Here is a 223,561-nt window from a genome sequence, read left to right on the forward strand (position 1 = left end):
CAATGGCATAAGCCAGCCTGACTGCAAGACTGACAAGTCGAGCAGAGTCGAAAGACGGCCATAGTGATCCGGTGGTCCCGAGTGGAAGGGCCATCGCTCAACGGATAAAAGGTACGCTGGGGATAACAGGCTGATACTGCCCAAGAGTCCATATCGACGGCAGTGTTTGGCACCTCGATGTCGGCTCATCTCATCCTGGGGCTGGAGCAGGTCCCAAGGGTATGGCTGTTCGCCATTTAAAGAGGTACGTGAGCTGGGTTTAGAACGTCGTGAGACAGTTCGGTCCCTATCTTCCGTGGGTGTAGGATACTTGAGAGGAGTTGCCCCTAGTACGAGAGGACCGGGGTGAACGATCCACTGGTGGACCTGTTGTCGTGCCAACGGCAGTGCAGGGTAGCTATGATCGGACAGGATAACCGCTGAAGGCATCTAAGCGGGAAGCCCCCCTCAAAACAAGGTATCCCCGAGGACCGTGGTAGACCACCACGTCGATAGGTCGGAGATGTAAGCGCAGCAATGCGTTCAGTTGACCGATACTAATGGTCCGATAGGCTTGATCCGATCCAGAAACAGCAAGGCTGGATCCGAAAGCATACACGCAAAACACGGTGTACGACCTGGAACGACGGCCCCCCCGAACGGGACGGGCCGCTGAGATGTTCTTTTCTCGGTCTGGTGGCCATAGCACGAGCGAAACACCCGATCCCATTCCGAACTCGGCCGTTAAGCGCCGTCGCGCTGATGGTACTGCGTCTCAAGACGTGGGAGAGTAAGTCACCGCCAGACCTAGAAAAGAACATCACAAACATTCTCTCTGAACGATGCAAAACATCCTGTCGCGGGATGGAGCAGCCCGGTAGCTCGTCAGGCTCATAACCTGAAGGTCGCAGGTTCAAATCCTGCTCCCGCAACCAATACTCCCACATCGACACCGCGCTCGTCAGGCTCATAACCTGAAGGGCCAAGGCCGTCTCGGAAACGCTCCGGGGGAGCGGTTCAGGCCTTGGCGGGCGGAGCCCCGGCGCAGGTTCAAATCCTGCTCCCGCAACCAGATTTCCCCAAAGCATCGATGAAGACCGACCGTCAGGCGCGTGCCTCACGCAAACCGCGCGGCTTGAGGCCTCCGCGCCACGAATCTCGCAAACCTTCCCCGAGAGAGCTCTGGGAATTGGCTCCGGGGCTTCTTCTGCTGTTCAATCCGCCCAACGTTTTCACTTGGGAAGTTTTGGCCATGACCCGACCTCGTTTGCTCGTCGCCCTTTGTCTTTCGCTGGCCCTTCCGGCGCCGATCGTCGCGCAGGAGGCCGCGCCAGCAGCCATGGACCTGACGCTGCGCGGCGACAGCGTGGTCACCTTCGATCTCGCGGCGCTCAAGGACATGCCCGTCTCCAGCTTCGAAACCAGCACGGTCTGGACCGACGGGGTCAGCCGCTTCACCGGCGTGGCGCTGGTCGATCTGCTTGGCGTTCTGGGCGAGAAGGGCGACTCCATCCGGGCGGTTGCGCGGGATGGTTACGCCGTCGAAATTCCCGTTTCCGACGCGGTGCCGGAAGGTCCGATCGTGGCCTACGAGATGGATGGCGTGCCGTTGGACGCCGACATGATGGGGCCGTACTGGATCGTCTATCCCTATGACAGCGACCCGGCCTATCGCGGCGAAGAGATCGAAGCGCGCAGCATCTGGCAGCTCGACACGCTCGAACTGGGCGACTGATCCGGCTGGCTCAGCCGGGGTCGATGCCGAGGTTCTTCACCAGACGCATCCCTGCCGCGGCATCGGCCAGCGCGTCGATCGCCGCCATCGCGGCCATGAAGGCCGCCATGCAGATGACGTGGTTCGCGCCGGTCTGGATCAGCCGTTTGCGGCGGGTGTCGGTGCGCGCGAAGATCGGGATCTCGGGGCGCAGCATGAAGACCGATGCCAGATAGACGAACAACAGCGCCGACAGCGCCCAGTGCAGCGCGCGAAATCCCCAAAGACCGGTCTCCATGGCGATCAGCCGCGCCAGACCGACCAGCAGGCCCCAGCGCAGCACCGTGAAGATCTCGGTCGCGATCGCTTCGAGCCGGGTGCCGAGCGTCCGGCGAAACCGATCATCCGAGAGCTGATCCAGCCAGAACCGGATCGAGGCCATGATCGCATCCTCCGCAGGAAGGGTGCCTTCATTGAACACCTTTCGCGTGGCGCCGCATAGCCCGGGGCCGAACCGGCGCGCGCGTTGGGCGTCATGCACCGACTTCAGCCCGAAGGGCGACCGGACGGAGTACTCGCATTGGTTGCTTTGTACGCAATCGCTCTCTTTACGCGGTTGCAGGCGCCGCTATCTCCGTGTGCAGGAGGAGCGCAAGATGACGGCAACCGGCCCTAGAGATCTCGAAATGACGGATGCGGCGGGGGTGACGGCCCGGCTGCGGCGCTGGGTGCCGCTCGGGGCGTGGCTGGCCGCGTCGTGGCGCGAGACCGGGCGGATCGTGGGGTATCGCGATGAGGAGGACGTGCTTTACCCGGTGTGCCAGTTCGATGCGGCGGGGCTGCCGCTGCTGGAGATGCGCAAGGTGATCGTGGCGCTGCGGCCGGTGATGGGGGAGGCGGCCATCGTGGGATGGCTCGGCACCGGCTGCACGCTGCTTGGTGGGGCGCGCCCCGCCGACCTGCTCGGAGCGCCGTCTTCGGCGGCGGTGGGCGAGGCCGCCCGCGCGACGGCGCGGGAGATGGCGCAGGCGGCCTGAGCGCGGCTCAGCCGATTGGCGGGGCGGTGAACAGCGTGACCTTCAGCCCGCCATGCGGCACCGGCGGTCCCCATGGCGTCACCGGCAGGCCGGTGGCGCGCGCCAGCCCCGCTTCGCTGGTGACGATGCCGACGCGCCAGCCGCGAAAGTTGCGGCGCAGCGTGTCGCCCAGCGCGCCATGCAGGCCGTAAAGCAGCTTCTTGTTGCCGATCCGCCCGCCATAGGGCGGGTTGACGATGACGAGCCCGGGGGGGCCGTCGGGCGGGGCGGCGTCGCTGACCGCCGCGTGGTGGAACGCCGCGACATCCCCCAGACCGGCCCGCTGCGCATTGGCATTGGCCCCGGCCACCGCGCCCGCATCGCGATCCGATCCGACAAAGCGCTGTTCCGGCGGGGTCGAGCCCGCATGCGCATCGCGCAGCGCCTGCCAGCGCGCGGCGTCGAAGCTCGCCAGCCGCTCGAAGGCGAATTGGCGCGACAGTCCGGGGGCAGCACCGGAAGCGATCGCCGCCGCCTCCAGCACGAAGGTGCCCGAGCCGCACATCGGGTCGTAGACCGGCTCCTGCCCGCTGTAATCGCAGGCGCGCAGGAACAGCGCGGCCAGCGTTTCGCGCATCGGCGCCTTGCCCACGAACTGCTTGGTGCCGCGCCGATGCAGCGGCACGCCGGAACTGTCGAGGCTGAAGATGACCTCGTTGTCCTCGATCCGCACCTTGAGGGTCAGCGGCGCCTCGTCGGTTTCCGTCTCTTCAGCGTCGTCTGCGATGACCGCACCAAAGGCCGCGAGCGCCGTCTCGATCCGCTGCTTCGCCGCGCCCGCATGGTAGATCTTGGAGCGGCGGCAGGTGACGTCGACCCGCACGGCTTCGCCGGGGCGCAGAAGCTCGCCCCAGGGGAACTTGCGGGCCCGCTTGTCGAGCTGCGCGAGGTGAAACGCCATGAAGCCGCCGATCCGCACCAGCACCCGGCCCGCGCCGCGCAGGCACAGGTTGGCGCGCCAGACCTCGTCCCAGCCGCCTTGCGTGACGACGCCGCCGGGCACGGGGTTCGGCGCGGCGAAACCCTGTTCGCGGGCCTCCTCGGCCAGCAGGGGTTCGAGGCCGGGCGGGGCCTGAAGGAAAATCTCGAAGGGGGTCTGGGTCATGGCCGCCTCCATAGCCGCTCTGTTGCGCCGCCGCGACGGGAATCTCGTGACCCGCGCCGCCTTGCGCGGGGGAGGGGGAAGGCTAGGTGTCGCGGGGCAGCCTCCCGCGAGGGGGGCATATCGTCATCAATTCAGGGGGCTTCCATGAAAACCGCCAAGGACTATCTCGACGAGGCCAACGCGCAGGTCACGCGCATCCCGGCCGATGAGGCGATCAAGAAGCATGGCGGCGACGCGCTCTTCGTCGACGTGCGCGATTCGGCGGCGATCGCCAAGACCGGCACCATCGCGGGCGCGCTGCGGGCGCCGCGCGGCTTCATCGAGTTCATGGCCGACGAGAACAGCCAGTTCCACGAGCCGAAATTCCGCAAGGAGGCCGACATCCACCTCGTCTGCGGCGCGGGCGGGCAGGCAGCGCTTGCGGGCAAGACGCTCAAGGAGATGGGCTTCGCGCATGTCACCAATATCGGCGGCATCGGCGACTGGAAGGAGGCTGGCGGCCCGATGGAGGAGTGATCTTCGGGACCGGTCGGCAAAGGGGCCGCGCCATCGGGCGCGGCCCCTTTTTCATCCGGGTGCCTGCCGGATGGCGGCGCGTCAGATGTTCATCGCCCCGACCGAGCCGCCATCGACCCGGTAGGCCGAACCCACGGTAAAGCTGGCGCGGTCCGAGCACAGCAGCGCGATCACCGGGGCGACCTCCTCGACCCGGCCGCGGCGGCCCAGCGTCAGGAAGGGGCGCTCTTCCTTGAGGAAGCTTTCGATCGCCTCGTCCATGCTCACGCCCAGCTCGTCGGCGCGCTTTTCCATCATGCCGTCGGTCATCGGCGTCTCGATGAAGGCGGGTGAGACGGTGTTGAACAGCACGCCCTTGGGCGCATAGGGCATCGACACGCATTTGGTGAAGTTCAGAAGCGCCGCCTTGGCCGCGTTGTAGACCGCCTCGTCGGCATAGGGCTGCACCGCGTTTTCCGAGGTCACGAACACCACCCGGCCCCAGCCCTTTTCGACCATGCCGGGCACCAGCGCCCGGCTCAGCCGGACGGCGGACATGAAGTCGATCTCCCACGCCTCCATCCAGTCGTCATCGGTCATCTCCAGGGGATCGCCCTTGGCCCCGGTGACGCCCGCGGCATGGACGAGGATGTCGCAGCCGCCTTCCTCTGCGAGCCGCTCCTTGAGCCGGGCGATCTGGCCGGTATCGGTGAGATCCGCGGCCATGACGCCCGCCGCGCCGCCGACCGCCGCGTCGGCCTTTCGAAGCGCGTCTTCGTCCATGTCGGTGAGAAAGGGATGCGCCCCCTCCTGCTTGAGAAGCCTGGCCACCTCGATGCCCATGCCGCCCGATCCGCCGGTGATGAGCGCGCGTTTGCCCTTGATGCCGAGATCCATGCGATGTTCCGTTCCTGGCTGGGGTGGGCCGGTCAGGGCCCGTCGGCGATACAAGGACCGGCGCAGGTTCCGGTTCCCGGGGCGCAATGCCGCACCGCATGGAACCGCTGCCCCGGCAGCCCGGTTCGCGTTGCAGGGGCAAAGAGGACCGACATGACCGAGGACACCAAGCGGGCGACCGCATCAGGCAATCGTTGGGGCGCCACGCCCGAGGGCGGGGGGCGCTGGCGCTTCGGCCTCTGGGCACCGTCGGCCAAGACCGTCGCGCTTTGGCGTGACGGGGCCGAAACGCCGATGCAGCGCGGCGATGACGGCTTCTGGAGCCTGTCGGCCAAGGCCGAGGCCGGGCAGGAATACGGCTTCGTTATCGACGGGGAACGCCGCCCCGACCCGGCGGCGCGGCACCAATCGGGCGACGTGCACGGCGCGTCGGTGCTGGCCGATCCGGCGGCGCGGCGCTGGGGCACGCCGTGGGAGGGCCGCGCCTGGGACGAGGCCGTGATCTACGAGATGCATGTCGGCACCTTCACCCCGGAAGGCACCTTCAAGGCCGCCGCGAAGAAGATGCAGGCGCTTGCCGATCTCGGCATCACCGCGATCGAGATCATGCCGGTGGGCCAATGGCAGGGCGCGCGCGGCTGGGGCTATGACGGGGTGCTGCCCTATGCGCCGCACCCGGCCTATGGCACGCCCGAGGACATGCAGGATCTGGTGGAGACGGCGCAGGCTGCCGGAATGATGGTGATCCTCGACGTGGTCTACAACCATTTCGGCCCCGATGGCGCCTATCTGCACGCCTATGCGCCCGAGTTCTTCGACGAGGCGCGCCACACCCCATGGGGGGCGGCGATCGATTTCACGAAACCGGCGGTGCGCGCCTTCTTCATCGAGAACGCGCTCTACTGGCTGCGCGACTACCGGCTCGACGGGCTCAGGCTCGACGCGGTGCACCAGATCGTCGATCCCTCGCCGCATCACGTGCTGGTCGAGCTGGGCGAACGGGTGCGGGCGCAGGGCTTCGAGCGCCCCGTGCATCTCATCACCGAGGACGAACGCAACGAGCCCGAACTGCGCGATACCGGGCTTTATGCCGCAAGCTGGAACGATGACTACCACCACGCGGTGCACACCGCCCTGACCGGCGAGAACGAAGGTTACTACGCCCCCTTCGCGCATGACCCGATCGGCGATCTGGTGCTGGCGCTGACCCGCGGCCATGTCGAGGAGGGCCAGCCCCGCCATGGCCGCGACACCCGGCGCGGGCGGCCCGCCGGGCACCTGCCATGGACCGGTTTCGTCAACTCCAACCAGACCCACGACCAAGTCGGCAACCGGGCGTTGGGCGACCGGCTGATCACCCTGGCCGATCCGCGCGGGGTCGAGGTAACACATGCGATGCTGCTCACCGCGCCGTTCATCCCGATGCTGTTCATGGGCGAAGAGGTGGGCGAAACCGCGCCCTTCCTGTTCTTTTGCGATCACGACGGCGAATTGGCGCGGCTCACCCGCGAGGGGCGGCAGAGGGAATTCAAGGACTTCCTGAGCTTCGGCGACGAGGTGCCGGACCCCAACGCCAAGGAGACCTTCGAGCGGTCGCGCCCCTTCGGTGGCGATCCCGAGCGGATGGCGCATTGGCGCGATCTCACACGGCGCTTGCTGTCGCTGCGCGCCGCGCGCATCGTGCCTTGCATGAAGTCGGGCCGGGCCGGGCCCGCCCGCGTCACCCGCACCGGGCCGCGCGCGCTGTCGGCCTGCTGGCCTTTCGCCGAGGGGAACATCGTCATGCAGGTCAATCTCGGATCGCCCCCCGACACGCCACCCGCCCCCGAGCCGCAGGATATCGCCATCGGCGATCCGGCCATCGACCCCTTTGCCTTTTCCCTCACCGTGAGTTCCCACTGATGACCGCCCCGACACTCCCCCGCGCCACCTATCGCCTGCAGCTGCGCGAGGGCGTCGATTTCGACACGGCGCGGCGGCTGGTGCCCTATCTCGCCGGTCTCGGGATCAGCCATCTCTACCTGTCGCCGATCTTCACCGCCGCTTCGGGCTCGACCCATGGCTACGACGTGACCGACCCGACCGAGATCGACCCCTGCTTGGGCGGGCGCGAAGGGTTCGAGGCGCTGGCGCGCGACGCCCGTGCCGCGGGTCTTGGCATCATTCTCGACATCGTGCCGAACCACACCGCGTTTCATCTCGAAAATCCGTGGCTGCGCGACGTGCTGCGCCACGGGCAATCCTCGCGCCATGCGCGGCATTTCGACATCGACTGGGCCAAGGGGCGCCTGGTGCTGCCGTTTCTCGGCGAGCCGTTCGAGGACATGCTGGAGGCGGGCGCCTTCCGGCTGGAGGACAGCGACAGCGGCCCGCAGCTCGCGACCGCGCATTTCGCCGTGCCGATGGCGCAGGGCACGCTGCCCTCCGAGGAGATGCGCCGCGATCCGCAGGCGATCCGAGACGCCCATGCCGCCCAGCCCTGGCGGCTGACGCATTGGGAATACGAGCGCGACGGCGTCACGCACAGGCGGTTCTTCAACGTCACCGGGCTGATCGGCATGCGGGTCGAGGACGAGGCGGTGTTCGAGGACATGCACCCGCTGCTGTTCGATCTGCTGGAGCATGATCTGGTGCAGGGCATAAGGCTCGATCATATCGACGGGCTCGCCGACCCGGCCGCCTATCTGCGCCAGCTGCGGGATCGTGTCGGCGACACTCCGGTCTGGATCGAGAAGATCCTCACCGGCGACGAAACCGTGCCCGCCTCCTGGCCGATCGAGGGCACCACCGGCTACGAGGCGGCGCGCGCCATTTCGCGCGTGCTCACCGATGCCGAGGGGCTGGGACGGCTCGACGAGGTCTGGCGCCGCGAAACCGAGCGCGAGGGCAGCTTTCACGACGCGCTCCTGACCGCCAAGCACGAGGTGATCCGCCAGGAGCTGGCGGCCGAGCTGCACCAGCTCATCGACATGGCGCGGGTGGCCGTGGGCCCCGAGGATGCGCTCGAAATCGGTGACGAGGCGCTGCGCGAGGCGATCATCGCCCTGCTCGTGGCCTTTCCGCGCTATCGCACCTATTTCGCAAGCGATGAGGCCCCCTCGGACGAGGATCGCGCGCTGATGGACAAGGTCGCCGCCGAGGCCGGTGAGGGGCTGCGCTCAGACGCGGCGGTGCAGCGCATCGCCGGCTACCTGATCGACCCCGACACGCCCGAGGAACGCGCGCTGCAATGCCGGTTCCAGCAGGTCACCGGCGCGCTTCTGGCCAAGGCGCATGAGGACACGGCGGGCTTTCGCTGGAACCGCTACATCGCCGCCAACGAGGTCGGCGCCGATCCCGATGAACCCACCATGACCGCCGAGGCGCTGTCGGGCTGGCTGCAACGCCGCGCGCCGTCCGAGATGACGCTCACCTCGACGCATGACACCAAGCGGTCCGAGGATGCGCGGATGCGGCTCGTCGCCATCAGCCATTTGCCCGAGGCCTTTCTCGCGCTGTGGGAGCACAGCGAGGATGTCGACGGCGCGCAAGAGATCGATCCGAACCTGCGCTGGTACATCCTGCAGACGCTTCTGGCGATGTGGGAGGAGGGGCGCGGCGACGTCGCCGACAGGCTGGGCCGGCACGTCGAAAAGGCGATGCGCGAGGCCAAGGAGGTCACCACCTGGACCCATCAAAACGCCGAGGCCGAAGCCGCGGCGCAGCGCTTTGCCGCCGCGCTCGCCGCAAGCTGGGGCGCGGAACTGCCCGCGGGGGCGGCGCAGCTCATGGCCCGGGGAGAGGCGCTGTCGCTGGCGCAGGCGGGGCTGAAGCTGGTGATGCCGGGCGTGCCGGACATCTATCAGGGCACCGAGGTGGGGGCGTTCCAGCTCACCGATCCCGACAACCGCATGGCCGTCGATTTCCGCGCCATCGCCCGGTTGGCCACGCGCGGCGCGCCCGATTGCTTCGCGGGGGAGGTGTCGCTGGACGAGATCCCCGGCGCCGCCGATCCCGACATCGCGTCGCCCGACGGCGCGCCCGATCTCGACAGCTTCGCGGGCCGCAAGGCGCGGCTGATCTGCGCGGGGCTGTCGCTGCGCCGCCAGCGTCCGGGGTTCTTCGAAACCGCCGAGACGCGCGTCGAAGCCCCGGCCGGGGGGCAGCTTCTGCTGATCCGCGAGGGCGCCGAGGGTCGGCTGGAACTGCGCATCGACCGGCAGGGCCACCCGCTGTCCGACGCCCCGGAGGGTGACCCGGTCTGGCCACGTCACGAGGCCGACCGCGATGCGCCGCTGCGTCTCGACTGGGTGCCGTCCGTCGGCTGAACGGCCCGGGTCGGCCGGTCGGGTGGAACCCCGGCCCGGCTGCGGCGTTCGGGCATGAGCCTCCAAATCCCGTGCAGGGGCCAATGCCTGTGCCCGCATCCCGATTTTCATCCCTCCGGCGCGCTTCCCCGCGCCGGTCATCCGCGCCGTCCTGATCGGACGCCGCCACGGAGTTCAGACAACTTGATGGCCAAGGACATCCAACCGAACCTGCCCGCCTTCGACATCGCCGCCTCGCGCTCGGACGCGCTGGGCGCGAATTACGACGGCTACGGCACCAATTTCGCGCTGTGGTCCGACAACGCGACGGCTGTGCAGCTCTGCCTTTTCGATGACGAAGGCCGCGAGCAGATCGCCTGCCTCGACATGCCCCGCATGGAGGGCGGCATCTGGCACGGCTACCTGCCCGATATCGGCCCCGGGCAGGTCTATGGCTACCGCGTCCACGGGCCTTGGGCGCCCGAGGAGGGCCACCGCTTCAACCCCAACAAGCTGCTGCTCGACCCCTATGCCTGCGAGATCAAGGGCGATCTCGAATGGGACCCGGCGCTGTTCGGCTATACCCAGCCGGGCGACGACACCGAAGGCCCCGACCCGCGCGACAGCGCACCCTTCGTCCCCAAGGGCGTCGTGGTCGATACCGAGTTCGACTGGGAGGCGGATTCGGCCCTGCGCCGCCGCTGGCAGAACGGGTTGATCTACGAAACCCACGTGAAGGGCGCGACCATGCGCCATCCCGACGTGCCGGAAGAAGATCGCGGCACCTTCGAGGGCCTCGCCTCGGACGCCTTCATCGACCACCTGACCCGCATCGGCGCCAGCGCGGTCGAGCTGCTGCCGATCCACGCTTTTGCCAATGACGGGCATCTCGCGGATAAGGGGCTGTCGAATTACTGGGGCTACAACACGCTCTCGTTCTTCGCGCCGCACAAGCCCTATCTCAAGTCGGGCTTCTACCGCGAGGTGAAGCAGGCGGTGAAGAAGTTCCACGCCGCCGGTCTCGAGGTGATCCTCGACGTGGTCTACAACCACACCTGCGAAGGCAACGAGATGGGCCCGACGCTGTCGTTCCGCGGCATCGACAACGCCTCCTATTACCTGCTGTCGCCCGACAACAAACGCCACAGCTACGACACCACCGGCACCGGCAACACGCTCAACGTCGAGCATCCGATGGTGCTGCGCATGGTGCTCGACAGCCTGCGCTACTGGGTGCAGGTGATGCATGTCGACGGCTTCCGCTTCGATCTCGCCTCGACGCTGGGCCGCGAGGCGCTGGGCTTCGAGCGCGAGGGCTCGTTCTTCGCCGCGATCCGGCAGGACCCGGTGCTCTCCACCGTGAAGCTGATCGCCGAGCCATGGGACATCGGTGACGGCGGCTATCAGGTCGGCGGGTTTCCGTGGCCGTTCCGCGAGTGGAACGACAAGGCGCGCGACGACACCCGCGCCTTCTGGCGCCGCGACAAGGGGCTCGTGCCCGCGATGGCCGAACGGTTGACCGGCTCGCCGGTGCAGTTCAACCACAGCCACCGCCCCGCGACCTCCTCGATCAATTTCCTCGCCGCGCATGACGGCTTCACGCTGTGGGACACGGTGTCCTACAACGACAAGCACAACGAGGCGAATGGCGAGGACGGCAAGGACGGCCATTCCAACAACCTGTCCGACAACATGGGCGTCGAGGGGCCGACCGACGACGAGACCGTCACCGAAAGCCGGGTGCGGCGGGTCAAGGCGATGCTCGGCACGCTGCTGATGAGCCAGGGCGTGCCGATGCTGCTCGCCGGCGACGATTTCGGCCAGAGCCAGGGCGGCAACAACAACGCCTATTGCCAGGACAACGAGACCACCTGGCTCGACTGGGAAAACGGGCGCGAGGAGATCACCCGCGCGGTGGCCGACCTCATGGCCTTCCGCAAGGCCGAGGGCGGTCTCGCGCGGCTGCGCTTCGCCCGCGCGCCCGAGGACGCGCCCGATGGCGGTCCCACCGTGACATGGCGCCACCCGGAAGGCCGGGCCATGGAGCCGGGCGATTGGGAGAACCCCGATCTCGACTGCTTCGGGATGCGGCTGGTGCCTCATGCCGAGGGGCGCGAGGTGCTCGTCGTGCTGAACTCGGGCGACAATTGCGAATTCAAGCTGCCCAAGGGCGGCTGGCGCCGCGCCATCGACACCACGCTCGACCCGGTGCGCTGTGATCTGCCCGAGCAGGGTCTTGTCGGTGTAGGCTGGCAGTCGGTCGTGGTCTGGGTGCCGGACCCGGAAGCCGGGGTGGACAAAGAGGCCCCCGCAGCCGGTGAGGCGGCATCGCAGGCAGCGGAGGACGACGCCTGAGGCGTGCCGGGCCACGCATCGACTTCAAAGAACAAGGCCCCCGCATCGTCCGATGCGGGGGCCTTTGCGTTCAGGAGGGGGCGCCCGGCGGACACGTTTCAGCCCATCACCTCCTCGGATGTCGAGGGGTGCACCCCCAGCGCCCGTCGCATCGTGTCGCGGTCGGGGCGATGCAACAGCATCTGCGCGGCCCATGCGATCGCTTCATGCGCGCCCTCGGCCACCAGCGAAACCGAGGTGACGGCGCTCTCCGATCCGCCCAGACCGTAATAATCCTGCGATGCGTCGGCGCGCAGCGCCGCCGAAAGCGGGGACAGCGTCTTTTGCTCGAAGATCGCCGCCTCCGAAGGCTGGCCGACCTCGGCCACGGGCGGCAGCACGAAGGCCGTGGTCGCCACGTGGCGCAGATCGACCGGCGGGCGGTGCGTGCCGAAAAGCTGCCGCGCCAGCGTCTCGCCATCGCCCGACGCCACCGGCGTCAGCGGCAGCCGGTCGGCGCAGTCGCCGACCGCGTGCAGGCCGGGCAGGGAGGTCTCGAACCGTTCGTCGATCTTCAGCACGCCCTTGTCGGTGGCCGCCACGCGCTCCGCGAGCCCGCCCAACGCCTCGAGGTTCGGCGCGCGCCCCGTGGCGGCCACGACCTTCTCGACGGCGAGCGACGTGTCGGCGTCAAGCACCAGCTCCAACCCGTCATCCGTCTCGCGCACCGCCTCGGGCGTGCAGCCGGTGACGATGCGGATGCCCTGCGCGGCCATGTTCGCCTGTCCCACCTTCGCGGCGGCCTCCGAAAATTCGGTCAGCACCCGGTCGGTGTCGGTCACCAGCGTCACCCGCACGCCCAAGGCCGCATGGATCGCCGCCATTTCGCAGCCGATATAGCCACCGCCGATGATCGCCATGGAGCGCGGCAGCGCGGTCCAGTTCAGCACCGCGTCGCTGTCGCAGGCGAGATGCGCCCCCTCCATGTCGGGCTTCACCGGCCGGCCCCCGGTGGCCAGCACGACGCGCGGCGCGCGCAGCCTGCGCCCCGAAATCGTGACCTCGCCCGGCGCGGTCAACTCGGCCACGTCCTCGATCAGCGTCACGCCCGCCTCTCCCAGCTTGTCGCGATAGCTTTGCCGGATCGCTGCCAGCTTGTCGCCCCGCCGCGCGCAGAGCCGCTCCATGTCGACCGGCGGCGTGGCCCCGAGCAGCCCGGCGCGCGTCAGCCCCGATCCGCGGTGCAGCGCGTCGGCGACGGTCCAGAGCATCTTTTTCGGCACGCAGCCGCGATTGACGCAGGTGCCGCCCAGCTCGGCCCGCTCGATCAGGGCGATCTTGCGCCCCAGCCCCGCCGCGTGCCGCGCGAAGGACAGCCCCGCCGATCCTCCGCCGATGACGATCGCGTCGTACTCCGTATCCATGGGCGTCTCCTTGCGCTGGCGGTTCACGGGGCAACCGGGGGCGCGCTGGACCGGTTCCGCGCGCCCGCCTCATGGCCGGGGCGGCGGATCGTCGCTGTCACGGAGCGTACGGGGCCGGAACCGGGCGGCGGCGGTCCCGTTGACGCGGGAACCGACGGTGCGAACAGGGAGAAACCCCATGACCGACAAGACCGACATGCCCGCCCAATCCCAGGATCACATGCCCGGCAACGAGCACGAAATGCAGCCCGCCCCGGACTACACCCCGCGCCATCCCGGCGTCGGCAAGCTCAAGGGCAAGGTGGCGCTCGTCACGGGGGGCGACAGCGGCATCGGCCGCGCCGTGTCGGTGCTGTTCGCGCGCGAAGGCGCGAAGCTCGCCATCGCCTATCTCGAAGAGGATCGCGACGCCGAGGAGACCAGGCGCCTGGTCGAGGCGGAGGGCTCGGAGGCGCTGCTCATCCGGGGCGATCTGGGGCAGAAGGCGCATTGCGAGGCGGCGGTCGCCAAGACCGTGGAGCGCTATGGCCAGCTCGACGTGCTGATCGTCAACGCCGCGCAGCAATGGCTCGATGACGGGCTCGAGGACATCTCCGAAGACCGGCTGCGCCGCACGGTCGACAGCAACATCATGCACCCGATGTTCGTCACGCAGGCGGCGCTGCCGCATCTGAAGGAGGGCGACGCGGTGGTCTACACGACCTCGGTGAACGCCTTCAAAGGCAATGCCGGGCTCGTCACCTATTCGACCACGCGCGGGGCGACCCTGGCGCTGTCGCGCTCCATGTCCTCGGCGCTGGCCGAGAAGGGCATCCGCGTCAACGCCGTGGCGCCGGGCCCGATCTGGACGCCGTTCATCCCCGGCTCGATGCCGCCTGAGATGGTCGAGGGCTTCGGGACCAACACGCCTCTGGGTCGGCCCGGCCAGCCCTGGGAGGTGGCGACGGCCTATCTGTTTCTCGCCTCGTCGGATGGCAGCTATTTCACCGGCCAGACGCTGCATCCCAATGGCGGCAAGATCGTCGGCGCCTGAACATCGCCGCAAGGGGGCAATTGGCCCCCTTTTCATCGCTGGATCAGAAATCCACCTCGACGCCCGGCAGGTCGAGCGCGCGCATCAGGTCGCGCAGCTCCTGCCGGGCCGCGACGTTGGAGATGTTGAGATTGCTCACGCCCACGTCGCGCAGGTCCAGAAGCGTCAGCCCGCGCGGAAACAGCTCGCGGAAGATCACCCGTTCGTTGAAGCCCGGCGCCGGGCGAAAGCCGATCCGCTCGGACAGCCGGTTGAGCGCGCTTTCCATCCGCTGCTTGTTGACCATCTGCTGCGCGCCGAGCCGGTTGCGCAGCACCACCCAGTCGATCGGGTCAAGCCCGGCCTGCGCGCGCAGCTGCCGCGCGCTCCAGACCATTTCGGAATAGACCGAGGGGCCGAGGATCGTTTCGCCGTCATTGTCGATCTTCGCCAGCAGGTCGAAGTCGATGAAGCTGTCATTGAGCGGCGTGACCAGCGTGTCGGCCAGCGAATGCGCCACCTGGCTGAGCCGTGTGTGGCTGCCGGGGCAGTCGATCAGGATGAAATCGCTGTCATCCTCGAGCTGGGCGACGGCGGCCGACAGCCGGTGATCGGAGAGGTTCTCGCCGGGCTGCAGCGTGCTCGCGTCGATGTCGGGCAGCGCGACATGCGCGGGCGTGGGCAGAGACAGCTCGGCGCGTTCACAGTAGCGGCGGCGGTTCTCGATGTAGCGGCCGAGCGATTTCTGCCGCAGGTCGAGGTCGAGCGTGCCGATCTTGTGGCCCATCCGCGCCAGCGCGGTGGCGACATGCATCGCCACGGTGGATTTGCCCGCTCCGCCCTTCTCGTTGCCGACGACGATGATATGCGCCACGTGTTCCGTCCCCTCCGGCCGCAAGAGGCCGTATCCGCATCGCTTTCCGGGGTAGGGGATGGCGCGGGACCGCGCAAGTCCCGTGGCCGTGGAAGGGGCCGCACCCATTGACTTGTGCGGCTTTCGGGTCCATCTGCGCCTGAGACCCGAAAGCGCATGGCCCGCGTGAGCAGCCGCGCCGCCCCCGCAGGATCTGCGCTGGCGCCCGCACCGCCTCGGATCTTCCGGTTCCCATTTCACGCAAGGGGCCGCGTCCTGTCGGCGCGTGGGCATTCGGCCCCGCGTGAGCGCAAGGGCGCAACCCGACCGCCAGCCCGCATGCGCGGGTCCGGCGCCCCATGCCGCGACGCGCCCGGCGCGCCGCTTACAAGGATGCACATGGATTTCGACATGCTGGGGCTCGCGCCCCGTCTCGTTTCCGCCCTCGCCGAGCAGGGCATCACCGACCCCACCCCGATCCAGACCCAGGCGATTCCGCACGCCATGAACGGCCGCGACGTGATGGGCCTTGCCCAGACCGGCACCGGCAAGACCGCGGCCTTCGGCCTGCCGATGATCGACCGGCTGATGAAGTCGGGCGGCAAGCCCGCGCCGAAATCGGCGCGCGCGCTGGTGCTGGCGCCCACGCGCGAGCTGGCCAAGCAGATCGCCGACAACCTCACCGCCTATACCAAGGGCAGCCATCTCAAGACCGTGCTGGTCGTGGGCGGCGCCGGGATCAACGGCCAGATCAAGCGCATGGAGGGCGGCTGCTCGCTGCTCGTCGCCACGCCGGGCCGGTTGATCGACCTGCTCGACCGCCGCGCCGTGAACCTGAGCCAGACCGAGTTCCTCGTGCTCGACGAGGCCGACCAGATGCTCGACATGGGCTTCATCCACGCGCTGCGCCGGATCGCGCCCTTGCTGCCGAAAGAGCGGCAGACCATGCTGTTCTCGGCCACCATGCCGAAACAGATGGAAGAGCTGGCCTCGGCCTACCTGACGGATGCGGTGCGGGTGCAGGTGAACCCGCCGGGCAAGGCCGCCGACAAGATCGACCAGTCGATCCATTTCGTCGCCAAGGCCGCCAAGACCGAGCTTCTGACCGAGCTGCTCGACCAGCACCGCGACGAGCTGGCGCTGGTCTTCGGGCGCACCAAGCACGGCATGGAGAAGCTGTCCAAGCAGCTTTCCGCCGCCGGCTTTGCCGCCGCCGCGATCCATGGCAACAAGAGCCAGGGCCAGCGCGAGCGGGCGATCCGCGATTTCCGCGAAGGCCGGGTGCGCGTTCTGGTCGCCACCGATGTCGCCGCGCGCGGGATCGACATTCCCGGCGTGCGCCACGTTTATAACTACGAACTGCCGAACGTGGCCGAGAACTATGTCCACCGGATCGGCCGCACCGCGCGCGCGGGCGCCGATGGCAGCGCCGTGGCGCTCTGCGCGCCCGACGAGATGGGCGAGCTGAAGGACATCGAAAAGGCGATGAAGGCCGCGATCCCGGTCGCTTCCGGCACCCGCTGGGACCCGGTCGAGCCCGAAAAGAAGGGCCGTCGCGGCGGTGGCGGCGGCGGTCGCCGTTTCGGCGGGGGCGGGGCCAAGCCCGATGGCGCGGCCAAGCCGGGCGCGCGCCCCGCGCGGCGCCGCAGGCCCGCCCGCAAGGCGGCCTGAAACGCGAAACGCCGCCCCTCGGGGCGGCGTTTTCGTTCGGGGCGACGGTTGCCGGGATCAGAGGTCGAGATCGACGTGCCCGGTGGCCCCCAACAGGCGCGCGCGCAGCGCCACGCATTGATCCGCGGTGACGATGTCGAACCCGCCCGAGGCCGCGCGGGCCCGGTGCTTGGCCGCCAGCGCGCCGCCCGGACGCGCCGCCTGCGCCGCCCCGAAGGCGGCGGCGATGTCCGACCACGGGGCGCTGCGGGTCAGCGCGTCCCACTGCGCCACCAAGGCCGCGCCGCGTCCCTCGGCCTGCGCCTGTGAAACCAGCTGCGCGTTGGGGATGAGCGCCCAGACCTCGCGCTGCGGCGTTTCGCGGTGGGGCTGTCGGAACTCGTTCCAGCGCGGCTGCTGCCCGGCATCGCCGGACATGGGGCGGGGCCGGGACGCAGCCTTGTGCATGCCATAGGCGGCGCGGCCCATCGTGGCTTTTTCATGGCGGCCGCGCGGCTCCACCGGGGGCACGCGGCCAAGGATGCGCATCATCTCGACGTGGTCGATCAGGTAGGCCTTGTCGCCAAAGGCATGCGCGCCGGACTGTTGCATCTGAAGGCCCCTGAAAAGACATATTTGTCATGGTCTAGCAGGGTCGAACGCGTCGCGACACAATTAGGTGCCGATTGTTGCCCGAAAATTGCCATATTCCGGCGGGGTTTTGCCATTGTCATGCGGGGCGGAGCCATTGCGCGGGGGCTGGCGTCCCGATCGCGCCGCAATTGCGCCACAAACGCAAAGCGCCGCCCCGAGGGGCGGCGCCTGTCGATTCGTACGGGCGGGGCTCTTAGAAGCCGAGGCCGGCGTACTTGTTCTTGAACTTGGAGACGCGGCCGCCGGCGTCCATCAGACGCGAGGAGCCGCCGGTCCAGGCCGGGTGCACCGAGGGGTCGATGTCGAGCGACAGCTGGTCGCCTTCCTTGCCCCAGGTGGACTTCATCTTGACGACGGTGCCGTCGGTCATCTTGACGTCGATGAAGTGGTAGTCGGGATGGATGTCCGCTTTCATGTCGGCGCTCCTCAGGCCTTGGCCGCGGCCTTGTCGGCCTTGGGCTTGTAGTTGCTGACTTCGGCGATACGGGCCGACTTGCCGCGACGCGAGCGCAGGTAATACAGCTTCGCGCGGCGCACGCGGCCACGACGCACCACCTCGATCGAATCGATGTTGGTCGCATAGAGCGGGAAGACGCGCTCGACGCCTTCGCCGAACGAGATCTTGCGCACGGTGAACGAGCCGGCGATGCCGTGGCCGTTCTTGCGGCTGATGCAGACGCCTTCGTACATCTGGACGCGGGTGCGGGTGCCCTCGGTCACCTTGTAGCCGACGCGCACGGTGTCACCGGCCTTGAAGTCGGGAATCGTCTTTCCCAGCGAAGCGATCTGCTCCGCTTCGAGCTGTGCGATCAGGTCCATGCCTGTCACTCCTTGATTGCTCGCGGTTATGTCCGCGACGTTGCTCGCAACCTCAGAGCTCTCGGTCTTCACCCGGGTCCGCATCGCGATCCTCGCAATACGCCCGCCAGAGATCAGGTCGCCGTTCTTTCGTCAGCCTTTCGGCCATTTCCCGGCGCCAGTCGGTGATCTTCGCGTGATGGCCCGAGAGAAGAACCTCGGGAATCGCACGACCCTTCCAGAGCGCGGGCTTGGTGTATTGCGGGTGCTCGAGGAGACCGTGGGAGAAGGATTCCTCCTCCGTGGACGCCTGATTCCCCAGCACGCGGGGTATAAGGCGGACCGTGGCGTCGATCAAGGCCTGCGCGGCGATCTCTCCGCCCGTCAAGACGAAATCGCCAAGAGAGACCTCGATGACGCCGTGCTCCTCGATCACCCGCTCGTCCACGCCCTCGAACCGGCCACAAAGCAGGATGACGCCGTCGGCCCGTGACAGCTCGCGCGCCAGCGCCTGGTCGAAGCGACGGCCGCGCGGGGAAAGGTAGATGACCGGTGTCACGCCCTTGGCGCGCGATTTCGCGTCCTCGATGGCACGACCGACGATGTCGGGGCGCAGCACCATGCCCGCGCCGCCGCCCGCTGGCGTGTCGTCGACATTGCGGTGACGGCCCTCGCCATAAGGGCGCAGGTCGATCGGCTGAAGCTGCCACAGCCCGTCCTTGAGCGCCTTTCCGGTCAGGCTTTCGCCCAAGACGCCGGGGAAGGATTGCGGAAACAGGGTGATGACCTGCGCGGTCCAGGCCCCCGCGAGATCGGGGGTGTCGGTCATCAGCTCGCGCGGCTGCGCCGAAGGGCGGGCGCTCAGGCGGCCCGCGGCGCGGGAGGGGGGAGGGGTGTCGCTCATGGGATCCGGCCTTAGCCGATCGCGGGCCGCCGGGAAAGGTCCGGCGGCCCGGCCGCGCGCACCGGATCAGGCGGCGAGACCGATGATCCCGAACAGCACCAGGAGGAACAGGACCAGCGCGATGATGGCGAGCCACTTGGCGCCGGTGAGTGCGGCGCCCGAAATGCGCCCCATGCCCAGAAGACCGGCGACGGCGGCGATGGCGAGGAGGATGAGAATCCATTCGATCATGTCATGGCCTTTCGATTGACGTCCGGGAAAACGCCCGGCGCTTCAACGGCCCAACACGGGGGGGTGGCGCGGGTTCCGGGGTGTTCAACCGCCGAACAGGCCCTCTGGCGGATCGGCCACGATGCGCCCCGCCGCGAGATCGACGGTCGGCACGGCGGCCAGCGTGAAGGGCAAGAGCACCGTGGCTTGGCCGTTCGGCGGCAGCACCTCGAGCAGGTCGCCCGCGCCGTGGTTGAGCACCGCGCGCACCGTGCCCAGCAGCGCACCGCCGCTGTCATGCACCGCAAGCCCGATCAGGTCGGCGTGGTAATATTCGTCGTCGGGCAGGGCGGGCAGCCGGTCGCGCGGCGCGAAGAGATCGACACCCTTGAGCGCATCTGCCTCTTCCTTGGTGGTGATGCCGTCGATCCGGGCGGTATAGGCGCCAGAGCCCTGGCCGGTCAGCACGACCTGCCGGAATTCGCGGCCCTGATCGGTGACCAGCGGCACGTAGTCGGCGATCGCCTCGGGGTCGGCGCAGAAGCTCTTGAGCCGCACCTCGCCGCGCACGCCGAAGGCGCCCGCCAGACGCCCCACGCAGATCAAGTCGCTCATGTCTCGTCCTCCAAGCCTGTGCCTCGCGTTGGAACAACAGCTCGCGCCCGAAGGCAAGCCTCAGCGCGTCTCGATCGGCAGGTGCCCGCGCCGCGTCTCCCAGCCTTCGGCCTCCAGCTCGGGCACGCGGTCGAGCGTCCGGGCATAGCCGACGCAGAGATAGCCCACCAGCGACCAGCCGGGCGGCACCGCAAGATCGCGCGCAAGCCGGTCCGGGTCGAGGATCGACACCCATCCGGTGCCAAGCCCCTCGGCCCGCGCGGTCAGCCAGAACTGGGTGATCGCGGCGACCACCGAATAGCGCCGCATTTCGGGCATGGTGGCGGCGCCGAGGCCGTGGCCGCGTTCGGTCGTCTCGTCGCAATACACGGCAAGCTGCACCGGCGCGTCGCGCATGCCCGACAGCTTGAGCCGTGCATAAAGCGCGGCGCGGTCTCGGCCCTGGTGAGCCAGCGCCGCGGCGTTGGCCGCTTCGAAATTGGCGAGCGCCGCGGCGCGGGCCGCCGGGCTTTCGATGCGGATCACGCGCCACGGCTCGGACAGCCCCACCGAGGGGGCGGTCAGAAACGAATCGAGGCAGCGCGTCAGCGCTGCCTCGTCCACGGGCTCGGTATGAAAACGGCGCACGTCGCGGCGCCGGTCCATCAGCCGGGCCAGCTCGGCCCGGAACTCCGGCGCGAAGGCGCCGGGCCGCTCCGGGCCTGTCGGCATCACTCGGCCGCGTCGTCTGCCGGGGCGGCGTCGCGCGCGGCCTTCTTCTCGGCGCGCTCCTTGGCGGCCTTGCCCGGCTCACCCTTTTTGGGGTTGGAGCGGGACTTCTTCTCGGACAGGCCGGCGGCCTCGAGCATGCGCGCGACGCGGTCGGTCGGCTGGGCGCCCTTGGAGATCCACTCCTGGATGCGCTCGACGTTCATCTTCACGCGGTCTTCGCTGTCCTTCGGGAGGAGCGGGTTGTAGGTGCCGAGCTTCTCGAGGAAGCGGCCGTCGCGCGGCATGCGGCTGTCGGTGGCGACGATCGAGTAGTGGGGGCGCTTCTTGGAACCGCCGCGGGCGAGCCGGATCTTCATGGCCATTGGGAAATCTCCTTTGAATGGCGTGTGAGACGGGGGCGTCTCAGGATTGATGTTTCTCGTGGTGCTTGATGACTTCCTGGATGATGAAGGCCAGGAATTTCTTGGCGAATTCGGGGTCGAGATCGGCCTCGTTCGCAAGATCGGTAAGCCGGGCGATCTGCGCTTCTTCGCGGATCGGGTCGGCGGGGGGCAGGTCGTGGGAGGCCTTGAGCCGGCCCACGGCCTGGGTGTGCTTGAAGCGCTCGCCCAGCGTGTAGACGAGGATCGCGTCGAGCCGGTCGATGCTCTCGCGGTGCTCCTTGAGAAGCTGGGCGGCGCGGTTGGCGGCGTCGGTCATGCGCGGCCTCCGGTCAGGTCGTGGCGCCAAATCTCGACGGCGGGGCCGTCGGGGTCGGCGCGAAACTCGGTGCCGGTGTTCTCGGCGCCCAGACGGCGCGCGACCGACTGGCTCGCGGCGTTGGCGGGGTCGATCATCGAGGCCAGCTCGGTCATGCCCAGACGGTCACGCGCGAAGTCGAGCACGGCGCGCCCGGCCTCGGTGGCGTAGCCGCGGCCCTCGGTCCCCTCGTAGAGATGATAGGCCAGCTCGGGCATCGGCCAGGGCTCGGGCCCCCAGAGGCCGACCATGCCGACCGGCGCGCCGGTGTCGCGCTCGATGGCGGCCCACATGCCGTAGCCGAGGATCTGCCAGTGGCCCAGATGCAGCGCGATGACGCGCCACGCCTTGTGCCGCGGCGCCGGGCCGCCGACAAAGCTCGACCGTTCGGAGGCGAAGAACGCGCGCTCCGCCGGAAGATGGGCGAGCGAGGGCGGCACGAGGTGCAGCCGGTCTGTGGCGAGGCTCGGGATCATTTCTTCTTCCCGAAGCCCGACAGGCCCGGCGGCAGGCCGCCGCCCATGCCACCCATTCCCGGCATCTTGCCCATGCCGCCCGGAAGCTGCTTGCCGAGCATCTTGGCGGCCTTTTCCATCGCCGCCGGGTCATTGGCGTCGGGCATCTCTCCGCCCTTGCCCATCATGCCCTTCATGGCCTGCTTGAGCATGCCGCCCTTGCCCATCTTCTTCATGACGTCGGCCATCTGCTTTTGCTGCTTCAAAAGCTTGTTGAGCTCCGACACCTCGAGACCCGCGCCCTTGGCGATCCGCTTCTTGCGGCTGGCCTGCAGCAGGTCGGGGTTGGCGCGCTCGCGCTTGGTCATGGAGTTGATCAGCGCGATCTGCCGCTTGAGCATGCGATCGTCGAAACCCGCCGAGCTGGCCTGCTTGGCCATCTTGCCCATGCCGGGCAGCATGCCCATCAGGCTCTCCATGCCGCCCATCTTGAGCATCTGCTCGAGCTGCATCTTGAGATCGTTCATGTTGAAACGGCCCTTCTGGAACCGCTTCATCATCTTTTCGGCCTGCTCGGCCTCGATGGTCTGCTGCGCCTTCTCGACCAGCGCGACGATGTCGCCCATCCCGAGGATCCGGCCCGCGATGCGCTCGGCCTCGAAGGTCTCGATGGCGTCCATCTTTTCGCCCAAGCCGACGAAGCGGATCGGCTTGCCGGTGACCTTGCGCATCGACAGCGCGGCACCGCCGCGCCCGTCGCCGTCCATCCGGGTCAGGACGACACCGGAGACGCCGATCTTGTTGTCGAACTCGGTCGCGACATTGACCGCGTCCTGACCGGTCAGGCCGTCGACCACCAGAAGCGTCTCGCGCGGGGTGACGGCATCGCGCACGGCGGCCGCCTGCGCGATCAGCTCCTGATCGATGTGCAGCCGGCCGGCGGTATCCAGCATGTAGACGTCGTAGCCACCAAGCGAGGCCTGCGTCTTGGCGCGCTTGGCGATGGCGACGGGGTCCTCGCCCTTGACGATCGGCAGCGTGTCAACGCCGATCTGCCGGCCGAGGATCTCCAGCTGCTCCATCGCGGCGGGGCGGTTGACGTCGAGCGAGGCCATCAGCACCCGCTTGCCGTCGCGCTCGGTGAGCCGCTTGGCGAGCTTGGCGGTGGTGGTGGTCTTGCCCGAGCCCTGAAGGCCGACCATCAGGATCGGCGCGGGCGGGCTGTCGATCTTGAGCTTGCCGGGATCGCTGTCGCCGGTGAGCACCGAAACCAGCTCGTCATGCACGATCTTCACGACCTGCTGGCCGGGGGTGATCGACTTGGTGACCGACTGGCCGGTCGCCTTTTCCTGCACCGCCTTGACGAAGTCGCGCGCGACGGGGAGCGAGACGTCGGCCTCCAGGAGCGCCACGCGCACCTCGCGCAGCGCCGTCTTGACGTCCTCGTCAGAGAGGGCGCCTTGCTTGGTGAGCCTGTCGAAGACGCCGGAGAGGCGGTCTGAGAGCGATTCGAACATGGCGGTCCTTTCCGACCGTTGCGTCTGGACCGGCACACAATTCGGAACGGCGCCCGTGGGCGCAACGCGCTGACGGACGGCGATCCCCGCAAGGGCCGGGGACCGGAAAGCCAAGGCTCCCGGGTTTGGGGATCGCAATTACGCCAGCGCGGCCTGCCGGTCAAGGCCCCCGCAAGGGTGGCTTGGTCGTGCTGCCCAAGCAGGCTAGATGAAAGGCAATGCCCGAAGGAGAGCCGCATGGACAACTGGGATGAAATCCGCACCGCCTTTCACGTCGCCCGCATGGGCACGGTGTCGGGGGCGGCCGATGTGCTGGGGGTGCACCATGCGACGGTGATCCGCCATGTCGACGCGCTCGAGGCGCGGCTCGGGGTAAAGCTGTTCCAGCGCCACCCGCGCGGCTACACCGCGACCGAGGCCGGGCGCGACCTGTTGCAGGTGGCGCAGACCACCGACGACCAGTTCGCCCAGCTCGTCAGCCGGCTGCGCGGGCAGGGCGACGGGGTGGAGGGAGAGCTGGCGGTGACCACGCTCGACACGCTGGCCGACCTGGTGACGCCGCTGCTGATCGATTTCCAGACCGAGCATCCCGCCGTCATGGTCCGCCTGCTCACCGGCACGCGGCTGTTCCGGCTCGAATATGGCGAGGCGCATGTGGCGATCCGCGCCGGCGCCGCGCCGGACCAGCCCGACAACGTGGTGCAGCCGCTGATGCAGCTGCAATTCGTGCTGGTCGGCACCCGCGGCTACATCGCGCGCCATGGCCTGCCCGAAGGGGTCGAGGATTTCGCCAAGCACCGCTTCGTCAGCTCGGACGACATGGAAAGCCGAGCGCCTTTCTATCGCTGGCTGCGCGAGACCGTGCCGCTCGACCGGATCGCCTTCCGCGCTTACGGCGAACGCAACCAGCGCGACGCGGTGCTGTCGGGGGCGGGCCTGGGATTCGTGCCGCTGCACGAGGCGCAGGCGCGCGACGACCTGACCATCATCCACGGCCCGCTGCCCGAATGGGAGGTGCCGGTCTGGGTGGTGACGCATGTCGACCTGCACCGCACGCCCAAGGTGCAGGCCTTTCTCAAGGCGCTGAAGGAGCGCGCGAAAAGCTGGAGCTAGGCGCGGGAACGAATTCGTGAGCGGCGGCGTTGGCCCGGCAAGTTCAACGCATCCGGAAGGGCAGTCATGCGCAACATCATCTACATCATCGGCCTTGTCGTCGTCGTCATCGCGGTCCTGTCGCTGATCGGCCTGGTCTGATTTCAGCCCTCCGCCGCCGGCTCCGATGCGTCGGTGCCGGTGGCGGGGGCCTCCAGTTCGCGCGCCAGAAAGCGCTCGAAGGCATCGAGATCGATGCTCTCCATCTGTCCGAAGCCCTGCATCCAGACCGAAGCCTCGCGCAGCCCTTCGGGATCGAGCTGGCACCATGTCACCCGCCCGCGCCGGTCGCGGGTGATCAGCCCGGCCTCGGCCAGCACGCCCAGATGCTTGGAGATCGCCGCGAGCGACATCTCGAACGGCTCGGCCACATCCGTCACAGCCATGTCATCCTCGAGCAGCAGCGCGAGAATCGCGCGCCGGGTCGGGTCGGCAAGGGCGGAAAACACCAGATCGAGAGAAACGGCCATGCCGCGACCTGATCCCGGCATGGGCGGAACGTCAACCATGCGGTTGAATGTCCCCGGCGCCCCGGCCTGCGCCCCGCGCCGGGTGCTCTCCACCGGGATTTCAAAAAACATCCAATGATAACAGGGTAAAAGCCGACATTCCGCCCGGAATTTCGCGCGCTTGACCAATCCGGCCCCACGCTATAGCACCCTTCTCGACCGATGAGGGGGCCGACCCGGAGTGTCCGACAGCCACGACGAAGACGATCATGCCGCGCGGCTGCGCGCGCTCGAAGAGCGTCTCGCCAGGCACAGGGACAAGCCAGAGGAGGCCGCCCATCAGGAAAGCCATTACAGCCAGGCGCAGGTCGCGTGGCGGATGGTGATCGAGCTTGTGGCCGGTCTCGGGATCGGCTTCGGGATCGGGTACGGTTTGGACACCCTGTTCGGGACCATGCCGATCTTCCTGATCCCGTTCATATTTCTGGGCCTCGCGGCGGGCGTGAAGACGATGCTGCGCACGGCCAAGGAGCTGCAGGTAAAACAGCAGGCCGATCAGGCCGGCGACGACGAGGGCTGAGAGAATGGCGACAGAGACGGTTGCGGCCGAGGGCGAGAGCGGGCTGGTGTTCCACCCGTTCGACCAGTTCGAGATCAAGCCGCTGTTCGGTGAGATCGGCGACCCGGTGTCCTGGTACACCATCTCCAACGCCACTTTCTGGATGGCGCTCGCGGCGCTTTGCGTGGTGCTGCTTCTGGTCGTCGGCACCCGTGGCCGCGCCGTGATCCCCAGCCGCGTCCAGTCGGCCGCCGAGCTGGTTTACGGCTTCGTCTACAAGATGGTCGAGGACGTCACCGGCAAGGAAGGCCTGAAGTACTTCCCCTGGATCATGACGCTGTTCCTGTTCATCCTGTTCTCGAACTATCTCGGCCTGCTGCCGCTGGCCTTCACGCCGACCTCGCACATCGCGGTCACCGCCGTGCTGGCGCTGGGCGTGTTCATCGGCGTCACCGTGCTCGGCTTCGTCAAGAACGGCATGGCCTTTCTCGGCCTGTTCTGGATGAAGGAAGCGCCGCTGTTCCTGCGCCCCGTCATCGCGATCATCGAGGTGATCTCGTATTTCGTGCGCCCCGTCAGCCATTCCATCCGTCTTGCCGGCAACCTCGTGGCCGGTCACGCGATGATCAAGGTGTTCGCGGGCTTTGCCGCCATCGCCGCGCTGTCGCCGCTCTCGGTCGTGGCGATCACCGCGATCTACGGGCTCGAAGTGCTCGTGGCCGGCATCCAGGCCTACGTGTTCACCATCCTCACCTGCATCTACCTCAAGGACGCGCTGCACCCGTCCCACTAAGGGGCGGGGGCGCGATCCTCGCGGTCGGTTCACCCTTCACCAAACACGCAATTCCAAATCAGGAGATACCCCCATGGAAGGCGATATCGCACAATTCGGTCAGTTCATCGGCGCCGGCCTCGCGGCCATCGGCTCGGGCCTCGCGGCCATCGGTGTGGGCTCGGTCGCGGCGAACTACCTCTCCGGCGCGCTGCGCAACCCCTCGGCTGCCGCTTCGCAGACCGCCACGCTGTTCATCGGCCTGGCCTTCGCCGAAGCGCTCGGGATCTTCTCGTTCCTCGTCGCGCTGCTGCTGATGTTCGCGGTCTGATCCAGACCTCGATCTCCTGACCGGCGGCGTAGGGCGCAACCCCCTGCGCCGCCATTTCCTTAGGGCTCGACGGAGGACGCCGTGGCGACCGAAACCATTGCCGCCGACGAACTGGCGGTCCACGGAGCCGAAGCCGCTGGGCCGGGCATGCCCCAGCTCGACGTCTCCAGCTTCCCGAACCAGATCTTCTGGCTCCTGGTCACGCTCGGCGTGATCTATTTCGTCCTGTCCCGCTTTGCCCTGCCGCGCATCGGCGCGGTGCTGGCCGAGCGTGCGGGCACGATCACCAACGACATCGCCGCCGCCGAGGAGCTGCGGCATCGCGCCCGCGAAGCCGAGGCGGCCTATGACAAGGCTCTCGCCGACGCGCGCGCGGAAGCGAACCGGATCGTCGCCGAGACCAAGGCGCAGATCCAGGCCGATCTCGATGCCGAGATGGAAAAGGCCGACGCGCAGATCGCCGCGAAGACCGCCGAGAGCCAGAAGGCGATCGACGAGATCCGCGACAGCGCCGCCCGCAACGTGAGCGAGGTCGCCCGCGACGTCGCGCGCGACATCGTGGCGGCCTTCGGCGCCGAGGCCGATGCCAAGACCGTCGACGCCGCCGTCGACGCCAAGCTGGGAGAGCGCGCATGAAACTCGTTCTCGCGACACTGGCCCTGAGCCTGGCCGCCGCTCCGGCGATGGCCGCGTCGGGGCCGTTCTTCTCGCTCGGCAACACCGACTTCATCGTGCTGCTGGCATTCCTGCTGTTCGTCGGCGTGCTGCTCTACTTCCGCGTTCCGCGCGAGGTGGGCAAGATGCTCGACAAGCGGGCCGACGGCATCCGGGCCGAGCTCGACGACGCCCGCGGGCTGCGCGAGGAAGCGCAGTCGCTGCTGGCCTCCTACGAGCGCAAGCAGAAGGACGTGCAGACGCAGGCCGACCGCATCGTGTCGAACGCCCGCGACGAGGCCAACCGGTCCGCCGAGCAGGCGAAGGTCGACATCGAGAAGTCGATCCAGCGCCGCCTGACCGCCGCCGAGGAGCAGATCCAGTCGGCGCAGGACAAGGCCGTCAGGGAAGTCCGCGACCAAGCCGTGAGCGTGGCCGTCGCCGCCGCGCGCGAGGTCATCACCGAAAAGATGACGGCCCAGCGCGCCAACAAGATGATCGACGACTCGATCCAGACGGTGAGCGCCAAGCTGCACTGACCGGATCCCGGCGCGACACGAAAGGCCCGGACGCTGCCGCGTCCGGGCCTTTTTCGTGCGGCGGGCCGGTCATTCGCCCGGTCAGCGGGACAGGCTGCCCGGTTCGGTCAGCTGCGCCCGCGGCGCCGTGGCATCGAGAAAGGCCAGCACATCGGCCCATGCCGCCGGGCTCCGGGCGGTGTCTTCCGGGGCCGCCGCCGCCATCTCGGCCGGCGGCTGACCGGCCTTTGCGCCCGGGCCGGGCGCGGCATTCGCGGTCACATCGTGGCCCCGACCGCCACAGCCGGGACCGGCGATCGCAGCGGGGGCCGACAGCAGCGCGGCCAGGGCCGCGACAGCGGGAAACAGGTGTCTCATGACGCATCCTCCTGTGGCGCCATGCTAGCACGGATCTGCGCGGTCGTCGCGCGTCAGCGCCCGGTCTCGCGGCTGAGCCGCCGCTTTGCGATCTCCTCGTGGCGGTCGGCCAGCCGCTGGTCCGACAGCGCCGCCTGCACGTAATCGAGATGGGCGGAAACGGCGGCGCGGGCGGCCTCGGGGTCGCGGGCCTGCAGCGCCTCGTTGATCGCCCGGTGCTGGTCGAGCAGCGACGACCGCGTGGTGCGCTGCCGGAACATGACCTGCCGGTTGTAGAACACGCCCTCGCGCAGCAGGTCGTAGATCGAGCGCATCATGTGCAGCATGACCACGTTGTGCCCGGCCTCGACGATCGAGAGATGGAATTCGGCGTCGAGCCGCGCCTCGGCCTCGGCATCGGCGCTGGCGCGCGACTGCGCCGTCTCCATCTTGTGGAAGATCGTGTCGATGACCGCGAGATCGCTATCGGAGCCGAGCCTCGCGGCGCGCTCGGCGGCCAGCCCCTCGATGTCGCGCCGGAACGCCACCATGTCCGAGACCGCCTCGTCATGGCAGGCGAACAGCCGGATGAGCGCGGGCGAAAAGGCCGAGCCGATCACCTCGGAGACGAAGACGCCCGCCCCGGCGCGGGTTTCCACCAGCCCGCGGGTCTGAAGCTCGGCCAGTGCCTCGCGCAGGCTCGGGCGCGACACGCCAAGCCGCTCGGCCAGCTCGCGCTCGGGCGGCAGCCGGTCGCCGGGGCGCAGGATGCCGCGCAGCACCAGCTCCTCCACCTGCCGGACGACACCGTGGGACAGCTTTTCGGGCTGAATGGGCTTGAATGGCATGCTTGGCCTCCATGACTGGTCAATAGATATGACCACAGGCCGCATGGCTCAACACGCAATGAGAAAAGGCCGCCCCGAAGGGCGGCCTCGTGTCGTTCGGATCGGGGCCGGATCAGCCGTTCGGCGTGATGATGATCTCGACGCGGCGGTTCTGGCGGCGGCCCTCGTCGCTCAGGTTCGAGGCGATCGGCTGGTCCTCGCCGCGGCCGATGGCGCGGACGCGGCTCGGCGCGACGCCGGCCGAGGTCAGCACCGAGGCAACGGCCTGGGCGCGGCGCTCGGAGAGCTGCTGGTTATAGGCGGCGGCGCCGGTGTTGTCGGCGTGGCCGACCACGTTGACGGTGGTGTTGGGGTAGTTGTTGATCGAGCCCGCGATGGCGCGCAGGTCGCTTTGCAGCGAACCGGTCAACTGGGCGCTGTCGGTCGCGAACAGGATGTCCTGCGGCAGGGTCACGACCAGCTGCTCGCCATTGTTGACGATGCCGACATTCGAGCCAAGCTGCTGACGCAGTTCCGCTTCCTGGCGGTCGAGCAGAACGCCGGTGCCGGCGCCCGCGGCCCCGCCGAGCGCGGCGCCGACGGCGGCGCGGCGCAGGCGGTCTTCGCTGTCGTCACCGGTCAGCGCGCCCACGGCCGCCCCGAGACCGGCTCCCACGATCGCGCCGCGGCGGGTGTTGGCGTTCGGGTCGGGGTTGTTGGGGGTCACGGGCTGGCAGGCGGCCACGGCGAGGGCCGACACGGTGACGAGCGCAAGGGGGAGCTTGGTGATCATGGGTCTTTCCATTTTCTGCGAGTCGCGCGGGACGTTCTGCCCGCGCCTGTCCCGATGAGATAGAGGCCGCGTGCGGCTGCTATGCAATAACGTAGCCTTGATAGGCGGGTTCCGGGGTCACGGGGAACCAGGCGGGCTGTGGCTTTCATGCATCATGCCTCGCCGCGCGCCGCCTCCCAGGCGAGCATCGCCCGCTTGACCGGCAGGCCCCAGTGATAGCCGCCCAGGGCGCCCGACTTGCGCAGCGCCCGGTGGCAGGGGATCAGCCACGAGACCGGGTTGCGGCCCACCGCGGTGGCCGCGGCGCGCACCGCGCGCGGCGCGCCGATCCGCGCGGCGATGTCGGAATAGGTGGTGACGTGGCCCGACGGCACCTCCAGCAGCGCCTGCCAGACCTTGATCGCGAAGGGCGCGCCGATGAGCTGGAGCCGTGCCTCGCCGCGCCCCGAAAACGCCGCCTCGACCCATGGCGCGATGACGTCGGGGTCTTCGGTGAAACGGGCTTCGGGCCAGCGCGCGCGCAGGTCGTCGAAGGTTGCCGCCACGCCGGTTTCGGCGGCGAAGCCCAGCCCGCAGAGCCCGCGCGCGGTGCCCATGGCGATGGCGGGGCCAAAGGGGCTGTCGAAGCGCCCGTGCCGGATCTCCAGCCCGGCGCCGCCCGCGCCGTAATCGCCGGGGCTCATCGCCTCCCAGCGCAGGAACAAATCGTGCAGCCGCCCCGAGCCCGACAGCCCGACCTGCTGCGCCGTCTCCAGCGTGGTGTGCCGCGCGCGCAAGAGCGCCTTGGCATGGCCGAGCGCGAGATATTGCTGGTAGCGCTTGGGCGAGACCCCGACCCAGGCGGAAAAGACGCGCTGGAAATGCGCGGGCGACATCTCCATCCGCGCGGCCAGTTCCTCGAGCGCGAGCGGCGCGGGCGCGGTGTCGATCGCCTCGATGGCGCGGCGCATGACGCCGTAATGATATGCGTGGCTCTGATCCATGGCCCGAGAATAGGCCGCCGTGCGCGCCCTTGCGACCCGGAAGCTGCGCATCCCGCCAAGCCTTGGCGCCCGTGGCGGCGGCGGGATCTGCGTATTTGAAGAATGGTGAAAGGGCAGGGCGCGCCTTGCCGTTCACCATTCCGCAAATACGCATGGCGACCGGCCCGGCCCCCCGCGCGCCGCCGGTCTTGTGAGGCCCGGCCTCGCCGGGCATAGAGGCATGATGACCCGACAGCTCGACTACCACGCCATCGACGCGATCTTTGCCCGGCTGCACGAGGCCGAGCCCGAACCCAAGGGCGAGCTCGATCACGTCAACGCCTATACGCTGCTGGTCGCCGTGGCGCTCTCGGCGCAGGCCACCGATGTCGGTGTCAACAAGGCGACCAAGCGGCTGTTCGAGATCGCCGACACGCCCGAAAAGATGCTTGGCTTGGGCGAGGAAGGGCTGATCGAGCACATCAAGACCATCGGGCTTTACCGCAACAAGGCCCGAAACGTGATCCGCATGAGCGAGATCCTCGTCGAGCGCTTCGGCGGCGAGGTGCCCTCCTCGCGCGCCGCCCTCGTCTCGCTGCCCGGCGTGGGCCGCAAGACCGCGAATGTCGTGCTGAACATGTGGTGGAAACACCCCGCGCAGGCGGTCGACACGCATATCTTCCGCGTCTGCAACCGCACCGGCATCGCGCCGGGCCGCGACGTCGACGCGGTGGAGCGCGGCATCGAGGACCACGTGCCCGCGCGCTGGCAGGGCCATGCGCATCACTGGCTGATCCTGCACGGGCGCTACATCTGCGTGGCGCGCAAACCCAAATGCTTGGCCTGCCCGATCCGCGAATACTGTCTCTACGAGGAGAAGACCGCATGAGCCGCCCCCGCATCCTCGGCATCGGCAATGCCATCGTCGACGTGTTCGCCGAAGCCGATGACAGCTTTCTCGACCTGATGGGGATCGAGAAGGGCATCATGCAGCTGGTCGAGCGCGAGCGCGGCGAGATGCTTTATGCCGCCATGGAGCGGCGGCGGCAGGCGCCCGGCGGCTCGGTCGCCAACACGCTGGCGGGGCTCGGCGCGCTCGGGCTGGAGACGGCCTTCATCGGGCGGGTGCGCGACGACGCGCTGGGCCACTTCTACGCCGAAACCATGGAGGCCGGCGGCACCCGTTTTGCCAATGCGCCGGTGACGGCGGGCGAGCTGCCGACCTCGCGCTCGATGATCTTCGTGAGCCCGGATGGCGAGCGGTCGATGAACACCTATTTGGGCATTTCCGCCGAGCTTGGCCCAGACGACGTCTCGGACGCCGTGGCGGGGCAGGCGGGGCTGCTTTACCTGGAGGGCTATCTTTACGACAAGCCCAAGGGCAAGCAGGCCTTCGAGCGCGCGACCGAACTGACCCACAAGGGCGGCGGCATCGCCGGGATCGCGCTGTCGGACCCGTTCTGCGCCGATCGGCACCGCGCCGATTTCCAGCGCCTCGTGCGCGAGCTCGATTTCGTCATCGGCAACGAGCACGAATGGGAAAGCCTGTATCAGTGCCGTCTCGACGAGGCGCTGACCCGTGCGGCCGCCGAGTGCCGCCTCGTGGTCTGCACCCGCTCGGGCGCCGACGTGGTGCTGATCCGGGGCGAGGAGCGTGTGGTGGTGCCGGTGAGGAAGGTGACGCCGGTCGATGCCACGGGGGCGGGCGATCTGTTTGCCGCCGGGTTCCTCTACGGGATCGCCACGGATCGCGATCTCGAAACGGCGGGGCGCATGGGCTGCGTCGCCGCCGCCGAGGTGATCTCGCATTTCGGGGCGCGGCCCGAGGCGGACCTCAAGGCGCTGTTCGCGCAGGCCGGGCTGCTTTAATCCTTCGCGTCCTCGGCGGGCTCGATCTGGCCCCTGCGCTGCAGCCACTGCGCCACGAGCAGGCACAGCACCGCCCAGCCCGCCCCGGCGGTCCAGCCGGCGATCACGTCGGTGGGCCAGTGCACGCCGAGATAGACCCGGCTCGCGCCGACCAAGCCGGTGAGAATGATCGCGCAGGTCATGATATAGGCCTTGATGGTGCGGCGCGGCTCCAGCCGCGACAGCATCACCGCCAGCGTCAGGTAGGTGACCGCCGAAAGCATGGTGTGCCCCGAAGGGAAGCTCGCCGTGTAGACATAGGAGCCATGCGGCACGAGATCGGGGCGGGCGCGCTCGAACAGCATCTTGGCGGCGCGGCTCATCAACGTGCCGCTGCCGATCGCGATCAGCAGGAACCACATGGTGCGCGTGTGCCGCGACAGCGCCAGATAGCCCGCCACCCCCGCCGTCAGCAGCGACAGCCACGCCACGCCGCCCAGCGCGGTCATGTCGCGCGCCATTTCCTCGACCCAGTGCGAGCCGATCGGATCGCTCAAGTCGCCGGGGGTGCGCAGCGCCAGAAGGATCGTCTCGTCGAAGGCCTTGGTGTCGCCTTCGACCACCTCGCCCGCCAGCAAAAAGAAGCCGAGCCCGGCGAGCGAGACGAGAAACAGCAGCACCATCCACAGCTCGGGGCGGCGGCGCAGGCGGGCGGGAATGTCGTTGGCGGAATCAGGCATGCTGGTCCTTCAACACGGCGGTGCGGGGGCGGTTCCTGCGCCCGGTCATGCGGCGAGCCTTGCGTGCACGGCGTCGAGATCGATGCCGCGCACCGGGCCGCGCCTTGACGGGTCGTCGATATCATAGCCGAACAGCTCGAAATCGCGGCCATAGATCTCGCGCACGAGATGCATCGACAGATCGTCGAAGAAATCCTCGACCGGGTGGGCGCGCCTTGGCCCGTGCCCCTCGCTTTCGTTGTAGCGCGGCATCGCACCGGGATCGACCGGATGGCGCAGCGGCGCGCGCGCCAGCACCGCGGCCATGCCCGTCTCGAAATCCTCGGTGTGCAGGATCATGTCGTAGCGCCCGCCGCCCCGGATCAGCGTCGAGACATGGCCCGACATGGCCGACCAGTGGATGTCGGGGTCCATCGGCTTGTGAAAGCGGATCGTGTCGCGGGCGAACAGCAAGAACCGCCGGAAGCTGCGGATCTGGTCGAATTCGAAGCCGGTCTCGGGGTCGCCGACCTCGACCCCGTATTCCTCCATCAGCTTCGGGACGAGGTTGCCGCGGTAGCGGCGGCCATTGCGCTGAATGCCGCAGATCTTGTCGAAGAAGGATGACAGGATGCGCCCGTAAGGATTGCGCACGCAGGTGAAGACGAGGGATCGGCGCGCGGTGACGTTGGCCTCGATCGGGGCGCGGCTGTGCTCGAGCCCCCATTTGTGCAGGCCCTGCTGCGCGTCGTGGATGTCGCCGTCGAAGAACCGGCCATGATCCGAGCGGTACATGATCTGGCCGATGGTCGAGCAGGCGCATTTGGGCACCACGCGATAGACCATGCTTTCGCTCTCGGTCATCCAGGTTCCCGGAAACCCCATGCCTGCTGTTCCTTTGTGCTCGCCCCTGCCGCGCACGGGCCACAAGGGGCGCCGAAATGCCCGGCGACCTGTTTATGCGACGGCTCGGCGGGCTATCAAGGCGCAAACCGCCATTGCCGTCTTCGCGCGTGGCGCATGGGAAACGGACATGACGCGCATCGCCTTCATCCTGCTGTGCCACAAGGACCCCGAGGCGGTGATCGCGCAGGCGCGCGGGCTGGCGGCGTCGGGCGACGCGGTGGCGGTGCATCTGGACGCGCGCGCGCCGCGCGCCGCGTGGGACCGGCTGCGCGCGGGGCTCAAAGGGCATCCCGGCGTGGCGCTGGTCGAACGGCGGCACCGCTGCGACTGGGGCGGCTGGAGCCTCGTGGCGGCGACGATCTCGGCGCTGCGGCTGGCGTTGGAGCGGTTTCCCGAGGCCAGCCATTTCTACCTTTTGTCGGGCGATTGCGTGGCGATCAAATCGGCGGCGCATGCGCATGCGGTGCTCGCCGCCGAAGAGGCCGACTGGATCGAGAGCGTCGATTTCTTCGACGGCGGCTGGATCCGGACCGGGATCCGCGAGGAGCGGCTGACCCGCTGGCACCCGTTCAACGAGCGCGCCCGCAAGCGGCTGTTCTATGCCAGTCTCGACCTGCAGCGCCGGTTCGGGCCAAAAAGGCGCCTGCCGCCCGACATCCGGCCGATGATCGGCGCGCAATGGTGGTGTCTCAGGCGCGCCACGATCATTGCGGTGCTCGATTTTCTCGACGCGCGCCCGGATGTGCGGCGCCTTTTCCGCTGGAGCTGGATACCCGATGAGACGCTGTTCCAGACGCTGGTGCGCCACCTCGTGCCGCGCGATGAGATCCGCTCGCGCAGCCCCACCTTTCTGGCCTTCAGCGATTACGGCATGCCCGCGACCCTCCATGACGACCATCACGACATGCTGCTTGCGCAGGATGCGCTGTTCGCGCGCAAGGTCGGGCTTGGGGCCGGGCGGCTTCGGGCGCGGCTGCGCGATCTGTGGGCCTCGGGCCGGCGCGATTTTCCGCAAGGCGGCGATGGCAGGCGGCTGCACCGGTACCTGACCGGGCGGGGCCGGGTCGGGCGGCGGTTCGCGCAGCGGGCCTGGGACAGCGGCGGCACGATCGGGGCGGGGCGCGACCTGATGCTGATCGTCGCGCATAAGCGCCACGTCGCCAAGCGGCTGGCCGGATCGATCAAGCATCACACCGGTCGCGCGGTGGTCGATTACCTGTTCGACGAGGAAGAGGCCGCCCTGCCGCCGATGGGCGGGTTCGAACGCGGGCAGGCCAAGCGGTCTCGCCATCCGCGCGCGGTGCTGCGCGTGCTGTACGATCTGTTCGGCACGGATCGTCTGGCGATCTGCATCGATCCCGCGCGGCTCGATCTCGTCGGCGAAGTGCTGAAGGACCGTGCGGCGGTGCGGGTGCTGGAGATCGTCACGCCGATCGACGACGCCTACCTGCACCTGCACGCCATCCGCACCGGGCTTGCCGGGGCGGATGCGCCCGCGCGGGAGCTGTGGCTGCCGGCGCTGCGGCGGCAGTTCGACGAGGAGAGCCACACGCTGGCGCAAGCGGGGATCGCGGCGCATTACCGGCTTGTCGACGGCGCGCCGGCGGGGGACAACGCAAGGGCGCTGCAGGCGTTTCTCGACTGTTCCGCCGACGCGGCGCGGGGCATCGCCGAAACGCCGCACCTGTTCGATGACTGAGGAGGAAGCGATGCGCTTCGAGTACGACCCCGAGAACATCTTCGCCAAGATCCTGCGCGGCGAGATTCCCAACAAGACGGTGCTGGAGACCGAGCACAGCCTCGCCTTCGAGGACATCTCGGCGCAGGCGCCGGTGCATGTGCTGCTGATCCCCAAGGGGGCTTATGTCAGCTATGACCATTTCGCGCGCGACGCGAGCGATGCCGAGATCCTCGACTTCAACCGCGCGATGGCCAAAATCTGCGAGACGGTCGGGGTGGAGGACGGCTTTCGCGCGATCACCAATGCCCGGCGCGACGGCGTGCAGGAGGTGCCGCATTTCCACCTGCACATCCTCGCAGGCCGCCCGCTCGGTCGGATGCTGGAGCGCGGCTGAACGCGGGCCGGGGGCCGCAGGCGCCGGGCCCCAAAGCCTCAGGCGGCGGAGACCGGCGTTCCGGCCTTGGAGGTGAGCTGCAGGAACACGTCCTCCAGATCGGCTTCCTCGGTCTTCACGTCCATGAGCTTCATGCCGCCCGCGCGGATCGCGTCGAGCACGGTGCCCGCCCCCATCTTGGAAGCGTCATAGGTAAAGGCCAGCGCGCCGCCCGGCCGCTCCGTGACGCTGACGCCCTCGGGCAGCTCGGGCAGGGCGGCGGGGCCGTCGGGGGTCACCACCAGCGTCTTGCCGCTGACCCGCCCGACGAGGTTTTGGGTGGTGTCGCGGGTGATGACGCGGCCCTGATCGATGATCGCGATCTCGTCGCACATCTCCTGCGCCTCTTCGAGGTAATGCGTCGTCAGGATGATCGTCGTGCCCTGCTCGTTGAGCCGGCGCACATTGCGCCACAGCATGTTGCGCAGCTCGATGTCGACGCCCGCCGTCGGCTCGTCGAGCACCAGCACGCGGGGGGCATGCACCAGCGCCTTGGCGAGCAGCAGCCGGCGGCGCATGCCCCCCGAAAGCGACCGCGCATAGGCGTCGGCCTTGTCGGCGAGTCCCACGAGATCGAGCAGCTCCATGGTCCGGCGCTGCGATTTCGGCACGCCCCAGAGACCGGCCTGCACGTCGAGCGCCCCGCGCGGGGTGAAGAACGGGTCGAGCACCAGCTCCTGCGGCATCACCCCGATCGCGGCGCGGGACTGGCGCGGGTTCACGTCCTGGTCGAAGCCCCAGATCTTCACATGGCCCGCGGATTTCAGCACAAGACCGGCCATGATGTTGATCATGGTCGACTTGCCCGCGCCGTTGGGACCGAGCAGGCCGAAGATCGATCCCGCCGGGATCGACAGGTCGACCCCGTCGAGCGCGGTCTTGGCGGCGGATTTGGCGCTGGGCGCGTAGGTCTTCTTCAGGCCCGTGATCTCGATGGCGGCGTCGGTCATCCATGCGTCCTTTCGCGTCTTGTCCCTGCGGGCGGGGCGGCTAGAATGTAGCGCGATCAGGGCCGGGTCCATGCCCGGCCGTTCCCGTTATCAAGGCAAGGCCCCTCATGACACTTCCCGCGCCCGAGACCAAGATCGTCGACACATGGCGCATCGCCTGCGACGGCGGCAGCGCGGGGCTCGGCCATCCGCGCGTCTGGCTGATGATCCCGCATGACACGGGCTTCGTCGACTGCTCCTACTGCGATGCGCGCTACATCCACCGTGACTTCGCCGAGGCCGGCGCCGAGGGGCTCGACGAGATCACCCGCGAGCAGGACCGCTCGGGCCAGTAGGGCGGCGCTCGCCGTTCTGGCCGAGATTTCCTTGCAAGGAAGTCACCCGAATTCCCGGAGGAATTCGGTACAATCCGACATGATATCGCGAAAGAGGGCGGCATGACGCAATTCGGCAAGGGGTGCCATTTGCACCTGATCGACGGCTCGGCCTTCATCTTCCGTGCCTATCACGCGCTGCCGCCGCTGACGCGCAAATCCGACGGCCTGCCGGTCGGCGCGGTGTCGGGCTTCGTCAACATGCTGCAGCGCTACATCGAGAACAATTCGGGCTCGGACGCCGCCACCCATGTCGCGGTGATCTTCGACAAGGGCAGCCACACCTTCCGCAACGATCTCTACGATCTCTACAAGGCCAACCGCGACGCCATGCCCGAGGATCTGCGCCCGCAGATCCCGCTGACCCGCGCCGCCACCGAGGCGTTCAACATCGCCTGCAAGGAGAAAGAGGGTTTCGAGGCCGACGACATCATCGCGGCCCTGTCGTGCCAGGCGCGCGACGCGGGCGGGCGGGTGACGATCATCAGTTCCGACAAGGACCTGATGCAGCTCGTCGGCGACGGGGTCGAGATGCTCGACCCGATGAAGAACCGCCGCATCGACCGCGACGGCGTGTTCGAGAAGTTCGGCGTCTATCCCGACCGCGTGGTCGACGTGCAGGCGCTGGCCGGGGATTCGGTCGACAACGTGCCCGGCGCGCCCGGCATCGGCATCAAGACGGCGGCCCTTCTGATCAACGAGTTCGGCGATCTGGAGACGCTTCTGGAGCGCGCGGGCGAAATCAAGCAGCCCAAGCGCCGCCAGACCCTGATCGACCATGAAAAGCAGATCCGCCTGTCCAAGCAGCTCGTCGCGCTCGACTGCGACATGGCGCTCGATTTCACGCTCGATGATCTGGAGATCCGCGAGCCCGAGCCGGAAAAGCTCTTGGGCTTTCTTGCCGAGATGGAATTTCGCACCATCACCCGCCGCGTGGCCGAAAAGCTCGGGCAGGAAGCGCCCGCCGTGCCCGAGGTGGCGGCGACCGAGGCCGCCGAGCCCGAGCCCGAGGCGCCCTTCGATCACGCTACCTACCAGAAGGTGACGAGCGCCGAGGAGCTGCAGGTCTGGATCGACGCGATCCGCGAGCAGGGCCATGTCGCGGTCGACACCGAGACCACCAGCCTCGACGAGATGCGCGCCGATCTCGTGGGGATCTCGCTGGCGCTCGCGCCCGGCCATGCCTGCTACATCCCGCTCGCGCACCGCTCGGGCGAGGAGGGGCTGTTCGGCTCGGACGCGCTGCGCGACGGGCAGATGCCGATGGATCGGGCGCTTGAGATGCTGAAACCGGTGCTTGAGGACGCCGCGATCCTCAAGATCGGTCAGAACATGAAATACGATCTCAAGATCTTCGCCGGTCTCGGGATCGACGTGGCGCCGTTCGACGACACGATGCTGCTCAGCTACGCGATGCATGCGGGGCTGCACGGGCACGGCATGGACACGCTCAGCGAGCGCTATCTCGGCCACGCGCCGATCCCGATCAAGCAGGTGATCGGCACCGGCAAATCCGCCGTGACCTTCGACAAGGTGGAGATCGACGCGGCAGTGAAATACGCCGCCGAAGACGCCGACATCACGCTGCGCCTGTGGAAGCGCTTCAAGCCCGAACTGCACAAAGCCCGCGTGACCACCGTTTACGAGACGCTGGAGCGGCCGCTGGTGCCGGTGCTGGCGCGGATGGAGCGGGCCGGGGTCGAGGTCGACCGCGAGGTGCTCAGCCGCATGTCCAACGCCTTCGCGCAGAAGATGGCCGGGCTGGAGGCGGAGATCCACGCCAAGGCCGGGCGGCCCTTCAACGTCGGATCACCCAAGCAGCTCGGCGAGATCCTGTTCGACGACCTGTCGCTGCCCGGCGGCAAGAAGGGCAAGACCGGCGCCTATGCCACCGGCGCCGATATTCTCGAAGACCTCGCCACCGAGCACGAACTGCCGCGGCTCGTGCTCGACTGGCGGCAGATCTCGAAGCTGAAATCGACCTATACCGACAGCCTGCAGGAGCACATCCATCCCGAAACGGGCCGGGTGCACACCTCGTATTCGATCGCGGGCGCCAGCACCGGGCGGCTCGCCTCGACCGATCCGAACCTGCAGAACATCCCGATCCGCACCGAGGAAGGCCGCCGCATCCGCGAGGCCTTCGTCGCGCCGAAGGGCCGGGTGCTGGTCTCGCTCGACTACTCCCAGATCGAACTGCGCATCCTCGCCCACATGGCCGATATCGAGGCGCTGAAGCAGGCGTTCCGCGACGGCCAGGACATCCACGCCGCCACCGCGTCGGAGATGTTCAATGTGCCGCTCGACGAGATGACGCCAGAGATCCGGCGGCAGGCCAAGGCGATCAATTTCGGCGTGATCTACGGCATTTCGGGCTTCGGTCTCGCGCGCAACCTGCGGATTCCGCGCGGCGAGGCGCAGGGCTTCATCGACCGCTATTTCGAACGCTTCCCCGGCATCCGCGACTACATGGACGCGACCACCGCCTTCGCCAAGGAGAACGGCTTCGTCCAGACCCTGTTCGGACGGCGCATCAACACGCCCGAGATCAACGCCAAGGGTCCCGGCGCGGGCTTCGCCAAGCGCGCCGCGATCAACGCCCCGATCCAGGGCAGCGCCGCCGACATCATCCGCCGCGCGATGATCCGCATGGACGATGCCATCGCGAGCGTGCCCTCGGCGCGGATGCTGTTGCAGGTGCATGACGAATTGCTGTTCGAGGTGGACGAGGCCGAGGCCGAAAAGCTGATCGCCATCGCGCGCGAGGTGATGGAGAGCGCGGCGCATCCGGCGGTGCATCTCGACGTGCATCTTGCCGCCGAAGGCGGGCAGGGCCGGACCTGGGCCGAGGCCCACTGACGGAACCGCGCCCGCTTCGCATCGTTGCCGTTTCGAAGCGGGCGGCGGCATCGTGGCCGCCCGTCTAGAGATTGGGACGAGACATGAGCGATCACAGCCAAGAGAAACGCGTGGAGATGTTCTGGAAGCGGCTCGACGGGTTGCATGCCGGGCTGATCGGGCTCAAGGGCACCGACCGGCTGATCCCGATGGCGCATTACACCGACCCCGAAAAGGGCTGCCTGTGGTTCATCGGCCATGACGGCACCGAGCTTGCGGAGCGGGCCGAGACCGGCGCGCAGGACGCGGTCTTTGCCGTCACCAGCGACGAGCATGGCATCTACACCCATGCCCATGGCACGCTGACGCTGAGCCATGACGACAAGAAGCTCGACGAGCTGTGGTCCAAGGTGGCCGCGAGCTGGTTCGAGGATGGCCGCCGCGACCCGGATGTGCGCCTTCTGTGCCTCACGCTGCGCTCGGCCGAGGTCTGGACCTCGACGACATCGGCGGCGCGGTTCCTCTACGAGACCGCCAAGGGCAACCTTTCCGAGCAGAAGCCGGATCTGGGTGACAATTATTCGCTGAGTTTCTGAGCCGCACGGCCCGGAGCGTGACGACGGGCGGCTTTCGGGCCGCCCGTTCTCCTGCGCGCCCACTTTTCGTGTTACCCTTTTTTGTGGGGAGGGCCCGCGAGGAGGGGTGGATCATGACGCAGGTTCGGCGCGCGATATATGACAGGCAACTGGTTTCCAACGGCAATCCGATGGAGGCGGTGGTGGGCTTCAGCCGCGCGGTGCGGGTCGGTCGATTCGTCGCCGTGGGCGGGACCGCCCCGGTGGATGCCCAAGGGCGCACCGTCGGCGTAGGCGATGTCGGCGCGCAGACGCGGCGCTGTTTCGAAATCGTGCGCGACGCGCTGTTTCAGGCCGGCGCCGGGCTCGACGACATCGTGCGCACGCGGCTGCTTCTGACCGATATCGACGACTGGCGCGCGGCGGTCGCGGCGCGGCAGGAATTCTGCCGGGACGCGCGCCCGGTCGACACCATCATGCAGGTGGCGCGCTTCGTGAACCCCGAATGGCTGGTCGAGATCGAGGTCGACGCGATCATCGCGGATCGCCACGCCCGCGCATGACAAAAGGCGCGGGCCCTTTCGGACCCGCGCCTTTCGCGCGATGCGGTCGCGGCCGGCGCCTCACCGGCCGGCCGCATCACGCACGGCCGGCTGGAGTTCCCCGGCCGTATTCCCGGCTCAGTTGACCGATTTTTCCTCGATCAGGTTGGCGTCCTGCGGCGTCTGGCGCGAAATCTCGATGCGGCGCGGCTTGAGCGCCTCGGGCACCTCGCGCACCAGGTCGATATGCAGCATGCCGTCGAGATGGCTCGCGCCCGTCACCTTCACATGGTCGGCGAGGTGGAAGCGGCGCTCGAAGGCGCGCGTCGCGATGCCGCGATGCAGGAAAGTGCGGCCCGCGCTGTCCTCGTCGGCCTTGCGCGCGGTCACGAGCAGCGCGTTTTCACGAAGCTCGACCGACAAATCGTCGGGCCCGAACCCGGCGACGGCGATCGAGATGCGCCAGGCGCTCTCGTCGGTCTTCTCGATGTTGTAGGGCGGGTAGTTGTTGTGCCCGGTCTCGGTGGCGAGCACGCGGTCCATCAGGTCGGCGACCTGATCGAAGCCCACGGTGGCACGGTAGAGCGGCGCAAGATCGAATGTACGCATGTCAGTCATCCTTGTCGCAAAGCGATAACGTCGTGATGGCCTTCCCGAAGGGGACAGGCCGGGGGAACCGGAGCCCGGTCTGGCGCTCCGCAAGAGAGGATGTGGGGCGGGGTTTTCGGGGTTTCAAGATCCCCGGCGACGGGATGTCGCGCCGGGGTCGCACCCCCGCTCAGGGGCGGACGAAACGTGCGCCGGTCTCGGTTCTCTGGCCCGCGCCGATGACCCGGACCTGCCCCGAGGACAGCCCCCCGAAGGCGCCCGTGCCCTGTGCCATGCGGGCGCGCAGGTCGGGCAGGGGGCCGGCGAGCGCGACGCCGATGGCGACGCTGCGCCCCTCCATCTCGGCCTTGGCCGAGATCACCGACACGATCCGCGCCACGCCGTCCTCAAAGCTGAACACCGGCGATCCCGACGAGCCGTAATCGACGTCGCAGCCCATGACGAGAAGGCCGTTCTCCTCGCCCAGCACGTCGCAGGTTTCCTGCAGCGACGGTGCCTCGGCCCGGTCATGCGCGTAGGAAACGACCCCGACCTGCGCCCCCGTGGCGATGCTGTCGAGCGTCTCGAAGGGCATGATCCGGGCCGAGCGGATCGGCTGGGCCAGCTCCAGAAGAGCCACGTCGTCGGGGCTCGCGGCACCGGAGCCCGCGCCGGTGAATGTATAGGCGTCGGGGGCCACGGCGCGCCGCACGTTGCGATAGGCCAGCGCACGGCCACCGCGCATCCCGGCCTTGAACTCGATGTCGGTGGGGTCGATCCGCGTGCCGCTGTCGCGGTCATAGAGGCAATGCGCGGCGGTCAGGACGAGGTCGGGGGCGATCAGCGCGCCGGTGCAAAAGCCGCGCCCGCCAAGATCGAGCCGACCCACCGCCTCCCAGCCACGCGCATCCTCCCCGGTCACCATCTCGACGAGATCGTGCCGATCGGCGCGCACCGGCAGCGACAGCGCCACAAGCACGAGCAAGGCCACCGCGAGCGCCTGCTGCATCCGTCCTCCACCCATGAGCCGGGCGGGGATCGCACGACCTGACCGCGAGACTAGGACAGCGGGTGACGGCTTCAAAGGGCAATCAGGCGGATTGTCCTGAAATCGATGGCGGTTGCGGCCCGCCGGTCGCCCAGTCGAGAAGCTGCACCGAATGCACCACCGGCACGCCCGTGCCGCGCGCGATCTGCATCATGCAGCCGATGTTCCCGGCGGCGATCATCTGCGGCTTCAGCACCTCCAGCGTCTCGACCTTGCGGCTGCGCAGCTCGGTCGAAATCTCGGGCTGCATCAGGTTGTAGGTGCCGGCCGAGCCGCAGCACAGATGGCTGTCGGCGGGCTCCATCACCTCGAACCCGGCCTTCTTCAAAAGCTCCTTCGGCCCGGCCTTGAGCTTCTGGCCGTGCTGCAGCGAGCAGGCGGCGTGATAGGCCACGCGCATGGGCTGCGCCGAGATGTCGTCAGGCAGGCCGAGCTGCGCCACGATCTCGCTCACGTCGCGGCACAGCCCGCCGATGCGCGCAGCTTCGGCCTCCAATTCGTGGCCCGCGAACATGTGGCCGTAATCCTTCATCGTGGTGCCGCAGCCGGAGGTGTTGATCACCACCGCGTCGAGCCCCTCGATCCCGGCCATCGAGCGGATCAGCTTGGCCGCCGTGCCGCGCGCCTCGTCATGCTTGCCCATATGCTCGGTCAGCGCGCCGCAGCAGCCGACGCCTTCGGGGATCACCACCTCGCAGCCGAGCCGGGTCAGCAGCCGGATCGTCGCGTCGTTGATCTCCGTATCCAGCGCACGCTGGGCGCAGCCGATCGACAGGCCGACGCGCATTTTCCGCGTGCCTTGCGCCGGAAACACCTGCGGGTCGTCGTTGCGCGACACCGGGGGCAGCTTGGGCGGCGCCATGTCGAGCATCGCCTTCAGACGCCTGTCCGGCATCAGCCCCTTGAACGGCTTGCCGATCCGTGCCGCCAGAAGCGCAAGGCGAAAGCGGTTCGGATAGGGCAGGATGCGCGCCAGCGTCCAGCGCAGGAGGCGGTCCATTGGCGGGCGCTTGTAATGCGCATCGATATAGCCGCGCGCCTGGTCGATCAGGTGGCCGTAATGCACGCCCGAGGGGCAGGTGGTCATGCAGGCGAGACAACCGAGGCAGCGGTCGAGATGGGTGACGGTCTTGTCGTCGGGCACCCGCTCGTTCTCGAGCATGTCCTTGATCAGGTAGATGCGGCCGCGCGGGCTGTCGAGCTCGTCGCCCAGGACCTGGTAGGTCGGGCAGGTGGCGGTGCAAAAACCGCAATGCACGCAGGCCCGCAGGATCGCGTTGGCCTCGGCGGTCTTGGGGTCGCGCAGCTGGTCTGGCGTGAAATTGGTCTGCATGGGGTCTCCGTCAGGCGGCGAGGATGCCGCGCGGGTCGAACTTGTCGCGCAGGCCGCGGGTCAGCTTTTGCAGGGCCAGCGGTTCGGGCTGCAGCGTATGCAGCCGCTCGTGGGTTTCAGGCGCGGCGCGCACCAGCGTGGCGTGGCCGTCATGGCGCCCCAGCCGGGCGCGCAAATCGTCCCCTTCGCCGGTGCGCAGCCAGACGAGGCCGCCGCCCCAGTCGTAGAAGACCTGCGCCGCGTCGGCGCGGGCCGCGAGACCGGCGGCCTCGCTCGGGCGCACCGAGACGCGCCAGAGATCGCCCGTGCTGCCGTGAAACGGGGCCGCATCGCGGATGCCGCGCCAGTCGGCGCGCACCGCCTCGCGGTCGTCCTCGATCTGCCAGTCGCCATGCGGTTTCAGCACCTCCGCGAGGGCGCGGGCGCGGTAAGCCACCGACGGGGCGAAGCCTTCTATCCTGAGCACGGTGCGCGCCCCGCCCGCCGCCTGCGGGTCATGCGCCGCACCCGTCACCTCGTAGGGCGTGCCGAGCGCCGCCGACATCGCGCGCACCGCCGCCGCGTCGTCGAGGCCGCGCGCCACGAGGCTGGCGCAGGTTTCGGTGCCGGGCAGCACCTTGAGCGCGACCTCGGTGATCGCGCCGAGCGCGCCGCGGCTGCCCGCAACGAGGCGGGCGAGATCGTAGCCGGTGACGTTCTTCATCACCCGGCCGCCATTCTTGACGACGGTGCCTTCGCCATCGACGAAGCGCAGCCCGAGCAGGTGGTCGCGCGCCGCCCCCACCAGCACCCGGCGGGGCCCCGACACATTGGCCGCGACCACGCCGCCGATGGTCGGCGTGCCGGTCGTGCCCAGAACGCCGCGATGGTCCATCGGCTCGAAGGCGAGACGCTGGTTCGCGCCGCGCAGCACCTCGTCGATCTCGTCCACCGGCGTGCCCGCCCGCACCACCAGCGTCAGCGCCGCGGGGTCGTGCAGCACGATGCCGGTGAGGCCGGAGGTGGTGATCGGGGTGCCGTCGGGCAGCGGCCCACGCGTGCCGCCGCCGCGCAGCGACAGCGGGCCGTCCGCGTCGCGGATCGCCTCGGCCAGCTCGGCCTCGGAGCCGGGGCGGATCATGCCCGGCGGCTTTCGCTGGCGGCGAGCGGGAACACCTTGGCGGGGTTCAAGAGCCATTTGGGGTCGAACACGTCCTTCACCTTCATCTGCGCCTCGAGATCGACGGGGTCGAACTGCACCGACATCAGGTCGCGCTTCTCGACGCCAACGCCGTGCTCGCCGGTCAGGCATCCGCCCACCTCGACGCAGAGCCGCAGGATGTCGGCGCCCATTTCCTCGCATTTCTCCAGATCGCCGTCCTTGTTGGCGTCGAACAGGATCAGCGGGTGCATGTTGCCGTCGCCCGCGTGGAACACGTTGGCGACGCCGAGCCCGTACTGGTCGCTCAGCTCGCCGATGCGGCGCAGCACCTCAGGCAGGGCCGACACCGGGATCGTGCCGTCGAGGCACATGTAGTCGTTGATCTGCCCCATCGCGCCGAAGGCCGATTTGCGTCCGAGCCAGATCCGCGCCGCCTCGTCGGCGTCCTGCGCGGCGCGGATTTCCACCGGGTCGTGGTCGCGCGCGATCTTCAGGATGGTTTCGAGCTGGTGGTTGATCTCCTCGGCGGAGCCTTCGACCTCGACGATCAGGAGCGCCTCGCAATCGGGATAGCCCGCCTTGGCAAAGGCTTCGCAGGCGCGGATGCAGGGGCGGTCCATGTATTCGATCGCCACCGGAAGCACGCCTGCCTCGATGATGTCGGCCACGCAGGCCCCCGCCGCCTCGGCGCTGTCATAGCCGAGCATGACGGGCAGCGCGCCCTCGGGCTTGGGCAGGATGCGCAAGGTCGCCTCGGTGACGACGCCGAGCTGTCCTTCGGATCCGCAGATCACGCCCAGAAGGTCGAGCCCGCCCGCATCCATATGCGCGCCACCGATCTCGACCACCGTGCCGTCCATCTGCACCATGGTCACGCCGAGCAGGTTGTTGGTCGTCACCCCGTATTTCAGGCAATGCGCCCCGCCTGAATTCATCGCGATGTTGCCCGCGATGGCGCAGGCGAGCTGCGAGGAGGGGTCGGGGGCATAGAAGAAGCCCAGCTCCTCCACCGCGCCGGTGACGCTCAGATTGGTGCGCCCGGTCTGCACCTTGATGATCCGGTCCATGGTGTCGGTCTCCAGCACCCGGTTCATCCGCGACACGCCCAGGATCACCGAATCGGCGGTGGGCAGCGCCCCGCCCGCCAGCGAGGTGCCCGAGCCGCGCGGCACCACCGGCACGCCCTCTTCGTGGCAGATGCGCAGCGCGGCGGAGACCTCCTCGGTCGAGCCGGGCAGCACCACGCAGAGCGGCGGGCAGCGATAGGCGGTGAGCGCATCGCATTCATAGGCGCGGGTTTCGGCCGGGTCATGGATCACGCCGCGCGCGCCCAGCGCCTGTTCGAGCCGGGCCACGACCTGCGCCTTGCGCGCCATGATACGGGCATCGGGGGACGGCATCTGCATGGTCTGGCCTCCTGTCGGGCGAGGGACTGCGCGGGATTGGTAAAGAAATATAACCAAAGCTGCCCCATGGCAAGCGCGACCGGTCGCCGCTAGGGTGCCGGGCATGGACACGCTGGCGCGACTGACACTTCTGACCCCTTACGATGCGGCGGCGCTGTTGCTTCTGGTGCTGGGCTACTGGGCGATCGGCTGGCGGATCGAGCATCCGGGGCGGCGGCCATCGGTCACGGTGCTGATGGCGGAATACCGGCGGGACTGGATGCGCGAGTTCGTGCAGCGCGACCCGCGGATATTCGATGCGCAGATCGTCGCCAGCCTGCGGCAGGGGACGTCCTTTTTCGCCTCGACCTGCCTGCTGGCTGTGGGCGGCGTGCTGGCGCTGATCGGCAATACGGAACCGTTGCAGGGCGTGGCCGAGGGGCTGGGCGGCGGCCCGATCCCGGCGCTGCTGTGGCAGATCAAGCTGGTGCCGGTGGCGCTGTTTCTGACGCATGCCTTCTTGAAGTTCGTCTGGGCGCAGCGGGTCTTCGGCTATTGCTCGGTGATGATGGCGGCGGTGCCCAACGACCCGGCCGATCCGCGCGCATTGCCCCGGGCGCTGCAGGCGGCCGAGCTGAACATCCGCGCCGCGTGGAACTTCAACCGCGGGCTTCGCGCGATGTATTTCGCGCTGGGCGCGGTGGCGTGGCTGCTGGGGCCATTGGGCCTGATCGCGGCGACGCTGGCGGTGCTGTGGCTGGTCTGGAGCCGGGAGTTCGCCTCCGTGCCCCGCGCGGTGTTGCTGGACGAGGGTTGAGGGGGCTGCCGCCCCCGCCGCGTCGCGGCCCCCCCCGCGCGTATTTCCGGAATGGTGAAACGGGGCGCGCCCTGCCTTTCACCATTCTCCAAATACGCAAAATCCCGACCTCTCCGCTAGCGCCGCGCCTCGCGCAGCCAGGCGCCGATCATCAGCGTCGCGGCGAACAGCAGCCAGAGCCATGCCGGCAGCAGCGGCGTCACCGTGAGATCGAGCGTGCGGTAGGCGCCGCGCGGGGTCAGCCCGATCCAGCCGCGCCCGGCGGCGGGGCGGCCCGCGCGCACGTCACGCAGACGCGGCAGCCCGTCCTCCATCGGCACGATGCCGCCACGCGTAGCGTCGACGATCCCGCGCAGCGGCGCGCCGTCGGCGACCGTTTCCTCGAATTCGCGCGGTGCTGCGGGGCCGAGCGCGATCACCGCCGATTGCGCGCCCTCGGACAGCCGGTAGAGCCCCATGCGCGGCGCGCCCCACAGCGCCTCGAACCGGCCCGGCTCGGTCTCCTCCAGCGGCACCTGCGTCTCGCGCCCGTCCGGGCCGGTGACGGTGACGGGGCCGATCTCCTCCGAAAGCGAGCGGCGCACAATCCGCATGCTGAGCCCCGAGGGCTCCGCCCAGAGCGCCTCTTCCTCCAGCTCGGGCTCCTTCATCATCCAGTGCGCGAGGCGGCGCAGCAGGTCGAGCTGCGGTCCGCCGCCATCATAGCCGCGGCCCCAGAGCCAGACCTGGTCCGAGGCGAGCAGCGCCACGCGCCCTTCGCCCACGCGGTCGAGCGCGAGCAGCGGACGGTCGCCGGGGCCGGTCAGCGCGATGGTCGCGCTCTGGGTCGGGTCGATCTCGACCTGCCGGAACCAGCGGCCCCATTCCGGCGCCAGCGGATCGCCATCGGGGGCAAGCCACGGATCGGCGAGGCCCGAGGTGACCGGGTGGCGCGCGCCCAGATCGGTCATCTCGGGGCGGAATGCCCGTTCGACCACCCGCGCGCTGGGCATGCCGGGCAGCACGAAGCCGAGAGGGCTGCGATAGATGCTGTCGACGCCCGCATATTCCGGCCCGGCGGTGACCAGCACCGCGCCGCCCTCCTCGACGTAGCGGGCGACATTGGCGAAATATTCCGATGGCAGGATGCCGCGACGGCGGTAGCGGTCGAACACGATCAGGTCGAACTCGTCGATCTTCTCGATGAACAGCTCGCGCGTCGGGAAGGCGATCAGCGACAGCTCCTCGACCGGTACGCCGTCCTGTTTCTCGGGCGGGCGCAGGATGGTGAAATGCACCAGATCGACCGAGGGGTCGGATTTCAGAAGGTTGCGCCATGTCCGTTCGCCGGCATAGGGCTCACCCGAAACGAGCAACACCCGCAGCCGGTCGCGCACGCCGTTGATCTGCACGACGCTTTCATTGTTGCGTGGCGTCAGTTCGCCCTCCGCCTGGGGGGTAGCGAATTGCAGCACGTTCATGCCGCCATGCGGCAGCGTCACCGGCAGGCGAATGTCGCGCCCGACCGGCACGTCGAAGCGCATCGGATCGCCGCCATCCACCGAAATGGTGAGCGGCACCGACCCGGCGGTCGCGGGGGCCGCGCCCATGTCCTCGACCCGCAGGGTCAGCTCGACCTCTTCGCCCAGAATGGCGAAGGCCGGGGCGTTGCGCACCACGAGGCGGCGGTCCCAATCCCCCTTGCGGCCCGACAGCAGCACATGCGCGGGCGCGGGCAGGTCGGGGGCGCGGGCCGCGTCGTGCAGCCGGCCATCGGTGAGCATGACGATCCCCGCGATCCGGCCGCGCGGCGCGTCGGCCAGCGCCTCGGACAGCGCGGTCATCAGCCGGGTGCCGCCATCCTCGGGCGCGTCGGCCACGCGCACCACGCGCAGCTCGGTGTCGGGGCGGGCCGCGATCCGGTCGCGCAGCGCGTCGAGCGTGGCGGCGGTCTGATCGGCGCGGTCCGACAGGGTCTGGCTCGCGCTGTCGTCGACCACGGCGATGACGATGTCCGACAGCGGCTGGCGCTCCTCGCGCTTGAGCGCCGGTCCCGACAGCGCCGCGATCAACGCCACCCCCGCCAGCGCCCGCAGCCACCAGCCCGACAGGCCGCGCCACAGCGCCAGCCCCACGACCAGAAGCGTGAGCGCCGCCAGCGCCCCGAGCGCGGGCCATGGCAGCAGCGGGTCGAAGATCACCGCGCCGCTCATTGGCCAAGCCGGTCGAGCAGGGCGGGGACGTGCACCTGGTCGGATTTGTAGTTGCCGGTGAGCACATGCATCACGAGGTTCACGCCGAAACGATAGGCGATCTCGCGCTGCCGTTCGCCCGCCATGCCGCGGCCCACCGGGTAGCGTGGCATGCCGACCTCGTCCATCGCCCAGGCCGCGGCCCAGTCATTGCCGCCGATCACCACCGGCGTCACGTTGTCGTTGAGATTGCGAAACGGCATGCCGGGGGTCGGCTCCTCGTCGGGGGCGGCTTCGACCCAGACCTCGCGGCCCCGGTGACGGCCGGGGAAATCCTGCAGCAGATAGAAGGTGCGGGTGAGCACGTGATCCTCGGGCACCGGCGACAGCGGCGGGATGTCGAGCGGGCGGGCGATCGCCTGCAGGCGGCGGCCCTCGGGCGTGGTGGTGCCGAACCCCGCGATCCCGGCGTCGCGCGTGTCGAACACGATCATGCCGCCGCCGCGCAGATAGGCGTTGAGCCGGTCATAGGCGGCGCCGGAAGGGATCGGCGTGTCCCCGGTGATCGGCCAGTAGAGCAGCGGAAAGAAGGCCAGCTCGTCGGTTTCGGGATCGACCGCCATCGGGGCGGCGGGCTCGACGGAGGTGCGCTGCCACAAGGTGCGGCCCAGCCCTTCGAGCCCCTGCCGCGCGATGTCGTCTACCCGCGCATCGCCCGACAGGATGTGGCCGAGCACGACCGACCTGGTGGCGGCCTGCGCGAAGGCCTCGGCCCGCGGGTCCATCGGTGCGGCGGCGGAGGGCGCGGCCTCCTGCGCCTCGGCGCCGGGGCCCGGCAACACCAGCGCCAGCGCCAGCGCCACGAGTGCTGCGCGCGCGCCGCGCAGCCGTCCGCCCACCGCCAGCGAGGCCAGCGCATCGAGCGCCAGCAGCGCCACCGCGCCCGCGAGCAGCAGCCCGGCGAGCGGACGCTCGGCCGGGCGGTCCAGCCCCTCGATCGCGATGCGCGCGGGCCAGCGGGCGGGGGCGAGCGTGGTCTCGGGCCCCGTCACGTTGCGCGCGAAGCGCCCCGCCTCGCCTTCGTAAAGCCCGGGCGGCAGGTCGGGGCCGAGATCGCCTTCGGCCAGGTCCTCGCCGGTGACGGCGGCGCGGGTGTCGGTCTCCCTGAGCCGGCCCTCGGCATCCATGACCTCGACCGGGCGCCAGCTCGTGCCGGCGAGGTCGGCGGCGGCGTCGCCGCCGCTGCGCGCCGAAATGGCGAGCCGTTCGAGCATCGACACGAACAGCCCCGACAGCGGCAGCGACGACCATTCGGCGTTGGCGGTGACATGGATCAGCACGACCTGCCCTTCGCCCAGACCCTTGCGTGTCACCAGCGGCGTACCGTCAGAAAGCTGGGCGATGACGCGGGCGGCGAGATCGGGGCCGGGCTGGGCCACGACCTGCGCGCGCACGGTGACGTCGCCGGGCACCGGCAGGCCGAAAAACGGGCTGTCGGCCTCGAACGGCGCGATGGTCTTGGGCTCGCCCCAGCTCATCGTGCCGCCCACCGACCGACCTCCGGCGCGCAGCCGCACCGGCATCAGCGGATCATCCCCCTCGCGCCCCGCATCCGAGGCGGCGAGACGCGGCCCGGCAAAGCGCAAGAGCAGCCCGCCCGCGGCGACCCATTCCTGCAGGGCCTCGGCCTCGGCGGGGGGCAGGGTGCCCGCATCGGCCAGCACGATCACATCCGGGTTGGCGGGGATCAGCGCGGACAGGTCGCCCGAGACGAGATCGGCCTGCGGCTCCAGCGCCACGCGCAGGTAATGCAGCGGCGACATCAGCTCGGTCGCCTCGCGCGTCTCCCGGCTTTCGACCAGACCGACCTCGCGGCGGCGCAGCGCATCATCGGTCAGCGCCACGGCGGCGGCGGAGCGTTGTCCTTCGATCTCGAAGCGGGTGACGCGGTTGCGCAGCTCGGGCGGCAGGTTGATCGCGACCCGTGCCACGGCATCGCCGGGGGCGAAGGACAGCGTGGCGGTGGCGAGACGGCGCTCAACCCCGGCGGGGTCGAGGCCATGGGCGGCGATGGCGGCCTCCGCCGCGCCGCCGGTGGGGGTGCGCAGGGCCTCTATCGCGATGGCGCCGTCCTCGATCTGCGGCGGGCGCAGCGCGAGGATGCGGCGCGGGGTCTGGATCACCCGCACCGGCCCGTGATCCTCCAGCGCGTCGCGCAGCGGCGCGCGGCTGTCGCGGGCCAGCCCGTCCGACAGCCAGACCGTTTCGAACCGCCCCTCCAGCCCCTCGGCCCAATCGGCGAGCGCCGTGGCGTCGGGCTCCCATGGGCGGGGGGCAAGGCCGGGCAGGCCGGTCAGCACCGCCTCGGCGGGATCGAAGCGCGTGGCGTCGGGCAGGTCGGTCAGCGCCACGACGGCGGCGGGCCGTCCCGTGCGCCGCGCCTCGGCCAGCAGCGTTTCGATCCGCGCGATCCGCACCGGCCAGTCGCGCGCATCGGCCCATGTGCCGTCGGCGAGGATCAGCAGCGGCCCGCTGCCCGGCGCCGGGCGGTCGGAGGGGTTCAGCACCGGCCCGGCAAAACCGATGATCGCGGCGGCGACGGCGAGAATGCGCAGCAACAGGAGCCACCACGGCGTGCGGTCGGACTGGCTGTCGCGGTCGTCGAGCCCCAGAAGCAGCGCCACGCCGGGAAAGCGGCGGCGCAGCGGCGCGGGCGGGACGGCGCGCAGGATCAGCCACAGCACCGGCAGCAGCACCAGCCCGGCCAGAAGCCACGGCGCGAGAAACCCCACGGGACCGAGGTTCCACATCAGCGGCGCTCCAGCGCGGCGTAGAGCCACAGCAGCGCCGCGGCGGCGCTGTCGCCGGTATGGTGGATCGAGAATTGCCAGCCGGTGGCGCGGGCGAGCTGGCCAAGCCGGTCGCGGCGCTCGGCCAGCCGGTCGAGATAGCGGTCGCGCAGGTCGCCCGCCTTGAGCGTTTCATGGCGGATGGCGCCCGACATGCTTTCGAAGATCGTGCGCCCGTCATAGGGGAACGCCTCTTCGGCGGGGTCGAGCACCTGCAACAGCGCGCCGCGCACGCCGCGATCGGCGCCGGCGGTGAGCATGGTCTCGATCGGCTCCAGCGGGCCGAGGAAATCCGACACCAGAACCGCGCGCGACCGCGGCGCGAGGCTTCGGGGATCCGGCACGCCGTGATCGGCCTCGGCGCTGTGCGACAGGATCTGCGCCAGCCGCGACAGCTGCCCCCGGCCCCGGCGCGGCGGCAGCCGCGCATCGGTGAGACCGACGCGCTCGCCGCCCCGGTTCAGCACCACCGCCAGCGCCAGTGCGATGAGCCGGGCGCGGTCGCCCTTGGGCGGGAGTTTCGGCGTCGAAGCAAAGCCCATCGACGCCCCGTCATCGACCCACAGCGCCACGCTCTGGGCGATCTGCCATTCCTTTTCCTGCACGAAGGCCTGATCGGCCCGGCCCGAGCGACGCCAGTCGATGGCCCGCGCCGTGTCATGCGGCTGGGCGGCGCGGTATTGCCAGAAATTGCTGCCCGCGCCCGCGCGGCGGCGGCCATGCTCGCCCATCAGAACGGTCTGCGCGAGCTGCTCCGCCTCGGCCAGAAGCGGCGGCAGCGGCGCTGCGAGGTCCTCGGCCCGGCCCCGAAGCCCGAGCGGCGTGGTGTCGCGGGCCGGGCTGGCGGTCACGCCGCCGCCTCGGCCCGCGTCACACGTTCGGCCACCCGCTCGATCAGCGCGGGGAGGCTTTCGCCCCGGGCGCGGGCGGCGAAGCCGAGCGCCATGCGGTGCTCCAACACCGGCACCGCCAGCCGCGCCACGTCCTGCGGCCCCGGCGCGAGGCGGCCATCGAGCAGCGCCTCGGCCCGCACCGCCAGCATCAGCGCCTGCGCCGCGCGTGGCCCCGGCCCCCAGCTCACCGAATCGCGCAGCTCCGGCAGCGCCTCGGGCTCGTCGGGGCGGCAGGCGCGCACCAGGTCGAGGATCAGCTCCATCACGCCTTCGCCCACCGGCATCCGGCGCAGCAGGCGCTGGGCGTCGAGCAGTTCCTGCGCGGTGAACACCGCCTCGGCCTCGGCCTCCTCGGTGCCGGTGGTGGCCAGCAGGATCGCGCGCTCGGTGTCGCGGGTCGGGTAGGGCACGTCGATCTGGAACAGGAAGCGGTCGAGCTGGGCCTCTGGCAGCGGATAGGTGCCCTCCTGCTCCAGCGGGTTCTGTGTGGCCAGCACGTGGAAGGGGGGGCCGAGCGGCCGGTGCTGCCCGGCGATGGTCACCTCGCGCTCCTGCATCGCCTGCAACAGCGCCGATTGCGTGCGCGGGCTGGCGCGGTTGATCTCGTCGGCCATCAGCAGCTGGCAGAACACCGGCCCCTCGATGAAGCGAAAGGCGCGCGCGCCATCGGCGCCGGTCTCCAACACTTCACTGCCCAGAATGTCGGCGGGCATCAGGTCGGGGGTGAACTGGATCCGGCTTTCGCGCAGCCCCATCACGGTGGAGAGCGCGTCGACCAGACGCGTCTTGCCCAAGCCCGGCAGGCCGACGAGCAGCGCGTGACCGCCGCACAAGAGCGCCGAGAGCGTCAGCTCGACCACCCGCTCCTGGCCGACAAAGCGACGGGCCACGCTGTCGCGGGCCTGCGCGAGCCGCGCGCCGAGGCTCTCGATCGCTTCGAGGAGATCGGCATCGCTCATCTGCTCTGGCATGACAGCCTTCCCGTCCTAGTCTAGCATTGCAGTCCCAGCAGATACCGTGGCGGGTGCCGATGGCAAACACAAAGAACAGTGAAGAAAACGCCGCCCCCTCGGCGGAAAGCCTCGTATCGGCGGCCAGCCGGGCGGGGGCGCGCGGGCCGGCGCCGGTGCATCTTTGGGATCCGCCCTATTGCGGCGATCTCGACATGCGGATCGCGCGCGACGGCACATGGTTCCACGAGGGCACGCCGATCGGTCGCGAGCGGATGGTGAAGCTCTTCGCCTCCATCCTCAAGCGCGAGGGCGACCGCCATTATCTTGTCACCCCGGTCGAGAAGGTCGGCATCACCGTCGACGACGCGCCCTTCGTGGCCGTCGACGTCTCGCGCGAGGGGGCGGATCTGCGTTTCGTCACCAATCTTGGGGAAACGGCGCTGGCCGGGCCTGACCACCCGATCCGGGTGGTGCGCGATGCCGACACCGGCGAGCCCGCGCCCTATGTCGAGATCCGCTCGGGCCTCGAGGCGCTGATCGACCGCAAGAGCTTCTACCGGCTGGTCGAGCTCGGCGAAACCTTGCCACATGAGGGGAGCGACTGGTTCGGCGTGCGATCGGGCGGGGTGTTCTTCCCGATCATCCCGGCGGCTGAACTGGCCTGAACGCGGAGCCCCTTGCGAAGGCTCCGCGCCACAGGAAAAAGCCTACTCGTGAACCTCGACGCGAGGACGCTGCTGCCTGCGTCGTCGCAATTCTGCCACATTCGGGCGACGTTTATGCGACAAAAACGCGAAAGGCGGTCGATATTACCGAACTGTAACAAAGCCCCGCCTCCGCGCCGGTCGTTCAGACCGAGCTGCAGATGTATTTCATCTCCAGATAGTCCTCGATGCCATGGCGCGAGCCTTCGCGGCCCAGCCCCGACTGCTTGACGCCGCCGAAAGGCGCGACCTCGGTCGAGATGATACCGGTGTTGATCCCGACGATGCCGTATTCGAGCGCCTCGGCCACCTTGGTCACGCGGCTCAGATCCTTGGCATAGAAATACGAGGCGAGGCCGAAGATCGTGTCGTTGGCCATCTCGATCACCTCGTCCTCGTCCTCGAAGGCGAAGAGCGGCGCGAAGGGGCCGAAGGTTTCCTCGTGCGCGACCTTCATGCCTTGTTTCGCGCCTGTGACGACGGTGGGCTGGAAGAACTGGCCGCCGAGGTCGTGCGCCTCGCCCCCGGTCAAAAGCGTCGCGCCGTGGTCGAGCGCGTCCTTGAGGTGATCGCGCACCTTGTCGATGGCCGAAGGCTCGATCAGCGGGCCAAGATCGGTGCCTTCCGACAGCCCGTCGCCGACGCGCAGCTTCTCCACCGCCGCCTTCAGCTTTTCGGAGAAGGCGTCATAGACGCCCTTTTGCACGTAGATGCGGTTGGCGCAGACGCAGGTCTGGCCGTTGTTGCGGAACTTGCACTGGATCGCGCCCTCGACAGCCGCATCGAGATCGGCGTCGTCGAACACGATGAAGGGCGCGTTGCCGCCCAGCTCCATCGAGCATTTCATCACCTGGTCCGCGGCCTGGCGCAGCAGCGTGCGGCCCACCTCGGTCGAGCCGGTGAAGGTCAGCTTGCGCACGCGCGGGTTTTCGCAGAATTCCTTGCCCACCTCCGAGGCGGCGGAGGAGGTGACGACCGAGAACACGCCTTCGGGCACGCCCGCCTCCTCGGCCAGCACCGCCATGGCGAGCGCCGAGAGCGGCGTCTGCGAAGCCGGGCGGATCACGAAGGAACAGCCCGCCGCCAGCGCCGGCGCCACCTTGCGCGCGATCATCGCGTTGGGGAAGTTCCACGGCGTGATGCCCGCGGCGACGCCGATCGGCTGGCGGATCACGGTGATCCGCTTGTCGGGCATGTGGCCGGGGATGGTTTCGCCGTAGACGCGCTTGGCCTCCTCGCCGAACCATTCGACGAAGGACGCACCATAGGCCACCTCGCCACGGGCCTCGGCCAGCGGCTTGCCCTGTTCGGCGGTCATCAGGATGGCGAGATCCTCCTGATGCTCCATCATCAGGTCGTACCAGCGGCGCAGGATCTGCGCGCGCGCCTTGCCGGTCTTCGCGGCCCATGGCTTTTGCGCCTTGTGCGCGATGTCGATGGCGCGGGCGGCTTCGGCGCGGCTCAGATCCGCGACCGAGACCAGCACGTCGCCGCGCGCCGGGTTGGTGACGTCGAAGGTTGCGCCGCTTTCGGCCGCGACCCACTGGCCGCCGAGAAAGGCCCGGTCGCGCAAGAGGTCGGGGCGCTTGAGCAGTGACTTGATGTCGGTGCGGTCGTCGAGCATGACTTCTCCTCCAAGGGGTTCGGTCGCATCCTTCACCGCGAGGGGAGGGCAGGTCCAGCCCCCGGTTGAGGGAGGAGAACCGGATGACCACACGCGCCGAGATCGACGAGGCCTATGCCAATGCCAGCCATATTCCCGGCGGCATGGCCTATCCCGATCGCTGGGCCGAGGCGGCGGCGGCGTTCCGCGCGGCGCATCCGCCCGAAGAGATCGCCTATGGCGCGGGCGCGCGGCACCGGCTCGACCTGTTTTGGCCCGAGAGCACGGCGCGCGGCGCGGTCGTCTTCGTGCATGGCGGCTTCTGGAAGGCCTTTGACAAGAGCACGTGGTCGCATCTCGCGGCGGGCGCGCTGGCGCAGGGCTGGGCGGTGGCGATGCCGTCCTACACGCTGGCGCCCGAGGCGCGGATCGCCGCGATGACGCGCGAGATCGAAGCCGCGATCGGCGCGGTGGCCGAGGCCGTGCCGGGGCCGCTGCGGCTTGCCGGGCATTCGGCGGGCGGGCATCTCGTGGCGCGCATGGCCTGCGCCGACCTTTCCCCGCCATGGCGCGACAGGGTCGCGCGGATCGTGCCGATCTCGCCGCTGTCGGACCTGCGTCCGCTCATGGGCGCGACGATGAACGACGATTTGCGGCTGGACGCGGCCGAAGCCGCGGCGGAAAGCCCGCTGCTCTGCGATCAGGTCGATCTGCCGATGACGGTCTGGGTCGGCGCCGTCGAACGGCCCGCCTTTCTCGATCAGGCGCGCTGGCTCGCCGAACGCCGCGGCTGCGATTTGGTCGAGGCGCCGGGGCGGCACCATTTCGACGTGATCGAGGAGCTGGCCGACCCCGACAGCCCGTTGATGCGGGCGCTTCTGGGCTGAAAGTGCGATCCCATTTCATCACTCCCCAAATACGCATTGCCCGACCAGCCACCGGGCGCCCGGCATCCGAGGTGGGATCTGCGTATTTGAAGAATGGTGAAATGGGATCAGCGGCCGAACCGCTCCTGCCAGCAGGGCAGGGGACCACCGGGGGCCGCGTGGAACACCGCGCGTGCGATGGCGCGGGCAAGGCAGACCGACGCCGCATGGCCAAGCCACAGCGCATCCGTCACCGGATCGGCGAGCGGGCGCGCGCCGGTGGCGGCGGCAAAGACCAAATCGCCGTCGAGCGGGGTATGCGCCGGGGCAAGGGCGCGGGCGATCCCGTCCTGCGCCGCCACCGCCATGCGGCGGCAGCCCGCCTTGTCGAGCGCGGCATCGGTGGCGATGATGGCGATGGTCGTGGCCTCGCCGGGGGCGGCGAGCTTGGTCGGCGGCGGGCCGGGCGGCGGCATGGCGGGGCCCAGCCCGCCGAACTCGGCCCCGATCTCCCAGGGCGCGGCCCAGAAATGCGGCCCCGCGCCGATCGTGGCCGACCCGACCGCGTTGACCGCCACCAGCGCGCCGACCACGTGGCCGCTGTCGAGCCGCAGCGACGCGGTGCCGGTGCCGCCCCTGAGCGTGGCGGTGGTCGCGCCGTGGCCCGCGCCATGGCTGCCCTCGGCCACCTCCGGCCCCGCCGCCGCCAGCGCGGCCCGGCCCAGCGCGGCATAGGGGTTGGCCGGCCAGCCCTTGTCGCCGCCATTGCCGAGATCGAACAGGATCGCCGCGGGCACGATCGGCACGCGCTGCCCCGCCGCGATGAAGCCGCGCCCCATGTCGCGCAGCCCGTCGGCCACGCCCGAGGCCGCGTCGAGCCCGAAGGCCGACCCGCCCGACAGCACCAGCGCGTCCACCCCGGGCACCAGCCGGTCGGGCGCGAGCAGGTCGGTTTCGCGCGTCCCCGGCGCCCCGCCCATCACGTCGACCGAGGCCGCGAAGGGCGCATCCCCGGTCAGCACCGTGACGCCCGAGCGCAGCGCCGCGTCATGGGCCTGACCCACCCGCAGCCCGGCGATATCGGTGATGGCATCGCGCGCACCGGGGCGCATCACGCCGATCTCAAGCGGATTTGAACGGGAAGCGTCCGGCGGCGGCGGCGATCCCTTCCGGCCATCTCGTGGCAATATCCTGATGCCAAAGCCATTCCTGATCCTCGTGCCGGATGATGCCGCCGCGGCACGCCGGGGCGCGCGCGTGGGGAGCCGCGATTGCGGTTCGCTCCCGTGATGATAGGTTGTCCCGAACCCTCGCGTCAAAGGCTGCCATTGATGAGTACCTCACCCACCGCGCTCACGCGCCGTCGGCTGTTGGCCGGCGCGGCTGCGCTTGCCGCCCTTCCCGCCTGCGCCTCCCGTGTCCCGTCCTCCGCCCCGCCCGCCGCCGAGCAACAGATCGGCGGCGTGCCGATCAGCCAGATCGTCGATGGCTACGGGCTGATCGAGGATGCGGGCTACCGCTTGCCGCCGGTGCCGCCCGAATATCTTCAGGGCCTGAACCGCCGCGCTTATGTGCCCTATCCGGGCTTTGAATCCCCCGGCACGATCGAGGCCGACCTGCATGCCAAGCTGCTCTACTGGATCGAGCCGGGCGGCATGGCGTGGCGCTTTCCCGTGGGCGTCGGCCGGCAGGGCCTGTCGATGAGCTATGACACCACGATCAAGCGCAAGGAAGAATGGCCGAGCTGGACGCCGACCCAGAACATGATCCGGCGCGAGCCGGAGATCTATAGCGAATACGCGGGCGGCGTGCCCGGCGGTCTCGCCAATCCGCTCGGGGCGCGGGCGCTCTATCTCTATCAGGGCAACCGCGACACCTATTACCGGATCCACGGCACCAACGACCTGGCCTCGATCGGCAATTCGGGCTCGGCGGGCTGCATCCGCATGTTCAACCATGACGCCATCTTTCTCTTTCCCAAGGTGCCCACGGGCACCCGCGTGGTGATCCGGGACCGCGCGGATTCGATCGCGATCGAAGGAGCGGCCGTGGCCAATCGCGGCCGCGAGCTGCCGCCGACCTATGTGCCGCCCGAGGAGCTTTACGCCGCCGCCGAAGCGAGCGGCCCGCCGCAGTTCGGCCCGGCCTCGGGCATCGAGAGCTTCGGCTACTGATCCCGGCCCCCGGCCGCGCCGGTCGGGCGCGGCCGGCGCGGCGCAGCAAGCTGCGCCGATAGCGCTCGCACCGCGTGACGGGCGGTGCAAATCGGGCTAGGGCGGGGGCATCTGCACAGGGAGCCCCGCCAATGACCGCCTTCGACCGCACGCTCAAGATCGCCCCGTCGATCCTCTCCGCCGATTTCGCCGCCTTCGGCGCCGAGGTCCGCGCCATCGAGGCGCAGGGCGCCGATTGGGTGCATGTGGACGTGATGGACGGGCATTTCGTGCCCAACATCACCTTCGGCCCGCAGCTGGTGCGGGCGATCCGCCCGCATGTGAAGACGGTGATGGACGTCCACCTGATGATCGCGCCGGTCGATCCCTATATCGACGCCTTCGCCGATGCGGGCGCCGATATCCTGACCGCCCATGTCGAGGCGGGTCCGCATGTCCACCGCACGCTGCAGGCGATCCGCGCCGCGGGCATGAAGGCGGGCGTCGCGCTCAACCCCGGCACCCCGGCCGAGGCGGTGGCGCCGCTTCTGGACGATGTCGATCTCGTGCTCGTCATGACGGTGAACCCCGGCTTTGGCGGGCAGAAGTTCCTGCACCCGATGCTCGACAAGATCGCCGCGCTGCGGGCGATGATCGGCGACCGGGAGATCCATCTCGAAGTCGATGGCGGTGTCGATGCGACCACCGCGCCGCTGGTGGCGCAGGCGGGGGCCGACGCGCTGGTCGCGGGCTCGGCTGTGTTTCGCGGCGGCTCAGTCGAAAAGGCCGGTGTCTATGGCGAGAACATCGCCGCGATCCGGGCGGCGGCGCAGGGCTGAACCTTTGGCCGCGCGCCGGACCGACCCGGCGCGCCATGCGTATTCAAGGGAATGGTGAAAGGGCGCGGGCCTGCACCCTTGCCATTCACCATTCCCCAAATACGCAGATCCCGGCGTGGCGGCCGCCGCGCCGTCGGGGCGGCGCGATCAGTCCTGCGCGCTCATCCGCTTGATCGCCGCGACCCCGCTTTCGCCCAGCGGCACCACCGCGAAGGGGCCGCCGAGCGAGCGCTGCGCGCGGTCGGAGGGGTCGGGCGTCTTGGACGCCGGCAGCAGCCGGTCGGCCCAGTCCTCGGCGTTGTCCCGCGGGTGATAGCCCAGGAACGGTATCTTGTGGTTCGACACGGATGCCCGGCTGTTGGCGGAGACGCCCCATGCCACGGTGAAGCCGGTGACAGGCGTGGTGACCGACGCCTCGACCAACCGCACGAGATCGCCATGCGAGAGCCATGTGTGCAGCGCGCGGGCGTTCTGCGGCTCGGGCGTGCAGGACATGATCCGCAGGCAGACCGCCTCCAGCCCGCGCTTTTCCCAGAACATCTTGGCCATGTCCTCGGCGAAGCATTTCGACAGGCCGTAGAAGCTGTCGGGCCTGTGGGGCACATCGGTGTCGTGGCCGGCCATGGTTTCCTGCAGGCCCACGGCGTGCACGGAGGAGGCGTAGACCACGCGGCGGGCGCCGGCGCGGTGTGCTGCCTCCCAGACGGTGTAGGCGCCGATGTAGTTGGGGCCGAGCAGCTCCTCGAAGGATCGCTCGTCGGGGATGGCGCCGAAATGCACGACCATCTCGGCGCCCTGCATCAGCGCCTCGATCGCGGCGAGATCGGCAAGGTCGGCCTGCACGAAGCTCTCGTTTTCCAGCAACTTGGCCGGGGCTTCGGCGATGTCGGTGGAAAGCAGCTCGTCCGCGAGCTTCGAGAGCGGTTCGCGCAGCTTTGAGCCGAGCGCGCCGCAGGCGCCGGTGAGGACGATCTTCTTCATGGATGCTCCTGTCGTGAGGTCAGATCACCGCCGCCTCGGTCAGCGGCGCGCCCGAGACGACGCGCGCGACCGAAAGCGGCGAGAGGTCGAGGCTTTTCCAGCCCCCGTGGATGACATGCTCGGCGATGCCGCGCCCGACCGCCGGGGCCTGTTGCAGCCCGTGGCCGGAAAAGCCGTTGGCGAAAAGCAGGTTGTCGCAGTCCGGGTGCAGGCCTAGAAGCGCGTTCTGGTCGAGCGCGTTGTAGGCGTAGTGGCCGACCCAATGGTTGCGCAGCCGGATGCGCTCGAAGGCGGGGATACGCTCGGCCAGCGCAGGCCAGACGCGATCCTCCCAGATGGCGTGGTCCATCTCGAAATCGTCCGGGTCGCAGGGGCCGTCGGTCTCGGGCGGGCAGCCCGCCATGTAGAGCGCGCCGTCGGTGCGGTAGTGAATGCCGCAGGGGTCGACTGTGAGCGGCAACCTGCGTGGCAGCTTGTCCTCGGCCTCGAAGATGAAGGTGTAGCGCTTGCGCGGCTCGACCGGGATGGCGATGCCCGCCATCGCCGCCACATGGGCCGCGCGCGGCCCGGCGGCGTTGACGACCTGTCCGCAGGCGATGCGGCTCCCGTCCGACAGCGTGACATGGGTGATGCGCCCGCCCGAGGTCTCGAAGCCGGTGGCCTCGGCGCGCACCTCCTCGACGCCCATCTTCCGGGCGCGGCGGCGAAACTCGGAGAACATGGTGCCGCCGTCGAAGCAGCCCTCCTCGCCGGGGTTGTGGCTGCCCAAGATCACGTCGTCGAAGCGCATGAACGGGAATGCCGCGTGCAGTTGGCCGGGCGAGAGCAGCTTCGTGCCCGCGCCCATGCGCGCCTGCAATGCCTGCGCCGTGCGCAGCCTCTGGGCCGTGGGTTCGTCGCGGGCGAGGTAGAGATAGCCGAAATCGTCGAGATGGATCCCGGGCGCGTCTTCGCCCGCGAAGTCGCGGAAGTTGCGGATGAACTCCAGCCCGAAGCGGCTGATCGCGACGTTGATCTCGGTGCCGAACTGCATGCGGATGCACGAATTGCTATGGCTGGTGGAGGCGAATTCGAAGGAGGGGTCGCGCTCGACCACGAGGATACGACCGTCGAAGGCCGGGTCGCGCGCGAGCCACCACGCCACCGCGCTGCCGATCATCGCGCCGCCGATGATCACCACGTCATATGAGGAATGCGCCGCTGTCATGGGGTGACGCTAGGACGCCCGGAACGCAAAGGAAAGGGGGCGTTCGGCCCCCGTTTCCATCATTGCGGGGTGGCCGGTCTCAGCCCTTGACCGCGCCCTCGGATAGCCCCGAGACGAGATAACGCTGCGCGATCAGGAAGACGACCGTGATCGGCAGGCCCGACAGGATCGCGGCGGCGGCGAAATCACCCCAGAGATACTTGAACTCGTTGAGATAGAGCCGCGAGCCGACGGCGAGCGTCATCTGGTCCTCGGAGCGGATCAGCACGCTGGCGATCGGGTAGTCGTTGATCACCCCGATGAAGGTCAGCACGAAGACCACCGCCATGATCGGCACCGCCAGCGGCAAAAAGATGTAGCGAAAGGTCTGCCACGGGCTGGCGCCATCGATCTCGGCGGCCTTGTCGAGCGCGGTGTCGACGCTGTCGAAATAGCCCTTGATGGTCCAGATATGCAGGGTGATCTGGCTCAGATAGACGAGGATCAGCGCCGCGTGGCTGTTGATGCCGAGCGCCGGGGAGACCTCGCCCAGCGCGTCGAAGATCGCGAAGATGGCGACGAGCGCCAGCGTGGTCGGGAACATCTGGATCAGGAACAGCCCGTCGAGCATCCCCTGCTTGCCGCGAATGCGGATGCGGCTGAAGGCGTAGGCCGAGATGGTCGAGAGCGCGAGCACGCCGACGCTCGCGATCAGCCCGATCTTGATCGAGTTCCACATCCACAAGAGCACCGGGTAGGGCGGGCTGACCACCGTGCCGTCGGCGCGGGTGTAGTCGAGCCCGAAGGCGAGATACCAATGCTCCAGCGTCGGGTTCTCGGGCCAGAGCGACCCGGTGGCGAAGTTGCCCTCCCGAAAGCTGATCGAGACGATCATGAAAAACGGAAACAGGATCAGCGCGAGGAACGCGATCATGAAGCCATGGGCGGCGATCTTCTTGAGGCGCAAATCGCGCGGGCGTTCGACGATCATCGGCCGGACCTCTTGGCTGCGGCGCGGCGCATGGCCACGAAATTGGCATAGGAGATGGCGGCCACGACGAGGAAAATGAGCAGCGTGATCGCCCCCGCGAGGCCGAATTGCTGGCCCGAATCCTGGAATGCGAGCCGGTAGGTGAAGCTCGCCAGGATGTCGGTCTCGCCCGCCGGGATCACCGTGCCGGGAATGTCCGGCCCGCCGCGCGTCAGAAGCAGGATCAGCACGAGGTTATTGAAGTTGAAGGCGAAGGCCGCGATCAGGAGCGGCAGGAAGGGCGGGATGATCTGCGGCAGGGTGATGGTGAAGAACACCCGCAGGCTGGACGCGCCTTCGAGCGCGGCGGCCTTCTTGTGGTCCTGCGGCACGGCCTGAAGAAAGCCCATCGCCAGCAGCATCATGTAGGGGTAGCCCAGCCAGATATTGACGAAGAGGATCATCGTCCGGGCGAGATTGCCGTCGGTGAACCATGAGGGCCGAAGGCCGAACAACGCGTCGAGGATCAGGTTGATCTCGCCGAAATTCTGGTTGAACAGCCCGCGGAACACGAGGATCGAGATGAAGCCCGGCACGGCATAGGGCAGGATCAAGAGAATCCGGTAGAGCGTCTTGAAGCGCAGATGCTCCCACTGGAGGATCACCGCAAGGGTCAGGCCCACGGTGAACACGCCCAGCACCGACAGCCCCGCGAAGGCGAAGGTCCACAGGAAGATCGACAGCATCGGGCCGCGCACGCCCTTGGATTCGAAGATCCGCTCGAAATTGTCGAAGCCGACGCCCACGCGCCAGCCCGGCGGCACGGCCTCGCCATCGGGCGTCTCGAAGAAGCCGGTCTCGTGGTTGGCGATGAGCTTGAGGCCGTCCGATGAGCGGGTCAGCTCGTTTTCGCCGCTGCGCACGAAGTCGGGGGTGACGCTGGCAAAGCTGCGCAGCCCCGCGTTGCGCAGGTCGATTTCGTCGGGGGTGGTGAGCGTCAGGCTCTGCAGCCCGGAGCGCAGCGCGATCGCGTCGCGCGGGGAGAGAAGTTCGAGCGGGACCGCGCCGGGCGCCAGCGTCACGGTCTCTTCCTCGGCGGTGAGCAGCACCGGCTCGGACAGAAGTTCGCTCTCGGGCAGCCAGATGCGATAGCCATCGCCGTCGCGGGCGACCGCGAAGGGCTGTTCCGTGTCGGGATCGACGGTGCCGCGCGAGGTCAGCACCTCGATCGTGCGTTCGTAGGAGAGCAGGTTGAAGGAGGAGTAGTTCGTGAAGCCGAGCCAGATCGTGTAGGCGACCGGAAAGGCGATGAAGACGAGCACGGCGGCCACGCCGGGAAAGATGAACCGCGCGCCGTAAAAGCGGTTGGCGCCGAAGATCACCACGAAGCCGGTGGCCACCGCCAGAAGGATCGCGCCGAAGAGCGGCTGGGCGATCTGGTAGAGGAAGAAGGCGCCGTAGAGCATCGCCATGCCGATCACGGCGACGAGGCCGAGCCGCAGCCACGGGCGCGGTTCGGTAGGCGTGTCGGTCGGGCCGAGGCCCGCATCAACGGTGGTCATGTCGGTGGTCCCCCGGCGCCGCGTCTCCTCACCCGGTGCTCCCCGGCGGCGGGCGGGGAGGGGGCAAGCGGGGCGGCCCCTGCGGGCCGCCCCGGCGATGCTGGTTTACTCGCCCATGATCCGTGCGGCGGCGTCGTCGAGCGCCGCCTTCGGCTCCTGCGCGCCGTTGGTGATGTTGGTCAGCGCGGGCTGCATCGCGGCCCAGAACGCGCCCATCTCGGCGTTGGACGGCATCGGCACGCCATCGGCGGCGACATCGAGCATCGCGCTCACCTTTTCGTCGTCCTGCGCCGCGGCCGCCGAAACGTCCGCCAGCGCACCCAGCGCGCCGCTGTCGTTCCAGGTGGCGAGGCCCTCGTCGGTCAGCAGGTAGCTTTCGACGAATTCCTGCGCGAGATCGAGGTTGGGCGAGGCGGCGTTGAAGGCCAGCGCCTGCACGCCGAGGAAGGGCGGGGCCAGTTCGCCATCGACCTTGGGCAGCGGTGCCACGCCGAACTCGATGCCCGAGCTTTCGAGATTGCCCCAGGCCCAGGGCCCGTTGATGACCATGGCGACCTCGCTATTGTTCATCGCGCCTTCCATGACGCCGTAATCGACGCCCGCGGGCATCACGCCGTCATCGATGAGCGCGGCCAGCACCTCGGCGCCCGCGACCGCGCCGTCGGTGTTCACGCCGGTGGTGGAGCCGTCATAGGAGCCGTCGACCTTCTGGAACGCGTAGCCGCCATTCGCGGCGAGCAGCGGGAAGGTGAAATAGGTGTTGTTGTAGTCCCACAGGATCGGGGAGACGCCCTCGGGCAGCTCCATCGCCGCGATCTCGGAGAAGTCGGCGGGCGGCGTGTCGACGAAGGCCTTGTTGTAGATCAGGTGCACCGCCTCGACCGCGACCGGGTAGCCCCATGTCGCGCCGTCGAAGGTCACGGCCTCCATCGCGGCGGGCAGGACGCCTTCGGCAAAGCTCGCGCCGGGGGTCACGGGGGCGATGATGCCGCCCTTGGACCATTCGCCCAGGCGATCATGCGCGTGCATGATGATGTCGGGTCCGTCGCCGGTGGCGGCGGCCTGCTGGAATTTCTCGGGCAGCGGCTCGACGATGGCGACCTCGACCGGCACGCCGAACTCCTCCTCGAAGCGGGCGCCGACCGCGCGCAGCGCGTCGGGGGCGCGGTTGTCACCGGTCCAGATCAGAAGCTTGCCATCCTCGAAGGCGAGCGCCGGCGCGGCCGACAGCAGCAACAGGGCGGCGGCGCCCAGCGTCTTGGTCTTGATCATGTCATCCTCCCAGATACGTCGCGCCGCCGGCTCCCCCGAACGGCACGATTCGGGGCACGTTACCAAGCGCGCCCGATTTCTCAAAACGTTTTGAATTCTTTTCGTGGCGCCCGAGGTTTTGATTGATTTGTAGTGGAAACGCTGGCAGCTTTGCCTTTGCAAACGCTTTGAACGACCGGGGGAGGGGTCGCGGCATGGCGACTCTCAAGGACATTTCCGTCGAACTTGGCCTTTCGGTCGCCACCGTCAGCCGGGCGCTGAACGGGTTTCCCGAGGTGGGCGCCAAGACGCGCAGCCGGGTGCAGGATGCCGCGGCCCGGCTGGGCTACCGGCCCAACCGTTCGGCGCAGCGGCTGGCGACGGGGCGCTCGGGCGTGGTCGGCATGATCGTCAAGCTGCGCGCCGACATGTCCGCCGACCAGACCTTCTTCGACGTGCTGACCACGCTCACCGCCGAACTGGCGGCGCGCGATCTCGATCTGGTGCTGTCGGTCGACCAGGGCGACGACCCGGTCGCGCCCTATGCGCGGATGCTGGAACGCGACCTGCTCGACGGTTTCGTGCTCAACGCCCCGGCCACGGGCGATCCGCGGCCCGGTTTCCTGATGGCGCGCGGCGTGCCCTTCGTCATGCACGGCCAAGCCGATCCTGCGCCCGGCTACGCGTTTTTCGGCATCGACAACACGGCGGTGAGCGTCGATTCGGTCGGGCTTCTGGCCAGCCTCGGCCATGCGCGGATCGCGCTGATCAACGGCGAGCCGCGCTTTGCCTTCGCCGCCGAGCGCGAGGCGGGGTTCCGCGCCGCCATGACCGCCGAGGCCCGCGCGGTGCCCGCGGCCTTCATCGCCGATGGGCCGCCCACCGAAAGCACCGGTTACACGCTGGCGCTGTCATGGCTGTCGGGCCGGGCCGGGCCGCGCCCCACCGCGATTCTCTGCGCCACCACGCCGGTCGCGGCGGGGGTGCTGCGCGCGGCGCGCGATCTGGGCCTGTCGGTGCCGCGCGATCTGTCGGTGGTGGCGCATGACGACGCGCTGCCCAACATCCGGCCCGCGCATTTCAACCCGGCATTGACCGTCACCCATGCGCCGTTGCGCGATGCCTGCGCGCCGCTGGCCGAAATGCTCATCGATCATTTGAACGGCGCGCCCGCGGCGCGCCTGCAGACCGTGAAACGGGCCGGGCTGATCGTCCGCGCCTCGACCGGACCCGTCCCGAAGGGAGAGGAACACCCATGGCAGATCCCGTGACCAGCAGCGCCCTGCGCGCCCGCGCGCTCAAGAAAAGCTATGGCGGCGTCGAGGTGCTGCATTCGATCGACATCGACATGGCGCAGGGCGAATTTCTCGTCCTCGTCGGCCCGTCGGGCTGTGGCAAGTCGACGCTGCTGAACTGCATTGCCGGGCTCGAGGAGATCTCGGGCGGCGCGCTGGAGATCGGCGGACGCGACGTGACGCATGAACCGCCCAAGGATCGCGACATCGCCATGGTGTTCCAGTCCTACGCGCTCTACCCGACGATGAACGTGGCCGAGAACATCGGCTTCGGCATGAAGGTCCGCAAGATCCCCAAGGCGCAGGCGCAGGCGAAGATCGAGGAGGTGGCCAGGCTTTTGCAGATCGACCACCTGCTCGACCGCAAGCCGAGCCAGCTGTCGGGCGGGCAGCGCCAGCGCGTCGCGATGGGCCGGGCGCTGGTGCGCGACCCCAAGCTGTTCCTGTTCGACGAGCCGCTGTCGAATCTCGACGCCAAGCTGCGGGTCGAGATGCGCGCCGAGATCAAGCGCATCCACAAGACCACCCATGCCAGCATCGTCTACGTCACCCACGACCAGATCGAGGCGATGACGCTGGCGACGAGGATCGTCGTGCTGAAGGGCGGCGTGGTGCAGCAGATCGGCACCCCGCAGGAGATCTACGACACCCCCGCCAACACCTTCGTGGCCGATTTCATGGGCTCGCCGCCGATGAACCTCGTGCCCGCGCGGGTGACCGAAACCGGGCTCGACATCGACGGCACCGCGCTTGCCATGGGGCCGGGCTGGGATGCGGGCGCGCTGCCCGCGCGGGTGCGCTTGGGCATCCGGCCCGAGCATCTGGCCCGGGCCACGGGTGCGCCGGATCTCGTGGTTGCGCCGACGATGATCGAGAACACCGGCGCCGAGGCCTATGTGAACTTCGTGCTCGGCGGCGAGACCATCACCGCCCGTCTGCCGGGGCGGATCGCGGAGGATGCGACCGACCATGTCGATCTCGCGGTGGCGCGCGAGGGGCTGTGCCTGTTCGACATCGAGACCGGCACCCGGATCGCGCGCGCCCCCGCGCTCAGTGAAGCCGCCGCCGGCTGATCCCGGCGCGGCGCAGTCCGAGGCCGAGCGCCTCGGCCAGATGCGCCGCCTCCGCCGCCGCCTCGGCGCGCAAAAAGGCCATGGCGATCATCATCGCCTCTTCGCGGTCGGCCACCGCGCCATGGCCGATCAGCCGCGCGAACCATGCCTCGTCGGCGCCAAGGCAGGCGCATTCGGTGGCGTGGCGCATCAGCGGGCGGCGCCCCGCCGTGCCGCAAAGCCGGGCCAGCGCGTCGAGCGCCCGCGCGGCGGCGCGGGCCGGGCCGGGATCGAGATCCGGGACCAGGCGGGCGGCCACGGCATCGACCCCGGCATCGCACCACAGCCGGAGCAGCCGCACGGCCCGCGCCTCGATCGGATCGAGATCCTCGATGCGGCCCACCGGCGCGCCGCCTGCGGGCGCACGGGGGCGGGACTCGTCGGTCGGAAAGTCATGGGGAAAATCGCGGGGCATGGCGGGCCTCGATGGTCCTGAACGCGTCCGGCTTGCGACGGGGAACCGTCGTGGCTGTCCTATTCCTGACAATTAAAGTCGGCTTTGTCAATCAGCCTTTCAGCAACCGCAGCCCCTGCGTCACGTCGGTCCTGACCGCGAGCCTGAGCCCCGGCTCGTCGCCCGCGCGCAGCGCCGCCAGGATCAGCTTGTGATGATAGGGCGGCTCGGTGCGCCGCAGCCGCCCGTAAAGCGCGCGCATGGTGGGCCCCAGCTGCAGCCAGACCGTTTCGGTCATGGCGAGGATCGCGGGCGCCTGCGCGCGCAGGTACAGCGTGCGGTGAAACTCGAGGTTCATGCGAATATAGCCCGACGCGTCGTGCCGCGCGACCATCTGGCTGACGCCGGCATTGATCGACTCCAGCCGGTCGATCAGCGCAAAATGCGCCCGTGGCAGCGCCCGCGAGGCCAGCTCCGGCTCCAGCATGGCGCGCAAGGATGCCAGCTCCTCGATCCGCTCGTTGGTGAGCGCGGGCGTCGCCACCCGGCCCGAGGAGGAGAGCGACAGCGCGCCTTCGGCCACCAGCCGCCGCACCGCTTCGCGCGCCGGCGTCATCGACACGCCGAACAGCTTGCCGATGCCGCGCAGGGTGAGCGATTCGCCCGGGGCCAGCTCGCCATGCATGATGCGGGTCCGAAGCGCCCGGTAGACCCTGTCATGCGCCGCCCCCGTCGGGTCGGGGCTGCGCGGCGTGGCGGTGGCGGGGGGGATCACGCGGCGGCCTGCGAGGGGGGCGTGAAGTCGATCCGCTGCAGCGCATCACCATGGCGCCGCAGCCAGTCGCGCGCCGCGCGGTGATCGGGGCAGAGCCGCGCGCAGACCGCCCAGAAGGCGGGAGAGTGGTTCATCTCGGCCAGGTGCGCGACCTCGTGCGCGGCGACGTAATCGCCGATTTCGGGCGGCGCCATGACCAGCCGCCACGACAGCATGATGTCGCCGCGCGAGCTGCACGAGCCCCAGCGCGAGCGCGTGTCGCGAAAGCTCAGCCGCGCCACCGGGCGGCCAAGGGCTGCGGCATGGCGGTCCACCGCGAGCGTGAGCCGGTCCCGCGCCCGTGCCTTGAGGAACGCCATGGCGCGGGCCGGTGCGCGGCCCGCATCTCCGGGCAGGAGCAGCGTGTCGCCGGTCAGCCGCGGGCTGCGCACCTGCGCCGCGCACAGCGCGATCTCGCGGCCCAGATAGGGCAGGGTGCCGCCAAGCCGCACCGGATGCGGCGGCGCCACCCGACCCAGATGGCCGCGCACCCAGGCCTCGCGCTCGCGCAAGAAGGCCAGCCCCTCGCGCTCGGGCGTGCGCGTCGGCAAGGTGAGCGTCACCCGCCCGTCGCGATGCGACACCCGCAGCGTGATCCGCCGCGCGCGCTCCGAACGCTTCAGCGCGACCGTCAGGGGCGGATCGCCCGGCAGCACGTGTTCACCCATATCCCGCTCGCTCCCCCGCGCCCAAAGGCTTTGACACCTCGCCGTGCTTATGGCAGGGGAGCGCGATCCGCCGCAAGGCCGAGGCGCGTTCCGCGCCCCCGCCGGCGCGCCCGCCGATCATCGCCGCACGGAACTGGAAGGACAGCCCATGCCGAAGGAAGAATGGGGAACCAAGCGCATCTGCCCGACCACGGGCAAGCGCTTTTACGACCTGAACGCCAACCCGATCGTCAGCCCCTACACGGGTGAGGTCGTGACGCTCGACACCGGCAAGCACCGCACCATGGTGGCGGATGCCGAGGACGCGCAGACCAAGAAGATGAAGAAGGGCTCGGACGAGGACGAAGAGCTGCTGCTCGACGATGACGACGAGGATGACGACGGCGACAACGCCAACCTCGGCGACGACGTGCTCGACGATGACGACGACGACAATGACGACGTGTCTCTCGACGAGCTGGCCGACGTTCCGGCCGAAGACGACGAATAAAACTTTTTCGGCCCGGGCGCGTGTTTTCCGCTTGCACCCGCCCGGCCCCACCCTTAGAGAGCGGCACACGGGCAGCGACGCTGACCGACACGGTGGAAACGCCGGACATGATGGGGCCTTAGCTCAGCTGGGAGAGCGCCTGCATGGCATGCAGGAGGTCAGGGGTTCGATCCCCCTAGGCTCCACCATCACCCTCCTGCCATAAATCCCGGACCTGCGCCGTACCCCCGGTCTGCGCGGCATCTCGCATGGGCATGTGGGCCTGGAGTTCACCGCCTTGCCCTCTGCTACGGCACGCAAGCTGCATCCGACGCAGAATCGGAAGGCGTTGCCATAAGTCAGCACAAGTTGTGAAAGATTGTGGGTTTATTGCCTGGGGTTGTGCGCGCCTATACCCATGGCATGCAAACAACCGAGGGTTTTCAGATGGCCAAGCGCGACGTGTACCAGACATTCGAGGCAACGCCCGCCGAACGAAGCGTCGTGCATCGAATTCATCTTGAAGCCGGGATCAGCTACGATTGGATTGTTGGCAGCGTGACCAGCGGCGACAATGCAAATCCTTATTTGCAGATCATCGACAGCATCACCGGAATCGTGTCCTTCAGAGACTCTAGTGCCTCGAAGGGCTCCTGGTTCCAGTCCACCGGTGGCGCGTTCGACCTGCGGATCGATGTCAGTTCCTATGAGGTTGGCCGCGGCGAAGGATACAGGCTGACATTGGATCGTATGGATGTCGTCCGTGGCGACATCCATACCGATGCCAAGATCCTTGACGGTGAAAGCATCCTCGGGCGGCTCGATAACAAGAGCGACTCCGACATGTATGCCTTGCAGGTCGAGGAAGGGCATACCTATCAGATCGATCTGGACACAAACCTGATCGATTCCATTCAGGATACCTATCTGAGCCTCCTCGATGGCGCAGGCAGCTACATGATGTCGACCGATGAGGATGGCGCGCACCAGCTCACCTACAAGGCCGATGCCGACGAAACCCTTTTCGTCGCGGTGGAAGTGCCGTCAGGCTATGCTTACAACGCATTGGGCGATTTCAGGCTTTCGGTCACCTCGGATGCCGAGAACATCACCGGCACCCGCAAGGGCGATGAACTGCACGGCTCCGAGATCGACAACTACATCCAAGGCTATGACGGCCGCGACACGATCCATGCCGGTGGCGGTGACGACCGGGTCGTCGGTGGCCGTGGCAAGGATGTGCTGCATGGCGGCGAGGGCGAGGACACGCTGGTGCATGTCGGGCGCCACGGCGTTGTCGTCAACATGGAAAAGGGCATCTCGCGCACCAAGGGCATTGCCGATCGCGACAGGTTCGACGGCTTCGAGAATGTCGAAGGCACGCGCGGCAAGGATACGCTGATCGGTTCCGTCGAAGACAATTCTCTTCTCGGGGGGCGGGGCAATGACACGATCAAGGGGCAAGGGGGGAGCGACGTCATCGATGGCGGCCGCGGCAATGACAAGCTGATCGGCGGTCTTGGCTCCGACGAATTCGTGTTCGGCCGGAAATTCGGCAAGGACACGATCAAGGATTTCAACGTGTACGAGGACTTCATCGAGTTTTCGTATCACAAGGAGAGCGAACTCGACGTGTCGCGCAACAAGGGTGACGTGCTTATCGATTTCGGTGGAAGGGATGCCGTAAGAATTCTCGATGCATCGATCGACGAGGTCGAGAACGCCCTGTTCTTCGGTTGAGTTTCAGGGCGGACGTGCACGCCGCGTGACATGGCGCCGTTTTTCTGCGCTCGGCTTCAGGCTGCACTATGCCATGCGATAGGGTAACGGCCGCACAAAGCGGCGGCTGTTCCTCGAATGCGCGCTAGGGCGTGCAAAGCAGCGCCGTTGCAGTTCGTCCGGCAAGAATGGCGGGCCAATCCCTGCTGTTTCCATGCAGGGCTGCGCTTGCAGCCTGATCTGCGGGCGGTCACATCATCAACGCCGGTTGATTGCGACAAATTGGAAGTGTCTGCATCGGCGTAACCGTGCAAAAGGCTGATAAATATTGATGTATTTCGGCAGGCTGCGGTGGTGTGCGATGGAGGCTTGGTAGGGCCAGGCTCCACCATCGTTCTTCTCGATCAAGACACGTCACGGATGACACCGCGGCCCGGCCGCAGGCGGTCCAGATTGCGAATCTCCGCCTGCACCCGGTCGCCATGCGGCGTTGCCCGGCGCGATGTCGCGCATCCGGTGCCAGGCGCCATGAGGGCTTTCCGACGGGCGGTTTCCGGCCCAGCCGCTGGCCGGGACGTGGCGCGAATCTGCCGCTTCGGGCGCAGGCGGCGGCGCGGTCTTCGCGTGGCCGCAATCGGTGGGTAAGGGCGGGTCACCGCACAGGCTGACCAAGGATGAATGGCCCAGATGTCCATTGCGAATACTCTCGAACGTCAGATGCTCGACCTCGTCAATGACGAGCGGACGGAGCGTGGACTGACCCCGCTGTCGCTGGAACGCAATCTCAACGCATCAAGCGAGGATCACAGCAGCTGGATGCTGCGAAACGACGTCTTCTCGCATACCGGTGCCAATGGCTCCTCCGCGACCGAGCGGATGCGCGATGCCGATTTCGATTTCTCCGGCGGCTGGGCCTCGGGCGAGAACCTCGCCTGGCAATCCGAACGCGGTGCGCCCGGCCTGGCCGATGACGTGATCGACCTGCACGAATCGCTGATGAACAGCCCCGGCCACCGCGCCAATATCCTGAACCCGAATTTCGAGGTGATCGGCATCGGCATCGAGAGCGGCGATTTCAAGGGCTGGGACGGGGTCATGGTCACCCAGAACTTCGCCCGTACCGGGGGCGCGGTAGAGCTCGACACCGGCGCTGCCGCGCCCCGGCCCGTCGACACGCCGCCTGCCCGCAACAGCGCCCCGGCGGTCGAGGTCGACGACATCGTGCTGGCCAAGGTGCAGGGCGGTCGCAGGACCAAGCTCGACAAGCATTTGCAGACCGAGGATGCGGAGGGCGACGCCATCGAATGGTTCGAGCTGCGCGACACGGCGGGGCGCGACAATTTCATCTTTCGCGGCGAAGGGCGCATCGATGCCGACGCGCCGTATCGGGTCGATGCGGATGATCTCGACATGATCCGCGTCCGGGTGAATGCCCGCCTCGGCGAGACGACGCTTCAGGTCCGCGCCTCGGATGGCGAGGATGTCGGCGCGTGGGAGACGTTCACCCTGACCACCTTCGGCGCGGACGACATGCAGTTCGCCTGATCCGGGCCGCGCGGCGCCGTCTTGCCGCTAACTATGCCGGAAAACGACAATGGCCGCGCCCTTTCGGGGCGCGGCCATTGCCTTGCACGGGCCGGGGCGCGGATCAGGCGTGGATCGCGCCGTCACCCAGCGCCAGCGCCGCTTCGCGCACGGCCTCGGAATAGGTCGGGTGGGCGTGGCAGGTGCGCGCGATGTCCTCGGCGGCCGCGCCGAACTCCATCGCCACGCAGACCTCGTGGATCAGGTCGCCGGCCATCGGGCCGATGATGTGGGCGCCGAGCACGCGGTCGGTCTCCTTGTCGGCGAGGATCTTCACGAAGCCCTCGGCCGAATGGTTGGCCTTGGCGCGGGCATTGCCCAGGAACGGGAACTTGCCGACCTTGTAGCCGCGGCCCTCTTCCTTGAGCTGCTCCTCGGTCTTGCCGACGGTGGCCACCTCGGGGTGGGTGTAGACCACGCCCGGGATCACCTCGTAGTTCACATGGCCCTTCTGACCGGCGAGGATCTCGGCGATCGCCACGCCCTCGTCCTCGGCCTTGTGCGCCAGCATCAGGCCGGGCACCGCGTCGCCGATCGCATAGATGCCGTCGACGCTGGTCTTGAAGTGGTCGTCGATTTTCACCTGACCGCGCTCGGTCATCTCGACGCCCAGCTCCTTGAGCCCGAGCCCCTCGACGTAAGGCTTGCGGCCCGTGGCCACGAGCACGGTGTCGACGGTCAGGCTCTCCTCGCTGTCATCCTTGCGGCTCTTCCAGGTGACGGTGGCCTGGCCGTCCTTGGTCTCGACGCCCTGCACCGCGGCGCCGAGCACGAATTTCAGCCCCTGCTTGGTGAGGATCTTCTGGAAGTTGCGGGCGACCTCGGCGTCCATGCCCGGCGTGATCGCGTCGAGATACTCGACCACGGTCACTTCCGCGCCGAGGCGGCGATAGACCGAGCCCAGCTCTAGCCCGATGACGCCGGCGCCGATCACCACCATCTTCTCGGGGATCTTTCCCAGCTCCAGCGCGCCGGTCGAGGTCACGACGGTCTTCTCGTCGATCTCGACATTGGGGATCGAGGAGGGGACGGAGCCGGTGGCGATGACGATGTTCTTGGCGTCATGCGTCTCGTCGCCGACCTTGACCTTGCCGGCCTCGGGGATCGAGCCCCAGCCCTTGAGCCAGTCGATCTTGTTCTTCTTGAACAGGAATTCGATGCCGCCGGTGTTCTGGCCGATGGTCTCGTTCTTGTAGGCGAGCATCTGCTCCCAGTCGACGGTCGGCGTTTCGGCCTTGAGCCCCATCTTGGCAAAGTTGTGCTCGGCCTCGTGCAGCGCGTGGGTGGCGTGCAAGAGCGCCTTGGAGGGGATGCAGCCGATGTTGAGGCAGGTGCCGCCCAGCGTCTCGCGCCCTTCGACCACCGCGGTCTTGAGGCCGAGCTGGGCCGCCTTGATGGCGCAGACATAGCCGCCGGGGCCGGAGCCGATGACGATGAGATCGTAGGATGCCATGGAGTGTCTCCTGTGGGTGTCAGACGAGGGCCAGGCCGATCATCGCGATGGTGGCGAGAAACCCCACCAGCCAGATCAGCGAGCGCCAGGGGCGCAGCCCGAAGAAATAGGCGGGGACATAGAGAATCCGCGCGCCGAGATAGGTCCAGGCGAGAACGCCCGAGAGCCCGGTGGTCTTGTCGCCGAGGATCAGCACGGTGACGGCGAGGGTGAACAGGATCAGCCCCTCGAAATGGTTGTTCAGCGCCCGGTAGAGCCGCCCCGTGCGGGCGCTGGCCTGCTCTTCGAGCGGGCGGCCCAGCCGCGCGGGATCGCGCGGCGAGAGCGTCTTGGCAAAGCCCAGCTCCATGTTGGCGCGCAGCGACAGCCAGGCGAACTGCGCGCCCTGCAACAGCCCCGCATAGGCCAGCGCTTGCAGCTCGGGCGCCATCAGCGGCGGCTCCCGTCGTTCAGAGCGCGGCGATGTAGAGATAGAGCGTGGCAAAAAAGCCCAGCCCCCAGACGCCCGTGCGCGCCCACGGGATGCCCGCCGGGTAGAGCAGCGCGTAGGCGGCCCGCGCGAACAAGAAGACCTGCGCCGCCAGCAGCGTGCCGCCGCCAAAGCCCTCGCGCGCGGCGAGGATCAGCACCGCAGGCGCGAAGAGCGCCATCGCGGTGACCGAGTTGGCGACGCAGCGCTCCATCCGACCCGCCACGCCGGTCAGCCTGGGCATGTCGTCGCGCGGCTGGGCCAACCGGGGCAGGCCGACCTGTGACATGGCAAAGAGCACCTGAACGACGATCAACACGAGCACCAGAAGCCCGTAGAGCGCCAGAATATCGAGTTCGCTTGACATGAAACCCCTCCCGCAACCGGACACCACGCGCCAAGTGTAGCACGGTCGCGCGTGGCGCGTGGTCCGAAGCGGAAGGGGTCATCTCAGACGGTCTCGAGAAACGTGCAGGTCATGGCGCCGCCAAAACCCTGCTCCTTGGCGATCCAGGCTTCGGCCCGCTTGCGGTCGTTGACCTCGAACAGCACCAGCACGGTGGAGCCGTGATCGGCGTCTCGCCAGATCTGCAGCTGGCTCAGCCCGGCCTGCATCCGTTCCTCGTAATCATCGTCGAAGGCGGTCTTCCACGAGGCATAGTCGGGGGTGTCGATCTGGCAGAGCATCTGCATGGGGCGCGCCTTTCCTGAGCAACGGGGGCCGGGCTCAGCGCCCGGCCCCGCGCGGGGTTCACAGATCCATCAGCAGCCGGCGCGGATCCTCGAGCGCCTCCTTGACGCGCACGAGGAAGGTCACGGCGCCCTTGCCGTCGACGATGCGGTGATCGTAGCTCAGCGCCAGATACATCATCGGCCGGATCTCGACCTTGCCGTTGATCGCCATCGGGCGTTCCTGGATCTTGTGCATCCCGAGGATGCCCGACTGCGGCGGGTTCAGGATCGGCGAGGACATCAGCGAGCCGTAGACGCCGCCATTGGAGATGGTGAAGGAGCCGCCCTGCATGTCGGCCATGCCGAGCTTGCCGTCGCGCGCCTTCACGCCCATCTCGGCGATCGATTTCTCGATCTCGGCGAAACCCATGCTGTCGGCGTTGCGGATCACCGGCACCACGAGGCCGTTCGGCGTGCCGACCGCGACGCCCATGTGGACGTAGTTCTTGTAGACAACGTGATCGCCGTCGATCTCGGCGTTGACGTCCGGGACCTCTTTGAGCGCGTGCACGCAGGCCTTGGTGAAGAACGACATGAAGCCGAGCTTCACGCCGTGCTTCTTCTCGAACAGCGCCTTGTACTCGTTGCGCAGCTCCATCACCGCGGTCATGTCCACCTCGTTATAGGTGGTCAGCATCGCGGCGGTGTTCTGCGCCTCCTTGAGGCGGCGGGCGATGGTCTGGCGCAGGCGGGTCATCTTGACCCGCTCCTCGCGGTCGGCGTCGTCGGACGACACCGGGCCGCGCGCGGCGGGCTTGGACGCCTCGGCGGATTTGGGCGTGTTGAGCGCCTTCAGCACGTCTTCCTTCATGACCCGGCCATCCTTGCCGGTGCCCTTGACGTCGCCGGATTTCAGGTCGTTCTCGGCCATCAGCTTCTTGGCCGAGGGCGCGTCCTCGGTGTCGCCCTTGGCCTCGCCCTTTTCGGCGGGCTCGCCCTTCGGATCGCCGGAGACATTGGTGGCCTCCTGCTGCTCCTTGGGGCCGTCCTCGGCCGGGGCCTCGGGCGCGGACTTGGCGGGGGCGTCGCCCTCGCTGACCTGCGCCAGCAGCGCGTCGACACCGACGGTGTCGCCCTCGTTCGCGACGATTTCCGACAGGGTGCCGGCGACGGGGGAGGGGACCTCCACCGTCACCTTGTCGGTTTCGAGCTCGCACAGCATCTCGTCCACCGCGACGGCATCGCCGGGTTTCTTGAACCAGGTGGCGACGGTCGCTTCCGAGACGCTCTCGCCGAGGGTGGGGACGCGGACTTCGGTGCTCATTCTCAGTTTCCTTCGATGCTCAGCGCTTCGTTCACCAGCGCTTCCTGTTGGGCCTTGTGCTGGCTGGCGAGGCCGGTCGCGGGCGAGGCGCTCGCGTGGCGGCCGACGTAACGGGGGCGCTTATGCGCGGCGTCGATCCGGCTCAGCACCCATTCGATGTTGGGCTCGATGAAGCTCCAGGCGCCCTGGTTCTTGGGCTCTTCCTGGCACCACACCATCTCGGCGCCCTTGAAGCGGTCGAGTTCCTTCACGAGGCTCAGCGCCGGGAAGGGATAGAACTGCTCGATCCGCATCAGGTAGACGTCGTCCAACCCGCGCGCGTCACGCTCCTCAAGCAGGTCGTAATAGACCTTGCCCGAGCACATCACGACGCGCTTGATCTCCGAATCCGGCTTCAGCTCGGTGTCGCTGTGGCCCTTTTCGGCGTCGTCCCACAGCACGCGGTGGAAGGACGAGCCGGTGGTGAAATCCTCGGCGTCCGAGATCGCCATCTTGTGGCGCAACAGCGATTTCGGCGTCATCAGCACCAGCGGCTTGCGGAACGACCGGTGCAGCTGCCGGCGCAGGATGTGGAAGTAGTTCGCCGGGGTCGAGCAGTTGGCGACGATCCAGTTGTCCTGACCGCACATCTGCAAGAACCGCTCGAGCCGCGCCGAGGAGTGCTCGGGGCCCTGGCCCTCATAGCCATGCGGCAGCAGCATCACGAGGCCCGACATGCGCAGCCACTTGCTCTCGCCGGACGAGATGAACTGGTCGAACATGATCTGCGCGCCGTTGGCGAAATCGCCGAACTGCGCCTCCCACATCACCAGAGCATTGGGTTCGGCCAGCGTGTAGCCATACTCGAAGCCCAGCACCGCGTATTCCGAGAGCATCGAGTCGATGACCTCGTAGCGCGCCTGCCCGTCGCGGATGTTGTTGAGCGGGTAGTAGCGGTCCTCGTTCTCCTGGTTGATGAAGGCCGAGTGGCGCTGGCTGAAGGTGCCGCGCGTGCTGTCCTGTCCCGACAGGCGCACCGGGTAGCCTTCGGTCAGAAGCGAGCCGAAGGCGAGCGCCTCGGCGGTGGCCCAGTCGAAGCCCTCGCCGCTTTCGAACATCTTGCCCTTGGCGTCGAGCAGGCGGTTGATCGTGCGATGCAGCGGGAACCCCTCGGGCGCGCGGGTGAGCGCGCGGCCGATCTCGGTCATGGTCTTCTCGTCGATCGCGGTCTGGCCGCGCTGATAGCTTTCGTGATCGCGCCGGTCGAGATGGCTCCAGCGCCCGTCGAGCCAGTCGGCCTTGTTCGGGCGATAGGATTTGCCGGCCTCGAACTCCTCGCTCAGCATCGCCTGGAACTGGGTCTTCATGTCCTCGATCTCGCCCTCAGGGATCAGCCCGTCGCGGACGAGCCGCTCGGTATAGAGCGTGAGCGTGGTCTTCTGGTTCTTGATCTTCTTGTACATCACCGGGTTGGTGAACATGGGCTCGTCGCCCTCGTTGTGACCAAAGCGGCGGTAGCAGAAGATGTCGATCACCACGTCCTTGTGGAACTTCTGCCGGAACTCGGTCGCCACCTTGGCGGCGTGCACCACGGCCTCGGGGTCGTCGCCGTTGACGTGGAAGATCGGCGCCTCGACCATCAGCGCGATGTCGGTCGGGTAAGGGGACGAGCGCGAGAAATGCGGCGCGGTGGTAAAGCCGATCTGGTTGTTCACCACGATGTGGATCGTGCCGCCGGTGCGGTGTCCGACGAGCCCCGACAGGCCGAAGCCCTCGGCCACGACGCCTTGGCCCGCGAAGGCCGCATCGCCATGCAGCAGGATCGGGATCACCTGCGTGCGGTCGGTATCGCCGAGCTGGCTCTGCTTGGCGCGCGCCTTGCCGAGCACGACCGGGTTCACCGCTTCGAGATGGGAGGGGTTGGCGGTCAGCGACAGGTGCACCTTGTTGCCGTCGAACTCGCGGTCGGAACTGGCGCCGAGGTGATACTTCACGTCGCCCGACCCGTCGACTTCCTCGGGCTTGAAGCTGCCGCCCTGGAACTCGTGGAAGATCGCGCGGTAGGGTTTCTGCATGACGTTGGCGAGCACCGACAGCCGGCCGCGATGCGGCATGCCGACCACCACGTCCTTCACGCCGAGGCTGCCGCCGCGCTTGATGATCTGTTCCATCGCCGGGATCAGCGCTTCGCCGCCATCGAGGCCGAAGCGCTTGGTGCCCATGTATTTCACATGCAGGAACTTCTCGAAGCCCTCGGCCTCGACCAGCTTGTTGAGGATGGCGCGGCGGCCCTCCTCGGTGAACTTCACTTCCTTGCCGTAGCCCTCGATCCGCTCCTTGAGCCAGGCCGATTGCTCGGGGTCACTGATATGCATGTATTGCAGCGCGAAGGTGCCGCAATAGGTGCGCTTCACCAGCGCGAGGATCTCGTTCATCGACGCGATCTCGAGCCCGAGCACGTTGTCGATGAAGATCGGCCGGTCCATGTCGGATTTGGTGAAGCCGTAATTCGCGGGGTCCAGCTCGGGATGCGCGGTTTCCTCGCGCAGGCCCAAGGGATCGAGATCGGCGGCGAGATGGCCGCGGATCCGGTAGGCGCGGATGATCATCAGCGCCCGGATGCTGTCGAGCACGGCGGCGCGCAGCTGCTGCTCGGACAGGCCCACGCCCTTTTCGGCGGCCTTGGCGGCGATCTTGTCGCGCGCGCCCTTGGCCTCGGCGGGGGCGGCCCACTGGCCGTCGAGCGCGGCCGTCAGGTCGTCATTGGGCTGCATCGGCCAGTCGGCGCGCGCCCATGACGGGCCTGCGGCCTCGGCGCGGGCGTCCGAACCGGTGTCGCCGAGGCTGCGGAAGAACTCCTGCCAGGCCTCGTCGACGCTCGAGGGGTTCTCGGCATAGCGCGCGTGAAGCTGTTCGATGTAGTCGGCGTTCGTGCCCTGCAGAAAGCTGGAGGCGTGGAACACGTCGTTGGGGCTGTGCTCGGTCATGGCAGGATCCTCGATCCTCGGACGAAAAAATGGCGGCGCGCGGGCCGCGGGGTCAGGTAGGGCGCGGTCGCCCCTTGTCATGGGCGGGGGCGCAGACGCCCCCGCCCCAAGTCGCGATCAGCCGATCGCCTTCTTCACGGCCTCGCCCAGCGTGGCGGGGCTGTCGGCGACCACGATCCCGGCGGATTTCATCGCCTCGATCTTGCTCTCGGCGTCGCCCTTGCCGCCCGACACGATGGCGCCGGCATGGCCCATGCGGCGGCCCGGAGGGGCGGTGCGCCCGGCGATGAAGCCGGCGGTGGGCTTCCAGCGGCCCTTCTTGCGCTGCGCGGCGAGGAACTCGGCGGCCTCTTCCTCGGCGGTGCCGCCGATCTCGCCGATCATGATGATCGACTGGGTCTCGTCATCGTCGAGGAACATGTCGAGGATATCGATATGCTCGGACCCCTTGATCGGGTCGCCGCCGATGCCGACGGCCGTGGACTGGCCGAGGCCCATGTCGGAGGTCTGCTTGACCGCCTCGTAGGTCAGCGTGCCCGAGCGCGAGACCACGCCCACGGAGCCGCGCTTGTGGATGTGGCCGGGCATGATGCCGATCTTGCAGGCGTCGGGGGTGATGACGCCGGGGCAGTTCGGCCCGATCAGGCGGGTCTTGGAGTTCTCCAGCGCCCGCTTGACCTTCATCATGTCGAGCACCGGGATGCCTTCGGTGATGCAGATCACCAGCTCCATCTCGGCGTCGATCGCCTCCATGATGGAATCCGCGGCAAACGGCGGCGGCACGTAGATGACCGACGCATTGGCCTCGGTCTTGGCCTTCGCCTCGTGCACGCTGTCGAACACCGGCAGGTCGAGATGCGTCTGGCCGCCCTTGCCGGGGGTGACGCCGCCGACCATCCTGGTGCCGTAGGCCACGGCCTGCTCGGTGTGGAAGGTGCCCTGGCTGCCGGTCAGGCCCTGGCAGATGACCTTGGTGTTTTCGTCGACGAGAATCGCCATTGCTGTTATCCCTTCACCGCTTTGACGATCTTCTCGGCGGCGTCGGACAGGTTGTCCGCCGCGATCACGTCGAGACCGGAATTGTTGATGATCTCCTTGCCCTGATCGACATTCGTCCCTTCGAGACGCACGACCAGCGGCACCTGCAGACCGACTTCCTTGACGGCCGCGATCACGCCTTCGGCGATGACGTCGCAGCGCATGATGCCGCCGAAGATGTTGACGAGGATGCCTTTGACGTTCTCGTCCGAGGTGATGATCTTGAACGCCTCGGTCACCTTCTCCTTGGTGGCGCCGCCGCCCACGTCGAGGAAGTTGGCGGGTTCCGCGCCCTTGAGCTTGATGATGTCCATCGTCGCCATGGCGAGGCCCGCGCCGTTGACCATGCAGCCGATCTCGCCGTCGAGCGCGATGTAGTTCAGGTCGTATTTCGAGGCGGCCAGCTCCTTGCTGTCCTCCTCGGTCTCGTCGCGCAGGGCGGCGATGTCGTCATGGCGGTAGATCGCGTTGCCGTCGAAGCCCATCTTGGCGTCGAGGCATTTCAGGTCGCCCTTGTCGGTGACGATCAGCGGGTTGATTTCCAGCATCTCCATGTCCTTCTCGATGAAGAGACGATAGAGCGTGTCCATCAGCTTGACGCACTGCTTGACCTGCTGACCCTTGAGGCCGAGCGAAAAGGCGATGCGGCGGCCATGATAGGGCTGGTAGCCGGTGGCCGGATCGACGGAGAAGGACAGGATCTTCTCGGGTGTCTTGTCGGCGACCTCCTCGATGTCCATGCCGCCCTCGGTCGAGCAGACGAAGGAGACGCGGGACGTGGCGCGATCGACCAGAAGCGCGAGGTAGAGCTCGGTCTCGATCTCCGAGCCGTCCTCGATGTAGATCCGGTTGACCTGCTTGCCCGCCGGGCCGGTCTGGTGCGTGACCAGCGTGCGGCCGAGCATCTTCTTGGCTTCTTCGGCGGCCTCTTCGACCGAACGGGCGAGGCGGACGCCGCCCTTTTCGCCGGCATCGGCTTCCTTGAAGCTGCCCTTGCCGCGGCCGCCCGCGTGGATCTGCGCCTTCACGACCCAAAGCGGGCCGTCGAGCTCGCCCGCCGCGGTCTTCGCCTCTTCCGCGCGCATCACCGGACGCCCGTCGGAGACGGGCGCGCCGTAGCTGCGCAGAAGGGCCTTGGCCTGGTATTCGTGGATGTTCATGGACCGGTCCTCGGTTGCCGTGATTTGGCCCCTTCAAACATAGTGCAGGGCGCAGAAGAACAGGTTTCTGCGATGCTTCGGGGAAAAACCGGCAGTTGTGATCACAGCTTGAAAAGCTGTGATCACACTCTGGTGGCCGGGAATCGCCATGGCCGGAGCCGCGCCGGGTAGGGCGATTCGTCGCAGGCCCGCGGCCCGGCCGGGCCGCGGATCATGACAGGGGTCGGTGGATCAGATGAAGGGACGCCGCAGGTCGCCCAGAAAGGTCCGCCAGCCGGTGCGATGCCGCTTGGGCCGTGCGGGGGTACCGGTGCCGGGGTGGACGAAACGCGCGATGGTCTGGTCCGCGCCAAGCAGCTCGGCCAGCTTTTCGGCCTGCGGCGGGGTCAGCAGCTCCGAGAGGTCGAACGGCGTGTCCGGTGAGCCGGCCGGGCGCTGGTGCAGCGACGGGCTGTGCAGCATGCGTGGCGCGGTGAAGGCCGGGCCGAGATTCATGAAGGGCTTCAGGAACAGCGCGTTGTATTCGGGCGGCAGCACATGCAGCCGCAGGTCGCTGACATAGAGCAGCTGCCGCAGCGTGAGCTGGTCGAATTTCTGGTCGCCGCGGTGGACGCGTTCGTGCCAGGCGTCGAGAAAGGCGCGTGTCTCGGCGCTGCGGCGCAGCGCCACGAGGCCCGAATTGAGCTGCGGAAACGCCGCGGGGACGTCGCCATCCGGCGATTGCGTGCGGTTGCGCAGATCGTTGCGGCGTTGTTCGGCGCACAGCGCGATGTCGAAGCGGTCGAGCACCCCGAACAGGTCGTCGAACGGCGCCAGCGCGACCGTGTCGGCATCCATGTAGATGCTGCGTTCGAAGCGCGACCGGCGCAGCGCCTCGATCTTGGGGCGTTGGGTGGGGTGTTCGACCAGATGGACCCGGTCGAACACCGCGTCGTCGAGCGGCGCATCGGTGAACAGGTCGATCTGCGCATCCGGGACCACCCGGCGCAGGGACCGGGCGGACTTGCGGGCGAGGGTGACGTATCCCTCGCCCGTGGCCGCGTAGATATAGCCGTGGCTCAAAGTCAGGCCAGGCTGGAATCGATGCCCTTGCAGGCATCGACCAGGCCGCGCACGGCCTCGACCGACTTGTCGAACATCGCCTGCTCGTCGCGGTTCATCTTGATGTCGATGACCCGCTCGACGCCGCCGGCGCCGATCACGGTCGGCACGCCGACATACATGCCGTTCAGGCCGAGCGCGCCGTCGACATAGGCGGCGCAGGGCAGGACGCGCTTCTGGTCCTTGAGATAGGCCTCGGCCATCTCGATGGCGCTGGTCGCGGGCGCATAGAAGGCCGAGCCGGTCTTCAGCAGGCCGACGATCTCGGCGCCGCCGTCACGGGTGCGCTGGATGATCGCGTCGAGCTTTTCCTGCGTGGTCCAGCCCATCTGCACCAGGTCGGGCAGGGGGATGCCGCCGACGGTCGAATAGCGGGCCAGCGGCACCATGGTGTCGCCATGGCCGCCCAGCACGAAGGCCGAGACGTCGCGCATGGAAACATCGAATTCGAGGCTCAGGAAGTGCCGGAACCGCGCGCTGTCGAGCACGCCGGCCATGCCGCAGACCTTCTCGTGCGGCAGGCCCGAAAATTCGCGCAGGGCCCAGACCATCGCGTCGAGCGGGTTGGTGATGCAGATGACGAAGGCGTTCGGCGCGTGCTTGGCGATGCCTTCGCCGACCGACTTCATGACCTTGAGGTTGATGCCAAGCAGGTCGTCGCGGCTCATGCCGGGCTTGCGCGGCACGCCGGCGGTGACGATGCACACGTCGGCACCGGCGATGTCGGCATAGTCGTTGGTGCCCTTGAGAGTGGCGTCGAAGCCCTCGGCCGGACCGGATTCGGCAATGTCCAGCGCCTTGCCCTGGGGGGTGCCTTCGGCGATGTCGAACAGCACGACATCGCCGAGTTCCTTGATCGCGGCGAGATGGGCGAGAGTGCCGCCGATCTGACCGGCGCCGATGAGGGCGATCTTGGGTCTGGCCATGAATGGCTCCTGTCGAGAATGTGTTTGCGAGGCTTTGCCTAAGCCGCGCGCGGCAGGCTTGCAAGCCTGCCGCGCGCAAGCGGGCCGTCTGACCCCGGATGTTTGCGCAAACGAAAACGGCCGCCCCGAAGGGCGGCCGCGGGATCGCGAGGACGAAGCTTACTGCGCGGCGGGCGCGGTTTCGGTCTCCATTTCGGTTTCCATACCGGTCTCCATGCCGGCCTCCGGCTCGGTTTCCATCGCCTCCTCGGGCGCCTGGTATTCCGGCAGCGCCTTCAGCTCGTCTTCGGTGGCGCTGATGTAGACGCGGATATCGGCGCCGGTCTCGTCGGTGAGGATCTGCAGATCCTCGAAGTTCACGGCGACCTTCTTCTCGCCGATGCCGAGAAAGCCGCCGACGCCGATCACGGCCTGCTGCACCTGGCCGTCTTCGCCGGCCACAAGATCTTCGATCTCGCCGACATTGCCGTCATCGGCGCCGTAGACCGTGGCGCCGGTCAGCTCGTCGACGCCGAGATCGGCGGCGTTGGTCGTGGTGTAGCCCTCGCGCTCGACCATGCCGGTCATCGCGCCGCCGTCACCGGCCATTTCGGTGTCGGCCTCGGCTTCGACCATTTCACCCTCGGCCATGTCACCTTCGACCATTTCGGCCTCGCCTTCGGCCATTTCGGTCTCGGCCATTCCGGCATCGGCCTCGGCCATTTCGGTCTCGACCTCGGTGGTCGTGGTCTCGCCCGCGGCGGGGACGGTGACGGTGTCGGTTCCGGTGGCGTCGGACAGGCCGGTGTCCTCGACCATGCCCGGCTCGGCGGCTTCGCCATCGGTCATCGCGAGACCGTCGGCGCTGGCGCGCTCGAAGGCCGGGGCGGATTCGAGCGCCTCCTGGCTCGAATTGATGACAAGGAAGCGTTCGCCGTTCGCGTCGTCATAGGTGCGAACCTGATCCATCGTGAGGGCGACGTCCTTTTCGCCGATCCCGAGGAAGCCGCCGACACCGACGATCACGGCCTGCACCGTGCCATCCTCGGAGAGGATGATGTCGTTGATTTCGCCGATGTCGTCCCATTCCTGCTCGGCGAAATCGATCGGATCGCCGTTCTGTCCCAGCTCCTGTTCGGAAGAGTGGACACGCATGCCCAGCATGTTGGTCGCGAAGAAGTCGTCGGCCGTGACCTCGTAGGCCCCCATGCCCATGCTGTGCGATTCGGCGTAAGCGCCCGTGCCCATCACGAGAGCCGTCGCCGCGGTGGTGAGAAGTCGTTTCATCGTCCAGAACCTTTCGTCCTTGATCGGGCGCGGACGCCGCTGCCCCGCAGGGCGTCATCCCGATATCTGACGGTGGAACACGCATCTCGACGCCGGGTTGCATGGCTGGATCGAATTATTTTCGCCCCCTTCGGCATGGGCCGATTCCGGCGCAGGCCAGCCCGGAAAACCGGCCGTTTTCAGCCGATCAGGCCTCTGGATCGAAGACGGCGGGCCCTTCGTCGAGCCGCTCGAAAGCCTGCCCGGCGGCCAGCATGCAGCTTTGGCCATCGGCGCGGGTGACGAGCAGGGTCCAGCTGCCGGTATCGGTCGAGGCGAACACCTCGATCACCTGGTTGGCGCCATCAAGCGCGATCGCTTGGCGGCTTTCGCCGTAGCGGTCGGCGAGCTGCGCCACGATCCTGTCATGCGCGCCGCAGCGTGGCGCGGCCAGGGCAGGCAGGGCGAACACGCAAAGCGGCAGGGCGCGCAGCATCATCCGGGTCGGGGTCATGGCGGTCTCCTCGGGAACGGATCGGCACGAGGCCTGCACCACAGCCTGCCCGACCCGAGCGAAGATGCCGTTAACGATGCCACCGTTGCGCCGCGCCGTGTCGCGCGGCAGTCTCTCGGGGCCATTTGCACAAGGTCCCGCCATGCCGTTCCGCTCCGTCCTCTACGTGCCCGCCTCCAACGCCCGCGCCCTGCAAAAGGCGCGCGGCCTGCCTTGCGACGCGATGATCCTCGATCTCGAGGACGCGGTGGCACCTGCCGCCAAGCCCGAAGCCCGCGCGGCGCTGCGCGCGCACCTTTCGGCGGATGCGCCGGACGGGCGGCCACGGCTGGTGCGGATCAACGCGCTGTCGACGCCGTGGGGCGCGGAGGATCTCGCCGCGCTTTCGGGCACGGCGCCCGAGGGGATACTCGTGCCCAAGGTCTCTGCGCCCGGCGATCTCGACGCGGTGGCGGCGCAGAGCGACCTTCCGCTCTGGGCGATGATCGAAACCGCGCGCGGCGTGATCGAAGCGCCCGCGATCTGCGCGCATCCCGCGCTCGCCGGGATCGTCATGGGCACCAACGATCTCGCCCGCGAGCTGGGCGCGCGGTCCCGGCCCGACCGGCTGCCGCTCATGTCGGCGTTGCAGGGCGCGCTCATGGCGGCGCGCATGGCGGGCATCACGGCGATCGACGGCGTGTGCAACGCGCTGGACGATCCCGACCGGCTGGCCGCCGAATGCGCGCAGGGGCGCGACCTCGGCTTCGACGGCAAGAGCCTGATCCACCCGGCGCAGATCGCGGCGGCCAACGCGGCCTTTGCGCCGGGCGCCGACGAGATCGATCTCGCCCGGCGGCGGATCGCGGCGCATGAGGCGGTGCTCGCCGCGGGGCAGGGGGTCGCGGTGGTCGATGGCGAGATCGTGGAATCCTTGCATGTCGAGGCGGCGCGGGCGACGCTCGCCTTCGCACGGGACATCGAAGGGGAGGCGGGCGCATGATCCAGCTGGTTCTGGGGCTCGGGTTGTGGAGCGCGGCGCATGGGCTGCCGCGGCTTGCCCCCGGCCTGCATGACCGTCTCGGCAAGGCGGCGCGCCCGGTGGTGGCGGTGCTGGTGCTGGCGGGGCTGTGGCTGATGATCCGCGGCTATGGCGCGGCGAGCGCCGCGCCGCGCTTTGCGCCCGCGCCATGGGCCTATCCGCTCAATTACCTGATGGTGCTGGCGGCGGTCTATCTCTACGCCGCCTCGGGGGTGAAGACCCGCGCCGCGCAATGGCTGCGCCATCCGCAGCTTCTGGCGGTGACGCTCTGGGCCGGGGCGCATCTTCTGGTCAATGCGCAATGGGCGGCGCTGGTGCTGTTCGGCGGGCTGGGGCTCTGGGCGGTGGCCGAGATGGCGCTGCTCAATGCCCGCGCGCCCATGCCCGTGGCAGGACCGCCCGTCACGCCGGGGCGCGAGCTGCGCGCCGTGATCGGCGCGGTGGTGGTTTTCATCGTGATCGCGCTGGTGCATGGCTGGGTCGGACCAAACCCGTTCGGAGCCCTGTGATGAAAATCTACCGCCTGCTGACCGCCGATGACACTTCGGCCTTCTGCCACAAGGTGACGGAAGCGCTCTCCAAGGGGTGGGAGCTCTATGGCGACCCGACCTATGCCTATGACGCCGCCAACGGCGTGATGCGCTGCGGTCAGGCCGTGACCAAGGAGGCGGATGTCGACTATTCCGCCGATCTCAAGCTCGGACAGCTTTAAGCAGAGGACCGATTGCCGCAGCGGCTGGGCGCGGGCGGCGCGGTCGCTATATGCCGGTCATGCCGCTGCATGCCCATGCCCCGCCCCCGCGATGCGCCGTGATCACACTTTCCCGAGCTGTGATCACGGGGCGCGGATTCCTGCCCTCTGCGGCGAAATTTCCACGCATTCCGGTATCGCGGCGGGTGACAGCCCGCGCAAAATCGCTAGGGATAAGCCAGCCGGGGCCGCGGCAGCGCAGGCCCGCACGCCAGATAAGGACGACGCCATGGCCGATGTGAACCGGGGCAACCGCCCGCTCTCGCCCCATATCACGATCTACCGACCGCAGATCACCTCGATGACCTCGATCCTGACCCGGATCACCGGCAACGCGATGATCGTCGCCGCCGCGCTGATCGTCTGGTGGTTCGCCGCCGCCGCCGCCGGGCCCGAAAGCTTCGCGACGGCCGACGGGGTCCTGCGCAGCTGGTTCGGCGACCTGGTGCTGTTCTTCTCGGTGCTGGGGCTGTGGTACCACACGCTGGCCGGGATCCGGCACCTGATCTGGGACGAGGGCAAGATGCTGGAGATCGACAAGGCCGAGCTTCTGGGCCAGATCATCCTGATCGTGTCGGTCCTGCTGACCATCTTCACCGCCGTCGTTCTCTGAAGGGGTATTCCATGGCTTACCTGACCGACCGCAAGCGCGCCCACGGCCTTGGCTCCTCGCATTCCGGCACCCGCCGGCACTGGCGGATGAGCATGTCGTCGATCGCGCTGGCGATCCTGATCCCGCTGTTCGTCTTCACCTTCGGCGCGGTGCTCGGCGGCACCTATGAAGAGGTGGTGATCTATTACCAGCGCCCGATTCCCGCCGCGATCGCCGTGCTGACCTTCATCGTCGGCTTCTGGCACTTCCGCACCGGCGCGCAGGTGATGATCGAGGATTACAGCCAGGGCTTCACCCGCCGCGCGCTGATCGTCGGCGTGACCTGTCTTTCCTATGCCCTGGCCGCGATCGGCGTTCTCGCCCTGATCCGCCTCGCCCTCTGATCGGAGATCCTCAATGGCAGCCTACGAATACGAGACCCATGAATACGACGTCGTCGTGGTCGGCGCCGGCGGCGCGGGCCTGCGCGCCACGCTCGGCATGGCCGAGCAGGGGCTGAAGACCGCCTGCATCTCCAAGGTCTTCCCGACCCGCAGCCACACCGTCGCGGCGCAGGGCGGCATCGCCGCCTCGCTTGGCAACATGGGCCCCGACAGCTGGCAGTGGCACATGTATGACACGGTGAAGGGCTCCGACTGGCTCGGCGACACCGATGCCATGGAATACCTCGCCCGCGAGGCCCCCAAGGCGGTCTACGAGCTCGAACATTACGGCGTGCCCTTCTCGCGCACCGAGGAAGGCAAGATCTACCAGCGCCCCTTTGGCGGCCACACCACCGAATACGGCGAAGGCGCCCCGGTGCAGCGCACCTGCGCCGCCGCCGACCGCACCGGCCACGCGATCCTGCACACGCTCTACGGCCAGTCGCTCAAGCAGAAGGCCGAGTTCTACATCGAGTACTTCGCCATCGACCTGCTGATGGATGACGACGGCACCTGCCGCGGCGTGCTGGCGTGGAAGCTCGACGACGGCACCATGCATGTCTTCGCCGCCAAGACCGTGGTTCTGGCGACCGGCGGCTATGGCCGGGCCTATTTCTCGGCCACCTCGGCGCATACCTGCACCGGCGATGGCGGCGGCATGGTGGCGCGCGCGGGCCTGCCGCTGCAGGACATGGAGTTCGTGCAGTTCCACCCGACCGGCATCTACGGCGCGGGCTGCCTGATCACCGAAGGCGCGCGCGGCGAGGGCGGCTATCTCACCAACTCCGAGGGCGAGCGCTTCATGGAGCGCTATGCGCCGACCTACAAGGATCTCGCCTCGCGCGACGTGGTCTCGCGCTGCATGACCATGGAGATCCGCGAAGGCCGCGGCGTCGGCAAGGATGGCGACCACATCCACCTGCACCTCAACCACCTGCCGCCCGAGACCCTGGCCGAGCGCCTGCCCGGCATCTCGGAAAGCGCGCGGATCTTCGCGGGCGTGGACCTGACGAAAGAGCCGATCCCGGTGCTGCCGACCGTGCATTACAACATGGGCGGCATCCCCACGAACTACTGGGGCGAGGTGCTCAACCCGACGCAGGAGAGCCCCGACGCGGTGACGCCGGGCCTGATGGCGGTGGGCGAGGCGGGCTGCGCCAGCGTGCATGGCGCCAACCGTCTCGGCTCCAACTCGCTGATCGACCTCGTGGTGTTCGGCCGCGCCGCCGCGATCCGCGCGCGGCAGGTCGTCGATCCCGAAACGGCGGTGAAGGCCCCGGCCAAGGCGGCGATCGAAAAGGCGTTCGATCGTTTCGACACGCTGCGCCACGCCAAGGGCGGCACCCCCACCGCCGAGCTGCGCATCGAGATGCAGCGCAACATGCAGGCCGACGCGGCGGTGTTCCGCACCGACAAGACGCTCGCCGAGGGCATGGAGAAGATGCAGGCAACGGCGGCGAAGATGTCCGACATCCACGTCACCGACCGCAGCCTCGTGTGGAACTCCGACCTGATGGAGACGCTGGAGCTGGACAACCTGATGCCCAACGCGCTGGCCACCATCACCGCCGCCGAGGCGCGCAAGGAAAGCCGCGGCGCCCATGCGCATGAGGACCACCCCGATCGCGACGACGAGAACTGGCGCAAGCACTCCCTCGCCTGGATCGAGGGCAACACAGCGCGGCTCGCCTACCGGCCCGTGCATCTCGACCCGCTCACCAAGGAAGACGAGGGCGGCATCGAGATGAAGAAGATCGCGCCGAAGGCGCGGGTCTACTGATGCGCGCGGCGCTCCTGCTCGTGCTGCCCGTGCTGGCGGGGGCCTGCGCGCAGGCTCCGCTCTCGCCGCTCGACGCGGCGCGGGTCTGCGAGCAGCGGGCGCGCGCGGCGCAGGCGCCGACCGGCGCCGTCAGCGTCGGGGCCAGCTCGCGCAGCGGGCTGTCCACCGGCGTCTCGATCGGCGTCACCGGCGATTACCTGCGCGGCCGCGATCCCTATGCCGTCTACGAGGACTGCGTGCAGGCGCGCAGCGGCCAGCCGCCCATTCGTCCGCCGAGGCTGCGGTGAACGCGGCGGTCCAGACCGATCCGGCGGCATGGCACGACGCGGGCGACGCCCCGCGCCGGCGCCATGTCCACCTGATCGACACGGCCTGCGCCTCGGACAATCTCGGCGACGAGATCATCATGGAGCGCTGCCGGGCCGAGGTCGCGCCGCTGTTGCGCGACGCCTATGTCACGACCTCGTCGGGGCATGACGGGCTCGGGCCTTCGGGCCGCCGGGCCGCCGCCGCCGCCGATCTCGTGCTGATGCTCGGCACCAACGCGCTGTCGGCGCGGTTCCGGCTCGGCTCGGACTACATGTGGCGGATCATGCCGCGCGATCTGGCGGCGCTGCGCGGCAAGGTCGTGCTGGTGGGCGTCGGCGGCAACCGCGATTTCGACCGGGTGCACCCGCTGCAGCGCCGCCTGCTGCGCCACATCCTGTCGGCCGATCACGTCCATTCGGTGCGCGACCACGTGGCGCTGCGGCTGCTGGAGGAGATCGGGCGCAAGGGCGTCATGACGTCCTGCCCGACCCTGTGGTCGGTGCCGCGCGAGATGGCGGTCGCGCCGCAGGCCCGCCGCGCCGTGATGACGCTGACGCGTCATCTGGCGCATGACAGCGACGCCGCCCTGCTGGCCGGGCTGCGCGAGGTCTATGACGAGGTCTGGTTCTGGCCGCAGCAGCCGCGCGATCTTTCGCATCTGCGCGACCTGCCGGGGCATGACGGCGTGCGCGTCCTGCCGCCCAATCTCGCGGCTTATGACGCGTTGCTCGCCGCCGGACCGATCGACGTGGTCGGCACCCGGCTGCACGGCACGATCCGCGGCCTGCATCACGGTCGCCGCGCGCTGGTGGTCGAGGTCGACCACCGGGCGCGCGAGATCGCCGGTCATTCGGGGCTCGCCTCGATCCGGCGCGACGAGATCGCGGCGGGCACGCTGCCCGACCGCCTGCGCGGGGGCTGGCGGCAGCGCCTGACCCTGCCCGACGACGCCATCACGGCCTTCTTCGGCCAATTCGACCCAGCGCGGAGCCCGAGCCGACAGGCCGCGACCGCTCCGCTTTCCCATTCCGACGAGAGGTGACCCATGGTCCAACTGACGCTTCCCAAGAACAGCCGGATCACCCATGGCAAGACCTGGCCCAAGCCCGAGGGGGCCACGAACCTGAAGAAGGTCCAGATCTATCGCTGGAACCCCGATGACGGGAAGAACCCGCGCGTCGACACCTATTTCGTCGATCTCGACAGCTGCGGGCCGATGATTCTCGACGCGCTGATCAAGATCAAGTCCGAGATCGACCCGACCCTGACCTTCCGCCGCTCCTGCCGCGAAGGGATCTGCGGCTCCTGCGCGATGAACATCGACGGCATCAACACGCTGGCCTGCACCTATGGCCTCGATGAGGTGCAGGGCGACATCAAGATCTACCCGCTGCCGCACATGCCGGTGGTCAAGGACCTGATCCCCGATCTCACGCATTTCTACGCCCAGCACGCCAGCATCAAGCCGTGGCTGGAGACCGAGACCAACACCCCGGCCAAGGAATGGCGCCAGTCGATCGAGGACCGCAAGAAGCTCGACGGTCTCTATGAATGCATCATGTGCGCGTCCTGCTCGACCGCCTGCCCGTCCTACTGGTGGAACGGCGACCGTTACCTTGGGCCGGCGGCGCTGCTGCACGCCTATCGCTGGATCGTCGACAGCCGCGACGAGGCGACGGGCGAGCGGCTCGACGATCTCGAGGACGAGTTCAAGCTCTACCGCTGCCACACCATCATGAACTGCGCCAAGACCTGCCCCAAGGGGCTCAACCCGGCCAAGGCGATCCAGTCGATCAAGCACATGATGGTCGAGCGGGCCGTCTGATGCGCGCGCCGTCCGACGCCGATGCGCGCCGGGCGGCTCCCCCGGTTCTCGTCTACCCGGACGGGAGCCTCGCCCCGCCGCCGATGGATCTCTATGCCCGCGCGGCGGCCATGGCGGAACCGGTCGCCGAGGCGATCGTGCCGCCGCGCGACGCCGCCGCGATCGAGGTGCCCGCGGGGTCGATCCTGCGGCTCGGCTGCCCCGAGGGGCCGCAGGTCGGCGACCTGAACATCTTTGCGAAGCACGACCTCACCGAGCGGTTCTATTCCGGCAAGACCCGCGCGCTGCACGGCACGCATGTGACCACCGGTGACCGGCTCTGGTCCGCGTTCCCGCATCTGCGCCCGATGGCGACGGTCATCGCCGACAGCCTGGGCTGGTACGGCATCGATGCCGATGGCGCCTCGGTGCATGACGTGATCGGCACGCGCTGCGATCCCTACACGCACCATCTGCTGTCGGGCGAAGATTACGACCGCTGTTGCCATTCCAACCTGACGCGGGCGCTGGCGGCGCATGAGGGGCTGCCGCTGGCCGAGGCGGAACGCCATGTCCACGATGTGCTCAACGTCTTCATGTGCACCGGCTTCAGCCGAGACACGGGCCGCTATTTCATGAAGGCGAGCCCGGTGCGGGCCGGGGATCACCTCGACCTTTTCGCCGAGATCGACCTCCTGGCGGTGATGAGCGCCTGTCCGGGCGGCGATTGCGGGGCGGAGCATTCGAGCGACCGCGCCGCCTGCCACCCGCTGTCGATGACCGTCCTGCGCCCCGAGCCGGGCGCGCTGGAGGGGTGGGTGCCCCCGGCCCGCAACGGCTATGCCGGCGGGCATGGGGGCTGACGCTCAGGCGAAGGCCGCCTCGAGCGCGATCTCGACCATGTCGCCAAAGCTCTGCTCTCGCTCGATCGCGGGCAGGTCCTCGCCGGTGATCAGGTGGTCCGAGACGGTCAGCACTGCGAGCGCGCGGCAATCATGGCGCGCCGCGAGCGTGTACAGCTCCGCCGCCTCCATCTCCACGGCGAGAATGCCGTGCCGCACCATCTGCTCGTGCAGGTCGGGACGTTCGTTGTAGAACGTGTCGGACGAATAGATCCCGCCGACATGCACCGGCGTCTTGCGCGCCATGGCGGCGTCATGCGCCGCGCGCAATAGGCCGTAATCGGCATGCGGCGCGTAATGGATTTCGCGCAGCATCGCGCGCGACGGATTGCCGACGCTCGACGCGGTCATTGCGAGAATCACGTCGCGTACATTGACGTTTTCCTGCATCGCGCCGGCAGAGCCGATGCGGATCAACGTGCGTGCGCCGTAATCGCGGATCAACTCGTTGGCATAGATCGACAGGGACGGCATTCCCATGCCCGATCCCTGGATCGTGACCGGGTTGCCGCGCCATGTGCCGGTAAATCCGAACATGCCGCGCACCTCGTTGATGCAGCGCGGCGCATCGAGGAATTTCTCGGCGGCCCATTTCGCGCGCAGCGGGTCGCCCGGCATCAGGACGGTCTGGGCGATATCGCCCGGTTTCGCGCCGATATGCGTGCTCATCGCGTTTCGCCTTTCGCGGGAATAAACGCCGGGCCATTCGGCCCGGCATTGCAGATTCAGATCTCGAAATCCGAAAGCGGACGCCCGGCGGCCTCTGCCTCGTTGATCCAGCCCGGTTTTCTGCCCCGGCCCGACCAGGTCTGGGTCGGATCCTCGGGGTTGCGGTATTTCGGCGGATTCTTGGCCTTGTTCTTCTTGCCCTTTGCCGAGGCATCGGCCAGTTCGGCCAGCGAATAGCCATGTTCGGCCGCAGCGCGTTCGGCGGCATCGAGCGCGGCTTTGCGCTCGCGCTGCGAAACGGTCGACAACGCTTCTTCGATATCCTTCTTGAGCTTTTCAAGCTCCTTGCGGGACATTTCGTGCAGGTTCTGGGTCATGATCTCTCGTCCTTTGAAACATCGATGTGTTTCACATCATCATTGCTCATTGTAATCAATAACGAAAAGACACGAGATGTCTAAAAGGCCAAGTTGAAGCTATTGCGACGCTTTTCTTTGCAGAGATACGAGTGACGCAACATCATCCAAGAAATCGTGAACGAGAATGTCGCCTGTATTTCGCAAGGTCATCCGTTCCCGCAATTGCCGTTCGAACTTCGGTGCGATTTCGAAATCGGCAAGGCCAAGCGCCGGAACCGTGCCGAAACCCGCCTGATCGAGCACGTTCAGAGTGTCGAGCGCCATCTCCGCCGATTGCCGGGAGACGAGACAGAAACACAGCGCGTGCGGACGATCATGCAGGACCGCATCGGCGATCCGGTTGGGCAGGGCGCGAGGGCCGGGGTCGCGCAGCTCGACGCCGCAGGCCCGCGCCGCGCCCAGGAGCGGCAGCGCCGGGGCAAGGCGCGCATCGAGACCGGGCTGCGCCACCAGCAGGGTGATCGGCCGCGCGAACCCGCGGGCGGCTTGCGCCAGCCGATCCCGGACCGCCATCAGCTCCGCGCTTTCGGGCTGGAGGCAGGTGGCGGTCTTGACCCCGAACAGGCCGCGCGGTTCGGCGGCGGGCAGGGCGGCGGCCATCGCGGCGGCCCATTCGCCGGTGGTCACCCCGGCCTTGGCGCAGGCCACCGAGGGGCCCATGACATTGATGCCCCGCTTGGCCGCCTCGCGCAGCGCGAGCAGCGATTTCTGCACCGCGTTGCCGTCCCGCTCGCGCCGCCAACGGGCAAGTTCCGCCATCCGGGCGGCGGCCCGCGCCGGGTCGGTGGCGCGCGACCGGGAGCGCGCCGGCACGGGGCCCTGCGCGTCCGCCGCCTCGATCCGCTCCAGCGCCGCCCGCAGCGTGGCTGCGCAGGGCGCGGGTTCGTCGCATGCCGCGGTCGCCTTCTTTCGCGGCGTGGCGGGGCGGTAGGCCACGAGATCGTCGCGGCGGGCAAAGCCCGGGCCGTGGCGTTCCTCGAGCAGCTGGCGCCACAGGGCCGCGAGCGTCGATCCCGCGGCGCGGTGCCGGGCCGTGTCGCCGGGCAGGAGAAATTCGATTCCTTGCGCCGCGGCGCGCAGATGCGGGATCTTGTCGCGCCGCGCCGTCGCGGCGAGCAGGGCCAGGGCCGAACGCAGCGCCATGGCCATGGCCATGGCGGTCGTCAGATCGCCCGTGGCCGCGACCTGCAGGCGCGCGCCGCACAGGCCGGGAAACACCCGGCCCGACCATGACAGCGCGTCCGCCGCCAGATCGACCGCCGCGCCGGTCGACCAGGCGGGCGCCGCCGCGCCAAAGGCGCTGGCGATCGGATCGTTGCAGAGCGCGCCGCGCAGCTCGGGCGTGGGCACGCCCCGCCGCTCGGCCAGCGCCGCCAGCATCGCCAGCATCCATGGCCCCGTCGCGTCGGAATCGATCTCGATCTCGCGCGCCTCTTCGGGCAGCAGCGCCGCGAGATCCCCGAGATGCGAAATCGCCGGGCCCGACCCCTCCACCAGCCCGCGCGCGAGCGGGTGGTCGGCATCGACGCCGGCGCGGGTGGGCAGGTCGGGCCGCAGTCTGACCGGCACGGCGTCGTCGCGCCGGATCGGCATGGGGCGGGGATCGGTCATGGCAAGCGTCCGGTTGGCGGGGGCGGGGCCGGAGCCGCAAGCCCGGAACAAGACCGGGCCCGCCGTCGGCGCCACGCCATGGAAATTGGCCCGCATTCTGCGGAGCTTCATGATGGGCGCTCCGGCATGAGGCGTCCAGCCCGCTCGGCGGGAATCCTCCCGGCCGGGCGATCGGGCCACGGTCCGGCCTGTTTCGGTCGACCCCGATCCCGCGCCCTTGTCGCGCCCCGCCCTGCGCGGGCCGGGCGTGATCGAAACGCATCGCCCCTTGGCCCGAACAGCGCCCCGACCGGCGCCCGCTGCGCTGCATGCTACCGCCGGGCGCCGTATTGCGGCAGGGTCGACCCATGTTCAGATCCGTCGAGATTCCGCTGTGGCTTCTGGTGTTGATCCTGCTGTTCGCGGCGGTCACCTTCGCGTCGCATTTCCTGTTTCCCTCGGTGCGCTGGTTCTTTCGCAAGCGCATGGAGCGGGCGGTGGCCCGGCTCAACACGCGGCTGACCCGCCCGATCGAGCCGTTCAAGCTGGCCCGGCGCCACGACATGATCCAGCGGCTGATCTATGATCCGGCGGTGGCGCAGGCGATCGTCGCCCATGCGCAGGAGCATGGCGTGCCCGAGAACGTCGCCTTCGAACAGGCCCGCGATTACGCGCGCGAAATCGTGCCCTCATTCTCGGCCACGGCCTATTTCACCTTCGGCACGCGGGCGGCGAAATGGCTCAGCCGGGCATTCTACCGGATTCGGCTCGGGGCGTTCGACCGCGATGCGCTCGACGCGATCGACCCGGATGCGGCGGTGGTCTTCGTGATGAACCACCGCTCCAACATGGATTACGTTCTGGTCACATGGCTCGCGGCGCGCACCTCGGCGCTGTCCTACGCGGTGGGCGAATGGGCGCGGGTCTGGCCGTTGGCGCCGTTGATCCGGGCGATGGGGGCGTTCTTCATCCGCAGGCGCGACCGCGGCGGGCTCTATCGCCGGGTGCTGCAACGCTATGTGCAGATGGCGACGGCGGGCGGCGTGACGCAGGCGATCTTTCCCGAAGGCGGGCTCAGCCTGACGGGGCGGATGGCGGCGCCCAAGACCGGGCTGCTGGGCCATATCGTCGAGGATTTCGGCAGCCATGGCCGCGACGTCATCTTCGTGCCGGTGGCGCTCAACTACGACCGGGTGCTCGAGGACCGGGTGCTGATCGAGGCGGGGGCGGCGGGCAACCGGCGGTTCCGGGTGCCGCCCTCGCGGCTTGCCGGGGCGGTCTGGGGGCATCTGTGGCAGCGCGCGCGCGGCCGGTTTCGCGGTTTCGGCACGGCGTCGGTCGGGTTCGGGCGGCCGCTGTCGCTCGCCGAGTTCCTGGACGGCGAGGCGCCGGGACCGGCGGCGACGGCGCGGGTGTCGCGCGAGATGAAGGCGCGGATCGAGGCGGTGATGCCGGTGCTGCCGGTGCCGCTGGTGGCGGGCATCCTGCTCGACGTCTCACCATTGCCGCCCGAGCGGATCGAGATCCGGGTCGCGGCGCTTCTGGGGATGCTGCATGCGCGCGGCGTGGCGCTGCCGCGGCGTGACGCGGCGCGGATCACCAGCGACGCGCTGGAGATCCTGTTGCAGCGCGGGCTGGTGCGCAGGCAGGACGGGGGGCTGGTCCCGGCGCCGGATGCCGGGCCGGTGCTGCGCTACTACGCGGATTCGGTGGCGCATCATTTCGCGCCGACGCGGCTTGCCGCGCCGCAGGAGACGCTCAGCCCTCCGCCGCCGGTGCGCTGAGCTCGAACGGGGCGGCGGGCACGACGAGATCGTCGGTGTTCAGGCTGTCCGACGGCTTGGCCAGCATCGAGCGCACCACCCAGCGCAGCTCGCGCTCGGCGCGGGTGATCGCGACATAGGCCAGCCGCTTCCACAGCGGTTGCCCGGCCTCGACCTTGCCCATGCGCGCCGCGATCTCGATATCGGGGGCAAAGACCTGCACCGTGTCCCATTGCGAGCCTTGGGCCTTGTGGATCGTGACGGCGGCGCCATGCAGGAAGGTCGCGCCCATGCGCGCGGCATAGGGGATGAAGGGCTCGGCGTCGCCTTCCTGTTCGATCCGCACGATCGAGGCCGCCGAAAGCTGCGGTTCGGGCGCGCCCATCACGTGCAGCCGCGAAAAGCCCGGCTTGCGGCCCGGGCCCATATAGACCACCTGCGCGCCCTTGATCAGGCCGCGCGCCTCCAGGTCGAGCCGCTTCTTGCGGTGTTTCAGCGGCAGCTCCAGCCCGTCGCAGATCAGCGGCTCGCCCGGCAGCAGGTCACCATCGGGCGCGCCGTAGGCGGCGCGAAACGCGTGGATCAGCCGGATCCGCGTGGCGTTGCGCCAGACCAGAACGGGGGAGCGCGCCATCAGCTCGGCCTCGACCCGGCGGGCCATGACGACGCGCTCGTCGCGCGCGGCGGCCTCCTGCACCAGCCGTTCGAAGGCGTAGAAATCGACCTGCGGATCGGCCAGCGCATGGGCGAGATCGAGGATCGGGTTGTCCGCGTCCTGCCGGTGGATGCGGTGCAGCACGTGCTTGTCGGCCTCCTCCATCCGGTCGAACACCATCCCGCCCGAGGATTGGACGGGCGGGAGCTGCGCCGGATCGCCGAACAGCACCAGTGTCGGGAAGATCTCCTTGAGATCCTCGACCTGCTTTTCGTCGAGCATCGAGGATTCGTCGATGAAGCCGATATCGAGCGGCTCTTCGCGGCGCTTCCAGCCGGTGATGAAATCCGACCCCCTGAGCCCGGCGGCGGCCAATGCGGCGGGCACCGATCCATGCGTGGCAAAGGCCGCGGCGGCGCGCGCCAGCGCCTCTTCGGACAGGCCCTCGATATTGGGCCGGTCGCCTTGCCCGGCCAGCCATTCGGCGACCTTTTCGAATTCGGGGTCGTAGACCGGGGTATAGAGAATACGGTGGATCGTGGTCGCGGGCACGCCGCGATTGCGCAGCACGCTCGCCGCCTTGTTGGTGGGGGCGAGAATCGCCAGCGTGCGCCGGTCCTTCTTCTTGCGGCCCTCCCAATCGCCGGAAACGATGTCGACCCCGGCCTCCTTGAGCTTTCGCGTCAGCTCGGCGAGCAGCAGCGTCTTGCCGGAGCCGGCCTTGCCGATGACGGCGATGGCACGGCGCGCATCCGAGGCGGGCGCGCTCAGAAGCTCGTCGTCAAGATCGATGCCGGTGAGCCGCAAAAGCTGGGTCACGGCATCCCAGGCTTCGGCCTGGTCGGAGGAGAACGTCACGGCGGGAAGTGTCATGCCGCGACCCTATCCTCGCACCGCGGCAGGGGCCAGAGGCGGCGCCGCGCCTATTCGGCGCGGGCGGGCGGCGGCATCGGCGGCAGGGGCCGCTCGCCGCGGTCGGCGCGCGGCGCGGCGGCCAGCTCCTGCGTCGCCTGACCGGCGGCCTCCGACAGCCGAAGGGCGAGCTTGGGCAGCCCGTTGCGCCGGGCATAGGTTTCGAGATCGGTCAACACGTCGAACATCCAGCGATGAGACATCAGCGCTCCTCTTGGTCCGCGACCGCGCACCCCCTCGGGCAGGCTAGCACGCGGACGCCGCCCCGCGGGAGCCTCGGAATAGTCGGGATTTTAACGGTCTCAGCGCCGCCAGCCCGCAAAGGCCACCGAGGCACCCCAGCCCGCCGCGATCGCGATCGCCAGCGACATCAGCCCGTACAGCGCCGCGCGCTCCTGCGCGAAGTTGTACAGCCAGCGCTCGATCCCGACCTTCTGCACGCCGATCACGGTTTCGTAGCTGTCGACCACCGCGCCGCCGCGGGTGAGCAGGATCCGCGTGGTATAGTTGCCCTCGACCAGATTGGCCGGCAGCGACAGCGCGGTGCGAAACAGCGTCTCCTGTTCGAGATCGACCGCGCCCTCCTGCAGCCGGTAGACACCGGCCTCCTCGCGGATCCGCACCAGCGCCGAGACATAGGTGCCGGCGCCGGGGATGAGATTGCCGACGGCGCGGATCGCGCGCGGGGTGGAGACACCGTGGCGCAGATCCTCGGTGGCGCTCAGCACCTCGTTCATCGGGGCGGTTGTGGCGACGGCGTAGAAGGACGGGGCCGCGTCCACCTCGAAGGCGTCGGTGTTGATCCAGATCCCGGCGCGGCGCTCCTTGCGGCGCACGATGGCCGGGGCGTGCGGGCCCGACACGGTGACGATGACCTGCAGCGGCCCGGCCTCGGCGGGGGGCGGGGCCTCGCGGCGCACCGCGCCGAAGATCAGGATGTCCGAGCCGTCGAAGGTCGCGGTGATCGCCACCTCGTCGCGGCTCAGACCCAGCACGATTTCCTCGGCGCGGGCGGGCAGCGCGAGCGCCAGGAGAACGAGCGCGAGGCGGATCATGCCGGGGCCCCGGCTTCGATCTCGTAAAGCTCGGACGGCTCCAGCACGAGGCCGAGCGCCAGCTGTCCGCAGACCGCCAGCACCAGAAGGGCCAGCAGGATGCGCAGCTGCTCGGCCTTCATCCGCGCGCCGATCCGCGTGCCCAGCTGCGCGCCGATCACCCCGCCCGCGATCAGCAAAAGCGCCAGCGCGATGTCGACGGTCTGGTTGGTCACCGCGTGCAGCATGGTGGTGAAGGCGGTGACGAAGATGATCTGGAACAGAGAGGTGCCGATCACCACCTTGGTCGGCATGCCCAGAAGGTAGATCATCGCCGGCACCATGACGAAACCGCCGCCCACCCCCATGATCGCCGCCAGCACCCCGACCGACAGCCCGACCAGAAGCGGCGGGATGGCCGAGATGTACAGCCCCGAGACCCGGAACTTCATCTTCAGCGGCAGCGCGTGGACCCAGTAATGCTTGCGCCGCTTGGGCCGGGCGCCGGGGCGGCGCGATTTGACCAGCGCGTTCACGCTTTCGACGAACATCATCGCGCCGACCGTGCCGAGAAACACGACGTAGCTCAGCTCGACCAGCAGATCGACCTGCCCGCGCGCCTTGAGCCAGTTGAACAGCACGATGCCGAGGCCCGAGCCGACGAGACCGCCCGCCAGCAGCACCGCCCCCATCGCCATGTCGACCGTGCGCCGCCGCAGATGGCCGAGCAGGGCGGAAAAGGAGGAGGCGACGATCTGGTTGGTCGATGTGGCCACGGCCACGGCGGGCGGAATACCCGCAAGGAACAAAAGCGGCGTGATGAGAAAGCCGCCGCCGACGCCGAACATGCCCGACAGCACGCCGACCAGCCCGCCAAGGCCGAGGATCAGGAAGATATTGACCGAAACCTCGGCGATGGGGAGGTAGAGCTGCATTCGAGGCCCCTTGCGCGTCGACCTGATTAACGCAGCCCGCGCGGGGTTTTCCAAGCCCCCCGCACGGAAGAATGCCGCGATGCGGCGCGCTGGCCGCGGTCAGGTGGCGTCGCGCAGCATCCGGCGCAGAACCTGTTCGAGCTTGGCCGCGCCCAAGGGCGCCATCGCCTTGGTGTGCTCATGGCCGATCGCCTCGTCGGACATGCCCGCGGCCATGTTGGTGATCGCCGAGACCGCCATCGCCCGCATCCCGAGGAACCGCGCGAGGATCACCTCCGGCACGGTCGACATGCCGGTGGCGTCGACGCCCATCGCGCGCATCGCGCGGATCTCGGCCGGGGTCTCGAAGGAGGGGCCGGAATACCACGCATAGACGCCCTCGTGCAGCTCCACGCCCTCGGCCTCGGCCGCTGCGCGCAGCCTGTCGCGCAGCTCGGGGTCGTGGGCATCGCCCATCGGCACGAAGCGGCGGTCGGTCTTTTCGCCGATCAGCGGGTTCAGCCCCGAGAAATTGACGTGGTCCGACAGCGCCATGATCGCGCCGGTGGGCATGTCGGCGCGCAGGCTTCCCGCGGCGTTGGTCAGGATCACCGCCTCGGCGCCCAGCTCCTTGAGCACCTCGAGCGGCAGCCGCATCTCGTTGGGGTTGCCGTTCTCGTAGTAATGCGCGCGGCCACCGAACACCGCCACGCGCGTGCCTTCGAGATCGCCGACGGCGAGCACCGGGTTGTGGCCCGACACGCCCGCATGCGGGAAACCCGGAAGCTTGTCATAGGGGATCGTGACGCCATCGACGGCGCCCGCGATATGGCCGAGCCCCGACCCTAGGATCAGGCCGTACTTGACCGGCTCCGCTCCGGCCTGGGCCCGGACCAGGCCCGCGAGTTCAACGCTCTTTGACATAGGGTTCGCCTCCGGCGCGGGGCGGGATCGCGCGGCCGACGAAGCCCGCGAGGATCACCACCGTGAGAATATAGGGAAGGGCGTCCAGGAGCTGCACGCCCACTTCGAAGCCGAGCGTGCCCTCGATCACGTCGGGGCGCAGCGCGATCGCCTGCAGGAAACCGAACAGCAGGCAGGCGCCGAGCGCGTACCAGGGCCGCCACTTGGCGAAGATCAGCGCGGCGAGCGCGATGTAGCCGCGCCCCGCCGTCATGTCCTTGACGAAGCCCGCCTGAAGCCCGGTGGAGAGATACGCGCCCGCGAGGCCCGTGAGCACGCCGCAGATCGCCACGGCGGCAAAGCGCAGCCCCACGACCGAGACGCCGGCGGTGTCGACGGCGGCGGGGTTTTCGCCCACCGCGCGCAGCCGCAGGCCGAAGCGGGTGCGAAACAGCACCCACCAGGTCAGCGGCACCATCAGAAGGCCGACATAGACCAGTAGCGTGTGGCCCGAGATCAGCTCGGCATAGATCGGCCCGAAGATCGGGATGTCGCGCATCTCGGCGGCCAGCGGCAGGTCGATCGTCTCGAACCGCGCATTGCCCGAGAGCTGCGGCGTGCGTCCGCCCTGTCCGAACCAGCTTTGCGCCACGACCACCGTGAGACCGGCGGCGAGAAAGTTGATCGCCACGCCCGAGATCAGCTGGTTGCCGCGGAAGGTGATCGAGGCGAGACCGTGGATGCCCGCGAGCATCAGGGCCGCGCCGATCCCGGCCACCGTGCCGACCAGCACCGAGCCGGTGACGGCCGCCACCGCGGCGGTGAGAAAGGCCGAGGCCAGCATCTTGCCCTCGAGGCCGATGTCGAAGATGCCCGCGCGTTCCGAGAACAGCCCCGCGAGACAGGCCAGAAGCAGCGGCGTGGCGAGGCGGATCGTGGTGTCGAGCACCTGAAGAAGGGTCAGGAAATCCATGGGCTCACTCCGCCGGTTCGGTCTTGCGGGCGGGCTTCGGCGCGGGCCGCAGCCTCAGGAAGATCGCCTCCAGCGGTGCGCGGACCATGTGGTCGAGCGCCCCGGTGAAGAGGATCACGAGGGCCTGGATCACCACGATCAGCTCGCGCGGGATCGAGGTCCACAGCGCCAGCTCGGCGCCGCCCTGGTAGAGAAAGCCGAACAGCAATGCGGCCAGCAGCACGCCGAAGGGATGGCTGCGGCCCATCAGCGCCACGGCGATGCCGATGAAGCCCGCCCCCTCGACCGCGTTGAGCACCAGCCGCTCGGCCTCGCCCATCACGTTGTTGATCGCCATCATCCCCGCGAGCCCGCCCGACATCAGCATCGTCACGACGATGATCCGGGTGGGCGAGATGCCGGCGTATTTCGCCGCCGATTCCGACTGGCCGAAGGCGCGGATCTCGTAGCCGAGACGGGTGCGCCAGATCAGCGCCCAGACCGCGACGCAGGCCAGCAGCGCCACGAAGAACGACACGTTCACCGGTGCGCCGCGGAACAGTGCCGTCTCGGCGGTGGAGAACATGTCCTGGAAGGTCGGCAGATGCGTGGATTCGGGGAAACGCCCCGTCGCGGGCTCCATCGAGCCCGAGGGCTTGAGCGCGCCGATCAGCAGGTAGTTCAGAAGCGCGGCGGCGATGAAGTTGAACATGATCGTGGTGATCACGATGTGGCTGCCGCGCCTGGCCTGCAGCCAGGCCGGGATCAGCGCCCAGGCCGCGCCGAACAGCGCAGCCCCCACCGCGCCGCCCAGAAGCGCGAGCGTCCAGTGCGGCCACGGGATGTAGAGCGCGATCAGCGCCACACCCAGGCCCCCCAGCATCGCCTGGCCTTCGCCGCCGATGTTGAACAGCCGCGCATGGATGGCGATCGCCACGGCAAGGCCGGTGAAGATGAAGTTGGTCGCGTAGTAGAGCGTGTAGCCCCAGGCGTAGGTCGAGCCCATCGAGCCGTCGACCATCAGCTTGAGCGCGGCCCAGGGGTTCTCGCCGATGGCGAGGATCACGAGGGCGGAGAGCAGGGCGGCGAGGATCAGGCTGATCAGCGGGATCAGCACCACATCCGCCCATTGCGGCATCTTTTGCATCTCAGACCTCCTTCGCGGCGCTGGCGCGCGTCTTGGCAAGGTTGGCCTCGATCTCGGCCTCGCTATGGGGTTTGTCGGTATCGGTGATGCCCGCCATCAGGAGGCCCAGCTCGCGCTCGTCGGTTTCCGAAGGCACGCGCTCGCCCATCACCTGCCCGTCGAACATCACCGCGATGCGGTCCGACAGCGACATGATCTCGTCGAGCTCGACCGACACCAGCAGCACGGCCTTGCCCATGTCGCGCAGTGCCACGATCTGCTCGTGGATGAATTCGATCGCGCCGATGTCGACGCCGCGGGTCGGCTGGCCGATCAAGAGCAGGTCGGGGTTGCGCTCGATCTCGCGCGCCACGACGATCTTCTGCTGGTTGCCGCCCGAGAAATTCTTGGCCGCGAGGTTGGGGTTGGGCGGGCGCACGTCGAAGCGCTCCATCTTCGCGGCGGCGTCGGCCTTGATGGCCGCGTTGTCCATGAAGACGCCTTTGTTGAATTCGGGCTTGTCGTGATAGCCGAAGGCCACGTTCTCCCAGGCCGAGAATTCGAGGATCAGCCCCTCGTGGTGCCGGTCCTCGGGCACGTGGGCGATGCCGCGCGCGCGCCGGGTCCGGGCGTCGGACTTGCGCCCCGACAGGTCGATCTGCTCGCCGTTCAGCCGGATCGTCCCTTCGGCCTTGCGGTAGCCGCCGAGCACCTCGAGAAGCTCGGACTGGCCGTTGCCCGCGACACCGGCAAGGCCGAGGATCTCGCCCGCGCGGATCTCGAGCCCGATGCCGCGCAGCCGCTCGACGCCCTTGCTGTCGACCACGCGCAGGTTCTCGACCTCGAGGATCGTCTCGCCGGGGGTGGGCGGGGTCTTTTCGACCTGCAAGAGCACCTTGCGCCCGACCATCAGCTCGGCGAGTTCGGAGGGCGATGTCTCGGCGGTCTGCACCGTCGCTGTCATTTCGCCGCGCCGCATCACGCTCACCGTGTCGGTGATTTCCATGATCTCGCGCAGCTTGTGGGTGATCAGGATGATCGTCTTGCCCTGATCGCGCAGCCCCTTGAGGATGCGGAACAGGTGATCGGCCTCGGCGGGGGTCAGCACGCCGGTCGGCTCGTCGAGAATGAGAATGTCGGCCTGCCGGTAGAGCGCCTTGAGGATCTCGACCCGCTGCTGCATGCCGACGCCGATATCCTCGATCTTCGCGTCGGGATCGATGTTCAGCTCGTATTCGGCGGCGAGCTCCTTGAGCTCGCGCCGCGCCTTGGCGAGCGAGGGGCGCAGCAGGCGGCCATCCTCGGCGCCGAGCACGACGTTTTCCAGCACGGAGAAGTTCTGCACCAGCTTGAAATGCTGGAACACCATGCCGATGCCGGCGCGGATCGCGGCCTGGCTGTCGGGGATCTGGGTCGGGCGGCCATTGATGAGGATCTCGCCCGCATCGGCCTTGTAGAAGCCGTAGAGGATCGACATCAGCGTCGATTTCCCGGCGCCGTTCTCGCCGATGATGCCGTGGATCGTGCCCGGCATCACCCGGATCGAGATGTCCTTGTTGGCCTGCACGGGGCCAAAGGCCTTGGAGATGCCCTTGAGCTCGATCGCGGGGGTCTGGTCGGTCATGGGGTCCGGTCCTCGGCTGCGAAACGGGGGGCGACGGGGGAGAGCGAAACGGGGCCGCGCTTTGCGGCGCGGCCCCTCATATCACGGTGTCGGGGCGATCAGAAATCGAGCGACGGGCAGCCTTCGTCGCTCATGTAATCATGCACCTCGATCTCGCCGGACGCGATCTTGGCCTTGGCGTCCTCGACCGCGGCGGTCATCTCCTCGGTCACCAGCGCCTCGTTGTGCTCGTCGACGGCGATGCCCACGCCCTCGTTGTTCACGCCCATGACGTTGATGCCGGTCTCGATCTCGGTGCCCGCCTCGAAGGCGTCGTAGACGGCGTTGTCGACGCGCTTGACCATCGAGGTCAGCACCTTGCCCGGCTGCAGGTAGTTCTGGTTGCTGTCGACGCCGATCGACAGGATGCCCTGGTCGGCGGCGGTCTGCAGCACGCCGATGCCGGTGCCGCCGGCGGCGGCATAGACCACGTCGGCGCCCTGGCTGATCTGCGCCTGCGTCAGCTCCGAGCCCTTCACCGGGTCGTTCCACGCGGCGGGGGTGGTGCCGGTCATGTTCGACAGCACGGTGATGTCGGGGTTCACCGCCTTGGCGCCCTGCGCATAGCCGCAGGCGAACTTGCGGATCAGCGGGATGTCCATGCCGCCGATGAAGCCGACCGTGTCGCTTTCGGAGGCCATCGCCGCCATCTGGCCGACGAGGTAGGAGCCCTCGTGCTCGTTGAAGATCACCGAGCGGACATTGGGCAGGTCGACCACGCCGTCGACGATCACGAACTTGGTGTCCGGGTAATCGGCGGCGATTTCCTCGAGCGGCGTCATGAAGGAAAAGCCGACGGTGACGATTGGGTTGTTGCCGGCCTCGGCGAAGCGGCGCAGCGCCTGCTCGCGCTGGGCGTCGGACTGCAGCTCGACCTCGGCATAGGAGTTGCCGGTCTCCTCGGCCCAGCGGGTGGCGCCGGTATGCGCGCTTTCGTTGAACGACTTGTCGAACTTGCCGCCCAGATCGAACACCAGCGCCGGATCGGCCAGCGCGGCCCCGGCGGAGAGCGCCAGCACGGCGGAGGCGCCGAGGAATTTCGCGAGATGAGTCATCGATAGCTCCCTGTCAGGTCACGGCGCCGTCCCCCGCAAGGTCCGCGCGCCTGCCGGTCATGCGCCGGCTCATGGCAGGATAAGGCCTTGTCAGGGCCCGAGGGGTCAACTGATTTTTCCTTGATTTGCGCCAAGTCACCGGGGTTTCGCCCCGTCACGGCCCACCCCAGAGGCGACTGACGCAAGGGTAGCCTACCGCAATGCGCGGGTCAGGATCAGCGCCGCCGCGGGCGGCGCATCGGCGCGCGGATAGTAGCTTTGCCTGCGCCCCGCCTGCGTGTATCCCCGCGCCGCGTACAGCGCGCGTGCGGCGGCATTGTCTTCGGCCACCTCGAGAAAGGCCGTCTGCGCCCCGGCGGCGGCGGCGGCGGCGTGAAACGCGTCGAGCGCGATGCCGGCGCGGCCCTGCCGCCGGTGGTCGGGATGGGTGGCCAGCGTCAGGATCTCGGCCTCGTCGAGCGTCACCCGGCCGAGCACGAAGCTCGTGGCATCGCCGGTCAGGATCGTGCCGGATGCTGCGAGCAATGCGGCCATCTCGGCGGTGCTCCAGCCGCGCTCATCCACGAAGGCCGCCGCATGGGTCGCGGCGAGCGCGGCCGCGTCGCTCATCCGATCAGCACCGGCGCGGGGTCGCGCGGCGGCGCGGCGTCGGCGGGACGGACATAGAGCGGGGCGGGGCGGGGCTGCGGCGTGGCAGCACGCTCGCGCGCGATCTCGGCGATGGCGCGCACCAGCTCCTGCGCCTCCGGCCCGTGCAGCACCTCGCCCGCCTCGGCGGCCGGAGCAAGGCAGGGCGCCCCGGCCTCGGTCTTTGACAGTCGCTGCAACCACAGGTGATCGCGCGGGGCGGGCAGGGCGATGGTGACGGGGCGCGGATGGCCCAAGCCCGCCGCCTCGAAGCCCGAAACGCCGATGGCCGGGATGCCCAGGCCCAGCGCCAGCCCGCGCGCCGCGGAGACGCCGATCCTGAGCCCGGTGAAATTGCCCGGCCCCGTGCCCACGCCGATCGCCGCGAGATCGCGCCAGACGAGGCCTTCGCTGGCCAGAAGCTCTTCGAGAAAGGGCATCAGCCGCTCGGCCTGGCCCTTGGCCATCGGCTCGATGCGGGCCACGATCCGGTCGCCCAGATGCAGAGCGGCCGCGCAATGCGCGGCCGATGTGTCGATCGCCAGAAGCGGCGTCATCAGGCCGCGACCGGCCGGACCTCGACCACCTCGGGGATGTAGTGGCGCAGCAGGTTCTCGATGCCCATCTTGAGCGTCAGCGTCGAGGAGGGGCAGCCCGCGCAGGCGCCCTGCATGTGCAGGTAGACCACGCCGCGATCGAAGCCGTGGAAGGTGATGTCGCCGCCATCCTGCGCCACCGCCGGGCGCACGCGGGTGTCGAGCAGCTCCTTGATCTGCTCGACGATGGCGCCGTCTTCACCGGTGTGCTCGGCATGGCCGCCAGTGGCGCTGCTTGCGGTGCCGTCGTCGATCGCCGGGGCGCCGGACTGGAAATGCTCCATCACCGCGCCGAGCACGGCGGGCTTGATGTGATCCCACTCGACGGCTTCGGTCTTGGTCACGGTGACGAAGTCCGAGCCGAGGAACACGCCCGCCACGCCGCCGGTCGCGAAGATGCGGCGCGCCAGCGGGCTCGCCTGCGCGGCCTCTTCGGAGGGAAAGTCGGCCGTGCCCATCTCGAGCACGGTCTGCCCCGGCAGGAATTTGAGCGTCGCGGGGTTCGGCGTGGATTCGGTCTGGATGAACATCGGGACCACCTTTCGTTTCAGGCTCCCGATATGCGCCCCGGCGGCCCCAAAGTCAAGATTTGGAACGATTCTAAATCGCTCTCAGGTGATCGCCTCCAGCCGCTCCTTGGAGATGTCGCCCGGCACGATGGTGATCGGCACCGGCAACGAGCCCGCCTCGCGGGTCAGCTGCGTGACGAGCGGCCCCGGCCCCTTGCGGTCCGACCCCGCGCCGAGCACCAGCACGCCGATCTGTTCGTCCTCGCGGATCTGGGCGAGGATCTCGGGCACGATCTCGCCCTCGCGCACCACGAGGTCGGGATGCACGTTCTGGCGGTCGCGCATCCACTTGGCGAAGACCTCGAAATGCACCTCGATGCGTTCGCGCGCCTCGGCGCGCATGATCTCGCCCACGCCGACCCAGTGGTTGAACTCGTCGGGGGGGATCACCGACAGGATGGTGACACCGCCGCCGGTCTTGCCGGCGCGCATCGCGGCAAAGCGCATCGCGTTGAGACATTCGCGGGTGTCGTCGAGGATCACGAGAAACTTGCGCATGGCATTTCCTGTTCGGGTCCGGTCGGGGTCCTGTCCGGGCTTCATTCGGCCGGAGTGTGGCCCAGCATGGGGCGGTGTACAACGGGGCGGCGCAGCGGCGGGTCGGGGCGCAGCCGCGGCTTCGGTTCGGGCCGGGTCAGCGGCGGCTCGATGCGGGCCGCGACCGGCGCGCGGGGCACCGGGCGGGCCTTGGCGCGCACCGGCACGCGCAGCGCCGACAGCAGCAGCCGTCCCACCCGCTCGCCCACGAGGATCAGGATCTGCCCGGCCACCAGAAAGATCAGCGCCGCCGCACCGATGGCGAGGTCCGACAGCCGCACCAGCGCCCGAAAGGCCCGGCTCTTGCCCAGGATGTCGAGCATCGCGCGGGTGTCGGGCCCGGCGGCGTCCGACACCCGCGCCAGCCGCCGCGCATCGGCGGCGTCGTCGACATGCTCCAGCATCAGCACCGCATCGGTGAGAGAGGTGTTCGCGGCCACCCGGCCCAGATCCGACGCAAGCTCGCCCACCCGCGCCAGCTTGGCCTGGTCGGCCACCTCGTCCAACCCGACCCGGCCCAGCGCCAGATCGTCGAGCCGGTCGGGCCTGAACCCGACATCCGACAGGCGCCGCAATTCCCCGGCGAACCGGTCGGAGAGCCGCCCCATGCGCCGCGCCAGCCGCAGCGCGGTGGCCCCGACCTTCACGGTGGCGCTGGTACCGCCGGAGGCCAGAACGAGGCCGGTCGCGCCGAGCCCCACGCCCGCCAGCGCCACCTCGATCCGGTCGATCTCCTCGCCCGCGATGGCGGCCTGACCGGCGCGGCGCAGCGCGTTGAGATCGCCAAGCGGCGTCATTTCGACCGTGATGCCGCACATCGCCATGAGCGCGACGCGCGGGCAGGCGGTGATGTCGGCGGCGCAGACCGCGCAATCGCGCGCCGCCGCCAGCGCGCCGGTCTCGCGCATCTCCAGCGCCTGCATCCGGCCCAGAAGCGCGGGCGAGGGCGCCATGCCGTGCCGCGCCCCCGTGGCCGCCACCATGCGCATCGCGTCGAGATCCTCGGCCAGAAGCGCCCGGTCCATCTCGGCCATGTACCATTCGGGCGTCACCTCGCGCGCCAATGCGGCGCGCAGCTCCAGCGCCAAGGCCTCCGTGCCGCGCTCCAGATAGGGCGCGGCAAAGGGGTTCTGCGACAACAGCAGTGCCAGCGCCGCGGCGCTCAGCGCGAAGGGCAGGAACGCCAGCAGCCGGTCGAGAGCGCGCCAGAGCCGCATCTCAGCCCGCCGTCGCCGCCCAGTCCCAGTACATCTCGCGCACGCGTTTCGTGACCGGGCCGATGGGATAGGCCGTGTCGTCGAAGGCGGTCACGGGCGTCACCTTGTGCATGTTGCCGGACAGGAACACCTCGTCGGCGGCGTGCACGTCCTCGAAGGACATGGTGATCTCATGCACCTTCACGCCGTCGGCGCGCAGGTTGGCGATGTGGCGCGCGCGGGTGATGCCGGCGAGGAAGGTGCCGTTGGGGATCGGCGTGAACACCTCGCCATCCTTGACGATGAAGACGTTGGAACTGGCGCTTTCGGCGACGTTGCCGAGCGCGTCGGCCACCAGGGCGTTGCCGAACCCCTTGGCGCGCGCCTCCGCGAGCATCCGCGCGTTGTTGGGATAGAGACAGCCCGCCTTGGCGTTGACCACCGCATCCTCCATCACCGGCCTGCGGAACCGGGTGGTGGTGAGCGTGGTCGACGCTTCGGGCGGGGCCAGCGGGATCGTCTCCAGCGCGATGGCAAAGCCTGTGGCGCCCATCTCCGGCAGGATGCCCATCGGCCCGCCATCGAGCGCCCAGTACATCGGGCGGATATAGATCGCGGCATCGCGCGGGCAGGCGGCCAGCCCCTCGCGGACGATGCCGACCATCTCCTGCGCCGACACGGTGGGCGTGATCATCAGCGCCTCGGCCGAGGCGTTGGTGCGGGCGCAGTGCTTGTCGAGATCGGGCGCGAGCCCATGCACGTAGCGCGCCCCGTCGAACACCGTGGTGCCGAGCCATGCGCCGTGATCCGAGGCGCGGATCACCGCGATGTCTCCCTCGTGCCAGCGCCCGTCGTGATAGGTCCGGATATCGGTGCCCGTTGCCATGTTCTGCCTTTCGCGTTGTGCGTGCAGGCTAGGCCTTCGGCGCGGGCCGGTCCAGAACGGGCGCGACCCGTCATTCGCGCGGGGCGACCATCGTTGCCCTCACGCCTCGGCCATGAGCGCTTCGAGATCGAGCCTGTGGTTCACCATCGCCAACCCGCCCCGCGCATCGCGCGGCCAGTCCTCGGGCGCGCGGTCGCGGTAGATCTCGACGCCATTGCCGTCGGGATCGCGGAAATAGACCGCTTCGCTCACACCGTGATCGGCGGCGCCCTCGATCGCGACCCCCGCCGCCACGACGCGGCGCAGCGCCTGCGCCAGCGCCCGCCGGTCGGGATAGAGAAACGCCGTGTGATACAGCCCGGTATGGCCCGGCGGCGGCGGCGGCGCGCCGAGGCTCTCCCACGTGTTGAGACCGATATGGTGGTGATATCCCCCCGCCGAAAGGAACGCCGCGCCGGGGCCGTAGCGCTGGGTCACCTCGAAGCCCAGAACCTCTCCGTAGAAGGCGATGGCGCGGTCGAGATCGGAGACGCGCAGATGCACGTGGCCGATGCGGGTGGTGGACGGGGCGATCCCGGTCATGTGGCTCTCCTTCCGGTGGTCCGAAGGACAGGTTACGCCGCGCCGCGCCCGCGCGGCACTCCCCGCCCGCGCACGGCATCGGTGCAACAGCGCGCGCCGCAGGCCGGCAACTCGCGGTCTCGTGAGTTGAACCTCCCTCACCGGAAGGGGGAAGGGAGGGCCAAGAACAGGCAAGGAGCTTTCATGACCCAGACCCGACGTGCCTTCCTGGCGACCGGTGCCGCCGGCCTCGTCACGCTCGCCGCGCCGGCCATCGCCGCGAGCGATGCCGTGCAGCGCAATGTCTCGGCGTTGCAGAACATCGACTGGCGCGATCATTTCGACGCGCTGGGCCGCGGCATCATCGTCGCCGACACCGGCGCGCGCGCGGTGCATTACTGGGGCGGCGACGGGGAAACCTACCGCCTCTACCCCTCCTCGGTCCCGGTCAGCCCGGAGCTGACCAAGCTCGGCTACACCGAGGTGGTCCGCAAGGTCGACGGCCCGACATGGACGCCGACGCCGTCGATGCGCGAGCGCGATCCGTCGCTGCCGAAAGTGGTGCCCGCCGGGCCCGGCAACCCGCTCGGCACCCACGCGCTCTACCTGTCGTGGCAGTATTACCGCATCCACGGCACCCACGACACGCGCAAGATCGGCCGCCCGTCCTCGGATGGCTGCATCGGGCTCTACAACGAGCACATCGCCAGGCTCTTCGCGCTGGTCGAGGTCGGCACGCAGGTGCGGCTGATCTGATCGCCGCGCGCGCCCTTTGCCCGCGGAGCGGGCGGGGGCGCGTCACGGCGCGCGCAATGCGGGCAATCGACCCTCTCGCGGCACGATCTTGCCGCGCCGGGGCTGACGCGGGGTCGCGGCAGGGGTAGGGGGCGGCATCGCAACTTCAGGAGACCGCCGATGCCCCCCGTTCCGCCCCGCCCTCGCCGCGCTTGCGACCCTGGCCGCGCTGCCCGCCGCCGCCCACACCGCCGCGCCTGACGGTGACCAGCCGATCGAGGTGCGCGCCTTCGTCGCCTCGATGTTCGAGATCGGCGAGCTGACCGGCGACCGCGCGGGCGAATTCCAGTACTGGTACGAAAACCACCTCGACGGGGCCGAGCCGATCGAGGTCGACGGCGCGAAGACGCCCGTTCATTGCAATGAGGACGGCGTCTGCGGCTCCGTGCTCGGCATGGGCAAGGTGGCCTCCTCGGCCTCGATGATGGCGATCCTGCTCGACCCGCGCTTCGACTTCTCCAACGCCTATTTCCTGCTCACCGGCGTCGCCGGCACGCCGCCCCCGCGCGGGACCATCGGCATGGTCAGCTGGGCCAGCCACCTGATCGACTATGATCTCGGCCACCGCTGGGCCGAGGACGAGGTGCCGGCGGGCGATCCGCTGTTCATGCCGCGCAGCGGCTACGAGGATATCCGCCGCTACGAGCTGAACCCGGCGCTGGTCGAGGCCGCCATGGCCGCGAGCGAGGGCGTCGAGCTGGCCGACAGCCAGGAGGCACGCGATTACCGGCTGCGTTATCCCGACGAGGTGGCACAAGGCGCGCCCTTCATCGGCACCGGCACCCACATGACCGGCGACACCTTTTTTCACGGGCCGGGCCTCTCGGAGGAGGCGCAGTACATGGCCGAGCTTTACGAGGCCGCCGATTACGTCATCACCGAAATGGAGGCCGCCGCCATCACCCAGGTGATCGACCGGCTGCACGGCACCGACCGGATCCTGAGCCTGCGCGGCGCGGTGAACTTCGACCAGGGCCACCCGGACGAGACCACGCTGGAGCATCTCGACCCGGCGCCGGGCGAAACCGCCGGCGGCTTCGACGAGACGCTGGTGAACATCGAGCGGGTCGGCGCGGCGCTGATCGCGCAGATCACCGGTGACTGGGACAGCTGGAAGGACGGCGTGCCGTCCGAATGATGCGACACCCCCCGGCGCCGCGCTGCGCGGTGGCCGGGGGGGGTTGCGTATTTGCGGAATGGTGAATGGGGGCAGGGGCGCGAAAGGCCCCCCGCATCTCAGCGCAGAAGACCCATGAGCTCGGAGGTCTTCGACACGATCGGATCGGCGATGGCGCGGGCGCGCTCGGCACCGCGCGCCATGATCCGGTCGATCTCGGCCGGGTCGTCCATCAGCCGCGCCATCTCCGACGAGATCGGCGCCAGCTTTTCCACCGCCAGATCGGCGAGCGCGGGCTTGAACTGGCCCCAGCCGGCGCCGCCATGCTCGGCGATCACCTGCTCGGCAGACATCCCCGACAGGCCGGCATAGATGTCGACGAGGTTCTTGGCCTCGGGCCGGTCCTTGAGACCGTCGAGGCTCTCGGGCAGCGGCGCGGGGTCGGTGCGGGCCTTCTTGAACTTCTTGGCGATGGTGTCGGCATCGTCGGTCATGTTGATCCGCTCCATGTCCGATTCGCCGGACTTGGACATCTTCTTGGTGCCGTCGCGCAGGTTCATCACCCGCATCGCCGGCCCCTCAATCACCGGGGTGGTGAGCGGAAAGAAATCGACGCCGTAATCATGGTTGAACTTGGCCGCGATGTCGCGGGTCAGCTCCACGTGCTGCTTCTGGTCGTCGCCCACCGGCACATGCGTGGCGTGATAGGCGAGGATGTCGGCGGCCATCAGAGAGGGGTAGGCGTAAAGCCCGAGGCTCTGCTTTTCGGCGTTCTTGCCCGCCTTTTCCTTGAACTGGGTCATCCGGTTCATCCAGCCGACCCGCGCCACGCAGTTGAACAGCCAGCCCAGCTCGGCATGGGCCGACACGCGGGACTGGTTGAACAGGATGGATTTTTCCGGGTCGATGCCGGAGGCGAGATAGCCCGCCGCCACCTCGCGGGTGGCGCGCTTGAGCTCCTCGGGGTCCTGCCAGACGGTGATGGCGTGCAGGTCCACGACGCAGAAGATCGTTTCGAAATCGCCGCCCTGCATCTCGACGAAGCGCTTGATCGCGCCCAGATAGTTGCCGAGCGTAAGGCCGCCCGAGGGCTTGATGCCGGAAAAGACGCGGGGGGCGAAGGTCGCTTCGGTCATGGCGTTGTCCTGCTGGAAACCGGGTGGCATTCCGATTAGCCATGCCCCCTGCCGAGGTCAACCGAAGGGACAGCGCGATGCGACCGCAAGGATTCTACCCAAGACCCGATCCGAATCACGCGCCCGTCGAAGGGCCGTTCGGCACGCTGCCGCCGATGATCGTGGTGCTGGCGCTCGTGATGGGCGGGATCGAGGCGGCGCTGTCGCTCGGTGCCACGGGGCTCATCGGCGGGCCGCAGGCGATCGGCTGGCGGATCGGCGCGATCGAAGGCTTCGGCTTCGCGCCCGCCGTGCTCGACCGGCTGGTCGTCGGCTGGGACTGGGGGCTCGCCGCGCGGCTGCTGAGCTATCCTTTCGTGCATATCAGCGTCACCCACGCGCTCTTCGCCGTGGCGCTTTTGCTGGCGCTGGGCAAATTCGTGGGCGAGGTGCTGCACCCGGTCGCTCTGGGCGTGATGCTGGTCGCGACCACGCTGGTCGGGGCGCTGGCCTTCGGGTTCTTCGTTTCGACCAACTACCCGCTGATCGGCGCCTACCCGGCGGTCTACGGGCTGATCGGCGGGTTTACCTACCTGATGTGGTTGCAACTCGGGCGCGCCGGGTCGAACCGGCTCGCGGCGTTCCGGCTGATCGGGGTGCTTCTGGCGCTGCAGCTCGTCTTCGGGCTGATGTTCGGCGCCGACCCCGCATGGGTGGCCGACGCCGCGGGCTTCGTGACCGGGCTGGTGCTGTCGCCGCTGCTCGCGCCCGGCGGCACCCGGGCCTTTCTCGCCCGGATGCGCGCGCGCTAGCGGCGCACCGCGCGGCGGAACTCCGACAGGCGGAACGCGCCGAGGATTTGGCCGAAGCCGAAATAACCGGCGATGCCGATCGCCACGAGCAAGGCAAGCGCGAGGTAGCGCACCGACGGCGTGGCGAGGAACGGGCCGAGCAACGCGGCGCAGCCCAGAAGCAGCGCGCCCATCAGCGCCGAGGCGCCGCAGATCCGCCACAACCGGCGGCGAAACCGGTCGTCCCACGCGGCGGCCGCGCCCATCGCGCGCGAGCCGCGCCACAAGAGCCAGACCATCGCCCAGCCCGCCAGCGTCGTGCCGAAGGCCGCCGCGATGAAACCTATGAACGGCGCGAGCCCGATCGCCACGGCGGCGTTCACCACCATCGCCACGAGGGCATAGCGAAACGGGCTGCGCGTGTCCTCGCGCGCGAAGAACAGCGGCTGCAGCGATTTCTGCAGCACGAAGGCCGGAAGGCCGAGGCCGTAGACCGCCACGGCGAGCGCCGTTGCCATGGTGTCGTCGGTCGAAAACGCGCCGCGTTCGAACAGCACCGACACCAGGGGCACCGGGATCACCACCAGCGCCACGGCGGCGGGGATGGTGAGCGCGAGGCTCATCTCGGCGGCGCGGTTGAAGGCATCGCGCCCGCCCGCCTCGTCGCCCGCGCGCAACCGGCGCGACAGGTCGGGCAAAAGCACCACGCCGACGGCGATGCCGACCACGCCGAGCGGCAGCTGGTAGAGCCGGTCGGCATAGTTGAGCCACGCCACCGCCCCGTCGAAGAAGCTCGCCACCTGCCGGCCCACCAGCAGGTTGATCTGCACCACGCCGCCCGCCAGCGCCGCGGGCGCGGCGATCACGGCAAGCTTCTTCAGCTCCGGCGTGAGCCGGGGTCGCATCGGGCGCAGGTGAAACCCCGCCCGCCGGGCCGCGATCCAGACCAGCCCGAGCTGCAGCACCCCCGCCAGCGGCACCGCCCAGGCAAGGGCCCGGCCGACCCGAAGCTCCGGCGCATCGCCAAGACCGGTCCCGGGGGCAAGGGCCGCGGCGATCAGCACGGTGGCGATGAACACCACGTTGAGCAGCACAGGCGCCGCCGCGGCGGCGACGAAGCGGCCGGTGGCATTGAGCACGCCGGAGACCAGCGCGCCGAGCGAGATGAACAGGATGTAGGGAAAGGCGATCCGGCCATAGGCCACGGCGAGCGGAAAGCGTTCGTCCTCGGCGAAGCCCGACGCCATCAAGAGCACCAGGCCGGGCATCGCGACGATGCCGATCACGGTGAAGACGGTGAGCAGGAACGCCATGCCCGCAAAGGCCTCCTGCGCGAAGCGCTCGGGGTCTTCGCCCGCTTCGAGCTTTTTCGAGAACATCGGCACGAAGGCCATGTTGAACGCGCCCTCGGCGAAGAAGCGGCGGAACATGTTGGGCAGCGAAAAGGCCACGAGAAAGGCCTCGGCCACCGGGCCCGCGCCGAGATAGCCCGCGATCATGATGTCGCGCGCGAAGCCGAAGACGCGGGAAAGAAGGGTCCAGATGCCGACGGTGAGAAAGCCCCGCACGAGGCGGATGGGCTTCAAGACACGGCCCTCCGCGCCCCGGCTTCGATGGCATCGCGCAACCGGCGCTCCAGCGCGCGCTGCTTGGTCTCAGAATGGTATTTCAATCCGAACATGTCCTTGACGTAGAAGGTGTCGACCGCCTGCTCCCCATAGGTCGCGATCACGGCGGAGGAAATATAGACATTGGCCACCGCCAGCGTCCGGGTCAGGTCGTAGAGCAGCCCGGGCCGGTCGCGGGTGTCGACCTCGATGATCGTGTAGATCTCCGAGCCGTCATTGTCGAAGGAGATCGAGGTGGGCACGCGGAAGGCGCGCTCGCGCTTGCGGATCTTGTCGCGGTCCTTGATCGCGTCGCGCGCCACCACCTCGCCGCGCAGCGTCTTGCCGATCATCTGTTCGAGCCGGGGCAGGCGGGCTTCCTCGAAGGGGTGGCCCTCGGCGTCCTGCACCCAGAACACCGAGGTGCACAGCCCGTCCTTGGCGGTGTAGGTGCGCGCGTCGACGATGTTGGCCCCGACCAGCGCCAGCGCGCCGGTGAGCCGCGAGAACAGCCCCGGATGATCGGTGGTCGCAAAGCTCACCCGCGTCGCGTCGCGATCGGCGTCGGGCATGAGATCGATGCGGATCTCGTCGGGGCCGAGTCCGCGCAGAAGATGCGCGAAGGTCACGTGGCTGTCGAGCGGCAGCCCCTGCCAATAGGGGCCGTAATGGCGCGCGGTCTCGGCCCGCAGCTCCTCCTTCGGCCAGCCCGACAGCGCCGCGCGCAGCACGCGCTTGGCCTCGGTTTCGCGGGCGCCGCGGTTGAGATCCTCGAGCCCGGTGGCCAGCGCCTCCTCGGTCGCGGTGTACAGGCTGCGCAGCAGCATCGCCTTCCAGTTGTTCCACGTGCCGGGCCCGACGCCGCGGATGTCGCAGACCGTGAGCACGCACAGAAGATCGAGCCGTTCCTTGGTCTTCACCGCGCGGGCAAAGCCGCGCACCGTGCGCGGCTCGGCGATGTCGCGCTTTTGCGCCATGTCCGACATCAGCAGATGATGCCGCACCAGCCATTCGACGGTTTCGGCTTCCTTGCGATTGAGCCCCAGCCGCGGCGCCACGCGTCGGGCGATCTGCGCGCCGAGCACCGAATGATCCTCGTCGCGGCCCTTGCCGATGTCGTGCAGGAGCAGCGCCACGTAGAGCACGCGGCGGTTCACCCCGGCATCGAGAATGCCCGAGGCCACCGGCAGCTCCTCGACCAGCTCGCCGCGCTCGATCTGCGCCAGCGTGGAGATGCATTGAATGGTGTGCTCGTCCACCGTGTAGTGGTGGTACATGTTGAACTGCATCATCGCGACGATCGGCGCGAATTCCGGCAGGAAGGCCGCGAGCACGCCCAGCTCGTTCATCCGGCGCAGCGCGCGCTCGGGGTTGCCGCGCTTGACCATCAATCCGAGAAACAGCCGGTTCGCCTCCCGGTCCTCGCGCAGCCGCGCGTCGATCAGATGCAGGTTGGCCGAGACCAGCCGCATCGCGTCGGGGTGCAGCAGATGGCCGGTGCGCAGGCTTTCGTCGAAGATTCGCAAGAGGTTCACCGGCTCGGCGAGAAAGGCCGTCTCGTCGGCCACGTCGAGCCGGTTGTGCACGATCCGGTAGGGCGGGCGGGCCCGCTTGCGCCGCGCCAGAAGCCGGGTGAGCATCGGCTCGGATTTCAGATGCGTGGCCTCCTGCGCGGTCAGGAAGATGCGCGTCAGCTCGCCGACGCGGGTCGCGTGGCGGAAATAATCCTGCATGAAATGTTCGACCGCGCGCCGCCCGCCGCCATCGACATAGCCCATGCGCTCGGCCACCTCGACCTGCATGTCGAAGGTGAGCTGATCCATCGCGCGGTTGGTGATCATGTGCAGGTGGCAGCGCACCGCCCAGAGGAAATCCTCGGCCCGGACGAACTCGCCGTATTCGTCCTCGGTGAAGACGCCCTGGCCGACCAGCTCGGCGGCGTCCTGCACGCCGTAGACGTATTTGCCGATCCAGTAGAGCGATTGCAGGTCGCGCAGGCCGCCCTTGCCTTCCTTGACATTGGGCTCGACGACATAGCGCTGGCCGCCCTGCTTGAGATGGCGCGCGTCGCGCTCCGCGAGCTTGGCGGCGATGAATTCGGGCGCGGTGGAGCGGAACAGCTCGGTCCAGAGCCGGTCGCGCAGGCTGGCGGCCAGCGCCGGGTCCCCCGCGAGACGGCGGCATTCCACGAGGCTGGTGCGGATCGTGAAATCCTCCTTTGCCAGCCGCAGGCAATCCTTCACGGTGCGGCTGGCATGGCCGATCTTCAGCTTCAGGTCCCACAGCATGTAGAGCATCGATTCGATGACGCTCTCGGCCCAGGGGGTGATCTTCCACGGCGTCAGGAACAGCAGGTCGACATCCGAATGCGGCGCCATCTCGCCGCGGCCGTAGCCGCCGACCCCCAGGAGCGACAGCCGCTCGCCCTCGGTCGGGTTGTTGAGCGGGTGCAGCCCGCGCGCGACCTCGAAGCAGGCAGTGACGATCCGGTCGGTCAGCCAGGCATGGGCGCGGGTCACCGGGCGGGCCGCGAAGGGCCGGTTGGCAAAGGCGTCGGCGATCGCCGCGCGCCCGGCGCGGCGCGCCTCGGCCAGCACCGTCACGGTGGCCCGGCGCGCTTCCATCGGGCCATCGGCGGCGGCCAGCGCCTGGGCCAGCGCGGCGGTCACCGACACGGCGTCGAATATGTCGCGCGCCGGAAGGATCAGATCCTCCGGCGCGTCGGTCGTCTCGGGCTTCTCGTGGAGCGGGGCGTCAGAACCCGGCGCGGCCGAAGCTTGTGGGAGCAGGGTCAAGGATAACCACCTGGTTGTTGCGGATCGTGGCGACCGCGAGGCCGCGCTGGTTGGTGCCGTTGGACAGCAGCCGGAAGATCCCCGAGGTGCCCTTGAAACCCTGGCTCTGGACCAGTGCGTTGCGGGTCAGCGCGTCGGCGCGGCCCGAGGCGGCCAGCGCGCCGATCGCGGCGATGCCGTCATAGGCCAGGCCGGCGAGCGGATGGGGGTCGGCGCCGTAGCTTGCGGCATAGCGCTGTTCGAAGGCGTTGGAGCGGCCCGTGTCGGGCACCGCGAAGATGCCGTTCTGCAGCCCCGGCAGGGCCAGCGCCTGCGGCGCCGCGTCCCAGCGGGTAAGCCCCATCATCCGCGCCTGCTGCGGGGTGATGCCCGCCTCGTTGAGCGCGGTGGCGAGAATCGGCAGGTCGGCATTGACCCCGGCGGTGGTGAAGACGCCGGTGGCGCCGGTGCCGCGCACCGTGTCGGCCACGCGCGGCGCGGCGGATTGCACGCCCGCCTGGCTCAGCTCATAGGCCTCGGTCCCGGCGACGGCGCCGCCCGAACGGTTGACGGCGTTGACGATCGCATCCCGACCGACCGCGCCCTGCAGGTCGTTGCCATAGGCCACGACATAGCGCTGGATGCCGTTGCGCATGCCGTATTGCACCAGCCGGTCGGCGGTGTTGGCAAAGGTCGGCCCGAGAATGAAGACGTTGCCGCCCGCGATGGTCGGGTTGTTCGAAAAGGCCAGCACGTTGACGCCCTGGCTCGCCGCGGCGACGCCGGCGGCGTTGGCGGCCTCGGCATAGAGCGGGCCAAGAATGACCTGCGCGCCTTCGGCGACGGCGGTGGTCGCGGCCTGCGCGGCGCGCGACGGCTCGCCCGCGGTCGGGTAGACCGTCATGTCGATCTCCACGTCGCCGAGATCGGCGATGGCGAGACGGGCGGCGTTTTCGAGATTGCGGGCCAGCAGCTGGTCGGCGCCCGATGAGGAGCCCGCGGGCACCAGCAGCGCCACCTTCACCGGCGCGCCGGGGGTGACACGCTGCGCCTCCGAAACCGGGCCGGTGGCCACCATCGGCTGGCAGGCGGCGAGCCACAGCATGGAGAACAGGGCAAGAAGTCGGGCCGCGGCCTTGCGGGGCTGCGTCAAACGGGCGAACATGGGCATCACTTTCTCCGGCACGGGCGCGGGGCGGGTTCGCGACCAATCATAATCCGGGGCGGGCGGGGGTCCAGTGACGAATTTCGAAACGAAACCGGTCGCGCCGGGGTTGCATTTCGTGGCCACGCCGATCGGCACGGCGCGCGACATCACGCTGCGCGCGCTCGACCTCCTGGCAAGCGCCGACGCGCTGGCCGCGGAGGACACGCGCACGCTGCGCAAGCTCATGGAAATCCACGGCGTTCCGCTGAACGGGCGGCCGCTTCTGGCCTATCACGACCATTCGGGCGCGCATGACCGCGATCGCATCCTCGCGGTGCTCGGGCGGGGCGGCTCGGTCGCCTATGTCTCCGAGGCGGGCACGCCGCTTGTCGCCGATCCCGGCTATGCGCTGGGCCGCGCCGCGATCGCCGCGGGCCACAAGGTGCTGGCCGCGCCCGGTGCCTCCGCCGTGCTGGCGGCGCTGGCGGTGTCGGGGCTGCCCACCGACCGCTTTGCCTTTGCCGGGTTCCTGCCGCCCGCCAGAACCCAGCGCGAAACCGAGATCGCCGCGCTCAGGTCGCTGCCGTTCACGCTGGTGCTCTACGAAAGCCCCAAGCGCGTTCATGAATTGTTAGGCTCCTTGCGCGATGTTCTGGGAGGGGAACGACCGGTGACGCTGTGCCGCGAGCTGACCAAGCGGTTCGAGGAGGTGATCCGCGGCACGGCGTCAGAGGTTTGCGCGGCGATCGACGGGCGCACGCTCAAGGGCGAGATCGTCGTTCTCGTCGGCCGCGCCGAAACCGAGGAGGTGACCGGCGACGACCTGGAAAGCGCGCTGCGCGACGCGATGCGCACCATGCGCGTGAAGGATGCGGCCACGGCTGTGGCGGGCGCGTTGGGCCTCCCGCGGCGCGAGGTCTATCAAGCCGCCCTGGCGTTGGAAAAGAGGCCGGACGATGCAGATGGAGATGACATTTGAGGACGACGATCCGCTGACGGCGCGGCGCGCGAAACCGCGCAAGCCGACGGTGAAGCCATCCGGGAGCGCCCGGCAAACGGGCCTCGACCTTGCCCGGGGAGCGGGGCCGCCGGTGCCGGGCCGTGCCGTCGCATCGGCGGGATCCACGACCGGCGGTGTCGTCCGACCGCCCCTTGGTTCTCCGCCCTCCGGCGCTTCGTTGTCCGATCCTTTGCCGTCCGGCCCTGCCGCTCCGGCCCGCGTCGAACGGGGCCGCCGGGGGTATTTGACCGGTCTCGCCGCCGAGGACAGCGTTGCCCGCCATTATGCGCGCAAGGGGCGGGTGATCGAGGCCCGCCGCTGGCGGGGGCCGGGGGGCGAGATCGACATGATCCTGCGCGAAGGCGCGCGGCTCGTCTTCGTCGAGGTCAAGGCCAGCCGCAGCTTCGACGCCGCCATCTGCCGTCTCACCCGCCGTCAGATCGACCGGATCTGCCGCTCCGCCGAGGCCTATTGCGGCGCCGCGCCGGACGGGCTGCTGACCGAGATGCGCTTTGACCTCGCGCTCGTGGATGCGCGCGGCGCGGTGCGGGTGATCGAAAACGCCTTCGACGCGGGCTGAACCGGCGCGGCGGCTGTGCATCCGGGCGCAGGCGGCGCGCATTGCGGCGGCGGCGCAGTTGCGGCATGGATCGGGAACCGCGTCCCAAGCGAAAGAACGCCGCCATGTCCAAACCTCTCAAGGTCGCCCTCCAGATGGATCCGATCGGCGCCGTCGATATCGACGGCGACACCACCTTCCGCATCGGGGAGGAAGCGCAGGCGCGCGGTCACGAGCTGTTCTACTACACCCCCGACCGGCTCGCCTTTCAGGAGGGGCGGGTGACGGCGCGCGGCTGGCCGCTGGAGCTGCGCCGCGAGAAGGGCAACCATTTCAGCCTCGGCGAGGAACGCGAGGTGGACCTGTCGGACTTCGACGTGGTCTGGCTGCGCCAGGACCCGCCCTTCGACATGGGCTATATCACCACCACGCATCTTCTGGACATGATCCACCCCGATACGCTGGTGGTGAACGACCCGTTCTGGGTCCGCAACTACCCCGAGAAGCTGCTGGTCCTGACCTTCCCCGATCTCACCCCGCCCACCGCCATTGCCCGCGATCTGGCGACGCTGCGGTCGTTCCGCGACAAGCACGGCGACATCATCCTCAAGCCGCTTTATGGCAATGGCGGCGCGGGGGTGTTCAAGCTGCATTCACAGGACGGCAATCTCGCCTCATTGCACGAGATGTTCACCGGCATCAGCCGCGAGCCGCTGATCGTGCAGAAATTCCTGCCCGACGTGACAAAGGGCGACAAGCGGATACTTCTGGTCGATGGCGAACCGGTCGGCGCAATCAACCGGGTGCCGGCCAAGGGCGAGACCCGGTCGAACATGCATGTCGGCGGTCGGCCCGAAAAGGTCGAGCTGACCGCGCGCGACCGAGAGATCTGCGCCGCGATCGGCCCGCTGCTGCGCGAAAAGGGCCAGATCCTCGTCGGCATCGACGTGATCGGCAACTGGCTGACCGAGATCAACGTGACCTCGCCCACCGGCATCCAGGAGCTGGAGCGCTTTGATGGCATCAACGTCGCGGCAAGGATCTGGGAGGCGATCGAGGAGAAACGCTAGGCCTCTCGTCCGAGTGCGAGGCGGTAGCCCACCGCTTCGGCCACGTGCGGGCGGCGGACAATCTCCGATCCGTCGAGATCGGCGATGGTCCGCGCCACCCGCAGCACCCGGTGATAGCCGCGCGCCGAGAGACTGAACCGTTCGGCCACGCGCAGCAGCAGATCGCGCCCCTCGGCATCGGGGGCCGCGATCTCTTCGAGCCGCCGCCCTTCCGCATCGGCGTTGACCCGCGCCGCCGACCCCTCGAAGCGGGCCGCCTGGATCTCGCGCGCCGCCGCGACCCGGATCGCGACCTCTGCCGATCCTTCGGGCGGCTCCGGCAGGTCGAGATCGGTGAAGCCGACGGGCGGCACCTCGACCCGCAGGTCGATGCGGTCCATCAGCGGGCCGGAAATCCGCCCGAGATACTCCTCGCCGCAGCCCGGCGCGCGGGCGCAGGCGCGGCCGGGATCGGCCAGCTGACCGCAGCGGCACGGGTTCGCGGCGGCGATCAGCAGGAACCGGCAGGGATAGCGCAGATGCGCGTTGGCACGCGCGACGACGACCTCGCCGGTCTCGATCGGCTGGCGCAGGGTTTCCAGTACGGCGCGCGAAAACTCGGGCAATTCGTCGAGAAACAGCACGCCGTTATGCGCAAGGCTGATTTCGCCGGGCTTGGCGCCGCGCCCGCCGCCCGCGATGGCGGCGATCGAGGCCGTGTGATGAGGCTCCCGGAACGGGCGCGCACGGCTGATCCCGCCCTCGGTCAAGAGCCCAGAAACCGAGTGCACCATCGAGGTTTCCAACGCCTCGACCGGCGAAAGCGGCGGCAGCAGGCCCGGCAACCGGGCCGCCAGCATCGATTTGCCCGAGCCGGGCGGTCCGACCAGCAGCAGATGGTGCCGTCCGGCGGCGGCGATTTCCAGCGCCCGCTTGGCGCGCTCCTGCCCCTTCACGTCGCGCAGGTCGCGGGGCTGCGCCGAGGGCGCGGCCAACCCGGCCTGCGCGGGGGCAAGCGGCTGCTGGCCGGTCAAATGCCGGATCGCGCGGGCCAGCGTCGGCGCCGCGATCACTTCCACCGCCTCGACCCAAGCGGCCTCGGCGCCGCAGGCGGCGGGGCAGAGCAGGCGGCGGTCCTCCTCGGCGGCGGCCATCGCGGCGGGCAGCGCGCCGATCACCGGCACAAGGTCGCCCGACAGCGACAGCTCGCCCAGGCTGACCGTGGCCGCGACCTCCTCTTCGGGCAGCACCTCGATCGCCGCGAGCAGCGCCAGCGCGATCGGCAGGTCGAAATGCGACCCCTCCTTGGGCAGATCGGCGGGCGACATGTTGATCGTCACCCGTTTCGAGGGCAGCGCGATGGAGAGCGCCGACAGCGCCGCGCGCACCCGTTCGCGCGCCTCGCTCACCGCCTTGTCGGGCAGGCCGACGATGCTGAAGCCGGGCATCCCGGCGGTCACGGCGCATTGCACCTCGACCAGCCGCGCCTCGACCCCTTCGAAGGCCACCGTGTAGGCCCGCGCCACCATGCTGATGCCCTCCCGCCTGTGCATGCTGGCCGGGCAGAGGTTGAGGAAGGGTTAACTGGGCTCAGGGCCGCTCGTTGATCCCGGCGGCGCGCCAGCCCTCATCGTCGCGCGTGATCCGGGTCAGCGACAGCGGCTCGATCCTGTGGCCGAAGGCCTCGTGCGCGGTGCAGCCCAGCGCGCGTTGAAGTTGCGTGAGGATCACCCCGAAATGCGCCACCACGATCAGGTCGCCGCCGGTCCAGAGCCGGTCGATGGCCGCGTCGCAGCGCCCGCGCAGCGCGTTCCAGCTTTCGCCGCCGGGCGGCGCGATGTCGCCGGGCCGGTCCCAGAAGGCACGGATGTGATCCGGCGCCTCGGCCTCGATCTCGTCATGCCGTTTCAGTTCCCATTCGCCGAAATGGATCTCGCGCAGATCGGCCTCGTGGGGCAGGCGCGGGCGTTCGCCCGCCAGCGCTTCGGCGGTGCGCACCGCGCGGTCGAGATCCGACGACACCATGGCCGCGCCGGGCAGCCGTGCCGCCAGCCGGGCGATGGCCGCTATGTCCGACAAATCGGCGGGCAGGTCGGACCAGCCGCACATGCCCTTGGCATGGGTCGGGCCGTGCCGGATCAGCCACAGCGTGCTCATGGCATCTCTCCCTTGAGCGCGAAGGGCAGCCCCGCCATCACGCCGATCACCGTGTCGGCCCGCGCGGCGAGGCGGCGGTTGAACCCGCCCTGCGCCGCCCGGAACCGCCGCGCCAGCGCGTTGTCGGGCACGATCCCGGCGCCGACCTCGTTCGAAACGATCACGACCGGGGCGGGGCAGGCGTCGATGGCGTTAAACAGCCGCGCCTCCGCCGCGCCGAGATCGGCCTCGGCCAGCAACAGGTTCGACAGCCACAATGTCGCGCAGTCGATCAGCGCGATATCGCCGCCCCCAAGGCCGGAAATCGCCGAGTCCGGGTCGAGCGGCGCCTCGATCGTGTGCCAGCCGGGCCCGCGCGCGGCGCGGTGCCGCGCGATCTTTTCGCGCATTTCGCTGTCGAAAGCCTGCGCGGTCGCGACGTAAACGCGCCGAAGATCCTCTTTTAATACAAGGCTTTCGGCCATGTCGGACTTGCCCGAGGCGGCGCCGCCTAGAACCAGCGTCAATTTCTGCAAGACCATCGGGGAAACTTTCTGACAGGGCGCGGCGTTAATGGGTCAGCAAGGTGACTAGCAGGCCGCCCGGCCATGGCAAGCGCACCGACCCTCTAATGTCCCGGGGACGATGACATGGCTTTTGACGGATTTGCGGACCAGTCGATGACCCGCAACGCGATGCGGGCAGAACTCCTAGATGCCGAAACGGAACTGCGGCTCGCCTATGCGTGGCGCGACCAGCGTTGCGAGAAATCGCTGCACCGGCTCATCACCGCCTATATGCGGCTCGCCATCTCCATGGCCTCGAAATTCCGCCGGTACGGCGCGCCGATGAACGACCTCATTCAGGAGGCCTCGCTCGGTCTCATGAAGGCGGCCGACAAGTTCGATCCTGACCGGGGCGTGCGGTTTTCCACCTACGCGGTCTGGTGGATCAAGGCGTCGATCCAGGACTACGTGATGCGCAACTGGTCGATGGTGCGGACCGGCTCGACCTCGTCGCAGAAATCACTGTTCTTCAACATGCGCCGCGTGCAGGCCCGGATCGAACGCGAAGCCGCCGCCGAGGGCCGCGAGATGGACGGCGCGACCCTGCGCAAGATGATCGCCAAGGAGGTGGGCGTGCCGCTCGCCGATGTGGAGATGATGGAAGGGCGGCTCTCGGGATCCGATTTCTCGCTCAACGCCACGCAGTCGACCGAGGATGAGGGCCGCGAATGGATCGAGGCGCTGGAGGATGACGGGCTGCAGGCCGCCGAACTCGTGCAGAACAGCCACGACACCGACATGCTGCGCCAATGGCTGTTGACCGCGCTGTCCGGGCTCAACCCCCGCGAGCAGTTCATCGTCCGCGAGCGCAAGCTGCGCGACGACCCGCGCACGCTCGAAAGCCTCGGTGGGGAGCTGGGTCTGTCCAAGGAACGCGTGCGCCAGCTCGAAGCCGCCGCCTTCGGCAAGATGCGCCGCAGCCTCGAAGGCCAATCGCGCGAGGTGCACGGCTTCTTCGGCTGATCGGGCGATTGCCCCCGCTGCCGCGAACCCCTAGGGTCGCCCCGCATTGACCGCGGGGCGCAGCCATGTCGCATATCCTCCTGATCGTCGGCGGCGGCATCGCGGCCTACAAATCGCTGGAATTGATCAGGCAACTGGTCAAGGCGGGCCACGAGGTCACGCCGGTGATGACCCAAAGCGCGGGCCAGTTCGTGACGCCGCTTTCGGTTTCCGCGCTGGCGGGCAAAAAGGTCCACGAGGCGCTGTTCGATCTCACCGCCGAGGCGGAAATGGGGCATATCCAGCTGTCGCGCGTCGCCGATCTCGTCGTCGTGGCCCCGGCCACGGCCGACATGATGGCCAAGATGGCGCAGGGCCGGGCCTCGGATCTCGCCTCGACGCTGCTTCTGGCGACCGACACCCCGGTGATGATCGCGCCGGCCATGAATGTCCGCATGTGGGAGCATCCGGCGACGCAGCGCAACCTCGCCACGCTGAAGGCCGACGGCGTCACGGTGGTCGGGCCCGACGAGGGCGAGATGGCCTGCGGCGAATACGGGCCGGGGCGGATGTCGGAGCCCATGGCCATCCTCGCCGCGATCGAAGCGGCGCTGCGTCCCGTCGATGCGCCGCTCGCCGGGCGGCACGTGCTCGTCACCTCCGGGCCGACGCATGAGCCGATCGACCCGGTGCGCTATATCGCCAATCGCTCCTCCGGGGCGCAAGGAGCCGCGATCGGTGCGGCGCTCCTGCGGCTCGGCGCGCGGGTGACCTTCGTGACCGGCCCGGCCAGCGCCGCGCCGCCCGAAGGCGCAACGGTCGTCGCGGTGGAGACCGCCGCCGAAATGCTTGCTGCCGTCGAGGCGGCCTTGCCCGCCGATGCCGCCATCTTTGCCGCCGCCGTGGCCGATTGGCGGGTCGAGACCGCGCAGGCCCGCAAGATCAAGAAACAGGCCGGGGCGCTGCCCGGCCTGTCGCTGGCCGAAAACCCCGACATCCTCGCCCGCGTGGCGGGCATGGCCGTGGGACGGCCCGGCCTCGTGGTGGGCTTCGCCGCCGAAACCGACGACGTCATCGCCCATGCCACCGCCAAGCGGGCGCGCAAGGGCTGCGACTGGATCGTCGCCAACGACGTCTCTCCCGAAACCGGGATCATGGGCGGGACCGAGAATGCCGTGACCCTGATCACCGAAGACGGGGCCGAGACATGGCCGCGCATGGCCAAGCGCGCGGTGGCCGAACGGCTCGCCGACCGGCTGGCCGCGGCGCTGGCCGCCAAGGACGGGACCGCCTCCGGCGGGCGTATTTAGGGAATGGTGAACATGGGATCGCGCATCGGGGTAAGGCTGTGCTGGACCGAAACGGCGGACCGCAGCCTGCCGCTGCCCGCCTACCAGACGGCGGGGGCGGCCGGGGCCGATCTCGTGGCCAATCTCGATCCGGGGAACCGCGAGGGCGGCCTCCTGCTCGCGCCCGGGGCGCGGGCGCTGGTGCCCACCGGGCTGCGCGTCGCCGTGCCCGAAGGCTATGAGCTGCAGCTCAGGCCGCGTTCGGGGCTGGCGTTGAAGCACGGGATCACCCTGCCCAACAGTCCCGGAACCATCGATAGCGATTATCGCGGGCCGCTCGGCATCATCGTCATGAATGCCGGGCAGGAAAGCTTTGCCGTGACCCATGGCATGCGCATCGCGCAGGCGGTGTTGGCGCCGGTGGTGACGGCGGGGTTCGAACTGGTCGCGGATCTCGACGAGACCGCGCGCGGCACCGGGGGCTTTGGGTCGACCGGAGGCATCGCGTGATCCTCGTCGGTGTCATGGCCGCGACGCTGTGGGGCATCGGTGCGCTCACCGGCGCGCCAAGACAGGCGCGGCTCTACATGATCGGCCTGCTGATGACCGGCGTGATCGCGGGGCACCTATTGCTGCCCGATGGGCATCCGCTGCGCATGGCGACCGGGGGCGAGGCGGCGCTGTGGCTGTTGATCCTCGCGGGCGGGGCGCTGGTCTGGGGCTATGGATGGGGGCTGCGGCGCCTGAAGGCGCGTGCGGCGCCCGCCGACACGCCCGCGCCGCGCAAGGGGTTCTCCGAAACCGAACTGACCCGTTACGCCCGTCACATCACCCTGCGCGAGATCGGCGGACCGGGGCAGGGGGCGCTCCGGCGGGCCAAGGTTCTCGTGGTCGGCGCGGGGGGCCTTGGCTGCCCGGCGCTGACCTATCTCGCGGCCTCGGGCACAGGCACCATCGGCGTGATCGATGACGACACCGTCGATCTGAGCAATCTCGGGCGGCAGGTGCTGTTCGACGAGGCGCAGATCGGCATGCCCAAGGTGCATGCCGCCGCCCAGAAGCTGCGCGCGCAGAACCCGCATGTCGAAATCCGCCCCTATGCGCGGCGGCTCACCGCCGCGATCGCCGAAGAGCTGTTCGCCGATTACGACCTGATCCTCGACGGGACGGACAATTTCGACACGCGCGACATCGTCAACGCCGCCGCCGTCGCCGGGGCCAAACCGCTCGTCGCCGCGGCGCTGACGCAGTGGGAGGGGCAAGTCTCGCTCTACGAACCCGCGCGTGGCACGCCCTGCTGGGCCTGCGTGTTCCCCGAACGGCCCGACGCCGCGCTCATCCCCTCCTGCGCCGAGGCGGGCGTGCTGTCGCCATTGCCGGGCATCGTCGGCGCGATCATGGCCGCCGAGGCGGTCAAGCGGCTGACCGGGGCGGGCGAAACGCTGGCCGGGCGGCTGATGATCCACGACACGCTCTATGCCGAAACCCGGATCATCGGGATCAAGCCGCGCAAGGGCTGCGCGGTCTGCGGCGGGCGGGGGCTGGAAGCGGCGGGCACGGCCCCATAGGTTTCCCGCAAAGGAGACCCGCATGACCAATCCGCTACTGGAGCCTTGGGACACGCCCTTCGGCCTGCCGCCCTATGACCGCATCGAGGACGAGCACTGGATGCCCGCCGCCGAGGCGGTCCTCGCCGAGGCGCGCGAGGCCGTCGAGGCCATCGCCGCCAACCCCGAAGCGCCCACATTCGCCAACACCATCGCCGCGCTGGAAATGTCGGACGAGGGGCTGGGCCGGGTGCTCGGCGCCTTTTACGCCATGGCCGGCGCCGACAGCTCGCCCGCGCGTCAGGCGTTGCAGCGCGATTTTGCGCCGATGCTCTCGGCCCACATGTCATGGGTGATCGGCAACCGGGCGCTGTTCGAGCGGATCGACAGGCTCTGGCAATCGCGCGAGACGCTGAATCTCGGGCCGGAAGAGGCGCGGGTGCTGATGCTGACCCGTCGCCGCTTCGTGCGGGCCGGGGCCGAGCTGGAGGGTGCGCAGGCCGAACGCATGGCCGAGATCCGCGCGCGGCTTTCGGTTCTGGGCACGCAGTTCTCGCAGAACTTGCTGGCCGACGAATCTGACTGGACCATGCCGCTGTCACCAGAAGACCTCGCCGATCTGCCGGCCGGGCTGCGCTCCGCCGCCAAGGCGGCCGGGGGCGAGACCGGGCCGGTGGTCACCCTGTCGCGCTCGCTCGTGGTGCCGTTCCTGCAATATTCGCCGAACCGGGCGCTTCGGAGACAGGCCTTCGAGGCCTGGACCGCGCGCGGCATGAAGGGCGGCGAGACCGACAACCGCGCCATCGCCGCCGAGACGCTGAAGCTGCGGGAGGAGCGCGCGAAGCTCTTGGGGCATGACGACTATGCCTCGTGGAAGCTCGAGACCGAGATGGCGGGCACGCCCGAGGCGGTGCGCGAGTTGCTGCACGCGGTCTGGAGCCCGGCGCGGGCGGCGGCGAACGCGGATGCCGCGATCTACGAGGACATGCTGCACGCGGATGGTCATGAGGGGCCTCTGGAGCCGTGGGACTGGCGCTACTATGCCGAAGCGCGCCGGAAGGCCGAGCACGAGATCGATGACGGCACGCTCAAACCCTATCTGCAGCTCGACCGGATGATCGAAGCGGCGTTTTCCGTCGCCCATCGCCTGTTCGGGATCGAGGCGCGCGAGATCGAGGCGCCGGTCTACCACCCGGACGCGCGCGCCTTCGAGATCACGCGGGGTGGCGCGCATCTCGCCGTTTTCGTCGGCGACTGGTTCGCCCGGCCCTCCAAGCGGTCCGGCGCGTGGTGCACCACGATGCGCGACCAGCACCGCATGGGCGGGCGCGACGTGCGGCCGCTCGTGCTCAATGTCTGCAACTTCGCGAAACCCGATGCGGGCGAGCCCGCGCTTCTGTCCTTCGACGATGCGCGCACGCTGTTTCACGAATTCGGCCATGCGCTGCACCAGATGCTGTCCGACGTGACCTATGAAAGCATCTCGGGCACCTCGGTCGCGCGCGATTTCGTGGAGCTGCCGAGCCAGCTTTTCGAGCACTGGCTCGAAGTCCCCGAGGTGCTGCGCGAATTCGCCACCCATGCCGAAACCGGCGAACCGATGCCCGAGGCGTTGATGGAAAAGATGCTGGCGGCGGCCAATTTCGACCAGGGCTTCGCCACGGTCGAGCAGGCGTCCTCGGCCATCGTCGATCTGGAGTTCCACTGCGGGCCCGCGCCAGCCGACCCGATGCAACGGCAGGCGGAGGTGCTCGAACAGATCGGCATGCCGCGCGCCATCGTCATGCGCCACGCGACACCGCATTTCGCGCATGTCTTTTCGGGTGATGGCTATGCTGCGGGCTATTACAGCTACCTGTGGTCCGAAATGATGGATGCCGACGCCTTCGAAGCGTTCCGCGAGGCGGGCGATCCCTTTGATCCAGGCACGGCGCAAAAGCTTGAAACGCATGTGCTTTCGCGCGGCGGATCGGAGGAGGCGGGCCTGCTCTACGAGCGGTTCCGGGGCACCACCCCGACCGTTGCGGCGCTTTTGAAAGGACGCGGGCTGGCGGCCTGACTTGACGCCGGGAGAAGCGACGATCGGGACGGATTCAGGAACTCCTGTCCGCCCGATCCGTTGAATGGGCAACACGGAACGATTGAAAGGAACGCACGATGAAACTGCTCACCGCAAGCGCTCTCGCCCTCTCCGTCACCGCCACCGGCGCGCTGGCCGAAAGCCACGCCATGGCGGAAACCCCGGCCATGACCAGCGCCGACATGGCCGCCATGCAGGGCGACCTGATCCGCAGCCGCGACATCACCGGTGGCGCGATCTACACCCTGAACGAGGCCGATGACGAAGGCTGGGACACCGTCGGCGCCTATGACGAGCTTGGCGCGGACTGGAACGAGATCGGCGAGATCGAAGATGTCGTCCTGTCGCGCGACGGCCAGATGATCGGCGTCGTGGCCGAGGTCGGCGGCTTTCTCGACATCGCCGACAAGCACGTGATGCTGCCCACCGGCGACGTGCGCCTCGTGGCGGTCGACGACAAGACCTATGCGATCGTCACCCGCCTGAGCGAGGAAGAGCTGGAATCGCTCGAAGGTGTGGACGAAGGCTTCTGGAACTGATCCCGAGCGGATCGGCATCCTGAACCGGGAAAGGGGGGCGCGGTGATCCGCGCCCCCCTTTTTTCGTGTCGCGGCAAGAGCGCGGTTCAGCTGGCCTTGCGGTGCGCCTCGGCGGCTTCGGAGATGTGGTGCATCTCGTCGGCGAGCGCGCCTTCGATCGACAGACCCTCGCCGGGGACGGCGCCGGGATCCTCCTCGTCGGCGATCATGTGGCTGCGGTCGCGGACATAGTCGCGCAGCTCGTCGCCCGCCGGGCCGTCGAGCGCGGCCACGAGCCGGGCCAGCACCTTGCGCTGCGCCAGCAGGCGGCCTTCGAGCGTTTCAAGCGTGATGGACATGGACATCCTTTCTGCGATGGCTGTGATGCTGGGGCCAACGTAGCATGTGCGGGCGCCGTTCCGGCCAAGACGCGCGCGTGCTCAGACCGGGTCCTTGTGGATGATCACGTCGGCATGCGGATACCGCGCGAGAATCGCGCGCTTGAGCGCCGCGCCGATCGCATGCGCCTCGTGCAGGCTTTGCCCGCCATCGAGCTCCACATGCAGGTTCACGAAGACCCGGCTCCCCGAACGGCGGGTGCGCAGATCGTGATGGCCGCGCACCTTTGGAAAATCGCGCGCGATGGTCTCGATCCCCGCGACCATGTCGTCATCCACCGCCCGGTCCATCAGCGCGTCCCACGCTCCGCGCCCGATTTTGAGCGCGCCGCCCGCCATCAGGAGCGCCGCGCCGATCGCCACCACCGGATCGATCCAGTTCAACCCGTAGCGGCGCGAGGCCCACAGTGCCCCGATCGCGCCCAGCGCCGGCACCAGGTCGCCGATGTAATGCAGAGAATCCGCCGCCACGACCCGGTTGCCGGTGGCCCGCGCCACATGGCGCTGCCAGCCCACCAGCGCGAGGGTGAGCGCGATCGACAGGCCCATCACCGCGATGCCCGCGCCCTGCTGGGTCGGGACCATCTCGGCGGGGTGGGCCAGACGCTGCGCCCCCGCGCCGCCGATCAGCGCCGCCGAGGCGAGGATGAAAAGGCACTGCCCCAGCGCCGCGAGATCCTCGGCGGCGCTGTGGCCGAAAGCGTGGTCGTCATCGGCGGGCCGGGCGGCATAGGCGATGGCGGCGAGCGCGCCGAGCGACATCGCGAGATCGAGCGCCGAATCCGCCAGCGTCGCCGCGACCGACAGCGCGCCGGTCTGGAACAGCGCCCAGAGCTTGGCCGCGATCAGCAGCAGCGCCACCGAAACGGAGGCCACCCCGGCCGAGAGGTTCAGCCGGTCGTCATGCCCGCGCGCGGCCATGCGATCAGTCCCGGATCTCGTCGGGCGCCACGCCCCAGATCAGCGATTTCGGGGCCCAGCCCTTGTAGCCGCCGGCGGTGAGGCGGCACCATTCGGGCTCGCATTCGCCCAACCGCGCCACCACGCCGCCTTCGAGCTGCGCGACGATGCTGGCCTCCGCGTTCGGACGGGCGCGCAGCGGCAGCATCTCGGCATCGGCGATCACGGTGCGCACCCCCGACAGCATCGCGTAATGCATCCATCCGCCGACACCTTCGCGGTCGGTGACCCGGCGCCAATGACCGTATTCGGCGGTCACCTGCAGCGGCATGTCGCGGCGCAGGAACACCCAGTCGATCCGGTGCGACAGCGACGGGCCGCGCCGCACGTTGCCGCGCCCGGTCGACAGCGACACGAAGCGCGGCAGCGGCAGGTTCGTTTCCGGGCCACGTGCGGGGCCTGCGGGAATCGCGATTTCGCCGGGGGCGGTCGGCGCGGGCGGGATCGCGGGGGCCGGAGCCTCGGATTCTGGAGTGGGAGCGGGGGCAGGGGCGGACGGGCGGAGCCGCGGGCGGGCCGGGTCCGTCTCCTGTGCGAGCAGCGGTTGCGCGGCAAAGGCCAGCAGCAATGTCACGATATGTCCGAAATGCGTCATCCGCGCCCTGTTCGTCTGGTCCCGATGCCGGGGCCCGTGGCCCGAAAGGGGCGCGTGTCGCGCAGCACCCGGTCCCGGCACAGTGTCATGAAGCCATGGGCGGGAAAAGCGCAAGGGCGCAGCCGGGTAAAGAAGCGCCCGGCCCTGTGATCGCGGCGCGACTCCTCCCGAATTCGTGACGCGACGCGATCCTTGAACCACAGCGACCCTGCGGAACCCGCGCCGGAGCGACCGCGTTGCAAGCGCGACTGGAGCAAACGGGAATCGTCGTCACATGCGCAACTGGGCTATCGCATTCATCGCGCTCGCCACCCTGTCGGGGCTGGCCTGTCTTGGCGCCGGCACGCCGGAGACGCTGGGCAGCGCGCGGATCCTGATGGTGCTGTTCGGGGCCTTGGGCGCCTATGCCGCGACGGCCCATGCCCTGCAATCGCGGGGCCGCCGGCGGCCCAGAGATGGCGGGCCGCTGAACGTCTGACCGGCCAGGTCCGGTCAGTTGGAAATGCGCCGCACCAGCCGCTGCCCGGGAAGATCGCCGCCAAGGATCTGCAGCCGCGCGTCGCGCGCGAAACCCGTCAGAAGCTCGCGGTAATAGCCGCGCGCCGAATTGGCGACAGCACCGACCAGCGTGCCGGTGCGGCTTTCGGCGGCTTCGCCCGCCAGCACCTGGATCGTGTAGCTGGCCCGCAGCGCGCCCGCCGGATCGATCACCCGCACCGCGCCCGACAGCCGCGACTGGTCCCGGCCCAGCGCCGTCGAGGTGCCGCCCGCGAGGTTAAGCCGCGACACCTCCACCATCATCTTCCACTTTCCGCCGCGGTTCAGCCGGTCGGCGAATTCGCGCGACAGCGCCGCGTCGAGATCGGGGGCGATGCGGCTGGTGTAATCGCGCGCAGCACCGCTTTCAAAGCCCGCGCCTTCGGCCGTCACCACGATATCGGCAAGCTGCATCTCGCCGCGCGCGGCGCGCGACAGCGGGTTCGGATCGGGCGTGCCGCAGGCGGCAAGCAGCCCCGCAAGGCCGACGGCGATCAGGGTGCGGCGGTTGAACATGTCTGCTCCTTCAGAGGGTTACCTCAACGATATATCTCGTCCTCGGTCGGAAAGGCGCGTGACTTCACGTCCTCGGCATAGCGTTTGACCGAGTCTTCGATCATCGGGCCGAGCTGGCCATAGACCTTCACGAATTTCGGCGTCCACGGGTTTAGCCCCAGCATGTCCTCGAGCACGAGAATCTGGCCGTCGCATTCCGCGCTCGCGCCGATGCCGATGGTCGGGATCTCCACCGCCTTGGTGATCTTGGCGGCCAGCGGCTCGACCATGCCTTCGAGCACCACGGCAAAGGCCCCGGCCTCGGCCACGGCGCGCGCATCCTCCAGATGCGACTCCCAGGTCTCCTCGTCGCGGCCCTGGGTCTTGAAGCCGCCCATGACGTGGCTCGACTGCGGGGTCAGGCCGATATGCGCCATCACCGGGATGCCGCGCTCGGTCAAAAAGCGGATCGTCTCGGCCATGCGGGCGCCGCCCTCGAGCTTGACCGCGCCGCACTGGGTTTCCTTCATGATCTGCGCGGCGTTGCGAAAGGCCACCGCCGGGCTTTCCTCGTAGGTGCCGAACGGCATGTCGACCACGATCAGCGCCTTTTTCGTGCCGCGCACCACGGCGCGGCCATGCATGATCATCAGCTCGAGCGAGACACCGACCGTGCTCTCCATGCCGTGCATCACCATGCCGAGGCTATCGCCCACGAGGATGAAATCGGCATAGCGGTCGACGATGGCGGCGGTATGCGCGTGGTAGGATGTCAGCGACACGATCGGCTCGCCGCCCTTGCGGCGCGCGATCTGCGGAACGGTGACGCGGCGGACCGTCTCGGTCTGGCTGCTCATGGGGTGATCTCCCTTTGATCGATCAACAGGACCTCGCCGAACTGGGCCGAGATCATGATGGCAATGGGTTCGGACAGGGGCGCGTCCGGCGCCTGGCGCAGCGGCGCGAGGCTTTCGGGCGCGACGATGTCGAGCCCGGTGAGCGTGGCGCGCGGCTCGTCGGCGAGGCATGCGCGGATCGCGTCATCGATCGACCGCGGGCTGCCGCCCTCTGCCGCGACCCGCTCGGCGCGGTCGAGCGCACGGCTCAGGCACAGCGCGGCGATGCGGTCCTCGGGCGTCAGCCGGACATTGCGCGACGACATGGCAAGCCCGTCCGCCTCGCGCAGCGTCGGCACGCCGTGGATCTCGATGCCCATGTGCAGGTCGCGCGTCATTCGGCGGATCACCTGCAATTGCTGGTAATCCTTCTCGCCGAAATAGGCGGCGTCGGGGCGGGTGATGTTGAACAGCTTGGTGACGACGGTGGCGACGCCCCGGAAATGGCCGGGCCGCACCGCGCCGTGTAGCCGCACCGCGAGGTTTTGCGTCTCGACGATGGTCTCACAGCCCTCGGGGTAGATTTCATCCGCCCGCGGGATCAGCACCGCGTCGCAGCCCGCCGCTTCGAGCATGGCGAGATCGGCCGCCTCGGTGCGCGGGTAGTTGTCGAGATCCGCCGGATCGCCGAACTGCGTCGGGTTGACGAAGATCGTCGCCACGACGCGGGCGTGATCGCGCTTTGCGGCGGCGATCAGGCTCATATGCCCGTCATGCAGCGCGCCCATGGTCGTGACCAGTCCGACGCTGTGGCCTTCGGCGCGAAATCCCGCGACCGCGTCGCGGATGGCGGCAATGCTGCGGCAGAGCTGCATGGATGTCCTCCCGGAAGGTTGCCGTCTTTTACGGGGGAGAAGAGGGCCTTACAACAGGCCGCGCTCAGGCCGTGGGCGGCCAGCTTGCCGGAAATGTCGCAGGCAGGGGGCCTTGTTCGAGCAGATCGGCATAGCTGCCGATCGAGTGGCCCTCCTCGACCTCGCCCGCGGGCGGGCTGAGCCAATGGACGCTGCCGATATGACGAAAGCCGAAAAAGCGCGGCGGCAGGTGGCACAGCGTATCGTCGGTGCGGCAGATGTTGAGCACGAAGCCCTCCTTGGCGAAGGGTGCGGACCCCAGATGGGTGCGCGGGCTGCCGAAGGCGAGGCTCGGCACCCCGAGCGAAGCACCGACGATCTGCGCCGAGGCGCCGCCCAGCGAATGGCCGATGATGAAGGCGGGCTTCTGCGGCTTGGCAAAGGCAAAGACGATCCGCGCATGTTCGAGAAACCCCGCATGCCACAACGCGCCGCTGTCGCCGGCGGCCATGCGAAAGCCATGCGCGTCGGGCGCGCGGTCGTGGATGAAGTCGAAGTTGAACTCGAACCAGTCCGAGAATTCGTTGGTGCCCGCGATGTAGAGGATGCCGCGTTTGAGCATCGCCGCCTGCACGCCCTTGAGGTCGATGGTCTCGACCACGTCTGGCCCCGTGATCCCGCCGCCCATGGCTTCGATGATCCGCGCCGCCTCGGCGACGTCCAGCGTCTTCATGGCCTGTCTCCCCCGCGGTTGCCCTGCGCGCTGCTTCCATTGAGGCCGCAGCCCCCGTGCCTGTCCAGAGTTTCCCTGGCCCGGGGCCGGGCTTGTCGCATTCGGCGCGCGAGATGTCGCCGGGCTTCGCACCGTTTCGCGGATTCGCGCGATGGTGCGGACAGGCCAGCCGCGGAGACCGCCCGATGAAGACCCATGTGAAAGCCCTTGTCGTCGGCGGTGGCGCCGTCGGCACCTCGATCGCCTATCACCTCGCCAAGGCCGGGTGGCAGGACGTCATGCTGCTCGAGCGCGACGAACTGACCTCGGGCTCGACATGGCACGCCGCCGGTCTGCTGCCCTATTTCAACATGTCCTACGCCACCACATGGATCCACGACCACTCGATCAAGCTCTACAAGACGCTGGAGCAGGAGACCGGGCTCGACGCGGGCTTCTTCGTCGTCGGCAACCTGCGCATGGCGCAGTCCAAGGCGCGCATGGACGAATACATGCTCTACGCCTCGACCGCCGAGACGGTCGGCGTGCCGTTCGAATGGATGACGCCCGCGCAGATCAAGGAGCGCTGGCCGCTGGTGCGCACCGACGACCTCGAAGGCGCGATCTGCCATCCCACCGACGGCTACATCAACCCCGCCGACGTCACCATGGCGATGGCCAAGGGTGCGCGGCAGAGGGGCGTTTCGATCGAGCGCAAGTGGCAGGTCGACGGCTACGACTGGACCGGCTCGGAATGGCGGGTGACGGTGACCAAGATGGTCGAGAAGGGCGGCAACCTCGTCCCTTCGGACGAACAACAGGTCATCACCGCCGAGCATGTCGTCACCGCCACCGGCAACCACGCGCAGCGCACTGCGCGTCTGCTGGGCATCAAGATCCCCGCCATCCCGGTCGAACACCAGTTCATCGTCACCGAGCCCGACCCGGCGCTGGTCGAATGGCGCAAGACAAACGAGCAGCACCCCGTGCTGCGCGACGCCGATGCCAAGTGGTACGTGCGCGAAGAGCGCGGCGGATGGATCCTCGGGCCCTACGAGCGCAATGCCCCCGCGCGTTTCCCTTACGGCGTGCCCGACAGCTTCCGCGCCGACCTGTTCCCGCTCGATCTCGACCGGATCGAGGAGGAATACATGTCGATGATCCATCGGATTCCGTCGTCGGAGACGGTGGGGCTGAAGGACGATTTCAACGGGCCCATCTGCTACACGCCCGACGGCAACCCGCTGATCGGCCCCGCGCCCGGCCTGCGCAACATGTGGCTGGCCGAAGGTTTCTCCTTCGGCATCACCGCCGCCGGTGGCGCGGGGCATTACCTCGCGCAGATGATGGTCGAGGGCGAGGCCGAGATCGACATGGCGAGCCTCGACCCCAAGCGGTTCGGCGGTTGGATGACCACCGACTACGCCGTGGCCAAGAACGAGGAGGCCTACGAGCACGTCTATATCCTGCACCACCCCGACGAGGAGCGGCCGGCGGCGCGGCCCCTGCGCACCTCGCCCGCCTATGACCGGCAGAAGACGGCGGGCGCGCAGTTCGGGCAGGTCAATGGCTGGGAGCGGCCCAACTACTACGGCCCGGTCGATGCGCCGGAGGGCTTCGACCACGACGCCCGCTCGTTCCGGCGCGGCGGCTGGTGGGAATACGCCGCCGCCGAGGCAAAGGCGATCCGCGAAGGCGTCGGCCTGATCGACGCCACGGCCTTCGCCAAGCACGAGGTGAAGGGGCCGGGGGCCGCGGCCTTCCTCGACTGGTTCACCACCAACAAGCTGCCCAAGGTGGGGCGCATCAACCTCACCTACGCGCTGACCGATGCGGGCACCACGCGCACCGAATACACCATCGTGCGGCTGGCCGAGGACCGGTTCTACCTCGTCTCGGCAGGGGCGTGGAGCGCCTATGACGCCGACTACCTGCGCAAGGCGGTCGAGGACAAGGAAGGCGAGTTCGGCCGCATCGACGTGCAGGACGTCACGACCCAATGGGGCGTTCTCGCCATCGCGGGCCCGCGCTCGCGCGAGGTGCTGAACCGGCTGGTGCGCGACGCCGATCCGGCCACCGTGCTGTCGAACAAGCGGTTCCCGTGGCTGTCTTGCCGCGAGATCGAGCTGGGCATGGTGCCGGTCAGGGCGCTGCGCGTCGCCTATACCGGCGAGCTGGGCTGGGAGCTGCACCACCCCATCGAGATGCAGAACCACCTGTGGGACAAGCTGATGGAGGCGGGCGCGCCGTCGGGCATGAGGCTCGTCGGTGCGCGGGCGCAGAACTGGCTCAGGCAGGAGAAATCCTACCGCGCCTTCGGCACCGAGCTGGGCCGCGACGCCACCCCGCTGGAGGCCGGGCTCGACCGCTTCGTGGACCTGTCCAAGGAATTCCACGGCAAGGCGGCGATGGAAGCCATCGGCATCCGCTCGAAATGCGTGACGCTGCTGATCGACGGGCCGGGCGATGCCGATCCGTGGGGGCGCGAGGCGCTCTATGCGGGCGGCGAAAAGGTCGGGCGGCTGACCTCGGGCGGCTGGTCCGCGGCCTTCGGCAAATCCATCGGCATGGGCTATGTCCGCCCCGATCTCGCAACGCCGGGCACCAAGCTCAAGCTGCGGATGTTCCGCGAGCTGTGGGACGCGGAGGTGTGCGAGGACAGCCCCCATGACCCGAAAAACGCCACGATCCGGGTGGATGGGTGAAACGGCTCCTGGCGGCACGGGCCCTGCCGCCGGGATTTGCGTATTTGGGGAATGGTGAAACGGGGGGCGCGCCTCAAGGCCCTCGCGTGGCCGGTGTCGAGGCCTGAAACGGAAAGGCCCGCCAATGGCGGGCCTTTCGCATGTCGCGCGCGGGCAGGGGGTTATTGCGGGATGTCGCCCTTGATGCCCTCGACGTAGAAGTTCATGCCGAGCAGCGTGCCGTCATCGGCCGTTTCGCCCTCGGCCAGCCACGCGGAGCCGTCCTGCTTGTTGATCGGGCCGGTGAAGGGGTGGACCTCGCCCGCCGAGATCTTGTCCTTCAGCTCGAGCGCCGCCTGCTTGACGTCCTCGGGCACGGCATCGGTGATCTCGCCGATTTCGACCATGCCGCTGTCGATGCCGTCCCAGGTGTCCTCGGATTGCCACGAGCCGTCGATCACCGCGCCGACGCGGTCGACGTAATACTGGTTCCAGTTGTCGATGATCGAGCTGACGCGCGGCTTCGGCGCATAGTCGAGCATGTCGGAGGCCTGGCCGAAGGTGATGACGTCACCCGCCTCCTGCGCGGCGGCCTGCGGCGCGGTGGAATCGGTGTGCTGCAGGATCACGTCGGCGCCCGCGTCGATCAGCGCCTTGGCGGCCTCGGCCTCCTTGGCCGGATCGAACCAGGTGTAGGCCCAGACCACGCGGAACTCGACCTCGGGGTTGACCTTCTTGGCCTGGATATAGGCCGCGTTGATGCCGCGGATCACCTCGGGGATCGGGTAGGAACCGATATAGCCGATGACGTTGCTCTCGGTCATCTCGCCCGCGATCAGGCCCTGCACCGCGCGGCCTTCGTAGAAGCGGGCCGAGTAGGTGGAGACGTTGTCGGCGCGCTGGTAGCCGGTGGCGTGCTCGAACTTCACCTCGGGGAACTTCTGGGCGGTATTCATCACCGACTCCATGAAGCCGAAGGAGGTCGCGAAGATCAGCTCCGCGCCCTGAAGCGCCATCTGGGTCAGCACGCGCTCGGCGTCGGGGCCCTCGGGGACGCTCTCGACGAAGACGGTCTCGACCTGGTCGCCGTATTCGGCCTCGATCGCCTGGCGGCCCTGGTCGTGCTGGTAGGACCAGCCCAGGTCTCCGACCGGGCCGACATAGATGAAGCCCACCTTGGTCTTGTCGTCCTGCGCCATCGCGCCGGTGGCAAAGGCGGCTGCGGCGGTGGCGCCGAGAAGCACTGTCTTGAAGGTCATGTCATTGTCCCCTGTTGATGGTTCTTCCGCCTCAGCTGGAGGCGTGGAAGCTGCGGCCGAGCGAGCCGGGCGCACGGCCCGCCCGCAGGATGACGAGCACGAGGATGGTCGCGAGATAGGGCGCCATCTGAAGGTATTCGATCGGGATCTGCACGCCGCCCGCGGCCTGCAGCGCCAGCTGCAGCGCCGTGGCACCCCCGAACAGCCACGCGCCCAGCACCAGCCGACCGGGCCGCCAGCTGGCAAAGACCACGATGGCAAGCGCGATCCAGCCCGCGCCCGCGGTCATGCCTTCGGTCCATTGCGGCACGCGCACGAGGCTCAGATAGGCGCCGCCCAGGCCCGCGCAGGCGCCGCCGAAGGCGATCGCCATGAGCCGCACGCGCACCACCTTGTAGCCCAGCGCATGCGCGGCGTCGTGGTTCTCGCCCACGGCGCGCAACACCCGGCCCGCGCGCGAACGTTCGAGAAAGACCCAGACGCCCAGCACGATGGCGAGCGCGAGATAGACGATGATGTCGTGGCGGAACAGGATCGGGCCGAGCACCGGGATGTCGCGCAGGATCGGCAGGTAGACGTCGGGGACGGAAGGGCCCTTCACGCCGATATAGCCCTGGCCGAGAAGCGCCGAGAGGCCGAGGCCGAACAGGGTGAGCGCGAGGCCGGTGGCCACCTGGTTCGACAGGAAGAGCTGCGTCAGGATGCCGAAGATCATCGACAAAAGCGCGCCGCCCAGCGCCGCCCCCGCAAAGCCCAGCCATGGCGAGCCGGTCAGGGTCGCGACGATGAAGCCGCAGACCGCGCCGGTGATCATCATGCCCTCGACCCCGAGGTTGAGCACGCCCGCGCGCTCCACCACCAGCTCGCCGATCGCGGCGAGCAGGATCGGGGTGGCAACGACGATGATCGCGGAAAGCAGCAGGATCGGATCGATGTTGCTCATGCCGTGGCCCTCCGGCCGAAACGGAAGCTGAAATTGGTCATGAGGTCGATCGCCAGCAGGAAGAACAGCAGCATCCCCTGGAACATCTGGATCGCCGCGAGCGGCAGGTTCATCTGCAGCTGCGCCAGCTCGCCGCCGATGTAGGTCAGCGCCATCAACAGCCCCGCCAGCAGGATACCGATCGGGTTCAGCCGCCCGAGAAAGGCGACGATGATCGCGGTGAAGCCGTAGCCCACGTTGAAGTCGATGCTGAGCCGTCCGGCGGGCCCCGCGACCTCGAACATGCCCGCAAGCCCCGCCAGCCCGCCCGAGATGCCCATGCAGACGACGATCAGCCAGCCCGGATTGACCCCGCCGAAGACGGCGGCGCGCGGGCTTTGCCCCGCGAGGCGGACGCGGAAGCCGAGCTGATGGCGCGTCATCACCACCTGCCCGACGATCACCGCGATCAGCGCCAGCGCCACGCCCCAATGCATGCCGGTGCCGGGAATGAGATCGAGATTGGCGGCCGAAGGATATTGCGCGAGGTTGCGCGAGCCGGGAAAACCCATGCCTTCGGGGTTGCGCAGCAGCCCCAGCGACATCGAGGCGAGAAGCGCCTCGGCGACATAGACCAGCATCAGCGAGACCAGCACCTCGTTGGTGCCGAAGCGAACCTTGAGGAGCGCGGGGATCATCGCCCAGAGGATGCCGCCCAGAGCGCCCGCGACGATCATCGCCGGAAAGACGATCCAGCTTTCGGCGGGGTAGATGGCAAGCCCGGTGGCGGCGGCGAAGATCGCGCCGAGAATGTATTGCCCTTCGGCCCCGATGTTCCAGATCCCGGCCCGGAACCCGAGCGACAGGCCGATGGCGATGAGGATCAGCGGCCCGGCCTTCACCAGAAGCTGGGGCCGCGAATAGGAGGCGAAGTCGCCGAAGAGCGGGTCCCAGAAGATGGTGCGGATCGCCTCGACCGGATCCTTGCCCAGCATGGCGAACATCAGCCCGCCCGCCACCATGGTCAGCGCCACCGCCACGAAGGGCGTGGCCAGCGTCCAGGCGCGGGACGGCTCGGGGCGGCGTTCGAGCCGGATCACGTGGCGGTCTCCGGGGCGCGCGGCCCCTGTTTCATCACTCCGAAAATACGCAAGTTCCCTCAGCCTTCCCCATGCGCGGGCGTCATGTCATGCGCGCCGCCCAGCATCATTCCGATCTCGTCGATCCCGAGCCCCTCGGCCGGGCGCGGCGCGCTCAGGGCACCGCCATTGAGCGCGGCGAAGCGATCCGAGATCTCCATCAGCTCGTCGAGATCCTGACTGATCACGATCACCGCCGCCCCGGCTTCGGCGAGATCGAGGAGCGCCTGCCGGATCGTCGCGGCGGCGGCGGCGTCGACGCCCCAGGTCGGCTGGTTCACGACCAGCACCTCGGGACGCTGCATGATCTCGCGCCCGATGACGAATTTCTGCAGGTTTCCGCCCGACAGCGCGCGGGCCGCCGTGCCGGGGCCGGGGGTGCGCACGTCGAAGCGCTCGATCACCTTCTCGGCGAAACTTTTCGCCCGGCCCCAGCGCAGGAAGCCGTGCCGCACCAGATCCTCGCGCGGCCCGGCGGTCAAAAGCGCGTTCTCGGTCAGGCTCATGTCGGGGGCGGCGGCATGGCCCATCCGCTCCTCTGGCGCGCATAAGAGCCCCATGCAGCGCCGCGCGGTGACGCCGTCGCGCCCGATCTCGCGGCCCTTCATGCGGATCATGCCCTGTGCCACCGGCATTTCGCCCGACAGCGCCATGGCCAGCTCGTCCTGCCCGTTGCCCGCGACGCCGCCGATGCCGAGCACCTCGCCCGCGCGCAGCGTGAGGTCGATATCCTTGAGCGCGGTGCCGAAGGCGCGCGGGGCGGGGGCCGACAGGCCGGTGAGTTCGAGCACCACCTCGCCGGTATTGCCAAGGCTGCGCGAGGGCGTGGCCAGCGTTGCGCCGACCATCTGCTCGGCCATGTCGCGCGCGGCCGTCGTCTTGGGGTCGCATTTGCCGACGACCTTGCCATGGCGCAGGATCGTGGCGCGGTCGCAGATGGTGCGGATCTCTTCGAGCTTGTGGCTGATATAGAGGATCGAGACGCCTTCCTCGCGCAGCTTGCGCAGCGTCTCGAACAGGATGTCGACCTCTTGCGGCGTGAGTACCGAGGTCGGCTCGTCCATGATCAGAAGCCGCGGCTCCTGCAGCAGGCAGCGCACGATCTCGACCCGCTGGCGTTCGCCCGCCGAGAGATCGCCGACGATGCGATCGGGATCGAGCGGCAGGCCGTAGGAGTGCGACACCTCGCGGATCTGCCGGGCCAGCCGATTGAGGGCAGGCGGGTTTTCCATGCCGAGTGCGACGTTTTCGGCCACGCTCATCGCGTCGAAGAGCGAGAAATGCTGGAACACCATGGCGACGCCGGCGGCGCGGGCGGCGCGCGGCTCGGCCGGGGCAAAGGATTTTCCGTCGAGCCGCATGTGCCCGGCATCGGGCTGCACGAGGCCGTAGATCGTCTTGACCAGCGTGGATTTTCCGGCGCCGTTCTCGCCCAGGAGCGCGTGCACCTCGCCGCGGGCGATGTCGAAGGAGACCTCCGAATTGGCGACCACGCCGGGATAGGCCTTGGTCAGGCCGGACAGCTCCAGCAGCGGCGTCGTCATACGGCGCGGTCCCTCGTCATCTTTTCATTCCCGCCTTTCAGTAGCGCGCTCGCGACCCCGACGGCAATGGCCTGCGGATCGCGCCCGAGGGATGTGTCACCGATCGGACAGGCAATGCGTGAAATCAAGGCATTGGAATGGCCCAGCGCCGAAAGACGCGACCGGAAGCGGGCCCATTTCGTGGCCGAGCCGATCAGCCCGCAGCTGGCAAAGCCGTGGTGCAGCGCGGCGTGGCACAGCGCGAGGTCGAGATCGTGGTCGCGCGTCAGGATCAGGTGGTCGGCCTCAACCGGGGCGCGCCGCATCAGCGCTTCGGGCGCGGCGGCGGGGATCGCGGTGACATTGCCGGGGATGGCGTCGGGAAAACAGTCCGGCGAAAGGTCGATCCATGTGATCGCCCGGCCCGGCATCGGCGCCATGACCGAGACGATCGCCCGGCCCACATGGCCCGCGCCCCAGACCCAGAGCGGCCGGACTTCGGGCGGGGCGGCCTCGACGAGCCAGCCGTCGAGCAGCGCGGGCGCCGCGCCGGGCCGCATTTCGCGCAATCGGCGCGCCACCGTGGCGGGCATGTCGCCCGCCGGGCCCATCGGGCGGGCGCGGGGGACGGCGCCGGGCAGGGCGGCCTCGTCGAACCGCTCCCAGACCAGCGTCACCGCGCCGCCGCAGCATTGGCGGAGCGCGGGGCCGAGCGGCAGGCGGCGCTGCGCCGTGGCGCGACCCGCCGCGAGCATGTCGCGCGCGGCCGTCACCGCCTCGTGCTCCAGCGCGCCGCCACCGATGGTGCCGGACTGGCCGTCCTCCCAGACCAGCATCGCGGTGCCGGGATCGCGCGGCGCCGATCCGGCGGTCGCCGCCACCAGCACCCGGACCACCGCGCCATGGGCGGTGACGGCGGCCGTGAGGGCGGCGAGATCGAGGCTCATCCCTTGGCCCTCCGGCAGGCGGCCAGCACCCTTTCGGCGGTCGCGGGCGCGTCGAGCTTCGGGTAGGCCGCGCCGCAGGCGCTCGCCGCATGGCTCAGCGCAAGAAAGGCCGAGATGCCGAGCATGAAGGGCGGCTCGCCCACCGCCTTGGAGCGGTAGACCGTCTGCGCCGGGTTCGGCGCGTCCCACAGGTTCACGTGAAACAGGTCCGGCCGGTCCGAGCAGGCGGGGATCTTGTAGGTCGATGGCGCGTGGGTTTTCAGCGCGCCGGTGTCATCCCAGACCAGCTCCTCGGTGGTGAGCCAGCCCGCGCCCTGCACGTAGCCGCCTTCGACCTGGCCCTTGTCGAGTGCCGGGTTCAGCGACTGGCCCGCGTCGTGCAGGATATCGGTGCGCAGGATGCGGTTTTCCCCCGTCAGCGTGTCGAGCGCCACCTCGGTCACGGCGCAGCCATGGGCAAAGTAGAAGAAGGGCCGGCCCTGACCCTTGATGCGGTCCCATTTCAGGTCCGGCGTCTTGTAGAAGCCGGTGGCCGAAAGGCTGACACGGGATTCATAGGCGAGCTTCACCGCCTGATCGAAGCTCAAGCTTTCGCCGCCGACATGCACCTGATCGTCGGCAAAGCGCACCTCGGAGGCGCTGCACTGGTGCAGCCCCGCAAGGAACTCCGCGATCCGACCCCGGATCGTGTCGCAGGCGTTCTGCGCGGCCATGCCGTTGAGGTCCGAGCCGGATGAGGCGGCGGTGGCCGAGGTGTTGGGCACCTTGTGGGTGTCGGTCGCGGTGATCCGCACCCGCTCGGGCGAGACGCCGAAGCGCGAGGCCGCGACCTGCGCCACCTTGCGAAACAGCCCCTGTCCCATCTCGGTGCCGCCATGATTCAGGTGGATCGAGCCGTCCTGGTAGACATGCACCAAGGCGCCCGCCTGGTTGAGATGGGTGAGCGTGAAGGAGATGCCGAACTTCACCGGCGAAAAGGCGATGCCGCGCTTGATCACCGGGTTCTCGGCGTTCCACTGCGCGATGGCCTCACGCCGCGCGGCGTAGTCCGAGGTTTCCAGCAGCCGGTCGGTCATCTCGTGCAGGATGAAGTCGGTGACCTCCATGCCGTAGGGCGTGGTGTTGGAGCCCTTTTCCGGCTTGGCCTCGCCTTCGGGCAGCTGCGCCTGCGCGCCGCGCGAGGCGAGGTCGGTGTCGCCGTCCTTCGGCAGGGCGGGGGCCGGGTCGTCATGGTGCTGCGGCGCCTCGTTCAGCGCGCTCGCGGCCTGGTAGTAGTTGCGGCGGCGCAGCTCGACCGGGTCGAGGTTCAGCGCATGCGCCACCTCGTCCATCACCCGTTCGATGCCGAGCACGCCCTGCGGCCCGCCAAAGCCACGGAAGGCTGTGGCGGACTGGTGGTTGGTCTTGAGCCGGTGCGAGGTGATCCGCACCGCATCCAGCAAATAGGCGTTGTCGGCATGCAGCATCGCCCGGTCGGCCACCGGCAGCGACAGGTCCAACGACCAGCCGCAGCGGGTGTAATGGGTGAAGTCGACGCCGAGCACCCGGCCCGTGTCGTCATAGCCCACCTCGTAATCGACGCGGAAATCGTGCCGCTTGCCGGTGATGGTCATGTCGTCGTCGCGGTCATAGCGCATCCGGCAGGCGCGCCCGGTCTTCGAGGCGATGATGGCGCAGGCCACGGCAAGCGCGTTGCCCTGGCTTTCCTTGCCGCCGAAGCCGCCGCCCATGCGCCGGCACTCGACCTTCACCGCCGACATCGGCAGGCCGAGCGCGTCGGCCACCTTGTGCTGGATCTCGGTCGGGTGCTGGGTCGAGGAATGGATGGTGACCCCGTCCTCCTGCGGCTGCGCCGTCGCGGCCATGCCTTCGAGGTAGAAATGCTCCTGCCCGCCCATCTCGATCCGGCCCTTGAGCTTGCGCGGGGCGCTTGCAATGGCGGCCTCGGCATCGCCCTTGGTCCAGACGCGCGGCCCATCCTCGAAGCGCGAATTGGCAGCGAGCGCCTGCTCGACGGTGAGGATCGGCTCCTCTTCCTCGTATTCCACCTCGGCCAACCGCGCCGCCCTGCGCGCGGCGAGATGGCTGTCGGCGGCGACGACGAACAGCTGCTGGCCCATGTAATGCACCGTGCCGTCCGACAGCAGCGGCTCGTCATGCGCGCTGGGCGAACAATCGGCGGGGCGGTCGAGATCATCCGCCGTCAGCACCATGGCGACACCGGGGGCAGCGCGGACCTTGGACAGATCCATCGACACCACGCGCCCGCGCGCGATGCGCGACAGGCCGAAGGCGAGATGCAGCGCGTTGGCGGGCGCCGGGATGTCGTCGATATAGCGCGCCTGGCCGGTGACGTGCAGCACCGCGCTGTCATGGGGCAGGGGGTTTCCGACGCTCATGCCCGCACCTCCAGCACGCTGGTTCGCTGGCCCGCGACATCGGCGAACCAGCGCCGCGCGAGACCCTGCGCCGCCTCGAGCCGGTAGGCGGCGGAGGCGCGCATGTCCGACAGCGGGGTGAAGTCCTGCGCCAGCGCAGGCAGCGCCGCCTCGACGCTCTCCATGGACCACGGCTTGCCGGTCAGCGCCGCCTCGAAGGCGGCGGCGCGCTTGGGCGTGGCGGCCATGCCGCCGAAGCCGGTGCGGATGGCGGTGACGGTGCCGTCCTCGATCGTGGCGTCAAAGGCGGCGCAGACGGCGGAGATGTCCTGATCGAAGCGCTTGGAAATCTTGTAGACGCGGAACGCCTCGCGGCTCTCCGGCAGGCTCACCGCCTCGACGAATTCGCCGGGTTGCCGGTCCTGCTTGCCGTAGTCGATGAAGAAATCCTCGAGCGGCAGCTCGCGGCGGTCGTCGCCGCGCCGCAGGTGGATCGTGGCGCCCAGCGCGATCAGCGCGGGGGCGTTGTCGCCGATGGGCGAGCCGTTGGCGAGGCTGCCGCCGATCGTGGCGGCATTGCGCACCTGCACCGAGCCGTAGCGGCGCACCATCTCGGCATAGGAGGGGTAGGGCGCGGCCAGCGTCTCGAGCACGCGGGTCATGGTGACACCGGCGCCGAAGCGGATGCGGCCTTTTTCGCGGGTGATCGTCTTGAGATCTTCGCAGCGGTTGAGGAAGGCCGTTTCGGGCAGGGCGCGCAGCCCCTTGGTGACCCACAGCCCGACATCGGTGGCCCCGGCGATCAGCGTCGCCTCCGGATGGTCGAGATACCACGCGGCCAGTTCGTCGGCGCTCTCGGGGATGAAGCCCGGCGCCTCGGTCTGCACCGCGTCCGTGCCTTGGCCCGCCTCGGGCTCGTAGGGGGCGCGGCCGCCCGCCGGGCCGCTGGCGGCATCGGCGCTGCGGGCCGCATTGCCCGCCGACTGCGCAGGCGCGAGCGACTTCAGCTTTTCGCGGTCGCTTTCGATCCATGCGGGCAGCGGTGTGCTCTCGGCGGCCTCGGCGGCGCGGATGATCGGCGCGTAGCCGGTGCAGCGGCACAGGTTGCCCGCGAGCTGATCGTCATGATCGGTGCGGCCCTGCGCATGCGCGGCGGCCATCGCCATCACGAAGCCTGGCGTGCAGAAACCGCACTGGCTTCCATGGTGGTCCACCATCGCCTGCTGCACCGGGTGCAGCGCGCCCGCCTCGGCCAGCCCTTCGACGGTGCGCACGGCGCGGCCCGCGAGTTGCGGCAGGAACAGGATGCAGGCGTTGAGCGCGCGCAAGCCGCCCTCGGGGTCGGTCACGATCACGGTACAGGCGCCGCAATCGCCCTCGTTGCAGCCCTCCTTGGTGCCGGTCAGGCCGCGTTGTTCACGAAGGTAATCGAGCAGGCTGCGCGTCGGCGCCCCGCCTGCGCGTACCGTCTCTCCGTTGAGAAGAAACGAGATCTCGGTCATCACGATAGATCCGCCGCCTTACCATGTGCCTTGGAGCGATCGCTCCCGGTCGATGCGGCGTAGACCGGGACACCCTCATGTCAAAGGACATGAAACCCGATGCGGGGCGCGCTTGGCAAGCCTCTCGTGTCTGCCCTGACGGAACGCCCGGCCTGTGCGCGACCTTGCCATCACAACTTACGGACTGACCGGGGGGCAGCGGCGGCGCCCGCTTCCCGCGACCGGCCCGCCGGGATAGAACCGCTCCCATGGCCGATCCTCGATTCATACATCTGCGCGTCCACACCGAGCATTCGCTGCTCGAAGGCGCGATTCCCGTGAAGAAGCTGCCAGGCCTCGCCGCCCGCGCCGAGATGCCCGCGGTGGCGATCACCGACACCAACAACATGTTCGCCGCGCTCGAATTTTCCGAAGGCGCCGCGAAATCTGGCGTGCAGCCGATCGTCGGCTGCCAGGTCGATCTGTGCTATCTGCCGCCCGAACCCGGCAAGCGCCCCGAGCTGCCCGCGCCGCTGGTGCTTCTGGCGCAGACCGAGGCCGGCTACATGAACCTCATGAAGCTGAACTCCTGCCTCTATCTCAAGAGCGACGGGCAGCTTCCGCAGGTCTCATTGGAGGAGATCGAGGCGCTCTCGGGCGGGCTGATCTGCCTCACCGGCGGCCCCGACGGCCCCGTCGGGCGGCTCCTGCGGCAGGGCCAGCGGCCCAAGGCCGAGGCGCTGATGGGGCGGCTCAAGGCGGCCTTCCCGGACCGGCTCTATGTCGAGCTGCAGCGCCATCCGGGCGAGGACGGGCTGCCAGAGGCCGAGAAGCTGTCCGAGCGCGGCCATGTCGAGATGGCCTATGCGATGGACCTGCCGCTGGTCGCGACCAACGATGTCTATTTCCCCAAGCCCGAGATCTACGAGGCGCATGACGCGCTGATCTGCATCGCCCAGGGCGCCTATGTCGATCAGCAGGAGCCGCGCCGCCGCCTGACCTCGCAGCACTACTTCAAGAGCCCGCAGGAGATGGCGACGCTCTTCGCCGATCTGCCAGAGGCGCTGGAGAACACGGTCGAGATCGCCAAGCGCTGCGCCTTCAAGACCTACAAGCGCGCGCCGATCCTGCCGAAATTCGCCGATGACGAGGTGGTCGAGCTGCGCCGTCAGGCGCAGGAGGGGCTGAAGGCCCGCCTCGCCGTGATCCCGCATGCCGTCAGCGTCGAGGACTACGAGGCGCGGCTCGAATTCGAGCTCGGGATCATCGAGGGCATGGGCTTTCCCGGCTACTTCCTGATCGTCGCCGATTTCATCAAGTGGTCGAAGGAGCACGACATTCCCGTCGGGCCGGGCCGTGGCTCGGGCGCGGGCTCCCTCGTGGCCTACGCGCTGACCATCACCGATCTCGACCCGCTGCGCTACAGCCTGCTGTTCGAACGTTTCCTCAACCCCGAGCGGGTCTCGATGCCCGACTTCGACATCGACTTCTGCATGGATCGCCGCGAGGAGGTGATCCGCTACGTGCAGGAGAAATATGGCCGCGAGAAGGTGGGGCAGATCATCACATTCGGCGCGCTTCTGTCCAAGGCGGCGGTGCGCGACGTGGGCCGGGTGCTGCAGATGCCCTACGGCCAGGTCGACCGGCTGTCGAAGATGATTCCCGTGGAGGGGGTGAAGCCCGTCTCGATCGAGAAGGCGCTCGCCGACGAGCCGCGGCTGCGCGAGGAGGCCAAGAACGAGGAGGTGGTGAACCGCCTTCTGACCTATGCCCAGCAGGTCGAGGGGCTGTATCGCAACGCCTCGACCCACGCCGCCGGTGTCGTCATCGGCGACCGGCCCTTGGACGCGCTGGTGCCGCTCTACCGCGACCCGCGCTCGGACATGCCGGCGACCCAGTTCAACATGAAATGGGTCGAGCAGGCGGGTCTGGTGAAGTTCGACTTTCTCGGCCTGAAGACGCTCACCGTCATCCAGAACGCGATGGACCTGATCCTGAAATCGGGCCGTCCGCTGCATATCGCCGAGGACGGGACCGAGATCTACCAGCCGCCCGAGGGCGGCGAAAACCAGATCAACCTGATCCCGCTCGACGACGAGAAGACCTATCACCTCTACTCCCGCGCCAAGACGGTCGCGGTGTTCCAGGTGGAATCCTCGGGCATGATGGATGCGCTCAAGCGCATGAAGCCCACCTGCATCGAGGACATCGTGGCGCTGGTGGCGCTGTATCGCCCGGGGCCCATGGAGAACATCCCGGTCTATTGCGAGGTCAAGAACGGCCAGCGCGAGATCACCTCGATCCACCCTTCGATCGACTACATCCTCGCCGAGACGCAGGGCATCATCGTCTATCAGGAACAGGTGATGCAGATCGCGCAGGTCATGGCGGGCTACTCGCTCGGCGGCGCCGACCTGCTGCGCCGCGCCATGGGCAAGAAGATCGCCGAGGAGATGGCCAAGGAGCGCCCCAAGTTCGTCGAGGGCGCGATGGCGAACGGGGTCGACAAGAAGAAGGCGATGGAGGTCTTCGACCTTCTGGAGAAGTTCGCCAATTACGGCTTCAACAAGTCCCACGCCGCCGCCTACGCCGTGGTCAGCTACCAGACCGCCTGGCTCAAGGCGAACCACCCGGTCGAGTTCATGGCCGGCGTGATGAACTGCGATATCCATCTCACCGACAAGCTCGGCGTCTATTTCCAGGAGGTCCGCAAGGGGCTGTCGCTGGAGTGGACGCCGCCTTGCGTGAACCGCTCACAGGCGATGTTCGACGTGAAGGACGGAAAGCTCGTCTACGCGCTGGGCGCGCTCAAGAACGTCGGCGTCGAGGCGATGAAGCTGATCGTCGAGGGGCGCGGCGACAGGCAATTCGCCACGCTTTACGACATGGCGCGCCGCGTCGATCTCAAGAAGGTCGGCAAGCGCCCGCTGGAGATGCTGGCCCGCGCGGGGGCCTTCGACGCGCTCGACCGCAACCGCCGCCGGGTGTTCTCGGGGCTCGACGCTCTGGTCGCCTACTCGGCGGCGATCCACGAGCAGAAGGGCTCGGCGCAGGTGTCGCTGTTCGGCGAGGCGGGCGAGGATCTGCCCGAGCCGCGCATGCCCGCCCTGAGCGACTGGCTGCCCGCCGAGCGGCTGGCAGAGGAGTTCAAGGCGGTCGGCTTCTATCTCTCGGGTCACCCGCTCGACGACTACCTCGCGCCATTGAAGCGCAAGGGCGTGATGACGCTCGACGAGGTGCTGGAGCAGGCGGCGGCGCGCGGCGCCTTTGTCGGCAAGATGGCGGGCACGGTGGCAGGCCGGCAGGAGCGCAAATCGGCGCGCGGCAACCGTTTCGCCTTCGTGCAGCTCTCGGACCCGACCGGCCAGTTCGAGGTGACGATGTTCTCGGACACGCTGGAGGCGGCGCGCGAGCATCTGGAGACCGGCTCACAGGTGGTGGTGCAGGTCGAGGCGACGATGGAGAGCGACCAGCTCAAGCTTCTGGGCCGCTCGGTCGCGCCGATCGAGGGCGTGGTCGCGGATGCCGGCGGCTCGGGGCTTCGGGTGTTTCTCGATGCACCGGACGCGATCACCATGCTGGCGGGGGTGCTGGAGCGGGCCGGGCGCGAAGCGCCCAAGGGCCAGCGCATCGCGCGCGGGCCGATCAGCATCTGCCTGATGGCCGACGGGCTGCCCGGCGAGGTGGAGATCGATTGCGGCGCCGACTGGCCGGTGACGCCGCAGATCAAGGGCGCGCTCAGATCGCTGCCGGGCGTGATCGAGGTCGAGGAGGTCTAGGCGGCGGCGCGCCGATCGCGCATTGTGCGGCTGGATGCGCCCGACCGCGGCGCTAGGTCCGCTGCCGGGCCTCGCCATGGGAGACGCGCATGCGCCGGATATTGCCGTTCTTTTTCGCCGCGCTGGTCCTGGCCGGCTGCGCCGCCGGGCCGGGCGGCGGCAGCGCCAGCCTGCCCGGTCCGGGGCCCGAGATCCCCGAGATCGCGCCGGGCCGGAGCTTGCCCTTCGGGCAGGTGGCGAAAGTCTGTGGCCAATCGGGCCGGGCGCTGGGCACCCCCGTCGCCACCGCCGCGGGGTTCACGCTGCGCGACACCGATGCCAGCTCCACCGCGCCGCGCACCCAATACGTGACCGGTTTCGCCGATGGCTGCGCGCGCCAGTTCACGGCGGCTCTGGCGCTGTTCGGCACGCCCGGCACCCGCGAGGCGACGGTCTACGGGGCGGGTGCGTCCGGCGGCCCGGTCGATGCCGTCTACGAGGAGGTGAAGCGGCAGATCTGCGGTGTGCCCAAGGGGCAGCCCTGCGGCGCGGCGGCGCCGCGGCTGGCGGCGAACACGACCTTCCTGACCGCCTATGCCGCCTTTGGCGCAAGCGGTCGGCACACGGACCTGCTCTTGCATGACAGGCGCGCGGTCGCGGTCGGCGTGGCGCGCTGAGACCCTACCAGTGCGGCGGGCGCTGATCGGTCAGGGTGATGCTGCCTTCGGCGTCGGCCTCGGCCCGCTCGGTCAGCCGCTGCACCTGCCGGGTCAGCACCGCGATCTCGCGCTCCTGCCGCGCCACGACGTCGGACAGGTCGTCGACCGCCCGCATCAGGTGGCTCAGCTTTTCTTCGATGTCGATTTCGGTGCTCATGCCCTCTAAACACACCAGCAGCGCCGGGGTTGCAAGCCCTCGGGAGGTTGCTCCCGGCAGCGCCGCGCGCTAAGCCCGCGCGCGACTCCGCCCCGATAAGGACGCCCATCATGGCCAAGGACAAGATCCGCCGCCCCCGCGCCGAGACGCCGAAGGGGTTCCGCGACTATTTCGGCGCCGAGGTCACCGCGCGCGCCGCGATGCTGCGCCGGATCGCCGAGGTCTATCATGCCTATGGTTTCGACGCGCTGGAGACATCCGGCGTCGAGACGGTCGAGGCGCTGGGCAAGTTCCTGCCCGATGTCGACCGCCCCAACGAGGGCGTGTTCGCCTGGCAGGAGGATGTCGAGGGGTCGAAGCCCGGCGACTGGCTGGCGCTGCGCTATGACCTGACCGCGCCGCTGGCCCGCGTCTATGCCCAGCACCGCAACGACCTGCCGACCCCCTATCGCCGCTATGCCATGGGCCCGGTCTGGCGCAACGAAAAGCCCGGCCCGGGGCGGTTCCGCCAGTTCTATCAATGCGACGCCGACACGGTGGGCGCGCCTTCGGTCGCCGCCGATGCCGAGATCTGCGCGATGCTCGCCGACACGCTGGAGGCGGTCGGCATTTCGCGCGGCGACTACATCGTGCGGGTCAACAACCGCAAGGTGCTCAACGGCGTGATGGAGATGGCGGGCGTGCTCGACCCCTCCGATCCCGAGAAGTTCACGGCCGAGCGCGGCATCGTGCTGCGCGCCATCGACAAGCTCGACCGGCTGGGCACCGACGGGGTGCGGATGCTCTTGGGCGCGGGCCGCAAGGATGACAGCGGCGACTTCACCAAGGGCGCGGGGCTCGGGGCCGAACAGGCCGAGGTCGTGATGGGCTTCATGGAGGCGCGGCGCGACACCGCCGCCGAAACGCTGGCGCGGCTGCGCGAGCTGGTCGGCGGTTCGGCCATCGGCGCCGAGGGCGTCGACGAGCTGGAAACCATCGCAGCACTTCTCGACGCGCAGGGCATGGGCCCTGACCGCGTCGTCATCGATCCTTCGGTCGTGCGCGGCCTTGGCTATTACACCGGCCCGGTCTTCGAGGCGGAGCTGACCTTCGAGATCCGCGACGAAAAGGGCCGCCCGCGCCAGTTCGGCTCGGTTGCGGGGGGCGGGCGCTATGATGATCTGGTCAAGCGTTTCACCGGCCAGGCCGTGCCCGCCACCGGCGTGTCGATCGGTGTCGACAGGCTGCTTGCCGCACTGGCCGCCAAGGGCCGGAGCGAGGCCGAGGCGCAAGGGCCGGTCGTCGTTACCGTGATGGATCGCGACCGCATGGCCGACTACCAGGCGATGGCCTCCGAGCTGCGCGCCGCGGGCATCCGGGCCGAGGTCTATCTTGGCAACCCCAAGAACTTCGGCAACCAGATGAAATACGCCGACCGGCGCGGCAGCCCGGTCGCGGTGATCGAGGGCGGCGACGAAAAGGATCGCGGCGTCGTGCAGATCAAGGATTTGATCCTCGGCGCGCAGATCGCCAAGGACGCGACGCTCGAAGAGTGGAAGGACCGCCCCTCGCAGGTCGAGGTGCCGCGCGCCGCGCTGGTGGACCGCGTCCGCGCGATGATCGAAAGCCAGTCGTCATGATGCCCGGACCCATGGGCGCGCCCGCCCGCGCCGAAGCGGCGCGGCTTTCGGCGATCTTCGAGGCGACCGGCGCGCAGCCGGTCGACACCTCGATCCTGCAACCCGCCGACGTGCTGCTCGATCTTTATGGCGAAGACATCCGGGCGCGGGCCTATGTCACCGCGGACCCGCTGCGCGGCGAAATGATGCTGCGGCCCGACTTCACCGTGCCGGTGGTGCGCGCGCACATGGACGAAGGTGGCGATCCGGCGCGCTATACCTATGCGGGCGAGGTGTTCCGGCGGCAGGAGACCGATCCCGCGCGGCCGATCGAGTTCCTGCAGACCGGCTTCGAGATCTTCGGCGGCGACCCGGCGCAGGCCGATGCCGAGGTCTTCGCGACCATTGCGGGGGCGCTCGACGGGCTCGACCTGCGGCCCTCCACCGGCGATATCGGCATCCTGATGGCGGCGGTGCGGGGCCTGCGGACCTCCGAGGCGCGCAAGGGCGCGCTGCTGCGCCATGTCTGGCGGCCGCGCCGGTTCCGGGCGCTGCTCGACCGCTACAGCGCGCGCACGCCGCTGCCCGCCCACAAGAAGACGCTTCTGGCCTCCGCCGATCCGTTTGCCGAGGCCGGGCCCGCGCTGGGGCGGCGGTCGCGCGCCGAGGTCGAGGCGCGCATCGCCACGCTGCGCGCGGAGGCCGACACCCGGCCGCTCTCCGAGGAGGAGACGGCGCTGATCGACATGATCGTCGATCTGCGCGAGACGTCGCCCAACGTGCTGTCGAGCCTGCGCGACATCGCCGTCGACATGCCCGCGATCGGTGATGCGGTGACCGGGCTGTCGCGCCGTCTCGACGCGTTGTCGGCGCGCGGGATCGATGTCGACACGCTGCCCTTCGAGGGCAGCTTCGGGCGCACCACGCTCGAATATTACGACGGCTTCGTCTTCGGGTTCCAGTCGGCCACCCGCGCCGACCTGCCGCCCGCGGCCACGGGCGGGCGCTATGACGCGCTGACCCGGCGGCTGGGACAGGGCCGGGTGGTGCCCGCGGTGGGCGGCGTGATCCGTCCCGAGCTTGTCGTGCAGATCAGGGAGGGCCGGGCATGACCATCCGTCTCGGCGTGCCGTCCAAGGGGCGGCTGATGGAAAAGACCTTCGACTGGTTCGGCGCGCGCGGGCTTACCCTGCGCAAGAACGGCAATGACCGCGAATATGCGGGGGTGGTCGAAGGGGTCGATGGCGTCGAGCTGGCGCTTCTCTCTGCGGGGGAAATCCCGCGCGAGCTGGCGGCGGGGCGGCTGCATCTGGGCGTCACCGGGTCGGACCTGGTGCGCGAGAAGATCGCGGGCTGGGACCTGCGCCTGCGCGAGCTGGCCAAGATGGGCTTTGGCGGTGCCGACCTGGTGATCGCGGTGCCGCAATCCTGGGTCGATGTCGACACGCTCGACGATCTCGACGCCGTGGCCGCGGCGTTCCGGCGCACGCATGGCTTCCGGCTGCGCATCGCGACCAAGTATCACCGGCTGACCCGCGAATTCCTGCGCGAGCACGGCGTCGCCGATTACCAGCTGGTCGACAGCCAGGGCGCGACCGAGGGTGTGGTCCGCAACGAGACCGCCGAGGCGATCTCGGACATCACCTCGACCGGCGAGACGCTGCGCGCCAACGGGCTCAAGATCCTGTCCGACGGCATGATCCATTCGAGTCAGGCGACGCTGTTCCGCTCCGGCACCGCCGACTGGTCCGAAGCGCATCGCGCCACGCTCGATGCGCTCGAGGACAAGCTGGGGTTCTAGAGGACGCCGATCTCCGAAAGCGCCGCCTGCAGCGCGGGCGGCAGCGGCTCCTCGGCCTCGCGCCCCGGCGCGAGGTCGCGCGGCGCATCCTCGGGCTTGAGATAGCGCCAGCCTTGGAAGGCGCGCTTGGGCGTGGCCGCGACCCGCTTCAGGTCCGGTTCGCAGATGATGGCACAGCGGCGGATGCCGTCGCCGCGATCCACCTCGTCGAATCGCAGCACCCGCTGGCGGCACAGGATCACGCCCTTGATCACCCAGTAGATCGAACCGCCGTCGAGCACCTCCTCGGCCCGCTTGGGCCACATGCGGGTGACGTGGCGCGGCAGCCCGTCGGGGCTGTGTCCGCGCGGGTCCGCCTGCCAGGCGGCGAGGTCAGAGACGTCTTCGGTTCCGACCGAGAGCTTGATGAGATGCAGCATGAAGAAGGACTTAGGAGGCCGGGCAGGGGGCCGCAAGTCGCGATTTCGTGTTGTGGCCAAGTCGCAATTTCTTGTGGATAAGGCCGTGTCAAGCACAAGCTGTAGCTTGAGTCGTGCTATACTGGTCTATATGCAGCGTTGTCGCCGGGAGCGACTGCCGCCCCCGACCCTGATACAATCCTGACCCGCCCCAAGCCCGAGGACCGCTGCCATGACCCGTTTTTCCGCGCCGATCGCCGAACAGATCTGGGACATGAAATATCGCTTCAAGCAAAGCGACGGCACGCCGATCGACGAGACGGTCGAGGATAGCTGGCGCCGCATTGCCAAGGCACTGGCCGCGCCCGAGAAGGACCCCGAGCACTGGGAGGAAAAGTTCTACGGCGCGCTCGAGAACTTCCGCTACCTGCCCGCCGGCCGGATCACCGCCGGGGCCGGCACCGCCCGCGCGGTGACGCTGTTCAACTGTTTCGTCATGGGCACCGTGCCCGATTCGATGTCGGGCATCTTCGACATGCTGAAGGAAGCGGCCCTCACGATGCAGCAGGGCGGCGGCATCGGCTATGACTTCTCGACCATCCGGCCGCGCGGTGCCGAGGTGAAGGGCGTGGCCGCCGACGCGTCGGGCCCGCTGTCGTTCATGGATGTCTGGGACGCGATGTGCCGCACCATCATGTCGGCCGGTTCGCGCCGCGGCGCGATGATGGCGACCATGCGCTGCGACCACCCCGATGTCGAAGCCTTCATCACAGCGAAGTCCGACCCGGCGCGTCTGCGCATGTTCAACATGTCGGTGCTGGTCACCGATCCGTTCATGGAAGCCGTGAAGGCCGATGGCGACTGGGATCTGGTCTTCAAGGGCCGCGTCTACAACACCGTGCGCGCGCGCGAGCTGTGGGACGCGATCATGCAGTCGACCTACAACCAGGCCGAGCCGGGCGTGATCTTCATCGACCGTATCAACCAGATGAACAACCTCGGCTATTGCGAGGAAATCGCGGCCACCAACCCCTGTGGCGAGCAGCCTCTGCCGCCCTATGGCGCCTGCCTGCTTGGCTCGATCAACCTCGCCAAGCTGGTCAAGAACGAATTCGAGAAGGGCGCCAAGCTCGACGAGGCCGAGCTCGACGATCTCGTCGCGCTCGCGGTGCGGATGATGGACAACGTCGTCGACGCCTCGAACTTCCCGCTCGAGGCGCAGGCCGAGGAGGCCCGCAACAAGCGCCGCATCGGGCTTGGCGTCACCGGCCTTGCCGACGCGCTCCTGATGGTCGGGCTGCGCTATGGCTCGGACGAGGCCGCCGCCCAGACCGAGGCCTGGATGAAGCGCATCGCCCGCGCCTCCTACCTCGCCTCCGTGGATCTGGCGAAGGAAAAGGGCGCCTTCCCGCTGTTCGACGCCAAGAAGTACCTCGCCACCGGCAACATGATGCAGATGGACAAGGACGTGCGCGACGCGATCGCCAAGCACGGCATCCGCAATGCGCTTCTGACCTCGATCGCGCCGACCGGCACCATCTCGCTCTACGCGGGCAACGTGTCCTCGGGCATCGAGCCGGTCTTCGCCTATGCCTACACCCGCAAGGTGCTTCAGAAGGACGGCACCCGCACCGAGGAGGAGGTCGTCGACTACGCCGTGCAGGCGTGGCGCGAGAAGTTCGGTGACAAGGAGCTGCCCGACTACTTCGTCAACGCTCAGACGCTGCAGCCGATGGAGCATGTGAAGATGCAGTCGGCGGCGCAGAAGTGGATCGACAGCTCGATCTCCAAGACGATCAACTGCCCCGAGGACATCTCCTTCGAGGCGTTCAAGGACGTCTACATGGAGGCCTACGAGACCGGCTGCAAAGGCTGCACCACCTACCGGCCCAACGACATCACCGGCTCTGTGCTGTCGGTCTCCGAGCCCGCCAAGGCGCCCGAGGCGAAGGCGGCACCCGCCGAGCCGACCGGCGGCGAGGTGATCTACATGTCCGAGCCGCTCGACCGTCCCGCCGAGCTTGAAGGCGCGACCTACAAGCTGAAATGGCCCGACTCTGAGCACGCGATCTACATCACCGTCAACGATCTGGTCGTCGGCGGCCATCGCCGGCCTTTCGAGGTGTTTATCAACTCCAAGAACATGGAGCATTTCGCCTGGACCGTGGCGCTGACCCGGATGGTGTCGGCGGTGTTCCGGCGCGGCGGCGACGTCTCCTTCGTGGTCGAGGAGCTGAAGGCGGTCTTCGACCCGCGCGGCGGCGCCTGGATCAAGGGCAAATACGTCCCCTCGATCCTCGCGGCGATCGGCGGCGTGATCGAGAAGCACATGATCTCGACCGGCTTCCTCGCGGGCGAAGGGCAGGGGCTCAAGGAGGACCCGCAGCAGCAGGTCGTCAATCTCGACGCCCCGCGCGGCAAATCCTGCCCCTCCTGCGGCAGCTTCGAGCTGCGCATGGTCGAGGGCTGCATGACCTGCGGCAGCTGCGGCCATTCGAAGTGCGGTTGAGTTGAGGGGACGGGTGTGTGTGCCAGAAAAGCATATGAGTGCGAATTGCAAGCATAAGCGTGCGAGTTACACGTCAAGTGCTTTCTACGATGACCCCGGCAGACATGCCGGGGTCATTCTCGTTTAGGCCAATGGCATAGAAAGTGGCGTTCAAGGGCCGTCCACGAGAAGAGGTTTTCGTGCTTTGTTTCGCCGTCGAAGAATCTCCGCTCCAGCAGGCCGAAAGCAGGCGACAGCAACTTCTGCCATGGCCATCCAGTCTCCAGCGACAAGCGGCGGAGCGGAACAAAAGTCTCGTCGAAGGACCGGCGATCGCTCTCAGTGATATAGGGCTGGACCGCCTTTCGCTTGGGGTTGGAAGCGTTCGTGGCTCGGATATGGCCGGAGGCAACGAGCTGCGTCATCTGCGTGGGCTTGAGGCCGACTGATTTGGCGAACACCTCGAGCGTTAGGCCCGGAGCGTGATCGATATTCAGCTTGCTTTGTAATTCGTCTCGGTCGACCAGGATCGAGGCGTAGCCTGTGGCCTGCGAGTAGCTGCCAATTCGACGAAGCTCGCCTTTCTCGATTAGGTCGATGATCTCGGCGGGGCGGACCCGAAGCTGATGGCAGGCCTCTTGCAGCGTACGCCAGCCATGCATCTTTGCATGAACTGTTTCGGCGCCACGTAGGAGGTCAGCAATGAAGCGATGAGCATCGGTGGCCTTCCACAGAGGCTTCGCGCCTGCTGCCGTAATTGCCGGCGACAGATAGCCATCTGCTCTGAGCGATTCGAAATGGGACCGAGAGATATTCATCAGCTGCTGCAGTTCGATCCCGCTCACCATTCGATTGAGCTCTTCGATGATGGGCTTCACCGCCTTGGCGTCGAACACCGCCCATTCGTCGGTGCTGCTCAAGGCCGCGCCTGTCAGTATTCCTCGCTCGCGCAGAAGTTTACGCAGACGGCGATCATCGATCCCGCCCTCCTCCGCAGCCGTCCGAACGGAATGGAGCCTACGCTCGAGAACGGGCTCCCCCATCACGTTGTCTCCTGCGCCGACCGGCCAGGTTGCCAGGATGTGGTCGCGAATGATTCCCCTGAAAACGCCGTAAGGCTCGGAGGTCAGTTCATGCGCAAACCTGTCGTACAGGTCGCCGAAGACGCCCTTCGGTCCCTGCCGGGGCGATCCCAACTTGGATTGCAGCCGAGCAAGCGTGTCGCGAACTTGGTCTGGTCCTTCCGCCGAAAGCACATACCCCGTTGCCGCTTCGGCCCAAAGCTCGTCCGGATGAACGCGGTTTCGTCCTCCGGTCTCCAGACGTACCGCGGCCCGCCCTAGTAGTTCGGAAAAGACGCAGACGGCCTGCAGATCGATGCCATCGAACCAGTTCCCGCTATGCTGACCGTGCAGCCGGTCGGCCACGTATAGCTCGAAGAGGCTCGCCTCCCTCGGCTCACCATCGAGCCCCCCCTCTTCGAGGGACGTTCGGATCTCAGCTAGACGCGCAGCGAAGTCGAAGCGGACAGTTGAAGCAGGATCGGCCCATAAGTCGACCAGCGGCATTTCATGCTCGGTGCAAACACGGAGGTGGCGCAGCAACCAGTCGGCGCGCATGTGGGGCATCCAGGGGGACGGGTCCTTGGCCATGTCCTCTCGAAGGCATGCAGGGCAGCCTCTGATGGCCACGGGCTTAATGCTCTTAGCGTGGAAGATTTCACCACGAAACGAATGTTCGCGACCTCCTAGGTGAATGGGTGTCCACTCCAAAAGGGCATCGAGCGCTACCCCACCTAGTTCTGCCAAACGCTGGCAGACCAACTCATCGCCTTGAATGATCTTCGAGAAGGGAAGCTCGAAGTCCGCGCCGAAGGTACTGGCTGGCAAGCCATTCCGGCTCGCGAGGCGCGACATGAAGGAGAAGGCTGGTTCCCGTTCGCCGAGGGGAACGGAGAGGGGAAGTGATAACATTATGCCTCAATAATAAGCGCCAGTTTTCCCTAGAGATGTGCAGCTAGGGTTCGGCTGGAGGGCGTAGATGTTTCTGTGGTTGTGGCAGCAGTAGCCAAAGTAATTGGCTTGCGGAATTGAGTCGGACAATAATGAGTCCGATCGCGCCACCATGCCCGAACCAAATTTACGGGCATGGTGCGACCTTGAGGGTAGGGAGAATTGAGTATCCAATTCAAACCTACGGAGTGTTATTGCTTTTCGATGTGGATTGGGGTGACTAGAGGATTAGGAGATCGCCTTGTCTAGAAAGCCTAAAGTTGACGCGTTCTCGATCAAAGTCCTGACTTTTGATCGATCCAAACCGGACGGAACCTCGGCATTAATTTCAAGTTGGAGAGTTACCTCTGCGCCAGGTAGAGTGGTCAATTGCTCAATAATTGCTTCGACAATTTGAGCCATGTCCCTGGCAGGGCGGTCAGCGGAAAGCCGGACCGCCCCTTGGAACCTTGTAGGGTGGTGCGGAGCCTCGGTTTCCGGGTTATCAGGGTCCACCGTAGGATCGTTCGGCTCACCCTGGATCGGGCTAGTCGGAACAGGCTTGCCCGGAGAAGTTCCAGAGGTGGGCTTGGCTCCTTCTCCTTGAGCTGGCACTTGCTTTGCTCTTGCCGCTTCGGCGACAGTGGGTCGGATAATGACGCTGTCTGCGTCGATGGTGATGGCTGCACCGCCAGCGCCTTCGATGGAAAGACCGCGGTATTCACCGCGGGCACCCTCGAAGATTTCAGCATATGCAAACGGCCCTGGCACCATGGCTCCGACAGCGGAGCGCACGCACCGAATGAGAGTATCTCGGTCTTTCAGTCTAGGTAGGTAGGTATACCGGTTCAGGTATTCCCATAGGTCCTTAAGGTGCAGATGGTCGCGATCATTCCAGATATACTTCTCCAGATCGCGGTTCAGACGTTCAGGGCCGATTTCGGGCAGAAGGGCTTCCTCACTGACAAGCTTCTTACTCGCCCGGCTAAGGAGCCCTTCTTGGGCAGGAATGCGGGCCGATGAGAAGCCGACGTCGGTTTGCGCGCTGTCCTGATAAGGATAGATCAGGAAAGCCCATGTTTCCTTGAGCCTCGTTTGAACGGTCTCCTTGGCTTCCTGAGCCTTGTCCTTAGCTAGAGACATCTCGCTGGACTTGAGATCCAGGCGTCCGCTGTTCGCATCGCGAATGATCCCATCCCATGCCAGTAGAGAACGCATGGCGTCTTTCAGGTTGTCGAGCTGACGGGCGTCCGCAGCCAGGAAGACCAAGGTGTTGCGATAGACGCGTGGCGTTGAGCCACGTTGAAGCAGGATGTCCTTCACTTCCGTCATCGCTTCCGAGTTGTCGCGGCCACTGTGTGGATGCGCCACGCCAAGAACCACGGCACGGACGCCGCCTGCCTCATCTGGTACGGCTGCGGAGCTGTCGGGGGCGACCTGAACGGCATCGAAGTTCCCTCGATCGGCAATGCCGTTGATGTAGGTCGAAAGGGCCTTGTCGATCTCGACAAGGACAAGGGCATCTTCGAGTTGCCCCGCCCGATCTGCCGCTACCCGGTTCAGGCTCGCGGACATCGAATACCAATACCGACCAAGGTCACCGTGCATGAACTTGGCTTGGTTGGTCAGGCGGCGCAGTGCGTCGCCAAAGATTGCGATCTTCTCTCCGGGCTGCACGACGCCAAGATTGATCTGCTTGTCGTCGAGGCCCTTATTTTCCTGAGAGTGTAGTGGGGCTGTCCCCATGAATACTGTGCGGGCAACGCGGCGCGTGGCCGAGTAGCGGTTCAGGTTCGGCGCGGCTTGGTCGACCCTGTACGGGGTCGAAGATGTGCCATCAATGTCGCCAGCAATGATCGACTGCCACGAAGGGTCTAGATAGTGCAGAAGCTCGGGCTCCACGCGTTCAGAGCTGATGGACACACTGCCCGGCATGATCATGACGGAAGGATCGCCGGACATCCAAAGCTCGTGGATGACTTGGGCCATGAGACGCAGCACGCCGCGTGTCCGCTGGAATTTCTCAAGCGATCCCCAAGCGGTGTAAAGCTGATCGAACAGGTCCGGGTGGATCGGATAGGCCTTCTCCAGCTTCCGGCGGTAATCTTCGTCGGCGCAGCCTTGCGGGAAGTCGTTCGGGTTCTCTCTGTACAGCTTCGCGAACTGTTTCAGCGTATTGTCGCGGTGCAGGTACTTGTCACCGGGAATTTCCCGGAACAGGCGCCGTCGGACAATCTCATAGCTTTCTTCCTGCGATGCCGGCCGCCAAGAGCTTTCGACACGGCTGAAGGTCTGCTTCAGACGGGCCAGAGCTTCTTGTCCACCCTCACCGCCGACCTCGATCTGAGAGGCGGGCAGGGAGGCAACCAATAGCGTTTGCGGTGCGGCTTTCACCGCCTCGGTCAGCGCTTGGACAAAGGACAGGTTCGCGTCGAACGAACCGGACGGCAGTCCTTCGACCTTGTAGATCTGGCGCAGGTAGGCGACCCATTCGTCGATCAGGATCAGACAGGGCGAAAACTTGTTAAAGATCTCTTCCAGCAGGTTCGATCCCGGCGCGATACCGCGGGCATCATTCTCCGCAACCATGTCGAAGCCAGCTTGACCGCCAAGCTGCCATGCCAGTTCGCCCCAAGTCGTCTTGATGACCTGCCCGCCTTCCAAGGTGATGACGTCCTGCGGCCCGCGCGACGTCCCGACCAGAACGGCGCGGTTGACCTTCGCAGGGACATCCAGCCCGTTGCGCGAAAGCAGCTGATCGAGGCCCGGCAGATCGCCGACCCGGGTTTGCCCGGCCATGTGATAGAGCGCCAGCATCGAGTGCGTCTTGCCGCCGCCGAAATTAGTTTGCAGCTCGACGACCGGATCGCCACCGGCTCCGGAGAGGCGCTTTGCAGCCCCCTTGAGCAAGGCACTCAGGCCTTCGGTCAGATAGGTTCGGCTGAAGAACTCGCGCGGGTCACAGTATTCCTGCGCCGCCGTGCCCTTATGGACTTTGGCCAGATCAGCCGCGAACTCTGCCTGCTGGAACTCGCCGGTCGCCACGTCTTGATGCGGCTCCACCACTTCGCGCCAAGGCAGCAGGCCCGAAACGGTCTCGGTCGAAATCGTCGTGGAAGTGCTCTTCCTGCGCTCCTCGCTCCGGGCAAGCTCGGTGAACTTGGTCCGCAGGATCGACTCCCGCATCTTGCCGATCTCATCGGCACTGTCCCCCGCGCTCACTGCGTCGAGGATGCGGCGCATGCTGTCCAGCGCCCGTTCCGCATCGTCGTAGGAGAACTTGCCGTCATGGGCGAGCTTGTTGCGAACGTCGATCAGCTCGTTGACGATCGAGCGGTGCGTCCGGTCCAGAACGTCGCGGAACGCCTCGTTCCATAGGCGCTCCATGATCTTCAGAAGCTTCTGCGTATCGAGGGTGAACTTGCCGTTAGATTCCGGTCGCCACTCTGGAAAGCGCGAGATGACGTCCTGCGGCCATCCCTTGCCCATCCCCGCTTCGAGTCGTTGCATCACGAAGGGCTGAAGGCCCTTTTGCATATGCTCCATGCCCTCGAACACGTATTGGCGCGTGCTTTTTGCCATCTCAAACTACCTTCAAATATCCATGCGGGTCTGGCGGTTCTTGTCGGTCACGTGAATCGTGGCCGCCAGCCGGGTCAAATCTGTCCAGACGGCGATCAGGCCGTTGTAGGAGGTCGCCTCCTTCGCATCCTGGCGCTTGTTGCCGCAGACGTCGTAGAGGTAATAGGCAAGATCCTTGACCGTCTCGGCCCGCTCGCTACCGATTTTCTTCAGCAGTTCCGCCGCCGCATACTCGCCGTCATTTTCCAGCGTGCGGATCAGGTGTTGGCAAGCTTCCCAGATCGTGAAATGGTCATCAGTCTCGGGATCCCAATCGGGGTCGAGCTCGTTACGTTTCAGAATGCGTACTTTCCCGGCCGAACTCTCAATAATCCCAGCGTGCTTGACGCTTTCGACCGAAATGCCGCGTGCCGTAGCAATGCTGTTGGCAATGCCGTACTCGCCCTTATCGAACCCGTTCTGTTGGAACCAAGTCGCAGTAAAGCGGGTGTCAGCATCGAACTCGCCATGCAGGTCGTTCAGGAACTCATCGAGTTGAGCGTTAATCAGCTGCAATGCAGCTTTGACTGTCATCGGGCTATCGTCAGCTTCTAGGACAGCCCTGTAACGAGAAAAGACGCCCATGCCGGGACCTATTGCTGATTGCGGCATGTCAGCAGGCGAAACGTTGGCGGCTTGGAGCTCAGCGATCGCAGGTGGAAGTTCGCGCTTCAATGCACGAACAAACTCCGCGCGGGTAATGGTTCCTGCGGTAGCATCTCTTTTTCGACACACGAGAACAACCGAGTTCGCAAGCGCGTTTGCTCCGATGCCGCGAATGCGGTTGGCAAGCTCAGTTCTAACTGGCCAAGTGCCGACGACAGAAAATCCTGCCTCAAACACTGCTTGGAGAAAAGTCGCCCATCCGGTTGAGCTTAGTCCATCAGCAGTCATTTCGCTTTGCTTGAAGGCGTAGTATATCGAGGCAGGGTACTCGTCTGAGACTTGAGATACCGCATTCGCAATTGCCTTCCTCATTCCAGATAGGAAAAATTCCTCGGCTTTATCCTTTCCTCCGTGCCTATAGGGGGCGGCAATCAGTTCCTCCGTTTTCGGCGCGGACAACGTCGAAAATAAGTCGGGGTAAGTCTTCCGAAGATTGCGGCGCAGCCAGGTTAGGAAGAAATCCGACAGGTCAGAATATCCCACATTGTCATAATAGGGTGGGTCACTAGATAGGACGGCACCTTCAGGATATTTGGCAGTTTGAGCATCGTGCTGGCGCAACCAACCTTGTTCTCCGTGGCCCAAGTTACCTAAGGCACGCATCATGTTTGCCAAGGTCACGCCGAAATCTCCGGCTGACTTCGAGAAAAGGTTGGGTTCGGCAAAATCCCAGACGATCGGAATGGCCTGCCGAGTGAATAGGTGAATGACCTGCACCATGGATGGTTTCCATGACACGAGGGAATTTTGAGTATCGCTAAGCTTACTAATCGCGAGGGCGAGGTATACGGTCACCGCATCCGCATACGCTTGTCTGTCCGGAACGGCACCGTTCTCCTGGATGTCAGATTTGATTACTTCGCGAACCTCTTCGAGAAGCTCAGAAAATGTGTTGAGCGCTACAAGCTGTCGAGCGGTATAGAGGTCCCCAAATGTATGCATCCCGAAGTCGGGCGGCGTGAAGGCACGACGGTCAGGGGATATCTTCTGATCTGGTACCCATGAGGGTTCAGCTGAATGTGCCGTTGCTTCGTGCTTATGGTCGCTTTGAAGAAATATGCGTCCGCCTTTTCTCTGCGCAACGATTGCAAGAAGCATTTCCTGCATCTTTCCGGATGATGCTTGCTTCCGAACATACTCGGCGGTTATTGCTGTGTCAGATATTAGGCATCTGAAATTAGACCCGGCCCCGGCCTTGGTTCCGGATTTTGCTGCCTTCCAATCCTCTTGTGTGCCATCATGTCTGATATTGAAGGCGATTGTGCGGTTGGTTCTATCAACCACCGGCACAAGACGGGCTTCAGAGCCCTTCTTTGTGCTGAGGATGAAGTTGGATACTAATGGGACCTGAACGTCTGAAAAGGCCGGATCGGGACTCGGTACTGTTCTAGCCCAAATCCAAGCAACTACCGTTGCCTCTCCGCCCCCATACTCGGCGGGGAGATTTACTTTTGGATATAGGTGACCGATGCGCTCCTCGGCATGCTTTCGCATCCACTCGCCGTAGAATTGTACGTCTTCTGCCAGACCTTGTGCGTTGCGGTATCCGCCATGGCCCGCGTCAGGTTCCCCTGGATGAACTGGCATCATATTTTTGAATCTGGCAGGGATCTCGATCATTGCCTTGCCGATCATGACCGCCACCGGGTTCAGGTCCGATCCATGAGCAGGAAGGCCGAGACGCTGCGCCTCCAGCGGAATCGACCCACCGCCCGAGAATGGGTCATAGACCGGCGGCAGCTTACCACCGCAGCTGCGCCGGATTTCCGCCCGCGCGCGCTCTAGAACCTCCTCGTTGGTAGAGTTCTCCCATTTCACCAGCTCTTCAATGATCTGGAACAGACGCTTGCGCTCGGCCTCTACCGCTTCTTCAGTCGGGAACTCATCAGGGTGGCTGGATGGGTCATCCACAAGCTGCGCGAACAACACCGCTCGGCACGCTGCTAGAGGCCGTCGCGCCCACCACAAGTGCAGAGTGCTGGGATGCCCATGCCGGATTGACTTCTCCCGCGCCGACGCCGCGTTGATTGCTTCGAGGGGGATCGCGACTTCGATTAGTTTCTTTTTGTAGGCTTGGGTCATGCGAGTGCCTTCACAGCTTCGTCTGCTGCTAGAGCATCAGATACGCGTTGATCGAGAGTGACCCAGATGACTGCGCCGCTCTTATGGGTGTATGGAAGCGGCCGGTGAAGCCTCACGGCGCTTGACATGATCCATGCATGTCGATGCTTCGCGAATTTTCCCGAGAGGAAAGTCTCGGGTGGGATGTGATGCTTGTCTTGGTTGTCGAGCATCTTCTGATCGGACAGAGGGCCTTCAGCCCCCACCATCTTGGCCACGCCAATGATATGGCCGCTACCCTTCTTGACGAGACCGATCCAGCCGCGCTGCTTGGCAGAGGTGCTTCGCATCTCCCATGTCTTCTCGCTTCTCATGATCTTGCTGATCCAAGGTTCGTCGATGATAAGCGCTTTCTCGAACTTCATGCCGGTGCCTCTGCTCGCTCAAGCAAGCGATTGATATTAAACTGGATTGCGTTCTGATCGAACGGCGGTTCGCGCGAGTCGAGCGCACCGTGTACATACCTCGGGGCAGAAGCGAACCCCTCTTTGACCTGCACTATCGCAAGGATAAATTTTTCGGGTTCGTGGAGCGAGGTGATGATTTCTTGGCGGGTTAACATGATGGTATCTGCGCCGTCGACCCTGCCTTTGACCTCGATGAACCGCATATGGTTGGTATCAGGATCGAAGGAGGCGATGTCATAGCCGATTTTGCGAGCGGACACGTCCTCGGGCTCGTTTCCAAGAGCGCGCTCGGATGCCATGACGGCAGCCATCGCCTTCAACTCGATCTCACGGCGGGCTTCAGGGTCTTCGGAGAAGCCATTGGGTGTAACAGCATTGCCCTTCTTCAGGAGCAGGCCTCTCGGAACCACGACCATTCCGCCCCGGACGCGCGGGGGCTGGGACGAGATGAAGCGCTCCTGCTCAATCACCTCAAGACGGCGGCGCAGGCGTTCGGCCAAGTCCTCTGCCCGGCGCTCTGCGTTTCGCCAGTTGGATCGGACCTTCTTGCCCGCCTTTTCCTCCTCCTTCAGTTCGGCGGCGCGAGAATCCCAGTAGTTGATCTCTTTCTTCAGTCGGGCTTTGACCTCGTGCTCGACCTTGTCGATCTCCGGGAGGCGCCGCTCGCGCACTTCGGCGACATGGCCTTGAGCAAGCTCGATAGTTGCGTATTGGACGACGCGCTTTTCCAAGTCTGCCGTAAGCCAAGGGGCGCTGATCTCAGTATGGACAGAGGCGATCTCCTCCGGTGTCGCAGCTCGCAGGTTTAGGTGCGGTGCGATCCCGGCATCATGAATTTCACCTGCCTGACTGATTGTTGCAAACTGGAGCTTTTGCGAGACAAGGTTGGCATTGCCTGCGTGACCAGGACGTCCGTCCTGCACCGAGTGTTCCAGAAGGAAGAGGGCTTCGACTGCTGTCCCGTCGTCGGTGTCGTCGACCAGTACGGCCCCTTGTTTCATCAGGTGATCGTTCTGTTCGCGGACTACGCTGATCACTGCGTCCAGCAAGGGGTGGCCCGGGTAGACGAAGGCCGCCACTGGTTGCTGGTTGATCTTCGACTTCTCGAAGCAAACCCGTTCGTACTTCTTCTGGATCGGCGCCCCGCCGCCAATCTGGCGATCCCGTTCCCTGATGATGAGCGGGACGTGGGTAATCTCCCACCGGCCTTCTTCCCGTCTCTTGATCTGCCCGCCGAGGCGCTGGAAGGCTTCCACGAAGAAGCTCTGAATGTGATGAGGTTGAAGACGTTGCGCCTCGGCCTTCTCCATCGCGATCCGAAGCTTTTGGACTTGGGCCGCCGGCATCGTGTCGTTAGTGAGTTGCCGCTTCTGAAGAAGGTCGAGGAGATGGCTTTGATCTACCGCGCCATCGACGGCTTTGTAGAGGCGCGCCCTCACGTCCTCATCGTCGTTGTACTGGATTGCTTCCAGAAGCAGATCCCGCAGCGGCCGATCCTCGAAGAGCTCGCCCAGGACATCATAGACTCGTCCTCCTAAAGCCTCGCGGGCGGCTTCAAGCTTTTCGAGCAGGCGCGCATAGACGTCCCCTTCGCGGGTGTCTTTCGCAACGAGGTTCCAGAGGTGGCATACCTCGGTTTGCCCGATCCTATGGATGCGACCAAACCGCTGCTCGATCTTGTTCGGGTTCCAAGGCAGGTCATAGTTCACCATCAGATGCCCGCGCTGAAGGTTAACGCCTTCACCTGCCGCATCGTTAGCAATGAGGACAAGCATGTCCCTGTCCTGCATGAAGCGTTCGACGACCTTGCGGCGCTCCTCGCGCGTCACTCCGCCATAGATCACGTCCACTGCGTCGGGTTTGCCGAGGCGCGCGGTCACCTTGTTGCGAAGGTATTCGAGCGTGTCTTTCGGCTCGGTGAAGATGATCAACTTGCGACGATGCCCGTCGGGATCGAGCATCAGATCATCATCGAGGATCTTGTCGAGCTGCTGCCACTTGGTGTCATGCCCGGAGTGAAGAACGCGGAGGGCCATGCCCTCCAGTCCTTTAAGGGTTTCGACCTCGATCTCCAGCTGCTCGGCCGTCTCCGCACTGGTTGCGCTAGTCGAAATCAGGTCTTCCATCTCGTCGATTTCGTCCTGACCATACTCGTCGATATTGGTCAGCAGGTCTTGATTGACTTTGGGTTGGGAGAAGCCTGCCCTCTCACTCTTGGCGGCGAGCCGCGCCTCGCTCAGCTCAGCTTCGAGCCGCTCCCGGCGTCGCTTGAGCGACTGGTAGATTGCGGCGGGGCTGGAGGCCAGACGTCGCTGCAGAATTTGCAGAGCGAAACCGACGTTGTTCTTCTTGCGCCCATCCGTGTCAGCGAACCTCAAAACGCGGTTCATCTCGTCGCGCACGTAGTCCGTAACCGCGGTGTAGAGTTCGGCTTCTTCGGGAGAGAGGTCGTACTTGACTGTGTAGGCGCGACGCTCCGGGAAGAGGGGGCGACCGTCAAAACGCAGCAGCTCTTCTTTGGTCAGACGGCGCATCATGTCTTCGACGTCTGCGACATGGACGCCGTCCCGGAAACGGCCTTCAAAGCGGTCCCCATCCAAGAGCGCCATGAAAAGCTGGAAGTCACGTTCCTTGCCGTTGTGGGGCGTGGCCGACATCAGCAGGAAGTGACGACAGACCTGACCTAGCTTTTGCCCAAGCTGGTAGCGCTTGGTGTATTTGGCCTCGCTGCCGAAAAATGTCGCGGACATGCGGTGGGCTTCGTCGGCGATGATCAGATCCCACTCGGTCGACTTGAGAAGTTTCTCTTGAAGCTCTTCGTTGCGTGCCAAAACATCTAAACGCGCAATCATCCGGTTGCAGTCGTTAAATGGGTTTCCGGAGCGGGAGCTCTCGATCATGTCCCTGCTCAGGATGTCGAATTCCAAGCCGAATTTCTCTCCAAGTTCATCCTGCCACTGCTCAACAAGGCTGCCAGGTGCGACCACTAGGCATCTTTCGAGATCACTGCGGGCGATTAACTCCTTAATCAGAAGGCCAGACATAATGGTTTTGCCCGCGCCCGGATCATCGGCCAACAGGAACCGCAAGGGCTGCCGCGGCAACATCTCTCCGTAGACCGCCGAAATTTGGTGCGGAAGTGGATCGACCTGACTGGTGTGGATCGCCAGATAAGGGTCGAAGAAGTGGGCGAGCTTGATGCGGTTTGCTTCGGTCACCAGGCGCAGCAGTGCCCCATCCGCGTCGAAGGACCAGTTTCGGCCGGCAGACTGGATATCAATGCGGTACTCGTCATCGCGGTAAATGGTCGTCTCGGCCACCGCGCCACTCGTCTGACGAAATACAATGTTGACAGCTTGGTTGCCAATCCATTCCACCGATACTACCTCAACGGCAGTGCCTGGCGTTGCGCCGGAAACTCGACTTCCGGGCTTTATTTCTTCAAGCTTTGCCATTGCGGGTAACTCTCAAAGTAAAGTTATTATTGCCAATAAAGGGTTGTGGGGAATCTGATGGTTGCCAGCGTTGCATGGAACCGGCGCCGTCGTGTACCGAGGGGATGCTGGCCCTGCTTATGCCCACTAAACCACTCGTGCGATCAGGGGCAGGGTGGCCCAGCTCAACTGGGCTCGTTGCCATAAATGGCACGCACGCAAGCATATTTGCGCGGGAGCGGGCGCTAGCGGACGGTAGGGGTTGGGCTTCGACATGGCCGGACGTTAGCCGATCGTAGGTTTGCTACAAGCCATCCCCGCACAAATTTTCTTCCGCAGGTAGAGAAGCGACAGAGCAGTGTCTCCGTAGGCGCGCGTTGGTTCGACGTGCCACGTGCTATGACTTAATCGCACCTGATCTGGTGAACCACAGCAGGGCGGACCCCGGCTCCGAATGTTGCGACGCAATCTTGCCATGTGGTTCGGCGGATTGTGGCGCGGCAGCTTCGATCAGTAGATAAAGCAGCGCGCAAATTGCCAATTCATAGATCGGGAGCCATGGCCTTGTCGTTTATGCCATGTGTCACGTAGTCCACCGGGTTAGTTTTGCTTCGAGAGCCGTGATTCCGTCTGGAAAGTTCATTCAGTTTAATTGCGGTATCTGATCGAATTAAGGTAAATGGGGGGTAATGCACCTTAATGCGCTGTCCGGCGAATTTCTTCGGCGAGGAGGTCAACTTCATTGAGGGTGTATAATCTCGAATCTGCCCTGAGGAATTCCTCCTTCAAGTCGCTAACAAAGGAATCCATTTGGTCGCCGAAGTCGCCAACCACAATTAGACGGTGATCTAATGTTTCCGCTAGGGCTTTTCCTTCAAGGACCCGCTTTCCGGCTTCCGCCAAGCCGCGCTCGGAGCTATCAAAGCGTGCTGAGTCGATTAGATTGTAAACACCATTCTGATACCCGTAATCAGCTTTAATGCTCACGCCCCACTTTGAGATGCGAACAGCCTTTGGCCTTTTCTGTAATAAAGGCAGTACGCCTGCATCCTTCAGTGCGCATGTAAGTCGCGTACTGACGCGCTCTGTCTTCTTTTTTTTAGCATTGGCTTCGACTAGTTCGGAGAAGAGAAGCTGCGCAACATCATGAGGACTCTCCCCTAGGGCGGGGAGGATTTGAGTAATCTGAAATATTCCGGCGCGCTTTGAGTTGAAGTCCGTAGCGGACATTTCAAAGTGCCGCTTGCGAAACTCATATTCAATCTGTTCAGAGAAGTCAGCGAGAGCCATCTTTAGGAATGATGGACTCGCCTCGCCGAAGAACTTCTTAACGCGACTGAAGTCCGAGCTGTGCTTGCTGATCACTTTTCCGCGACGGCCGTCAAAAACCAACACCCCGACATTTACGAACTCAAACCGCTCGGGGTGTGGGCTGAATTGAACGATACTGTACGCCAGTTCACGCTCGTTCATCGTACTCCCTCCCCTTGCTCGAAGTTCATCTCAGACTGCTCAAATATGGCAGCGGGAAGCCACGATCCAAGGCCCTTCGCCCTATCCACAAGGCATGAACTGAGGTCATCAGCTAAGCCGTGGGTCATGCCCCACTCACGCGGAACCTCCTCACATACGCGCCGAATGGTCTCGAGGTCAATCTGCTCGACAAGCGTCAAGGCCGTGTGGACTGCCGCCCGTGTCAGAATGGGCGCAAACTGGTCGAAGAGACCGTACACGTTTCGCTCTGCGATCCATTCGGGCCCCAGTTCATCCTCCAGTGTGGTCTCGACCAGAGCATGAGTATGGTCAATAACCACTAGTTCCACCATCCTCTTATCCATCCTCAGTAGGACATTGTCATAGTTGGCATTTCCATATGTGCTCAAGTCGGGTTCCGCGAACCGATCTTTGTTCCGGAGCCATGTATCGAAGACGACGAGCTTCGCGACAGCTTCTGGCTGGCGAAGTTTCTTGAGCAAAGTTGACCCGGGTGAGAGTGATGTGGCTTCAGTCCAACGAGAGCAAAAGGCAGGTCCAGGCGAAATTTGTAATAGTGGATAGTTAGGGAGAACGATGCTGGGAATGTCTAGGACCGCGAAGTCCGGCGTCGTCAATCCAATCATGTTCGCTAGCTCGGTGCCGACCAGTTCGCAAATCAAAGCGTCATTGCCAGCATGGTTGCCAATGTATTTGATTATTGCTGCGCCTTCGTCGGTCATTACTTGAAGTGGCTTTGTGCTCGTTTCCAAGACACGGGTCACTCGTTCGACAGTTGACGGCTGCCAATCCCTTCCAGAAAACACCCAGTTAATCCACCTTGAGCCTGCCAACCGAAAGGGCAACGAGTGCGCAATCGATCATGATTGTCGAGTAAAATATGCTTTCTTTTGTCGCCCTATGAGGCGAACGTGACTATTTTCATTCTAAGGTATCAGTCGTGTCGGTTCGTTCAGGAACCGCTGAGGTTCCGGGCCATTCTCAATACTATCCACCTTAACTTGGCTCATCTATTAGCTCCACGAATTCTCGAAATGCTCGTTTAGCACTGTGAGGCTTGCCGGGCATTCGCCATCGAAGGTGACGCCGAGGTAGGTCGCCGCCCTTGTCGCGCCAACATAGAGGTACTTGGCAAAGAGGTCGGGGTGATCTTCGATTGTCCGATCCTGGCCCGTAAAGAAAACCGCCTCAAACTCCAGGCCTTTAATGTGACGGATATTGAATACGCGTACGTCGCGGTCATTGCCGACTACTTTGCCGTCTTTGCAGGCGACAGCCGCCAATGCGGAGCGAGAGGTCATCGCCGACGTCGCGGGCGGCGATGCTGCCTAAAAACGAGCGATAACTCGCGATCCGGTAACCTGTATTCGACGGGGGAGTGCTTCTGGTGATGAATACAGTTTCGACAACCCCATTTTCGTCGGCCAAATCAACGCGGGCGATGACTGGTTGGCCGATCAGCTCGGTAAGAGCGGCACGTTCGCTTTCGTTAATCGCTTTCAAGTTCTCAACTTGGGCGCCGCTGGTCCAAGTATTGACGGTAGCAAATGACTCCGGCTTCCCGCTGCGGTGGCCATGTAGCAAGGATTCTGCTGTATTTGCTACTATCTCAATGCAGTGAAGAGCATCCCGCGCGATTTCGTCCAATTCTAATTCACGGACATCTTGGGAAGCAGATTGCGCAGTTCTAGTCATTAAAATAACTTTCGCAAGTTAAAGTATGCACCCATAGCATTGCCTCTCAAGTCGCAAACGCTCAGCGAACATGCGCCCGCGGGTGATCCTGTCGGACCTACCTCACAACGACAAGTAAAAGTTGAGGGTGGTATCCACAGCCAGAGGGACAGGGTGCTTGCGGCTGGCTCTACCAGCTTGATCAGCTGACGATTAGACTTCTTAAGACGCTTGCCTGCCAGTCCGCCGTGCCAGCTTGGCGGCCAGGTTCGGTCCTACTCCTGGCCGAGACCACGGGCAGACCGCGATGCAGATCCCGCAGCCATGATGCTCGTTGAAGAAGGGCAGGCACTGGTCGAAATCCACGTACCACTTGTGTGCGCCGCGGACCTGCTGCTTCTCCGGATAGATCGCCTCGGGCGGGCAGGCGTCCTCGCAGATCCGGCAGCTCGCGCAGAAGGCATCGATGCCATGCTCGCGCGGCGGCGTGGGGGCGAAGGGGGCATCGTTCAGTACGGCCGAGAGCCGGAAGTTCGTACCGAGATCGCGGTCGATGATCGCGCCGTGCTTGCCAAGCTAGCCGAAGCCGCAGGCCAGCGCAGGCGGGATCAGGGTGAAGTCCCCGGTCGTCGGCCCGGTCACCGGCTCATCCCTGCTGACGCAGCCACCCCGCAACCTGCTTGGCGGCATGCGCGGCCCTGCCGTACTGCCGAATAACCAACCACCGCCGCCTTCTCGAACCCATCGGGAACATCCCTCCAGCCGAGGCTGCAGCAAACTTCTACGCTGCTCTAGAAACTGAAGAGATGGCCGCGTAACTAACCGAAATCAGCCCCCGGCAAACCCGGCGCTGTTCACCTATCGAAGAAGGAGAGACTTCATGGAGCTACTTACTGAAGAGCAGAGGGCCATCCTGACCGCCAACGGTAAGTCCAACGAGGAGCAAGCTCTCCACGGGAAGACATGCGACTTTAAGCCAGTCGTGAAGCTATTTCTTCGTGAGCCTTATGAAGCGTGGCTTCTGACTGAGCTTATTCCGTCGGATCCCAACGATTTCTACGGACTGTATCTTGCTGACGGTAAAGAGCCAGATTTCCGTTATGTATCGTTGTCCGCGCTCGAAGCTAAGCGTGGGCGAGGTGGCTGCACCGTCGAGCGTGACATTCATTTCACTGCCGACAAAACTCTTCAGGGCTACGCTGAAGAGGCCAGGAGAAAAGGAAGAATCATCACTTGAAACTATGGATTGAAGATAGTCGCTCGGCACACCTATGACAGAGGCCGTGGGATAAGTCCGTCCGGGAAAAGGGGCACCTCGGCCATCACCCGTTTTGCGCAACAGAGCCGTTGTGGACTATTCGATACTGTGCCGCCGGCAGGCGTGGATTGCGGTGCAGGACCCGTATCGCACATCGCGCCAACCTCTGAACCTGCCCGTCGACAACACCGGCATCAAGTTCTGCGATTATAGCGAATGGCAGGCCTGCAAGCAGGGCCCGTCACGTCGCAGGCAATGGCGGAAGGTTCATATTGCCATGGACGCGGGCACCGGGGATGTGCGTGCGGTCGAGTTCACCTCAAGCCGCCAAGGCGACAGACCGCTGCTGCCGGAGCTGCTGTTGCAGATCTCGCCGGAGGCGACGATCGGCACGGTCACCGCAGACGGTGCCTTCGATACGCAACTATGCTATGGCCCCGAGTTCCCCGAAGCCGCAGGCCAGCGCGGGCGGGATGAGGGTGAAGTCCCCGGTCATCGGCCCGGTCACCGGCTCCGCGGCCCAGCCCTCCTGGCGCAGCCAGTTCGCAACCTGCTTGGCGGCATGCGCTGCCCGGCCATATTGTCGGATGACTTCGGCGCCGGCCTCGACCTCGGGCGCTTGGCGGAGCCGGGCGTAGTCGTGCCGCACCCCCAGCATGATCACCCGCGACTGCGGCACCGAGCGCCCCTCGTAGCACCACTCGGCTTGCATCTCGGCGACGCCGGTCTTCTCGCACAGGCCGGCCTCGACGAAGCCGTCGAGCAGTTCGGTCCAGTCTTCAGGCGCGCGCGTGACCTGCTCGGCGGCGACCTCCGGCAACGGCGCTTCGAGGATCGCCTGCCGCGCGGCCCGTTCCGCCAATAGCGCCGGTGCATCCGGCTGGACCGTGTAGAACCAACGCTGCATCTCGCCATGCGGGATCTGGTCCGGATCGGGGGCCCAGTAGACTAGGCGCGGCGGATGCGGATCAGGATCATCCAGCCCGTTGATGTCGTTCCCCGACACGATGGGTCTCAGCGCCATCTGGGCAGGGTCGGGCTGGTAGGGGCGATACGGATTGGGCTTCGGCATGGCCGGAGGTTAGCCGATCTGCGGCATGCTACAAGCGGCGGTGGGCAACGCGCGGGTTCACTCGAGAAAACCTGCCCCCTGACGTTAGGTTATTCAAAGAATAGTCGTCGCGACCTCGGTCAGAGGGGGGCGTCAACCCCCTTGGAGGCGAGGCGCGGGGAGGTTTGCGAAAATTCTAAACCGCGATTTTTCGCATAATTTCAGGTGTTTACGAATCTCCGGGGTGCTGCTTTAGGCCTCGCTGCCTCGAACATGTGGACAACCGAAAATCTCCGCTCGGGATTTTCACCCGGTTCGCTCATGTTGAAGGCAGACGAGGCAGTTGGAGATCTTGAGGAAGCCGTACCTGACCAATCGGGGCCGCCACACAGCGGGCTTCGAACACGGCGTCAGGGCGCAGAGCAGGCAAAAAAAGAACGCGCCTTGAAGAGCGCGCTGAAGTCGAAGGCCGACTGCGGCCCTACCACATCGCGGACCGTAGACCCGGACACCGGGCACCCGCAACACCGCAGTTGGTCAGACCCTTTGATCGTCCGGAGCCATGGGTTTCCGGGAGCGGAAGAAGTCATGATCCTCGAACACGATGAGTGGGCGTATTCGCCGCCCAAGTATAAAAGACAGACGGTTATCACCCTGGATCCCGTGGAGGGCGTTCTGCCCTTCGGGGGTGTCCGGAGCCCGCTGTCGACCAGCAGCTCGAGCCACCGGGTGACGCTGACCTACTGCGTGCCGGCCAACGACAACAAGCCGAGGATCGGCAAGTGCGAGAGCGCGGCCGAGCTCGCCGTCGCGCAAGAGGCGCTGATGGATCCGCGGCTTTACGATCTGGAGTTCCAGCCTTGCAGGGTGTCGTTCCTGTTCGATGGGACCAAGCACGACCATACTTACGATCTCCGCCTGACAATGGTCTGCGGGGAGCGGCGGCTTGTCTTTGTCCGCAACCGGACCAGCCTTCAGCGGCCGAAGGAGCAAGCGAAGCTCAGGGCTCTCGTCGCCGCGACGCCGGAAAGCGAAGGGCACCGGGTGCTGGTCGTGGACGCCGACAGTTACTCTCGGCCCCGGCGCGACAACCTGCACCGGATGAAGATCGCATTCGACCAGGCTGAGCCCGAAGTCGATGAGATCGTCTTGGAGACAGCTGCTCGCCTTCGCACGCTTTGGCTCCTACGTGACCTGATCGCCGCGGTCGACCTCGAGCCGTGCGTGGCCTTCCAGTCGATCCTTCGCCTGATTGGCCGCAGGCAGCTGCACACGAACCTCGATCACGTGATCTCCTACTACTCTCGCATCTGGTGGCCGGAATGAAGCAGGAGGCAACGTACCTTCTTCCGGAGAATGCTTCGGTCGTCTTGGAGAAGCAGCGGTACCTCATCGACAGCCGATCTGGACGTGGCTCCGTCCTCGTCAGTTCGGCGGACCGCACGCGCACGTTCCTCCCGGGCAAGCAGCTCGACGAACTGTTGAGGGACGGCGCCTGCGTGCTCGAGAACGAGCACGGCGAGGTTGTGGTGGCCGGGATCGAGGATGACAGCTTCCGCTATCTCAACCAGCTGTCCGGCGAGGAGCGCAAGAATGTGCGTTTCCGCGCGGCCCTTTGCTACGCGATCCATGAGCTCGTCGGGCAAGGCCTGAGGCTGTCGGAAGGTATCCTCAACAAGCCACAGGTGCGGCAGGATATATGCAAGCTTGCCGCAATGCACTTCGAGGGGAAGATCGCGATCTCCGCACTTCGCGGGGGGAGCATGACACGCGTCTTCCCACTTCCCAAGGGTCGGACGCTGTTGAAGTACTACCGGCTCTTCGAGGCGGAGCATTTCGATCCGCTCGCTCTTCAGGGTAAGCACAGGTGGAAGGGCAATCGTACTAGTCGCCTGGCTCCCGAGCTTCGGCCACTCATGACCGAGGCAAGCAAGGCCTGGCTAGATAAGCGCAAGCCCCCGATGGCAAAGGCCTACCAGAAGCTCAAGCTCCTCCTTAAAGCTGAGAATGTGTCTCGGAGGGGGAGGGGTGAAGCAGAGCTGGCATTGCCCTCGCAGGCTTCCTTGCGAGCTCATATCGACAAGCACGTCTCTTCGATCGGGCAGCAGATTGCGCGCGAGGGTGAGCGGGCTGCCTACAACAAGCGTGGACCCGGTTCGACTGACCTCCGGGCGCTGATGTTTGGGGAACTCGTCGAGATCGATGAGTGCAAGCTTTCCATTCTCATTCCCATCAAGAGGGCCCAGCAGCCGGAAGAGGGGCATTCCAGCCACGGGGCGGCACCCAAAGGCGCTGAGGAAGTGGTCACTAAGCGAGTGCATCTCCTCTTGATGATCGACGTTGCAACGAGGATGCCTCTAGCTTGGACCTTGGCCGAGCAGCCCTCGGCTGACGCGACGCTGGAGCTTCTGCGCATGGCCACCCGCTCGAAGGAGAGGGAGAAGGTGAAGCATGGTTGCGACCAGAATCCTGCGCCTGCCGTCGGTATCGGCAAGGTCCGCAATGACAACGGGACGGGTCTGCGTAACCGAGAGGTAAAGGAGGCGATGGCGGGTCTCGGCATTATTTCGGTCGATACGCGCAGCTATCACAGTTCCGACCGGCCGTTCATTGAGCGGCTGTTCGGCACGATCGAGTCTGAGTTGATCTCTGGGCTGACGGGCTATACTGGAAATGCCGCAGGCGCCCTGCCGGGCTACGATGCGGTTGAGAACGCGAAGCTCCCGCTAGATGCCCTTTACCAGATCCTGACCCGCTACTTGGTCGATGTCTATTCGCACACGGCGCACCACGGTTTCGGAATGGACGGGCGCACGCCGTACCAGGCCATGCAGCGCGTTTTGAAAGAGGCCGGAATGGTCAGGCCCCCTTCGATGCAAAGCCGGCGCATTCATCTCGGTGGAGAGGTCAATGCCACTCCGACCGATGAGGGTATCAAGGCGTGCGGCCTTCCCTACCAGAGCCGCGAGTTCCAGCGCCTGCGGGACCTGTATCCGGGGAAATGGACTGTCTGTATCGACCCTGACCGTATTCAGGCCGTGACCGTTCAGATCGAGGGCTATGTCGGGGTCATCGAGGCCGAGCTGACGGCAACCTACGTGGCAAGCCTGACCCTCGCCGAATTCGTCGAGGCCATGGAGGAGCGTCGTCGCCAAGCTCCGCATGACGCAGAGGTGTCTGAGTACCAGTTCGTCGAAGCACTTCGGGCCATCGAAAAAATCAATGCAACCTTCGAACCCAAACCCACCAAGGGCAGCTCCTTTTCGACCTTCGAAGAGCTCGAAGAACGGGCCCAACGGGTCACAAGTGGCATTCATCTTGCCCCTTCCACCAAGCTGCTCGACGTCGTCGAACCGGGAGGGCTCATGGCCGACGATCCTGTTGGTGCGCTGCCGATCGGACGGGGGCTTCAGGCAGCGCTCGAGCTCGAAGAACCCCTCGAGGATGATACCCAGACCGCACTCGCCCCAGCCAGCCGGCTCGGGCGGCCGGACACTAAGGGATTGCTGAAATGAACTTTATCAATAGGAAAGCGCTGGATACGGCCACGGATCTCTACAAATGGCGCTATGCCTTTGAGCGTGCGGATCGACTGCAAAGCGCATTCGGGAGCATCGCTACGGAGTATTGGGGCCGTGCGGCGACCGGCCGGCATTTCGAGGCTCGCGGCCTCTTGGTGACCGGGGCGTCGCGCGTCGGCAAGACCAGTGAAATCCGGTTGATGCTTTCCGAATTCAACGAAGCAAAAGAGGAGCTGCCGTCTGGCAAGGTGGCGTCCGCCGTATCCTGCATCCTTGATGGAAAAATGACTTGGAAGGATCTGGGCTTCAGGACGGCGGAGGCGCTCGGTTATCCCGTTCGGCAGCGTAGGATGACGCAGAGCGAGATCTGGTCGCGTGTCACCTTCCAGGCAAAAGAGCAGGGGGTGGTCGCCATCCATTTCGATGAATGCCAACATATCTTTCCACCCAAGCCGGACCAGACCACCCGGGCGCTGCTCGATAGCTTCAAGTCTCTGATGAAGAGCACCGACTGGCCGCTCATGTTGATCCTCAGCGGTGTCGATGAGCTGGCTGGACATGTGCGGCAGGAAGAACAGCTCGCTCGCCTGTTGAGGCCGATTCACTTCCAGAACATCCAGCTTCCTAGCGACATGGGCGAGCTGAACCGGATTTGCTTCACCTATTGCGACGCAGCCGGTTTGGACTTCGAGGATCTCGCGACCAAAGAGTTTCTTCGCCGCCTGGCTTTCGCCTGCGCCGATCGGTGGGGACTGGTCATCGAATTGCTGATCGACACTTGCCTGCGGGCCCGAGCGGAGGGCGGGGATTGCATGGAAATAAAGCATTTCAGTACCGCTTTTGCGGATCGCAGCGGAATGCAAGCAGACTACACACCCTTCAACGTTCCGAACTACGAGAGTAAATTCGTTATGAGTAAAGTACTGCTAGGAGTAGCATAGAGTTCTGTGAATTAAATTGCTTGGCCCGTCGAGCTTCTCATGAAAGCAAGGGTATAGTTGAAAGGACAGCGAATACCGTTCGGGTGTAATTGAGGCGCGGAATCAAAATTTTTGCGTCATGGTTTTGACATGTATTCTCCTGAAATAGATTGTCGAAATAAAAATTGCCGCATCCCTTACGGGGATATGGCCAATGGATCGAAGAGCGCGATCTTCCGGATGGAAGGATCATGCGCGTGCGCTGTGACCGAACAATCATAGCGCGTCTGCAATTATTGCAATTCCTCAAAATTTCTGGATTGACCCCGGCCGCCTTGCCTGAGATCGGCTCGTTGTTCGGGCCCGTGCTTACACGTATGCAGCACGGAGCGTGAGGGCATTGCTACGCTCAGAACCTCACAAGCTATTGCTTCCAGTTCGTAAAATTATGATGTCAGCCCAAGAGGCGCTTGGCGTATGCCGTTGTTATTTTTCGGTAAATTTAGAGCGCGGAGCGGAATTACCTATTCGATTCGCACTCTTATGCCGTACTGGCAACGGGTGATGAGGCTGAAAGCAATTCCAGTCCATTCCACCTGAAGTTTTGACCATCATGAAAGCGCTTATTGACCACCGGGATGTTTCCCGGTGGTCTTTTTGGTTTCAAAGGGCGCCGCGCCCGAGGCGCTTGCCCGAAACGACCTGCCCAACTACCAATCTCAAACCCGCAAGCACTCGTTGTGACCGAGGGACCGGCGGGGAGCGCCGCGGACGTGATCCACGCCATCATCGGCGAGCCAATCGGCCAGTTCCCCGGAGATGTAGCGGCTGCCATTCCATTTCGCGAAGTGGCCACCGCGGACGATATCCCGTCCGGGCGGGTCCCTGTCATGCCTGACGAGTTCGCGCTCTACTGGACGCTGCTGGACGCGCGGGCGCTGCGGCGAACGGTTCGCGGGCCATCGCGCCCGGCCTTGGCCAGCCTGCAGGCCGCTTCGTGCTGGCTGAGGAACACCTCGCCGGTCAGTTCGTCGAGGAAATGGCTGCGTTTCAGCCGGTCCATCACCGGCCCCTTCACCTCGCTCAGATGCAGGCGGATGCCCGCGTCGTGCAGCCGGGTGTTGATCGCCTCGAGCGATTCCAGCGCCGAGAGGTCGATCTCGTTCACCGCCGGAAACATCAGCACCACGTCGGTCAGTTCCGGCTTGTCGGCGGCATAGGCCGAGAGCTGATCTTCGAGGTAGCGGGCGTTCGGGAAGTAAAGGCTCTCGTCGACGCGCAGCGACAGCACATGCGGCTGGGTCTCGACCTCGTGGCGCAGCACGTTGCGGAAATGCTCGGTGCCCGGCACCCGACCGACCACCGCCATGTGCGGGCGCGAGGTCTTGTAGAGATGCACGAGGATCGAGGTGACGACGCCCGCCGTCACGCCGACCTCGACGCCGAAGAGAAGCGTCAGCCCGATCGTCGCCGAAACGGCGGCGAAGTCGGCGCGGCTGAAGCGCCACGCGCGTTTCAGGATCGAAAAGTCGACGAGGCTGAGGACGGCGACGATGATGGTCGCGGCCAGCGTCGCCTTCGGCAGGTAGTGGATCAGCGGCGTCAAAAACAGCGCCGCCAGTGCGAGGCCGAGAGCGGTAAAAGCTCCGGCGGCGGGGGTCTCGGCCCCGGCATCGTAGTTCACCACCGAGCGCGAGAAGCCCCCCGTCACCGGAAAGCCGCCCGAGAAGGCCGCGCCCATGTTGGCCGCGCCCAGCCCGATCAGCTCCTGGTCGGGGTCGATGCGCTGACGCTTCTTGGCCGCCAAGGTCTGCGCGACGGAGATGCTCTCGACGAAGCCGATGATCGAGATCAGCAGCGCCGGGACCAGAAGTTGAGAGACGAGGGACGGCGAGAAGGAGGGCAAAGTGAGCGGTGGCAGGCTTTGCGGCACCTCACCGACGATGGCGACGCCGCGTTCGCCGAGATCGAAGGCCCAGACGGCAAGCGTCGTCGCGATGATCGCCAGCACCGGGCCGGTCTTGGCGCCGATGTCGGCCATGCGCGGCCCGAGACCAAGGAGGCGCAGGAACGGCTTCAGGCCTTTGCGCACCCAGAACAGGAAGGCGGTGGCCGAAACGCCCAAACCAACGGTGATGAGGTTGATTTCGTCCAGATGCGCGAGGAGGCTGCCCACGATCTCGAGCAGCGTGTGACCCTCGCCCTGAATGCCGAGGATATGGCGCAGCTGGCTCGCCGCGATCAGGATGCCGCTGGCGGTGATGAAGCCCGCGATCACCGGGTGCGACAGGAAGTTTGCCAGAAACCCGAGCCGGAACAGTCCCAGCGCCAGCAGCATCGCGCCCGACAGGAAGGCCAGCGTCAGCGCGGCGGCGACATAGCCGGCCGTGCCGCTCTCGGCGATGTTGCCCACCGCCGCCGCCGTCATCAGCGAGACGACCGCGACGGGGCCGACGGCTAGCGCGCGCGAGGTGCCGAAGATCGCGTAGAGCAGGATCGGCGCGATCGAGGCGTAGATCCCCGCCTCTGGCGGCATCCCCGCGAGCAGCGCGTAGGCCAGCGATTGCGGGATCAGCATGATCGTCACGATCACCGCCGCCACCATGTCGCCGGTAAAGCTGGACCGGTCGTAACGCCGCCCCCAGTCGAGGATCGGCAGGTAACGCGACAGCGGGGGCAGGGTCATGTCTGGCAGTCCGGCTTGCAAGGGGACAGGGAGAACGGGCGGCCCGTGAAAAGGGGCCGCCCGGAGACGTCAGTCGAAGCGGTTCACCGGCAGCTTCAGGTAGTGGTTGCCGTCACCCTCGGCCGCGGGCAGCCGCCCGCCGCGCAGGTTGATCTGCAACGCGGCGAGGATGCGGTTCGGCAGTGCCAGCGTCTTGTCACGGGTCTGCCGGCGCTCGATGAAGGCTTCGCGCTCGGTGCCATCCTTTACGTGGATGTTGTGCGCCCGGTGCGCGTCGACCGTGGCCTCCCACATCGGCTCCTTGCGCTCTTTCGTGCCGTAGTCGTGGCCGACATTGAGCCGCGTGTTGCCGGGCAGGGCGAGGATCGCCTGGATCGAGTCCCACAGCTCGTCGGTCCTGCCGCCCGGAAAATCCGAGCGCGAGGTGCCGGCATCGGGCTGCATCAGCGTGTCATGCACGAAGGCCGCGTCGCCGCAGACATAGGTGATCGACCCCAGCGTGTGGCCGGGCGACAGCATCACCTTCGCCTCCAGATCGCCGATGCGGAAGGTCTCGCCCTCTTCGAACAAATGGTCGAAATCGCGGGTCGGGTCGAAGGCATCGGGCAGGTTGTAGAGACCGGCCCAGATCCCGGCGATCTCGGGCACCAGCGCGCCGATGGCATTCGGGGCGCCGGTGCGCTCCTTGAGATGCGCCGAGGCCATGACGTGATCGGCATGGGGGTGGGTGTCGAGCACCCACTGCACCTTCAGGTCGTTGTCGCGCACGATGTCGAGGACCTGATCCATGCTCTCCGTGGAGAAGCGGTAGTTTTTCGGGTCGAAGTTCCACACCACGTCGATCAGCGCCGCCTGACGGGTCGCGGGATCGGCGCAGATATACTGGATCGATCCGGTGTCGGGCTCGTAGATGCCCCAGACGTCGGGGCTGCCTTCGCCGGTCGAGGGCGAATGGCGGACGACGCGGCTCTTGAGGGGGTCGGTCATTGGGTGGCTCCTTTGCTGAGGGGCATGGAGAGGTCGGGGGTATGCCGGGCCAGCCACATGCCGGCCAGCATGAAGGGCACGAAGATCAGCGTCCCGGTCGCCGCGATCGGCAGCGCGGTGAGCGCCGGGCCGGGGCAGAAGCCGCCGAGCCCCCAGCCCAGGCCGAAGATCGCGGCGCCGGTCATGAGCTTGGGGTCGAGGTCGGTGCGGCCCGGGATGCGGAACTGGCTGTCGAAGAAGGGGCGGCTCCGGCTGCGGGTGAGCCAGGCAAAGCCGGGCGCCGTCACCGCGATGGCGCCGCCCATGACGAAGGCGAGGCTCGGATCCCACGTTCCGAACACGTCGAGGAAGTTCAGAACCTTGGCCGGGTCGGACATGCCCGAGACGATCAGCCCGAGGCCGAAGACGAGGCCGGAGATGAGCGCGAAGATCTGTTTCATCTCAGCCCCCGATCAGGTGGCGGGTGACGAGGACGGTGACGAAGGCCGCCGCCATGAAGGTCACCGTGGCGATGATCGAGCGCATCGAGCCGCGCGAGATACCGCAGACGCCGTGGCCCGAGGTGCAGCCATTGCCATAGGTCGCGCCGAAGCCCACCAGCAGCCCCGCGGCGGCCATCAGGGCCGGGCTCGACGGCACCCATTGCTGCGGCCAGTCGCCCGAGACCAAAAGCCAGATCGGCGCGGCCAGCAGCAGGCCCAGCACGAACAGCGCCGAGACGCCGCGCGCCTCGCCATCGGTGGCGCGCGCGAAGACGCGCGAGGTGAGGCCGCTGATGCCGGCGATGCGGCCATTGGTGGCCATCAGCAGCACCGCCGAGGCCCCGATCATCATGCCGCCTGACAGCGACAGCCATGGAGTGAATGAGGTGTCCATCTCTCGACTCCGTGATACGACGGCGGGCGCCGCCGGGCTTGTCTTGTTTCAGGACTTCAATATATTTGCATATACGAATATTCAATGGGTCGAATATGAAAACCACCGATGATTTTCTCGACGGCGACATCGCGGGCGCCGCGGCGCTGATGGGCATGCTGGCCTCCGAGGCGCGGCTGCAGATCCTGTGCCGCCTGCTCGACGGCGAGCGCTCGGTGGGGGATCTGGCGCAGGCCTGCGGGTTGTCGCAGCCGACCATGTCGCAGCAGCTCAAGCGGCTGAAGGAGGCCGGTCTCGTCGAGGGCCGGCGCGACGGGCAGACGATCTATTATGGTGTCACGGGCCGCGAGGTCGCCGCCGTTCTGGAAACGCTGCACGGGCTTTACTGCGCGCGCGACGCGCACTGAGCGCCTGCGCCCGGCCGTTCCGGGCGCAGGGCCGGGGCAGGCCTCTGACTTGCGATCGGCATGAGCCTTCGCGAACTGGTCGGTCTGGTCCTGCATGGGGTCGAGCCCGTTTTCGGCCGCGCGCCATCAGCGCCCGCGCGCTTGCCGGAGACGCGGGTCGCTGGACGACTGCGGCCTTGGCGTCGCATGCGGCTTCACGATTGGATCGCAGGCAGACGGCCACATACCCTGACTGCAGTCCTGGTGCGGTCCCAAGTCTGCAAGAAAGGATGGGAGCCATTGGCGAAACGCCGTGGTGCCAATCTTTATTCGGGAAGGAATGGTAGCGGAGGAGGGACTTGAACCCCCGACACGCGGATTATGATTCCGCTGCTCTAACCAACTGAGCTACTCCGCCTGAAGCGAGGCTGGGAGTATGACAGGCGCGCGGGGGCGTCAAGTCGAAAACCGCGGAAAAATCATCTGCGCGAACCGGGCGGCGCGGCGATGCGTTGTCCGGCAGGAGCGGTCGTGCTTGAGTGCCGTCTCCCGATGCTGTCAAAGGCCCGTTCCGCGCATGCCCGACCACGCTGCAGATGCCGACCAAACCATGCCATCGCTGCCGGTGATCTGGCTTCTGGGCAAGACCGGGGCTGGAAAATCCTCTCTCGTGCGGGCGCTCACCGGGCTTGATGCGATCGCGCTGGGATCGGGATTTGCGCCCTGTACCAGAAGCGCCGATATCTTCGATTTTCCGCAGGACCGGCCATTGATGCGGTTTCTCGACACGCGCGGGCTCGGCGAGGCAGGCTATGACGCCGCCGAGGATCTCGCGCAGTGCGAGGCCCGCAGCCATGCGATTCTCGCCATGGCGCGGCTCGACGATCCGGCGCAATCCGATCTCGTGGCGGCGCTGCGCGAGGTACGGCGGCGCAGGCCCGGCATCCGGATCATCGTGCTGCACACCGCCGCGGCCGAGCTGCCCGAGCCGCAGGCGCGGTTCCGGGCCCGCGCGGCGATGCAGGCGCGAATTGAGGCGGCGGCCGGCGGCCCGCTGCCGGGGCTGGAGATGTCGCTGGGGGCGGGTGAGACGCAGGGGCTCGACGACCTGTGCGACCTTCTGGGCGAAACCATGCCCGAGGTGGCGCTGCTGCTTGGGCGCGAGGGGCAGGGCGGCGACGGGTTCGACGCGGTGCGTCGCGAGGTGCTGCGCTATGCCGGGGCTGCGGCGGCGGCCGATCTCGCGCCGGTGGTCGGCATGGCCGCCGTGCCGGGGGTGCAGGCGGCGATGCTGCGGCGGCTGGCGCGGCATCACCATGTCGACTGGAGCCGTGCCCGCGCGGCCGAGTTCGCCGCCGCGCTCGGGCTTGGCGCGGCGCTGCGCTACGGGGCGGGCTACGCGCTGCGGCAGGCGGCCAAGCTGGTGCCGGTGGCCGGGCAGACGCTGGGGGCCGCGGCGGCGGGGGCGGCGAGCTTTGCGGCGACCTACGCGCTGGGCCGGGCCGCGCATCGCTGGCTGGCGGGGCAGGCCGCGGGCGCGCCCGTGCCCGAGGCGGAGTTGCGCGCGCTCTACCGCGAGGCGCTCAAACGCGCGGCGCGCCGGTGACGCCGCGCCCGCTCGCCCGGCTGCGCGGCGCGCTGTTGCGCTGGGACCGGCTGCTGATCGCCGTGTCGCTGGCCCTGCCGTTTCTCGTGCCGTTCCTGCTCGGGTTCCTGTGGCTGACCGAGCATGAATGGCTGTTGCCCTATCTCGGCGTGTCGGTCGGCATCGCGGCGCTGGCTTACGGCATGCGCTGGTTCGCCCGCCGCCGTCCGGGGGGCGGCGCCAGCCGGTCGGTGCTGATGGACGAGATGAAGGTCGAATCCGACCCGGTCTGGTCCGACACCGAGCGCGCCACGTTCCGCGCCGCCCGGACCCGGATCGAACGCGAAACCGCCGAGCCGGTGGCGTGGGGCGAGCTGCCCGATCTCGCGCTGTCGGTGATCGACGACATCGCCAAGGGCATGGGGCAGGAGGACCGCAAGGCGCTCGATTTCACGCTGCCCGAGGCGCTGTTGCTGACCGAGCGGGCCGCCTCGCGCTACCGTGACCACCTGCGCCGCCACGTGCCGTTTTCCGACCGGATCTCGCTGCACACGATCCACTGGGTCTGGAAGCACCGGGGCCGGGCGCAGCTGGCGATGGACGCGGCCTTTGCCGGGCACCGGGTGCTGCGTTTCGCGCTCAACCCCGCCAAGGGCGTGCTGCGCGAGGTGGAATGGCTGATGGCGGGGGGCAACACCTCCTATCTGGGCTCCCAGATGATGGGCGTGCTGCAGGCGGTGCTGCTCGAGGAGGTGGCCCATGCCGCGGTCGAGCTCTATTCGGGGCGGCTGCGCTTCTCCGACGCGGAGCTTCTGCAATTTCAGCTCGACGAGACCCGCGCCGACAAGGCCCGTCTCGCGCAGCCCGATGCGCCGCTTCGGGTGCTGGTGCTCGGTCAGGTGAGCGCGGGCAAATCGACGCTGATCAACGCGCTTTTGGGCGAGGACCGGACCGAAACCGACATGGCCGCCACCACCGATGGCACCATCGCCTACGAAGCGGCGATCGACGGCACCGATTGCCTGCTTCTGGACACCCGCGGGCTCGATGGCGGGACGCGGCGGCAGGCGGCGCTGGTCGAGGAAATGAGCCAGAGCGACATCGTGCTGTGGGTGCTGCGCGCCAACCGGCCCGGCCGCGCGGCGGACAAGGCGCTGTTCGACGCCTTCGAGGCGTGGTTCGCCGAGCATCCCGACCGGCGGCGCCCACCGGTGCTGCTCGTGGCGACGGCGGTGGATCGCCTCGCCCCGGACTGGCCCTATCCCGAGCACCAGATGCCCAAGGAAATCCGCGAGCGGATCGGCGCCGCGATGGATGCCATCGCCGAGGACATGGGCGGCCAGCGCCCGCGCCCGGTGAGCGCGCTGGAGCCCGACTGGAACCTCGACGCGGTGCGCAGCGCGCTGTCTGGCGCGGTGAGCGAGGGGCTGTTGGTGCAGCGCAACCGCTTGCGTCTTGCCGCCGCGCGGCATGCGCGCTCGGGCGACAACCAGATCAGCCGCTCGGGGCGCGGGCTGTGGCAGGGCGCGAAGCTCGTGGGCGGCAAGCTTCTGGGCCGCATGGGCGGACACGAAAACGCCCGGCCAGAGGCCGGGCGCAAAAACTCGTCTGAAAAGAAAGAGCCTTCGGACGATCACTCGCCGTAGGGCACCCAGATGTTCTTGATCTGCGTGGCCCGGTGCAGGAAGCCGCGCCCCTGACCGTCCTTCGACAGCCAGTCGCGCGCCGCGCCATCCTCGACCCAGGATTGCTTGAGGTTGCCCGCCGAGGCCTCCTCGATCATCCGGCCGCCGTCGCGGGTTCCGAAATACCAGATGCCCGCCACGTCGTCGTGCTCCGCGAGGGTCTTGGCCAGCACGTCGCGCTCGCCCGCGACGATGTTGACCACGCCGCCCGGCAGGTCCGAGGTGTCGAACACCTGGTAGAGATCGGTCGCCGCCAGCGGATGGGTCTGCGACGGCAGCGCCACCACCGCATTGCCCATGGCGATCGCGGGCAGAACGAGGCTGACGAAGCCCAGCAGCGGCTGCGCGGTCGGGCAGGCGATGCCCATCACGCCCAAGGGCTCGTGCATGGCGAGCGTCACATGCGCGCTCTTGGTCTGGTGCACTGCGCCGTCGAACTTGTCGGCCTGTGCCGCGTACCAGAAGGTGCGGCGTATCGCGGTGTCGACCTCGGCCTGCGCTGACCCTTTCGAGGCGCCGAAGGAGGTCAGCCGCTCGGCGAACTCACCGGCGCGCGCCGAGAGGTTCTCGGCCACGTAGTAGAGCACCTGCGCGCGGTTGTGGCCCGTCGCCTTGCCCCAGCCCTTGGCCTTGTGCGCCGCCTCGACCGCGTTGCGGATGTCCTTGCGGTTGCCAAGACCCGCGAGGCCGACGGGGCCGCTTCCGCCCTGCACGGGATAGGAATAGCCCGAATCGGGCCGCGCCTGCTTGCCGCCGACATAGAACTTGGCGGTGCGGTCGATCCGCGCGCCCGCGCCGGGCAGCGCCTCACCGGGCTGGCCCACCGGGGCCGAAGGCGCGGCTTCGGGCTTCTTCGCTTTCGGCTTGGGATGGGTGAGATAGGCCATCATGCCCTCGCGCCCGCCTTCGCGGCCAAAGCCGCTCTCGCGGTAGCCGCCGAAGCCGGCACCTGCGTCGAAGACGTTGGTGCAGTTGATCCAGACCACGCCCGCCTTCACCTGCGCCGCGATGTCGAGGCAGAGGTTCACGTTCTCCGACCAGATCGAGGCGGCGAGGCCGTATTTCGTGTTGTTGGCCAGCGCCACCGCGTCCTCCGGTGTCCGGAAGGTGGTGACGGTCGCGACCGGTCCGAAGATCTCCTCGGTCGCCAGCGTCGAGGCGGGTTCGACCTTCATCGCGATCGTCGGCGGGAAGAAGCAGCCCTCCGGTGCCGTGCCCTGCACCAGCTCCGCGCCCTCGGCCACGCCCTTGTCGACGAGACCCTTGATGCGCTCCAACTGCACCGGATGCACGATCGCGCCCATGTCGGTGTTCTTGTCGAGCGGATCGCCGACGCGCAGCTGGCGCATCCGTTGTTCCAGAAGCTCCTCGAAGCGCCTGGCCACGCTCTCGGCCACCAGAACCCGCGCCCCGGCGCAACAGACCTGGCCGGCGTTGAACCAGATCGCGTCGACCACGCCTTCGACGGCGGCATCGAGATCGGCATCGGCGAAGACCACGAAGGGCGACTTGCCGCCCAGCTCCAGCGTCAGCGACTTGCCCGTCCCGGCGGTCTCGCGCCGGATGCGGCGGCCCACCTCGGTCGAGCCGGTGAAGGCAATTTTATCCAGACCTTTATGGGCGACGATGGCCGCACCCGTCTGACCGTCGCCGGTGACGATGTTGATCACGCCCTTGGGCAGGCCCACCTCGGCCGCGATCTCGGCAAAGGCCAGCGCGGTGAGCGGGGTGTATTCGGCGGGCTTGAGCACCACCGTGTTGCCCGCCGCCAGCGCCGGCGCGATCTTCCATGCCATCATCAGGAGCGGGAAATTCCACGGGATGATCTGGCCGCAGACGCCATGCGGCGCGGTGCCCGGCAGCTCGTCCTCGAGCAGCTCGGCCCAGCCGGCATGGTGGTAGAAGTGGCGCGCCACCAGCGGCACGTCGGCGTCGCGGCTTTCGCGGATCGGCTTGCCGTTGTCGAGGCTTTCGAGAACGGCGAGAAAGCGCGCGTGCTGCTGCACGTGGCGGGCGATGGCATAGAGATACTTGGCCCGCTCATGGCCGGGCAGCGCCGCCCATGCGGGCTGCGCCTTGCGCGCGGCCTTCACGGCGGTGTCGACGTCGGCTTCGGTGCCTTGCGTGACGCGGGCCAGAAGCTCGTTCGAAGCGGGCGAGAAGACCTCGAAGGTCTCGCCCGGCGCGGTGAAGGCGCCGTCGATGAAATGGCCGAAGCCGCCCTCGTGCGTCTTGAGCCAGTCGCGCACGATGGCGCTGTCCTCGGGGGCCTTGCCGTAATCCATGGTCGCGAGAATGTCCGTGATCGTGTTCATGACGCGCTCTCCCTCAGGCCAGCGAATGACGATGGGCGGCGGCGTAGCGCCCGGTGACGTGGTGCTCGAGCTGGCGCTCGATATCGCCCAGCATGGACGAGGCGCCAAGCCGGAACAGGTCGGGCTGGAGCCAGTCATTGCCCAGCTCTTCCTTCATCAGATACTGCCACGCCAGCGAATCCTTGGCGGATTTCATGCCGCCGGCGGGCTTGAAGCCGACCCGGTGACCGGTGGCGTCGCCGTAATCGCGCAGCGCGCGGACCATGGTGAGCGAGACGGGCAGGGTGGCGTTGACGCCCTCCTTGCCGGTCGAGGTCTTGATGAAGTCGGCGCCCGCCTGCATCGCCACCATCGAGGCGGCATAGACGTTGCGCAGGGTGGCGATGTCGCCGGTGGCAAGGATCGCCTTGAGATGCGCCTGTCCGCAGGCCTCGCGCATCGCGGCGACCTCGTCGTAGAGCGCGGCCCAGTCGCGCTTGAGCACGTGCTCGCGGGTGATGACGATGTCGATCTCGTCGGCGCCCTGATCGACGGTCCAGCGGATTTCCTCGAGCCGCAGCTTGAGCGGCATCAGGCCCGCCGGAAAGCCGGTGGCGACCGAGGCCACGGGAATGCCGGTGCCGCGCAGCGCCTTCACGGCATGCGGCACCATGGTGGGGTAGACGCAAACCGCGCCGGTGGTCAGGCCCATGTCGGCGATGCCGAGGCCCTCGACGATGCGCGGGGCGAGCGGCTGGCGCGCCTTGGCGCAGAGCCGCTGCACCCGGCCCTCGGTGTCGTCGCCCGCCAGCGTGGTGAGGTCGATGCAGCGGATCGCATTCACCAGCCATGCGGCCTGGTGGGTCTTCTTGACCGAGCGGCGGGTGGTCAGCGTCGCGGCGCGGCGCTCGGCGGCCGAACGGTTGACGGCGCGGCCCTCGAACATCGCCGCGTCGAGCGGGGTGCCGAGGTTGCGGGGGTGGTTCGAAAGGCTCTCGGGCTGGTCTGGCAGCGCGGCTGTGGTCATCGGTCGGGCTCCGGCCATGAGGGTGGACCCAAGATGTCTAACAGATAAAGGCCATCTGCCTAGAGCGTCCCGACGGAACCTGTCCAAAGATCAGGCCGCATCGGGCCGGGGCGGCACCTCCACGCCCTTTTTCGCGCAGGCCTTGGCATAGGCCGCGTCCCAGTGGCGATAACCGCCCATCACCGCCTGCTGCGCCATCACCAGCGTCACGAAGGCCCGCCGCGCCTCGGGCTTCTTGGCCTGCTTCGACAGCGCCTTCTGCTCGCGCGTCATCGAACAGCCGATGCAATGCGCATCGCGCCTGAACTTGCACACGCCGATGCAGGGGGAGGGGGGCTTGGGCATGCTCCGGGGCTATTTGGTCAGGATCAGCTTGCCCGCGCGGGTGATGCGCAAGGTATAGCTCTGCCCGTCGAGCAGGATGCGCGCCCGTGCCCCTTCGGCGGTCAGGGCGCGGGCGTCGTGCACGGGCAGCTCGGCCTCTTCGGCGGGCCAGTGGCGGGGCGGGGCGGCGGTCATGGGCGTCATGCGATGTCCTCGGGCATGGTGCGGCGCGGCTTGCCCGGGCGGGCTGGCATGCGATCGAGGTAAAGTTGATAAAAAGAGTCGGCCTTGTCAACCGGGCGTGCGAAAGCGGCCTGCGAACCGGGGCCGTGTGCGGGATCAATCGGCGGCGAAGCGCCACTCCGTGACCTGCCGGAACGTCTCTTGCGGGGCGAGGCGGAAGGTCGGAAAGGCCGGTTGGTGCGGCGCGTCGGGCCAGCGCTGCGCCTCGATGGCGAGCCCTGCATAGGGGGACAGCCCGGCGCTGTCGGTGTCGCGCCCGTCAAAGAGCTGCACCCCCGGCGAGGTGGTCGCCATGCGCATCGTCACGCCGCCACCGGCAAGCTCCAGCACCTCGCGCAGCGCGGCATCCTCCATCGACAGGCAGAAATTGTGATCGAGCGGCGGCTGCCCCGGTTCCAGCGCGCGCGCCGCGCGGAAATCGTGATCGCTCCCGGCGCTGGGCGCGATTTCGCCCGTGGGCAGTGCGTCGTCATGGGTCGGCAGCCAGTGCCCGGCCGCCACGCGCAGCCTGTGACCGGCGATGTCGGGCGTGCCCGCGAGGTTCCAGTAGCTGTGGTTCACCGGGTTCATCAGCGTCGGTTCGTCGGTCGTGGCGGTCAGCTCGAGCCGCAGCGTCGCGGGGCCGTGCAGCGACCAGCGCGCAACGATCCGGCGGTTGCCGGGAAAGCCGTCCGCGCCGTCGGCAAGGTCGATGCCGAGCGTGGCGGCATCGGTGTCCTGTTCGACCACCTCCCAGACCCGGAACTGCGTGCCGTGTCGCCCCGAATGCAGCATCGCCCGCCCGTCATTGGCGCCAAACCGGTATTCTGCCCCGTCGATGATGGCGCGCGCGCCCGCGATGCGGTTGGCCACCGGGCCGACAATCGCGCCGAAATAGCGCATCGCGCCGTCGTAATCGGCGAGATCGTCCGAGCCGAGGGTCAGATTGCGGTCCACGCGATCGAGCCGCACCGCGCGCAGGATCGATCCGCGCGTCAGCAGGTCGACGGAGAGCCCGCCACCCGCAAGCCGCAGGCGGTGCACGGCATGGCCCGCCGCGTCGATGCCGAAGGGTGTCACAGGATCACCCGGTGTTCCTTCTGCCCCGGCGCGGTCGCGCGGGTGACGAAGGTACGGCCCGAATCGGGGGCGTCGGCGATCTCGGCTTCCGACAGCCCGGCGGTGGCGGAGGTGAGATAGAGCGTTCTCATGTCGTCGCCGCCGAAGGCCGGGCAGGTGACCTGCGGCGCGGTCGGGCAGGGGTGGGCGCCGATCTCGCGGCCCTCGCGGTCATAGCCCGCGAGCCGGGCGCTGCCCCATTGCGCGCTCCACAACGTGCCTTCGGCATCGACCACGGCGCCGTCGGGGTTGTGGCCCGACCGCTTGAGATCGACGAAGACCTCCGCCTCGCCCACGGGCCAGCCGTTCTCATCGGTGCGCTGGCGCATGATCATGCCGGTCGGCGTGTCGGAATAGTGGAAAAACCCGCCTTCGGGCGGAAAGCAGATCGCGTTGGGGATGGTCATGCCCGAGCGGATCTGTCGCAGCTCGCCGCGATAATAGCGGTAGAGCGCGCCCGCGTTCACCTCGCCGTCGATGCCCATGGTCGAGACGTAGAACCCGCCATGCGGATCGGCGCGCCCGTCATTGGAGCGGGTGACGGGGTTGTCGCTGTCGAAATCGCAGACTGTCTCGCTCCGGCCGGTCTCGATATCGAAGTGGACCAGCGCCTTGTTGGTGGCCACCAGGAGCGTGTCGCGGTCGATCCAGCCCGCGCAGGAGGGCATGTCCTCGAACACCCAATGCTGGCCGGGTGTGTGCAGCCGCCGCCCGAGGATGTCGAACCAGAACAGCTGTTCGCGCTCGGGGTGCCACAGCGCGCCTTCGCCCAGCACGCAGGAGGTGTCGTCGAACACCTCGAAGGCGGACAGACCGGTCATGCCACGGCCGCGTCATGGGCCGCGACGATGGTCTTCGCGCGCGCCGTGACCTCCTCGACCGACAGGTTCGGCGTGTAGAGCGCGGTGCCAAGGCCGAAGCCGTCCGCCCCGGCGGCGATCCAGTCGCCGAAATTCGACGCGCCCGCGCCGCCCACGGCGTAGATGCGCGCCTGTTTGGGGTAGACCGCGCGCATCGCCTTGAGCCCGTCCGGACCGATCAGGCTGGCCGGGAACAGCTTGAGCCCGGTGGCGCCCGCGGCCAGCGCCGCGAAGCCCTCGGTCGGGGTCATCACGCCGGGCCAGCTTTCCATTCCGGCGGCAACGGTGGCGCGGATCACTTCCGTGTTCATGTTGGGCGACACGGCGATCCGCCCGCCCGCCTCTTGAAGCTCCTCGACCTGCGCGGTGGTGAGCACCGTGCCCGCGCCGATCAGCGCGCGGTCGCCGCAGGCTTCGGCCATCAGGCGGATGCTCTCGAAGGGGCGGGGCGAGTTGAGCGGCACCTCGATGGTGGTGATGCCCTGCGCGATCAGGGCTTCGGCGATCGCTACGGCGTCGTCGGGGGTGATTCCGCGCAGGATGGCGATGAGCGGTCGGGTCATGCTTGCGTCCTTTGTTTCCATGCGGCGGTCAGGCCCGCCAGCGTCACGGCGGTGGCGTTGGCCTGCGTGGCCGGCGCGCCCTGCGCGCCCAGCGCGCGCACATAGAGCCCGGCGAGCCCGCCCGCGCCGATCACGCCGATCTGCTGGCCGAGCCAGTAGGGTTTGGCCGCCGCCAGCTCCGCGCCGATCAGCAGACCCGACAGCCGGGCCCGGGCGGTGGCGCTGTCGCGGCCTTCGAGCAGATCGGCGGCGCGGATCGTGAACAGGGCCGAGGCCAGCCGTTCGGGCCGCGACAGCGTTTCGGCCACGCCGTCGTCGAACGCCGCCTCGTCCCAGCCCTCGCCCTGCACCGAATGGCGCAGCACGCTGTGCTGCGACAGCGCGGCGTAGAGCTCACCTGTCATGAAGCTGCGAAAGCTCACCACTTCGCCGGCGCTCAGATGCGCCCATTTCGAATGGCTGCCCGGAAGGCAGAGCACCCCGTCCCAGCCGGGATTGAGCGCGAGGAAGCCCGCGACCTGCGTTTCCTCGCCGCGCATCACGTCGGCGGGGCCCGATTGCGACAGGCCGGGGATGATCCACGCATCGAGCCGCCCCGGCGCGGCGGTCAGCGCGCCCGAAAGCGGCGGGCAGGGCACGCTTGCATAGGCGGCCTCGACCCAGCCCTGTTTCGCGCCGACCATGCCGCAGGCGATGATCGGCACCGGGTCGCCGTCGAGCCAGTCGCCGCACATCTCGCGCAGCGCGGGCTCGAAGCCGTCGGGCGCGAGCGTGCCCATCCCCCTGGGCGAGCCGCGCTCCTCGATCACCGTGCCGTCGCGGCGCATGGCCCAGCCGCGCAGATGCGTCGTGCCCCAGTCGAGCGCGATCCAGTCCGGCGCGCTCATCCGGTCACGCTCACGCCGGCATCGATCACCAGCATCTGGCTGGTGACCATGCGCGAGGCCTTCGAGGCGAGAAACAGCACCCCGCCGACCAGATCCTCGGCCTGCATCAGCTCGGGCAGGCATTGCTGCGCGCGGTGGCGCTCCTGCGCCTCCGGCGTGGCCCAGAGCTCCTTCTGCCGCTCGGTCATGACCCAGCCGGGTGCGACGGCGTTGATGCGGATGCCGCGGCCGCCCCATTCGCGCGCGAGGCTGCGCGTCAGCCCCATGATCGCGGCGTTGGAGGCGACATAGGGGGCAAGGCGCGCCACCCCCATCAGGTAGCTGCCCGAGGACATGTTGACGATCGCGCCGCCGCCCGTCGCCTCCATCATCGGCGCGACCTTCTGCGCGGCGAAGAAATAGGGCTTGAGATTCACGTCGAGGCAGGAATCCCACTCCGCCTCGGTCAGATCCTGCGCGTCATAGCGCGTGTCGTTCGCGGCGTTCGACACCAGCACCGTGACCGGGCCATGCGTGGTCGCGGCGGTGTCGATCGCGGCCATCAGCGCGGGCGTGTCGGTCACGTCGCCCTGGATGAAAAGCGGGCGGTTGCCGATGCGCGCCTCCATCGCCTCGACCGTCTCGGCGGCGTCGGCGCGGTCGAAGAAGGCCACCCGCGCGCCCTGGCGCAGGAAGCCTTCGACCAGTGCCGCGCCGATGCCGCTTGCGCCGCCCGTCACGAAGACCGAGGCCTCCTTCAGGTCGGGGTGGATCGCCTCTGGGCCCGTCATCTGCTTTTCTCGCTGCTGTTTCGCGCTGCGCACAGAGTGTCACCGCAGCCCTGCCGGACACAAGAGGCTGTACCACAATTCGGGCTGCGGTTTCATATACTGGGATCAGTAGCAGAGCAGCGTGTCGGCGGCCTGTGCGAGATCGACCAGCGCGTCGGGCTGGGCGAACTCGGCCGGGTGGCCGTCGAGCAGCGCCGCGTCGTAGCCTCGCGCCTTGGCGGACATCCCCGAAACCCGGAACCGCGCCCCGGTTTCGGCCAGCCCGACCAGGTGATCGCCAAGCCGTCCCGTGCCCTCGCCCTCGATCCCGGCATGGTCGGGCGCGAGCAGGTGCACCCCGTCGCCCGCGAAGAACACGGTCACGTCGTGCCCTTTGCGGGCGGCGGCGAGCGCCACGAGACAGCCCAGCGTCGCCTTGTTCGGGTCGGCGGGTCCGGTGTGGATATGGACGAGAAAGCGGGGCATGGCGGATCTCCTCTCTGGCCTGCCCTGTGCGGGCAGGGCCAAGCAAAGCGCCCGCCCCCCGGTCTGGTCAAGCGCGCGGACCGGATCGCATGGCCCGCGCGCCCGTGTTTGCGCGGCTCAGCCGGTCACGCGGCCCAGCGCGCCATCGACCGCCGCGAGGATCTCGTCGATCTCGGCGCGGCCCGCGATCAGCGCCGGGGCGAACAGCAGCACGTTGTTGAAACCCGGCACCGAGCGGTTGGTGGCGCCGATGATCACGCCCTGCCGCAGGCAATCGGCCACCACCGCCTGCACCTGCTTTTCGGCCAGCGGCTCGCGCGTGGCGCGGTCGGCGACCAGCTCGGCCCCCGCGAACAGCCCCATGCCGCGCACGTCGCCGATCAAAGCGTGTTTCTCCATCAGCTGCGACAGCCCCTCCTGCAGGTAGGCGCCCATGCGGGTGGAGTTCGCGAGCAGGTCCTCTTCTTCGAGGATGTGCAGGTTTTCGAGCGCCGCGACCGGCCCCGAAGCGCAGCCGCCGAAGGTCGAGATGTCGCGGAAATGCGCCATCGGGTCGGAGGCGTCCTTGAACTTTTCGAACACCGCCTCGGTGGTCACGCAGCACGAGATCGCGGCATAGCCCGAGGCCACGCCCTTGGCCATCGTCACGATGTCGGGCTTCACCCCGAACTGCTGGTAGCCGAACCACGTGCCGGTGCGGCCCAGCCCGCAGACCACCTCGTCGATATGCAGCAGGATGTCGTACTTGGCGCAGATCTCCTGCACCTTTTCCCAATAGCCCTTGGGCGGCACGATGATGCCGCCGCCCGCGGTGATCGGTTCGAGACAGAGCGCGCCCACCGTGTCGGGGCCCTCGCGCAGGATCACCTCCTCGATCGCCTCGGCGGCGCGCACCCCGTAATCGGCCCCCGCGAGACCGTCTTGCGCGCGGTATTCGAGGCAGTGCGGCACCATCACGAATTCGGGCACGAAGGGGCCGTATTGCGCGTTGCGCTCCATCTGCCCGCCCGCCGAGAGGCAGGCGATGGTGGTGCCGTGATAGTCGCGCTCGCGGTAGAGGATCTTGGACTTGCGGCCGCCGTGATGCTTGTGGCTGATCTGGCGCACCATCTTGAAAGCCTTCTCGTTGGCCTCCGAGCCGGAATTGGCGAAGTAGACGCGCGACAGCCCCGGCATCTTCTCGATCAGCGCCTCGGAAAACCGCGCGCCGGGGACCGAACCCTGCACCCCGGCGAAATAGCACATCTTCACCAGCTGGTCGCGCACCGCGTCGGCGATGCGTTCGCGCCCATAACCGACATTGACGGTCCAGACCCCGCCCGAGACGGCGTCGAGATGCTCCTTTCCGGTGATGTCCCACACCCGCATGCCGCGCCCCTCGACGATGATGCGCGGGTCGGAGGTCTCCAGCGCGCGGTGCTGGAGCATGTGGTGCCAGACATGGGCGCGATCGGCTTCGATGACGCGGGCGGGGTCGTTGTGCATCAGATCGTCCATGACGGGCCTCCTTCACTGGTGTCGCGTCACCCTCTGACCGGCGGCGGCGCCGGTCAAGAAAAACACGTTCGCCGACCGCCTAAAATTTACCGTTTGGAAAAAAATGAATCCGTGTCAGGCTCGGGCAAACGGAATGCCGCCACGGGGGACCTCGGATGCCGACCCAGCCACAGACCGGACCGATTGCCGGACGCCTGCCCGCAGACGCCCTGGCGGAGAATTTTGCCGATCTGCACCCGCCGCTGAGCGCCCACGAGGCGCGGGTCGCGGCGGATCGCTGCTATTTCTGCCATGACGCGCCCTGCGTGACGGCCTGTCCGACCGAGATCGACATCCCGCTCTTCATCCGCGAGATCCAGGCCGGGCGCCCCGAGACGGCGGCGCGCGAGATCTTCGAGGCCAACATCCTGGGCGGCATGTGCGCCCGCGTCTGCCCGACCGAGGTGCTGTGCGAAGGCGCCTGCGTGCGCGAGGCGGCAGAGGGCAAGCCGGTGCAGATCGGCCTGTTGCAGCGCCACGCCACCGACAGCCTGATGGCGCGGCAGGGCCATCCCTTCACCCGCGCCGCGCCCACCGGCAAGCGCGTGGCGGTGGTCGGCGCCGGGCCTGCCGGGCTCGCTTGTGCGCACAGGCTGGCGCGGTACGGGCACGACGTCGTGATCTGCGAGGGCGCGCCCAAGCCCGGCGGGCTCAACGAATACGGCATCGCCGCCTACAAGACGGTCGATGATTTCGCCGCGCGCGAGGCGGCGTGGATCATGGAGATCGGCGGCATCGAGGTCCGGCACGGGCAATGGCTCGGCCGGGAGGTGACGCTCGACGCGCTGCGCGCGGAATACGACGCGGTGTTCCTCGGGATCGGGCTGGCGGGGGTCAACGATCTCGTGGTCGAGAACCCCGCGATCGAGGGTGTGCACGACGCCGTCACCTTTATCTCGGCGCTGCGGCAGGCCGAGGATCTCGCCACGCTGCCGGTCGGGCGCGATGTCGTGGTGGTCGGCGGCGGCATGACGGCAATCGACTGCGCGGTGCAGGCCAAGGGGCTGGGCGCGCAAACCGTCACGCTGGTCTACCGCCGCGCCCGCGACCGGATGGGCGCGAGCCGCTATGAGCAGGATCTCGCGGCGCAGCGCGGCGTGCGGCTGATGTTCGAGGCGGTGCCCGTTGCGCTCGAGGGCGAAGGGCGGCTGTCGGGCGTGGTCTGCGAACGGATGGCCGAGGGGCCGGACGGGCTGCGCGGCACGGGCGAGCGATTCGTGCTGCCCGCCGATCAGATGTTCCGCGCCGTCGGGCAGCGGCTGGATGACGTGAAAATGCTCGAAACCGAACGCGGCAAGGTTGTGACGCAGGGTAGCGGGCGCACACGGATGGACAAGGTCTGGGCCGGGGGGGACTGTGCGGCGGGCGGCGACGACCTGACCGTCACGGCCGTGGCGCAGGGTCGGGATGCCGCCGAGGATATCCACGGCACACTGACGGAATAAGCACATGGCATTCACCGGCATCTTCATCCTGCCGCTCCCGGTCGACGACCAGGACCGGGCGCTGGCCTTTTACCGCGACCGGATCGGCATGGAGGTCGCGCTCGATGCCGATCTCGACGAGGACTGGCGCATCATCATGATGCAGCTGCCCGAGACCCGGACCAAGATCCAGTTCGCCCGGCGCCAGGAAGTGACCTATTCCGAAGAGGTGCCGGTGCTGTATCTTGAATGCGCGGATATCGAGGCCGAGACCGCGCGGCTCAAGGCGGAAGGCGTGCGCTTCGTGATGAACCCGACCGAGCTGCCCTGGAGCGACACCGAGCGCTTCGCGATGTTCTGCGACAGCGAGAGCAACACCATCGTGATGCACGAGACCCCACCGAAAGGATGACGTGATGGCCGACCTGACCACCCGGTTCCTGGGCATCGAAAGCCCCAATCCGTTCTGGCTCGCCTCCGCGCCGCCCACGGACAAGGAGTACAACGTCCGCCGCGCCTTCGAGGCCGGATGGGGCGGGGTGGTCTGGAAGACGCTGGGCGCCGAAGGTCCGCCGGTGGTCAACGTCAACGGCCCGCGCTACGGTGCGATCTACGGCGCCGACCGGCGGCTTCTGGGGCTCAACAACATCGAACTGATCACCGATCGCGATCTCGAGACCAACCTCGAGGAGATGGCGCGGGTCAAGGCCGACTATCCCGACCGCGCCCTGATCGCCTCGATCATGGTGCCCTGCGAGGAGGCGGCGTGGAAGGCGATCCTGCCGCGGGTCGAGGAGACGAATGCCGACGGGATCGAGCTCAATTTCGGCTGCCCGCACGGCATGAGCGAGCGCGGCATGGGGGCGGCGGTCGGGCAGGTGCCCGAATACATCGAGATGGTCACCCGCTGGTGCAAGCAGTATTACGACCGCCCGGTGATCGTGAAGCTCACCCCCAACATCACCGACGTGCGCAAGCCCGCCGAGGCCGCCAAGCGCGGCGGCGCCGACGCGGTGAGCCTGATCAACACGATCAACTCCATCACCTCTGTCAACCTCGACAGCTTCTCGCCCGAGCCCTCGATCGACGGCAAGGGCAGCCATGGCGGCTATTGCGGCCCGGCGGTCAAGCCGATCGCGCTGTCGATGGTGTCCGAGATCGCCCGGCACGAGGCGACGCGCGGGATGCCGATTTCCGGCATCGGCGGCGTCACCACCTGGCGCGACGCGGCCGAGTTCATGGCGCTGGGCGCGGGCAACGTGCAGGTCTGCACGGCGGTGATGACCTATGGTTTCCGCATCGTCGAAGAGATGTGCGCCGGGCTGTCGGACTGGATGGACGAAAAGGGCTACCGCGCGACATCGGACTTCGTCGGAAAGGCCGTACCCAACGTCACCGACTGGAAGAACCTCAACCTCAACTACGTCGCCAAGGCGCGGATCGACCAGGATCTGTGCATCAAGTGCGGCCGCTGCTACGCCGCCTGCGAGGACACCAGCCACCAGGCGATCGCCATGTCGCCCGAGCGCGTGTTCGAGGTGATCGACGAGGAATGCGTGGCCTGCAACCTGTGCGTCGATGTCTGCCCGGTCGAGAATTGCATCGACATGGTGCCGATGGCCGCCGGCACGACCGATCCGCGCACCGGTCGCGTGGTGTCGCCCGAGCATGCCGACTGGACCACGCATCCCAACAACCCCATGGCGCAGGCCGCCGAGTAACGACCGCCCCGGCGTACCGGTTTGCGGGGCGGTCCGGCGGGCCGCCCCGTTCGCCGTCAGCCGGTTTCGCCGGGCGGGGCAAGCACCGCGCCGAACACCTGTTCGAGCCAGATCTCGGCGGCGGGGTAGGGGTCGGTGCCGCCCATGATGGCGCCCACCTGCACCTCGAAATCCGCGTAGTGCTGGGTCAGCGCCCAGATCGAGAAGATCAGGTGGTGCGGATCGACGGGACCGATCCGGCCCGAGGCCGACCAGCCCGCGATCACCGCGGCCTTTTCATCGACCAGCGATTTCAGCTCGCCCTCCAGCACCGGGCGGGCGCGCGGCGCGCCCTGCAGGATCTCGTTGGCAAAGAGGCGGCTTTCGCGCGGGTGGTCGCGGCTCATCTCCAGCTTGCGGCGCACATAGGTCAGGATCTGCTCGCGCGGCTCGCCCTCGGGGTCCATGCCACGCAGGGGCGCCAGCCACAGGTCCATGAGATCCTCGAGGATCGCGAGATGCAGCGCCTCCTTCGAGCGGAAGTAATAAAGCAGGTTCGGCTTGGAGAGCCCCGCCGCCTGCGCGATCCGGTCGATGGTGGCGCCGCGAAACCCATGCGCCGCGAACACCTCCAGCGCCGCTTCGAGGATGGTGGCCCGGTTGCGGGCCTGGATCCGGGTGCGCGGGGGGCTGTCGGTCATGTCCGGTCCTGTCGAACGGGCGCAGCCGCCCGTTTTTGCCTCGTTTCGCGCCATGTCGCGCCGCGTATCCGAAACGCTCACGCGAAACTTGACTGGTATCGGGGCCGTGATAGCGTGATTTTTACCGGGCGGTCAAATCGATGACCCCCGGTGCATGACCCGCAGCCCCGCGAGGAGACCCGCATGTCCGCACCCGGCGAAAACCTCAAGATCGACGGCGCGCGGCTTTGGGCCAGCCTCATGGAAATGGCCGAGATCGGCCCCGGCGTGGCGGGCGGCAACAACCGGCAGACCCTGACCGACGCCGATGCCGAGGGGCGCGCGCTTTTCGCCAAGTGGTGCGATGCGGCGGGAATGTCGATGGGCGTCGACACGATGGGATCGATGTTCGCGCGGCGCGAGGGGACGGACCCGGACGCGCTGCCGGTCTATGTCGGCTCCCATCTCGATACCCAGCCGACGGGCGGCAAGTATGACGGCGTGCTCGGCGTGCTCGGCGGGCTGGAGATCATCCGCACCCTCGACGACATGGGGGTAAAGACGCGCCGCCCCATCGTTGTCGTCAACTGGACCAACGAGGAAGGCACGCGTTTCGCCCCCGCGATGCTGGCCTCCGGCGTCTTTGCCGGGCAGCACGATCTCGACTGGGCCTATGCGCGCGAGGATGCGGAAGGAAAGCGCTTTGGCGACGAGCTGGAGCGGATCGGCTGGAAGGGCGAGGAAGAGGTCGGTGCCCGCAGGATGCATGCCCTCTTCGAATTGCATATCGAGCAGGGGCCGATCCTCGAGGCCGAAGACAAGGAGATCGGCGTCGTCACGCATGGGCAGGGGCTGTGGTGGCTGGAGATCCGGCTGATTGGCAAGGAGAGCCACACCGGATCGACGCCGATGAACATGCGGGTCAATGCGGGGCTTGGCATGGCGCGGATCACCGAGGCCGTGCACCGCATCGCGATGGAGCACCAACCCGACGCGGTGGGCGCGGTGGGGCAGGCCAATGTCTACCCGAACTCGCGCAACGTGATCCCCGGCCGCGCGGTGTTCACCGTCGACATCCGCTCGCCCGAGCAGGCCAAGCTCGACGCGATGCGCGAAAAGGTCGAGGCCGAGGCCGAACGGATCGCGACCGAACTGGGGCTCGGGCTCGAGATCGAGCCGGTGGGGCATTTCGACCCCGTCACCTTCGACGCGGGCTGCGTGGGGCTCGTGCGCGCCGCCGCCGAGCGGCTGGGCTATTCGCATCGCGACATCGTCTCCGGCGCGGGGCACGATGCCTGCTGGGTCGCGGGCGTGGCCCCCACGGCGATGGTGATGTGCCCATGCAAGGACGGGCTGAGCCACAACGAGGCCGAGGAGATCACCCAGGACTGGGCCACGAAGGGCGCGGACGTGCTGTTGCACGCGGTGATCGAGGCCGCCGAGGTGGTGTCTTGAACGATCGCCTGGCGTCAGGAGGCTTGACCTGCCCTGTTTCCGGCCTTTCTGGTTCGGCGAACCGGATTTTCAGGAGAGCCCGATGACCAGACTGCCCCGATTGTTGCCCGTGCTGGCGGTGCTGCCGCTTCTTGCCGCCTGCGAAGAGGTGCGCACCGTGGCGGTACCGCAGCCCGCTCCCGTCTTTCCCGCGCCGCAGCCCACGCCCGCGCCTCTGCCCGAACCGTCCTCGCCCCTGGAGGCGCCCTCCGACGTGTCGACCGCGCCGCTTTCGGAGAGCGATACCGACACCGACACTGCTTCGACGCCGCCGCCGCCCTCCGATGCCGTGACCGTGACCTCGGCGGAGGAAGTCGTCACGCCTCCCGATATCGTGCTCGCGGCGCTGTTGCCCGGCACCCCGCCCTCGGCGGTGATCCAGAACGGCGACGGCTGTTACCTGTTCTCGATCGAGCGCACCGAGCCGCTGAGCGGTTATCCCGTGCGCGATTCCAGCGGCGCGCCGCTTTGCGAGAACGACGACGGAACCGTGGGGCCGCGCCCCGCCAGCTGATCCGGGCCAGGGGGGCGATGCCGGCCGGTTCCGCGCCGCCGCCCCCGACCGCCCGCCGACCCTTTCGAGCCGGGGCGCGCGCCTGCGCGGCCCGGGATGCGCCACGGCCCCCGCACGAGGGGCCGGGCCGGACAGGAGAGGGAAACGGCATGGGCACGAAGGTCATCAGGAACGGCACGATCGTCACCGCGGATCTGACCTACGAGGCGGATATCCTGATCGAGGATGGCCGCATCGCCGCGATCGGCAAGGGGCTGACCGGCGACGAGACGCTCGACGCCACCGGCTGCTACGTGATGCCGGGCGGGATCGACCCGCACACCCATCTCGAAATGCCCTTCATGGGCACGCATTCCACTGACGACTTCGCCTCCGGCACCCGCGCCGCCGTGGCGGGCGGCACCACCATGGTCGTCGATTTCGCGCTGCCCAGCCCCGGGCAGAGCCTGCTCGACGCGCTCAAGGTCTGGCACAACAAATCGGGGCAGGCGGCCTGCGACTATTCCTACCACATGGCGATCACATGGTGGGACAAGCAGGTGTTCGACGAGATGGAAACCGTGGTGCGCGACCACGGCATCACCAGCTTCAAGCATTTCATGGCCTACAAGGGCGCGCTGATGGTCAACGACGACGAGCTTTTCGCGTCGTTCCGCCGCTGCGCCGAGCTGGGCGCGATCCCGATGGTGCATGCCGAGAACGGCGACGTGGTGGCCGAGCTTCAGGCCAAGCTTCTGGCCGAGGGCAACACCGGCCCCGAGGCGCACGCCTATTCGCGCCCCTCCTCGGTCGAGGGCGAAGCCACCAACCGCGCCATCATGATCGCCGACATGGCGGGCGTGCCGCTCTATGTCGTGCACACCTCCTGCGAGGAGGCGCACGAGGCGATCCGCCGCGCCAAGATGCAGGGCAAGCGGGTCTGGGGCGAACCCTTGATCCAGCACCTGATCCTCGACGAGAGCGAATACGCCCACCCCGACTGGGACCACGCCGCGCGCCGGGTGATGAGCCCGCCGTTTCGCGACAAGCGGCATCAGGACAGCCTCTGGGCGGGGCTCGCCTCGGGCACGCTGTCGGTCGTGGCGACGGATCACTGCGCCTTTACCACCGAGCAGAAGCGCAACGGCGTGGGCGATTTCACCAAGATCCCCAACGGCACCGGCGGGCTGGAGGACCGGATGCCGCTCTTGTGGACGCATGGCGTGAACACCGGCCGGATCACGATGAACGAGTTCGTCGCCGTGACCTCGACCAACAGCGCCAAGATCCTCGGCTGTTATCCGAAGAAGGGCGCGATCCTCGTTGGCGCGGATGCCGACATCGTGGTCTGGGACCCGGAGAAGGAAAAGACCATCACCGCCGCGGCGCAGGCCTCGGCCATCGATTACAACGTGTTCGAGGGCCAGCAGGTGAAGGGCCTGCCGCGCTATGTTCTGAGCCGTGGTCATGTTTCGCTGCGCGACGGCGCGCTCGACACGCATGAAGGGCATGGCGAGTTCGTCGCGCGCGAGCCGCAGGGCGCGGTGAACCGGGCGCTCTCCTCGTGGAAGGCGCTGACCGCGCCGCGCCCCGTGGAGCGTTCGGGCATTCCGGCGAGCGGGGTGTGAGCATGCCGGGGCCGGGGGCGTGCCGATGATGAACGCGCCGATCGCGAAGACCGTCATCTCGGCGCGCGGCGTCGATCTCACCTTCGAGACCGCCGACGGGCCGGTGCATGCGCTCAAGGGCGTGGATCTCGACATTTCCAAGGGCGAATTCGTCTCCTTCATCGGCCCGTCGGGCTGTGGCAAGACGACCTTCCTGCGGGTGGTGGCGGCGCTGGAGACGCCCACCGCCGGGGAGGTGTCGGTCAACGGCATGAGCCCCGACGACGCGCGCCGCGCCCGCGCCTATGGCTATGTGTTCCAGGCAGCGGGGCTCTACCCGTGGCGCACGATAGGCCGCAACATTTCCCTGCCGCTGGAGATCATGGGCTACCCCAAGGCGGAGCGGACGCGCCGCGTGCGCGAGGTGCTGGAGCTCGTGGAGCTCGGCGGCTTCGAGAAGAAGTATCCTTGGCAGCTGTCGGGCGGCATGCAGCAGCGCGCCAGCATCGCCCGCGCGCTCGCCTTCGATGCCGAGATCCTCTTGATGGACGAACCCTTCGGCGCGCTCGACGAGATCGTGCGCGACCGGCTCAATGAGGAATTGCTGCGGCTCTGGGCCGCGACCGGCAAGACCACGCTTTTCGTGACCCATTCGATCCCCGAGGCGGTGTACCTGTCGACCAAGATCGTGGTGATGAGCCCGCGCCCCGGCCGGATCAGCGACGTGATCGACAGCCCGCTGCCGCCGGAGCGCCCGCTCGACATCCGCGACAGCCCCGAATTCATCGAAATCGCGCATCGGGTGCGCGAAGGGCTGAGGGCCGGTCATGAGGAGGTCTGACGCAGAAGCGGGCTTTCCGTCCGCGGTGGACGAAAAGCCCTGTCGCATGGCGACTTCGTTCACGGCCATCGGCTCGCCAGCCTGTACCGCGCGAACAGCAAAGCCGAGCATGGTTACTTTGTTCGTAAAATACGCATGGAGACCGGTGTGCGTCAGACCGCCGGCGGGTCGGAGCGGCGTGGGCGGGATTGCGTATTTCAGGAACAAAGTAGCCATGGCCGGGCGCGCCACTTGCGAGGTCTGCGCATGAGCCGCGCGGGTCCGATCCTCGTCCTCGTCGCGGGGCTGTTCGCGCTGTGGTACGCCGCGGCGGTACCGATGAACATTCGCGAGGCGCTGACCGCGGCCGAGCGCGACGGCGCGGCGGTGCAGCCCGCCACCGCCGTGGAGCGGCGCGACGCGAACGCGCTGGGCCTTGTGCTCGCCAATCCGGGCCAGATCCCGGAGGCCTGGGCGCAGGACCGGCCAAGGCTGCCCGCACCGCATCAGGTCGCGGGCGAGCTGTGGCAGAGCGTGGTGATGGAAGAGGTCGAGGGGCGGCGCGGGTTGGTCCGTTCCGGCAGCCTGTCGAACCGCGGCCTGCTGCTGCACGCGTGGATCACGCTGTCGGCCACGGCGCTGGGCTTTGCCATCGGGGCGGTGGCGGGGATCGCGCTGGCCATCGGCATCGTGCATTCGAAGACGATGGAGAAATCGGTGATGCCATGGGCCATCGTCAGCCAGACCGTGCCGATCGTGGCGCTGGCGCCGATGATCGTCGTGGTGCTCTACTCTGTCGGGCTGCAGGGCTTGCTGCCCAAGGCGATCATCTCGGCCTACCTGTCCTTCTTTCCGGTGGTGGTCGGCATGGTAAAGGGGCTGCGCGCGCCAGACGCAATGCAGACCGACCTGATGCGCACATGGGATGCCAGCGGCTGGCAGGTGCTGACCCGGCTGCGGCTGCCCGCCTCGCTGCCCTATCTCTTCGCTTCGCTCAAGATCGCCGTGGCCGCGGCGCTCGTCGGTGCCATCGTCGGCGAATTGCCCGTGCAGGGTGGCGGGCTTGGCGCGCGGATGCTGGCGGGGAGCTATTACGGCCAGACCGCGCAGATCTGGGCGGCGCTTTTGCTAGCGGCGGCCTTGGCGGCGGTGCTTGTTGCCGCGATCGGGGCGATGCAACGGCTGGCGCTGCGGCGCATGGGAGGTGCGGCATGAGCATGGCGATCCTCGCGCTTGCCCTGTGGCTCGGGCTCTGGGCGCTCAATGTCTGGCTGGCCACGGGGCCGCTTTCGGACCGCATCTGGGCGCGCATGGCGGTGCCTTTGCTGTTCGGCATCACCCTTCTCGTCCTGTGGGAAATCGCGGTGCGCGCGCTCGCGGTGCCGCTCGTCATCCTGCCGCCACCGAGCCAGATCGGCGCGCGGTTCGGTGCCAGCCTGCCGGTGCTCTGGGGTGATTTCGTGCAGACGATCCTGCGCGGCGGGCTGACCGGCTACGCGATCGGCTGCGGGGCAGCGTTCCTCACCGCCATCGCGGTGGATCGCTTCGTGTTCCTGCAGCGCGGGCTCCTGCCGCTGGCGAGCTTCATGGCCGCCCTGCCGATCGTCGGCACCGCCCCGATCCTCGTGATGTGGTTCGGCTTCGACTGGCAGTCCAAGGCCGCCGTGGTCGTGGTCATGGTGTTCTTCCCGATGCTGGTGAACACCGTGGCGGGGCTGGCCGAAACTTCGGCCATGCAGCGCGACCTGATGCGCAGCTGGGGCGCGGGCTATTGGCAGGGGCTGGTCAAGCTGCGGCTGCCCGCCGCCATGCCGTTCATCTTCAATGGGCTGAAGATCTGCACCACGCTGGCGCTGATCGGCGCCATCGTGGCCGAGTTCTTCGGCTCGCCGACGCTGGGGCTCGGGTTCCGGATCACCACCTCGGTGGGCCAGCTCGCGCTCGACATGGTCTGGGCCGCGATCCTCGTCGCGGCGCTGGCAGGCACCGGCTTTTATGGGCTGGTGGCGCTCATCGAACGGGGGGTGACCTTCTGGCACCCGTCGCAACGCGGATAACCAACAGAGCCCATGAACCGGGCCATCAACAGCAATCGGAGGTCGACAAGGATGAAACGGATGATGATGGCCGCTGCGGCGGCAGGCGCGCTGATGGCCGGGGCCGCCCCCGCCATGGCGCAGGATCTCGACGAGGTTCGGCTGCAGCTGCAATGGGTCACGCAGGCGCAGTTCGCGGGCTACTACGTGGCGCTCGAACAGGGCTTCTACGAGGAAGAAGGGCTCGACGTCGAGATCCTCGCGGGCGGGCCCGATATCGCGCCGCCGCAGGTGTTGGCGGGCGGTGGCGCCGACGTGATGCTCAACTGGATGCCCTCGGCGCTGGCCGCGCGCGAAAAAGGCCTGCCGGTGGTCAACATCGCCCAGCCCTTCGCCAGCTCCGGCCTGATGCTGACCTGCTGGAAGGACACTGGCATCGAAGGCCCGCAGGACTTCAAGGGCAAGACCATCGGCGTCTGGTTCTTCGGCAATGAATACCCTTTCCTGAGCTGGATGAGCCAGGAGGGCATCTCGACCGATGGCGGCGAGGATGGCGTGACGGTGCTCAAGCAGGGCTTCAACGTCGATCCGCTGATCCAGCGGCAGGCCGACTGCATCTCCACCATGACCTACAACGAATACGGCCAGGTGCTCGACGCGGGCATCTCCGAGGATGAACTCGTCACCTTCAAATACGAGGAGATGGGCGTCGCCACGCTCGAGGACGGGATGTGGGTGCTCGAGGAGAACCTCGAGGATCCCGAATTCGTCGACAAGATGACCCGCTTCGTGCGCGCCTCGATGAAGGGATGGAAATGGGCCGAGGAGAACCCCGAAGAGGCGGCGATGATCGTGCTCGACAACGACGAGACCGGCGCCCAGACCGAAGCGCACCAAGTGCGGATGATGGGCGAAATCGCCAAGCTGACCGAAGGCTCGGATGGCAGTCTCGACGAGGCGGCCTACCAGCGCACGGTCGACACGCTGCTCGCCGGCGGCTCGGACCCGGTGATCTCGGCCGAGCCCGAGGGGGCCTTCACCCACGAGATCACCGACAAGGCGCTCCAGTAACCCGCGCGCGGGGCCTTCGGGCCCCGCCACCCTTCCGGGGATCTGGCAGGGATCTGGCAAAGCCGCCCCCTCTCCGGTAGGTCTTGGACAACGAGAGCGGAGAGAGATCATGCGGGTTCTGGTCACGGGCGGGGCAGGCTATATCGGCAGCCACACGCTGGTCGAGCTTCTGGAGCAGGGCCACGAGGTGACCTGCGTCGACAATTACTCCAACGGCGCGCCCGAGGCGCTGCGCCGGGTCGGAGAGCTGGTGCCGCAGGGTGCGCTGCATGCCATCGAGGCCGATGTGCGAGACGCGGCGGCGCTCGACCGGGTGTTCGAGACGTTCCGCCCCGATGCGGTGATCCATTTCGCCGGTCTCAAGGCGGTGGGCGAAAGCGTCGAGAAACCGGTCGAGTATTACGATGTCAACGTCACCGGCACGCTGACGCTGCTGGGGGCGATGGGCCGTGCGGATTGCCGCCGGATCATCTTTTCCTCCTCGGCCACGGTTTACGGCGAGCCGGTGTTCCTTCCCTATACCGAGGCGCATCCGCTGGCCCCGACGAGCGTCTATGGCCACACCAAGCGTTTCGCCGAGCAGATCCTGACCGACTGGTCCGCCGCGCGCCCCGGCGTATCGGTGATGCTGCTGCGCTATTTCAACCCGGTCGGCGCGCATGCCTCGGGCCGGATCGGCGAAGACCCGAGCGGGGTGCCCAACAACCTGATGCCCTATCTGGCGCAGGTGGCGACGGGGCGGCAGGACCGGCTGCGGATCTTCGGCGATGATTACCCGACCCCCGACGGCACCGGCGTGCGCGACTATATCCATGTCGTCGATCTTGCGCGTGCCCATGTCGCGGCGCTCGACCGCGCGGCGCAGGAGACGGGCACGCAGACCTACAATATCGGCACCGGCCGGGGGTATTCCGTGCGCGAGATGCTGGGCGCCTTTTCAGTGGCGGTGGGCCGTGATCTGCCGTTCGAGGTGCTGCCGCGCCGGGCCGGGGACATCGCCGAGATGCAGGCCGATTGCGCGCTTGCGGCCGAGCGGCTGGGCTGGCGGGCCACGCTTGGCGTCGAGGAGATGGCGCGGGATCTGTGGCGCTGGCAGCAGGCCAACCCGCAGGGCTACGCGGCGCCGGCGGATCAGCTCGCCGGAAGCTGACCGCGTTCTTCGGAGTTGGCGAGGACCAGCGCCTTGCCGCCCTCGACCCACCGCGCCACGAGACCGCGCAGCGCATCGTCGTCGTTCTCGGCCACGGCGGCGCGCAGCGCCCGCATCCCCGCCGCCACCTCGATCTCGCTCAGATGCGCCTCGCGCGCGAGCATGATCTTGGGGTGCGGCGTGCCGACCTGACCTTCGCCGATCAAGAGCTCCTCGTGCAGCTTCTCACCCGCGCGCAGGCCGGTCAGGCTGATCTCGATATCGCCCTCGGGATGGGCCTCGTCCCGCACCGTGTAGCCCGCCGCCTCGATCATCTGGCGCGCGAGATCGTAGATCTGCACCGGCGTGCCCATGTCGAGCACGAAGACGTCGCCGCCGGTGGCGAAGGTGCCCGCGACCAGCACGAGCCGCGCGGCCTCGGGGATCGTCATGAAATAGCGCGTCACCTCGCGATGGGTGAGCGTGACCGGGCCGCCCTTGCTGATCTGGTCGTGGAACAGCGGGATCACCGAGCCAGAGGAGCCCAGCACGTTGCCGAAGCGGACCATGGAGTAGATCGTGCCGGTGGAGCGGTTGGCGAGATCCTGCACCACCAGCTCGGCCATGCGCTTGGAGGCGCCCATCATGTTCTTGGGGCGCACCGCCTTGTCGGTGGAGATCAGGATGAAGCGCGCGACGCCTGCCTCGCCTGCCGCCTGCGCCAGCGTATGGGTGCCCAGAACGTTGTTGGCAAAGCCCGAGACCGGGTTCTGTTCGACCAGCGGCACATGCTTGTAGGCCGCGGCGTGCAGCACGATCTCGATGCCGTGATCGCTCAGCGCCCGGCGCACCAGCGGCGCGTCGCAGACCGAGCCCAGCACCGGCACGATCTCGACCTTCTGATCGGTGGCCAGCGCCGAAAGCTCCTGGTCGAGCTTGTAGAGCGCCAGCTCGGACATTTCGAACAGCACCAGCCGGCGCGGCCGGCAGGCGAGGATCTGGCGGCACAGTTCGGAGCCGATCGAACCGCCGGCGCCGGAGATCAGCACCGCCGCGCCGCGATAGGTTTCCGATCCGCCGGGCAGTTCCGCATCGAGCGGCGCGCGGCCCAGGAACTGTCCCGGCACCACCGGGCGCAGCTGCTCCACCAGCCGGGCGCCATTGCCCGCGAGCTGGGCGAAGGAGGGCAGCGTCTGCACGTCGAGCCCCTTGTCCTCGAGCTGGCGCGACAGCTGCGCCAGCCGGGCGCGCGGCACCGACGGCATCGCCAGCAGCACCCGGTCGACATGCTTGACGCGGGCCAGCCGGGCGATGGCGCCGGGGGCATGCACGTGCAGCCCCTGCACGATCGCGCCCTGCAGCATCTTGTTGTCGTCGATATAGGCGACCGGGCGGACCGTCTCGTCGGTCCTGAGTGCGGCGACCAGCTGCTGGCCGGTGCGGCCCGCGCCATAGACCAGCACCCGCAGCTTGGTCTGGTGGCGATAGGCGCTCAGCACCAGCTTGAGCATCACGGCGCGGGTGCCGACCGCGAGCAGCAGGTAGACCATGGCAAAGGAAAAGAAGGTCGCGCCCGGAAGCGTGCCGCCGGTCATCCGGTCGATCAACCCCGCCGAGAAACCCAGCAGCATCGCATGCACCGCCGACAGCGCGATGGCCCGGCTTTCATAGGCCTTGAGCTGCACCCGGTGGATGTTCATGCCGATCTCGAACACCGCGCAGAGCGCCATCAGCGACAGGGCCAGGAACAGGTGCCCCCAGGTTTCCTCCCCGAGCGGCAGCCGGTTGAACTGCAACGCCAGCGCCACGAGGAGCGCCGGCGGCACCAAAGCGACATCCGTGGTCAGGATCATCCATTGCTTGGTGGAACGGGACAGGCGCGTGACGAATGCGAGCGCTTCGGCCAATCTGCTCATCCTTCCGCCCATGCTGGTTCGCGATCCATGCCTCTGGTCTACAACTTCTGACATGTCGGTGCGCATGAAATCCAATACCGGGTCTTTTATTCGTCGTGTGTGGCAGGAACCCGCCGAAGCCGGGCTCGCGCTCGGAACCGGCCGGAGCGCGGTCGTAACACGCCCGCCGCCGTCGCGGCGATCAACTTCAGGTCGTAACACGGACCGGCATGCCGTTGGTAGATCAGATCGAGCGCCGCCTTGCGCGGCACGCAGCGCCGCCGGTAGACCGCGTCGGTCTCCTCCGCCGAGCCGCAGGCCGACAACAGCCGTTCCTCGGTGGCATGGTAGCGCAGGCTGGCCAGACCGGTGATGCCCGGGCGCGAGCGCAGCACCCGTTCATAAAGCTCGGGAAAGGCCTCGACATAGATCCGCAGCGGCGGGCGCGGTCCCACGAGGCTGATATCGCCGCGTATCACGTTCCAAAGCTGCGGCAGCTCGTCGGCGCGGCTGCGGCGCAGCGCGCGGTGCAGGCCGGACATGCGGTCGGACTTGTCGCCGCCGGTCACGCCGGTGGCGCGGGTGCCGTAGGCGGCGGGCCGCATGGTGCGCAGCTTGATCAGCCCGAACGCCTCGTGCGGCGTGCGCATCCGTTCGGCCACGTAGAAGACCGGGCGCCCCTCCTTGAGCAGCAGCAGCAGCACGAGCGCCGCCAGCACCGGCCACAACAGCGCCAAGAGCAGGATCGCGACCGCGAGGTCGAGCGCGCGCTTGGCGGCGGTCATGCGCGGCTCCAGCCGGCGAGACGCGCCTCGGCCAGAAGGCCGGGCGCGGTGGCCGGCGCGATGGCCCCGGCGATGGCGGCGAGCCGCGCGGTGTCTAGCCGGGTTTCGGGCAGGGCCGCCTGCGGCGCGGGCCGCCATCGCCACTCCGCCCCTGCGGCATCCAGCAAGGCCTCCATCGCCACGGTGCCGGGCTGGGCGAGGTTGAGGATCGCGGGCAGGGCGGGCGCGGCCAAAAGCGCGGACAGGCCGCGCGCCAGCGTCAGCGGGCCGATATAGGCGCGGCGCGGGCCGTGCCCGTCTGCAAACCGGTCGAGCGTGACCATGCCATCGCCCATCGCGCCGAACAGCTGGTCGCTGCCCGCGACATTGGCCAGACGCAGGCAGCAGGCCCGCGGCGCGGCGGGCCCGAGCCGTTCGATCTCGTGGGCGATCGCGCGCTCCATCTCCAGCTTGGCCGCGCCATAGGCGCCCGCGGGGGCGGCATCGTTCTCGCGGCAGGCACCCGCCCTGCGGCCATAGACCGCCGCCGAGGACATCAGGAGCACCGGGCCGAGCCCGTCGCGCGCGGCCAGCCGCAGCGCGGCGCGGGCGAGATCGGCATTGGCGGCCAGCGCGTCCGGCGTCCCGGCGGTGACACCGGCCAGCACCACGATGCCGTGGACGGCGCGCGGCAGCGGCGGCGGCGTGTCGCGCATGTCCCAGGCGTAGTCGCCGCGCCGTCCGTGCCAGAGCGCGTTCCGGCCCTGCGCCCAGTGCCCGTCATCGGCCAGACGGCGCAGCGCCCGGCCCAGCCGGCCCGAGCCCCCGAGAATCAGGGGGCCTGTCTGAGAAAAGGGTGCGGTCATGCCGACCGGCTACCCGATCGGCGGCGGTGAGACCAGACGCGGTCAGCCGCGGAACACCGCGCGCGCCCCGATCAGCCGCAAGGTGCCGCTCAGATAGCACAGCGCGCCGAAGATCCATGCCAGCGGCGCGAACCATTCCGGCCACAGGCACAGCGCCACGAAAAAGCCGATCGTCTCGGTGCCCTCCAGCAAGCCGTTGGAGAAATAGAGCGACTTGATCCCTTGGGCGGAGGTTTCCATGCGCTTCTTCTCGGCGAGGATCGCGTAGCCGAGAAAGGTCGTGCCGTTGAAGTAGAAGGCCGCGAGCAGAAAGCCGCCCGCCGCGCCGTTGACCGCCGGATCGGCCAGCACGAAGGCTAGCGGCACCGCGCCGTAAAAGGCGAAATCGGCGGCGATGTCGAGATAGCCGCCCCAGTCGGTCTTGCGCGTGGCGCGCGCCACCGCCCCGTCGAGCCCGTCGGCCAGCCGCGAGGCCAGAAGCGGCACGAGCGCCCAGCCCGGCGCGCCCAGCGCGATCAGCGCCGCCGCCACGAGCCCGAGCGCCAGCCCGGTCAGCGTCACCCCGTCGGCGGTGGCGCCGCGCCGGGCCAGCGCCCGGCCAAGCCGGTTGAGCGGCGGGTCGATCAGGCGGCGGGCGGCGGCATCGAGCATCGGGGTCTCACATTCAAAGGGCGACCCATCATGGCGTCCTGCCGGGCCCGCGTCCATCGCGGGGCCGGGGGATGACGCGATGGTGAGCGGCGCTCACATCGTGTCGTCGATGATCGGCTGCATCGAGACATAGGTGGAGGTGCCGGCGACGCCGGGCAGGGCCGAGATCTTGGAGCCGAGCACCTCGCGGTAGCTGCGGATGTCGCGGGTGCGCACCTTCAGGAGGTAATCGAAGCTGCCCGCGATCAGGTGGCACTGCTCGACCTCGGTGATCATCCGCACCGCGGCGTTGAAGGCGGTCAGCGATTTCTCGGTGGTGTCGGCGAGCCGGACCTCGACGAAGGCGACGTGGTCGAGCCCGAGCTTGGCGGGGTCGATCACGGTGCGAAATCCGCGAATCACGCCCTTTTCCTGCAGCCGTTTCAGCCGCACCTGGCACGGGCTTTTCGACAGGCCGACGCGTACGGCCAGTTCCGTGACCGGAAGCCGTGCGTTTGCTGCCAATTCGGCGAGGATGCGGTAATCCGTGCGGTCGAGATGGCTGCCGGTGTCGGAATTGCTCATCTTTCGTCCCGCCAAGCCTAGAGAAATCGGGCAAAAGGCGCGCAAACCATCGAAAATCGGGAAACGTGCCTTAGCTGATCAGAAGTAGAATGCCGTACACTTAAACTCAAGGGGGTCCGCCAATGAGCGAGCTTGACGATCTGCGCATCCGCATCCGTGCCGATCATCGACGCGACGAGGCGACGGTGCTGGCGGATCTGATGGCTGCCGACCCGATCTCGCCCGAGATCCGCGCCGCCGCCACGCGCCGGGGCGCCGCCCTCGTGCGCGCGATCCGCAACGACACGCGTCCGGGCATCATGGAGGCCTTCCTCGCGGAATACGGTCTCTCCACCCGCGAAGGCATCGCGCTGATGTGCCTCGCCGAGGCGTTGCTGCGCGTGCCCGACGCCAAGACCATCGACGCGCTGATCGACGACAAGATCACGCCCTCGGACTGGAGCGCGCATCTGGGCAAGGCGGCCTCGCCGCTGGTCAACGCCTCGACATGGGCGCTGATGCTCACCGGCAAGGTGCTCGACGAAAAGGGCGAGGGGCTGGGTCTCGTGCTGCGCCGCGCCATCAAGCGTCTGGGCGAACCGGTGATCCGCGCCGCGACCAATGCCGCGATGCGCGAGATGGGCCGCACCTTCGTTCTGGGCCGCGACATCGACGAGGCGATCAAACGTTCGCGCGGGCCCGCGAAGAAGGGCACGACCTATTCCTACGACATGCTGGGCGAGGCGGCGCTGACCGCCAAGGACGCGGCAGGCTTCATGAAAAGCTACGCCGACGCCATCGCGCGGATCTCGAAGGAAGCCACCGCGCGCGACATCCGCGACAATCCCGGCATCTCGGTCAAGCTTTCGGCGCTGCATCCGCGCTACGAGGAGGCGCAGCGCGAGCGCGTCATGGCCGAGCTGGTGCCGCGCCTGACCGAGCTGGCCCGCGCCGCCAAGAAGGGCAACATGGGCCTCAATGTCGACGCCGAGGAGGCCGACCGGCTCGACCTGTCGCTCGACATCATCGAGGCGGTGCTGTCGGATCCCGAGCTTGCGGGCTGGGACGGCTTCGGCGTGGTGGTGCAGGCCTTCGGGCGCCGCGTCGGCGGCGTGATCGACTGGCTCCATGCGCTGTCGGAAAAGCTCGACCGCAAGATCATGGTCCGGCTCGTCAAGGGCGCCTACTGGGACACCGAGATCAAGCGCGCGCAGGTCGACGGTCTGCCCGATTTCCCGGTCTTCACCGAAAAGGCCGCGACCGACGTGGCGTGGCTGTCCTGCGCCAAGCGGCTTTTGGGTATGACCGACCGGATCTACCCGCAATTCGCCACCCACAACGCCCATTCGGTCGCCGCGGTGATGGAGATGGCGGGCGACCGGCGCGATTTCGAGTTCCAGCGCCTGCACGGTATGGGCGAGGCGCTGCACGACAAGCAGGTCGAAAAGGAAGGCACCAGGCTGCGCATCTATGCCCCCGTGGGCGCGCATCGCGACCTTCTGGCCTATCTCGTCCGCCGCCTGCTGGAGAACGGCGCGAACTCTTCCTTCGTGAACCAGATCGTCGACGAGAAGGTGCCCGCCGAGGTGGTCGCCGCCGATCCGTTCGAAAAGCTCGGCGGTCCGCGCCCCAAGGAGCTGCGCGATCCGCGTGCGCTGTTCCAGCCCGAACGCGAGAACTCGCGCGGCTGGGACCTGACGGCGGTGGACCAGCTGGCCGAGTTCGACGCCGGCCGCAACGCCTATCGCGACGGGCACTGGTCCGCCGGGCCGCTTCTGGCGGCCGAGGTCGAGGGGGGCGAGACGCTCGACATCACCAACCCTGCCGATCCGTCGGACGTGGTGGGGCAGGTGGTCATGTCCTCCGAGGCCGATGTCGAAACCGCCATCACCCATGCGCGGCGCTGGCAGGCCCCGGCTTCGACCCGCGGCGCGGTGCTGCGCAAGGCGGCCGATCTCTACGAAGAGCACGCGCACGAGTTCTTCGCGCTCACCGCGCGCGAGGCGGGCAAGACGCCCAAGGACGCCGTGGCCGAGCTGCGCGAGGCGGTCGATTTCCTGCGCTACTACGCCGCCCGCGGCGAGGAGCTGAAGGACCCGGCGCGCGGCACCTTCGCCTGCATCAGCCCGTGGAACTTCCCGCTGGCGATCTTCACCGGCCAGATTTCGGCAGCCC

At 67.7% G+C, this 223,561-nt stretch carries 211 protein-coding genes, 3 tRNA genes, 2 rRNA genes and 1 pseudogene (2 of these 217 cut by a window edge); 87 read left to right on the forward strand and 130 right to left on the reverse strand.

Annotated elements, in window-relative coordinates; all coding sequences use genetic code 11:
- The 4 genes from LOKHON_RS10795 to LOKHON_RS10810 form a co-directional block, all read left to right on the forward strand.
- Positions 1–561: ribosomal RNA gene (locus LOKHON_RS10795) — 23S ribosomal RNA — on the forward strand; it begins 2,271 nt to the left of the window's first position.
- A gap of 110 nt (positions 562–671) precedes the next feature.
- Positions 672–786 (forward strand): 5S ribosomal RNA (gene rrf, locus LOKHON_RS10800).
- Positions 787–837: 51 nt separating this feature from the next.
- Positions 838–914 (forward strand) — tRNA-Met (locus tag LOKHON_RS10805).
- 317 nt (positions 915–1,231) lie between these two features.
- Positions 1,232–1,714: a putative pterin-binding protein gene (locus LOKHON_RS10810; RefSeq protein WP_026147554.1), complete on the forward strand. Its 483-nt coding sequence runs from the start codon at positions 1,232–1,234 to the stop codon at positions 1,712–1,714.
- A 10-nt stretch (positions 1,715–1,724) separates the two neighbouring features.
- Here the strand turns inward: LOKHON_RS10810 and LOKHON_RS10815 are convergent, their stop codons facing one another.
- Positions 1,725–2,135, reverse strand: coding sequence for a hypothetical protein (locus tag LOKHON_RS10815; protein WP_017929157.1), 411 nt, complete (start codon positions 2,133–2,135; stop codon positions 1,725–1,727).
- A gap of 214 nt (positions 2,136–2,349) precedes the next feature.
- On the opposite strand from LOKHON_RS10815, the gene LOKHON_RS10820 reads away from it, so the two are divergent.
- Complete coding sequence (locus LOKHON_RS10820) at positions 2,350–2,730, forward strand: hypothetical protein (RefSeq protein ID WP_162561795.1); 381 nt, start codon at positions 2,350–2,352, stop codon at positions 2,728–2,730.
- Positions 2,731–2,737: 7 nt separating this feature from the next.
- On the opposite strand, the gene LOKHON_RS10825 is transcribed toward LOKHON_RS10820, so the two are convergent.
- The gene (locus LOKHON_RS10825) at positions 2,738–3,874 is read right to left on the reverse strand and encodes a THUMP domain-containing class I SAM-dependent RNA methyltransferase (RefSeq protein ID WP_026147555.1); all 1,137 of its coding nucleotides are present in this window, start codon (positions 3,872–3,874) and stop codon (positions 2,738–2,740) included.
- 144 nt (positions 3,875–4,018) lie between these two features.
- Between LOKHON_RS10825 and LOKHON_RS10830 the strand changes: the two genes are divergently transcribed.
- The gene (locus tag LOKHON_RS10830) at positions 4,019–4,390 is read left to right on the forward strand and encodes a rhodanese-like domain-containing protein (protein WP_017929160.1); all 372 of its coding nucleotides are present in this window, start codon (positions 4,019–4,021) and stop codon (positions 4,388–4,390) included.
- Positions 4,391–4,471: 81 nt separating this feature from the next.
- Here LOKHON_RS10830 and LOKHON_RS10835 read toward each other — a convergent pair whose 3' ends face one another.
- A complete protein-coding gene (locus tag LOKHON_RS10835) occupies positions 4,472–5,266 on the reverse strand; it encodes an SDR family NAD(P)-dependent oxidoreductase (protein WP_017929161.1) in 795 nt (264 codons plus the stop codon).
- Between the two features lie 153 nt (positions 5,267–5,419).
- Between LOKHON_RS10835 and treZ the strand changes: the two genes are divergently transcribed.
- The 3 genes from treZ to glgX all read left to right on the forward strand — a co-directional run bounded on the left by treZ (position 5,420) and on the right by glgX (position 11,907).
- Positions 5,420–7,168, forward strand: coding sequence for a malto-oligosyltrehalose trehalohydrolase (gene treZ, locus LOKHON_RS10840; RefSeq protein ID WP_017929162.1), 1,749 nt, complete (start codon positions 5,420–5,422; stop codon positions 7,166–7,168).
- Positions 7,168–9,573, forward strand: a complete 2,406-nt coding sequence (treY, locus tag LOKHON_RS10845) for a malto-oligosyltrehalose synthase (RefSeq protein ID WP_017929163.1) — start codon at positions 7,168–7,170, stop codon at positions 9,571–9,573. Before treZ ends, treY begins: the two co-directional genes overlap by 1 nt.
- A gap of 186 nt (positions 9,574–9,759) precedes the next feature.
- The gene (gene glgX, locus LOKHON_RS10850; protein WP_017929164.1) at positions 9,760–11,907 is read left to right on the forward strand and encodes a glycogen debranching protein GlgX; all 2,148 of its coding nucleotides are present in this window, start codon (positions 9,760–9,762) and stop codon (positions 11,905–11,907) included.
- A gap of 98 nt (positions 11,908–12,005) precedes the next feature.
- On the opposite strand, the gene LOKHON_RS10855 is transcribed toward glgX, so the two are convergent.
- On the reverse strand, positions 12,006–13,310 hold the full coding sequence (locus tag LOKHON_RS10855) for a dihydrolipoyl dehydrogenase family protein (protein ID WP_017929165.1): 1,305 nt from the start codon (positions 13,308–13,310) through the stop codon (positions 12,006–12,008).
- Between the two features lie 178 nt (positions 13,311–13,488).
- On the opposite strand from LOKHON_RS10855, the gene LOKHON_RS10860 reads away from it, so the two are divergent.
- Positions 13,489–14,343 carry an SDR family oxidoreductase gene (locus LOKHON_RS10860; protein ID WP_017929166.1) on the forward strand — a complete coding sequence of 285 codons (855 nt, stop codon included), beginning with the start codon at positions 13,489–13,491 and terminating at the stop codon, positions 14,341–14,343.
- Between the two features lie 43 nt (positions 14,344–14,386).
- Here LOKHON_RS10860 and LOKHON_RS10865 read toward each other — a convergent pair whose 3' ends face one another.
- Positions 14,387–15,196 carry a division plane positioning ATPase MipZ gene (locus LOKHON_RS10865; protein ID WP_017929167.1) on the reverse strand — a complete coding sequence of 270 codons (810 nt, stop codon included), beginning with the start codon at positions 15,194–15,196 and terminating at the stop codon, positions 14,387–14,389.
- Positions 15,197–15,574: 378 nt separating this feature from the next.
- Here LOKHON_RS10865 and LOKHON_RS10870 point away from each other — a divergent pair, with 378 nt between their 5' ends.
- The gene (locus LOKHON_RS10870; protein ID WP_017929168.1) at positions 15,575–16,846 is read left to right on the forward strand and encodes a DEAD/DEAH box helicase; all 1,272 of its coding nucleotides are present in this window, start codon (positions 15,575–15,577) and stop codon (positions 16,844–16,846) included.
- 57 nt (positions 16,847–16,903) lie between these two features.
- Here the strand turns inward: LOKHON_RS10870 and LOKHON_RS10875 are convergent, their stop codons facing one another.
- The 11 genes from LOKHON_RS10875 to ffh all read right to left on the reverse strand — a co-directional run bounded on the left by LOKHON_RS10875 (position 16,904) and on the right by ffh (position 23,427).
- On the reverse strand, positions 16,904–17,437 hold the full coding sequence (locus tag LOKHON_RS10875; protein WP_017929169.1) for a hypothetical protein: 534 nt from the start codon (positions 17,435–17,437) through the stop codon (positions 16,904–16,906).
- A gap of 235 nt (positions 17,438–17,672) precedes the next feature.
- Positions 17,673–17,894, reverse strand: a complete 222-nt coding sequence (rpmE, locus tag LOKHON_RS10880; RefSeq protein WP_017929170.1) for a 50S ribosomal protein L31 — start codon at positions 17,892–17,894, stop codon at positions 17,673–17,675.
- Between the two features lie 11 nt (positions 17,895–17,905).
- On the reverse strand, positions 17,906–18,298 hold the full coding sequence (rplS, locus tag LOKHON_RS10885; RefSeq protein ID WP_017929171.1) for a 50S ribosomal protein L19: 393 nt from the start codon (positions 18,296–18,298) through the stop codon (positions 17,906–17,908).
- Between the two features lie 52 nt (positions 18,299–18,350).
- Complete coding sequence (trmD, locus tag LOKHON_RS10890) at positions 18,351–19,181, reverse strand: tRNA (guanosine(37)-N1)-methyltransferase TrmD (RefSeq protein WP_017929172.1); 831 nt, start codon at positions 19,179–19,181, stop codon at positions 18,351–18,353.
- A gap of 66 nt (positions 19,182–19,247) precedes the next feature.
- Positions 19,248–19,412, reverse strand: coding sequence for a DUF1328 family protein (locus LOKHON_RS15545; RefSeq protein WP_017929173.1), 165 nt, complete (start codon positions 19,410–19,412; stop codon positions 19,248–19,250).
- Positions 19,413–19,496: 84 nt separating this feature from the next.
- A complete protein-coding gene (gene rimM / locus LOKHON_RS10895; RefSeq protein WP_017929174.1) occupies positions 19,497–20,006 on the reverse strand; it encodes a ribosome maturation factor RimM in 510 nt (169 codons plus the stop codon).
- 60 nt (positions 20,007–20,066) lie between these two features.
- Complete coding sequence (gene bluB / locus LOKHON_RS10900) at positions 20,067–20,717, reverse strand: 5,6-dimethylbenzimidazole synthase (RefSeq protein ID WP_017929175.1); 651 nt, start codon at positions 20,715–20,717, stop codon at positions 20,067–20,069.
- Positions 20,717–21,079: a 30S ribosomal protein S16 gene (gene rpsP / locus LOKHON_RS10905; RefSeq protein ID WP_017929176.1), complete on the reverse strand. Its 363-nt coding sequence runs from the start codon at positions 21,077–21,079 to the stop codon at positions 20,717–20,719. Before rpsP ends, bluB begins: the two co-directional genes overlap by 1 nt.
- A gap of 40 nt (positions 21,080–21,119) precedes the next feature.
- Entirely contained in the window at positions 21,120–21,416 is a 297-nt protein-coding gene (locus LOKHON_RS10910; RefSeq protein ID WP_017929177.1) for a chorismate mutase, read from the reverse strand.
- Entirely contained in the window at positions 21,413–21,931 is a 519-nt protein-coding gene (locus LOKHON_RS10915; RefSeq protein WP_017929178.1) for a GNAT family N-acetyltransferase, read from the reverse strand. Before LOKHON_RS10915 ends, LOKHON_RS10910 begins: the two co-directional genes overlap by 4 nt.
- Positions 21,928–23,427, reverse strand: a complete 1,500-nt coding sequence (gene ffh / locus LOKHON_RS10920) for a signal recognition particle protein (protein WP_017929179.1) — start codon at positions 23,425–23,427, stop codon at positions 21,928–21,930. Before ffh ends, LOKHON_RS10915 begins: the two co-directional genes overlap by 4 nt.
- Before the next feature lie 237 nt (positions 23,428–23,664).
- Between ffh and LOKHON_RS10925 the strand changes: the two genes are divergently transcribed.
- Positions 23,665–24,540: a LysR family transcriptional regulator gene (locus LOKHON_RS10925; RefSeq protein ID WP_017929180.1), complete on the forward strand. Its 876-nt coding sequence runs from the start codon at positions 23,665–23,667 to the stop codon at positions 24,538–24,540.
- 143 nt (positions 24,541–24,683) lie between these two features.
- Here LOKHON_RS10925 and LOKHON_RS10930 read toward each other — a convergent pair whose 3' ends face one another.
- Entirely contained in the window at positions 24,684–25,049 is a 366-nt protein-coding gene (locus LOKHON_RS10930) for an ArsR/SmtB family transcription factor (RefSeq protein ID WP_017929181.1), read from the reverse strand.
- 220 nt (positions 25,050–25,269) lie between these two features.
- Between LOKHON_RS10930 and LOKHON_RS16350 the strand changes: the two genes are divergently transcribed.
- The 5 genes from LOKHON_RS16350 to LOKHON_RS10955 all read left to right on the forward strand — a co-directional run bounded on the left by LOKHON_RS16350 (position 25,270) and on the right by LOKHON_RS10955 (position 27,883).
- Positions 25,270–25,608, forward strand: coding sequence for an AtpZ/AtpI family protein (locus LOKHON_RS16350; protein WP_017929182.1), 339 nt, complete (start codon positions 25,270–25,272; stop codon positions 25,606–25,608).
- Positions 25,609–25,612: 4 nt separating this feature from the next.
- A complete protein-coding gene (locus LOKHON_RS10940; RefSeq protein ID WP_017929183.1) occupies positions 25,613–26,380 on the forward strand; it encodes a F0F1 ATP synthase subunit A in 768 nt (255 codons plus the stop codon).
- Between the two features lie 73 nt (positions 26,381–26,453).
- Positions 26,454–26,690 (forward strand): F0F1 ATP synthase subunit C, encoded by a 237-nt coding sequence (locus LOKHON_RS10945; protein ID WP_017929184.1) that lies wholly within the window; start codon positions 26,454–26,456, stop codon positions 26,688–26,690.
- Between the two features lie 81 nt (positions 26,691–26,771).
- Positions 26,772–27,326, forward strand: coding sequence for a F0F1 ATP synthase subunit B' (locus LOKHON_RS10950; RefSeq protein ID WP_017929185.1), 555 nt, complete (start codon positions 26,772–26,774; stop codon positions 27,324–27,326).
- Positions 27,323–27,883: a F0F1 ATP synthase subunit B gene (locus LOKHON_RS10955; RefSeq protein ID WP_017929186.1), complete on the forward strand. Its 561-nt coding sequence runs from the start codon at positions 27,323–27,325 to the stop codon at positions 27,881–27,883. The genes LOKHON_RS10950 and LOKHON_RS10955 overlap by 4 nt, the downstream gene beginning before the upstream one ends.
- 81 nt (positions 27,884–27,964) lie before the next feature.
- On the opposite strand, the gene LOKHON_RS10960 is transcribed toward LOKHON_RS10955, so the two are convergent.
- The 4 genes from LOKHON_RS10960 to LOKHON_RS10975 all read right to left on the reverse strand — a co-directional run bounded on the left by LOKHON_RS10960 (position 27,965) and on the right by LOKHON_RS10975 (position 30,822).
- The gene (locus LOKHON_RS10960; RefSeq protein ID WP_017929187.1) at positions 27,965–28,240 is read right to left on the reverse strand and encodes a hypothetical protein; all 276 of its coding nucleotides are present in this window, start codon (positions 28,238–28,240) and stop codon (positions 27,965–27,967) included.
- A gap of 53 nt (positions 28,241–28,293) precedes the next feature.
- Positions 28,294–29,067, reverse strand: coding sequence for a FadR/GntR family transcriptional regulator (locus LOKHON_RS10965; RefSeq protein ID WP_017929188.1), 774 nt, complete (start codon positions 29,065–29,067; stop codon positions 28,294–28,296).
- Between the two features lie 112 nt (positions 29,068–29,179).
- Positions 29,180–29,839, reverse strand: a complete 660-nt coding sequence (locus LOKHON_RS10970) for a YiaD family glycine zipper/OmpA-like lipoprotein (RefSeq protein ID WP_017929189.1) — start codon at positions 29,837–29,839, stop codon at positions 29,180–29,182.
- Between the two features lie 152 nt (positions 29,840–29,991).
- Entirely contained in the window at positions 29,992–30,822 is an 831-nt protein-coding gene (locus tag LOKHON_RS10975; RefSeq protein WP_017929190.1) for a methylated-DNA--[protein]-cysteine S-methyltransferase, read from the reverse strand.
- A gap of 223 nt (positions 30,823–31,045) precedes the next feature.
- On the opposite strand from LOKHON_RS10975, the gene nth reads away from it, so the two are divergent.
- A complete protein-coding gene (gene nth, locus LOKHON_RS10980) occupies positions 31,046–31,690 on the forward strand; it encodes an endonuclease III (RefSeq protein WP_026147556.1) in 645 nt (214 codons plus the stop codon).
- Positions 31,687–32,670 carry an adenosine kinase gene (locus LOKHON_RS10985; RefSeq protein ID WP_017929192.1) on the forward strand — a complete coding sequence of 328 codons (984 nt, stop codon included), beginning with the start codon at positions 31,687–31,689 and terminating at the stop codon, positions 32,668–32,670. The genes nth and LOKHON_RS10985 overlap by 4 nt, the downstream gene beginning before the upstream one ends.
- On the opposite strand, the gene LOKHON_RS10990 is transcribed toward LOKHON_RS10985, so the two are convergent.
- Together LOKHON_RS10990 and LOKHON_RS10995 are read right to left on the reverse strand one after the other, a co-directional pair.
- A complete protein-coding gene (locus tag LOKHON_RS10990; protein ID WP_017929193.1) occupies positions 32,667–33,389 on the reverse strand; it encodes a phosphatase PAP2 family protein in 723 nt (240 codons plus the stop codon). The two genes, LOKHON_RS10985 and LOKHON_RS10990, sit on opposite strands and share 4 nt — an antisense overlap.
- Positions 33,390–33,434: 45 nt before the next feature.
- Positions 33,435–34,253, reverse strand: coding sequence for a sulfotransferase family protein (locus tag LOKHON_RS10995; RefSeq protein WP_017929194.1), 819 nt, complete (start codon positions 34,251–34,253; stop codon positions 33,435–33,437).
- A gap of 148 nt (positions 34,254–34,401) precedes the next feature.
- Here LOKHON_RS10995 and LOKHON_RS11000 point away from each other — a divergent pair, with 148 nt between their 5' ends.
- Together LOKHON_RS11000 and LOKHON_RS11005 are read left to right on the forward strand one after the other, a co-directional pair.
- A complete protein-coding gene (locus LOKHON_RS11000; RefSeq protein WP_017929195.1) occupies positions 34,402–35,973 on the forward strand; it encodes a DUF5928 domain-containing protein in 1,572 nt (523 codons plus the stop codon).
- 10 nt (positions 35,974–35,983) lie between these two features.
- Complete coding sequence (locus LOKHON_RS11005) at positions 35,984–36,349, forward strand: HIT domain-containing protein (RefSeq protein ID WP_017929196.1); 366 nt, start codon at positions 35,984–35,986, stop codon at positions 36,347–36,349.
- Between the two features lie 38 nt (positions 36,350–36,387).
- On the opposite strand, the gene LOKHON_RS11010 is transcribed toward LOKHON_RS11005, so the two are convergent.
- On the reverse strand, positions 36,388–37,338 hold the full coding sequence (locus tag LOKHON_RS11010) for an ABC transporter ATP-binding protein (protein ID WP_017929197.1): 951 nt from the start codon (positions 37,336–37,338) through the stop codon (positions 36,388–36,390).
- Between the two features lie 107 nt (positions 37,339–37,445).
- Here LOKHON_RS11010 and LOKHON_RS11015 point away from each other — a divergent pair, with 107 nt between their 5' ends.
- From LOKHON_RS11015 to LOKHON_RS11030, 4 genes are all read left to right on the forward strand, one after another.
- A complete protein-coding gene (locus tag LOKHON_RS11015) occupies positions 37,446–37,673 on the forward strand; it encodes a zinc-finger domain-containing protein (RefSeq protein ID WP_017929198.1) in 228 nt (75 codons plus the stop codon).
- A 102-nt stretch (positions 37,674–37,775) separates the two neighbouring features.
- On the forward strand, positions 37,776–40,571 hold the full coding sequence (gene polA, locus LOKHON_RS11020) for a DNA polymerase I (protein ID WP_017929199.1): 2,796 nt from the start codon (positions 37,776–37,778) through the stop codon (positions 40,569–40,571).
- Positions 40,572–40,654: 83 nt separating this feature from the next.
- A complete protein-coding gene (locus tag LOKHON_RS11025; protein ID WP_026147558.1) occupies positions 40,655–41,146 on the forward strand; it encodes a pyridoxamine 5'-phosphate oxidase family protein in 492 nt (163 codons plus the stop codon).
- A 113-nt stretch (positions 41,147–41,259) separates the two neighbouring features.
- The gene (locus tag LOKHON_RS11030; protein ID WP_017929201.1) at positions 41,260–41,688 is read left to right on the forward strand and encodes a RidA family protein; all 429 of its coding nucleotides are present in this window, start codon (positions 41,260–41,262) and stop codon (positions 41,686–41,688) included.
- 117 nt (positions 41,689–41,805) lie between these two features.
- Here the strand turns inward: LOKHON_RS11030 and LOKHON_RS11035 are convergent, their stop codons facing one another.
- The 5 genes from LOKHON_RS11035 to LOKHON_RS11055 form a co-directional block, all read right to left on the reverse strand.
- Entirely contained in the window at positions 41,806–42,276 is a 471-nt protein-coding gene (locus LOKHON_RS11035; protein WP_017929202.1) for an Hsp20 family protein, read from the reverse strand.
- Positions 42,277–42,445: 169 nt separating this feature from the next.
- Positions 42,446–43,264, reverse strand: a complete 819-nt coding sequence (locus LOKHON_RS11040) for a trypsin-like serine peptidase (RefSeq protein WP_017929203.1) — start codon at positions 43,262–43,264, stop codon at positions 42,446–42,448.
- A gap of 82 nt (positions 43,265–43,346) precedes the next feature.
- A complete protein-coding gene (glcF, locus tag LOKHON_RS11045; protein WP_017929204.1) occupies positions 43,347–44,636 on the reverse strand; it encodes a glycolate oxidase subunit GlcF in 1,290 nt (429 codons plus the stop codon).
- 10 nt (positions 44,637–44,646) lie between these two features.
- Positions 44,647–45,756, reverse strand: coding sequence for an FAD-binding protein (locus tag LOKHON_RS11050; RefSeq protein WP_017929205.1), 1,110 nt, complete (start codon positions 45,754–45,756; stop codon positions 44,647–44,649).
- Positions 45,753–47,183 carry an FAD-linked oxidase C-terminal domain-containing protein gene (locus tag LOKHON_RS11055; RefSeq protein ID WP_017929206.1) on the reverse strand — a complete coding sequence of 477 codons (1,431 nt, stop codon included), beginning with the start codon at positions 47,181–47,183 and terminating at the stop codon, positions 45,753–45,755. The genes LOKHON_RS11050 and LOKHON_RS11055 overlap by 4 nt, the downstream gene beginning before the upstream one ends.
- Positions 47,184–47,286: 103 nt before the next feature.
- Between LOKHON_RS11055 and LOKHON_RS11060 the strand changes: the two genes are divergently transcribed.
- Positions 47,287–47,979 (forward strand): DUF599 domain-containing protein, encoded by a 693-nt coding sequence (locus LOKHON_RS11060; protein ID WP_017929207.1) that lies wholly within the window; start codon positions 47,287–47,289, stop codon positions 47,977–47,979.
- 116 nt (positions 47,980–48,095) lie between these two features.
- On the opposite strand, the gene LOKHON_RS11065 is transcribed toward LOKHON_RS11060, so the two are convergent.
- The 4 genes from LOKHON_RS11065 to LOKHON_RS11080 are packed head-to-tail and all read right to left on the reverse strand — an operon-like array spanning position 48,096 to position 54,851.
- Positions 48,096–50,171, reverse strand: coding sequence for a hypothetical protein (locus LOKHON_RS11065; protein WP_017929208.1), 2,076 nt, complete (start codon positions 50,169–50,171; stop codon positions 48,096–48,098).
- Positions 50,168–52,960: a DUF4159 domain-containing protein gene (locus LOKHON_RS11070; protein ID WP_017929209.1), complete on the reverse strand. Its 2,793-nt coding sequence runs from the start codon at positions 52,958–52,960 to the stop codon at positions 50,168–50,170. The genes LOKHON_RS11065 and LOKHON_RS11070 overlap by 4 nt, the downstream gene beginning before the upstream one ends.
- A complete protein-coding gene (locus LOKHON_RS11075; protein ID WP_017929210.1) occupies positions 52,960–53,850 on the reverse strand; it encodes a DUF58 domain-containing protein in 891 nt (296 codons plus the stop codon). The genes LOKHON_RS11070 and LOKHON_RS11075 overlap by 1 nt, the downstream gene beginning before the upstream one ends.
- The gene (locus LOKHON_RS11080) at positions 53,847–54,851 is read right to left on the reverse strand and encodes an AAA family ATPase (RefSeq protein WP_026147560.1); all 1,005 of its coding nucleotides are present in this window, start codon (positions 54,849–54,851) and stop codon (positions 53,847–53,849) included. The genes LOKHON_RS11075 and LOKHON_RS11080 overlap by 4 nt, the downstream gene beginning before the upstream one ends.
- 71 nt (positions 54,852–54,922) lie before the next feature.
- Here LOKHON_RS11080 and LOKHON_RS11085 point away from each other — a divergent pair, with 71 nt between their 5' ends.
- Complete coding sequence (locus tag LOKHON_RS11085; protein ID WP_017929212.1) at positions 54,923–55,510, forward strand: DUF1285 domain-containing protein; 588 nt, start codon at positions 54,923–54,925, stop codon at positions 55,508–55,510.
- Positions 55,511–55,694: 184 nt separating this feature from the next.
- Here the strand turns inward: LOKHON_RS11085 and LOKHON_RS11090 are convergent, their stop codons facing one another.
- Positions 55,695–57,173, reverse strand: a complete 1,479-nt coding sequence (locus tag LOKHON_RS11090; protein WP_017929213.1) for an NAD-dependent succinate-semialdehyde dehydrogenase — start codon at positions 57,171–57,173, stop codon at positions 55,695–55,697.
- An 83-nt stretch (positions 57,174–57,256) separates the two neighbouring features.
- On the opposite strand from LOKHON_RS11090, the gene LOKHON_RS11095 reads away from it, so the two are divergent.
- On the forward strand, positions 57,257–58,039 hold the full coding sequence (locus tag LOKHON_RS11095; RefSeq protein ID WP_017929214.1) for an alpha/beta hydrolase: 783 nt from the start codon (positions 57,257–57,259) through the stop codon (positions 58,037–58,039).
- Positions 58,040–58,146: 107 nt separating this feature from the next.
- Here LOKHON_RS11095 and LOKHON_RS11100 read toward each other — a convergent pair whose 3' ends face one another.
- Positions 58,147–59,130, reverse strand: a complete 984-nt coding sequence (locus LOKHON_RS11100) for a P1 family peptidase (RefSeq protein WP_017929215.1) — start codon at positions 59,128–59,130, stop codon at positions 58,147–58,149.
- Positions 59,131–59,349: 219 nt separating this feature from the next.
- On the opposite strand from LOKHON_RS11100, the gene LOKHON_RS11105 reads away from it, so the two are divergent.
- Together LOKHON_RS11105 and rpe are read left to right on the forward strand one after the other, a co-directional pair.
- Positions 59,350–60,192, forward strand: a complete 843-nt coding sequence (locus tag LOKHON_RS11105; protein ID WP_081610618.1) for a L,D-transpeptidase — start codon at positions 59,350–59,352, stop codon at positions 60,190–60,192.
- 131 nt (positions 60,193–60,323) lie between these two features.
- Positions 60,324–61,010, forward strand: a complete 687-nt coding sequence (gene rpe, locus LOKHON_RS11110; protein WP_017929217.1) for a ribulose-phosphate 3-epimerase — start codon at positions 60,324–60,326, stop codon at positions 61,008–61,010.
- A gap of 147 nt (positions 61,011–61,157) precedes the next feature.
- On the opposite strand, the gene LOKHON_RS11115 is transcribed toward rpe, so the two are convergent.
- The 5 genes from LOKHON_RS11115 to malE all read right to left on the reverse strand — a co-directional run bounded on the left by LOKHON_RS11115 (position 61,158) and on the right by malE (position 66,981).
- Positions 61,158–61,991, reverse strand: a complete 834-nt coding sequence (locus LOKHON_RS11115; RefSeq protein WP_017929218.1) for an NAD-dependent epimerase/dehydratase family protein — start codon at positions 61,989–61,991, stop codon at positions 61,158–61,160.
- A gap of 19 nt (positions 61,992–62,010) precedes the next feature.
- The gene (locus tag LOKHON_RS11120) at positions 62,011–63,198 is read right to left on the reverse strand and encodes an NAD(P)/FAD-dependent oxidoreductase (RefSeq protein ID WP_026147561.1); all 1,188 of its coding nucleotides are present in this window, start codon (positions 63,196–63,198) and stop codon (positions 62,011–62,013) included.
- Between the two features lie 79 nt (positions 63,199–63,277).
- Complete coding sequence (gene malG / locus LOKHON_RS11125; RefSeq protein ID WP_017929220.1) at positions 63,278–64,168, reverse strand: maltose ABC transporter permease MalG; 891 nt, start codon at positions 64,166–64,168, stop codon at positions 63,278–63,280.
- Entirely contained in the window at positions 64,165–65,709 is a 1,545-nt protein-coding gene (gene malF, locus LOKHON_RS11130) for a maltose ABC transporter permease MalF (protein WP_017929221.1), read from the reverse strand. Before malF ends, malG begins: the two co-directional genes overlap by 4 nt.
- Positions 65,710–65,814: 105 nt before the next feature.
- Positions 65,815–66,981, reverse strand: coding sequence for a maltose/maltodextrin ABC transporter substrate-binding protein MalE (gene malE / locus LOKHON_RS11135; RefSeq protein WP_017929222.1), 1,167 nt, complete (start codon positions 66,979–66,981; stop codon positions 65,815–65,817).
- 194 nt (positions 66,982–67,175) lie between these two features.
- Here malE and LOKHON_RS11140 point away from each other — a divergent pair, with 194 nt between their 5' ends.
- The gene (locus LOKHON_RS11140; protein ID WP_017929223.1) at positions 67,176–68,231 is read left to right on the forward strand and encodes a LacI family DNA-binding transcriptional regulator; all 1,056 of its coding nucleotides are present in this window, start codon (positions 67,176–67,178) and stop codon (positions 68,229–68,231) included.
- The gene (locus tag LOKHON_RS11145) at positions 68,216–69,328 is read left to right on the forward strand and encodes an ABC transporter ATP-binding protein (RefSeq protein ID WP_017929224.1); all 1,113 of its coding nucleotides are present in this window, start codon (positions 68,216–68,218) and stop codon (positions 69,326–69,328) included. The genes LOKHON_RS11140 and LOKHON_RS11145 overlap by 16 nt, the downstream gene beginning before the upstream one ends.
- Here the strand turns inward: LOKHON_RS11145 and LOKHON_RS11150 are convergent.
- From LOKHON_RS11150 to LOKHON_RS11160, 3 genes are all read right to left on the reverse strand, one after another.
- Entirely contained in the window at positions 69,306–69,782 is a 477-nt protein-coding gene (locus LOKHON_RS11150) for a hypothetical protein (RefSeq protein WP_017929225.1), read from the reverse strand. The two genes, LOKHON_RS11145 and LOKHON_RS11150, sit on opposite strands and share 23 nt — an antisense overlap.
- A 91-nt stretch (positions 69,783–69,873) precedes the next feature.
- A complete protein-coding gene (locus LOKHON_RS11155; RefSeq protein WP_017929226.1) occupies positions 69,874–70,536 on the reverse strand; it encodes a GntR family transcriptional regulator in 663 nt (220 codons plus the stop codon).
- Complete coding sequence (locus LOKHON_RS11160) at positions 70,533–71,243, reverse strand: M48 family metallopeptidase (protein ID WP_017929227.1); 711 nt, start codon at positions 71,241–71,243, stop codon at positions 70,533–70,535. Before LOKHON_RS11160 ends, LOKHON_RS11155 begins: the two co-directional genes overlap by 4 nt.
- Before the next feature lie 148 nt (positions 71,244–71,391).
- On the opposite strand from LOKHON_RS11160, the gene LOKHON_RS11165 reads away from it, so the two are divergent.
- From LOKHON_RS11165 to LOKHON_RS15720, 4 genes are all read left to right on the forward strand, one after another.
- Positions 71,392–71,733 carry a TIGR02300 family protein gene (locus LOKHON_RS11165; RefSeq protein ID WP_017929228.1) on the forward strand — a complete coding sequence of 114 codons (342 nt, stop codon included), beginning with the start codon at positions 71,392–71,394 and terminating at the stop codon, positions 71,731–71,733.
- Positions 71,734–71,845: 112 nt separating this feature from the next.
- A tRNA-Ala gene (locus LOKHON_RS11170) sits at positions 71,846–71,921 on the forward strand.
- A gap of 238 nt (positions 71,922–72,159) precedes the next feature.
- Positions 72,160–73,452 (forward strand): calcium-binding protein, encoded by a 1,293-nt coding sequence (locus tag LOKHON_RS11175; protein WP_162561796.1) that lies wholly within the window; start codon positions 72,160–72,162, stop codon positions 73,450–73,452.
- A gap of 666 nt (positions 73,453–74,118) precedes the next feature.
- Complete coding sequence (locus tag LOKHON_RS15720) at positions 74,119–74,976, forward strand: CAP domain-containing protein (RefSeq protein ID WP_081610621.1); 858 nt, start codon at positions 74,119–74,121, stop codon at positions 74,974–74,976.
- Positions 74,977–75,079: 103 nt separating this feature from the next.
- Here LOKHON_RS15720 and lpdA read toward each other — a convergent pair whose 3' ends face one another.
- The 12 genes from lpdA to LOKHON_RS11240 all read right to left on the reverse strand — a co-directional run bounded on the left by lpdA (position 75,080) and on the right by LOKHON_RS11240 (position 87,883).
- Entirely contained in the window at positions 75,080–76,468 is a 1,389-nt protein-coding gene (gene lpdA, locus LOKHON_RS11185; protein ID WP_017929231.1) for a dihydrolipoyl dehydrogenase, read from the reverse strand.
- Positions 76,469–76,487: 19 nt separating this feature from the next.
- A complete protein-coding gene (locus LOKHON_RS11190; RefSeq protein WP_017929232.1) occupies positions 76,488–76,898 on the reverse strand; it encodes an MAPEG family protein in 411 nt (136 codons plus the stop codon).
- Between the two features lie 19 nt (positions 76,899–76,917).
- Positions 76,918–77,304 carry an MAPEG family protein gene (locus LOKHON_RS11195; RefSeq protein ID WP_017929233.1) on the reverse strand — a complete coding sequence of 129 codons (387 nt, stop codon included), beginning with the start codon at positions 77,302–77,304 and terminating at the stop codon, positions 76,918–76,920.
- An 83-nt stretch (positions 77,305–77,387) separates the two neighbouring features.
- On the reverse strand, positions 77,388–77,630 hold the full coding sequence (locus tag LOKHON_RS11200) for a hypothetical protein (RefSeq protein WP_017929234.1): 243 nt from the start codon (positions 77,628–77,630) through the stop codon (positions 77,388–77,390).
- Positions 77,631–77,688: 58 nt separating this feature from the next.
- A complete protein-coding gene (gene odhB / locus LOKHON_RS11205) occupies positions 77,689–78,933 on the reverse strand; it encodes a 2-oxoglutarate dehydrogenase complex dihydrolipoyllysine-residue succinyltransferase (RefSeq protein ID WP_017929235.1) in 1,245 nt (414 codons plus the stop codon).
- Positions 78,934–78,935: 2 nt separating this feature from the next.
- A complete protein-coding gene (locus LOKHON_RS11210; protein WP_017929236.1) occupies positions 78,936–81,899 on the reverse strand; it encodes a 2-oxoglutarate dehydrogenase E1 component in 2,964 nt (987 codons plus the stop codon).
- Positions 81,900–82,016: 117 nt separating this feature from the next.
- Positions 82,017–82,898, reverse strand: a complete 882-nt coding sequence (sucD, locus tag LOKHON_RS11215) for a succinate--CoA ligase subunit alpha (RefSeq protein ID WP_017929237.1) — start codon at positions 82,896–82,898, stop codon at positions 82,017–82,019.
- Between the two features lie 5 nt (positions 82,899–82,903).
- Entirely contained in the window at positions 82,904–84,097 is a 1,194-nt protein-coding gene (gene sucC / locus LOKHON_RS11220; RefSeq protein WP_017929238.1) for an ADP-forming succinate--CoA ligase subunit beta, read from the reverse strand.
- Between the two features lie 231 nt (positions 84,098–84,328).
- The gene (locus LOKHON_RS11225; protein WP_017929239.1) at positions 84,329–85,159 is read right to left on the reverse strand and encodes a putative nucleotide-diphospho-sugar transferase; all 831 of its coding nucleotides are present in this window, start codon (positions 85,157–85,159) and stop codon (positions 84,329–84,331) included.
- Positions 85,160–85,161: 2 nt separating this feature from the next.
- Complete coding sequence (gene mdh, locus LOKHON_RS11230; protein ID WP_017929240.1) at positions 85,162–86,124, reverse strand: malate dehydrogenase; 963 nt, start codon at positions 86,122–86,124, stop codon at positions 85,162–85,164.
- A gap of 159 nt (positions 86,125–86,283) precedes the next feature.
- A complete protein-coding gene (locus LOKHON_RS11235) occupies positions 86,284–87,390 on the reverse strand; it encodes a PRC-barrel domain-containing protein (protein WP_017929241.1) in 1,107 nt (368 codons plus the stop codon).
- 187 nt (positions 87,391–87,577) lie between these two features.
- Entirely contained in the window at positions 87,578–87,883 is a 306-nt protein-coding gene (locus LOKHON_RS11240) for a hypothetical protein (RefSeq protein ID WP_017929242.1), read from the reverse strand.
- A gap of 142 nt (positions 87,884–88,025) precedes the next feature.
- Here LOKHON_RS11240 and LOKHON_RS11245 point away from each other — a divergent pair, with 142 nt between their 5' ends.
- The 10 genes from LOKHON_RS11245 (at position 88,026) to LOKHON_RS11290 (ending at position 95,446) form a co-directional block, all read left to right on the forward strand.
- A complete protein-coding gene (locus LOKHON_RS11245; RefSeq protein WP_017929243.1) occupies positions 88,026–88,865 on the forward strand; it encodes an HpcH/HpaI aldolase/citrate lyase family protein in 840 nt (279 codons plus the stop codon).
- On the forward strand, positions 88,862–89,413 hold the full coding sequence (locus LOKHON_RS11250; RefSeq protein WP_017929244.1) for an NnrU family protein: 552 nt from the start codon (positions 88,862–88,864) through the stop codon (positions 89,411–89,413). The genes LOKHON_RS11245 and LOKHON_RS11250 overlap by 4 nt, the downstream gene beginning before the upstream one ends.
- Complete coding sequence (locus LOKHON_RS11255; RefSeq protein WP_017929245.1) at positions 89,413–89,616, forward strand: DUF1737 domain-containing protein; 204 nt, start codon at positions 89,413–89,415, stop codon at positions 89,614–89,616. The genes LOKHON_RS11250 and LOKHON_RS11255 overlap by 1 nt, the downstream gene beginning before the upstream one ends.
- Before the next feature lie 268 nt (positions 89,617–89,884).
- The gene (sdhC, locus tag LOKHON_RS11260; protein ID WP_017929246.1) at positions 89,885–90,268 is read left to right on the forward strand and encodes a succinate dehydrogenase, cytochrome b556 subunit; all 384 of its coding nucleotides are present in this window, start codon (positions 89,885–89,887) and stop codon (positions 90,266–90,268) included.
- An 11-nt stretch (positions 90,269–90,279) separates the two neighbouring features.
- Positions 90,280–90,651, forward strand: coding sequence for a succinate dehydrogenase, hydrophobic membrane anchor protein (gene sdhD, locus LOKHON_RS11265; protein ID WP_017929247.1), 372 nt, complete (start codon positions 90,280–90,282; stop codon positions 90,649–90,651).
- Positions 90,652–90,664: 13 nt separating this feature from the next.
- Positions 90,665–92,470 (forward strand): succinate dehydrogenase flavoprotein subunit, encoded by a 1,806-nt coding sequence (gene sdhA, locus LOKHON_RS11270; protein ID WP_017929248.1) that lies wholly within the window; start codon positions 90,665–90,667, stop codon positions 92,468–92,470.
- Entirely contained in the window at positions 92,470–92,757 is a 288-nt protein-coding gene (locus LOKHON_RS11275) for a hypothetical protein (protein ID WP_017929249.1), read from the forward strand. The genes sdhA and LOKHON_RS11275 overlap by 1 nt, the downstream gene beginning before the upstream one ends.
- Positions 92,754–93,821 (forward strand): polysaccharide pyruvyl transferase family protein, encoded by a 1,068-nt coding sequence (locus LOKHON_RS11280; protein ID WP_017929250.1) that lies wholly within the window; start codon positions 92,754–92,756, stop codon positions 93,819–93,821. Before LOKHON_RS11275 ends, LOKHON_RS11280 begins: the two co-directional genes overlap by 4 nt.
- 3 nt (positions 93,822–93,824) lie before the next feature.
- Positions 93,825–94,604 (forward strand): succinate dehydrogenase iron-sulfur subunit, encoded by a 780-nt coding sequence (locus tag LOKHON_RS11285; RefSeq protein WP_017929251.1) that lies wholly within the window; start codon positions 93,825–93,827, stop codon positions 94,602–94,604.
- A complete protein-coding gene (locus LOKHON_RS11290; RefSeq protein WP_017929252.1) occupies positions 94,604–95,446 on the forward strand; it encodes an urea carboxylase-associated family protein in 843 nt (280 codons plus the stop codon). The genes LOKHON_RS11285 and LOKHON_RS11290 overlap by 1 nt, the downstream gene beginning before the upstream one ends.
- Positions 95,447–95,449: 3 nt before the next feature.
- On the opposite strand, the gene deoD is transcribed toward LOKHON_RS11290, so the two are convergent.
- The 3 genes from deoD to LOKHON_RS11305 all read right to left on the reverse strand — a co-directional run bounded on the left by deoD (position 95,450) and on the right by LOKHON_RS11305 (position 98,184).
- Complete coding sequence (deoD, locus tag LOKHON_RS11295) at positions 95,450–96,154, reverse strand: purine-nucleoside phosphorylase (protein ID WP_017929253.1); 705 nt, start codon at positions 96,152–96,154, stop codon at positions 95,450–95,452.
- 56 nt (positions 96,155–96,210) lie between these two features.
- The gene (locus tag LOKHON_RS11300) at positions 96,211–96,531 is read right to left on the reverse strand and encodes an H-NS histone family protein (protein WP_017929254.1); all 321 of its coding nucleotides are present in this window, start codon (positions 96,529–96,531) and stop codon (positions 96,211–96,213) included.
- Between the two features lie 99 nt (positions 96,532–96,630).
- Entirely contained in the window at positions 96,631–98,184 is a 1,554-nt protein-coding gene (locus LOKHON_RS11305) for a methylmalonyl-CoA mutase family protein (protein ID WP_026147562.1), read from the reverse strand.
- Between the two features lie 347 nt (positions 98,185–98,531).
- On the opposite strand from LOKHON_RS11305, the gene LOKHON_RS11310 reads away from it, so the two are divergent.
- Positions 98,532–99,947 carry a 1-acyl-sn-glycerol-3-phosphate acyltransferase gene (locus LOKHON_RS11310; RefSeq protein WP_017929256.1) on the forward strand — a complete coding sequence of 472 codons (1,416 nt, stop codon included), beginning with the start codon at positions 98,532–98,534 and terminating at the stop codon, positions 99,945–99,947.
- Here the strand turns inward: LOKHON_RS11310 and LOKHON_RS11315 are convergent.
- The 16 genes from LOKHON_RS11315 to LOKHON_RS11390 form a co-directional block, all read right to left on the reverse strand.
- Positions 99,922–101,454 carry an ATP-dependent DNA helicase gene (locus LOKHON_RS11315; protein ID WP_017929257.1) on the reverse strand — a complete coding sequence of 511 codons (1,533 nt, stop codon included), beginning with the start codon at positions 101,452–101,454 and terminating at the stop codon, positions 99,922–99,924. The genes LOKHON_RS11310 and LOKHON_RS11315 overlap by 26 nt on opposite strands.
- Positions 101,455–101,504: 50 nt before the next feature.
- Positions 101,505–101,696 (reverse strand): hypothetical protein, encoded by a 192-nt coding sequence (locus tag LOKHON_RS11320; protein WP_017929258.1) that lies wholly within the window; start codon positions 101,694–101,696, stop codon positions 101,505–101,507.
- A gap of 99 nt (positions 101,697–101,795) precedes the next feature.
- Entirely contained in the window at positions 101,796–102,548 is a 753-nt protein-coding gene (locus LOKHON_RS11325; RefSeq protein ID WP_017929259.1) for a TIGR02186 family protein, read from the reverse strand.
- Positions 102,545–103,462, reverse strand: a complete 918-nt coding sequence (locus LOKHON_RS11330; RefSeq protein WP_017929260.1) for a sulfite exporter TauE/SafE family protein — start codon at positions 103,460–103,462, stop codon at positions 102,545–102,547. The genes LOKHON_RS11325 and LOKHON_RS11330 overlap by 4 nt, the downstream gene beginning before the upstream one ends.
- Positions 103,463–103,561: 99 nt before the next feature.
- Entirely contained in the window at positions 103,562–104,365 is an 804-nt protein-coding gene (locus LOKHON_RS11335) for a purine-nucleoside phosphorylase (protein ID WP_017929261.1), read from the reverse strand.
- Positions 104,349–105,317: an ABC transporter permease gene (locus LOKHON_RS11340; RefSeq protein ID WP_017929262.1), complete on the reverse strand. Its 969-nt coding sequence runs from the start codon at positions 105,315–105,317 to the stop codon at positions 104,349–104,351. The genes LOKHON_RS11335 and LOKHON_RS11340 overlap by 17 nt, the downstream gene beginning before the upstream one ends.
- Positions 105,318–105,321: 4 nt before the next feature.
- Entirely contained in the window at positions 105,322–106,443 is a 1,122-nt protein-coding gene (locus tag LOKHON_RS11345) for an ABC transporter permease (RefSeq protein ID WP_017929263.1), read from the reverse strand.
- Between the two features lies 1 nt (position 106,444).
- Positions 106,445–108,046 carry an ABC transporter ATP-binding protein gene (locus LOKHON_RS11350; protein ID WP_017929264.1) on the reverse strand — a complete coding sequence of 534 codons (1,602 nt, stop codon included), beginning with the start codon at positions 108,044–108,046 and terminating at the stop codon, positions 106,445–106,447.
- Positions 108,047–108,144: 98 nt separating this feature from the next.
- Positions 108,145–109,140: a BMP family lipoprotein gene (locus LOKHON_RS11355; protein WP_017929265.1), complete on the reverse strand. Its 996-nt coding sequence runs from the start codon at positions 109,138–109,140 to the stop codon at positions 108,145–108,147.
- 192 nt (positions 109,141–109,332) lie between these two features.
- Positions 109,333–109,749 carry a GNAT family N-acetyltransferase gene (locus tag LOKHON_RS11360; protein WP_017929266.1) on the reverse strand — a complete coding sequence of 139 codons (417 nt, stop codon included), beginning with the start codon at positions 109,747–109,749 and terminating at the stop codon, positions 109,333–109,335.
- On the reverse strand, positions 109,746–110,324 hold the full coding sequence (tsaB, locus tag LOKHON_RS11365; protein WP_017929267.1) for a tRNA (adenosine(37)-N6)-threonylcarbamoyltransferase complex dimerization subunit type 1 TsaB: 579 nt from the start codon (positions 110,322–110,324) through the stop codon (positions 109,746–109,748). Before tsaB ends, LOKHON_RS11360 begins: the two co-directional genes overlap by 4 nt.
- A complete protein-coding gene (locus LOKHON_RS11370; RefSeq protein WP_017929268.1) occupies positions 110,324–110,893 on the reverse strand; it encodes a NifU family protein in 570 nt (189 codons plus the stop codon). The genes tsaB and LOKHON_RS11370 overlap by 1 nt, the downstream gene beginning before the upstream one ends.
- An 81-nt stretch (positions 110,894–110,974) precedes the next feature.
- Positions 110,975–111,430, reverse strand: coding sequence for a universal stress protein (locus LOKHON_RS11375; RefSeq protein WP_017929269.1), 456 nt, complete (start codon positions 111,428–111,430; stop codon positions 110,975–110,977).
- 41 nt (positions 111,431–111,471) lie between these two features.
- Positions 111,472–112,686, reverse strand: coding sequence for a hypothetical protein (locus LOKHON_RS11380; protein ID WP_017929270.1), 1,215 nt, complete (start codon positions 112,684–112,686; stop codon positions 111,472–111,474).
- Position 112,687: 1 nt separating this feature from the next.
- On the reverse strand, positions 112,688–113,551 hold the full coding sequence (locus LOKHON_RS11385) for a branched-chain amino acid aminotransferase (RefSeq protein WP_017929271.1): 864 nt from the start codon (positions 113,549–113,551) through the stop codon (positions 112,688–112,690).
- 99 nt (positions 113,552–113,650) lie between these two features.
- The gene (locus LOKHON_RS11390; RefSeq protein WP_017929272.1) at positions 113,651–114,133 is read right to left on the reverse strand and encodes a VOC family protein; all 483 of its coding nucleotides are present in this window, start codon (positions 114,131–114,133) and stop codon (positions 113,651–113,653) included.
- A gap of 183 nt (positions 114,134–114,316) precedes the next feature.
- Here LOKHON_RS11390 and LOKHON_RS11395 point away from each other — a divergent pair, with 183 nt between their 5' ends.
- Positions 114,317–114,868 (forward strand): L,D-transpeptidase, encoded by a 552-nt coding sequence (locus LOKHON_RS11395; protein ID WP_017929273.1) that lies wholly within the window; start codon positions 114,317–114,319, stop codon positions 114,866–114,868.
- Between the two features lie 259 nt (positions 114,869–115,127).
- Positions 115,128–116,045 carry a purine-nucleoside phosphorylase gene (locus tag LOKHON_RS11400; RefSeq protein WP_245631458.1) on the forward strand — a complete coding sequence of 306 codons (918 nt, stop codon included), beginning with the start codon at positions 115,128–115,130 and terminating at the stop codon, positions 116,043–116,045.
- 98 nt (positions 116,046–116,143) lie between these two features.
- Here the strand turns inward: LOKHON_RS11400 and trpS are convergent, their stop codons facing one another.
- Entirely contained in the window at positions 116,144–117,160 is a 1,017-nt protein-coding gene (gene trpS, locus LOKHON_RS11405) for a tryptophan--tRNA ligase (RefSeq protein ID WP_017929275.1), read from the reverse strand.
- Positions 117,161–117,237: 77 nt separating this feature from the next.
- Here trpS and LOKHON_RS11410 point away from each other — a divergent pair, with 77 nt between their 5' ends.
- Positions 117,238–117,951, forward strand: coding sequence for a rhomboid family intramembrane serine protease (locus tag LOKHON_RS11410; protein ID WP_017929276.1), 714 nt, complete (start codon positions 117,238–117,240; stop codon positions 117,949–117,951).
- Here LOKHON_RS11410 and murJ read toward each other — a convergent pair.
- The 3 genes from murJ to LOKHON_RS11425 are packed head-to-tail and all read right to left on the reverse strand — an operon-like array spanning position 117,948 to position 123,476.
- Complete coding sequence (gene murJ / locus LOKHON_RS11415) at positions 117,948–119,516, reverse strand: murein biosynthesis integral membrane protein MurJ (RefSeq protein ID WP_017929277.1); 1,569 nt, start codon at positions 119,514–119,516, stop codon at positions 117,948–117,950. The genes LOKHON_RS11410 and murJ overlap by 4 nt on opposite strands.
- Entirely contained in the window at positions 119,513–122,332 is a 2,820-nt protein-coding gene (locus tag LOKHON_RS11420; protein ID WP_017929278.1) for a [protein-PII] uridylyltransferase, read from the reverse strand. The genes murJ and LOKHON_RS11420 overlap by 4 nt, the downstream gene beginning before the upstream one ends.
- Complete coding sequence (locus LOKHON_RS11425) at positions 122,292–123,476, reverse strand: penicillin-binding protein activator (protein ID WP_026147563.1); 1,185 nt, start codon at positions 123,474–123,476, stop codon at positions 122,292–122,294. Before LOKHON_RS11425 ends, LOKHON_RS11420 begins: the two co-directional genes overlap by 41 nt.
- Before the next feature lie 73 nt (positions 123,477–123,549).
- On the opposite strand from LOKHON_RS11425, the gene rsmI reads away from it, so the two are divergent.
- The 3 genes from rsmI (at position 123,550) to gshB (ending at position 126,087) form a co-directional block, all read left to right on the forward strand.
- The gene (gene rsmI / locus LOKHON_RS11430) at positions 123,550–124,437 is read left to right on the forward strand and encodes a 16S rRNA (cytidine(1402)-2'-O)-methyltransferase (RefSeq protein WP_026147564.1); all 888 of its coding nucleotides are present in this window, start codon (positions 123,550–123,552) and stop codon (positions 124,435–124,437) included.
- A 265-nt stretch (positions 124,438–124,702) separates the two neighbouring features.
- Positions 124,703–125,038, forward strand: coding sequence for a YraN family protein (locus LOKHON_RS16495; RefSeq protein ID WP_017929281.1), 336 nt, complete (start codon positions 124,703–124,705; stop codon positions 125,036–125,038).
- A gap of 104 nt (positions 125,039–125,142) precedes the next feature.
- Complete coding sequence (gene gshB / locus LOKHON_RS11440) at positions 125,143–126,087, forward strand: glutathione synthase (RefSeq protein ID WP_017929282.1); 945 nt, start codon at positions 125,143–125,145, stop codon at positions 126,085–126,087.
- Here gshB and LOKHON_RS11445 read toward each other — a convergent pair.
- The 3 genes from LOKHON_RS11445 to cobU form a co-directional block, all read right to left on the reverse strand.
- Entirely contained in the window at positions 126,084–127,595 is a 1,512-nt protein-coding gene (locus LOKHON_RS11445) for a YifB family Mg chelatase-like AAA ATPase (RefSeq protein WP_017929283.1), read from the reverse strand. The genes gshB and LOKHON_RS11445 overlap by 4 nt on opposite strands.
- A 61-nt stretch (positions 127,596–127,656) precedes the next feature.
- Positions 127,657–128,223: a histidine phosphatase family protein gene (locus LOKHON_RS11450; RefSeq protein WP_017929284.1), complete on the reverse strand. Its 567-nt coding sequence runs from the start codon at positions 128,221–128,223 to the stop codon at positions 127,657–127,659.
- Positions 128,220–128,744: a bifunctional adenosylcobinamide kinase/adenosylcobinamide-phosphate guanylyltransferase gene (gene cobU, locus LOKHON_RS11455; RefSeq protein ID WP_017929285.1), complete on the reverse strand. Its 525-nt coding sequence runs from the start codon at positions 128,742–128,744 to the stop codon at positions 128,220–128,222. The genes LOKHON_RS11450 and cobU overlap by 4 nt, the downstream gene beginning before the upstream one ends.
- 108 nt (positions 128,745–128,852) lie before the next feature.
- Between cobU and LOKHON_RS11460 the strand changes: the two genes are divergently transcribed.
- The 6 genes from LOKHON_RS11460 (at position 128,853) to LOKHON_RS11485 (ending at position 135,165) form a co-directional block, all read left to right on the forward strand.
- Entirely contained in the window at positions 128,853–129,731 is an 879-nt protein-coding gene (locus tag LOKHON_RS11460; RefSeq protein ID WP_017929286.1) for an RNA polymerase factor sigma-32, read from the forward strand.
- A 65-nt stretch (positions 129,732–129,796) separates the two neighbouring features.
- The gene (coaBC, locus tag LOKHON_RS11465) at positions 129,797–131,020 is read left to right on the forward strand and encodes a bifunctional phosphopantothenoylcysteine decarboxylase/phosphopantothenate--cysteine ligase CoaBC (protein WP_017929287.1); all 1,224 of its coding nucleotides are present in this window, start codon (positions 129,797–129,799) and stop codon (positions 131,018–131,020) included.
- A 3-nt stretch (positions 131,021–131,023) separates the two neighbouring features.
- Positions 131,024–131,509 (forward strand): dUTP diphosphatase, encoded by a 486-nt coding sequence (dut, locus tag LOKHON_RS11470; RefSeq protein ID WP_017929288.1) that lies wholly within the window; start codon positions 131,024–131,026, stop codon positions 131,507–131,509.
- Complete coding sequence (locus LOKHON_RS11475) at positions 131,506–132,567, forward strand: HesA/MoeB/ThiF family protein (protein WP_017929289.1); 1,062 nt, start codon at positions 131,506–131,508, stop codon at positions 132,565–132,567. The genes dut and LOKHON_RS11475 overlap by 4 nt, the downstream gene beginning before the upstream one ends.
- Before the next feature lie 22 nt (positions 132,568–132,589).
- Positions 132,590–134,605 carry a M3 family metallopeptidase gene (locus tag LOKHON_RS11480; protein WP_017929290.1) on the forward strand — a complete coding sequence of 672 codons (2,016 nt, stop codon included), beginning with the start codon at positions 132,590–132,592 and terminating at the stop codon, positions 134,603–134,605.
- 98 nt (positions 134,606–134,703) lie between these two features.
- Positions 134,704–135,165, forward strand: coding sequence for a PRC-barrel domain-containing protein (locus LOKHON_RS11485; protein ID WP_017929291.1), 462 nt, complete (start codon positions 134,704–134,706; stop codon positions 135,163–135,165).
- 86 nt (positions 135,166–135,251) lie between these two features.
- Here LOKHON_RS11485 and LOKHON_RS11490 read toward each other — a convergent pair whose 3' ends face one another.
- From LOKHON_RS11490 to LOKHON_RS11500, 3 genes are all read right to left on the reverse strand, one after another.
- Positions 135,252–135,503: a hypothetical protein gene (locus LOKHON_RS11490; protein ID WP_017929292.1), complete on the reverse strand. Its 252-nt coding sequence runs from the start codon at positions 135,501–135,503 to the stop codon at positions 135,252–135,254.
- Positions 135,504–135,584: 81 nt separating this feature from the next.
- The gene (locus LOKHON_RS11495; protein ID WP_017929293.1) at positions 135,585–136,463 is read right to left on the reverse strand and encodes a cation diffusion facilitator family transporter; all 879 of its coding nucleotides are present in this window, start codon (positions 136,461–136,463) and stop codon (positions 135,585–135,587) included.
- 4 nt (positions 136,464–136,467) lie between these two features.
- Positions 136,468–137,097 (reverse strand): SH3 domain-containing protein, encoded by a 630-nt coding sequence (locus tag LOKHON_RS11500; RefSeq protein WP_017929294.1) that lies wholly within the window; start codon positions 137,095–137,097, stop codon positions 136,468–136,470.
- A gap of 274 nt (positions 137,098–137,371) precedes the next feature.
- Between LOKHON_RS11500 and LOKHON_RS11505 the strand changes: the two genes are divergently transcribed.
- A complete protein-coding gene (locus tag LOKHON_RS11505; protein WP_017929295.1) occupies positions 137,372–137,575 on the forward strand; it encodes a hypothetical protein in 204 nt (67 codons plus the stop codon).
- 14 nt (positions 137,576–137,589) lie between these two features.
- On the opposite strand, the gene LOKHON_RS11510 is transcribed toward LOKHON_RS11505, so the two are convergent.
- The 4 genes from LOKHON_RS11510 to LOKHON_RS11525 form a co-directional block, all read right to left on the reverse strand.
- Positions 137,590–138,150, reverse strand: a complete 561-nt coding sequence (locus LOKHON_RS11510) for a hypothetical protein (protein ID WP_017929296.1) — start codon at positions 138,148–138,150, stop codon at positions 137,590–137,592.
- Positions 138,151–138,173: 23 nt separating this feature from the next.
- Positions 138,174–138,986 (reverse strand): 3-methyl-2-oxobutanoate hydroxymethyltransferase, encoded by an 813-nt coding sequence (gene panB / locus LOKHON_RS11515; protein ID WP_017929297.1) that lies wholly within the window; start codon positions 138,984–138,986, stop codon positions 138,174–138,176.
- Positions 138,983–139,840 carry a pantoate--beta-alanine ligase gene (gene panC, locus LOKHON_RS11520; protein WP_017929298.1) on the reverse strand — a complete coding sequence of 286 codons (858 nt, stop codon included), beginning with the start codon at positions 139,838–139,840 and terminating at the stop codon, positions 138,983–138,985. Before panC ends, panB begins: the two co-directional genes overlap by 4 nt.
- A gap of 64 nt (positions 139,841–139,904) precedes the next feature.
- Positions 139,905–140,552, reverse strand: a complete 648-nt coding sequence (locus tag LOKHON_RS11525; RefSeq protein WP_017929299.1) for an alpha/beta hydrolase family protein — start codon at positions 140,550–140,552, stop codon at positions 139,905–139,907.
- 185 nt (positions 140,553–140,737) lie between these two features.
- Between LOKHON_RS11525 and LOKHON_RS11530 the strand changes: the two genes are divergently transcribed.
- Entirely contained in the window at positions 140,738–143,236 is a 2,499-nt protein-coding gene (locus LOKHON_RS11530) for a GcvT family protein (protein ID WP_017929300.1), read from the forward strand.
- Positions 143,237–143,397: 161 nt separating this feature from the next.
- Here LOKHON_RS11530 and LOKHON_RS11535 read toward each other — a convergent pair whose 3' ends face one another.
- Genes LOKHON_RS11535 through xdhA form a run of 7 tightly spaced genes read right to left on the reverse strand, consistent with a single transcriptional unit; the run spans position 143,398 to position 152,885 of the window.
- Positions 143,398–144,474, reverse strand: coding sequence for a BMP family ABC transporter substrate-binding protein (locus LOKHON_RS11535; RefSeq protein WP_017929301.1), 1,077 nt, complete (start codon positions 144,472–144,474; stop codon positions 143,398–143,400).
- Between the two features lie 31 nt (positions 144,475–144,505).
- A complete protein-coding gene (locus LOKHON_RS11540) occupies positions 144,506–145,417 on the reverse strand; it encodes an ABC transporter permease (protein ID WP_017929302.1) in 912 nt (303 codons plus the stop codon).
- Positions 145,414–146,496 (reverse strand): ABC transporter permease, encoded by a 1,083-nt coding sequence (locus LOKHON_RS11545; RefSeq protein WP_017929303.1) that lies wholly within the window; start codon positions 146,494–146,496, stop codon positions 145,414–145,416. Before LOKHON_RS11545 ends, LOKHON_RS11540 begins: the two co-directional genes overlap by 4 nt.
- Before the next feature lie 59 nt (positions 146,497–146,555).
- Positions 146,556–148,079 carry an ABC transporter ATP-binding protein gene (locus LOKHON_RS11550; protein ID WP_017929304.1) on the reverse strand — a complete coding sequence of 508 codons (1,524 nt, stop codon included), beginning with the start codon at positions 148,077–148,079 and terminating at the stop codon, positions 146,556–146,558.
- Entirely contained in the window at positions 148,076–149,005 is a 930-nt protein-coding gene (gene xdhC, locus LOKHON_RS11555) for a xanthine dehydrogenase accessory protein XdhC (RefSeq protein ID WP_017929305.1), read from the reverse strand. Before xdhC ends, LOKHON_RS11550 begins: the two co-directional genes overlap by 4 nt.
- Positions 149,002–151,404: a xanthine dehydrogenase molybdopterin binding subunit gene (xdhB, locus tag LOKHON_RS11560; RefSeq protein WP_017929306.1), complete on the reverse strand. Its 2,403-nt coding sequence runs from the start codon at positions 151,402–151,404 to the stop codon at positions 149,002–149,004. Before xdhB ends, xdhC begins: the two co-directional genes overlap by 4 nt.
- Positions 151,401–152,885 (reverse strand): xanthine dehydrogenase small subunit, encoded by a 1,485-nt coding sequence (gene xdhA, locus LOKHON_RS11565; RefSeq protein WP_017929307.1) that lies wholly within the window; start codon positions 152,883–152,885, stop codon positions 151,401–151,403. Before xdhA ends, xdhB begins: the two co-directional genes overlap by 4 nt.
- A gap of 248 nt (positions 152,886–153,133) precedes the next feature.
- Here xdhA and dnaE point away from each other — a divergent pair, with 248 nt between their 5' ends.
- Positions 153,134–156,643, forward strand: a complete 3,510-nt coding sequence (dnaE, locus tag LOKHON_RS11570) for a DNA polymerase III subunit alpha (protein ID WP_017929308.1) — start codon at positions 153,134–153,136, stop codon at positions 156,641–156,643.
- A gap of 89 nt (positions 156,644–156,732) precedes the next feature.
- Positions 156,733–157,299: a lipoprotein gene (locus LOKHON_RS11575; RefSeq protein ID WP_017929309.1), complete on the forward strand. Its 567-nt coding sequence runs from the start codon at positions 156,733–156,735 to the stop codon at positions 157,297–157,299.
- A gap of 4 nt (positions 157,300–157,303) precedes the next feature.
- Here LOKHON_RS11575 and LOKHON_RS11580 read toward each other — a convergent pair whose 3' ends face one another.
- Positions 157,304–157,498 carry a SlyX family protein gene (locus tag LOKHON_RS11580; RefSeq protein ID WP_017929310.1) on the reverse strand — a complete coding sequence of 65 codons (195 nt, stop codon included), beginning with the start codon at positions 157,496–157,498 and terminating at the stop codon, positions 157,304–157,306.
- A 110-nt stretch (positions 157,499–157,608) separates the two neighbouring features.
- Here LOKHON_RS11580 and hisS point away from each other — a divergent pair, with 110 nt between their 5' ends.
- Genes hisS through hisG form a run of 3 tightly spaced genes read left to right on the forward strand, consistent with a single transcriptional unit; the run spans position 157,609 to position 160,897 of the window.
- The gene (gene hisS / locus LOKHON_RS11585; RefSeq protein WP_017929311.1) at positions 157,609–159,117 is read left to right on the forward strand and encodes a histidine--tRNA ligase; all 1,509 of its coding nucleotides are present in this window, start codon (positions 157,609–157,611) and stop codon (positions 159,115–159,117) included.
- Positions 159,114–160,208 (forward strand): ATP phosphoribosyltransferase regulatory subunit, encoded by a 1,095-nt coding sequence (locus tag LOKHON_RS11590; protein WP_245631459.1) that lies wholly within the window; start codon positions 159,114–159,116, stop codon positions 160,206–160,208. Before hisS ends, LOKHON_RS11590 begins: the two co-directional genes overlap by 4 nt.
- Positions 160,205–160,897, forward strand: a complete 693-nt coding sequence (gene hisG, locus LOKHON_RS11595; RefSeq protein WP_017929313.1) for an ATP phosphoribosyltransferase — start codon at positions 160,205–160,207, stop codon at positions 160,895–160,897. The genes LOKHON_RS11590 and hisG overlap by 4 nt, the downstream gene beginning before the upstream one ends.
- Here the strand turns inward: hisG and LOKHON_RS11600 are convergent.
- Positions 160,894–161,316: a DUF1489 family protein gene (locus tag LOKHON_RS11600; protein ID WP_017929314.1), complete on the reverse strand. Its 423-nt coding sequence runs from the start codon at positions 161,314–161,316 to the stop codon at positions 160,894–160,896. The two genes, hisG and LOKHON_RS11600, sit on opposite strands and share 4 nt — an antisense overlap.
- Before the next feature lie 211 nt (positions 161,317–161,527).
- Between LOKHON_RS11600 and LOKHON_RS11605 the strand changes: the two genes are divergently transcribed.
- Positions 161,528–163,804, forward strand: coding sequence for an adenosylcobalamin-dependent ribonucleoside-diphosphate reductase (locus LOKHON_RS11605; protein ID WP_017929315.1), 2,277 nt, complete (start codon positions 161,528–161,530; stop codon positions 163,802–163,804).
- A 113-nt stretch (positions 163,805–163,917) separates the two neighbouring features.
- On the opposite strand, the gene LOKHON_RS11610 is transcribed toward LOKHON_RS11605, so the two are convergent.
- The 10 genes from LOKHON_RS11610 to LOKHON_RS16685 form a co-directional block, all read right to left on the reverse strand.
- Entirely contained in the window at positions 163,918–165,756 is a 1,839-nt protein-coding gene (locus tag LOKHON_RS11610; protein ID WP_033315625.1) for a TniQ family protein, read from the reverse strand.
- Between the two features lie 267 nt (positions 165,757–166,023).
- Positions 166,024–169,356 carry a DUF499 domain-containing protein gene (locus tag LOKHON_RS11615; RefSeq protein ID WP_017929317.1) on the reverse strand — a complete coding sequence of 1,111 codons (3,333 nt, stop codon included), beginning with the start codon at positions 169,354–169,356 and terminating at the stop codon, positions 166,024–166,026.
- A 12-nt stretch (positions 169,357–169,368) separates the two neighbouring features.
- The gene (locus LOKHON_RS11620; protein WP_033315626.1) at positions 169,369–172,143 is read right to left on the reverse strand and encodes a DUF1156 domain-containing protein; all 2,775 of its coding nucleotides are present in this window, start codon (positions 172,141–172,143) and stop codon (positions 169,369–169,371) included.
- Positions 172,140–172,547 (reverse strand): ASCH domain-containing protein, encoded by a 408-nt coding sequence (locus LOKHON_RS11625; protein WP_017929319.1) that lies wholly within the window; start codon positions 172,545–172,547, stop codon positions 172,140–172,142. The genes LOKHON_RS11620 and LOKHON_RS11625 overlap by 4 nt, the downstream gene beginning before the upstream one ends.
- A complete protein-coding gene (locus LOKHON_RS11630; RefSeq protein ID WP_026147568.1) occupies positions 172,544–176,044 on the reverse strand; it encodes a protein NO VEIN domain-containing protein in 3,501 nt (1,166 codons plus the stop codon). Before LOKHON_RS11630 ends, LOKHON_RS11625 begins: the two co-directional genes overlap by 4 nt.
- 675 nt (positions 176,045–176,719) lie before the next feature.
- Entirely contained in the window at positions 176,720–177,496 is a 777-nt protein-coding gene (locus tag LOKHON_RS11635) for a DUF3037 domain-containing protein (RefSeq protein ID WP_017929321.1), read from the reverse strand.
- On the reverse strand, positions 177,493–178,323 hold the full coding sequence (locus LOKHON_RS16190) for a HipA family kinase (RefSeq protein ID WP_342670104.1): 831 nt from the start codon (positions 178,321–178,323) through the stop codon (positions 177,493–177,495). The genes LOKHON_RS11635 and LOKHON_RS16190 overlap by 4 nt, the downstream gene beginning before the upstream one ends.
- 207 nt (positions 178,324–178,530) lie before the next feature.
- Complete coding sequence (locus LOKHON_RS11645; RefSeq protein ID WP_017929323.1) at positions 178,531–178,818, reverse strand: ATP-binding domain-containing protein; 288 nt, start codon at positions 178,816–178,818, stop codon at positions 178,531–178,533.
- Complete coding sequence (locus LOKHON_RS16195) at positions 178,757–179,212, reverse strand: hypothetical protein (protein ID WP_162561787.1); 456 nt, start codon at positions 179,210–179,212, stop codon at positions 178,757–178,759. Before LOKHON_RS16195 ends, LOKHON_RS11645 begins: the two co-directional genes overlap by 62 nt.
- Positions 179,213–179,413: 201 nt before the next feature.
- Complete coding sequence (locus LOKHON_RS16685) at positions 179,414–179,749, reverse strand: 4Fe-4S dicluster domain-containing protein (protein WP_211205685.1); 336 nt, start codon at positions 179,747–179,749, stop codon at positions 179,414–179,416.
- A gap of 322 nt (positions 179,750–180,071) precedes the next feature.
- On the opposite strand from LOKHON_RS16685, the gene LOKHON_RS11650 reads away from it, so the two are divergent.
- Together LOKHON_RS11650 and LOKHON_RS15735 are read left to right on the forward strand one after the other, a co-directional pair.
- Entirely contained in the window at positions 180,072–180,428 is a 357-nt protein-coding gene (locus LOKHON_RS11650) for a DUF2958 domain-containing protein (RefSeq protein ID WP_017929324.1), read from the forward strand.
- A gap of 109 nt (positions 180,429–180,537) precedes the next feature.
- A pseudogene (locus tag LOKHON_RS15735) lies at positions 180,538–180,882 on the forward strand (transposase); the annotation flags it as partial.
- On the opposite strand, the gene LOKHON_RS16200 reads toward LOKHON_RS15735, so the two are convergent.
- Positions 180,874–181,521, reverse strand: a complete 648-nt coding sequence (locus tag LOKHON_RS16200; RefSeq protein ID WP_162561788.1) for a hypothetical protein — start codon at positions 181,519–181,521, stop codon at positions 180,874–180,876. The pseudogene LOKHON_RS15735 and the gene LOKHON_RS16200 overlap by 9 nt on opposite strands.
- A 567-nt stretch (positions 181,522–182,088) precedes the next feature.
- On the opposite strand from LOKHON_RS16200, the gene LOKHON_RS11660 reads away from it, so the two are divergent.
- The 3 genes from LOKHON_RS11660 to LOKHON_RS11670 are packed head-to-tail and all read left to right on the forward strand — an operon-like array spanning position 182,089 to position 185,962.
- Positions 182,089–182,826 carry a glycosyltransferase family protein gene (locus LOKHON_RS11660; protein ID WP_017929326.1) on the forward strand — a complete coding sequence of 246 codons (738 nt, stop codon included), beginning with the start codon at positions 182,089–182,091 and terminating at the stop codon, positions 182,824–182,826.
- Positions 182,823–185,015, forward strand: coding sequence for a DDE-type integrase/transposase/recombinase (locus LOKHON_RS11665; RefSeq protein WP_017929327.1), 2,193 nt, complete (start codon positions 182,823–182,825; stop codon positions 185,013–185,015). Before LOKHON_RS11660 ends, LOKHON_RS11665 begins: the two co-directional genes overlap by 4 nt.
- Complete coding sequence (locus LOKHON_RS11670) at positions 185,012–185,962, forward strand: AAA family ATPase (protein WP_017929328.1); 951 nt, start codon at positions 185,012–185,014, stop codon at positions 185,960–185,962. Before LOKHON_RS11665 ends, LOKHON_RS11670 begins: the two co-directional genes overlap by 4 nt.
- A gap of 889 nt (positions 185,963–186,851) precedes the next feature.
- Here LOKHON_RS11670 and LOKHON_RS11675 read toward each other — a convergent pair.
- The 4 genes from LOKHON_RS11675 to LOKHON_RS11690 all read right to left on the reverse strand — a co-directional run bounded on the left by LOKHON_RS11675 (position 186,852) and on the right by LOKHON_RS11690 (position 190,490).
- On the reverse strand, positions 186,852–188,627 hold the full coding sequence (locus LOKHON_RS11675; protein ID WP_051585598.1) for a SulP family inorganic anion transporter: 1,776 nt from the start codon (positions 188,625–188,627) through the stop codon (positions 186,852–186,854).
- 69 nt (positions 188,628–188,696) lie between these two features.
- Positions 188,697–189,614: an MBL fold metallo-hydrolase gene (locus tag LOKHON_RS11680; protein ID WP_036082613.1), complete on the reverse strand. Its 918-nt coding sequence runs from the start codon at positions 189,612–189,614 to the stop codon at positions 188,697–188,699.
- Positions 189,611–190,054, reverse strand: a complete 444-nt coding sequence (locus tag LOKHON_RS11685; RefSeq protein ID WP_017929626.1) for a DUF6691 family protein — start codon at positions 190,052–190,054, stop codon at positions 189,611–189,613. Before LOKHON_RS11685 ends, LOKHON_RS11680 begins: the two co-directional genes overlap by 4 nt.
- A 1-nt stretch (position 190,055) precedes the next feature.
- Complete coding sequence (locus LOKHON_RS11690) at positions 190,056–190,490, reverse strand: YeeE/YedE family protein (protein ID WP_017929627.1); 435 nt, start codon at positions 190,488–190,490, stop codon at positions 190,056–190,058.
- Between the two features lie 95 nt (positions 190,491–190,585).
- Between LOKHON_RS11690 and LOKHON_RS11695 the strand changes: the two genes are divergently transcribed.
- On the forward strand, positions 190,586–190,897 hold the full coding sequence (locus LOKHON_RS11695) for an ArsR/SmtB family transcription factor (RefSeq protein ID WP_017929628.1): 312 nt from the start codon (positions 190,586–190,588) through the stop codon (positions 190,895–190,897).
- Positions 190,898–191,217: 320 nt separating this feature from the next.
- Here the strand turns inward: LOKHON_RS11695 and LOKHON_RS11700 are convergent.
- A tRNA-Met gene (locus LOKHON_RS11700) sits at positions 191,218–191,294 on the reverse strand.
- Between the two features lie 192 nt (positions 191,295–191,486).
- Here LOKHON_RS11700 and LOKHON_RS16590 point away from each other — a divergent pair.
- Both LOKHON_RS16590 and LOKHON_RS16595 read left to right on the forward strand, forming a co-directional pair.
- Positions 191,487–192,482, forward strand: coding sequence for a GTPase (locus LOKHON_RS16590; RefSeq protein ID WP_162561798.1), 996 nt, complete (start codon positions 191,487–191,489; stop codon positions 192,480–192,482).
- The gene (locus tag LOKHON_RS16595; RefSeq protein ID WP_017929630.1) at positions 192,479–194,107 is read left to right on the forward strand and encodes a GTPase family protein; all 1,629 of its coding nucleotides are present in this window, start codon (positions 192,479–192,481) and stop codon (positions 194,105–194,107) included. The genes LOKHON_RS16590 and LOKHON_RS16595 overlap by 4 nt, the downstream gene beginning before the upstream one ends.
- Here LOKHON_RS16595 and LOKHON_RS11715 read toward each other — a convergent pair.
- The 11 genes from LOKHON_RS11715 to LOKHON_RS11760 all read right to left on the reverse strand — a co-directional run bounded on the left by LOKHON_RS11715 (position 194,095) and on the right by LOKHON_RS11760 (position 204,174).
- Positions 194,095–196,461: an aldehyde dehydrogenase family protein gene (locus LOKHON_RS11715; RefSeq protein ID WP_017929631.1), complete on the reverse strand. Its 2,367-nt coding sequence runs from the start codon at positions 196,459–196,461 to the stop codon at positions 194,095–194,097. The genes LOKHON_RS16595 and LOKHON_RS11715 overlap by 13 nt on opposite strands.
- Positions 196,462–196,474: 13 nt before the next feature.
- Entirely contained in the window at positions 196,475–197,467 is a 993-nt protein-coding gene (gene deoC, locus LOKHON_RS11720; RefSeq protein WP_017929632.1) for a deoxyribose-phosphate aldolase, read from the reverse strand.
- 90 nt (positions 197,468–197,557) lie between these two features.
- A complete protein-coding gene (locus tag LOKHON_RS11725; protein ID WP_017929633.1) occupies positions 197,558–197,812 on the reverse strand; it encodes a DUF1289 domain-containing protein in 255 nt (84 codons plus the stop codon).
- Positions 197,813–197,821: 9 nt separating this feature from the next.
- Positions 197,822–197,986 carry a hemin uptake protein HemP gene (hemP, locus tag LOKHON_RS15550; protein ID WP_064483982.1) on the reverse strand — a complete coding sequence of 55 codons (165 nt, stop codon included), beginning with the start codon at positions 197,984–197,986 and terminating at the stop codon, positions 197,822–197,824.
- Positions 197,987–198,130: 144 nt separating this feature from the next.
- Positions 198,131–199,093: an aldose epimerase family protein gene (locus tag LOKHON_RS11730; RefSeq protein ID WP_017929635.1), complete on the reverse strand. Its 963-nt coding sequence runs from the start codon at positions 199,091–199,093 to the stop codon at positions 198,131–198,133.
- Positions 199,090–199,953 (reverse strand): SMP-30/gluconolactonase/LRE family protein, encoded by an 864-nt coding sequence (locus LOKHON_RS11735; protein ID WP_017929636.1) that lies wholly within the window; start codon positions 199,951–199,953, stop codon positions 199,090–199,092. Before LOKHON_RS11735 ends, LOKHON_RS11730 begins: the two co-directional genes overlap by 4 nt.
- Complete coding sequence (locus LOKHON_RS11740; RefSeq protein WP_017929637.1) at positions 199,950–200,555, reverse strand: 2-dehydro-3-deoxy-6-phosphogalactonate aldolase; 606 nt, start codon at positions 200,553–200,555, stop codon at positions 199,950–199,952. The genes LOKHON_RS11735 and LOKHON_RS11740 overlap by 4 nt, the downstream gene beginning before the upstream one ends.
- A complete protein-coding gene (locus tag LOKHON_RS11745; RefSeq protein ID WP_017929638.1) occupies positions 200,552–201,442 on the reverse strand; it encodes a 2-dehydro-3-deoxygalactonokinase in 891 nt (296 codons plus the stop codon). The genes LOKHON_RS11740 and LOKHON_RS11745 overlap by 4 nt, the downstream gene beginning before the upstream one ends.
- The gene (locus LOKHON_RS11750; protein ID WP_017929639.1) at positions 201,439–202,212 is read right to left on the reverse strand and encodes an SDR family NAD(P)-dependent oxidoreductase; all 774 of its coding nucleotides are present in this window, start codon (positions 202,210–202,212) and stop codon (positions 201,439–201,441) included. The genes LOKHON_RS11745 and LOKHON_RS11750 overlap by 4 nt, the downstream gene beginning before the upstream one ends.
- A 105-nt stretch (positions 202,213–202,317) precedes the next feature.
- Positions 202,318–202,677: a DsrE family protein gene (locus tag LOKHON_RS11755; RefSeq protein ID WP_017929640.1), complete on the reverse strand. Its 360-nt coding sequence runs from the start codon at positions 202,675–202,677 to the stop codon at positions 202,318–202,320.
- 117 nt (positions 202,678–202,794) lie between these two features.
- Complete coding sequence (locus LOKHON_RS11760; RefSeq protein WP_017929641.1) at positions 202,795–204,174, reverse strand: aminotransferase family protein; 1,380 nt, start codon at positions 204,172–204,174, stop codon at positions 202,795–202,797.
- Between the two features lie 155 nt (positions 204,175–204,329).
- Here LOKHON_RS11760 and LOKHON_RS11765 point away from each other — a divergent pair, with 155 nt between their 5' ends.
- Genes LOKHON_RS11765 through preA form a run of 3 tightly spaced genes read left to right on the forward strand, consistent with a single transcriptional unit; the run spans position 204,330 to position 207,358 of the window.
- Positions 204,330–205,658, forward strand: a complete 1,329-nt coding sequence (locus LOKHON_RS11765; RefSeq protein ID WP_017929642.1) for an NAD(P)-dependent oxidoreductase — start codon at positions 204,330–204,332, stop codon at positions 205,656–205,658.
- A 4-nt stretch (positions 205,659–205,662) separates the two neighbouring features.
- Positions 205,663–206,049 carry a VOC family protein gene (locus LOKHON_RS11770; protein WP_017929643.1) on the forward strand — a complete coding sequence of 129 codons (387 nt, stop codon included), beginning with the start codon at positions 205,663–205,665 and terminating at the stop codon, positions 206,047–206,049.
- 4 nt (positions 206,050–206,053) lie between these two features.
- The gene (gene preA, locus LOKHON_RS11775) at positions 206,054–207,358 is read left to right on the forward strand and encodes an NAD-dependent dihydropyrimidine dehydrogenase subunit PreA (protein ID WP_017929644.1); all 1,305 of its coding nucleotides are present in this window, start codon (positions 206,054–206,056) and stop codon (positions 207,356–207,358) included.
- A gap of 56 nt (positions 207,359–207,414) precedes the next feature.
- On the opposite strand, the gene LOKHON_RS11780 is transcribed toward preA, so the two are convergent.
- Positions 207,415–208,038: a TetR family transcriptional regulator C-terminal domain-containing protein gene (locus LOKHON_RS11780; protein WP_017929645.1), complete on the reverse strand. Its 624-nt coding sequence runs from the start codon at positions 208,036–208,038 to the stop codon at positions 207,415–207,417.
- Positions 208,039–208,221: 183 nt separating this feature from the next.
- On the opposite strand from LOKHON_RS11780, the gene LOKHON_RS11785 reads away from it, so the two are divergent.
- From LOKHON_RS11785 to galE, 8 genes are all read left to right on the forward strand, one after another.
- A complete protein-coding gene (locus tag LOKHON_RS11785; RefSeq protein WP_017929646.1) occupies positions 208,222–209,472 on the forward strand; it encodes a Zn-dependent hydrolase in 1,251 nt (416 codons plus the stop codon).
- An 82-nt stretch (positions 209,473–209,554) separates the two neighbouring features.
- A complete protein-coding gene (locus LOKHON_RS11790; RefSeq protein ID WP_162561799.1) occupies positions 209,555–210,025 on the forward strand; it encodes a hypothetical protein in 471 nt (156 codons plus the stop codon).
- Positions 210,026–210,174: 149 nt separating this feature from the next.
- The gene (hydA, locus tag LOKHON_RS11795; RefSeq protein WP_017929648.1) at positions 210,175–211,632 is read left to right on the forward strand and encodes a dihydropyrimidinase; all 1,458 of its coding nucleotides are present in this window, start codon (positions 210,175–210,177) and stop codon (positions 211,630–211,632) included.
- A gap of 25 nt (positions 211,633–211,657) precedes the next feature.
- The gene (locus LOKHON_RS11800; protein ID WP_017929649.1) at positions 211,658–212,452 is read left to right on the forward strand and encodes an ABC transporter ATP-binding protein; all 795 of its coding nucleotides are present in this window, start codon (positions 211,658–211,660) and stop codon (positions 212,450–212,452) included.
- Positions 212,453–212,698: 246 nt separating this feature from the next.
- Positions 212,699–213,646 carry an ABC transporter permease gene (locus tag LOKHON_RS11805; protein WP_017929650.1) on the forward strand — a complete coding sequence of 316 codons (948 nt, stop codon included), beginning with the start codon at positions 212,699–212,701 and terminating at the stop codon, positions 213,644–213,646.
- A complete protein-coding gene (locus LOKHON_RS11810; RefSeq protein WP_017929651.1) occupies positions 213,643–214,488 on the forward strand; it encodes an ABC transporter permease in 846 nt (281 codons plus the stop codon). Before LOKHON_RS11805 ends, LOKHON_RS11810 begins: the two co-directional genes overlap by 4 nt.
- A gap of 51 nt (positions 214,489–214,539) precedes the next feature.
- Entirely contained in the window at positions 214,540–215,538 is a 999-nt protein-coding gene (locus LOKHON_RS11815) for an ABC transporter substrate-binding protein (RefSeq protein ID WP_026147615.1), read from the forward strand.
- Positions 215,539–215,647: 109 nt separating this feature from the next.
- Complete coding sequence (gene galE / locus LOKHON_RS11820) at positions 215,648–216,688, forward strand: UDP-glucose 4-epimerase GalE (protein ID WP_017929653.1); 1,041 nt, start codon at positions 215,648–215,650, stop codon at positions 216,686–216,688.
- Here galE and LOKHON_RS11825 read toward each other — a convergent pair.
- The 5 genes from LOKHON_RS11825 to LOKHON_RS11845 all read right to left on the reverse strand — a co-directional run bounded on the left by LOKHON_RS11825 (position 216,670) and on the right by LOKHON_RS11845 (position 221,407).
- A complete protein-coding gene (locus LOKHON_RS11825; protein ID WP_033315683.1) occupies positions 216,670–218,583 on the reverse strand; it encodes a polysaccharide biosynthesis protein in 1,914 nt (637 codons plus the stop codon). The two genes, galE and LOKHON_RS11825, sit on opposite strands and share 19 nt — an antisense overlap.
- A gap of 86 nt (positions 218,584–218,669) precedes the next feature.
- Entirely contained in the window at positions 218,670–219,347 is a 678-nt protein-coding gene (locus LOKHON_RS11830) for a sugar transferase (protein ID WP_017929655.1), read from the reverse strand.
- On the reverse strand, positions 219,344–220,192 hold the full coding sequence (locus LOKHON_RS11835; protein WP_017929656.1) for an NAD-dependent epimerase/dehydratase family protein: 849 nt from the start codon (positions 220,190–220,192) through the stop codon (positions 219,344–219,346). The genes LOKHON_RS11830 and LOKHON_RS11835 overlap by 4 nt, the downstream gene beginning before the upstream one ends.
- Before the next feature lie 42 nt (positions 220,193–220,234).
- The gene (locus LOKHON_RS11840; protein WP_017929657.1) at positions 220,235–220,843 is read right to left on the reverse strand and encodes a CDP-alcohol phosphatidyltransferase family protein; all 609 of its coding nucleotides are present in this window, start codon (positions 220,841–220,843) and stop codon (positions 220,235–220,237) included.
- 93 nt (positions 220,844–220,936) lie between these two features.
- A complete protein-coding gene (locus LOKHON_RS11845; protein WP_017929658.1) occupies positions 220,937–221,407 on the reverse strand; it encodes an Lrp/AsnC family transcriptional regulator in 471 nt (156 codons plus the stop codon).
- Positions 221,408–221,529: 122 nt separating this feature from the next.
- Between LOKHON_RS11845 and putA the strand changes: the two genes are divergently transcribed.
- A protein-coding gene (putA, locus tag LOKHON_RS11850; protein ID WP_017929659.1) for a bifunctional proline dehydrogenase/L-glutamate gamma-semialdehyde dehydrogenase PutA crosses the window boundary here: on the forward strand, positions 221,530–223,561 show its 5' portion. 1,439 nt of this gene lie beyond the right edge of the window; 2,032 of the gene's 3,471 nt are visible here — the first part of the coding sequence; it begins with the start codon at positions 221,530–221,532; its stop codon lies off the right edge, out of view.

Source organism: Limimaricola hongkongensis DSM 17492, assembly GCF_000600975.2.
Classification (GTDB): domain Bacteria; phylum Pseudomonadota; class Alphaproteobacteria; order Rhodobacterales; family Rhodobacteraceae; genus Limimaricola; species Limimaricola hongkongensis.

Bases quoted from the DNA above. Each gene is read 5' to 3' on its own strand.
- LOKHON_RS10810 (WP_026147554.1), top strand. From the start codon at position 1,232: ATGACCCGACCTCGTTTGCTCGTCGCCCTTTGTCTTTCGCTGGCCCTT.
- LOKHON_RS10815 (WP_017929157.1), bottom strand. From the start codon at position 2,135: ATGGCCTCGATCCGGTTCTGGCTGGATCAGCTCTCGGATGATCGGTTT.
- LOKHON_RS10820 (WP_162561795.1), top strand. From the start codon at position 2,350: ATGACGGCAACCGGCCCTAGAGATCTCGAAATGACGGATGCGGCGGGG.
- LOKHON_RS10825 (WP_026147555.1), bottom strand. From the start codon at position 3,874: ATGACCCAGACCCCCTTCGAGATTTTCCTTCAGGCCCCGCCCGGCCTC.
- LOKHON_RS10830 (WP_017929160.1), top strand. From the start codon at position 4,019: ATGAAAACCGCCAAGGACTATCTCGACGAGGCCAACGCGCAGGTCACG.
- LOKHON_RS10835 (WP_017929161.1), bottom strand. From the start codon at position 5,266: ATGGATCTCGGCATCAAGGGCAAACGCGCGCTCATCACCGGCGGATCG.
- treZ (WP_017929162.1), top strand. From the start codon at position 5,420: ATGACCGAGGACACCAAGCGGGCGACCGCATCAGGCAATCGTTGGGGC.
- treY (WP_017929163.1), top strand. From the start codon at position 7,168: ATGACCGCCCCGACACTCCCCCGCGCCACCTATCGCCTGCAGCTGCGC.
- glgX (WP_017929164.1), top strand. From the start codon at position 9,760: ATGGCCAAGGACATCCAACCGAACCTGCCCGCCTTCGACATCGCCGCC.
- LOKHON_RS10855 (WP_017929165.1), bottom strand. From the start codon at position 13,310: ATGGATACGGAGTACGACGCGATCGTCATCGGCGGAGGATCGGCGGGG.
- LOKHON_RS10860 (WP_017929166.1), top strand. From the start codon at position 13,489: ATGACCGACAAGACCGACATGCCCGCCCAATCCCAGGATCACATGCCC.
- LOKHON_RS10870 (WP_017929168.1), top strand. From the start codon at position 15,575: ATGGATTTCGACATGCTGGGGCTCGCGCCCCGTCTCGTTTCCGCCCTC.
- LOKHON_RS10875 (WP_017929169.1), bottom strand. From the start codon at position 17,437: ATGCAACAGTCCGGCGCGCATGCCTTTGGCGACAAGGCCTACCTGATC.
- rpmE (WP_017929170.1), bottom strand. From the start codon at position 17,894: ATGAAAGCGGACATCCATCCCGACTACCACTTCATCGACGTCAAGATG.
- rplS (WP_017929171.1), bottom strand. From the start codon at position 18,298: ATGGACCTGATCGCACAGCTCGAAGCGGAGCAGATCGCTTCGCTGGGA.
- trmD (WP_017929172.1), bottom strand. From the start codon at position 19,181: ATGAGCGACACCCCTCCCCCCTCCCGCGCCGCGGGCCGCCTGAGCGCC.
- LOKHON_RS15545 (WP_017929173.1), bottom strand. From the start codon at position 19,412: ATGATCGAATGGATTCTCATCCTCCTCGCCATCGCCGCCGTCGCCGGT.
- rimM (WP_017929174.1), bottom strand. From the start codon at position 20,006: ATGAGCGACTTGATCTGCGTGGGGCGTCTGGCGGGCGCCTTCGGCGTG.
- bluB (WP_017929175.1), bottom strand. From the start codon at position 20,717: ATGCCGACAGGCCCGGAGCGGCCCGGCGCCTTCGCGCCGGAGTTCCGG.
- rpsP (WP_017929176.1), bottom strand. From the start codon at position 21,079: ATGGCCATGAAGATCCGGCTCGCCCGCGGCGGTTCCAAGAAGCGCCCC.
- LOKHON_RS10910 (WP_017929177.1), bottom strand. From the start codon at position 21,416: ATGACCGACGCCGCCAACCGCGCCGCCCAGCTTCTCAAGGAGCACCGC.
- LOKHON_RS10915 (WP_017929178.1), bottom strand. From the start codon at position 21,931: ATGATCCCGAGCCTCGCCACAGACCGGCTGCACCTCGTGCCGCCCTCG.
- ffh (WP_017929179.1), bottom strand. From the start codon at position 23,427: ATGTTCGAATCGCTCTCAGACCGCCTCTCCGGCGTCTTCGACAGGCTC.
- LOKHON_RS10925 (WP_017929180.1), top strand. From the start codon at position 23,665: ATGGACAACTGGGATGAAATCCGCACCGCCTTTCACGTCGCCCGCATG.
- LOKHON_RS10930 (WP_017929181.1), bottom strand. From the start codon at position 25,049: ATGGCCGTTTCTCTCGATCTGGTGTTTTCCGCCCTTGCCGACCCGACC.
- LOKHON_RS10940 (WP_017929183.1), top strand. From the start codon at position 25,613: ATGGCGACAGAGACGGTTGCGGCCGAGGGCGAGAGCGGGCTGGTGTTC.
- LOKHON_RS10945 (WP_017929184.1), top strand. From the start codon at position 26,454: ATGGAAGGCGATATCGCACAATTCGGTCAGTTCATCGGCGCCGGCCTC.
- LOKHON_RS10955 (WP_017929186.1), top strand. From the start codon at position 27,323: ATGAAACTCGTTCTCGCGACACTGGCCCTGAGCCTGGCCGCCGCTCCG.
- LOKHON_RS10960 (WP_017929187.1), bottom strand. From the start codon at position 28,240: ATGAGACACCTGTTTCCCGCTGTCGCGGCCCTGGCCGCGCTGCTGTCG.
- LOKHON_RS10965 (WP_017929188.1), bottom strand. From the start codon at position 29,067: ATGCCATTCAAGCCCATTCAGCCCGAAAAGCTGTCCCACGGTGTCGTC.
- LOKHON_RS10970 (WP_017929189.1), bottom strand. From the start codon at position 29,839: ATGATCACCAAGCTCCCCCTTGCGCTCGTCACCGTGTCGGCCCTCGCC.
- LOKHON_RS10975 (WP_017929190.1), bottom strand. From the start codon at position 30,822: ATGGATCAGAGCCACGCATATCATTACGGCGTCATGCGCCGCGCCATC.
- nth (WP_026147556.1), top strand. From the start codon at position 31,046: ATGACCCGACAGCTCGACTACCACGCCATCGACGCGATCTTTGCCCGG.
- LOKHON_RS10985 (WP_017929192.1), top strand. From the start codon at position 31,687: ATGAGCCGCCCCCGCATCCTCGGCATCGGCAATGCCATCGTCGACGTG.
- LOKHON_RS10990 (WP_017929193.1), bottom strand. From the start codon at position 33,389: ATGCCTGATTCCGCCAACGACATTCCCGCCCGCCTGCGCCGCCGCCCC.
- LOKHON_RS10995 (WP_017929194.1), bottom strand. From the start codon at position 34,253: ATGGGGTTTCCGGGAACCTGGATGACCGAGAGCGAAAGCATGGTCTAT.
- LOKHON_RS11000 (WP_017929195.1), top strand. From the start codon at position 34,402: ATGACGCGCATCGCCTTCATCCTGCTGTGCCACAAGGACCCCGAGGCG.
- LOKHON_RS11005 (WP_017929196.1), top strand. From the start codon at position 35,984: ATGCGCTTCGAGTACGACCCCGAGAACATCTTCGCCAAGATCCTGCGC.
- LOKHON_RS11010 (WP_017929197.1), bottom strand. From the start codon at position 37,338: ATGACCGACGCCGCCATCGAGATCACGGGCCTGAAGAAGACCTACGCG.
- LOKHON_RS11015 (WP_017929198.1), top strand. From the start codon at position 37,446: ATGACACTTCCCGCGCCCGAGACCAAGATCGTCGACACATGGCGCATC.
- polA (WP_017929199.1), top strand. From the start codon at position 37,776: ATGACGCAATTCGGCAAGGGGTGCCATTTGCACCTGATCGACGGCTCG.
- LOKHON_RS11025 (WP_026147558.1), top strand. From the start codon at position 40,655: ATGAGCGATCACAGCCAAGAGAAACGCGTGGAGATGTTCTGGAAGCGG.
- LOKHON_RS11030 (WP_017929201.1), top strand. From the start codon at position 41,260: ATGACGCAGGTTCGGCGCGCGATATATGACAGGCAACTGGTTTCCAAC.
- LOKHON_RS11035 (WP_017929202.1), bottom strand. From the start codon at position 42,276: ATGCGTACATTCGATCTTGCGCCGCTCTACCGTGCCACCGTGGGCTTC.
- LOKHON_RS11040 (WP_017929203.1), bottom strand. From the start codon at position 43,264: ATGCAGCAGGCGCTCGCGGTGGCCTTGCTCGTGCTTGTGGCGCTGTCG.
- glcF (WP_017929204.1), bottom strand. From the start codon at position 44,636: ATGCAGACCAATTTCACGCCAGACCAGCTGCGCGACCCCAAGACCGCC.
- LOKHON_RS11050 (WP_017929205.1), bottom strand. From the start codon at position 45,756: ATGATCCGCCCCGGCTCCGAGGCCGAGCTGGCCGAGGCGATCCGCGAC.
- LOKHON_RS11055 (WP_017929206.1), bottom strand. From the start codon at position 47,183: ATGCAGATGCCGTCCCCCGATGCCCGTATCATGGCGCGCAAGGCGCAG.
- LOKHON_RS11060 (WP_017929207.1), top strand. From the start codon at position 47,287: ATGGACACGCTGGCGCGACTGACACTTCTGACCCCTTACGATGCGGCG.
- LOKHON_RS11065 (WP_017929208.1), bottom strand. From the start codon at position 50,171: ATGAGCGGCGCGGTGATCTTCGACCCGCTGCTGCCATGGCCCGCGCTC.
- LOKHON_RS11070 (WP_017929209.1), bottom strand. From the start codon at position 52,960: ATGTGGAACCTCGGTCCCGTGGGGTTTCTCGCGCCGTGGCTTCTGGCC.
- LOKHON_RS11080 (WP_026147560.1), bottom strand. From the start codon at position 54,851: ATGAGCGATGCCGATCTCCTCGAAGCGATCGAGAGCCTCGGCGCGCGG.
- LOKHON_RS11085 (WP_017929212.1), top strand. From the start codon at position 54,923: ATGGCAAACACAAAGAACAGTGAAGAAAACGCCGCCCCCTCGGCGGAA.
- LOKHON_RS11090 (WP_017929213.1), bottom strand. From the start codon at position 57,173: ATGCTCGACGACCGCACCGACATCAAGTCACTGCTCAAGCGCCCCGAC.
- LOKHON_RS11095 (WP_017929214.1), top strand. From the start codon at position 57,257: ATGACCACACGCGCCGAGATCGACGAGGCCTATGCCAATGCCAGCCAT.
- LOKHON_RS11100 (WP_017929215.1), bottom strand. From the start codon at position 59,130: ATGCGCCCCGGTGCGCGCGATGCCATCACCGATATCGCCGGGCTGCGG.
- LOKHON_RS11105 (WP_081610618.1), top strand. From the start codon at position 59,350: ATGAGTACCTCACCCACCGCGCTCACGCGCCGTCGGCTGTTGGCCGGC.
- rpe (WP_017929217.1), top strand. From the start codon at position 60,324: ATGACCGCCTTCGACCGCACGCTCAAGATCGCCCCGTCGATCCTCTCC.
- LOKHON_RS11115 (WP_017929218.1), bottom strand. From the start codon at position 61,991: ATGAAGAAGATCGTCCTCACCGGCGCCTGCGGCGCGCTCGGCTCAAAG.
- LOKHON_RS11120 (WP_026147561.1), bottom strand. From the start codon at position 63,198: ATGACAGCGGCGCATTCCTCATATGACGTGGTGATCATCGGCGGCGCG.
- malG (WP_017929220.1), bottom strand. From the start codon at position 64,168: ATGATCGTCGAACGCCCGCGCGATTTGCGCCTCAAGAAGATCGCCGCC.
- malF (WP_017929221.1), bottom strand. From the start codon at position 65,709: ATGACCACCGTTGATGCGGGCCTCGGCCCGACCGACACGCCTACCGAA.
- malE (WP_017929222.1), bottom strand. From the start codon at position 66,981: ATGATCAAGACCAAGACGCTGGGCGCCGCCGCCCTGTTGCTGCTGTCG.
- LOKHON_RS11140 (WP_017929223.1), top strand. From the start codon at position 67,176: ATGGCGACTCTCAAGGACATTTCCGTCGAACTTGGCCTTTCGGTCGCC.
- LOKHON_RS11145 (WP_017929224.1), top strand. From the start codon at position 68,216: ATGGCAGATCCCGTGACCAGCAGCGCCCTGCGCGCCCGCGCGCTCAAG.
- LOKHON_RS11150 (WP_017929225.1), bottom strand. From the start codon at position 69,782: ATGCCCCGCGATTTTCCCCATGACTTTCCGACCGACGAGTCCCGCCCC.
- LOKHON_RS11160 (WP_017929227.1), bottom strand. From the start codon at position 71,243: ATGGGTGAACACGTGCTGCCGGGCGATCCGCCCCTGACGGTCGCGCTG.
- LOKHON_RS11165 (WP_017929228.1), top strand. From the start codon at position 71,392: ATGCCGAAGGAAGAATGGGGAACCAAGCGCATCTGCCCGACCACGGGC.
- LOKHON_RS11175 (WP_162561796.1), top strand. From the start codon at position 72,160: ATGGCCAAGCGCGACGTGTACCAGACATTCGAGGCAACGCCCGCCGAA.
- LOKHON_RS15720 (WP_081610621.1), top strand. From the start codon at position 74,119: ATGTCCATTGCGAATACTCTCGAACGTCAGATGCTCGACCTCGTCAAT.
- lpdA (WP_017929231.1), bottom strand. From the start codon at position 76,468: ATGGCATCCTACGATCTCATCGTCATCGGCTCCGGCCCCGGCGGCTAT.
- LOKHON_RS11190 (WP_017929232.1), bottom strand. From the start codon at position 76,898: ATGGCGCCCGAGCTGCAAGCGCTGGCCTATGCGGGGCTGTTGCAGGGC.
- LOKHON_RS11195 (WP_017929233.1), bottom strand. From the start codon at position 77,304: ATGTCAAGCGAACTCGATATTCTGGCGCTCTACGGGCTTCTGGTGCTC.
- LOKHON_RS11200 (WP_017929234.1), bottom strand. From the start codon at position 77,630: ATGCAGATGCTCTGCCAGATCGACACCCCCGACTATGCCTCGTGGAAG.
- odhB (WP_017929235.1), bottom strand. From the start codon at position 78,933: ATGAGCACCGAAGTCCGCGTCCCCACCCTCGGCGAGAGCGTCTCGGAA.
- LOKHON_RS11210 (WP_017929236.1), bottom strand. From the start codon at position 81,899: ATGACCGAGCACAGCCCCAACGACGTGTTCCACGCCTCCAGCTTTCTG.
- sucD (WP_017929237.1), bottom strand. From the start codon at position 82,898: ATGGCGATTCTCGTCGACGAAAACACCAAGGTCATCTGCCAGGGCCTG.
- sucC (WP_017929238.1), bottom strand. From the start codon at position 84,097: ATGAACATCCACGAATACCAGGCCAAGGCCCTTCTGCGCAGCTACGGC.
- mdh (WP_017929240.1), bottom strand. From the start codon at position 86,124: ATGGCCAGACCCAAGATCGCCCTCATCGGCGCCGGTCAGATCGGCGGC.
- LOKHON_RS11235 (WP_017929241.1), bottom strand. From the start codon at position 87,390: ATGAAACGACTTCTCACCACCGCGGCGACGGCTCTCGTGATGGGCACG.
- LOKHON_RS11240 (WP_017929242.1), bottom strand. From the start codon at position 87,883: ATGACCCCGACCCGGATGATGCTGCGCGCCCTGCCGCTTTGCGTGTTC.
- LOKHON_RS11245 (WP_017929243.1), top strand. From the start codon at position 88,026: ATGCCGTTCCGCTCCGTCCTCTACGTGCCCGCCTCCAACGCCCGCGCC.
- LOKHON_RS11250 (WP_017929244.1), top strand. From the start codon at position 88,862: ATGATCCAGCTGGTTCTGGGGCTCGGGTTGTGGAGCGCGGCGCATGGG.
- LOKHON_RS11255 (WP_017929245.1), top strand. From the start codon at position 89,413: ATGAAAATCTACCGCCTGCTGACCGCCGATGACACTTCGGCCTTCTGC.
- sdhC (WP_017929246.1), top strand. From the start codon at position 89,885: ATGGCCGATGTGAACCGGGGCAACCGCCCGCTCTCGCCCCATATCACG.
- sdhD (WP_017929247.1), top strand. From the start codon at position 90,280: ATGGCTTACCTGACCGACCGCAAGCGCGCCCACGGCCTTGGCTCCTCG.
- sdhA (WP_017929248.1), top strand. From the start codon at position 90,665: ATGGCAGCCTACGAATACGAGACCCATGAATACGACGTCGTCGTGGTC.
- LOKHON_RS11275 (WP_017929249.1), top strand. From the start codon at position 92,470: ATGCGCGCGGCGCTCCTGCTCGTGCTGCCCGTGCTGGCGGGGGCCTGC.
- LOKHON_RS11285 (WP_017929251.1), top strand. From the start codon at position 93,825: ATGGTCCAACTGACGCTTCCCAAGAACAGCCGGATCACCCATGGCAAG.
- LOKHON_RS11290 (WP_017929252.1), top strand. From the start codon at position 94,604: ATGCGCGCGCCGTCCGACGCCGATGCGCGCCGGGCGGCTCCCCCGGTT.
- deoD (WP_017929253.1), bottom strand. From the start codon at position 96,154: ATGAGCACGCATATCGGCGCGAAACCGGGCGATATCGCCCAGACCGTC.
- LOKHON_RS11300 (WP_017929254.1), bottom strand. From the start codon at position 96,531: ATGACCCAGAACCTGCACGAAATGTCCCGCAAGGAGCTTGAAAAGCTC.
- LOKHON_RS11305 (WP_026147562.1), bottom strand. From the start codon at position 98,184: ATGACCGATCCCCGCCCCATGCCGATCCGGCGCGACGACGCCGTGCCG.
- LOKHON_RS11310 (WP_017929256.1), top strand. From the start codon at position 98,532: ATGTTCAGATCCGTCGAGATTCCGCTGTGGCTTCTGGTGTTGATCCTG.
- LOKHON_RS11315 (WP_017929257.1), bottom strand. From the start codon at position 101,454: ATGACACTTCCCGCCGTGACGTTCTCCTCCGACCAGGCCGAAGCCTGG.
- LOKHON_RS11320 (WP_017929258.1), bottom strand. From the start codon at position 101,696: ATGTCTCATCGCTGGATGTTCGACGTGTTGACCGATCTCGAAACCTAT.
- LOKHON_RS11325 (WP_017929259.1), bottom strand. From the start codon at position 102,548: ATGATCCGCCTCGCGCTCGTTCTCCTGGCGCTCGCGCTGCCCGCCCGC.
- LOKHON_RS11330 (WP_017929260.1), bottom strand. From the start codon at position 103,462: ATGCAGCTCTACCTCCCCATCGCCGAGGTTTCGGTCAATATCTTCCTG.
- LOKHON_RS11335 (WP_017929261.1), bottom strand. From the start codon at position 104,365: ATGTCAAAGAGCGTTGAACTCGCGGGCCTGGTCCGGGCCCAGGCCGGA.
- LOKHON_RS11340 (WP_017929262.1), bottom strand. From the start codon at position 105,317: ATGGATTTCCTGACCCTTCTTCAGGTGCTCGACACCACGATCCGCCTC.
- LOKHON_RS11345 (WP_017929263.1), bottom strand. From the start codon at position 106,443: ATGCAAAAGATGCCGCAATGGGCGGATGTGGTGCTGATCCCGCTGATC.
- LOKHON_RS11350 (WP_017929264.1), bottom strand. From the start codon at position 108,046: ATGACCGACCAGACCCCCGCGATCGAGCTCAAGGGCATCTCCAAGGCC.
- LOKHON_RS11355 (WP_017929265.1), bottom strand. From the start codon at position 109,140: ATGACTCATCTCGCGAAATTCCTCGGCGCCTCCGCCGTGCTGGCGCTC.
- LOKHON_RS11360 (WP_017929266.1), bottom strand. From the start codon at position 109,749: ATGAGCGACGCGGCCGCGCTCGCCGCGACCCATGCGGCGGCCTTCGTG.
- tsaB (WP_017929267.1), bottom strand. From the start codon at position 110,324: ATGACGCCGCTTCTGGCGATCGACACATCGGCCGCGCATTGCGCGGCC.
- LOKHON_RS11370 (WP_017929268.1), bottom strand. From the start codon at position 110,893: ATGTTCATCCAGACCGAATCCACGCCGAACCCCGCGACGCTCAAATTC.
- LOKHON_RS11375 (WP_017929269.1), bottom strand. From the start codon at position 111,430: ATGCGCAAGTTTCTCGTGATCCTCGACGACACCCGCGAATGTCTCAAC.
- LOKHON_RS11380 (WP_017929270.1), bottom strand. From the start codon at position 112,686: ATGCGGCTCTGGCGCGCTCTCGACCGGCTGCTGGCGTTCCTGCCCTTC.
- LOKHON_RS11385 (WP_017929271.1), bottom strand. From the start codon at position 113,551: ATGGCAACGGGCACCGATATCCGGACCTATCACGACGGGCGCTGGCAC.
- LOKHON_RS11390 (WP_017929272.1), bottom strand. From the start codon at position 114,133: ATGACCGGGATCGCCCCGTCCACCACCCGCATCGGCCACGTGCATCTG.
- LOKHON_RS11395 (WP_017929273.1), top strand. From the start codon at position 114,317: ATGACCCAGACCCGACGTGCCTTCCTGGCGACCGGTGCCGCCGGCCTC.
- trpS (WP_017929275.1), bottom strand. From the start codon at position 117,160: ATGACCGAAGCGACCTTCGCCCCCCGCGTCTTTTCCGGCATCAAGCCC.
- LOKHON_RS11410 (WP_017929276.1), top strand. From the start codon at position 117,238: ATGCGACCGCAAGGATTCTACCCAAGACCCGATCCGAATCACGCGCCC.
- LOKHON_RS11425 (WP_026147563.1), bottom strand. From the start codon at position 123,476: ATGTTCGCCCGTTTGACGCAGCCCCGCAAGGCCGCGGCCCGACTTCTT.
- gshB (WP_017929282.1), top strand. From the start codon at position 125,143: ATGTCCAAACCTCTCAAGGTCGCCCTCCAGATGGATCCGATCGGCGCC.
- LOKHON_RS11445 (WP_017929283.1), bottom strand. From the start codon at position 127,595: ATGGTGGCGCGGGCCTACACGGTGGCCTTCGAAGGGGTCGAGGCGCGG.
- LOKHON_RS11450 (WP_017929284.1), bottom strand. From the start codon at position 128,223: ATGAGCACGCTGTGGCTGATCCGGCACGGCCCGACCCATGCCAAGGGC.
- cobU (WP_017929285.1), bottom strand. From the start codon at position 128,744: ATGGTCTTGCAGAAATTGACGCTGGTTCTAGGCGGCGCCGCCTCGGGC.
- LOKHON_RS11460 (WP_017929286.1), top strand. From the start codon at position 128,853: ATGGCTTTTGACGGATTTGCGGACCAGTCGATGACCCGCAACGCGATG.
- coaBC (WP_017929287.1), top strand. From the start codon at position 129,797: ATGTCGCATATCCTCCTGATCGTCGGCGGCGGCATCGCGGCCTACAAA.
- dut (WP_017929288.1), top strand. From the start codon at position 131,024: ATGGTGAACATGGGATCGCGCATCGGGGTAAGGCTGTGCTGGACCGAA.
- LOKHON_RS11480 (WP_017929290.1), top strand. From the start codon at position 132,590: ATGACCAATCCGCTACTGGAGCCTTGGGACACGCCCTTCGGCCTGCCG.
- LOKHON_RS11485 (WP_017929291.1), top strand. From the start codon at position 134,704: ATGAAACTGCTCACCGCAAGCGCTCTCGCCCTCTCCGTCACCGCCACC.
- LOKHON_RS11490 (WP_017929292.1), bottom strand. From the start codon at position 135,503: ATGTCCATCACGCTTGAAACGCTCGAAGGCCGCCTGCTGGCGCAGCGC.
- LOKHON_RS11495 (WP_017929293.1), bottom strand. From the start codon at position 136,463: ATGGCCGCGCGCGGGCATGACGACCGGCTGAACCTCTCGGCCGGGGTG.
- LOKHON_RS11500 (WP_017929294.1), bottom strand. From the start codon at position 137,097: ATGACGCATTTCGGACATATCGTGACATTGCTGCTGGCCTTTGCCGCG.
- LOKHON_RS11505 (WP_017929295.1), top strand. From the start codon at position 137,372: ATGCGCAACTGGGCTATCGCATTCATCGCGCTCGCCACCCTGTCGGGG.
- LOKHON_RS11510 (WP_017929296.1), bottom strand. From the start codon at position 138,150: ATGTTCAACCGCCGCACCCTGATCGCCGTCGGCCTTGCGGGGCTGCTT.
- panB (WP_017929297.1), bottom strand. From the start codon at position 138,986: ATGAGCAGCCAGACCGAGACGGTCCGCCGCGTCACCGTTCCGCAGATC.
- panC (WP_017929298.1), bottom strand. From the start codon at position 139,840: ATGCAGCTCTGCCGCAGCATTGCCGCCATCCGCGACGCGGTCGCGGGA.
- LOKHON_RS11525 (WP_017929299.1), bottom strand. From the start codon at position 140,552: ATGAAGACGCTGGACGTCGCCGAGGCGGCGCGGATCATCGAAGCCATG.
- LOKHON_RS11530 (WP_017929300.1), top strand. From the start codon at position 140,738: ATGAAGACCCATGTGAAAGCCCTTGTCGTCGGCGGTGGCGCCGTCGGC.
- LOKHON_RS11535 (WP_017929301.1), bottom strand. From the start codon at position 144,474: ATGACCTTCAAGACAGTGCTTCTCGGCGCCACCGCCGCAGCCGCCTTT.
- LOKHON_RS11540 (WP_017929302.1), bottom strand. From the start codon at position 145,417: ATGAGCAACATCGATCCGATCCTGCTGCTTTCCGCGATCATCGTCGTT.
- LOKHON_RS11550 (WP_017929304.1), bottom strand. From the start codon at position 148,079: ATGACGACGCCGCTGCTGGAGCTGTCCGGCCTGACCAAGGCCTATCCC.
- xdhC (WP_017929305.1), bottom strand. From the start codon at position 149,005: ATGAGCCTCGATCTCGCCGCCCTCACGGCCGCCGTCACCGCCCATGGC.
- xdhB (WP_017929306.1), bottom strand. From the start codon at position 151,404: ATGAGCGTCGGAAACCCCCTGCCCCATGACAGCGCGGTGCTGCACGTC.
- xdhA (WP_017929307.1), bottom strand. From the start codon at position 152,885: ATGACCGAGATCTCGTTTCTTCTCAACGGAGAGACGGTACGCGCAGGC.
- dnaE (WP_017929308.1), top strand. From the start codon at position 153,134: ATGGCCGATCCTCGATTCATACATCTGCGCGTCCACACCGAGCATTCG.
- LOKHON_RS11575 (WP_017929309.1), top strand. From the start codon at position 156,733: ATGCGCCGGATATTGCCGTTCTTTTTCGCCGCGCTGGTCCTGGCCGGC.
- LOKHON_RS11580 (WP_017929310.1), bottom strand. From the start codon at position 157,498: ATGAGCACCGAAATCGACATCGAAGAAAAGCTGAGCCACCTGATGCGG.
- hisS (WP_017929311.1), top strand. From the start codon at position 157,609: ATGGCCAAGGACAAGATCCGCCGCCCCCGCGCCGAGACGCCGAAGGGG.
- LOKHON_RS11590 (WP_245631459.1), top strand. From the start codon at position 159,114: ATGATGCCCGGACCCATGGGCGCGCCCGCCCGCGCCGAAGCGGCGCGG.
- hisG (WP_017929313.1), top strand. From the start codon at position 160,205: ATGACCATCCGTCTCGGCGTGCCGTCCAAGGGGCGGCTGATGGAAAAG.
- LOKHON_RS11600 (WP_017929314.1), bottom strand. From the start codon at position 161,316: ATGCTGCATCTCATCAAGCTCTCGGTCGGAACCGAAGACGTCTCTGAC.
- LOKHON_RS11605 (WP_017929315.1), top strand. From the start codon at position 161,528: ATGACCCGTTTTTCCGCGCCGATCGCCGAACAGATCTGGGACATGAAA.
- LOKHON_RS11610 (WP_033315625.1), bottom strand. From the start codon at position 165,756: ATGTTATCACTTCCCCTCTCCGTTCCCCTCGGCGAACGGGAACCAGCC.
- LOKHON_RS11615 (WP_017929317.1), bottom strand. From the start codon at position 169,356: ATGGCAAAAAGCACGCGCCAATACGTGTTCGAGGGCATGGAGCATATG.
- LOKHON_RS11620 (WP_033315626.1), bottom strand. From the start codon at position 172,143: ATGACCCAAGCCTACAAAAAGAAACTAATCGAAGTCGCGATCCCCCTC.
- LOKHON_RS11625 (WP_017929319.1), bottom strand. From the start codon at position 172,547: ATGAAGTTCGAGAAAGCGCTTATCATCGACGAACCTTGGATCAGCAAG.
- LOKHON_RS11630 (WP_026147568.1), bottom strand. From the start codon at position 176,044: ATGGCAAAGCTTGAAGAAATAAAGCCCGGAAGTCGAGTTTCCGGCGCA.
- LOKHON_RS11635 (WP_017929321.1), bottom strand. From the start codon at position 177,496: ATGAACGAGCGTGAACTGGCGTACAGTATCGTTCAATTCAGCCCACAC.
- LOKHON_RS11645 (WP_017929323.1), bottom strand. From the start codon at position 178,818: ATGACCTCTCGCTCCGCATTGGCGGCTGTCGCCTGCAAAGACGGCAAA.
- LOKHON_RS16195 (WP_162561787.1), bottom strand. From the start codon at position 179,212: ATGACTAGAACTGCGCAATCTGCTTCCCAAGATGTCCGTGAATTAGAA.
- LOKHON_RS11650 (WP_017929324.1), top strand. From the start codon at position 180,072: ATGGAGCTACTTACTGAAGAGCAGAGGGCCATCCTGACCGCCAACGGT.
- LOKHON_RS16200 (WP_162561788.1), bottom strand. From the start codon at position 181,521: ATGCCGAAGCCCAATCCGTATCGCCCCTACCAGCCCGACCCTGCCCAG.
- LOKHON_RS11660 (WP_017929326.1), top strand. From the start codon at position 182,089: ATGATCCTCGAACACGATGAGTGGGCGTATTCGCCGCCCAAGTATAAA.
- LOKHON_RS11665 (WP_017929327.1), top strand. From the start codon at position 182,823: ATGAAGCAGGAGGCAACGTACCTTCTTCCGGAGAATGCTTCGGTCGTC.
- LOKHON_RS11670 (WP_017929328.1), top strand. From the start codon at position 185,012: ATGAACTTTATCAATAGGAAAGCGCTGGATACGGCCACGGATCTCTAC.
- LOKHON_RS11675 (WP_051585598.1), bottom strand. From the start codon at position 188,627: ATGACCCTGCCCCCGCTGTCGCGTTACCTGCCGATCCTCGACTGGGGG.
- LOKHON_RS11680 (WP_036082613.1), bottom strand. From the start codon at position 189,614: ATGACCGACCCCCTCAAGAGCCGCGTCGTCCGCCATTCGCCCTCGACC.
- LOKHON_RS11685 (WP_017929626.1), bottom strand. From the start codon at position 190,054: ATGAAACAGATCTTCGCGCTCATCTCCGGCCTCGTCTTCGGCCTCGGG.
- LOKHON_RS11690 (WP_017929627.1), bottom strand. From the start codon at position 190,490: ATGGACACCTCATTCACTCCATGGCTGTCGCTGTCAGGCGGCATGATG.
- LOKHON_RS11695 (WP_017929628.1), top strand. From the start codon at position 190,586: ATGAAAACCACCGATGATTTTCTCGACGGCGACATCGCGGGCGCCGCG.
- LOKHON_RS16590 (WP_162561798.1), top strand. From the start codon at position 191,487: ATGCCATCGCTGCCGGTGATCTGGCTTCTGGGCAAGACCGGGGCTGGA.
- LOKHON_RS11715 (WP_017929631.1), bottom strand. From the start codon at position 196,461: ATGAACACGATCACGGACATTCTCGCGACCATGGATTACGGCAAGGCC.
- deoC (WP_017929632.1), bottom strand. From the start codon at position 197,467: ATGACCACAGCCGCGCTGCCAGACCAGCCCGAGAGCCTTTCGAACCAC.
- LOKHON_RS11725 (WP_017929633.1), bottom strand. From the start codon at position 197,812: ATGCCCAAGCCCCCCTCCCCCTGCATCGGCGTGTGCAAGTTCAGGCGC.
- hemP (WP_064483982.1), bottom strand. From the start codon at position 197,986: ATGACCGCCGCCCCGCCCCGCCACTGGCCCGCCGAAGAGGCCGAGCTG.
- LOKHON_RS11735 (WP_017929636.1), bottom strand. From the start codon at position 199,953: ATGACCGGTCTGTCCGCCTTCGAGGTGTTCGACGACACCTCCTGCGTG.
- LOKHON_RS11740 (WP_017929637.1), bottom strand. From the start codon at position 200,555: ATGACCCGACCGCTCATCGCCATCCTGCGCGGAATCACCCCCGACGAC.
- LOKHON_RS11745 (WP_017929638.1), bottom strand. From the start codon at position 201,442: ATGAGCGCGCCGGACTGGATCGCGCTCGACTGGGGCACGACGCATCTG.
- LOKHON_RS11750 (WP_017929639.1), bottom strand. From the start codon at position 202,212: ATGACGGGCCCAGAGGCGATCCACCCCGACCTGAAGGAGGCCTCGGTC.
- LOKHON_RS11755 (WP_017929640.1), bottom strand. From the start codon at position 202,677: ATGCCCCGCTTTCTCGTCCATATCCACACCGGACCCGCCGACCCGAAC.
- LOKHON_RS11760 (WP_017929641.1), bottom strand. From the start codon at position 204,174: ATGGACGATCTGATGCACAACGACCCCGCCCGCGTCATCGAAGCCGAT.
- LOKHON_RS11765 (WP_017929642.1), top strand. From the start codon at position 204,330: ATGCCGACCCAGCCACAGACCGGACCGATTGCCGGACGCCTGCCCGCA.
- LOKHON_RS11770 (WP_017929643.1), top strand. From the start codon at position 205,663: ATGGCATTCACCGGCATCTTCATCCTGCCGCTCCCGGTCGACGACCAG.
- preA (WP_017929644.1), top strand. From the start codon at position 206,054: ATGGCCGACCTGACCACCCGGTTCCTGGGCATCGAAAGCCCCAATCCG.
- LOKHON_RS11780 (WP_017929645.1), bottom strand. From the start codon at position 208,038: ATGACCGACAGCCCCCCGCGCACCCGGATCCAGGCCCGCAACCGGGCC.
- LOKHON_RS11785 (WP_017929646.1), top strand. From the start codon at position 208,222: ATGTCCGCACCCGGCGAAAACCTCAAGATCGACGGCGCGCGGCTTTGG.
- LOKHON_RS11790 (WP_162561799.1), top strand. From the start codon at position 209,555: ATGACCAGACTGCCCCGATTGTTGCCCGTGCTGGCGGTGCTGCCGCTT.
- hydA (WP_017929648.1), top strand. From the start codon at position 210,175: ATGGGCACGAAGGTCATCAGGAACGGCACGATCGTCACCGCGGATCTG.
- LOKHON_RS11800 (WP_017929649.1), top strand. From the start codon at position 211,658: ATGATGAACGCGCCGATCGCGAAGACCGTCATCTCGGCGCGCGGCGTC.
- LOKHON_RS11805 (WP_017929650.1), top strand. From the start codon at position 212,699: ATGAGCCGCGCGGGTCCGATCCTCGTCCTCGTCGCGGGGCTGTTCGCG.
- LOKHON_RS11810 (WP_017929651.1), top strand. From the start codon at position 213,643: ATGAGCATGGCGATCCTCGCGCTTGCCCTGTGGCTCGGGCTCTGGGCG.
- LOKHON_RS11815 (WP_026147615.1), top strand. From the start codon at position 214,540: ATGAAACGGATGATGATGGCCGCTGCGGCGGCAGGCGCGCTGATGGCC.
- galE (WP_017929653.1), top strand. From the start codon at position 215,648: ATGCGGGTTCTGGTCACGGGCGGGGCAGGCTATATCGGCAGCCACACG.
- LOKHON_RS11825 (WP_033315683.1), bottom strand. From the start codon at position 218,583: ATGAGCAGATTGGCCGAAGCGCTCGCATTCGTCACGCGCCTGTCCCGT.
- LOKHON_RS11830 (WP_017929655.1), bottom strand. From the start codon at position 219,347: ATGACCGCCGCCAAGCGCGCGCTCGACCTCGCGGTCGCGATCCTGCTC.
- LOKHON_RS11835 (WP_017929656.1), bottom strand. From the start codon at position 220,192: ATGACCGCACCCTTTTCTCAGACAGGCCCCCTGATTCTCGGGGGCTCG.
- LOKHON_RS11840 (WP_017929657.1), bottom strand. From the start codon at position 220,843: ATGCTCGATGCCGCCGCCCGCCGCCTGATCGACCCGCCGCTCAACCGG.
- LOKHON_RS11845 (WP_017929658.1), bottom strand. From the start codon at position 221,407: ATGAGCAATTCCGACACCGGCAGCCATCTCGACCGCACGGATTACCGC.